231 protein-coding genes, 2 tRNA genes and 2 pseudogenes (2 of these 235 running past the window's edge) are annotated in these 225,924 nt (G+C 64.8%); 68 read left to right on the forward strand and 167 right to left on the reverse strand.

Translation table 11 applies throughout. The annotated features are described in order from the left end of the window. The 3 genes from MYCSP_RS14190 to thyX form a co-directional block, all read right to left on the reverse strand. Positions 1-1,300: the 5' portion of a ribonuclease J gene (locus MYCSP_RS14190; protein WP_083015702.1), read on the reverse strand. The gene continues 392 nt to the left of window position 1, outside the view; the window shows 1,300 of its 1,692 coding nt (coding positions 1-1,300); its start codon is at positions 1,298-1,300; its stop codon lies off the left edge, out of view. Then, a complete protein-coding gene (gene dapA, locus MYCSP_RS14195; protein WP_083015875.1) occupies positions 1,301-2,176 on the reverse strand; it encodes a 4-hydroxy-tetrahydrodipicolinate synthase in 876 nt (291 codons plus the stop codon). Positions 2,177-2,245: 69 nt separating this feature from the next. Beyond that, on the reverse strand, positions 2,246-2,998 hold the full coding sequence (thyX, locus tag MYCSP_RS14200) for an FAD-dependent thymidylate synthase (RefSeq protein ID WP_070910775.1): 753 nt from the start codon (positions 2,996-2,998) through the stop codon (positions 2,246-2,248). Positions 2,999-3,065: 67 nt separating this feature from the next. Here thyX and MYCSP_RS14205 point away from each other — a divergent pair, with 67 nt between their 5' ends. Further along, the gene (locus MYCSP_RS14205) at positions 3,066-3,617 is read left to right on the forward strand and encodes a YceI family protein (RefSeq protein ID WP_083015704.1); all 552 of its coding nucleotides are present in this window, start codon (positions 3,066-3,068) and stop codon (positions 3,615-3,617) included. Here the strand turns inward: MYCSP_RS14205 and MYCSP_RS14210 are convergent. From MYCSP_RS14210 to MYCSP_RS14240, 7 genes and pseudogenes are all read right to left on the reverse strand, one after another. Further along, positions 3,614-4,828 carry a winged helix-turn-helix domain-containing protein gene (locus MYCSP_RS14210; protein WP_083335868.1) on the reverse strand — a complete coding sequence of 405 codons (1,215 nt, stop codon included), beginning with the start codon at positions 4,826-4,828 and terminating at the stop codon, positions 3,614-3,616. The genes MYCSP_RS14205 and MYCSP_RS14210 overlap by 4 nt on opposite strands. After that, a complete protein-coding gene (locus tag MYCSP_RS14215; RefSeq protein ID WP_088414078.1) occupies positions 4,825-5,490 on the reverse strand; it encodes a DsbA family protein in 666 nt (221 codons plus the stop codon). Before MYCSP_RS14215 ends, MYCSP_RS14210 begins: the two co-directional genes overlap by 4 nt. After that, on the reverse strand, positions 5,487-5,978 hold the full coding sequence (locus MYCSP_RS14220; RefSeq protein WP_088414080.1) for a dihydrofolate reductase: 492 nt from the start codon (positions 5,976-5,978) through the stop codon (positions 5,487-5,489). The genes MYCSP_RS14215 and MYCSP_RS14220 overlap by 4 nt, the downstream gene beginning before the upstream one ends. Next, positions 5,975-6,775 (reverse strand): thymidylate synthase, encoded by an 801-nt coding sequence (locus MYCSP_RS14225; RefSeq protein WP_088414082.1) that lies wholly within the window; start codon positions 6,773-6,775, stop codon positions 5,975-5,977. The genes MYCSP_RS14220 and MYCSP_RS14225 overlap by 4 nt, the downstream gene beginning before the upstream one ends. A gap of 74 nt (positions 6,776-6,849) precedes the next feature. Continuing rightward, a complete protein-coding gene (locus tag MYCSP_RS14230; RefSeq protein WP_088415625.1) occupies positions 6,850-8,127 on the reverse strand; it encodes a phthiocerol/phthiodiolone dimycocerosyl transferase family protein in 1,278 nt (425 codons plus the stop codon). A 179-nt stretch (positions 8,128-8,306) separates the two neighbouring features. Beyond that, a complete protein-coding gene (locus MYCSP_RS14235; RefSeq protein ID WP_070910586.1) occupies positions 8,307-8,777 on the reverse strand; it encodes a hypothetical protein in 471 nt (156 codons plus the stop codon). 10 nt (positions 8,778-8,787) lie between these two features. Then, positions 8,788-9,030, reverse strand: a pseudogene (locus MYCSP_RS14240) (flavodoxin); the annotation flags it as partial. Positions 9,031-9,259: 229 nt separating this feature from the next. Here MYCSP_RS14240 and MYCSP_RS14245 point away from each other — a divergent pair. Beyond that, entirely contained in the window at positions 9,260-9,883 is a 624-nt protein-coding gene (locus tag MYCSP_RS14245; protein WP_088414084.1) for a hypothetical protein, read from the forward strand. Between the two features lie 10 nt (positions 9,884-9,893). On the opposite strand, the gene MYCSP_RS14250 is transcribed toward MYCSP_RS14245, so the two are convergent. The 6 genes and pseudogenes from MYCSP_RS14250 to dapB all read right to left on the reverse strand — a co-directional run bounded on the left by MYCSP_RS14250 (position 9,894) and on the right by dapB (position 13,475). Next, positions 9,894-10,877: a hypothetical protein gene (locus MYCSP_RS14250; RefSeq protein WP_088414086.1), complete on the reverse strand. Its 984-nt coding sequence runs from the start codon at positions 10,875-10,877 to the stop codon at positions 9,894-9,896. Continuing rightward, positions 10,877-11,386: a DUF6932 family protein gene (locus MYCSP_RS14255; RefSeq protein WP_088414088.1), complete on the reverse strand. Its 510-nt coding sequence runs from the start codon at positions 11,384-11,386 to the stop codon at positions 10,877-10,879. The genes MYCSP_RS14250 and MYCSP_RS14255 overlap by 1 nt, the downstream gene beginning before the upstream one ends. Positions 11,387-11,572: 186 nt before the next feature. Further along, on the reverse strand, positions 11,573-12,025 hold the full coding sequence (locus MYCSP_RS14260) for a flavodoxin family protein (RefSeq protein WP_088414090.1): 453 nt from the start codon (positions 12,023-12,025) through the stop codon (positions 11,573-11,575). A gap of 39 nt (positions 12,026-12,064) precedes the next feature. Beyond that, a pseudogene (locus MYCSP_RS14265) lies at positions 12,065-12,280 on the reverse strand (flavodoxin); the annotation flags it as partial. Continuing rightward, positions 12,277-12,738 carry a hypothetical protein gene (locus MYCSP_RS14270; protein ID WP_083015720.1) on the reverse strand — a complete coding sequence of 154 codons (462 nt, stop codon included), beginning with the start codon at positions 12,736-12,738 and terminating at the stop codon, positions 12,277-12,279. The pseudogene MYCSP_RS14265 and the gene MYCSP_RS14270, both read right to left, overlap by 4 nt. Then, positions 12,738-13,475: a 4-hydroxy-tetrahydrodipicolinate reductase gene (gene dapB / locus MYCSP_RS14275; RefSeq protein WP_088414092.1), complete on the reverse strand. Its 738-nt coding sequence runs from the start codon at positions 13,473-13,475 to the stop codon at positions 12,738-12,740. Before dapB ends, MYCSP_RS14270 begins: the two co-directional genes overlap by 1 nt. Positions 13,476-13,953: 478 nt before the next feature. Here dapB and MYCSP_RS23525 point away from each other — a divergent pair, with 478 nt between their 5' ends. After that, on the forward strand, positions 13,954-14,229 hold the full coding sequence (locus tag MYCSP_RS23525) for a hypothetical protein (protein ID WP_070910781.1): 276 nt from the start codon (positions 13,954-13,956) through the stop codon (positions 14,227-14,229). A gap of 125 nt (positions 14,230-14,354) precedes the next feature. Then, complete coding sequence (locus MYCSP_RS14285) at positions 14,355-16,604, forward strand: SulP family inorganic anion transporter (protein ID WP_070910591.1); 2,250 nt, start codon at positions 14,355-14,357, stop codon at positions 16,602-16,604. Between the two features lie 10 nt (positions 16,605-16,614). Here MYCSP_RS14285 and MYCSP_RS14290 read toward each other — a convergent pair whose 3' ends face one another. Then, entirely contained in the window at positions 16,615-17,130 is a 516-nt protein-coding gene (locus MYCSP_RS14290) for an HTH-type transcriptional regulator AldR (protein ID WP_070910592.1), read from the reverse strand. Between the two features lie 101 nt (positions 17,131-17,231). On the opposite strand from MYCSP_RS14290, the gene ald reads away from it, so the two are divergent. Continuing rightward, a complete protein-coding gene (gene ald, locus MYCSP_RS14295) occupies positions 17,232-18,347 on the forward strand; it encodes an alanine dehydrogenase (protein ID WP_088414094.1) in 1,116 nt (371 codons plus the stop codon). Positions 18,348-18,374: 27 nt separating this feature from the next. Here ald and MYCSP_RS14300 read toward each other — a convergent pair whose 3' ends face one another. The 9 genes from MYCSP_RS14300 to MYCSP_RS14340 all read right to left on the reverse strand — a co-directional run bounded on the left by MYCSP_RS14300 (position 18,375) and on the right by MYCSP_RS14340 (position 28,356). Next, entirely contained in the window at positions 18,375-19,400 is a 1,026-nt protein-coding gene (locus MYCSP_RS14300) for a hypothetical protein (protein WP_070910594.1), read from the reverse strand. Continuing rightward, complete coding sequence (locus MYCSP_RS14305) at positions 19,397-20,902, reverse strand: flavin-containing monooxygenase (protein ID WP_070910595.1); 1,506 nt, start codon at positions 20,900-20,902, stop codon at positions 19,397-19,399. The genes MYCSP_RS14300 and MYCSP_RS14305 overlap by 4 nt, the downstream gene beginning before the upstream one ends. A gap of 129 nt (positions 20,903-21,031) precedes the next feature. Further along, positions 21,032-21,844 (reverse strand): SDR family oxidoreductase, encoded by an 813-nt coding sequence (locus MYCSP_RS14310; RefSeq protein WP_070910596.1) that lies wholly within the window; start codon positions 21,842-21,844, stop codon positions 21,032-21,034. A 21-nt stretch (positions 21,845-21,865) separates the two neighbouring features. Further along, the gene (locus MYCSP_RS14315) at positions 21,866-22,624 is read right to left on the reverse strand and encodes a copper chaperone (protein WP_083015727.1); all 759 of its coding nucleotides are present in this window, start codon (positions 22,622-22,624) and stop codon (positions 21,866-21,868) included. Positions 22,625-22,653: 29 nt separating this feature from the next. Next, entirely contained in the window at positions 22,654-23,967 is a 1,314-nt protein-coding gene (locus MYCSP_RS14320; protein ID WP_165757469.1) for a M16 family metallopeptidase, read from the reverse strand. Beyond that, complete coding sequence (locus MYCSP_RS14325) at positions 23,951-26,221, reverse strand: polyribonucleotide nucleotidyltransferase (protein ID WP_088414096.1); 2,271 nt, start codon at positions 26,219-26,221, stop codon at positions 23,951-23,953. The genes MYCSP_RS14320 and MYCSP_RS14325 overlap by 17 nt, the downstream gene beginning before the upstream one ends. Before the next feature lie 285 nt (positions 26,222-26,506). Beyond that, positions 26,507-27,013 carry an LppU family putative lipoprotein gene (lppU, locus tag MYCSP_RS14330; RefSeq protein ID WP_088415626.1) on the reverse strand — a complete coding sequence of 169 codons (507 nt, stop codon included), beginning with the start codon at positions 27,011-27,013 and terminating at the stop codon, positions 26,507-26,509. A gap of 17 nt (positions 27,014-27,030) precedes the next feature. Continuing rightward, positions 27,031-27,300, reverse strand: a complete 270-nt coding sequence (gene rpsO, locus MYCSP_RS14335; protein WP_070910787.1) for a 30S ribosomal protein S15 — start codon at positions 27,298-27,300, stop codon at positions 27,031-27,033. Between the two features lie 93 nt (positions 27,301-27,393). Then, positions 27,394-28,356 (reverse strand): bifunctional riboflavin kinase/FAD synthetase, encoded by a 963-nt coding sequence (locus MYCSP_RS14340; RefSeq protein WP_083015732.1) that lies wholly within the window; start codon positions 28,354-28,356, stop codon positions 27,394-27,396. Positions 28,357-28,433: 77 nt separating this feature from the next. On the opposite strand from MYCSP_RS14340, the gene mntR reads away from it, so the two are divergent. The 6 genes from mntR to MYCSP_RS23425 all read left to right on the forward strand — a co-directional run bounded on the left by mntR (position 28,434) and on the right by MYCSP_RS23425 (position 32,511). Next, entirely contained in the window at positions 28,434-29,147 is a 714-nt protein-coding gene (gene mntR, locus MYCSP_RS14345; RefSeq protein ID WP_070910599.1) for a manganese-binding transcriptional regulator MntR, read from the forward strand. A gap of 1 nt (position 29,148) precedes the next feature. Next, positions 29,149-29,715: a DUF4262 domain-containing protein gene (locus MYCSP_RS14350; protein WP_070910600.1), complete on the forward strand. Its 567-nt coding sequence runs from the start codon at positions 29,149-29,151 to the stop codon at positions 29,713-29,715. A gap of 108 nt (positions 29,716-29,823) precedes the next feature. Continuing rightward, positions 29,824-30,141: a WXG100 family type VII secretion target gene (locus MYCSP_RS14355; RefSeq protein ID WP_088414098.1), complete on the forward strand. Its 318-nt coding sequence runs from the start codon at positions 29,824-29,826 to the stop codon at positions 30,139-30,141. Positions 30,142-30,144: 3 nt separating this feature from the next. Further along, on the forward strand, positions 30,145-30,456 hold the full coding sequence (locus tag MYCSP_RS14360) for a WXG100 family type VII secretion target (protein WP_088414100.1): 312 nt from the start codon (positions 30,145-30,147) through the stop codon (positions 30,454-30,456). A gap of 1 nt (position 30,457) precedes the next feature. Continuing rightward, positions 30,458-31,771, forward strand: coding sequence for a polymorphic toxin type 37 domain-containing protein (locus MYCSP_RS14365; protein WP_088414102.1), 1,314 nt, complete (start codon positions 30,458-30,460; stop codon positions 31,769-31,771). After that, on the forward strand, positions 31,768-32,511 hold the full coding sequence (locus MYCSP_RS23425) for a hypothetical protein (RefSeq protein ID WP_209435414.1): 744 nt from the start codon (positions 31,768-31,770) through the stop codon (positions 32,509-32,511). Before MYCSP_RS14365 ends, MYCSP_RS23425 begins: the two co-directional genes overlap by 4 nt. Before the next feature lie 3 nt (positions 32,512-32,514). Here the strand turns inward: MYCSP_RS23425 and truB are convergent, their stop codons facing one another. Genes truB through MYCSP_RS14390 form a run of 4 tightly spaced genes read right to left on the reverse strand, consistent with a single transcriptional unit; the run spans position 32,515 to position 35,497 of the window. After that, positions 32,515-33,411, reverse strand: a complete 897-nt coding sequence (gene truB / locus MYCSP_RS14375; RefSeq protein ID WP_088414104.1) for a tRNA pseudouridine(55) synthase TruB — start codon at positions 33,409-33,411, stop codon at positions 32,515-32,517. Next, a complete protein-coding gene (pptT, locus tag MYCSP_RS14380) occupies positions 33,408-34,049 on the reverse strand; it encodes a 4'-phosphopantetheinyl transferase PptT (RefSeq protein WP_207547384.1) in 642 nt (213 codons plus the stop codon). The genes truB and pptT overlap by 4 nt, the downstream gene beginning before the upstream one ends. 4 nt (positions 34,050-34,053) lie before the next feature. After that, complete coding sequence (locus MYCSP_RS14385; protein WP_070910602.1) at positions 34,054-35,007, reverse strand: metallophosphoesterase family protein; 954 nt, start codon at positions 35,005-35,007, stop codon at positions 34,054-34,056. Positions 35,008-35,020: 13 nt separating this feature from the next. Continuing rightward, positions 35,021-35,497, reverse strand: coding sequence for a carboxymuconolactone decarboxylase family protein (locus MYCSP_RS14390; RefSeq protein ID WP_083015742.1), 477 nt, complete (start codon positions 35,495-35,497; stop codon positions 35,021-35,023). 152 nt (positions 35,498-35,649) lie between these two features. Between MYCSP_RS14390 and MYCSP_RS14395 the strand changes: the two genes are divergently transcribed. Then, positions 35,650-36,210 carry a DUF3558 domain-containing protein gene (locus tag MYCSP_RS14395; RefSeq protein ID WP_407661704.1) on the forward strand — a complete coding sequence of 187 codons (561 nt, stop codon included), beginning with the start codon at positions 35,650-35,652 and terminating at the stop codon, positions 36,208-36,210. Here the strand turns inward: MYCSP_RS14395 and MYCSP_RS14400 are convergent. After that, a complete protein-coding gene (locus tag MYCSP_RS14400) occupies positions 36,207-36,476 on the reverse strand; it encodes a DUF2277 domain-containing protein (protein WP_083015748.1) in 270 nt (89 codons plus the stop codon). The genes MYCSP_RS14395 and MYCSP_RS14400 overlap by 4 nt on opposite strands. 81 nt (positions 36,477-36,557) lie before the next feature. Here MYCSP_RS14400 and MYCSP_RS14405 point away from each other — a divergent pair, with 81 nt between their 5' ends. The 3 genes from MYCSP_RS14405 to MYCSP_RS14415 are packed head-to-tail and all read left to right on the forward strand — an operon-like array spanning position 36,558 to position 39,690. Then, entirely contained in the window at positions 36,558-37,766 is a 1,209-nt protein-coding gene (locus tag MYCSP_RS14405; RefSeq protein ID WP_088414108.1) for an acyl-CoA dehydrogenase family protein, read from the forward strand. Continuing rightward, complete coding sequence (locus tag MYCSP_RS14410) at positions 37,763-38,935, forward strand: acyl-CoA dehydrogenase family protein (RefSeq protein ID WP_088414110.1); 1,173 nt, start codon at positions 37,763-37,765, stop codon at positions 38,933-38,935. Before MYCSP_RS14405 ends, MYCSP_RS14410 begins: the two co-directional genes overlap by 4 nt. Continuing rightward, positions 38,932-39,690, forward strand: a complete 759-nt coding sequence (locus MYCSP_RS14415) for an enoyl-CoA hydratase (RefSeq protein ID WP_088414112.1) — start codon at positions 38,932-38,934, stop codon at positions 39,688-39,690. The genes MYCSP_RS14410 and MYCSP_RS14415 overlap by 4 nt, the downstream gene beginning before the upstream one ends. Here MYCSP_RS14415 and MYCSP_RS14420 read toward each other — a convergent pair. Then, positions 39,687-40,292, reverse strand: a complete 606-nt coding sequence (locus MYCSP_RS14420; RefSeq protein WP_088414114.1) for a GNAT family N-acetyltransferase — start codon at positions 40,290-40,292, stop codon at positions 39,687-39,689. The two genes, MYCSP_RS14415 and MYCSP_RS14420, sit on opposite strands and share 4 nt — an antisense overlap. A gap of 84 nt (positions 40,293-40,376) precedes the next feature. Further along, a complete protein-coding gene (locus MYCSP_RS14425) occupies positions 40,377-40,598 on the reverse strand; it encodes a hypothetical protein (RefSeq protein ID WP_083015751.1) in 222 nt (73 codons plus the stop codon). Between the two features lie 119 nt (positions 40,599-40,717). On the opposite strand from MYCSP_RS14425, the gene MYCSP_RS14430 reads away from it, so the two are divergent. Beyond that, positions 40,718-41,050: a hypothetical protein gene (locus MYCSP_RS14430; RefSeq protein ID WP_088414116.1), complete on the forward strand. Its 333-nt coding sequence runs from the start codon at positions 40,718-40,720 to the stop codon at positions 41,048-41,050. Here the strand turns inward: MYCSP_RS14430 and MYCSP_RS14435 are convergent, their stop codons facing one another. The 5 genes from MYCSP_RS14435 to MYCSP_RS14455 form a co-directional block, all read right to left on the reverse strand. Then, positions 41,051-42,358 carry an MATE family efflux transporter gene (locus tag MYCSP_RS14435; RefSeq protein WP_162266370.1) on the reverse strand — a complete coding sequence of 436 codons (1,308 nt, stop codon included), beginning with the start codon at positions 42,356-42,358 and terminating at the stop codon, positions 41,051-41,053. 19 nt (positions 42,359-42,377) lie between these two features. Continuing rightward, positions 42,378-43,373, reverse strand: a complete 996-nt coding sequence (locus MYCSP_RS14440) for a DHH family phosphoesterase (RefSeq protein ID WP_088414118.1) — start codon at positions 43,371-43,373, stop codon at positions 42,378-42,380. After that, on the reverse strand, positions 43,354-43,830 hold the full coding sequence (rbfA, locus tag MYCSP_RS14445; protein WP_070910613.1) for a 30S ribosome-binding factor RbfA: 477 nt from the start codon (positions 43,828-43,830) through the stop codon (positions 43,354-43,356). Before rbfA ends, MYCSP_RS14440 begins: the two co-directional genes overlap by 20 nt. A 36-nt stretch (positions 43,831-43,866) precedes the next feature. Continuing rightward, positions 43,867-46,590 carry a translation initiation factor IF-2 gene (infB, locus tag MYCSP_RS14450; RefSeq protein ID WP_088414120.1) on the reverse strand — a complete coding sequence of 908 codons (2,724 nt, stop codon included), beginning with the start codon at positions 46,588-46,590 and terminating at the stop codon, positions 43,867-43,869. Between the two features lie 88 nt (positions 46,591-46,678). Then, a complete protein-coding gene (locus MYCSP_RS14455) occupies positions 46,679-46,996 on the reverse strand; it encodes a YlxR family protein (protein WP_088414122.1) in 318 nt (105 codons plus the stop codon). 130 nt (positions 46,997-47,126) lie between these two features. Between MYCSP_RS14455 and MYCSP_RS14460 the strand changes: the two genes are divergently transcribed. Beyond that, positions 47,127-47,621, forward strand: coding sequence for an META domain-containing protein (locus MYCSP_RS14460; RefSeq protein WP_157886189.1), 495 nt, complete (start codon positions 47,127-47,129; stop codon positions 47,619-47,621). A gap of 11 nt (positions 47,622-47,632) precedes the next feature. Here MYCSP_RS14460 and MYCSP_RS14465 read toward each other — a convergent pair whose 3' ends face one another. From MYCSP_RS14465 to rimP, 5 genes are all read right to left on the reverse strand, one after another. Continuing rightward, positions 47,633-48,064, reverse strand: a complete 432-nt coding sequence (locus tag MYCSP_RS14465) for a hypothetical protein (protein ID WP_088414126.1) — start codon at positions 48,062-48,064, stop codon at positions 47,633-47,635. Further along, positions 48,061-49,251, reverse strand: a complete 1,191-nt coding sequence (locus MYCSP_RS14470) for a globin domain-containing protein (RefSeq protein WP_088414128.1) — start codon at positions 49,249-49,251, stop codon at positions 48,061-48,063. The genes MYCSP_RS14465 and MYCSP_RS14470 overlap by 4 nt, the downstream gene beginning before the upstream one ends. Before the next feature lie 4 nt (positions 49,252-49,255). Continuing rightward, positions 49,256-49,669, reverse strand: coding sequence for an RrF2 family transcriptional regulator (locus tag MYCSP_RS14475; RefSeq protein ID WP_070910618.1), 414 nt, complete (start codon positions 49,667-49,669; stop codon positions 49,256-49,258). 70 nt (positions 49,670-49,739) lie between these two features. After that, on the reverse strand, positions 49,740-50,735 hold the full coding sequence (nusA, locus tag MYCSP_RS14480; RefSeq protein WP_070910619.1) for a transcription termination factor NusA: 996 nt from the start codon (positions 50,733-50,735) through the stop codon (positions 49,740-49,742). Further along, positions 50,732-51,301, reverse strand: a complete 570-nt coding sequence (rimP, locus tag MYCSP_RS14485) for a ribosome maturation factor RimP (protein ID WP_088414130.1) — start codon at positions 51,299-51,301, stop codon at positions 50,732-50,734. The genes nusA and rimP overlap by 4 nt, the downstream gene beginning before the upstream one ends. 139 nt (positions 51,302-51,440) lie before the next feature. On the opposite strand from rimP, the gene MYCSP_RS14490 reads away from it, so the two are divergent. Together MYCSP_RS14490 and MYCSP_RS14495 are read left to right on the forward strand one after the other, a co-directional pair. Next, positions 51,441-51,914 carry a hypothetical protein gene (locus MYCSP_RS14490; RefSeq protein WP_088414132.1) on the forward strand — a complete coding sequence of 158 codons (474 nt, stop codon included), beginning with the start codon at positions 51,441-51,443 and terminating at the stop codon, positions 51,912-51,914. Next, positions 51,911-52,384: a ferritin-like domain-containing protein gene (locus MYCSP_RS14495; RefSeq protein ID WP_083015776.1), complete on the forward strand. Its 474-nt coding sequence runs from the start codon at positions 51,911-51,913 to the stop codon at positions 52,382-52,384. Before MYCSP_RS14490 ends, MYCSP_RS14495 begins: the two co-directional genes overlap by 4 nt. Before the next feature lie 31 nt (positions 52,385-52,415). Here the strand turns inward: MYCSP_RS14495 and MYCSP_RS14500 are convergent, their stop codons facing one another. Continuing rightward, positions 52,416-52,904 (reverse strand): SRPBCC family protein, encoded by a 489-nt coding sequence (locus MYCSP_RS14500; protein WP_070910623.1) that lies wholly within the window; start codon positions 52,902-52,904, stop codon positions 52,416-52,418. Beyond that, positions 52,904-54,646: a proline--tRNA ligase gene (locus MYCSP_RS14505; protein WP_088414134.1), complete on the reverse strand. Its 1,743-nt coding sequence runs from the start codon at positions 54,644-54,646 to the stop codon at positions 52,904-52,906. The genes MYCSP_RS14500 and MYCSP_RS14505 overlap by 1 nt, the downstream gene beginning before the upstream one ends. Positions 54,647-54,762: 116 nt before the next feature. On the opposite strand from MYCSP_RS14505, the gene MYCSP_RS14510 reads away from it, so the two are divergent. Further along, positions 54,763-55,119 carry a hypothetical protein gene (locus tag MYCSP_RS14510; RefSeq protein WP_070910625.1) on the forward strand — a complete coding sequence of 119 codons (357 nt, stop codon included), beginning with the start codon at positions 54,763-54,765 and terminating at the stop codon, positions 55,117-55,119. Here the strand turns inward: MYCSP_RS14510 and MYCSP_RS14515 are convergent. Continuing rightward, on the reverse strand, positions 55,116-56,639 hold the full coding sequence (locus MYCSP_RS14515) for an MFS transporter (protein WP_070910626.1): 1,524 nt from the start codon (positions 56,637-56,639) through the stop codon (positions 55,116-55,118). The genes MYCSP_RS14510 and MYCSP_RS14515 overlap by 4 nt on opposite strands. A gap of 39 nt (positions 56,640-56,678) precedes the next feature. Beyond that, positions 56,679-57,875 (reverse strand): uroporphyrinogen-III C-methyltransferase, encoded by a 1,197-nt coding sequence (gene cobA, locus MYCSP_RS14520; RefSeq protein ID WP_070910627.1) that lies wholly within the window; start codon positions 57,873-57,875, stop codon positions 56,679-56,681. A 76-nt stretch (positions 57,876-57,951) separates the two neighbouring features. Between cobA and MYCSP_RS14525 the strand changes: the two genes are divergently transcribed. Both MYCSP_RS14525 and MYCSP_RS14530 read left to right on the forward strand, forming a co-directional pair. Continuing rightward, positions 57,952-59,910 carry a DUF2232 domain-containing protein gene (locus MYCSP_RS14525; protein ID WP_088414136.1) on the forward strand — a complete coding sequence of 653 codons (1,959 nt, stop codon included), beginning with the start codon at positions 57,952-57,954 and terminating at the stop codon, positions 59,908-59,910. Continuing rightward, the gene (locus tag MYCSP_RS14530) at positions 59,907-60,683 is read left to right on the forward strand and encodes an energy-coupling factor transporter transmembrane component T family protein (RefSeq protein ID WP_088414138.1); all 777 of its coding nucleotides are present in this window, start codon (positions 59,907-59,909) and stop codon (positions 60,681-60,683) included. The genes MYCSP_RS14525 and MYCSP_RS14530 overlap by 4 nt, the downstream gene beginning before the upstream one ends. A gap of 3 nt (positions 60,684-60,686) precedes the next feature. On the opposite strand, the gene MYCSP_RS14535 is transcribed toward MYCSP_RS14530, so the two are convergent. Genes MYCSP_RS14535 through pks2 form a run of 3 tightly spaced genes read right to left on the reverse strand, consistent with a single transcriptional unit; the run spans position 60,687 to position 69,076 of the window. Further along, positions 60,687-61,364: a GAP family protein gene (locus MYCSP_RS14535; RefSeq protein ID WP_083015785.1), complete on the reverse strand. Its 678-nt coding sequence runs from the start codon at positions 61,362-61,364 to the stop codon at positions 60,687-60,689. A gap of 2 nt (positions 61,365-61,366) precedes the next feature. Further along, the gene (locus MYCSP_RS14540; RefSeq protein ID WP_083015788.1) at positions 61,367-62,782 is read right to left on the reverse strand and encodes a condensation domain-containing protein; all 1,416 of its coding nucleotides are present in this window, start codon (positions 62,780-62,782) and stop codon (positions 61,367-61,369) included. Positions 62,783-62,791: 9 nt separating this feature from the next. Beyond that, positions 62,792-69,076 carry a sulfolipid-1 biosynthesis phthioceranic/hydroxyphthioceranic acid synthase gene (gene pks2 / locus MYCSP_RS14545; RefSeq protein WP_088414140.1) on the reverse strand — a complete coding sequence of 2,095 codons (6,285 nt, stop codon included), beginning with the start codon at positions 69,074-69,076 and terminating at the stop codon, positions 62,792-62,794. 837 nt (positions 69,077-69,913) lie between these two features. Here pks2 and MYCSP_RS14550 point away from each other — a divergent pair. From MYCSP_RS14550 to MYCSP_RS14560, 3 genes are read left to right on the forward strand one after another with little or no spacing between them, the layout of a single operon-like run. Further along, the gene (locus MYCSP_RS14550; protein WP_070910637.1) at positions 69,914-70,345 is read left to right on the forward strand and encodes an MmpS family protein; all 432 of its coding nucleotides are present in this window, start codon (positions 69,914-69,916) and stop codon (positions 70,343-70,345) included. Continuing rightward, positions 70,342-73,161 (forward strand): MMPL/RND family transporter, encoded by a 2,820-nt coding sequence (locus MYCSP_RS14555; protein ID WP_083015795.1) that lies wholly within the window; start codon positions 70,342-70,344, stop codon positions 73,159-73,161. The genes MYCSP_RS14550 and MYCSP_RS14555 overlap by 4 nt, the downstream gene beginning before the upstream one ends. Then, the gene (locus tag MYCSP_RS14560) at positions 73,158-73,793 is read left to right on the forward strand and encodes a TetR/AcrR family transcriptional regulator (protein ID WP_083015798.1); all 636 of its coding nucleotides are present in this window, start codon (positions 73,158-73,160) and stop codon (positions 73,791-73,793) included. Before MYCSP_RS14555 ends, MYCSP_RS14560 begins: the two co-directional genes overlap by 4 nt. Positions 73,794-73,817: 24 nt before the next feature. Here MYCSP_RS14560 and MYCSP_RS14565 read toward each other — a convergent pair whose 3' ends face one another. From MYCSP_RS14565 to mqo, 9 genes are all read right to left on the reverse strand, one after another. Continuing rightward, the gene (locus tag MYCSP_RS14565) at positions 73,818-74,078 is read right to left on the reverse strand and encodes a hypothetical protein (protein ID WP_083015801.1); all 261 of its coding nucleotides are present in this window, start codon (positions 74,076-74,078) and stop codon (positions 73,818-73,820) included. After that, the gene (locus MYCSP_RS14570; RefSeq protein WP_083015803.1) at positions 74,075-74,374 is read right to left on the reverse strand and encodes a hypothetical protein; all 300 of its coding nucleotides are present in this window, start codon (positions 74,372-74,374) and stop codon (positions 74,075-74,077) included. Before MYCSP_RS14570 ends, MYCSP_RS14565 begins: the two co-directional genes overlap by 4 nt. 3 nt (positions 74,375-74,377) lie before the next feature. Next, complete coding sequence (locus MYCSP_RS14575) at positions 74,378-75,016, reverse strand: MspA family porin (RefSeq protein WP_070910790.1); 639 nt, start codon at positions 75,014-75,016, stop codon at positions 74,378-74,380. Between the two features lie 178 nt (positions 75,017-75,194). Next, positions 75,195-75,479: a hypothetical protein gene (locus MYCSP_RS14580; protein WP_083015895.1), complete on the reverse strand. Its 285-nt coding sequence runs from the start codon at positions 75,477-75,479 to the stop codon at positions 75,195-75,197. Positions 75,480-75,605: 126 nt separating this feature from the next. Continuing rightward, positions 75,606-76,952, reverse strand: a complete 1,347-nt coding sequence (locus MYCSP_RS14585; protein WP_083015898.1) for a cobyrinate a,c-diamide synthase — start codon at positions 76,950-76,952, stop codon at positions 75,606-75,608. 27 nt (positions 76,953-76,979) lie between these two features. Then, positions 76,980-77,594 carry a cob(I)yrinic acid a,c-diamide adenosyltransferase gene (gene cobO / locus MYCSP_RS14590; RefSeq protein WP_083015901.1) on the reverse strand — a complete coding sequence of 205 codons (615 nt, stop codon included), beginning with the start codon at positions 77,592-77,594 and terminating at the stop codon, positions 76,980-76,982. Between the two features lie 19 nt (positions 77,595-77,613). Next, the gene (locus tag MYCSP_RS14595; protein WP_088414142.1) at positions 77,614-79,491 is read right to left on the reverse strand and encodes a VWA domain-containing protein; all 1,878 of its coding nucleotides are present in this window, start codon (positions 79,489-79,491) and stop codon (positions 77,614-77,616) included. Further along, the gene (locus tag MYCSP_RS14600; RefSeq protein WP_070910800.1) at positions 79,484-79,885 is read right to left on the reverse strand and encodes a GNAT family N-acetyltransferase; all 402 of its coding nucleotides are present in this window, start codon (positions 79,883-79,885) and stop codon (positions 79,484-79,486) included. Before MYCSP_RS14600 ends, MYCSP_RS14595 begins: the two co-directional genes overlap by 8 nt. Before the next feature lie 53 nt (positions 79,886-79,938). Beyond that, on the reverse strand, positions 79,939-81,423 hold the full coding sequence (gene mqo, locus MYCSP_RS14605) for a malate dehydrogenase (quinone) (RefSeq protein ID WP_083015904.1): 1,485 nt from the start codon (positions 81,421-81,423) through the stop codon (positions 79,939-79,941). A 107-nt stretch (positions 81,424-81,530) separates the two neighbouring features. Between mqo and MYCSP_RS14610 the strand changes: the two genes are divergently transcribed. Next, positions 81,531-82,508 carry an alpha/beta hydrolase gene (locus MYCSP_RS14610; protein WP_070910643.1) on the forward strand — a complete coding sequence of 326 codons (978 nt, stop codon included), beginning with the start codon at positions 81,531-81,533 and terminating at the stop codon, positions 82,506-82,508. Position 82,509: 1 nt separating this feature from the next. On the opposite strand, the gene MYCSP_RS14615 is transcribed toward MYCSP_RS14610, so the two are convergent. The 5 genes from MYCSP_RS14615 to MYCSP_RS14635 form a co-directional block, all read right to left on the reverse strand. Further along, positions 82,510-83,136, reverse strand: coding sequence for an alpha/beta fold hydrolase (locus MYCSP_RS14615; RefSeq protein ID WP_083015811.1), 627 nt, complete (start codon positions 83,134-83,136; stop codon positions 82,510-82,512). Between the two features lie 109 nt (positions 83,137-83,245). Beyond that, a complete protein-coding gene (locus MYCSP_RS14620) occupies positions 83,246-83,866 on the reverse strand; it encodes a hypothetical protein (protein ID WP_070910644.1) in 621 nt (206 codons plus the stop codon). 54 nt (positions 83,867-83,920) lie between these two features. Beyond that, positions 83,921-85,462, reverse strand: coding sequence for a cobyric acid synthase (locus MYCSP_RS14625; protein WP_235629483.1), 1,542 nt, complete (start codon positions 85,460-85,462; stop codon positions 83,921-83,923). Next, the gene (gene map, locus MYCSP_RS14630; RefSeq protein ID WP_070910646.1) at positions 85,459-86,319 is read right to left on the reverse strand and encodes a type I methionyl aminopeptidase; all 861 of its coding nucleotides are present in this window, start codon (positions 86,317-86,319) and stop codon (positions 85,459-85,461) included. Before map ends, MYCSP_RS14625 begins: the two co-directional genes overlap by 4 nt. 31 nt (positions 86,320-86,350) lie before the next feature. Continuing rightward, positions 86,351-87,091, reverse strand: a complete 741-nt coding sequence (locus tag MYCSP_RS14635; protein ID WP_162266371.1) for a L,D-transpeptidase — start codon at positions 87,089-87,091, stop codon at positions 86,351-86,353. Positions 87,092-87,206: 115 nt separating this feature from the next. Here MYCSP_RS14635 and MYCSP_RS14640 point away from each other — a divergent pair, with 115 nt between their 5' ends. Next, on the forward strand, positions 87,207-87,581 hold the full coding sequence (locus tag MYCSP_RS14640) for a VOC family protein (protein WP_083015814.1): 375 nt from the start codon (positions 87,207-87,209) through the stop codon (positions 87,579-87,581). On the opposite strand, the gene MYCSP_RS14645 is transcribed toward MYCSP_RS14640, so the two are convergent. From MYCSP_RS14645 to MYCSP_RS14675, 7 genes are all read right to left on the reverse strand, one after another. Beyond that, positions 87,569-89,386: a penicillin-binding transpeptidase domain-containing protein gene (locus MYCSP_RS14645; RefSeq protein ID WP_088414146.1), complete on the reverse strand. Its 1,818-nt coding sequence runs from the start codon at positions 89,384-89,386 to the stop codon at positions 87,569-87,571. The genes MYCSP_RS14640 and MYCSP_RS14645 overlap by 13 nt on opposite strands. A 74-nt stretch (positions 89,387-89,460) precedes the next feature. Then, entirely contained in the window at positions 89,461-90,273 is an 813-nt protein-coding gene (locus MYCSP_RS14650) for a GNAT family N-acetyltransferase (protein WP_083015821.1), read from the reverse strand. Between the two features lie 132 nt (positions 90,274-90,405). Continuing rightward, positions 90,406-91,581: a flavodoxin-dependent (E)-4-hydroxy-3-methylbut-2-enyl-diphosphate synthase gene (gene ispG, locus MYCSP_RS14655; protein WP_083335880.1), complete on the reverse strand. Its 1,176-nt coding sequence runs from the start codon at positions 91,579-91,581 to the stop codon at positions 90,406-90,408. A gap of 6 nt (positions 91,582-91,587) precedes the next feature. After that, positions 91,588-92,835: a M50 family metallopeptidase gene (locus MYCSP_RS14660; RefSeq protein ID WP_070910650.1), complete on the reverse strand. Its 1,248-nt coding sequence runs from the start codon at positions 92,833-92,835 to the stop codon at positions 91,588-91,590. Then, positions 92,835-93,995 carry a 1-deoxy-D-xylulose-5-phosphate reductoisomerase gene (gene dxr, locus MYCSP_RS14665; RefSeq protein WP_070910804.1) on the reverse strand — a complete coding sequence of 387 codons (1,161 nt, stop codon included), beginning with the start codon at positions 93,993-93,995 and terminating at the stop codon, positions 92,835-92,837. Before dxr ends, MYCSP_RS14660 begins: the two co-directional genes overlap by 1 nt. 38 nt (positions 93,996-94,033) lie before the next feature. Further along, a complete protein-coding gene (locus tag MYCSP_RS14670; protein WP_088414148.1) occupies positions 94,034-94,795 on the reverse strand; it encodes a DUF4097 family beta strand repeat-containing protein in 762 nt (253 codons plus the stop codon). Between the two features lie 15 nt (positions 94,796-94,810). Then, complete coding sequence (locus MYCSP_RS14675; protein WP_088414150.1) at positions 94,811-95,284, reverse strand: histidine kinase; 474 nt, start codon at positions 95,282-95,284, stop codon at positions 94,811-94,813. Positions 95,285-95,439: 155 nt separating this feature from the next. On the opposite strand from MYCSP_RS14675, the gene MYCSP_RS14680 reads away from it, so the two are divergent. Next, entirely contained in the window at positions 95,440-95,700 is a 261-nt protein-coding gene (locus tag MYCSP_RS14680; RefSeq protein ID WP_070910652.1) for a DUF2631 domain-containing protein, read from the forward strand. Here MYCSP_RS14680 and rlmN read toward each other — a convergent pair whose 3' ends face one another. Both rlmN and MYCSP_RS14690 read right to left on the reverse strand, forming a co-directional pair. Then, entirely contained in the window at positions 95,701-96,822 is a 1,122-nt protein-coding gene (gene rlmN / locus MYCSP_RS14685) for a 23S rRNA (adenine(2503)-C(2))-methyltransferase RlmN (RefSeq protein ID WP_070910653.1), read from the reverse strand. Between the two features lie 26 nt (positions 96,823-96,848). Continuing rightward, positions 96,849-97,424: a helix-turn-helix domain-containing protein gene (locus tag MYCSP_RS14690; RefSeq protein WP_162266373.1), complete on the reverse strand. Its 576-nt coding sequence runs from the start codon at positions 97,422-97,424 to the stop codon at positions 96,849-96,851. A 100-nt stretch (positions 97,425-97,524) separates the two neighbouring features. Between MYCSP_RS14690 and MYCSP_RS14695 the strand changes: the two genes are divergently transcribed. Together MYCSP_RS14695 and MYCSP_RS14700 are read left to right on the forward strand one after the other, a co-directional pair. After that, complete coding sequence (locus MYCSP_RS14695; RefSeq protein WP_070910655.1) at positions 97,525-98,463, forward strand: NAD(P)/FAD-dependent oxidoreductase; 939 nt, start codon at positions 97,525-97,527, stop codon at positions 98,461-98,463. Next, a complete protein-coding gene (locus tag MYCSP_RS14700; protein WP_083015831.1) occupies positions 98,456-99,109 on the forward strand; it encodes a class I SAM-dependent methyltransferase in 654 nt (217 codons plus the stop codon). Before MYCSP_RS14695 ends, MYCSP_RS14700 begins: the two co-directional genes overlap by 8 nt. On the opposite strand, the gene MYCSP_RS14705 is transcribed toward MYCSP_RS14700, so the two are convergent. Continuing rightward, positions 99,106-99,972 carry a LysR family transcriptional regulator gene (locus MYCSP_RS14705; protein WP_070910657.1) on the reverse strand — a complete coding sequence of 289 codons (867 nt, stop codon included), beginning with the start codon at positions 99,970-99,972 and terminating at the stop codon, positions 99,106-99,108. The genes MYCSP_RS14700 and MYCSP_RS14705 overlap by 4 nt on opposite strands. 166 nt (positions 99,973-100,138) lie before the next feature. Between MYCSP_RS14705 and MYCSP_RS14710 the strand changes: the two genes are divergently transcribed. Continuing rightward, the gene (locus MYCSP_RS14710; protein ID WP_083015921.1) at positions 100,139-101,086 is read left to right on the forward strand and encodes a DMT family transporter; all 948 of its coding nucleotides are present in this window, start codon (positions 100,139-100,141) and stop codon (positions 101,084-101,086) included. Between the two features lie 9 nt (positions 101,087-101,095). Continuing rightward, positions 101,096-101,803, forward strand: a complete 708-nt coding sequence (locus MYCSP_RS14715; RefSeq protein WP_088414155.1) for a hypothetical protein — start codon at positions 101,096-101,098, stop codon at positions 101,801-101,803. Here the strand turns inward: MYCSP_RS14715 and MYCSP_RS14720 are convergent. Continuing rightward, the gene (locus MYCSP_RS14720) at positions 101,800-102,414 is read right to left on the reverse strand and encodes a hypothetical protein (RefSeq protein ID WP_083015841.1); all 615 of its coding nucleotides are present in this window, start codon (positions 102,412-102,414) and stop codon (positions 101,800-101,802) included. The genes MYCSP_RS14715 and MYCSP_RS14720 overlap by 4 nt on opposite strands. Next, positions 102,414-103,151: a dienelactone hydrolase family protein gene (locus MYCSP_RS14725; protein ID WP_083015844.1), complete on the reverse strand. Its 738-nt coding sequence runs from the start codon at positions 103,149-103,151 to the stop codon at positions 102,414-102,416. Before MYCSP_RS14725 ends, MYCSP_RS14720 begins: the two co-directional genes overlap by 1 nt. A 69-nt stretch (positions 103,152-103,220) precedes the next feature. On the opposite strand from MYCSP_RS14725, the gene MYCSP_RS14730 reads away from it, so the two are divergent. Then, positions 103,221-104,057, forward strand: coding sequence for a DUF6159 family protein (locus MYCSP_RS14730; protein ID WP_162266242.1), 837 nt, complete (start codon positions 103,221-103,223; stop codon positions 104,055-104,057). A gap of 2 nt (positions 104,058-104,059) precedes the next feature. Then, a complete protein-coding gene (locus tag MYCSP_RS14735; protein ID WP_157886190.1) occupies positions 104,060-104,800 on the forward strand; it encodes a hypothetical protein in 741 nt (246 codons plus the stop codon). On the opposite strand, the gene MYCSP_RS14740 is transcribed toward MYCSP_RS14735, so the two are convergent. The 5 genes from MYCSP_RS14740 to pnuC all read right to left on the reverse strand — a co-directional run bounded on the left by MYCSP_RS14740 (position 104,797) and on the right by pnuC (position 110,110). Beyond that, positions 104,797-105,717 carry a phosphatidate cytidylyltransferase gene (locus MYCSP_RS14740; RefSeq protein WP_083015850.1) on the reverse strand — a complete coding sequence of 307 codons (921 nt, stop codon included), beginning with the start codon at positions 105,715-105,717 and terminating at the stop codon, positions 104,797-104,799. The two genes, MYCSP_RS14735 and MYCSP_RS14740, sit on opposite strands and share 4 nt — an antisense overlap. A gap of 11 nt (positions 105,718-105,728) precedes the next feature. Next, positions 105,729-106,286, reverse strand: coding sequence for a ribosome recycling factor (gene frr / locus MYCSP_RS14745; protein WP_005081622.1), 558 nt, complete (start codon positions 106,284-106,286; stop codon positions 105,729-105,731). Between the two features lie 13 nt (positions 106,287-106,299). After that, the gene (gene pyrH, locus MYCSP_RS14750) at positions 106,300-107,025 is read right to left on the reverse strand and encodes a UMP kinase (protein WP_070910662.1); all 726 of its coding nucleotides are present in this window, start codon (positions 107,023-107,025) and stop codon (positions 106,300-106,302) included. Between the two features lie 121 nt (positions 107,026-107,146). Then, complete coding sequence (gene helR / locus MYCSP_RS14755) at positions 107,147-109,423, reverse strand: RNA polymerase recycling motor ATPase HelR (RefSeq protein WP_083015852.1); 2,277 nt, start codon at positions 109,421-109,423, stop codon at positions 107,147-107,149. A gap of 108 nt (positions 109,424-109,531) precedes the next feature. Further along, positions 109,532-110,110 carry a nicotinamide riboside transporter PnuC gene (pnuC, locus tag MYCSP_RS14760; RefSeq protein ID WP_083015855.1) on the reverse strand — a complete coding sequence of 193 codons (579 nt, stop codon included), beginning with the start codon at positions 110,108-110,110 and terminating at the stop codon, positions 109,532-109,534. A 36-nt stretch (positions 110,111-110,146) separates the two neighbouring features. Here pnuC and MYCSP_RS14765 point away from each other — a divergent pair, with 36 nt between their 5' ends. Next, complete coding sequence (locus MYCSP_RS14765) at positions 110,147-110,770, forward strand: uridine kinase family protein (RefSeq protein WP_083015858.1); 624 nt, start codon at positions 110,147-110,149, stop codon at positions 110,768-110,770. Here MYCSP_RS14765 and MYCSP_RS14770 read toward each other — a convergent pair. From MYCSP_RS14770 to rpsB, 4 genes are all read right to left on the reverse strand, one after another. Further along, entirely contained in the window at positions 110,767-112,149 is a 1,383-nt protein-coding gene (locus MYCSP_RS14770) for a family 1 glycosylhydrolase (protein WP_083015861.1), read from the reverse strand. The genes MYCSP_RS14765 and MYCSP_RS14770 overlap by 4 nt on opposite strands. Positions 112,150-112,175: 26 nt before the next feature. Continuing rightward, on the reverse strand, positions 112,176-112,769 hold the full coding sequence (locus MYCSP_RS14775; RefSeq protein ID WP_083015864.1) for a TetR/AcrR family transcriptional regulator: 594 nt from the start codon (positions 112,767-112,769) through the stop codon (positions 112,176-112,178). 77 nt (positions 112,770-112,846) lie between these two features. Next, positions 112,847-113,680, reverse strand: coding sequence for a translation elongation factor Ts (gene tsf / locus MYCSP_RS14780; protein ID WP_083015867.1), 834 nt, complete (start codon positions 113,678-113,680; stop codon positions 112,847-112,849). After that, positions 113,681-114,514 (reverse strand): 30S ribosomal protein S2, encoded by an 834-nt coding sequence (gene rpsB / locus MYCSP_RS14785; RefSeq protein ID WP_043080386.1) that lies wholly within the window; start codon positions 114,512-114,514, stop codon positions 113,681-113,683. Between the two features lie 362 nt (positions 114,515-114,876). Between rpsB and MYCSP_RS14790 the strand changes: the two genes are divergently transcribed. Beyond that, positions 114,877-115,326, forward strand: a complete 450-nt coding sequence (locus MYCSP_RS14790) for a M23 family metallopeptidase (RefSeq protein ID WP_083015924.1) — start codon at positions 114,877-114,879, stop codon at positions 115,324-115,326. On the opposite strand, the gene MYCSP_RS14795 is transcribed toward MYCSP_RS14790, so the two are convergent. Together MYCSP_RS14795 and MYCSP_RS14800 are read right to left on the reverse strand one after the other, a co-directional pair. Beyond that, the gene (locus MYCSP_RS14795) at positions 115,323-115,556 is read right to left on the reverse strand and encodes a hypothetical protein (RefSeq protein WP_083015927.1); all 234 of its coding nucleotides are present in this window, start codon (positions 115,554-115,556) and stop codon (positions 115,323-115,325) included. The two genes, MYCSP_RS14790 and MYCSP_RS14795, sit on opposite strands and share 4 nt — an antisense overlap. Before the next feature lie 35 nt (positions 115,557-115,591). Next, positions 115,592-116,560 (reverse strand): TetR family transcriptional regulator, encoded by a 969-nt coding sequence (locus MYCSP_RS14800; protein WP_083015869.1) that lies wholly within the window; start codon positions 116,558-116,560, stop codon positions 115,592-115,594. A gap of 161 nt (positions 116,561-116,721) precedes the next feature. Here MYCSP_RS14800 and MYCSP_RS14805 point away from each other — a divergent pair, with 161 nt between their 5' ends. From MYCSP_RS14805 to MYCSP_RS14815, 3 genes are all read left to right on the forward strand, one after another. Then, positions 116,722-117,129, forward strand: coding sequence for an MmpS family transport accessory protein (locus MYCSP_RS14805; RefSeq protein WP_083015872.1), 408 nt, complete (start codon positions 116,722-116,724; stop codon positions 117,127-117,129). After that, positions 117,126-120,065, forward strand: coding sequence for an MMPL/RND family transporter (locus MYCSP_RS14810; RefSeq protein ID WP_235629484.1), 2,940 nt, complete (start codon positions 117,126-117,128; stop codon positions 120,063-120,065). The genes MYCSP_RS14805 and MYCSP_RS14810 overlap by 4 nt, the downstream gene beginning before the upstream one ends. Before the next feature lie 124 nt (positions 120,066-120,189). Beyond that, entirely contained in the window at positions 120,190-120,405 is a 216-nt protein-coding gene (locus MYCSP_RS14815; RefSeq protein WP_083020194.1) for a hypothetical protein, read from the forward strand. 5 nt (positions 120,406-120,410) lie between these two features. Here the strand turns inward: MYCSP_RS14815 and MYCSP_RS14820 are convergent, their stop codons facing one another. The 3 genes from MYCSP_RS14820 to MYCSP_RS14830 all read right to left on the reverse strand — a co-directional run bounded on the left by MYCSP_RS14820 (position 120,411) and on the right by MYCSP_RS14830 (position 122,815). Beyond that, positions 120,411-121,325 carry a tyrosine recombinase XerC gene (locus MYCSP_RS14820; protein WP_083020196.1) on the reverse strand — a complete coding sequence of 305 codons (915 nt, stop codon included), beginning with the start codon at positions 121,323-121,325 and terminating at the stop codon, positions 120,411-120,413. Further along, positions 121,322-122,152: a siderophore-interacting protein gene (locus tag MYCSP_RS14825; protein ID WP_083020198.1), complete on the reverse strand. Its 831-nt coding sequence runs from the start codon at positions 122,150-122,152 to the stop codon at positions 121,322-121,324. Before MYCSP_RS14825 ends, MYCSP_RS14820 begins: the two co-directional genes overlap by 4 nt. Before the next feature lie 75 nt (positions 122,153-122,227). Further along, positions 122,228-122,815: a TetR/AcrR family transcriptional regulator gene (locus tag MYCSP_RS14830; protein ID WP_070910674.1), complete on the reverse strand. Its 588-nt coding sequence runs from the start codon at positions 122,813-122,815 to the stop codon at positions 122,228-122,230. A 198-nt stretch (positions 122,816-123,013) separates the two neighbouring features. Between MYCSP_RS14830 and MYCSP_RS14835 the strand changes: the two genes are divergently transcribed. Continuing rightward, entirely contained in the window at positions 123,014-123,379 is a 366-nt protein-coding gene (locus MYCSP_RS14835; protein WP_083020200.1) for a DoxX family protein, read from the forward strand. A 32-nt stretch (positions 123,380-123,411) separates the two neighbouring features. Here MYCSP_RS14835 and MYCSP_RS14840 read toward each other — a convergent pair whose 3' ends face one another. From MYCSP_RS14840 to MYCSP_RS14880, 9 genes are all read right to left on the reverse strand, one after another. Then, positions 123,412-124,302, reverse strand: coding sequence for a LysR family transcriptional regulator (locus MYCSP_RS14840; protein WP_083020202.1), 891 nt, complete (start codon positions 124,300-124,302; stop codon positions 123,412-123,414). Between the two features lie 40 nt (positions 124,303-124,342). Beyond that, complete coding sequence (locus MYCSP_RS23335) at positions 124,343-124,498, reverse strand: hypothetical protein (RefSeq protein WP_070910677.1); 156 nt, start codon at positions 124,496-124,498, stop codon at positions 124,343-124,345. A gap of 47 nt (positions 124,499-124,545) precedes the next feature. After that, entirely contained in the window at positions 124,546-125,364 is an 819-nt protein-coding gene (locus MYCSP_RS14850) for a YoaK family protein (protein ID WP_083020204.1), read from the reverse strand. Positions 125,365-125,374: 10 nt separating this feature from the next. After that, positions 125,375-125,992, reverse strand: coding sequence for a carbonic anhydrase (locus MYCSP_RS14855; RefSeq protein ID WP_088414164.1), 618 nt, complete (start codon positions 125,990-125,992; stop codon positions 125,375-125,377). 531 nt (positions 125,993-126,523) lie between these two features. Beyond that, entirely contained in the window at positions 126,524-127,660 is a 1,137-nt protein-coding gene (gene dprA / locus MYCSP_RS14860) for a DNA-processing protein DprA (RefSeq protein WP_070913591.1), read from the reverse strand. Further along, on the reverse strand, positions 127,657-129,156 hold the full coding sequence (locus MYCSP_RS14865; protein WP_088414166.1) for a YifB family Mg chelatase-like AAA ATPase: 1,500 nt from the start codon (positions 129,154-129,156) through the stop codon (positions 127,657-127,659). Before MYCSP_RS14865 ends, dprA begins: the two co-directional genes overlap by 4 nt. Before the next feature lies 1 nt (position 129,157). Beyond that, positions 129,158-129,517 carry a YraN family protein gene (locus MYCSP_RS14870; protein ID WP_088414168.1) on the reverse strand — a complete coding sequence of 120 codons (360 nt, stop codon included), beginning with the start codon at positions 129,515-129,517 and terminating at the stop codon, positions 129,158-129,160. 104 nt (positions 129,518-129,621) lie between these two features. Then, positions 129,622-129,879, reverse strand: a complete 258-nt coding sequence (locus MYCSP_RS14875; RefSeq protein ID WP_407661551.1) for a hypothetical protein — start codon at positions 129,877-129,879, stop codon at positions 129,622-129,624. 108 nt (positions 129,880-129,987) lie between these two features. Beyond that, positions 129,988-130,743 carry a TetR/AcrR family transcriptional regulator gene (locus tag MYCSP_RS14880; RefSeq protein ID WP_083336329.1) on the reverse strand — a complete coding sequence of 252 codons (756 nt, stop codon included), beginning with the start codon at positions 130,741-130,743 and terminating at the stop codon, positions 129,988-129,990. 190 nt (positions 130,744-130,933) lie between these two features. On the opposite strand from MYCSP_RS14880, the gene mbp1 reads away from it, so the two are divergent. The 4 genes from mbp1 to MYCSP_RS14900 are packed head-to-tail and all read left to right on the forward strand — an operon-like array spanning position 130,934 to position 132,298. Next, positions 130,934-131,176, forward strand: a complete 243-nt coding sequence (mbp1, locus tag MYCSP_RS14885; RefSeq protein WP_070913599.1) for a microaggregate-binding protein 1 — start codon at positions 130,934-130,936, stop codon at positions 131,174-131,176. A 51-nt stretch (positions 131,177-131,227) separates the two neighbouring features. Continuing rightward, positions 131,228-131,533 (forward strand): GlsB/YeaQ/YmgE family stress response membrane protein, encoded by a 306-nt coding sequence (locus MYCSP_RS14890; protein ID WP_088414170.1) that lies wholly within the window; start codon positions 131,228-131,230, stop codon positions 131,531-131,533. 43 nt (positions 131,534-131,576) lie between these two features. Then, positions 131,577-131,864, forward strand: a complete 288-nt coding sequence (locus MYCSP_RS14895; protein ID WP_070913601.1) for a hypothetical protein — start codon at positions 131,577-131,579, stop codon at positions 131,862-131,864. Between the two features lie 14 nt (positions 131,865-131,878). Next, positions 131,879-132,298 (forward strand): hypothetical protein, encoded by a 420-nt coding sequence (locus MYCSP_RS14900; protein ID WP_162266243.1) that lies wholly within the window; start codon positions 131,879-131,881, stop codon positions 132,296-132,298. A 30-nt stretch (positions 132,299-132,328) separates the two neighbouring features. Here the strand turns inward: MYCSP_RS14900 and MYCSP_RS14905 are convergent, their stop codons facing one another. The 4 genes from MYCSP_RS14905 to rplS are packed head-to-tail and all read right to left on the reverse strand — an operon-like array spanning position 132,329 to position 134,595. Continuing rightward, positions 132,329-132,634, reverse strand: a complete 306-nt coding sequence (locus tag MYCSP_RS14905) for a DUF2469 domain-containing protein (RefSeq protein WP_005056986.1) — start codon at positions 132,632-132,634, stop codon at positions 132,329-132,331. A gap of 10 nt (positions 132,635-132,644) precedes the next feature. Next, positions 132,645-133,349, reverse strand: a complete 705-nt coding sequence (locus MYCSP_RS14910; protein ID WP_083020021.1) for a ribonuclease HII — start codon at positions 133,347-133,349, stop codon at positions 132,645-132,647. 21 nt (positions 133,350-133,370) lie between these two features. Beyond that, positions 133,371-134,237: a signal peptidase I gene (lepB, locus tag MYCSP_RS14915; protein ID WP_234795616.1), complete on the reverse strand. Its 867-nt coding sequence runs from the start codon at positions 134,235-134,237 to the stop codon at positions 133,371-133,373. A gap of 16 nt (positions 134,238-134,253) precedes the next feature. Beyond that, positions 134,254-134,595 carry a 50S ribosomal protein L19 gene (rplS, locus tag MYCSP_RS14920; RefSeq protein WP_083020019.1) on the reverse strand — a complete coding sequence of 114 codons (342 nt, stop codon included), beginning with the start codon at positions 134,593-134,595 and terminating at the stop codon, positions 134,254-134,256. A 268-nt stretch (positions 134,596-134,863) separates the two neighbouring features. On the opposite strand from rplS, the gene MYCSP_RS14925 reads away from it, so the two are divergent. Beyond that, positions 134,864-135,769 (forward strand): serine hydrolase, encoded by a 906-nt coding sequence (locus MYCSP_RS14925; RefSeq protein ID WP_083020017.1) that lies wholly within the window; start codon positions 134,864-134,866, stop codon positions 135,767-135,769. Here MYCSP_RS14925 and trmD read toward each other — a convergent pair. From trmD to MYCSP_RS14950, 5 genes are all read right to left on the reverse strand, one after another. Then, positions 135,716-136,435 (reverse strand): tRNA (guanosine(37)-N1)-methyltransferase TrmD, encoded by a 720-nt coding sequence (trmD, locus tag MYCSP_RS14930; RefSeq protein ID WP_088414174.1) that lies wholly within the window; start codon positions 136,433-136,435, stop codon positions 135,716-135,718. The genes MYCSP_RS14925 and trmD overlap by 54 nt on opposite strands. Before the next feature lie 10 nt (positions 136,436-136,445). Then, a complete protein-coding gene (rimM, locus tag MYCSP_RS14935; protein ID WP_070913607.1) occupies positions 136,446-136,967 on the reverse strand; it encodes a ribosome maturation factor RimM in 522 nt (173 codons plus the stop codon). A gap of 4 nt (positions 136,968-136,971) precedes the next feature. After that, positions 136,972-137,214, reverse strand: a complete 243-nt coding sequence (locus MYCSP_RS14940; RefSeq protein WP_005081564.1) for an RNA-binding protein — start codon at positions 137,212-137,214, stop codon at positions 136,972-136,974. Between the two features lie 8 nt (positions 137,215-137,222). After that, on the reverse strand, positions 137,223-137,699 hold the full coding sequence (rpsP, locus tag MYCSP_RS14945) for a 30S ribosomal protein S16 (RefSeq protein ID WP_088414176.1): 477 nt from the start codon (positions 137,697-137,699) through the stop codon (positions 137,223-137,225). 231 nt (positions 137,700-137,930) lie between these two features. Next, the gene (locus MYCSP_RS14950) at positions 137,931-138,368 is read right to left on the reverse strand and encodes a nuclear transport factor 2 family protein (RefSeq protein ID WP_083020012.1); all 438 of its coding nucleotides are present in this window, start codon (positions 138,366-138,368) and stop codon (positions 137,931-137,933) included. Positions 138,369-138,379: 11 nt separating this feature from the next. On the opposite strand from MYCSP_RS14950, the gene MYCSP_RS14955 reads away from it, so the two are divergent. After that, on the forward strand, positions 138,380-138,787 hold the full coding sequence (locus tag MYCSP_RS14955; protein ID WP_070909952.1) for a PaaI family thioesterase: 408 nt from the start codon (positions 138,380-138,382) through the stop codon (positions 138,785-138,787). On the opposite strand, the gene MYCSP_RS14960 is transcribed toward MYCSP_RS14955, so the two are convergent. Next, a complete protein-coding gene (locus tag MYCSP_RS14960; RefSeq protein ID WP_083020029.1) occupies positions 138,784-139,803 on the reverse strand; it encodes an LLM class flavin-dependent oxidoreductase in 1,020 nt (339 codons plus the stop codon). The genes MYCSP_RS14955 and MYCSP_RS14960 overlap by 4 nt on opposite strands. Before the next feature lie 64 nt (positions 139,804-139,867). Here MYCSP_RS14960 and MYCSP_RS14965 point away from each other — a divergent pair, with 64 nt between their 5' ends. Beyond that, positions 139,868-140,743: a D-alanyl-D-alanine carboxypeptidase family protein gene (locus MYCSP_RS14965; protein WP_088415630.1), complete on the forward strand. Its 876-nt coding sequence runs from the start codon at positions 139,868-139,870 to the stop codon at positions 140,741-140,743. On the opposite strand, the gene MYCSP_RS14970 is transcribed toward MYCSP_RS14965, so the two are convergent. The 8 genes from MYCSP_RS14970 to ftsY form a co-directional block, all read right to left on the reverse strand. Then, the gene (locus tag MYCSP_RS14970; protein WP_083020008.1) at positions 140,740-140,994 is read right to left on the reverse strand and encodes a hypothetical protein; all 255 of its coding nucleotides are present in this window, start codon (positions 140,992-140,994) and stop codon (positions 140,740-140,742) included. The two genes, MYCSP_RS14965 and MYCSP_RS14970, sit on opposite strands and share 4 nt — an antisense overlap. A gap of 10 nt (positions 140,995-141,004) precedes the next feature. Next, entirely contained in the window at positions 141,005-142,066 is a 1,062-nt protein-coding gene (locus tag MYCSP_RS14975) for an amidohydrolase family protein (RefSeq protein ID WP_088414178.1), read from the reverse strand. 75 nt (positions 142,067-142,141) lie between these two features. Beyond that, positions 142,142-142,408 (reverse strand): hypothetical protein, encoded by a 267-nt coding sequence (locus tag MYCSP_RS23155; RefSeq protein ID WP_157886191.1) that lies wholly within the window; start codon positions 142,406-142,408, stop codon positions 142,142-142,144. 71 nt (positions 142,409-142,479) lie between these two features. Next, the gene (ffh, locus tag MYCSP_RS14980; protein ID WP_070909949.1) at positions 142,480-144,042 is read right to left on the reverse strand and encodes a signal recognition particle protein; all 1,563 of its coding nucleotides are present in this window, start codon (positions 144,040-144,042) and stop codon (positions 142,480-142,482) included. A 143-nt stretch (positions 144,043-144,185) separates the two neighbouring features. Continuing rightward, complete coding sequence (locus tag MYCSP_RS14985; RefSeq protein WP_088414180.1) at positions 144,186-146,564, reverse strand: [protein-PII] uridylyltransferase; 2,379 nt, start codon at positions 146,562-146,564, stop codon at positions 144,186-144,188. 20 nt (positions 146,565-146,584) lie between these two features. After that, complete coding sequence (locus MYCSP_RS14990) at positions 146,585-146,923, reverse strand: P-II family nitrogen regulator (protein WP_005056967.1); 339 nt, start codon at positions 146,921-146,923, stop codon at positions 146,585-146,587. Between the two features lie 16 nt (positions 146,924-146,939). After that, positions 146,940-148,310, reverse strand: a complete 1,371-nt coding sequence (locus MYCSP_RS14995; protein ID WP_083020002.1) for an ammonium transporter — start codon at positions 148,308-148,310, stop codon at positions 146,940-146,942. Positions 148,311-148,469: 159 nt separating this feature from the next. After that, positions 148,470-149,846 (reverse strand): signal recognition particle-docking protein FtsY, encoded by a 1,377-nt coding sequence (gene ftsY, locus MYCSP_RS15000; RefSeq protein WP_162266244.1) that lies wholly within the window; start codon positions 149,844-149,846, stop codon positions 148,470-148,472. 22 nt (positions 149,847-149,868) lie between these two features. Here ftsY and fni point away from each other — a divergent pair, with 22 nt between their 5' ends. The 4 genes from fni to MYCSP_RS15020 all read left to right on the forward strand — a co-directional run bounded on the left by fni (position 149,869) and on the right by MYCSP_RS15020 (position 153,295). Continuing rightward, positions 149,869-150,837 (forward strand): type 2 isopentenyl-diphosphate Delta-isomerase, encoded by a 969-nt coding sequence (fni, locus tag MYCSP_RS15005; protein ID WP_235629485.1) that lies wholly within the window; start codon positions 149,869-149,871, stop codon positions 150,835-150,837. 74 nt (positions 150,838-150,911) lie between these two features. Continuing rightward, on the forward strand, positions 150,912-151,433 hold the full coding sequence (locus MYCSP_RS15010; RefSeq protein WP_070909945.1) for a protein disulfide oxidoreductase: 522 nt from the start codon (positions 150,912-150,914) through the stop codon (positions 151,431-151,433). Then, complete coding sequence (locus MYCSP_RS15015) at positions 151,430-152,278, forward strand: cytochrome c biogenesis CcdA family protein (RefSeq protein WP_207565806.1); 849 nt, start codon at positions 151,430-151,432, stop codon at positions 152,276-152,278. Before MYCSP_RS15010 ends, MYCSP_RS15015 begins: the two co-directional genes overlap by 4 nt. Before the next feature lie 180 nt (positions 152,279-152,458). After that, positions 152,459-153,295, forward strand: a complete 837-nt coding sequence (locus tag MYCSP_RS15020) for a TIGR03620 family F420-dependent LLM class oxidoreductase (protein ID WP_088414186.1) — start codon at positions 152,459-152,461, stop codon at positions 153,293-153,295. Here the strand turns inward: MYCSP_RS15020 and smc are convergent. Genes smc through MYCSP_RS23535 form a run of 3 tightly spaced genes read right to left on the reverse strand, consistent with a single transcriptional unit; the run spans position 153,263 to position 157,623 of the window. Further along, the gene (smc, locus tag MYCSP_RS15025) at positions 153,263-156,862 is read right to left on the reverse strand and encodes a chromosome segregation protein SMC (protein ID WP_088414188.1); all 3,600 of its coding nucleotides are present in this window, start codon (positions 156,860-156,862) and stop codon (positions 153,263-153,265) included. The genes MYCSP_RS15020 and smc overlap by 33 nt on opposite strands. 59 nt (positions 156,863-156,921) lie before the next feature. Further along, entirely contained in the window at positions 156,922-157,197 is a 276-nt protein-coding gene (locus tag MYCSP_RS23530) for an acylphosphatase (protein WP_070909941.1), read from the reverse strand. A 3-nt stretch (positions 157,198-157,200) separates the two neighbouring features. After that, complete coding sequence (locus MYCSP_RS23535; protein ID WP_070909940.1) at positions 157,201-157,623, reverse strand: OsmC family protein; 423 nt, start codon at positions 157,621-157,623, stop codon at positions 157,201-157,203. Here MYCSP_RS23535 and MYCSP_RS15040 point away from each other — a divergent pair. Continuing rightward, on the forward strand, positions 157,614-158,057 hold the full coding sequence (locus tag MYCSP_RS15040) for a hypothetical protein (protein ID WP_070909939.1): 444 nt from the start codon (positions 157,614-157,616) through the stop codon (positions 158,055-158,057). The two genes, MYCSP_RS23535 and MYCSP_RS15040, sit on opposite strands and share 10 nt — an antisense overlap. 4 nt (positions 158,058-158,061) lie before the next feature. On the opposite strand, the gene MYCSP_RS15045 is transcribed toward MYCSP_RS15040, so the two are convergent. The 22 genes from MYCSP_RS15045 to MYCSP_RS15150 form a co-directional block, all read right to left on the reverse strand. Further along, a complete protein-coding gene (locus MYCSP_RS15045; protein ID WP_070909938.1) occupies positions 158,062-158,736 on the reverse strand; it encodes a response regulator in 675 nt (224 codons plus the stop codon). Beyond that, the gene (locus MYCSP_RS15050; protein ID WP_070909937.1) at positions 158,733-161,228 is read right to left on the reverse strand and encodes a sensor histidine kinase; all 2,496 of its coding nucleotides are present in this window, start codon (positions 161,226-161,228) and stop codon (positions 158,733-158,735) included. The genes MYCSP_RS15045 and MYCSP_RS15050 overlap by 4 nt, the downstream gene beginning before the upstream one ends. Before the next feature lie 10 nt (positions 161,229-161,238). Beyond that, on the reverse strand, positions 161,239-161,835 hold the full coding sequence (locus MYCSP_RS15055) for a potassium-transporting ATPase subunit C (protein ID WP_070910111.1): 597 nt from the start codon (positions 161,833-161,835) through the stop codon (positions 161,239-161,241). A 7-nt stretch (positions 161,836-161,842) separates the two neighbouring features. Beyond that, positions 161,843-163,939 (reverse strand): potassium-transporting ATPase subunit KdpB, encoded by a 2,097-nt coding sequence (gene kdpB, locus MYCSP_RS15060; protein ID WP_088414190.1) that lies wholly within the window; start codon positions 163,937-163,939, stop codon positions 161,843-161,845. Continuing rightward, positions 163,936-165,621, reverse strand: a complete 1,686-nt coding sequence (gene kdpA, locus MYCSP_RS15065; protein WP_088414192.1) for a potassium-transporting ATPase subunit KdpA — start codon at positions 165,619-165,621, stop codon at positions 163,936-163,938. The genes kdpB and kdpA overlap by 4 nt, the downstream gene beginning before the upstream one ends. A gap of 2 nt (positions 165,622-165,623) precedes the next feature. Then, positions 165,624-165,722, reverse strand: coding sequence for a K(+)-transporting ATPase subunit F (gene kdpF, locus MYCSP_RS15070; RefSeq protein WP_078308960.1), 99 nt, complete (start codon positions 165,720-165,722; stop codon positions 165,624-165,626). A gap of 165 nt (positions 165,723-165,887) precedes the next feature. Further along, on the reverse strand, positions 165,888-166,739 hold the full coding sequence (gene mutM, locus MYCSP_RS15075) for a bifunctional DNA-formamidopyrimidine glycosylase/DNA-(apurinic or apyrimidinic site) lyase (protein WP_088414194.1): 852 nt from the start codon (positions 166,737-166,739) through the stop codon (positions 165,888-165,890). Then, entirely contained in the window at positions 166,732-167,475 is a 744-nt protein-coding gene (gene rnc, locus MYCSP_RS15080) for a ribonuclease III (RefSeq protein WP_088414196.1), read from the reverse strand. Before rnc ends, mutM begins: the two co-directional genes overlap by 8 nt. Further along, positions 167,472-168,008 carry a YceD family protein gene (locus MYCSP_RS15085; protein WP_083335750.1) on the reverse strand — a complete coding sequence of 179 codons (537 nt, stop codon included), beginning with the start codon at positions 168,006-168,008 and terminating at the stop codon, positions 167,472-167,474. Before MYCSP_RS15085 ends, rnc begins: the two co-directional genes overlap by 4 nt. 10 nt (positions 168,009-168,018) lie before the next feature. Beyond that, entirely contained in the window at positions 168,019-168,756 is a 738-nt protein-coding gene (sepIVA, locus tag MYCSP_RS15090; protein ID WP_070910110.1) for a cell division protein SepIVA, read from the reverse strand. Between the two features lie 106 nt (positions 168,757-168,862). Next, entirely contained in the window at positions 168,863-169,348 is a 486-nt protein-coding gene (gene coaD / locus MYCSP_RS15095; RefSeq protein ID WP_070909931.1) for a pantetheine-phosphate adenylyltransferase, read from the reverse strand. Continuing rightward, complete coding sequence (locus tag MYCSP_RS15100; protein ID WP_070909930.1) at positions 169,345-169,905, reverse strand: HdeD family acid-resistance protein; 561 nt, start codon at positions 169,903-169,905, stop codon at positions 169,345-169,347. Before MYCSP_RS15100 ends, coaD begins: the two co-directional genes overlap by 4 nt. Before the next feature lie 86 nt (positions 169,906-169,991). Continuing rightward, positions 169,992-170,462: a lipoprotein LpqH gene (locus MYCSP_RS15105; protein WP_070910109.1), complete on the reverse strand. Its 471-nt coding sequence runs from the start codon at positions 170,460-170,462 to the stop codon at positions 169,992-169,994. A 58-nt stretch (positions 170,463-170,520) separates the two neighbouring features. Beyond that, positions 170,521-171,420 carry a DUF4253 domain-containing protein gene (locus MYCSP_RS15110; RefSeq protein ID WP_088415631.1) on the reverse strand — a complete coding sequence of 300 codons (900 nt, stop codon included), beginning with the start codon at positions 171,418-171,420 and terminating at the stop codon, positions 170,521-170,523. 133 nt (positions 171,421-171,553) lie between these two features. Beyond that, positions 171,554-172,666: an oxygenase MpaB family protein gene (locus MYCSP_RS15115; RefSeq protein ID WP_083019759.1), complete on the reverse strand. Its 1,113-nt coding sequence runs from the start codon at positions 172,664-172,666 to the stop codon at positions 171,554-171,556. Positions 172,667-172,888: 222 nt separating this feature from the next. Beyond that, positions 172,889-173,425 carry a hypothetical protein gene (locus tag MYCSP_RS15120; RefSeq protein ID WP_083019785.1) on the reverse strand — a complete coding sequence of 179 codons (537 nt, stop codon included), beginning with the start codon at positions 173,423-173,425 and terminating at the stop codon, positions 172,889-172,891. Between the two features lie 40 nt (positions 173,426-173,465). After that, on the reverse strand, positions 173,466-174,368 hold the full coding sequence (locus MYCSP_RS15125) for a dienelactone hydrolase family protein (RefSeq protein ID WP_083019757.1): 903 nt from the start codon (positions 174,366-174,368) through the stop codon (positions 173,466-173,468). A gap of 53 nt (positions 174,369-174,421) precedes the next feature. Then, on the reverse strand, positions 174,422-174,967 hold the full coding sequence (rsmD, locus tag MYCSP_RS15130) for a 16S rRNA (guanine(966)-N(2))-methyltransferase RsmD (protein WP_070909927.1): 546 nt from the start codon (positions 174,965-174,967) through the stop codon (positions 174,422-174,424). Then, positions 174,964-178,347 (reverse strand): pyruvate carboxylase, encoded by a 3,384-nt coding sequence (locus MYCSP_RS15135; protein WP_088414198.1) that lies wholly within the window; start codon positions 178,345-178,347, stop codon positions 174,964-174,966. Before MYCSP_RS15135 ends, rsmD begins: the two co-directional genes overlap by 4 nt. Before the next feature lie 61 nt (positions 178,348-178,408). After that, positions 178,409-178,978, reverse strand: coding sequence for a vitamin K epoxide reductase family protein (locus tag MYCSP_RS15140; RefSeq protein WP_088414200.1), 570 nt, complete (start codon positions 178,976-178,978; stop codon positions 178,409-178,411). Beyond that, positions 178,975-179,748, reverse strand: a complete 774-nt coding sequence (locus MYCSP_RS15145; protein ID WP_088414202.1) for a DsbA family protein — start codon at positions 179,746-179,748, stop codon at positions 178,975-178,977. The genes MYCSP_RS15140 and MYCSP_RS15145 overlap by 4 nt, the downstream gene beginning before the upstream one ends. Before the next feature lie 22 nt (positions 179,749-179,770). Next, positions 179,771-180,817: an alpha/beta hydrolase gene (locus MYCSP_RS15150; protein ID WP_083019749.1), complete on the reverse strand. Its 1,047-nt coding sequence runs from the start codon at positions 180,815-180,817 to the stop codon at positions 179,771-179,773. Between the two features lie 35 nt (positions 180,818-180,852). Between MYCSP_RS15150 and MYCSP_RS15155 the strand changes: the two genes are divergently transcribed. Beyond that, entirely contained in the window at positions 180,853-181,737 is an 885-nt protein-coding gene (locus tag MYCSP_RS15155; protein ID WP_083019747.1) for an LLM class flavin-dependent oxidoreductase, read from the forward strand. On the opposite strand, the gene MYCSP_RS15160 is transcribed toward MYCSP_RS15155, so the two are convergent. Genes MYCSP_RS15160 through MYCSP_RS15175 form a run of 4 tightly spaced genes read right to left on the reverse strand, consistent with a single transcriptional unit; the run spans position 181,721 to position 187,109 of the window. Beyond that, complete coding sequence (locus tag MYCSP_RS15160; RefSeq protein ID WP_162266245.1) at positions 181,721-182,434, reverse strand: cutinase family protein; 714 nt, start codon at positions 182,432-182,434, stop codon at positions 181,721-181,723. The genes MYCSP_RS15155 and MYCSP_RS15160 overlap by 17 nt on opposite strands. Before the next feature lie 38 nt (positions 182,435-182,472). Continuing rightward, positions 182,473-183,195: an HNH endonuclease family protein gene (locus tag MYCSP_RS15165; RefSeq protein WP_088414204.1), complete on the reverse strand. Its 723-nt coding sequence runs from the start codon at positions 183,193-183,195 to the stop codon at positions 182,473-182,475. Next, complete coding sequence (gene recG / locus MYCSP_RS15170) at positions 183,192-185,441, reverse strand: ATP-dependent DNA helicase RecG (RefSeq protein WP_088414206.1); 2,250 nt, start codon at positions 185,439-185,441, stop codon at positions 183,192-183,194. Before recG ends, MYCSP_RS15165 begins: the two co-directional genes overlap by 4 nt. A 9-nt stretch (positions 185,442-185,450) precedes the next feature. Beyond that, the gene (locus MYCSP_RS15175) at positions 185,451-187,109 is read right to left on the reverse strand and encodes a DAK2 domain-containing protein (protein ID WP_070909918.1); all 1,659 of its coding nucleotides are present in this window, start codon (positions 187,107-187,109) and stop codon (positions 185,451-185,453) included. Positions 187,110-187,241: 132 nt separating this feature from the next. Between MYCSP_RS15175 and rpmB the strand changes: the two genes are divergently transcribed. Both rpmB and MYCSP_RS15185 read left to right on the forward strand, forming a co-directional pair. After that, positions 187,242-187,439 (forward strand): 50S ribosomal protein L28, encoded by a 198-nt coding sequence (gene rpmB / locus MYCSP_RS15180; protein WP_005056915.1) that lies wholly within the window; start codon positions 187,242-187,244, stop codon positions 187,437-187,439. A gap of 18 nt (positions 187,440-187,457) precedes the next feature. After that, positions 187,458-188,225, forward strand: coding sequence for an enoyl-CoA hydratase/isomerase family protein (locus MYCSP_RS15185; protein WP_070909917.1), 768 nt, complete (start codon positions 187,458-187,460; stop codon positions 188,223-188,225). A gap of 90 nt (positions 188,226-188,315) precedes the next feature. Here the strand turns inward: MYCSP_RS15185 and MYCSP_RS15190 are convergent, their stop codons facing one another. From MYCSP_RS15190 to MYCSP_RS15200, 3 genes are read right to left on the reverse strand one after another with little or no spacing between them, the layout of a single operon-like run. Continuing rightward, positions 188,316-189,566, reverse strand: coding sequence for a lipase family protein (locus tag MYCSP_RS15190; protein WP_083019390.1), 1,251 nt, complete (start codon positions 189,564-189,566; stop codon positions 188,316-188,318). After that, positions 189,566-190,246: a uracil-DNA glycosylase gene (locus tag MYCSP_RS15195; RefSeq protein WP_070909915.1), complete on the reverse strand. Its 681-nt coding sequence runs from the start codon at positions 190,244-190,246 to the stop codon at positions 189,566-189,568. The genes MYCSP_RS15190 and MYCSP_RS15195 overlap by 1 nt, the downstream gene beginning before the upstream one ends. A 6-nt stretch (positions 190,247-190,252) precedes the next feature. After that, the gene (locus tag MYCSP_RS15200) at positions 190,253-191,200 is read right to left on the reverse strand and encodes a thiamine-phosphate kinase (RefSeq protein ID WP_083019392.1); all 948 of its coding nucleotides are present in this window, start codon (positions 191,198-191,200) and stop codon (positions 190,253-190,255) included. A 17-nt stretch (positions 191,201-191,217) separates the two neighbouring features. On the opposite strand from MYCSP_RS15200, the gene MYCSP_RS15205 reads away from it, so the two are divergent. Beyond that, on the forward strand, positions 191,218-191,760 hold the full coding sequence (locus MYCSP_RS15205) for a DUF3515 domain-containing protein (protein ID WP_083019394.1): 543 nt from the start codon (positions 191,218-191,220) through the stop codon (positions 191,758-191,760). 33 nt (positions 191,761-191,793) lie between these two features. Here MYCSP_RS15205 and MYCSP_RS15210 read toward each other — a convergent pair whose 3' ends face one another. The 3 genes from MYCSP_RS15210 to MYCSP_RS15220 are packed head-to-tail and all read right to left on the reverse strand — an operon-like array spanning position 191,794 to position 195,014. Beyond that, entirely contained in the window at positions 191,794-192,912 is a 1,119-nt protein-coding gene (locus tag MYCSP_RS15210; RefSeq protein WP_088414208.1) for a D-alanine--D-alanine ligase family protein, read from the reverse strand. Positions 192,913-192,916: 4 nt separating this feature from the next. Further along, a complete protein-coding gene (locus MYCSP_RS15215) occupies positions 192,917-194,029 on the reverse strand; it encodes a cystathionine gamma-lyase (RefSeq protein WP_070909911.1) in 1,113 nt (370 codons plus the stop codon). Between the two features lie 4 nt (positions 194,030-194,033). Next, the gene (locus tag MYCSP_RS15220) at positions 194,034-195,014 is read right to left on the reverse strand and encodes an NAD(P)H-dependent glycerol-3-phosphate dehydrogenase (protein ID WP_234795446.1); all 981 of its coding nucleotides are present in this window, start codon (positions 195,012-195,014) and stop codon (positions 194,034-194,036) included. 46 nt (positions 195,015-195,060) lie between these two features. Here MYCSP_RS15220 and cofC point away from each other — a divergent pair, with 46 nt between their 5' ends. From cofC to mutT1, 3 genes are read left to right on the forward strand one after another with little or no spacing between them, the layout of a single operon-like run. Continuing rightward, positions 195,061-195,684 carry a 2-phospho-L-lactate guanylyltransferase gene (cofC, locus tag MYCSP_RS15225; RefSeq protein WP_083019398.1) on the forward strand — a complete coding sequence of 208 codons (624 nt, stop codon included), beginning with the start codon at positions 195,061-195,063 and terminating at the stop codon, positions 195,682-195,684. 17 nt (positions 195,685-195,701) lie between these two features. Further along, the gene (locus MYCSP_RS15230) at positions 195,702-197,828 is read left to right on the forward strand and encodes an RNA degradosome polyphosphate kinase (RefSeq protein WP_083019400.1); all 2,127 of its coding nucleotides are present in this window, start codon (positions 195,702-195,704) and stop codon (positions 197,826-197,828) included. 49 nt (positions 197,829-197,877) lie between these two features. Continuing rightward, positions 197,878-198,813: an 8-oxo-(d)GTP phosphatase MutT1 gene (mutT1, locus tag MYCSP_RS15235; protein WP_088414210.1), complete on the forward strand. Its 936-nt coding sequence runs from the start codon at positions 197,878-197,880 to the stop codon at positions 198,811-198,813. 67 nt (positions 198,814-198,880) lie between these two features. On the opposite strand, the gene MYCSP_RS15240 is transcribed toward mutT1, so the two are convergent. The 3 genes from MYCSP_RS15240 to leuC form a co-directional block, all read right to left on the reverse strand. Next, positions 198,881-199,510, reverse strand: a complete 630-nt coding sequence (locus tag MYCSP_RS15240) for an HU family DNA-binding protein (protein WP_070909907.1) — start codon at positions 199,508-199,510, stop codon at positions 198,881-198,883. 172 nt (positions 199,511-199,682) lie between these two features. After that, positions 199,683-200,282 carry a 3-isopropylmalate dehydratase small subunit gene (leuD, locus tag MYCSP_RS15245; RefSeq protein ID WP_070909906.1) on the reverse strand — a complete coding sequence of 200 codons (600 nt, stop codon included), beginning with the start codon at positions 200,280-200,282 and terminating at the stop codon, positions 199,683-199,685. 29 nt (positions 200,283-200,311) lie between these two features. Beyond that, a complete protein-coding gene (gene leuC / locus MYCSP_RS15250) occupies positions 200,312-201,757 on the reverse strand; it encodes a 3-isopropylmalate dehydratase large subunit (RefSeq protein ID WP_209435415.1) in 1,446 nt (481 codons plus the stop codon). Positions 201,758-201,806: 49 nt separating this feature from the next. Between leuC and MYCSP_RS15255 the strand changes: the two genes are divergently transcribed. Genes MYCSP_RS15255 through MYCSP_RS15265 form a run of 3 tightly spaced genes read left to right on the forward strand, consistent with a single transcriptional unit; the run spans position 201,807 to position 203,327 of the window. Further along, on the forward strand, positions 201,807-202,508 hold the full coding sequence (locus MYCSP_RS15255; RefSeq protein WP_070909905.1) for an IclR family transcriptional regulator: 702 nt from the start codon (positions 201,807-201,809) through the stop codon (positions 202,506-202,508). Positions 202,509-202,517: 9 nt separating this feature from the next. Further along, entirely contained in the window at positions 202,518-203,015 is a 498-nt protein-coding gene (locus MYCSP_RS15260) for a pyridoxamine 5'-phosphate oxidase family protein (RefSeq protein WP_083019404.1), read from the forward strand. A gap of 9 nt (positions 203,016-203,024) precedes the next feature. Continuing rightward, positions 203,025-203,327 carry a hypothetical protein gene (locus tag MYCSP_RS15265; RefSeq protein ID WP_088414212.1) on the forward strand — a complete coding sequence of 101 codons (303 nt, stop codon included), beginning with the start codon at positions 203,025-203,027 and terminating at the stop codon, positions 203,325-203,327. Positions 203,328-203,342: 15 nt separating this feature from the next. Here MYCSP_RS15265 and MYCSP_RS15270 read toward each other — a convergent pair. The 5 genes from MYCSP_RS15270 to MYCSP_RS15290 form a co-directional block, all read right to left on the reverse strand. Next, positions 203,343-203,418, reverse strand: a tRNA-Glu gene (locus tag MYCSP_RS15270). A gap of 95 nt (positions 203,419-203,513) precedes the next feature. Then, positions 203,514-203,585, reverse strand: a tRNA-Gln gene (locus tag MYCSP_RS15275). Positions 203,586-203,663: 78 nt separating this feature from the next. Next, positions 203,664-205,154 (reverse strand): glutamate--tRNA ligase, encoded by a 1,491-nt coding sequence (gene gltX, locus MYCSP_RS15280; RefSeq protein WP_083019407.1) that lies wholly within the window; start codon positions 205,152-205,154, stop codon positions 203,664-203,666. 2 nt (positions 205,155-205,156) lie between these two features. After that, on the reverse strand, positions 205,157-205,942 hold the full coding sequence (locus tag MYCSP_RS15285; protein ID WP_070909901.1) for a fumarylacetoacetate hydrolase family protein: 786 nt from the start codon (positions 205,940-205,942) through the stop codon (positions 205,157-205,159). A 10-nt stretch (positions 205,943-205,952) separates the two neighbouring features. Beyond that, positions 205,953-206,612 carry a TetR/AcrR family transcriptional regulator gene (locus tag MYCSP_RS15290; RefSeq protein ID WP_070909900.1) on the reverse strand — a complete coding sequence of 220 codons (660 nt, stop codon included), beginning with the start codon at positions 206,610-206,612 and terminating at the stop codon, positions 205,953-205,955. Positions 206,613-206,726: 114 nt separating this feature from the next. On the opposite strand from MYCSP_RS15290, the gene MYCSP_RS15295 reads away from it, so the two are divergent. After that, complete coding sequence (locus MYCSP_RS15295) at positions 206,727-207,956, forward strand: oxygenase MpaB family protein (RefSeq protein ID WP_070909899.1); 1,230 nt, start codon at positions 206,727-206,729, stop codon at positions 207,954-207,956. 52 nt (positions 207,957-208,008) lie between these two features. Then, positions 208,009-209,211, forward strand: a complete 1,203-nt coding sequence (locus MYCSP_RS15300) for an MFS transporter (RefSeq protein WP_088414214.1) — start codon at positions 208,009-208,011, stop codon at positions 209,209-209,211. Between the two features lie 53 nt (positions 209,212-209,264). Here MYCSP_RS15300 and MYCSP_RS15305 read toward each other — a convergent pair whose 3' ends face one another. The 4 genes from MYCSP_RS15305 to MYCSP_RS15320 form a co-directional block, all read right to left on the reverse strand. Beyond that, complete coding sequence (locus MYCSP_RS15305) at positions 209,265-210,278, reverse strand: 3-isopropylmalate dehydrogenase (protein ID WP_070909897.1); 1,014 nt, start codon at positions 210,276-210,278, stop codon at positions 209,265-209,267. Then, the gene (gene serA / locus MYCSP_RS15310) at positions 210,275-211,864 is read right to left on the reverse strand and encodes a phosphoglycerate dehydrogenase (RefSeq protein ID WP_070909896.1); all 1,590 of its coding nucleotides are present in this window, start codon (positions 211,862-211,864) and stop codon (positions 210,275-210,277) included. The genes MYCSP_RS15305 and serA overlap by 4 nt, the downstream gene beginning before the upstream one ends. 49 nt (positions 211,865-211,913) lie before the next feature. Next, positions 211,914-212,564, reverse strand: a complete 651-nt coding sequence (locus MYCSP_RS15315) for a hypothetical protein (protein WP_407661553.1) — start codon at positions 212,562-212,564, stop codon at positions 211,914-211,916. A gap of 125 nt (positions 212,565-212,689) precedes the next feature. Further along, complete coding sequence (locus MYCSP_RS15320) at positions 212,690-213,310, reverse strand: hypothetical protein (protein WP_157886192.1); 621 nt, start codon at positions 213,308-213,310, stop codon at positions 212,690-212,692. A 105-nt stretch (positions 213,311-213,415) separates the two neighbouring features. On the opposite strand from MYCSP_RS15320, the gene MYCSP_RS15325 reads away from it, so the two are divergent. Beyond that, positions 213,416-214,099: a LysM peptidoglycan-binding domain-containing protein gene (locus tag MYCSP_RS15325; RefSeq protein WP_088414218.1), complete on the forward strand. Its 684-nt coding sequence runs from the start codon at positions 213,416-213,418 to the stop codon at positions 214,097-214,099. Between the two features lies 1 nt (position 214,100). On the opposite strand, the gene MYCSP_RS15330 is transcribed toward MYCSP_RS15325, so the two are convergent. Together MYCSP_RS15330 and MYCSP_RS15335 are read right to left on the reverse strand one after the other, a co-directional pair. Continuing rightward, complete coding sequence (locus MYCSP_RS15330) at positions 214,101-215,390, reverse strand: MFS transporter (RefSeq protein WP_235629567.1); 1,290 nt, start codon at positions 215,388-215,390, stop codon at positions 214,101-214,103. A 69-nt stretch (positions 215,391-215,459) separates the two neighbouring features. Further along, positions 215,460-216,056 (reverse strand): TetR/AcrR family transcriptional regulator, encoded by a 597-nt coding sequence (locus tag MYCSP_RS15335; protein WP_070909892.1) that lies wholly within the window; start codon positions 216,054-216,056, stop codon positions 215,460-215,462. A 79-nt stretch (positions 216,057-216,135) separates the two neighbouring features. On the opposite strand from MYCSP_RS15335, the gene MYCSP_RS15340 reads away from it, so the two are divergent. From MYCSP_RS15340 to MYCSP_RS15350, 3 genes are read left to right on the forward strand one after another with little or no spacing between them, the layout of a single operon-like run. Continuing rightward, a complete protein-coding gene (locus MYCSP_RS15340; protein WP_088414222.1) occupies positions 216,136-217,560 on the forward strand; it encodes an ABC1 kinase family protein in 1,425 nt (474 codons plus the stop codon). After that, positions 217,557-218,960, forward strand: coding sequence for an ABC1 kinase family protein (locus tag MYCSP_RS15345; RefSeq protein WP_088414224.1), 1,404 nt, complete (start codon positions 217,557-217,559; stop codon positions 218,958-218,960). Before MYCSP_RS15340 ends, MYCSP_RS15345 begins: the two co-directional genes overlap by 4 nt. Continuing rightward, positions 218,947-220,131, forward strand: coding sequence for a cytochrome P450 (locus MYCSP_RS15350; protein ID WP_088415635.1), 1,185 nt, complete (start codon positions 218,947-218,949; stop codon positions 220,129-220,131). Before MYCSP_RS15345 ends, MYCSP_RS15350 begins: the two co-directional genes overlap by 14 nt. A gap of 4 nt (positions 220,132-220,135) precedes the next feature. On the opposite strand, the gene MYCSP_RS15355 is transcribed toward MYCSP_RS15350, so the two are convergent. After that, positions 220,136-225,924, reverse strand: the 3' portion of a protein-coding gene (locus tag MYCSP_RS15355) for a non-ribosomal peptide synthetase (protein WP_088415636.1). The gene runs 1,879 nt beyond the window's last position; 5,789 of the gene's 7,668 nt are visible here — the last part of the coding sequence; its start codon lies beyond the right edge, outside the window; it ends in the stop codon at positions 220,136-220,138.

A 225,924-nucleotide genomic window follows, 5' to 3' on the forward strand; every position in this document is an offset into this window, starting at 1 on the left:
CGACGCTCACACCGTTCTCCGCCAACACGATCCGGTCCTCGTCCACACCGGTCTTGACCGCAAGCCCCGCGTTGGCGCGCAGGTGGCGCCAGGTGCCGTGCACGGGCATGACGTTGCGCGGCCGCACCGCGTTGTACAGGTACAGCAGTTCGCCGGCGTAGGCATGCCCCGAAACATGGACCCGCGCATGGGTGTTGGTCACCACTCTGGTGCCTACCTTCGCGAGGGAATCGATGATGCCGTAGACGGCCTCCTCGTTCCCGGGCACCAGCGATGAGGACAGAATGACCAAATCGTCAGGGGTGAGAGTTATCTGGCGGTGATCACCGCGCGCCATGCGTGACAGTGCGGCCATCGGCTCACCCTGGGTTCCGGTGGTGATCAGCACGACACGCTGCGGCGCCAGCTCATTGGCCGCCTCGACGTTGATCAGATCGCGGTCGTCGACCTCGAGGAAGCCCAGCTCGCGCGCAATACCCATGTTGCGCACCATCGATCGGCCCACGAGTGCGACCCGGCGACCGTGTGTGACCGAGGCGTCGATGATCTGTTGCACCCGTGCCACGTTGCTGGCGAAGCACGCCACGATCACGCGGCCGCGCGCGGTTTCGATGAGCCGGTTCAGTGTTGGGGCAATCTCACTCTCCGACGGGCCAACGCCCGGGACCTCGGAGTTGGTGGAGTCGACCAGGAACAGGTCAACTCCCCTATCTCCCAATCCGGACAAGCCGGGTAAGTCGGTGGGACGCCGATCCGGAGGCAGCGGATCAAGCTTGATGTCGCCGGTGTGCAGAATGGTTCCCGCCTCGGTGTGCACCGCGATGGCCAGCGCGTCCGGGATGGAGTGGTTGACCGCGAAGTATTCGCATTCAAAGGGGCCGTGCGTGGAACGCTCTCCCTCGGTGACCTTGACGAATCTCGGGGTGATGCGATGTTCCCGGCACTTGGCCTCTACCAGTGCAAGCGTGAATGCGGAGCCCACCACCGGGATGTCCGGGCGCATCTTCAGCAAGAATGGGATGGCCCCGATGTGGTCTTCGTGCGCGTGGGTGAGCACCAGCGCCTCGACATCGTCGAGGCGATCCTCGATGTGGCGGATATCGGGCAGGATCAGGTCGACCCCGGGCTCGTTATGCCCGGGGAACAGCACGCCGCAGTCGATGATGAGGAGTCGTCCGCGTAGCTCGAAAACCGTCATGTTACGGCCGATTTCGCTGATGCCACCGAGCGCGGTGACACGCAGAGCACCATCGGCGAGCGGTCCCGGCGCGCGCAGATCCTCGGGTGGAGTTACCGCCACCTACAGCACCCCGGCGGCACGCATATCGGCGGCCAGTCCCTCGATCTGCTCCGGACTCGGCGGAACATTGGGCAGGCGCGGATCGCCGACCTCGATGCCCTGCAGCCGTAGACCCGCCTTGACGGCCCCCACCGCTCCCAGACGCCGGCATGCCTCGGTGATCGGCGCGACCTGGGCGTTGAGCTTGCGGGCCGTCTCGACATCACCGGCGTTATAGGCGGCCAGCAGCTCGCGCAGCGGCCCGGCAACGAAATGCGATATGACACTGACGAATCCGACCGCCCCAACCGAGAGCCAGGGCAAGTTCAGCGGATCGTCACCGGAGTAGTAGACGAGGTCGGTACCGGCGATGATCTGGGCACCGCCGTGCAGATCGCCCTTGGCATCCTTGACCGCCACGATGTTCGGGTGTGCGGCCAGCTCACGGATGATGTGGAAGTCGATCGGGATGACCGAGCGCGGCGGAATGTCGTACAGGATGACCGGAACGTTCACGGCATCTGCGACCGCGGTGAAATGTGCCAGCAGCCCCGACTGCGAGGGCCGCGAGTAGTACGGCGTGACGACCAGCAGACCGTCGGCGCCCGCGGCCTCGCACTCACGGGAGAGCTTGATGCTGTGGGCGGTGTCGTAGGTGCCGGAACCGGCGATGATGCGGGCGCGGTCTCCGACGGCGGCCACCACCTCGCGCAGCAGGGTCAGCTTCTCGGCGTCGGAGGTGACGGGAGACTCACCCGTGGTCCCGGAGAGCACAAGACCATCGCACCCGGCGTCCACCAGATGCGCGGCCAGCCGGACCGCGGTGTCGACGTCAAGGGCGCCGTCGGCATCGAAAGGGGTCACCATCGCGGTGAGCACGGTGCCGAGCCGCGCCACTGTTTCACCTGCTGTCACGGCACGAGAATACTCGCCCCGACCAACCGATTAATCCCCGGCGGCTGTGTTCTATCCCTCGTAGACCAGCGGAGAGATCGCGACCTCCGTGCCGTCGGCCAGCGTCGCGATGTCGAAGTCGCCGAAGATCGACGGAGCCAGGTCGGCGAGCTGACGCAGACAGGCGATCGCCAGGCGCCGAATCTCCACATCCGCGTGTTCGCTGGCACGCATCGCGATGAAATGACGCCAGGCGCGATAGTTCCCGGTGACGACAATCCTGGTCTCGGTGGCGTTGGGCAGCACCGACCGGGCGGCCTGACGCGCCTGCTTGCGCCGCAGCACGGCGTTGGGAACGTCGGCGAGCTTGGATTCCAGCTTCTCCAGCAGCTCGACGTACGCCGCACGACTGGCGTCGGTGGCCTTGCGCAGCAGCGCTACCAGCTCCGGGTCATCCTCGACGGCGGGCGGCAACACCACGTTGGAGTCGGCCTCGGGGACGAACCGCTGGGAAAGCTGTGAGTACGAGAAGTGACGATGGCGGATCAGTTCATGGGTGCAAGAGCGCGAAATGCCCGTGATGTAGAAGGTCGCCGACGCATGTTCGAGCACCGACAGATGCCCCACCTCGATGACGTGACGCAGGTAGCTCTCATTGGTTGCGGTGCGCGGGTTCGGCTTGGACCAGCTCTGGTAGCAGGCCCGGCCCGCGAACTCGACAAGCGCCGGTCCGCCGTCGGCATCGGTGCTCCAGTCAATATCCGGAGGTGCGATGAAGTCGGTCTTCGCAATCAGCTGCACGCGCAGCGGCACGATCTCAGCCACGCGCAACACCCTATCGAGGCCGTGCTCCTCTGCCGAAACTCCAGGCGCGCCGCCTACCATCGGCCCGGTGAGCTCCTGGACGCTTGGACCCGAGAACGGCACCCTCACCCTGCACACCGGCGTCACCGGGCGCGCGGCCCGCATGGGGCACCGGCTCACGATCGTCATGGCCTCCTGGACCGTCTCGGTCGAAGGACCCGACGACCGGCCGTCGTCGGTCAGCCTCGTCGTGGACGTCGACTCGCTGCGAGTGGACAGCGGTGAGGGCGGCCTGACGCCCTTGACCCCGCCCGAAAAATCCATCGTGCGGTCCAACGCGTTGAAGACGCTGAATGCCAAGCGATTTCCCACCATCGAGTTCCACAGTGAAGAAATCACCAGGAACGCCGCGGGCTACCTCATGTACGGCCCGCTGACCATTCACGGGGTGACGCAGCTCGCCGAGATCGACCTTGCCGTGGCCGCGGACGGCGATGACCTGCGACTGAGCCTCAACACCGAGGTCTCGCAGCGGGCCCACGACATCAAGCCCTTTTCCATGGCGATGGGATCGCTGAAGGTCGCCGACGTGGTCACCGTGTCTTTTCAAGCCCGCTGCCCTGCTGCCGAGCGGCGCTAGCCCACACTCCTGCGCAGCGCCTTCACCAGATCGCCCCGCGCGCCCACGGACACCGCGCCAAGGCCCAGCCAAGAGGCCATGCTGGTCAGCTGCTCAGCCAGCGGGCCGGCGATGCGCGAGGGATCCTGGCCCTGCTCGGCGAACGCCCCGACGGCATTGAGGGTTCCGGCCGTACGGTCGGCCTTGAGGTCGACCCTGCCGACGAGCTGACCATCGAGCAGAAAGGGCCACACGTAGTAGCCGTACTGCCGCTTGGGCGCCGGGGTGTAGATCTCGATGCGATAGTGAAAATCGAAGAGCCGCTCGACCCTTGGACGGAAGAAAATCAGCGGATCGAAGGGACACAACAGTGCGGTACCCCGATCGGCCCGCGGAATCGTCTGGCCGGCGGCCAGGTACGCGGGCGCACTCCACCCGTCAACGGTCACCGTCTCGATCTCCCCGGCACCGGCGAGTGTGGCCAGTGCCGGCTTGATCTGCCCGGCCGAAAGCCGGAAGTAGTCGCGAATATCGGCCTCGGTTCCCACTCCGAGTGCACGCACCGCGCGACGGGCCAGCTCCAGCACCGCCTCCTCGTCGGAGACCTCACGTTGATAGATCTCGACGGGAATCACCTTGTGCGCCAACTGGTAATGCCGTGAGAAACTCACGCGCTTGTCGGTGGTCAACTCACCCGAGGAAAACAGAGCCTCGGCAATCCACTTGGTCTCGCTGCGATCCCACCACGGGCCCTTACGCCCCGGAGCCTCTCGTTCCAGGTACGCCTCGATCTGGCCGGCGGTACACGGCCCGAGCTCGGCCACGGCAGCGAGAACCTGGTCAACCAGCTGCGGATTCTCCTCGACGAACTTTCGCGCCCACCGACCGTGCCGGTACTCACGCATACGCCAACGCATCAGGGGCCAGTCCTGGATGGACATCAGCGCCGCCTCGTGCGCCCAGTACTCGATCAGCAGCCGTGGTGTGCGCGCACTGTGACTCCAGGCGGCCTCGTCAAGAAGAGCGCGATCGTAGGGACCGAGCCTGCTGAATACCGGCGCATAATGGGCACGCACCGCCACAGAAACCGAATCTAGTTGCAGCACCTGAATTCTCGATATGAGCTTACGCAGGTGCGCCCGGGTGACCGAAGCCGCGGGCGCGTTGGCAAAGCCCTGCGCCGCGATCGCGATCCGGCGGGCCTGCGCGAGGCTCAGCGTCGAGCCACTCACCGGTTTCCCACGAGTCGGGCCAGCCAACCCGGATCGGACGGGTCGACCGCCTCCCCCGAGCTGTCGACGACGCCGGGCACGCCGCCCAGGCCGTAGTCGGTCAGCTGCCGCTCATTGCCCGCGGTGCGTTGATGATCGACATCGCTGACCTGCAGAGACGAAATATCGCGCAGCACATCACCCGTCACGCCGGCACCGGCGGCGATCTCGCTGATCTGAAGATTCGTAAGGTTCCCGACGCCCTCGACCGGCTGCCGACGGAACATCTCGCCGATGAAACCCAGAATCACCGCGTCGGCAGCACCCGCCTTGTCGATCAGGAACAGGGACGCGGCAGCCCGGGACGAGTAGTCGCCGCTGGCCGAAATCCGGTCCAGAAAGCTCACTGGTCGATAAGTCACCTGCAGGCGCCCCTCGGTGACGTATTTGGTGATGTCCTCGCCGTATTGTGCTTCGAACTGTTGACAGAACGGGCATTGGAAATCCACGAACACGGTGATGCCCGCTGCGACATCCCCGGCACCGCCCACCGTCACTCCCGCGCCCTGGCTATTGCCCCAGCCCGAGGCTTCTGCAGGCGCGGAAGCGGTACCGTCCACGACGCGAGTACAGCCGGTGAGCACCAGCAACACCACGGCCGCCAGCAGCAGCACCGGTCTCACCCGTCAGCCTTCCGGTAGCTCAGGAATTGATATCGCAATCCGGACTCGCTTGTCTGCCAATCGTTCTCCTCGACGACCCAGCTCTCGTCCAGCTCTGGAGCGACGGCGTCACCCGGCACGTCAGCCTCCACCACCGTCACCTCACATCGCTGGGCCAGGGGCAGGAAGAGCCGATAGATCTCCCCGCCGCCGATGACCCATGGCGCCTCATCAGACGCCGCCAGGGCCGCATCCGCACAGCCCACAGCCAACGCGCCGTCCGGTTCGAACAACGCGTCGCGCGTCAACACGATGTTGGGCCGGCCCGGCAACGGACGGACACCGGTGGGTAGCGATTCCCAGGTCTTACGCCCCATGATCACCGTGTGCCCCATGGTGATTCGCTTAAAGCGCGCCTGATCCTCCGGTAGTCGCCACGGAATTGCGCCGTCTGCGCCGATGATGCCGTCGCGCGACTGCGCCCAGATCAGCCCGATAGTTCCCGTCATACCGCGACAGGCGCCTTGATGGCCGGATGATGCTGATAGTTCTCGACCGTGATGTCTTCGTACTCGTAGTCGAATATTGAATCACGCTCCGCCAGAACGATTCTGGGATACGGATAGGGCTCTCTGCTGAGCTGTTCGGTGACCTGCTCGACGTGGTTGTCGTAGATGTGGCAGTCGCCGCCGGTCCACACGAAGTCTCCGACACCGAGTCCTGCCTGCGCCGCCATCATGTGGGTAAGCAGCGCATAGCTGGCGATGTTGAACGGAACGCCGAGGAATAGGTCGGCACTGCGCTGATACAGCTGGCAGCTCAACTTGCCATCGGCGACGTAGAACTGGAAGAAGGCATGACAGGGCGGCAGCGCCATCTGCGGGATTTCGCCGACGTTCCAGGCCGAGACGATGTTTCGGCGCGAATCCGGGTTGGTGCGCAGCATGTCCAGTGCGCCACTGATCTGATCGATGTGCTCTCCGGAAGGGGTGGGCCAGGACCGCCACTGCACTCCATAGACCGGCCCCAGTTCGCCGGCCTCCGAGGCCCACTCGTCCCAGATCGTGACCCCGCGCTCTTGCAGCCAACGCACGTTCGATTCACCACGCAGGAACCACAACAGCTCGTAGATCACCGACTTCAGGTGGACCTTCTTGGTGGTGATCAGCGGGAAGCCGTCGTCCAAGCGGTAGCGCAACTGGTGGCCGAAGACGCTGCGGGTTCCGGTACCGGTGCGGTCGGACTTCGGCGTGCCCTGGTCGAGCACGAGACGCAACAGATCCTCGTAAGGAGTGGGAACGGGCACGCAGCTAGCTTACGTCGGGGCTACGACGATTCCGGGCCCCGCCGCACGCAGCGCGCCCCGCGCAGACCACCGCTCTAGAGTTGGGCAAGCGCTTGCACCCTGGAGACGATGTCCGTGCGCAGCGCGCCGACCTGTTCCTCGGTCAACGAAGCGGCAGGGAACTTGCCGACGATGGTGAACTCGTCTCCGATCGAATAGACCTCGTAGCGTGAGGCCTGCGGCGGAGGCGGTGTTCCCGCGCTGGTGGTTCGCGGCGTGGTCAGCTGGGCGTCGAAATCTTCCAGGACCAGACCCGACGGCAGGCGCGGGATCGGCAGAACCCCGGGGTTGGTGATCCGGATGAAGGGTCCGAGATCGCCGGTGAGTACACCGTCGGCGATGTGGTGCACGCTCTGCACGAGAAATCCGCTGTCGATGTCCTCGTTGATCTGCCGCGCCACTTCGGCGCCCACGCGCACCGGGTCATCGTTCACGCGAACCAGCACTTGACCTCGGGCGATCATGATTCCGTTGGCTATCTCGCCGAGCACGGCAGGTGGCACCAGGTGCTTGCGATAGTCCACCAACGATTCGAAACCCAGGTTCACCGGCTCGTCGGCGTCACCGGGGATCAGGGCGCGCTCGGCGAGCGCGATCACACCCGTGACGAGCGTGTTGATGGTCGTGTGGCGGTTGCGCGCGGCCGTGCGCAACAACGCGGACATCTCCGGATCGAAACGCTGCTTCCAGCCCAGTACGGTGCGGGACGTGGACGAGGCTTCCGGCTGGCGGCCGCCCCACGATGTGGGCCCGAACCAGGGCTTCTCCGGGAGCGCCGTCCGGCCAAGTCCCCGGCGTGCCATCGCGGTCTCCGGAGCATCGGGGATGGGCTGGCGCGGAGGATCGGGAATCACACCCGTGGCCACGATGTCGGTGTAGAGCTCCCACAATTCGTGGAAGTAGCCATAGCTCAGGCGCGCATCCGCGATCGAATGGTCCACCCCCACCGCGACGGCACTACCGGACTCTCGCGGATGAACCAGAATCGCAAAAGTTCCATCGTCGAGCGAAAGTACTGGAAGTGACGTGATATCCGTGAGCGGCGTTGTCCGCGTCGACACGACAGTGCCCCGCACGGGCTCGGTGGTCACCCGAAAAAGGCGGCCGACGGGATCGACCCGCGCGGCGAGGTAGGGATGCTTGTGTTGCAAGACCGTTGCCGCTGCGCTTAACGCCGCAATGTCTAGATCACCGCGCAACCAGGCGATATACCAAATGGTCGTGTACTTGCGCAGATGGTTCAGTTCCGACTCTGCCGCCGAGAGCATCCGCTGCGTACCGGCGGTCTCGGCCGGGCGTAATGTGGCGTCCAAGGCAAATTCCGATTTCATGTGGCCGAATAAACGAGCGTTATCGTATGTCCATCATGTGGATAAGCCACGTATTCAGAGATTCCACGCGATTAACATCGCGTAATTTCCGAAGCCTGATTTAACAGACTATCTCGAATATGACAGATTCGAATTTGCCACTGAATGACCAGCCGGCGCGGCTACGAAGATTCCGGTGATTGGCGCCGCAACCTGCCCCCCAGCCCCTGCAGGCTCCGCAACACCGTCCGTGCCGCATAAAACCCGGCCACCAGCGTCAGGGCCAGCATGACCAGGAACATGATCAGCCAGTTGCTTCGGGTGTGCTCGATGTTCCACCAGATCACGGTGAACAGAACGGCACCGATGAAGACCAGAACGTCCCGCCAGCCGCCGCCGTAGGACAGCGCGGCCTCGCGTAGCGATCGGCCGCGATCGCTGGTGGCCACGAGATCATCGATCCGCTGGTCGATCATGCGTTGAAACGCCGCGCGGCGTTCTGTCTGTTCCTCGGGAATGCGGTCGAGCAGATCGAGATCCTTGGCGATCAATCCCCGGATGTCCGGGGGTTTGAGATTGCCCGCCACGGCACCGAGCAGCGCGCCACCGGCGATGGGTGCGGCCCCCAGGGCAAGTTCTGCAAGTCCGGGCATACCTGTCTCCTCATTGCATCAAGATCGCGGCCAGCGTGCCGCCAAGGTTATAGGCCTGCTCGCGCACCGATGCGTCGATCGGACCGACCACCTCCAGCACGTCTGCCGCCTTCTCCAGGGCCAACCCGGTAGCTATCTTGTCCACGGCAGCCGCCGCACCCACCGTGTCGTTGTTGCCGTGCACCCACAGGCCGTAGGGACGCGTGGCCACGTGATCCAGACTCGGGTAGTAGACGGTGTCGAAGAAGTGCTTTGAGCGTCTTAATCATGTCACTAACTGCCGCCCTTCCGGGACCGCGTAGATCGTGATCCTCGATACGGTGCGATGCATGAACGATGGCGAGCGAGATTCCGAAAGATACTTGCGACGGGTCGTCGAACTACTCCATGGAGTCACACTCGAACCGTTTGATCGCGACGGACGTCAACGCGCAGTCGACTACGTTTTTACTGCTGCGCGGGGCGTTCGAGGTGCCGTTGAGATGACCACATTCCGCGATCGCCGGGCCGCCGCATGGTTCAAGGAGCTAGACAGCAACGAAGTTATCGAGTGCGCGAGCACCCGCGGCTGGACCGTCATCGTCAAACTCGGAACCAAGCTCGATCAGTTGAGACAACGATTGCCGTCTGTGGTGGCGGAGTGCGACCTCCACCGGGTCGACAATCCTGCTCGTATGCCAGCGGCCCGGTGGAGCAAGGATGTCCGGTGGTTCGTCTCAGCCGGAATCGGCCTCTATCCCAGCTCGGCAACACGGCCCGGTACCGTGCGCATTCAGATGCCGCCGACTTCAGGATTTCCATCTGAAGAAGGGCTCAACCGCGACCTGAAACACCTTCTATCCGATCCGGGAATTGCGACAAAGCTAAGCAAGCTCAGCGACCATAGCGACGTCACTGAACGTCATTTGGCGGTAGGTGCCTGCGACGTCTACAGGCCTGGTCTCGACCTCGTCGCGCACCTGCTGTTTAGCCCTGACCACGTCCCCCTGCACGTTCTACCCGACGAGTTTGCTGCATCGCACGTCTGGATCACCGGCGGTAGCCATTCGGTACTGACCTGGACTCGCTCCAGCGGATGGTCGTGGCAGTCGCTACCTCGGCACTAAGCTCCCCCGGCTAGCGAATCGTGGGGTGCTCCTCGATTGAGATGGTGGTCTGGTCACCAAGTGGACGAACGTCTATCAGAACTCGACTAACGCGGGATTGAGCCTTGTCACCTGGCAGATAGGACTCGACCACATCGAACCTTGCCGACACACGCTGGTTCGGGTCGTTCATCAGCCTGGTGACCGCCTGTGCGACGCGCGTCTCAGTCACTCCGGCTGTGAACCTAGACCCAGTGTCATTTTGGAAATAGAGAGTGCCCAGGGACCACCGAAAACCGTCAATCGTCCCGATCTGGGCCTCAGTCCGCCGCTTTTCATGTGCGGACTCAAGTTCAATCCGCAGCCGGGTCGCTCCGTCGGGTGTCAGTTCAAGGTCTGCTGCGCCTACCTGTCGTTGCCGGATCGTGCCACGCACTCCCCAACCACCATGCTGAGATGCATTGACCACCCGCTTAAGCGCCGTTCGGGCTTGCGGTGGCAGTTCGGCAATCTCAGCGGCAAGCGGAGTATCCAGATCCGGATCGCTGGCAAGGGCAAGGATCGATGCCACCGTGCGAAGGGCATCCGAATCGACAGTAGAAGCCACCGTCGTTTCATCAACCGTCTGACCTTTGGGGATGATCGGATTCGCCACTCGTAGCACCACCCGGACAGATCCCGGTGTCGCACCCTCAATCAAGAGGTTCTCGCTATAGCTCTTGCGTCCAGCGCGCGCCTTTGCCGTCTCCTTGACCGCCTCGCTTAGCCCGCTCACAAACAGTGAGAACTGCCGCGCGTTCGCCGCGTTGTTCTCCACTCCAGGGCCATCGAGATGCAAGTCCACCTCAGCTTGTTCAGGACCAACTTCACGTTCGTAGATATTGATCAGCTCGGCGTCGTTACCGACAAGGCCTATCCGAATTGACTCCCGGACAGCTCGATCAGAGCTGGGATCGTCCGACCTGTAGCGGAGTGCGTCAACGAGCGACTGCTCAAACTCACGGTCAACAGCCACTATGAACTCACCTCCAAGTACCCTTTGCGGACTCCCGGAACAACAGTGTGCGTCTCATCGCGCACCGACGACCACTTTTCATCCCATGGCTTCAGAATGATGGCGACGTCAGGGAGAAAGAACCCGTCGATCAGACCTCCCATCGGATGCACTTTTTCGCTGTAGACACCAGGCTGGTCGGGAAACACGCCCAGCATCGTCCAGAGAGGCAGAAACTCCGGTGACGTCACCTTGCCATGCTCACTTGGGGGTACGACAACAACGATGTCCGCGTCCTCTGGCTCTTCCCATGCCTTGTGGGTGACGAACCCACCATCTACCCAGAACCGACATGTACTGAACTCGGCACTGACGAGATCGACGTAGAGGGTAAGTGCACGGAAGATCAACTCACGACGTGGACGAAAAGGCGCGTTCTCCACGAATATTTCGTAGACCTCATCCAGGCTCGCGGTATGCCGACCCGTCGGGAGAGTCCCGTATTGCCCGCTTGTAGCTGGAATCGGCACCGCGCGTTCCCCCTGTGTATGCCGCCTCGACCCATTGGCTGTGAATAATTACACGAAATAGCCAGCTGGCGTGCACTTGTTGCCAGCTTGTGACTCATCAGTTTTCACCGTGGCGCATCCTGGCTGCGTCGCGATTGCACAGCCCGCGGGAATCATCCAGAAGTTACCCGCGACGTGCAGAAACTGTCAGCCCATCAGCTGTGCAGCGACCGTCGCGCCAAGGTTCCAACACGCCTCGACATCAGCCTTGCTCGGCTTGCCTGACACCAAAACTGTCTCTGCGGCCTGAACCCAGCCCAAGCCGCTAGTGATCGAATTGATGGCCCGCTCAGCACCTTCCGCGCCTTCATTGCCATGCATCCACACTCCGAACGGTCGGCCAGCAGTGCTGTCGAGCAGTTGGTAATACGAGCAGTCAAATGCGTGCTTGAGAGCCCCGGAAATGTAACCAAGGTTGGCAGGCGTTCCCAGAAGGTAACCATCCGCCTCTAGCATCTCAACCGGCGACACAGTGAGTGCGGGCCGACGCACTACCTCCACACCCTCGATTTCTGGATCGGTCGCCCCAGCCACCACAGCCTCGAACATCTCCTGCATGTGGGGCGACGGCGTGTGGTGAATGATCAACAATCGCGACATCTTCGACCTCCCTCTACATGTGGGGTAATGGACAAATTAATGCTTCAGCGCACCGGACATGTACCCGAAATTCGCGGTGGTGCCGAAGAGATAGCCATCGGCGTCCAGCATGTCGGGGATCGTCGCGGCCAGCGCCGGCCGGGCCACTACCTCGACTCCGGAGATATCGGGGTCGTTGGCGCCCGCCAACACCGCGTCCAACAATTCCCGGGTGGCCGGCGACGGGGTGTGGTGCACCACGAGCAGGCGCGTCATCTGGCGGCGTCCTGCTGCATCTGCACGGCGGTACGCATGGTCTCTCGCGCCCGGCCCCGGTCCCCCGCATAGTCATACGCGCGCGCCAGCCGGTACCACCCCACCCAATCATCGGGGTCGGCCTCGACCTCGGCCTTCACGGTCGCGAAAAGAGTATCGGCGTCCTCACGGTCGACCCGCCCGGAAGGAGTTGTCCGCAGCGCGCTCACATCCAGATCACGGCCCTGCTCGGCGGCCAGCGCGGCGAGACGCTGATGCGCGAAACCCGCACGCAGAGTAGCGATCATGGCCCACAGGCCGATGAACGGAAGGATCAGTACGCCGATCCCCATACCGATCGCCGCGGGCTTCCCGGTCTGCACCAGGGCGATACCCATCCTTCCCAGGATCAGGAAGTACACCACCATCGCCGCGCACATGAACGCGATGAGGATTTTGACCCGGGCGGCGGCGGACACTACAACTCCAGCAGGGGCTCGATACCGATCGTGAGGCCGGGCCGCTGGGCGACGTTGCGAACTGCCAGCAGCACGCCCGGCGCAAAGGACGACCGGTCAATGCTGTCGTGCCGGATTGTCAATGTTTCACCGGTGGTACCGAACAGCACTTCCTGGTGCGCCACGAGTCCGGCCACACGCACCGCGTGCACCCGCACCCCGTCGACATCCGCCCCCCGGGCGCCCTCGATCCCGGTACTGGTGGCATCGGGGCTCGGCGGCAATCCCTTGCGCGCTTCGGCGATGAGGCGCGCGGTGCGTGTGGCCGTTCCCGACGGGGCGTCTGCCTTGTTGGGGTGGTGCAGCTCGATGACCTCGACCGATTCGAAGAATCGGGCAGCCTGCTGGGCGAATTTCATAGACAACACCGCGCCGATCGCGAAGTTGGGGGCGATCAGCACTCCCGTTCCCGGACTCTCGGCCAGCCAGGCCCGCACCTGATCCAACCGCTTGTCGGTGAAGCCGGTGGTCCCGACGACCGCGTGGATGCCGTTGGCTATCAGGTATTTCAGGTTGTCCATGACGACGTCGGGATGGGTGAAGTCGATGACAACGCTCGCGGCGGCGAGCACCTCCAGCGAGTCGTCCTTGTCGACGGCGGCCACCAGGTCAAGATCGTCCGCGGCATCGACGGCCTGACACATGGCCTGGCCGACCTTGCCCTGCGCTCCGAGCACTCCGGTCGCGATGTTAGTCACGCGGTCACCCTAATCCTCGGCGCGAAGATGGCGGACAGGACGCCCGTTCGATGCCGCGCCCGGAGCGATGCGAAGGCGCCGCCCCGGGGGGGGACGTCATTGCTCGCCGACGCAAGTTCACCAGGAGGCCACGCTGCGTTCGCGCGAGCTACGAAATAACTGTCGGGCGTTCGATTTGCCAGGCGATGGCGTCAACTCCTGGTTGAGCCGTTTTTTGGCTACGCAGGCGGGCGCGATTGCGCCACAGCGAGCAATCAGCTGTGACCGGCATCACGGATCTGGCAACCATTTGCCGATGTCACGCCAACCTCTCAGCTTCCTCTCAGAAATGCAGTTCTAGCTGCGATACCTCCCGTTTCGCACAGGCGCTGGTACTCTTATACCCATGTCGGGCCGCAAGCGATATGCGCGTGTGGGGGGCGTCGCGATCGCTCTCCTGGCGGCCCTTTGCCTCCTCGGCCCCGGCACGCACGGGCAGATGCTGGGATGGCGAACTGCAATCGTTGGAACTTCGCCAGCATCGAATCTGCTGCCCGAAGAGGTGCACGAGCACGTCAAAAGCTCGGTGAACGCGACGGCCACGCGGGTCCGTCAGCAGCCCAGTTCGATCCCGGTCCCCGCCGCGCTCGTCCTGACAACGCTCCTGGGTGCCGCCCTGTTGACTCTCCTGGTCTCGCGGGGCTTCGTATTCTCACGCGCCCCCGACAATTTAGGACGACAACGCCTTATCACCATCGGGATAGATCGACGCTGAGCCGTCGCCGTGACGGCAAAGACGCCGTCATACGCGTCTGACAATCCACTCATCTATCCACTGTGTCGCGCACGGGCTTCTGGCCGTCGCTGCCGCGACCTTTCATCCCGATAGGGCTTACTTTCATGACGACTCCTGTCACCGAGCAGGCCACGAAGCCGTCGCGACTGCAGAATCTGCGGCACGACCTCCCGGCCTCCCTCGTCGTATTCCTCGTCGCGCTACCGCTATCCCTCGGTATCGCGATCGCATCCGGGGCCCCGTTGATGGCGGGCCTCATCGCGGCCGTGGTCGGTGGCATCGTCGCCGGCGCGATTGGCGGATCCCCACTACAGGTCAGCGGCCCGGCCGCCGGCCTGACCGTGGTGGTCGCCGAGATCATCAACAAGTTCGGCTGGGAGATGACCTGCCTGATCACCATCGGCGCGGGCCTGCTCCAGATCCTGTTCGGCCTGAGCCGGATCGCGCGGGCCGCGCTGGCCATCGCACCCGTCGTGGTGCACGCCATGCTGGCCGGCATCGGCGTCACCATCGCGCTGCAACAGATCCATGTCCTGATGGGCGGCTCGTCGCAGAGCTCGGCCTGGCAGAACATCAAGGCACTGCCCCAGGGCATCCTCAACCACCACCTGCCCGATGTGATCATCGGCGTGATGGTGATCGCGATCCTGCTGCTGTGGCCCAAGCTGCCGCCCAAGATTCGCATGATCCCCGGCGCCCTGGTGGCCATCGTCATCGCCACCGCCTTCGCAGTGCTCACCAACTCCCCCGCGGAGCGAATCACCTTGGCGGGTGACTTCTTTGACGCGATCAGCTTTCCCACACTCATCGGTCCGGCCAACGGCGACTGGGCCGGGGTGCTGCTGGGTGTGCTGACCGTCGCACTCATCGCGAGCGTCGAGTCACTGCTGTCCGCGGTCGCCGTCGACAAGCTGCACACTGGTCCGCGGACCAACTTCGATCGCGAGATGATCGGTCAGGGCAGCGCCAACGTGGCATCGGGCTTCCTCGGCGGCCTGCCCATCACCGGCGTGATCGTGCGCAGCTCGACCAACGTCGCCGCGGGTGCCAAGACTCGCGCGTCGGCCATCCTGCACGGCGTCTGGGTGCTGTTGTTCGCCTCACTGTTCAGCAGCCTGGTGCAGCTCATCCCCAAGGCCGCGCTCGCCGGCCTGCTCATCATCATCGGTATCCAGCTGGTCAAGTTGGCTCACATGAAACTCGCTTGGCGCACAGGCGATCTGGCCGTCTACGCGGTGACCATCGTGTCGGTCGTGTTCCTCAACCTGCTGGAGGGCGTGGGCATCGGACTGGTGGTGGCCATCGGCATCCTGGTGGGCCGGGTCATGCGGGCGCACATGGACGCCCGTCCGTTCGGCACCGAAGGATCACGGCAGTGGCATGTCGAGCTCGACGGCACGCTGAGCTTCCTGTCGTTGCCCCGGCTGACCAAGACCCTCAGCACCGTCCCCCCGGGTGCGCACGTCACGCTGGCCGTGAACGCCGACTATGTCGATCACGCCATCTCGGAGGCCATCTCCGACTGGAAGCGCGCCCACGAGGCCGCGGGCGGCACCGTGATGATCGTCGAGTCCTCGCATGCCAAGCTGCACCACGCTCACACCACCCGGCCGAAGCGTCATTTCGTTTCGCGCGCCGTTGGTTTGGTGCCGTGGCGGTCCTGGCGTCGCGACGGCAACGGTGAAGCGGGCGCATCGATCATCGACGGGATCAACGAGTACAACAGCCGCGGGTCGGGTGCTCTGCGACCGCACGTGTCCGAACTGGCCGACTACCAGGATCCCGATGCGCTCTTCCTCACCTGCGGCGATTCACGCATCCTGCCCAATGTCATCACGGCCAGCGGACCGGGCGACTTGTTCACGATCCGCAACGTGGGCAACGTGGTACCCACCGATCCCGCAGACGGCTCGGTGGACGCCTCGCTCGACTTCGCGATCAACCAGCTGAACGTGAGTTCGGTTGTGGTGTGCGGGCACTCGTCGTGCGGCGCCATGAAGGCACTGCTGTCCGAATCGACCGACACACCCACCACTCCGGTAGGCCGCTGGCTCGACTACGCACGCGACAGCCTCATCGCCTTCCAGGAACACCATCCGGCCCGCGCCAGCGCGGAGGCACACGGGTTCAACGAGGTGGACCAGCTCGGGGTCGTCAACGTGGCGATCCAGGTGGAGCGCCTCATCCACCACCCGATCCTGGCCGGAGCCGTGGTATCCGGACGAGTGCGCGTGGTCGGCACGTTCTTCAACATCTCTGAGGCACATGTCTACGAGGTGGACGAGAACGGAATCGTCGGTCAGGACGGCAATTCCAGCGACGTCGCCGAGGACCCCGCGCCGGCAACCATCTGATCCCAGGCTTCTACAGGGGCGCTCCCCCGCGTAGATGCTCGAAGATCAACGACGTCTGCGTGCCCGCGACATCGGGTTGTGCGTTGAGTTTCTCAACCACGAAGGACCGTAGGTCCTCGGTGTCGCGGGCGGCGACGTGCAGGATGTAGTCGTCGGCACCCGCCAGGAAGTACACGTCGATAACCTGCGGTAGCTGCCGGATGTCCCGGATGAACGTTCGGATCTTGCCGCGCGCGTTGGCCTGCAGGCTGACCGAGATCATCGCTTGTAGCGGTCGACCGATGGCTGCCGGATCGACATCGGTGAAGAATCCACGGATTACCCCGGATTCCTGGAGACGCCGGACACGTCCATGACATGTCGACGCCGCGATCCCCACGGCTTCGGCCAGTGCACTGTTGGGTATACGTGCGTCGTCGTGCAGTTCCATCAGGATGCGGCGATCGACGTCATCGAGATCCACCCGCCGAACATCATTCGGTGAGGGCGGTATGTCGAACCGGGATTCCGGTGATTTTGCGGACATTTTTGTAATGTATCGAATCTTTCACATAAATATTGCGTGTTTATCGACGCTTCTTCACACTTGAACACGAGACTTAGTTCTGAACAGGAGAAGGAACAGAAATGCGCGTAGGCATCCCGACCGAGATCAAAAACAACGAGTACCGCGTGGCGACCACCCCTGCTGGCGTAGCCGAGCTGACCCGCCGCGGTCACGAGGTGATCATCCAATCGGGCGCGGGGGAAGGCTCCTCGATCTCCGATGTGGACTTCAAAGCCGCTGGCGCACAGGTCATCAACGGCGCCGCGCAGATTTGGGCCGAGGCCGACCTGCTGCTGAAGGTCAAGGAGCCGATCGAGCCCGAGTACGCCCTCATGCGCCGCGGCCAGACCCTCTTCACCTACCTGCACTTGGCCGCCTCGCTGCCGTGCACAGAGGCGCTGCTGAAATCGGAAACCACCTCGATCGCTTACGAGACCGTGCAGACCGCCGACGGTGCGCTGCCGCTGCTAGCCCCCATGAGCGAGGTGGCCGGGCGGCTGTCCGCACAGGTTGGCGCTTACCACCTGATGACCCCGGTGGGCGGCCGCGGTGTGGTGATGGGTGGGGTTCCCGGAGTCGGCCCGGCCGACGTCGTCGTCATCGGTGGCGGCGTCGCCGGATACAACGCCGCGCGGATCGCCGCCGGAATGGGCGCTCACGTCACGGTTTTCGACGTCAACTTGGGCAAGCTGCGCGAGCTGGACGCAGAATTCGGCGGCACCATACGGACCCGCTACTCGTCCACCATGGAACTGGAGGGGGCGGTCAAGCGAGCAGATCTGGTGATCGGAGCAATACTCATCCCGGGCGCCAAGGCTCCCAAGCTGGTATCGAATTCACTTGTTGCCCAAATGAAGCCAGGTTCGGTACTGGTGGATATCGCTATCGATCAAGGCGGCTGCTTCGCCGATTCACGTCCCACGACGCACGACGAACCGACCTACGCCGTGCACGAGAGCATCTTCTACTGTGTGGCAAACATGCCCGGCGCTGTGCCCCGAACCTCGACCTTCGCCCTGACCAATGCCACCATGCCGTACGTCCTGGCGCTGGCCGACAAGGGTTGGCGCCAGGCCTGCCGCGACGACGCCGCGCTGGCCAAGGGCCTGTCCACGCACCACGGTGCGCTGCTGAATGCCCATGTCGCCGAGGACCTTGAGCTGCCCTTCACCGACCCTGCTGAGGTTCTCGCGTAGCCCGCCCCATCGCGGGGCCGGCGCCGCCTATACCGCCGTCTCGGTGGTGAGGTCGTTGGTCCACGTCGGCATCTTGATGTTCTTGCGGTACGGCACCTTTTCGTTGAACTTGTTCACGGCGCGCCCCACCTTGTGCAGCGGATGATCGAAGTCTGTGAAATAGGTGCTGTTGACGATCGGATAGCTGAGCACCCGGAAGAGTGGCAGCCGGCGGGCGTTGCTGCTCTTTCTACCGCCGGAATCCGCGTAACGGTCGAACGCGCGCTGAATCAGGATGGTGTCGATACCCATGTTCCGCATCGCATCACCCACCCGCGTCAAGAATCCCGCGAACCGGATCACGTGCGGATTGGCCATCCCGAAAGCGCGGACTATGGTCACCGGTTTGAGCAGCGGGGCCACGTCCTCCACCAGCATCCTGGAGAACCTGCGGGTGCCCAGCATGTCCATGACCGCGAAACCCACTGCCAGGTGGCGTGATTCGTCCGAGTTGATCTTGGCGAACACCTCATGGAACAGCGGATCTTCGATCTCACCGGACAGGAACTTGAGCACCGCACCGTCGAGCCCCACCTCGAAGAACGGAATGGCGGTGGCCATGTAGACGAACGGGAGACGCCGGTCGCCGAGGCTGTCGAACCCGTGCAATGCCTGCAGCAAGGCCTTGATATCCCCGGACTGCGGCGGGATCTCACCCTCCTCCAGCATGCCCCACCGGCGCATCAGTGCGATCTCGGCATTGGCGTGCCGCTGCTCTTCGGCGTGGAAGTAACTGTAGATCTCGCGCAGGGCGTCACTGGGAGCGGTGATGCCCAGCGTGCCCATCATCCGGCCGCCGATGTGTTCGATCCACACCAAATCCGACATGAACTGTTTGAGGTCGTCGTACTGTTCGGGGGCGATTGTCTCGGCACCCGGCTTATCCCAATCGAAATCCGCCAGCGTCCATTGCCTGGCCTGCACCTTGCTGAGGACACTCTCGAAGAAGGCATCGTTCTTCGAGATATCCCTGGTGTTTTCACGGGTCAACTCGTCCGGGAGCACGGCGGTCATTGGGCTACCCCTAACTTTGTCGAATAGACGGAATCAAGTTCCTGCTGAGTGAGGATCTTGTAGTCGGCGGTGTCGATATCGGCCAAGGAACGGCGGAATTCACTTGTCGTGCCGGGGAACAACTCGTTGGCCACAGAATCGTCCGGCTGATACCAGCGAAATGCCCCGTCGCGCCATGTAGTTCGGCCGAGCCGACGCTCGGCGCGAGCCTGTTCGCGTTCGAGAGCCTCGCGACGAACCTCCATCGACACGAGGGCGAACGAATCCACCAGCGCCAAAGACTGTGTCACATAGTCGATTTGTGCCTCGATATGCGACAGTCCCGACAACGCGTGGGAACCCGACCCAGGCCCTGCTAGCAAGAACAGGTTGGGAAAACCGGGTACATTCACGCCGCGGAATGCCTTCGGTTGCGCACCCCATGCCTCATGCAAGGTGGCCTCGCCGAGGCCGCGGATGGTGAATGGCGCATCCAGGAGAACCTCGGGAGAGTCGAGCGCGAACACCAAGCAGTCGGCCTTATGCGTCATGGCATCCGCCGACCGCACGCCGATGGCGCTCACCCCGGTGACGGGCCATGGCACCAACTTGCAGTTGTCCTGCTGCAACGCCGCATAGAAGTCATCCGAGAACAGGATTCGACGGCTACCCACGCGGTACGCCGGCAGCAGATTGCGACGTAGCCAGGCATCCTTCACATTGCGATTGAGGTGGTTCTCGGCCACCGCTTCCACGATCCGGGTACCAACTCCCCGCCACACCAGACCGCGACGCAGCGCTTCATGTGAGCGGCCGGCCACCCGTCCCGCGATGGATCCCGAAGCCCGGGACAGCACGCGTCCCACCACACCCGAAGCCTCGCCACCCCAGCGCGGCAGCACCCAATCGGGGGTGCGCTGAAAGACCCGAACCCGCGCGGCCTTCTTGACCAACTCGGGCACCAGGTGCACGGTGCTGGCGCCCGCGGCGATCACCGCGACATTGCGTCCGGTGAAGTCGAAGCCGGAGTCCCAATTCGCGGTGCTCAGCACGGGACCTTCGAATTTCTCTATTCCGTCGAGATGCGGTGGCACCGGCAATGTTCCGGCGCCTACCGCGACAATCACTCGTCGCGCGAACACCGATTTCTTACCCGCCACGGTTATCCGCCACGACGCCTTGGCCGGCTCGAAGGCCAGCCCGGTGACCCGATGCCGCAGCCGCAGTACCGGCCCAAGGTCGTGGCGGGCCACGAGATCGCGGTGGTAGGACAGGACGCCCTCGCGCGTTGCCCAAACGGTGCGCGATGACGCACTGGGCGAGAACGAGTAGGACTGCTGAACGGCTAACTCGTCGCCGGCGGTGGGTGCGAATGTGCTGCGCCACCAATAGCCGCCGATTTCGGGGGCTTGCTCGAGGATCAACATGTTGTGCACCCGGGCCTGTCGCAGCCGCGCGGCCATACCCAACCCGGCCATGCCGGCTCCGATGATCACAACGTCCACGGGGTTGTTGACTGCCATGTGCGCGGTTACCGTCCTCATCGTCGTTGACGAAAGACTAACTTACGTCAACGATAGCAGGCTAGAGGCCTGATACGACAGGAGCGGTTGTAGTCACGAGACAGATTAGATGGTGATCTGAATCACAATCTAATGCTTGATCTGGTCCTCGAGTATGCCCTGGTAACGACGCATTCCGGCGATCCACCGGCCGTAGTCGGCACCCTTCTGCCGGTACATGTCGAGTACCTGCGGGTGCGGCAGGATCAAGAATTTCTCCTCCCGGATCGCCGCGAGTGCCAGCGCTGCCACCGCTGCGGGCTCGAGCACCTCGCCCGCGGCGGTGATCGATGTCCCCGCCACCCGCACGTCCGGGTCATCGGACTGGGTAAGGCCATCCAGCAGCGCCGTCTTGACTCCCATCGGGCACAGGCAACTCACGCCGATCCCCTTGTCCCCATAGGTGATCGACAGCCATTCGGCAAAGCCGACGGCGGCATGCTTGGTCACTGAATAGGCGGGCGAACCGATCTGGGTCAGTAGGCCGGCCGCCGACGCGACCGACAGGAAGTATCCGCGACCACGCTCCACCCATCCCGGCACCAGCATGGTCGCCGCGCGGACGTGCGACCGCAGATTGACGTCAATGGCCAGGTCCCAGGCTGTTTCGCCGATGTCCAGCCCGAGGCCGCAGCCGATTCCGGCATTGGCGGCGTACAGATCGACGGGGCCAAATTCATTCTCTGCCAGGGCGATCAAGCTGGCGATGTCCGCGACAGAGCTGGCGTCGGCGCGAAGACTCACGATCTTGCCCGGCCGTTGCGACGCCGTGTGAGCAGCCGCCTCGGCATCGATATCGGAGGCAACGACCTTAGCTCCGGCATCGGCCAATCCCCATGCCAACGCCTGACCAATACCCGAACCTGCCCCCGTGACAATGGCCACGCTGCCGTTGATATCCATGCCTGGCACCCTAGCCGGGCACTACTGCAATGCGGCGAAGACGCCCACACCCGCAGCGGCCAAGGCAAGAAACGCCCCGACAAGCCGGACTGCCACTGCTGGGCGTTGCGCGAATCGTTCATAGGTCACGGCGACCGTCAACGGCACCATCCACACCAGATGGGCCGCCGGCGCCAGTGCCATCGCCAACATCATCGCCCAGCAGGAGCCGACGCACGCTGCGCCGCTGAATGCACCGAATCGCAACGCCCCCTTGAGCACGGGCATCGGAAACTGTGTCGGGCAGTGACAGTCCCGCAATGCGAGGCGCTTCGCCGAGGAGAACTGCCACAACGCCGCGGCCAGCAGAAGGCCCGCGAAAAGCCACCACTTGTCGAGGTGACTGAGCCGCGGCTGTACGAACGATATGACCACACCGACCACGCTCCATATCGCGAGCCACACAACGGCGTAGACCGCCACCGCCCCGCCCCTACCCTGCCTACCGACGTACTCGATGGCAGGAAGGGTGGCCGGTCCCATCATCGCAACCGTCATGACGATCCACGAGACGATCGCGATCCACAGCACCGGCTGATGCACGACGGGCGTAGCCATCGGCGCCATGCCGGGGTGATGCATGCCCTGCATATGCTCGGCGGCCGGCGCCTCGGTATGGCTAGCCCCGTGCTGCGGAAGCAGCGCGAAACCCAACCACGACAACAGAATTATCGCGGCCGCGATCCTGGTGTATATGCCAGCCGTCAGTTCTCTGACGCGCTGGATCGCGTTGGCGACCATCACTGAGAGGATATCTCCCCGGGAGTCAGCTAGCTCGCGGATTCGATCATCGTTCGCAGTGCACGCGGCAACGTTCGCTTCGATCGGTACGGTCCGACTACCGCTGCCCCGGCCGGCCCGCTGAGCAGCTGGCGTGCGATGCCGTTGACCTCGTCGGCCGTGACGGCGTCAATCTTTTCCAGCGTGGCCGAAATCGTCCGGTGCTTCCCGTTGTTCAGCTCACTGCGACCCATGCGGTTCATCCGCGATGCCGAATCTTCAAGCCCCAGAACAAGTCCGCCGGAAAGGGCACCCTTGGCCCGATCGATCTCGGCCGCGGTGAACCCGTCCTCGACCACCGATCCCAGTACCCGCGATGTCACCTTGGCCACCTCGTCGAAACGCTCCGGCGAGCAGCCCGCGTACACCGACAACGCGCCGGTGTCGGAGAAGGTGTCCACCGTCGAGTACACCGCGTACACCAATCCACGCTGCTCGCGAATCTCTTGGAACAGACGAGAACTGAGCCCACCTCCGAGCGCGCTGTTGAGCACCGACAGCGCCCAGCGGTGCTGCCAGCCGCGTCCCGGGGTGCGCACACCCAGCGACAGGTGCACCTGCTCACCGTCGCGCGACACCAATTCCAGCCCCGGCCGGGCCGTCACCCGGCCGCTCCCCTTGCGCGGAGCCGTTGTCTGCACCGACGGGTCCAGATGTGACTTGAAGTACTTGCGCGCCAACCGCACTACGCGATCGTGTTCGACGTTGCCGGCCACCGCCAACACCATGCGTTCGGGGCGGTACCGACGCACATGGAACGAATGCAGCTGTGAGCGCGTCATCGCCGAGATCGATTCCGAGCTGCCCAGCACGCTGCGGCCGATCGGATGATCGCCGAACAGGGCCCCGAGGAACGCCTCCCCCAACAGATCCTCGGGATCGTCGTCGCGCATCGCGATCTCTTCGAGCACGACGTCGCGTTCGACCTCGACATCGTCACTGGCGCATCGCCCACGCAGCACCACGTCGGCCACCAGGTCGATGGCCAACTCCAGATCGGAATCCAGGACGTGCGCGTAGTAGCAGGTCTGCTCGCGGGCGGTGAAGGCGTTCAGCTCACCGCCGACGGCGTCAATCGACTGTGCGATATCGGCCGCCGACCGGGTGGGCGTGGACTTGAACAGCAGGTGTTCGAGGAAGTGCGCCGCACCGGCGACGCTGCGTCCCTCGTCGCGCGAACCGACGTCGACCCATACCCCGACGGACGCCGAGCGCACCGAGGGCATCGCCTCGGTGACCACTCGGAGTCCACCTGGAAGAACCGTGCGGCGTACCGCGCTCGGGACCTTACTGGGTGACGGCATCGGCCGGCTGGGCCTCCGCGGGGGCGGCGTCGCCGGCAGGAGCTTCCTCGTCGCCGACGGGGACCAGCGAGATCTTGCCGCGGTTGTCGATATCGGCGATCTCGACCTGAATCTTGTCGCCGACCTTGACCACGTCCTCGACCTTGGCGATCCGCTTGCCCTTGCCGAGCTTGCTGATGTGCACCAGGCCGTCGCGACCCGGAAGCAGCGACACGAACGCACCGAAATCGGTTGTCTTGACGACGGTTCCGAGGAACCGCTCACCGATCTTGGGCAACTGCGGGTTGGCGATGGCGTTGATCTTGTCGATCGCGGCCTGCGCCGAGGCGCCGTCGGCCGCACCGACGAACACGGTGCCGTCATCCTCGATGGAGATGTTGGCGCCGGTCTCCTCGGTGATCGAGTTGATCATCTTGCCCTTGGGCCCGATCACCTCACCGATCTTGTCGACCGGCACCTTGATGGTGGTGATGCGCGGTGCGTAGGGGCTCATCTCGTCCGGCGCGTCGATCGCCTCGGCCATCACCTCGAGGATGGTGGTGCGGGCGTCCTTGGCCTGCGACAGCGCGGCGGCCAGCACCTGCGAGGGGATGCCGTCGAGCTTGGTGTCCAGCTGCAGAGCGGTGACGAAGTCCTTGGTGCCGGCGACCTTGAAGTCCATGTCGCCGAAGGCGTCCTCGGCTCCGAGGATGTCGGTGAGCGCGACGAAGCGACGCTCGGTGGTGCCGTCGGCGAGCTCGATGTCGTCGGATACCAGACCCATGGCGATACCGGCGACCGGGGCCTTCAGCGGCACACCGGCGTTCAGCAGGGCCAGGGTGGAGGCACAGACCGAACCCATCGAGGTGGAGCCGTTGGAGCCCAGGGCCTCCGAGACCTGACGGATGGCGTAGGGGAACTCCTCGATGCTCGGCAGCACCGGGATGAGGGCGCGCTCGGCGAGGGCACCGTGGCCGATTTCGCGACGCTTCGGCGAGCCGACGCGGCCGGTTTCACCGGTGGAGAACGGCGGGAAGTTGTAGTGGTGCATGTACCGCTTGGTGGTCTCGGGTCCCAGCGAGTCGACCTGCTGGGCCATCTTGATCATGTCGAGGGTGGTCACGCCCATGATCTGGGTCTCGCCACGCTCGAACAGCGCGCTGCCGTGGGCCCGCGGAATCACGGCGACCTCGGCCGACAGGGCGCGAATATCGGTGACACCGCGGCCGTCGATGCGGAACTGATCCTTCAGGATGCGCTGGCGCACAAGCTTCTTGGTGAGCGAGCGGAACGCCGCACCGATTTCCTTCTCGCGGCCGTCGAAGCCCTCCTGCAGGCGCCCGAGCACGTCGACCTTGATCTCGTCGGTCTTCTCGTCACGCTCGGCCTTGCCCGCGATGGACAGGGCCTGCGACAGCGGCTCGGTGGCCACGGATGCGACGGCGGCGTAGACGTCGTCCTGGTAGTCGGGGAACAGCGGGAACTCACCGGTGGGCTTGGCGGCGCTGCCGGCCAGCTCCTCCTGTGCGGTGCACAGGGCCGCGATGAACGGCTTGGCGGCCTCAAGGCCTTCGGCGACAACGGCTTCGGTCGGCGCGCCCGCGCCGCCGTCCACGAGAGCGATGACATTGTCGGTGGCCTCGGCCTCGACCATCATGATGGCGACATCGGAATCACCGGCGGTGCCTACTTTGCGGCCCGCGACCACCATGTCGAAGACCGCCGTCTCCAGCTGCTCGACGGTGGGGAAAGCGACCCACTGGCCCTCGATCAGCGCGACGCGGACACCGCCGACCGGGCCCGAGAACGGCAGCCCGGAGATCTGGGTGGACGCCGACGCGGCGTTGATGGCCAGCACGTCGTAGAGATCCTGCGGGTTCAGGCTCAGCACCGTCACCACGACCTGGATCTCGTTGCGTAGTCCGCTCACGAACGACGGACGCAGCGGCCGGTCGATCAGGCGGCAGGTCAGGATCGCGTCGGTGGACGGACGTCCCTCGCGACGGAAGAACGAGCCGGGGATGCGGCCCGCGGCGTACATCCGCTCCTCGACATCGATGGTCAGGGGGAAGAAGTCGAAGTGATCCTTGGGGGTCTTGCTGGCGGTGGTCGCCGACAGCAGCATGGTCTCGTCATCCAGGTAGGCGACGACGGAGCCGGCGGCCTGCTGGGCCAAACGCCCGGTCTCGAACCGGATGGTGCGGGTGCCGAATTTCCCGTTGTCGAGAAGGGCGGTGGACTCGAAGATGCCTTCTTCAATTTCTGTAACAGACATAGGTTCTGGAATACCTCTCATACATTCTCAGTGAGCAGCACGTGGCTGCATTGGGCATGCGTGCCATCACGCGGTCAGCGCGCGGACGTACCAGCGCGAAGTGGACCCTGAAGGTGATCGGCCACGGCCGTTCGATCGAAGCGGCCGGAATCGATGAACCGCTTGCACCACGAGCGCAAGCGCCGAACCCGGCAGCCACTACCGAAGACCGCCCGTTACCCGGCGGGACCAGCATGACAACGCACACACCCTACCACCTGCGGCGTTTGCGACCACGCAGCGTGATCAGGGCAGTTCCTCCACACACACGGTGAAGTTGCGGTCCACGTAGGGGTAGCCAAGTCCGGTGAGACAGTCGTCAGCGGTCGACACGTCCTGCAGCACCTGGGTGACGCGCTTCTTGTTCTGGGCGCTGCGGTCGTTGCAGTCGACCCGTACCGGGTCGCCGTCCCACTTGTCCGGGACGTCCATGCAAGTACCGACGACCCAGTCGATGTCCAGACACAGTGCCTGGCTCTTGCGCCCGAATCCACGCTTGGCGTAGTACGACGAATCGGCATCGCGCGGACAGTCGGCGTCCGTCGCAGCCTTGGCGAAGATCTTGAAGTTGGATTTGGGGCTGCCGCACGGTTCCTTGACCATCTTGGCCTGCTGGTCCGTACCGCTGAGATTCACACAGTCTCCGACGACCAAGTCATCGGTGGCAGCGGCGGCCGAACATGCCGACAGCGCCGCCCCACCGACAAAAAGAAGGGCGATGGATATCGCGGCTGAGTGTGCAGGGCGACCCAATCGAGGGGCAGCCAAAGTCAGCGGCGCAGACCCAGGCGCTCGATCAGCGAGCGGTAGCGCTCGACGTCAACCTTGGCGACGTACTTGAGCAGCCGGCGACGACGGCCGACCAGCAGCAGCAGACCACGACGGCTGTGGTGGTCGTGCTTGTGAGTCTTGAGGTGCTCGGTCAGATCGACAATGCGCTTGGTCAGCATCGCGACCTGCGCCTCGGGGGAACCGGTGTCGGTCTCGTGCAGCCCGTACTGGGCGAGAATTTCTTTCTTCTGCTCGGTAGTCAATGCCACGGCAAGCTTCTCCATCACTGGGGTTCGCGTCGAATATCTCTGGCGGGCCACCGCGAACTGCAGCTCACGCCGAAGAGGCAGTCTAGCTGTGGGTCAGCCGCGAGCCAAAATCGTGCGGGCCTTCTCGGCGTCCTTACCCATCTCGACGACCAAATCGTCGATCGAGTTGAACTTCTCCATGCTGCGGACCCGCGCGACGAAATCGACGGCAACGTGCTGGCCATACAGATCCGCCGTGGTGTCCAGAATGAATGCCTCGACGGTACGGGCCTTACCCGAAAACGTCGGGTTGCTCCCCACTGAGACGGCCGCCTGATATCGCTCACCGGGAACGACGGTGCCCATCGTCGGGCCGTGTCCGAGCAGCGTGAACCAGGCCGCGTACACCCCGTCGGCGGGGATGGCCGAGAACATCGGGGGCGCCACGTTGGCGGTCGGAAAGCCCAGTTCCCGGCCGCGACCATCACCACGCACGACCACGCCTTCTACCCGGTGCGGACGCCCCAGGGCCTCGGTGGCCGCCACCATGTCGCCGGCATCGACGCAGGACCTGATGTATGTCGAGGAGAACGTGACGGCGTGCTCGGTGACGAGGGTGACGGCGTCCACCTTGAAGCCGAAGCGCTCGCCGGCCTTCTTGAGCATGTGGACGTTCCCGGCGGCCTTCTTGCCGAAGGTGAAGTTCTCCCCCACCACCACCTCGGCCACGTGCAGGCGCTCGACCAGCAGCTCGTGCACATAGCGCTCGGGTGAGAGCTTCATGAACTCGGGAGTGAAAGGCACCACGAGGAAGACGTCGACACCCAGCTCCTCGGCCAGCTCGGCACGCCGGGTCAGGGTCGTGAGCTGGGCCGGATGGGTTCCGGGGAACACCACTTCCATCGGATGAGGGTCGAACGTCATCAGGACGCTCTTGAGGTTGAGTTCGCGTGCGGCCTTCACGGCACGTCCGATGAGTTCGGCGTGACCTCGGTGGACACCGTCGAACACACCAATCGTCAGCACGCACCGACCCCAGTCGGACGGGATTTCGTCTTGCCCGCGCCAGCGTTGCACGGCCTAAAGCCTACTTCGGACGGCCACAGAAGGCCGACTTGGCTTTCACACTTCGCTCCCTGACTAGGCTTACCTTCGTGAGCCCCACTCGATCCGACCGGCCCGCCGGATCCGCCGACACCGATCTGACGACGGTCGCCCAGGACTACCTCAAGGTCATCTGGACCGCGCAGGAGTGGTCGCACGAAAAGGTAAGCACCAAAATGTTGGCCGAGCGCATGGGCGTGTCGGCGAGCACCGCTTCCGAGTCGATCCGCAAGCTGGCCGACCAAGGCCTGGTGGATCACGAGAAGTACGGCGCGGTGACGTTGACCGACCAGGGCCGCAAGGCGGCCGTACTGATGGTCCGCCGCCACCGGCTGCTGGAGACCTATCTGGTCAACGAGCTCGGCTACGGCTGGGACGAAGTGCATGACGAAGCCGAGGTACTTGAGCACGCGGTCTCGGATCTGCTGCTGGCCAAGATCGACGCCAAGCTCGGCCACCCTCAGCGCGACCCGCACGGCGATCCCATTCCGGGCCCCGACGGACAGGTCCCCACCCCCCCGGCACGCCAACTGTCGGACTGCGCCAACGGCGATACCGGCGTGGTCGCCCGAATCTCGGATTCCGATCCGGAGATGCTGCGCTACTTCGACACCGTGGGTGTGGCATTGGATGCGCGTGTGACGGTCGACGAACGGCGCGACTTCGCCGGAACCATCTCGGTGTCGATCGACGACACCGGCGGCGAGAAGAAGCTCGAACTGGGAAATCCAGCGGCGCAATCGATTTGGATCGTACTGGACTGAAATGGCCGACCACACGGCGTGTGAGTGCCTACTGTGCGTCGACTACGGCGATCGCACCGAGTACAACGACAGTGACCGCGACATCATCGGCAGCGTCACCGAATACGGTTGGAGCGCGCTGGGAATCGGGCCGACGTCATCGGAAGAGAGCCCGCCATTCGCCTACACCGTGGGGCTATGGCACACCATGCGCCTGCCCGAGCTGGCGATCTACGGCGTCAACGACATCACGATGATGCAGCGCGCTCTCAACGCCGTTGCCAAGCAGGCCCAGGAGGGCCGGGTTCTGCAAGTCGGCGAGACGTTCGGCGATGTGCTCGCCCTGCCCGCGGTGGACGACTACCAGGTCAAGCTCTCCCCCATCGATCCAAGTTGGTATCACCAAGAATTCGGGTTCGGACTGTGGTTCAACCGGACCAACAATGTGCGGTACCTGCAGATCCTGTGGCCAGACGGCGAGGGCCGCTTCCCCGGGAATCCCGAGCTCGATCCGCATTTCGACGATCGGCAACCGCTGATGTGGATGCCCAGGGAGTTGCACCCTCCGAGCCGGTGGATTCGCGACTGATCTGAGGCGTTTGGAGAAGTTCTGAACATCGCAGAAACGATGGAACCGAATCGCGACCAACAGCGTCGGATCTATAAAAGACCGCATCGACCCTAGGAGGGCGAGGTAATGACCTCAGCCGGAAATGCACCGTTGCAGGTGGTGATCGACGAAGTCGGAGCGCTCGGCAAGTTCGCTGCGAGCCTCGCGGACCAAATGCGGGCAGGGTCGGCTTCGTTGGATCGTGAGGTCCAGGCGCTGTTCGGCGTGTGGAAGGGCAGCGCCGCCGACGCATACCGGTCTGGCTGGGACGAAATGCAAGACGGTGCAACGAAAGTGTGGGACGCGCTGGCCAATATCGCCTCCACATTGGACGACAACGCCAGAGCATTCCAGGCCCAGGAGATCTCGACGGCATCGTCCATCCACTCGACCCAGAGAGACTGAGAAATGCCCGCTCATTCCGAGTCGGAATTCTCCTTTGACCTCGATCACATTGATCAGGTCACCGTGCGCGCACGCGGCTTCAAGGAGTTTGTCACCGAGAATCTGGATCAGCTGGACATTCGCGTGCAGAAGCTGGTGCAGAGCGGGCAGTGGACAGGCGCCGCCTCCACTGCCTACTCCGAAGCGCACCAACAATGGATAGACGCGGCACGTGAGCTGGTCGAAGGGCTGCATCAGATGGAAGAGGCCGCAAGAACAGCCCATGGCGCCTATTCCGAGGCGCAGGAAGCCAATCTCCGGATGACGAGGGGTTGACGTGCCTGTTGTCGTCGAATCAGCGGCGTACTACGCGGCCGCCAATACCTGCTACAAACTCTCAACCGATGTGCAGGCCGCATTCAAACCCCTCTCACGCGTCCTCACCCTGGAAACCAGCGGCATGGCCGGCGGCTATCAAGCGGTGAAGGCATGGTCCTCCGGTTATGACAGCCGTGCCGCAGCTCTTACGACGGTGACCACCGAATACGTAAGGGCGCTACAGCGCTTGGGAGACATCCTGATTGCGGCCGGATACAACTGGGCCATCGCGGACTGGAGGGCGAACCGCGATCCCAACAAGGGAACGGGCCCGGCTTGCCCTCGGACAATCCCATCTGAATTACCTTATGGGGCAGATGTTGTCGTGGGAGTGGCGTCGTCACACCACAACGGCCCTGGCCTCGAGACAGATGTGCCCGACCTATACCGGAAGGTTATTGCCCAGGTAGCGGGCGGTGAGATCCCGGACGGCGATACGGACAAGCTCGATCGTGCGGCCAAGGCGTGGAAGACGTTCGCCGACAACGACGCAATCTCCAGGGGCGAATCCGACCTCAGGCTCTCAGCGTCCGCGTTGAGCAATTTTCATGCTCCAGACATCCCGAACCTCAGCGAGCATCTCACGACACTCTCGACCAGCGCCGGCAGGATCAAGCTGGCCGCAAGCGATCTCGCAACCTCGACGACCGCTCACTACGCGGCCCTCAACCAGTTGCGCTCCGATATGCAATTCGCCATCGCCAGCACTCTCGGCGTTGGGCTGGCCGCCATCGCCGCAATCGCTGTTATCACTCGTGGGCGCGCCACCGCAGGAGGGGCAGAGATAGCGGCCACAGCGGTTGACGCCTGCGCATCCTCCCTCGCAGCGTGCATCCGCCCATTCCTTACGACGTTGGGTGGCATCACCTTTAGCGCAGAATCAGTTGCCGCCGCAGGGCTTGGCGCGATCATCGGGTTGTCGATAGCGACGATCACCGGCGAAACGGTTGTCTACTCCAATCGTAAACCGCCGGGTGATGCGTTTGATAAGAACGGGGCCAAAGCTCCGGGATATCCGGGTGATTATCCAGCGGGAGCGCTGCCGAAGGAGTTCGTACCGCCGAAGGAAGGGCCCAAATGGGTGCCTAATCCGAACCCTAGGGGTAAGGGTTTCGGCTGGGAGGATGCCGACGGAAACGTCTGGGTTCCGACTGGTCCGCGCCCAGGGCTCGCGCATGGTGGGCCACATTGGGATGTACAACATCCCGACGGCACGTACGAAAATGTTCGGCCACCAATGCCAGAGCCAGAAGCTAGCGGAGGAAAACCATGACCGACGAACAAACGGTGGCGCTGGAAGCAACCGGTATCAGTTACGGCTCGCAAAACGACGAAGCTGCATTCTTCGGCCGATTAGACAACATCGCTGCCGTGCAGTCGTACGACGGGGGCCACGGCAGGACGGAGGTGATAACCGTGAGCCTCGCCTCCATTAATGAAGATGTCTTGCGCGAGTTGGTCGCGCTCTATCGCCGGTACGACATTGAGCCGAGGGAACTGCGTGCATTGAACACCGGGCCCCTAGGAGCGTGGTTCAACGATCCAGATCGATGGTGGCACAAGGAAGTCTTTGGATTCAGGCCCAACGACGGCGAGACGCGTTCAGGCGCAGATGACGGGCCATGGAAAGACATGAGTCGTCGGTGGGATATCCAGGAGGCCCCGGATATCGATACAAACGTCTGGCCCAGCGCTGAAGATTACGGCAACAACAAGTCAGACCAAGTAGAGCTAGCCGTACGGAATATCAGTTTCTACTCACAGGGCGACCAAGACGCATTCTTCCAGTGGCTCAACAGGATACCTGGTGTTGAGGGCTATCGGGGGCAGGGATCCATACTGCTACTCACCGTGAATCCGAACATTGGCGAGGAATGGGATCCTGTCGAGTTCATCGCCCTCTATCGCAGATACAACATCGACATGAAAGAGCTAAGAATTCTTTTCACGAGTCGCCTCGATCCTTGGTACAGAGACCCCGAACGTTACTGGTATAACGAGATCTTCGGGTGACCGTTACAGATTCGCCGGGCGTAGCACCACAACCGACGTGGTGCGAGAACCCTTATCTGCCAGCAGTGCGATGACGCGACCTTCGGCATCCACTGCCGCATAAGTGCCGTCGATCCCCGCTGCCGCCAGCGGCCGCCCATTGCGTACCGAGTCGACCTCGGCCACATCCAGATCCCGTCGGGGAAAACCCTCCCGGCATGCGGTGTCCAGGTCCAGCGACAATGTCGCATCGTCGGCCAGCTCATCGAGCGTGCGTGCCCGGTCCAAACCGAAATCGCCAACCCTGGTGCGCCGCAGCGCCGTCAGATGTCCACCGACGCCGAGCGTGGCACCCACATCCCGGGCCAGCGCCCGGATGTACGTCCCCGACGAGCAGTCGACTTCCACGTCCACATCGACAAACCCATCGCCGGGGCGCCGCACTGCCAGCACCTCGAACCGCGAAATACTCACGGGGCGCGCTGCCAGCTCGACCGACTGCCCTTCCCGGGCCAACTTGTACGCGCGCTGTCCGTCCACCTTGATCGCGCTCACCGAGGACGGCACCTGCTCAATATCGCCACGCAGCCCGGCCACGGCGCTCTCTATCTCGGCATCGGTCACGTCTGCGGCAAAAACCGTCTGCAGCACCTGACCTTCGGCGTCATCGGTGCTGGTGCTCTGCCCGAAACGGATGGTCGCCGCGTACGACTTGGTGGTCAACGTCAGCAGTCCCATGATCTTGGTAGCCCGCTCGATTCCAATCACCAGCACACCCGTGGCCATCGGATCCAGCGTTCCCGCATGTCCCACCTTGCGGGTGGAAAATAGCCTGCGGCAACGCGATACCACGTCATGACTGGTCATCCCGGCAGGCTTGTCAACGATCACCAGGCCCGCACGGCTCAGCGGATCGGTCACGGCACCACGATCGCGGTCAAGATCAGACCCTTGTCGACGATCCATCGCCCGTCGAACGTCGAGAGCACGCTGCCGTCATTGGCCTTGCCGTCGACCAGGATTCGCGATGTGAACGTTCCATCCGGGTCCAAGGTGATGTGGGCGTCTTCGAAGCCAAGCCAGCGAGTGGTCAACGGAAACCACGCTTTGTACGTAGTCTCCTTGGCACAGAACAGTAGTCGGTCCCAGTGCGTTCCTTCGGGCAGCGCGGCCAGCTCGTCGCGCTCGACCGGCAAGGTGATCGACTTGAGCACACCGTTGGGCAGCACGTCGTGCGGTTCGGCGTCGATACCCACCGAGCGCACCTCCCCCACGCGCCCCACCACGGCGCCGCGGAAACCCTCGGTATGTGTCATGCTGCCCACCACCCCATTGGGCCACAGTGGCTGGCCCTTGTCCCCCTTGAGGATCGGGACTTCGGGAACGCCGATGACGGACAGTGCCTGGCGCGCGCAGTACCGCACGGTGATGAATTCGTTGCGCCGCTTGGCCACCGACTTGGCGATCAGCGGCTCTTCTTCGGGCAGCGGCACCAGACCCGGAGGATCCTCGTACAGTTCGGCCGACGACAGCACATCGGGAACCACCGAGGCGATCAACTGGTCAGTCACTGGCACGCTCCTTGGCAAGCCGTTCACGGAATCGTTTGGCCGCCACCCTCATCTGTTCGGTGATCTCGAAATGACCGCCGAACTCGTTGAGGTAGCCGGGCGGATAATGCGGGGCGGGAAGAATCTGCCGCAACCACGAATATGGTTTGCGCTGCGCCCACTCGCGCGGATAGCCGACAGACACCTCCTCGAACCGGACGTCGTCATACCAGGTGGTTCGCGGGATGTGCAGATGCCCATACACCGAGCACACCGCGTTGTACCGGGTATGCCAGTCCGCGGTCTCGGTGGTTCCGCACCACAACGAGAACTCGGGGTAGAACAACGCATCACAGGGCTCACGTACCAGCGGAAAATGATTCACCAGGACCGTCGGCGTCATCCAGTCCAGATCCTCAAGCCGCTTCCTGGTGTACCGCAACCGATCCCGGCACCAGGCATCGCGTGTCGCGAAAGGCTCACTCGAGAGCAAGAACTCATCGGTCGCCACCACGTTGCGATCGCGGGCGATCTTGAGCCCCTCGGCCTTGGTGTTGGCCCCCTCGGGCAGAAATGTGTAGTCGTACAACACGAACATCGGCACGATGGTCGCCGGACCACCCTGTTCCACCCACACCGGATAGGGATGCTCGGGCGTGATCACACCCATCTCGTCGCACATGTTGACCAGGTAGTCGTAACGCGACTGACCGAAGATCTGCATCGGATCGCGCGCCGTCGTCCAGAGCTCGTGATTGCCCGGCACCCAGATCACCTTGGTGAACCTGCGCCGCAACAGATCCAGCGCGGCCCGGATGTCATCACTGCGCTCGGCCACATCACCCGCGACGATCAACCAGTCCTCGGGCGAGGCCGGATGCAGTTCCTCAAGAACAGACTTGTTGGCCGACTGCCCGACATGCAGGTCGCTGATCGCCCAGAGCCTGGGCTCCCGTTCCTGCGTCATCCGGCCAATGTACCTACAGGTTTATCTTGCAGCTCTGCCCCACGTCGAGAACCCGCAGCGCACGCCCGCTTCCAACCCAGAACGCGCAGGACAGTGCCAGATCGGTCAGCAGCCCGTCGTCGAAGTGCTCGCGCGCCCGCTCCCAGAACTCGTCGTCCTCGCGCAACCCGACATGGTCGGTGGCGAAGCGATGCGCGAACTCGGCGGCCGTCCGCTCGGCCTCGCTGTACCGCGGCGACGTGCGCCACTGGTCGGCGTCCGCGTAAAAATCCCCGTCCAGCTCCCCGCTCTGGACAAAGCGGGTGTTCTGGCACACCGAACATTCATTCGCGAAGGCCACCGCCATGCGAGCGAGCTCTCGTACCCCGATCGGCAGCCGGCTGCGGTTGTACACAGCATCCGAAAATCCGGCGAAACCGGGCGCCATCTCCGGTGAGCCCATCAGCCAGCCGGCCACATCATCGTCCGCATAATTCCCAATTCGTGCCATGGCGTCACGATACTCCCGGACTAGAACGTGTTCTAGTGTTTTCGGTGTTCCGTATGAGCCAACGAGGCACGCAGCTAGACTTCGGCGCACCGCGCCCGATCAGAATGAGGTGAATTGGCATGGCCCGAAGGGCTGGACTTCTCATGGTCGTGATGGCGCTGGCGCTGAGCGGCCTCGTCGTCTGGCGCACCGCGCCCGCAGAGCGCGCCACCAGCGCACCGGTTCAGCTTCGGTTCTCCACTGCCCCCATGACCGCGGGCGCCACCACCACAATCAAATGGCCGGTCGTCCCGGTCACCGACCCTCGCCCCTTCGATCCCTGCTACGACATCCCGGGCTCGGTGATCGCCGCGGCGGGCCTCGACCAGACCCCACCGGCTCCCGAAGAGGGACTGCGCTGCCGGTACGACTCGCGCAACAACTACCAGCTGGCCGTCGAGGCAGTCGTGTGGCGCACCTACGAAGACTCCCTCCCGGCCGATGGCGTCGAGACCACCATCCAGGGACATCGCGCGGCCGAGTACAACATCATGAAGCCGACCGACTGGAACAACCAGTGGTGGGTGTCCTGCATGATCACGTTCAAGACCAGCTACGGTGTGGTCCAGCAGTCGCTGTATTACGCGTCGCAGAAATACTCCCCCGACGGCCCCGGCTGCCTCGTGGAAAACCGCCGGGTCGCAAACATTCTCGCTCCGAGTTACCGCTTCTAGCCGCGCGCCGCGATGCGCGCCTGCACCTCCGGGCGCCGCAACGGCGGCACCGTCTTGGGCGGCTGACGGCGCTGCGGCAGCGAGGCCAACAGCCGCATCGTCGTGTCCGTCACCTCCGTCACCGCATGTTCGAACGCTTCCCGGTTGGCGTCGGAGGTCTTCTGAATTCCGCTGACCTTACGGACGTACTGCCGCGCCGCCGCCTCGATCTCCTGGTCGGTCGCCGCAGGTTCCAAGCCGCGTAGTTCGGTGATGTTCCTGCACATACCTACGACAGTAGAAAGACAATCCGCGTGACGCCATGCCCCACCCACCGGTTAGTTCGTGTGCGCGTGTATACGTAAGTCATGCCAGTGACGTCATCGGAGCCGTCTAGCGCGCTACGCGAACGCATCGCCGCCGCCGCGCACGAGGTTCTCGCCAAACACCCCCCTGCCACGACGCCGGTCACCGAACTGCTGGGAGCCGTCTACGACGCAGGCTTGGCCTGGGTCCACTTCCCGGCCGGCCTGGGCGGCCTGGACGCCCCACCCGCGCTACAGGCCGTCTCGGACACCATTCTGCGTGCGGCGGGTATGCCAGACCCCTTGTTCGTCAACGTGATTGGCTACGGCATGGCGGCACCGACAGTGCTCGCACACGGACAACCCGAACTGACCGAGCGCATTCTGCGTCCACTGTTCACCGGAGAGGAACTCTGGTGCCAGCTGTTCAGTGAGCCGGGTGCCGGTTCCGATCTGGCCGGACTGGCCACCCGCGCGGTGCGCGATGGCGATGACTGGGTGATCAACGGCCAGAAGGTGTGGACCTCGGGCGCCCATCAAGCTCGCTGGGCACTGCTGGTGGCGCGGAGCAATCCGGACGTGGCCAAGCACCGTGGCCTGACGTACTTCGTCGTCGACATGACCGATCCCGGCGTCGAGGTTCGCCCGCTGCGCCAGATGACCGGTGACGCCGAGTTCAACGAGGTCTACCTCACCGACGTCCGCATCCCGGACGCACAACGTCTGGGCAACGAGGGCGATGGCTGGCGGGTGTCGATGACCACGCTGATGAACGAGCGCAGCGCATTGGGCGGCGCCTTCGATCACGGCCGCGGGGGCGGCTCGATCGGCAATGCCTTGAACCTCTGGAAACAGCGCCCCGATCTGCACACCCCCGAGCTGCGCGCCAAACTGACGAATCTGTTCGTGCGCTCGGAAGGCAACCGCTACGGCACCCAGATGCGAATCGCCGCCCAGGGTGATGCGCCCATGGGCCCGGAGGGATCGATCGGCAAGCTGATGGGCGCCGAGCTCAACCAACAGATCTACGACTTCTGCGTCGAACTGCTGGGCATCGAGGCCACCCTGTACGCCTCGTACGACATGCGGCGCGTCGTCGAGGACGATCGTCGTGCCGACACCATGTGGGCCTTCCTTCGCTCCAAGGCCAACACCATCGAAGGCGGAACCTCCGACGTGATGCGCAACATCATCGGAGAACGCGTTCTCGGATTGCCCGGCGATATCCGGGTCGATACCAACAAAGCCTGGAAGGACGTGCCCCGCGGATGAGCGCCAGCGAAGACAATCAGACCCGGATGAGCGCCAGCGAAGACAATCGGACCCGGACCAGTGAGTTCGAGTTCACCGAAGAACACGGCGACCTGCGGTCATTGGTGCGCAGTTGGTGCGAGCGCGTCTGGACCCCCGAGCATGTACGCGAGGTCCTCGACACCGGGACCATTGACGTGGACGCCTGGCGTGCGCTGGGCTCAGAACTGGGCGTGGTGGGCCTGAGCCTGCCCGAGGAGCACGGCGGCGGCGGCCTCGGCGTGATCGAATTGTCCATTGTGGCCGAAGAACTGGGACGCGCGTTGGCGTGTCTGCCGTGGGTCTCCAGTGCCGCCTTGGGCGCCACCGCCCTGGTGGCCAGCGGCGACAACGACGTCCTGTCGCAGTGGGTGCCCGCGCTGGCCTCCGGTGACAAGACCATCACCTTGGCCGGCGGCCGCACCCGGCTGTCCGACGCTATTACGGTGTCGGCCGAATCCGACGCCGACGGATGGAAACTCACCGGCGACACCGAGCACGTTCCGGACGGCGCCACCGCCGACCTGATCCTCGTTCTGGCCGACACTGATTCGGGTCCAAGCCTTTTCGCAGTGGATGGCGATGCGCCCGGTGTCGACAGGCACGCGTTGGCCACGCTGGACCTGACCCGCGGTCAGGCCAACATCCACTTCGATTCCGCCCCCGCGCGCTTGATCGGCCAGCCGGGCCGCGGTGCGGATGCCGTGGCCACCGCCCTGGATGTCGCGGCCACCGTGCTGGCCGCCGAGCAGGCCGGCATAGCCGCCCACATGCTGGATGTGACCACCGAATACGCGAAGTCCCGGATTCAATTCGGACGGATCATCGGGTCATTCCAGGCCGTCAAACACCGCCTGGCCGATATGGCCGCGGCGACGGGGAACGTGCGCGGCGCCGCCTATCACGCGGCATGGTCCCACGACGATCCGAGCCTCGACGATCCCGCGCTGGCCACCAGCATCGCACAGCAAGTGGCTTCCGCCGGTGCCGTCGAGGTAACCGCCAAAGCCATCCAGAGCCACGGCGGCATCGGTTTCACCTGGGAGCACCCGGCCCACCTGTATTACAAGCGCGCCGTAAGCAATTCGGCCCTCTTCGGGGGGCGCGCCGTACACGCCGAACGTATCGCCGAGGAGGTAATCGACGCATGACCGAACCAATTCTGTTGACGCAGACCGAAGACCGTATCTGCACCATCACCCTGAACCGGCCGCAGGCACGCAACGCGTTGAGCAGCGCGCTGGGCGAAGAGATCGTCAAGGCCGTCACCGCGGCCGACGCCGACGACAACATCGACGTGATGATCCTGACCGCTGCTGACCCGGTGTTCTGCGCGGGCGTCGACCTCAAGGAGCTCGGCAGCGGCGACCGCGCCGAATCACTCGACCCGTGGTGGCCCGAGCTATCCAAGCCAGTCATCGGCGCCATCAACGGCGCCGCCGTGACCGGCGGCCTGGAGCTGGCGCTGGCCTGCGACATCCTCATCGCCTCGGAAAAGGCGCGTTTTGCCGATACCCACGCGCGCGTTGGCATTCTGCCTACCTGGGGGCTGACCACCTTGCTGCCGCTCTCGGTGGGGCGTGGCCTGGCACGTCGCATGAGCCTGACGGGCGACTACCTGTCCGCTGAGGACGCGCTGCGCGCAGGCCTGGTGACCGAGGTAGTGGCCCACGAGGAGCTGCTGCCCGCCGCCAAGCGCCTCGCCGCCACGATCACCGGAAACAACCAGCCCGCGGTGCGCGAGCTGCTGGCCTCCTACCGCCGCATCGAGTCCGAGCTGATCGGCAACGGACTGCAGGTCGCCCTCGACGATGCTCACCGGTGGATCGACCAGAACTCCATCGCCGAGGGCGTGGAGGAGCGGCGCGCCGCCATCATGGAGCGGGGCCGCAGCCAGAACGCCTAGCGCTCGAAGCAGTACAGGGCGATTCGGCGATCCGGTCGGATATCGAACTCGCCCAGAGCGGTCCACTCGAGACGAGCAAGCACCTTGTTGATCGGACGGTTCTCGGCCGCCGGATCAGCCATCATCCGCCGGCATCCCGGATCAGCGGCGAACACTACGAACGGCAGCAACCGGATCCATCCCGAGATGACGCCTCGGCCCAGATGCTCGGTGTCGGCTGTCGCGATGTGAAATCCGGTGTCGTGCGGGTGAGCGTCGTATACGCCCGCTATCTCGTCACGTGCGGCACGGTAGAGCTCGACGTAACCCACCTCGGCACCATCCACCGAGAGGATGCAGGGCAGCGAATAGTGTCCGGCCAGCCGGTACGCGGAGTCCTCCCGCCAGCGTGCCGCCGGCCATGCTTGCTCCCAGGTCTCGACCAGGTGTGGGCGGGCGAACCATTCACTGAGCATGTCCGGGTCAGACCCGTCCGGATCGACTCGGCGCAGCCGATAGCGGGTCCCCTCCAGCAACGGCAGTGGCGGAGGTCCGGCCGCGGCAACCTCGTCGGCCACCTCGGTGATCTCGCGCTTGACGCGGTAGCCGGTGGAAGAGTTCATCGGCCGGCGGCTCCATTCGATCTGCAGACCTAGCTTTGATAGGCCCACATTCTATGAGTGTCGACCGAGGCGGCCCGTCAACCCCTACATCAGGTGCGGAGTCTCCTTATGGACCTTGTGATCGTGGTGCACTGTGCCCCCGACTATCGCGAACCCGAGCCCTGCAGTCACCAGTAACACGACGGCCGCGACCATCCCCCAGCCGTGATGTCCGGAAGCCAATGCCGCCAAACCCAACGCGGTGATCGTGACCGATACCAGACCAAGGAAGTAACCGGTCCACACCGCAAATCGATCTAGGTTCATGTCGAAACACCTCCTCATCCAGCGTCTCTCCAGAGTACTCCGCAAGTGACATGGATCACATAGCCGAGGTTTGGGCAAACCCCGATATCATCGGACGAGCAACACGAGCAGGGGGAAACATGTCGTATCCACAGCAGTATCCGGCCGTCGCGCCCCGATACTTTCAGGTCCGGCTGACCAAGCACACCGGGATGCTGATCATGTTCAGCACTCGCAGCTACACCATCACCGGAACGCTAGAACAGTGCGAAGCTGCCTACCGCGACGCGCAGACCCATAACCTGGCGGCCGGATGGTGGAGCTTCCTGTCCATCCTCGTCATGAACTGGGTCGCCATCTTCGGAAACATGGGACAGATCAAGCAGATTCGGCGATTGGCCGCGCTGCCCCCGGCCTATCAGAACCACCCACCCGTGGGATACCCGCAGGCCGGATACCCGCAGGCGTACTGATCACGATCCGGTGCCCGGCACGGCCCAGCGACCCGACAGGGCACGCCAACCGACCAGCACCAGCCGCAGGACCAGGAAAAGGCTCAGCCCAGACCAGATTCCGGCGAGCCCCCACCCGAAAGCCAGCGACAACCACACCAGCGGCAGGAATCCGCACAATGCACTGATCATGGTGGCGTTCCGCATGAACCGGGCGTCGGCGGCGCCCAGCAACACCCCGTCCAGGGCGAAGACAAGACCGGAAATCGGCAACTGACACACCAGGAACCACCACGGCACCCGCATCTGATGCAACACCGCGGCATCGGAGGTGAACAGCCCTGGCAGTACCGGAGCGCCGAGCGCCAGCAGTACCGCCAGCAGCACCGCGAACCCCAGCGAGAAGATCGTCACGCGCCGAGCCACCGACTTCGCCTCGGGCACCAAGTCCGCTCCCAACGCGGCGCCGACGAGAGTCTGCGCCGCAATCGCGAGGGAATCGAGAACCAGCGCAAGGAAGCTCCACATCTGCAGGACCACCTGATGCGCCGCCAACGCCGCGGCACCGAACCGAGCCGCCACCGCCGCGGCGCTGATGAAGCAGGCTTGAAAGGCCAGACTGCGCACCAGCAAGTCGCGCGCCAAGACCAGCTGCGCACGCAGCACCGGAGGATCCAGCCGAAGCCGCGCGTGTTCGGCGTACAGGGCTCGCAGAAAGAGGACCGCGGCCAACCACTGCCCCACCAGGTTCGCCACCGCCGACCCGGCCAACCCCATTCGGGGGGCACCGAGCAGTCCGTATATCAGCACCGGGCACAGCACCGCCGAGACCGCAAAGCCGACAATCACATAGCGCAGCGGCCGGATGGTGTTCTGCACGCCGCGCATCCATCCGTTGCCTGCCAGCGACACCAAAATGGCGGGGGCCGCAAAGATCGCGATGCGCACCCAGGTCAGACCCTGCGCTGCCACATCGGGCGCCGCCGCGATGGCCCGGACCGCTGGCCCCGCCACCGCATTCACCACGAGCACCACAGCGGCGCCGATAAGCAGTGCTAACCAGGTTGCCTGCACGCCCTCGTGGACGGCACCGGAGCGATCACCGGAGCCGAAACGTCGTGCCGCACGCGCAGTGGTGCCGTAAGACAGGAATGTCAGCTGTGTCCCGACGAGCGAAAGGACCAGCCCCCCAACGGCCAATCCGGCCAGGGGCACGGCGCCCAAGCGGCCCACCATCGCGATATCGAACAGCAGGTACAGCGGTTCGGCAGCCAATACACCCAATGCGGGTACCGCCAGGGCGATGATTCGGCGAGCCAGGCCGGACATCCCGGCCGTGCCGGTGGCGTCAGTCAAGGGCGCGAACCAGCGCCGCCACCACTTCGCCGACCGGACCCGTCGCGGAGAACCCGGCAGCCAGCCGATGGCCACCCCCACCGAAGGTGGCCGCTACCGCGGAAAGATCGACCGCAGAGCGGGCCCGCATCGATATCGACCAATGGTCCGGCTCGATCTCCTTGAACACCACCGCAACCTCGGCCTCGGTGGTGGTGCGGACGATGTCGACGATCGACTCGACTTCCTCGGTGCGCGCGCGAGACCAGACATCGTGGGTGACAACGGCATACACCAATCCCGCGCCCCCGACGGCATCGGGAATCAGCTCCGCGGTGCCCAGCACACGCGACAAGATCGGCAGCCACACGAAGGGGTGCGAATCCATGAACGTGCGGGTGATGTTCACACCGTCGGCGCCCAAGTCCAATAGCCGAGCGGCCAGCCGGTGTCCCCGTGGGGTGGCCCAGCGAAACGAACCGCTGTCGGTGACCAGACCCGCGTACAGGCAATGCGCCATCTCGGCAGTGATGTCCACTCCCCATGCATCGAGCAGCCGAGCCACCATCATGGTCGTCGAATCGGCCTCGATATCAATGTAGTTCGCGGTGCCGAAGAGCTCATTGGATACGTGGTGATCGATGACCAGCACCGGAACTGGGCCGTCGAGCAGCTCGGCGAGCTGACCAAGTCGCCGCACGCTGGGGCTGTCGACCGTGACCACCAGATCTGGATCCCGGCGTATCTCCTGCGGTCGAATCAGCAGCTCGACGCCCGGCAGGGTGCCCACCGATTCCGGCGGGGCGGCCGGGGCCCCAAAGCTGACCTGGACGTCAACGCCCTTGGCCACCAACGCCTGTCCGAGTGCCAACCCACTGCCCACGGTGTCGGCGTCGGGGTGCACATGGCAGATGATCACCACCTTGCTGGCCTTGTTCAGCAAGGCCAAGGCGCCCATTTCGTCTACGCGTGCCCCCACGGCACCCGTCTCAATCGGGACGGCGCTCATCGTCCTCGTCTGGGGCCGGGTCCTCGGCCGGAGATGCCTTGTACGGATCGGCGTCGCCGGCATGCACGGCCCCCTGCCGAACCTCGGCGAGCGCGGCATCGGCCGCGCGCGTCCGGTCCAGCAGTTCCTCCATGTGCCGGGCCGAATCGGCCATGGTGTCGAGCACGAAGGTCAGGGTGGGCGTGAACCGCACCCCTGTCCCAGCACCCACCTTGGTCCGAAGCACACCCTTTGCCTTTTCTAGCGCAGCCGCCGCGCCGGTGAAATCCGGCTCGTCGGAAAGAGTCTGCCCCATCACGGTGTAGTACACGGTCGCATCGTGAAGATCGTTGGTCACCCGAGTATCGGTGACCGTGACCATCGTCAGCCTCGGGTCCTTGATCTCGTACTCGATCGCCGAGGCGACGATGGCTCCGATCCTCTTGGCCAGCCTGCGTGCGCGGGCGGGATCAGCCACTACCTACACCTGCCCCGTTGTCTTCGCTGTGCTCATTTAGACGCGTTCCTTCTCACGAAGCTCGTACGCCTCGATGACGTCGCCTTCCTTGATGTCGTTGTAGGTCAGCGTCAGACCGCACTCGTAACCGTCGCGGACCTCGACCACATCGTCCTTCTCACGCCGCAGCGACGAGATGGTGACCGTCTCGGCGACAACGATGTTGTCGCGCAACAGTCGGGCCTTGGCGTTGCGCCGGATGATGCCCGAGGTGACCAGGCAGCCGGCGATGTTGCCGACCTTGGATGACCGGAACATCGCACGGATCTCGGCGCGACCCAGCTCGACCTCTTCGTAGACCGGCTTGAGCATGCCCTTGAGCGCGCTCTCGATCTCGTCGATGGCCTGGTAGATCACCGAGTAGTAGCGAATGTCGACACCCTCGCGGTTTGCCAGCTCGGTCGCCTTGCCCTCGGCTCGCACATTGAAGCCGATGATGATGGCGTCCGAGGCCGAGGCCAGGTTGACGTTGGTCTCGGTCACACCACCGACACCACGGTCGATGACGCGCAGCTGCACCTCGTCGTCGATCGCGATACCGAGCAACGCCTCTTCCAGCGCTTCGACGGTACCGGCGTTGTCGCCCTTGAGGATCAGGTTCAGCTGACTGGTTTCCTTCAGCGCGGCATCCAGATCGTCCAGGCTGATCCGCTTGCGGCTACGTGCGGCCAACGCGTTGCGCTTACGCGCGCTGCGCCGATCGGCGATCTGCCGGGCGATGCGGTCCTCGTCGACGACGAGCAGGTTGTCGCCAGCGCCGGGCACCGACGTGAAGCCGATGACCTGAACCGGACGCGACGGCAATGCCTCTTCGACATCCTCGCCGTGCTCGTCGACCATGCGCCGCACGCGACCGTATGCGTCACCGGCGACGATCGAGTCGCCGACCCGCAGCGTTCCACGCTGGATGAGCACCGTGGCCACCGGACCGCGACCGCGGTCCAGATGGGCCTCGATGGCAACACCCTGGGCTTCCATGTCCGGGTTGGCCCGCAGGTCCAGAGCGGCATCCGCGGTCAGCAGCACCGCTTCGAGCAGCTGCTCGATGTTGGTGCCCTGTCTGGCCGAGATGTCGACGAACATCGTGTCGCCACCGAAGTCCTCGGCCACCAGGTTGTACTCGGTGAGCTGAGCCCGGATCTTGGCCGGATCGGCGCCTTCCTTATCGATCTTGTTGACCGCCACCACAATCGGCACGTCGGCCGCCTGGGCGTGGTTGATGGCCTCCACGGTCTGCGGCATGACGCCGTCGTCCGCTGCCACCACCAGGATCGCGATATCGGTGGCCTTCGCACCGCGGGCACGCATGGCGGTGAACGCCTCGTGACCGGGGGTGTCGATGAACGTGATGGGGCGCTCGTTGCCGTCGTGTTCCACGGCGACCTGGTAGGCACCGATGTGCTGGGTGATGCCGCCGGCCTCGCCCTCGCGGACATTGGCCTTACGGATGGTGTCCAGCAGGCGGGTCTTACCGTGGTCGACGTGACCCATGACGGTCACCACCGGCGGACGCGTCCGCAGGTCCTCTTCGCCGCCCTCGTCCTCGCCATAGGTCAGGTCGAACGACTCCAGCAGCTCGCGGTCCTCGTCCTCGGGGCTGACCACCTGGACGACGTAGTTCATCTCGCCGCCCAGCAGCTCCAGGGTCTCGTCACCCACCGACTGCGTGGCGGTCACCATCTCGCCGAGGTTGAACAGCGCCTGCACCAGCGACGCCGGGTTGGCATCGATCTTCTCTGCGAAATCGGAGAGCGACGCACCGCGCGCGAGCCGGATGACCTCACCGTTGCCGTGCGGCAACCGGACGCCACCGACAACCGGCGCCTGCATGTTCTCGTACTCGGCGCGTTTCGCCCGCTTCGACTTGCGACCACGCTTCGGGGCACCGCCGGGACGGCCGAACGCACCGGCCGCGCCACCGCGCTGACCGGGACGGCCACCGCCGCCACCACCGCCGGGGCGACCACGGAAGCCGCCGCCACCAGCACCGGGAGGACCACCCGCGGGAGCGCCGGCACCGGCGCCGCCACGGTAGTTACCGCCGCCGCCACCGGGGCGACCGGCTCCGCCGGGACGGGGACCGCCACCGGGACGGGGGCCACCACCCGGACGCGGTGGGCGCGGGCCCATGGACCCGGGCGACGGACGCGGAGGCATATTGCTCGGGGAGGCACCACCGGGGCGCGGAGCTCCGGGACGCGGTGCCTGCGGCCGCGGCGCGGGGCGCTCAGCCGGCTGCGCCGAGGAGAAGGGGTTGTTGCCGACGCGTGGCACGCGCGGCGCACCGGGCTTGGGGCCAGGCGTCGCGCCCGGACGCGGGGCCGGTGCGGGTGCCGGAGCAGGTGCGGATGCTTCCTCAGCCGGGCGCGCCGCAGCGGCCGGCTTCGGAGCAGGAGCCGGGGATGCGGCGGGAGGCTCCGGCGCCGGAGGCGCCTCGACGACCGGCTCCGCAACCTTCTTCGGCGCGGGCTTGGGCGCACCGGGCTTGGGGCCGGCCTTCTTGGGAGGAGCCGCCGTCTCGGCGGCGGCACCGTTGGACGCGGCGGGTGCGGTCTTGTCGCCGCCACCGAATGATTCACGAAGTCGCCGCGCGACGGGAGCTTCCACCGTCGATGACGCGGACTTCACGAACTCGCCCTGATCGCTCAGTCGGGCGAGAACTTCCTTACTGGTCACACCGAGCTCTTTTGCTAACTCGTGTACCCGGGCCTTGCCTGCCACTGCTCTCCTGTCTGCGAGGCAGCGACTTCAGGCGCCGTGCCTCGTGTTAGCTGTGATGGACGATCATCATCGACGCTTCACGGTGTGCTCATTGTTCGTTGTTGCCAATCTCTTGGTATTGCTCAACATGTTCGAAGACCGCGGTGGTATCCGGGTTTCCGGTGATCCGAAGCGCTCGCGCGAAGGCCCGCCGCTTTACCGCCAGCTGGTAACACTGCGTCGACCGGTGCAACCACGCACCCCGGCCGGGCAGCCTATGACGGAGATCGACCACTACGTGTCCATCATCCGCAGCAACCACACGAAGCAGATCTGCAGCCAACTCTCGCCTCCGGCACCCCACACATGTTCGCACCGGTTTACCGGTCTGGGCATGTTCGAACGCCGAAGTCTCGCGCTGGATCACGGCTTAGTCTACCGTCCGCGACACCTTATTTATGAATCGCCCCACAGCCACCGGATGTAATGGCCCGATCCGGGATATCGATACGTCAATCATCGTCCCCGATATCTCGAGGCCACACCGAAGGCAGGGCATGAAATTCGCTGAAAGAACCTTCCTACGCACGTTCACGTTCCTGGCCGCATTGGTCGGTGCCACGTTCGTATTGGTCGTCGTGACCCAATCGCAGGCAACCGCCGATCCCCATCCCGGTCTGACCGACACGCGCTGGATCTTGACTGCGGAGACCGTCGACGGCGTGACCACGCCGTACACCGGCGCCGAGGCTTTCGTCGAACTTCACGGCGGCGCCGCCGACAGCCCAGAGGCCGAGAACGTACTCACGCTGAGCGGTAGGGACGGCTGCAACAACATGACGGCGACCGTCACACCACAGCCAGGCACGAACCGGCTCTCATTCGGAGGCGTCGCGTCCACCAGGATGTTCTGCCCACCGCCCACCGCCGAACAGCAGTTCGCTCGCGTGTTCAGCGGTGATCGGGACTATCGCGTGCTCGATGGCGTGCTGATGGTCACCGATCCCGACACAAGCGATAACTGGACATTCCATGCCCAGCCCGGGCGGTGACTAAGCCCGGCTCAGCTGATCGCCACCACGGCCGCCACCACACCGATCAACGCCACCGCCTTGAGGCATTCGGCCGCCACATATGCCAGATGCAGACGGCTGCGCCCGGCATATTCGGCTCCGTCGCAGATCGCATCAGTCCGCCTCATCATGGCCGGCCGCACCGCCAGCAGCTGGACTCCCAGGCAGAGGCCCGCGGCGGCGGCCGCGCCGATCGCGGCCGCGGGTAGGTCACCCACCACTGCCAGCAGCACCATGATCACCGTCAGCACGCACTCCACGGCGTTGAGAGCACGGAACACCAGGCGACCTATCCCGAGCCCCACCTGAATCGTCACTCCCGGCGCCCGGAACTTCAGAGGCGCTTCCAGGAACGAGATCGCCACCACCAGGCCCAACCAGAACGCGGCCAGCGCTACCGCCAGCACGTCCACGCGCGTCATGCCACGGCCGAAGCCAACGGACCGAACAGCTCGTGGTTGATCTGCTCCTGCGGGATACCGAGCGACACCAAGTCGTCGTTGATCGCCGACATGAACGGCCGGGGACCACAGACGAACACCGTCGAGGTGAGGTTGAGTGGCAACCGGTTCAGACTCATACGTCCAATTCCATCAGCCGGATGCTCGACATGTGCCCGTTCGTACCAGGTGTGCAAACGGCCCGCGGGCAGGCGGCCCACCAGATCGGCCAGCTCGCGCCGGTAGGCGTGCGCCGCCGCCGACTGGTCGGCGTGGAGGACCACGACCTCTCGCGGCGACTGCGTGGCGACGAGCTCTTGGAGCATGCCCATAATCGGGGTGCAGCCGATGCCTGCCGACACCAGAACCAATGGGTCTGCCGAATCGTCGAGCGTGAACTCGCCCATCGGCACGGAGACCCGCAACTGCTGACCCTCGAACACGTTGTCGTAGATGAAATTCGACACCTCGCCCGCCGGCGCGACGCCGCCGTTCAGCCTCTTGACCGCGATGCGCCAGTCGCCTTCCTGGGTGCCGCGCGACAGACTGTACTGACGGATCTGCCTCGCCCCATCCGGCAACGTGACCTGTACCGATATGTACTGGCCCGGAAGGAAACTCGGTAATTCGCCGGATGTCGCACGCAGATCGAAACCGGCGACGTCGGCCGACTCCAGCTGACGATGCACCACGGTGGCTTGCAGCCACACATCACCCGGAGCCACTCCCGCGGCGTCATAGAGCGCCTTCTCACGCGCGATCAATTCGTCGGCCATCAGCCAGTAGAACTCGGTCCATGCCTTCGCGACCTCGTCGGTCACCGCATCACCCAATACCTCCGCGATCGCGGCGAAAAGATGCTCGTAGACGATCGGGTACTGCTCGGCGACGATGCCCAACGAGGCGTGTTTGTGAGCGATCCTGTCGAGCACCGAATCGTATTGAGCACCATCACCTTCCAGTATCAGCCCGGCGAAGGCCGCGATCGATGCGGCGAGTGCCTTCGGCTGCTCCCCCGCCGCCTGGTTGCCTCGGTTGAACAGATCGCGAAGCAGCTCGGGGTGTGCCGCAAACATCTTGGAGTAGAACAGCGGCGTGATCTCGCCGATCGCACCTGCCACGGCGGGCAGGGATTGACGGATGACTGCCAGCGACTCTGCTGATAGCACTTGACTACTTCCTTTCCATTGTTGGACGGGCGATTTCAGCCACAGTCCACTGATCGAGGTCCGCGAAGAAGGCCTCCTGCGCCGACCGCAGCGCATCCCGCAGGCGACAGCTGCGCCGGAGCGGGCAGGGGTTGGCTCCCTCACAATCGATGACCTCGCCGCTGGGCTCCAATCGCCGGGCCAGCGAGCCCACGCGACGATCGAGCCCGTCGCGGGTGATGCACACTCCCCCGTGCCGCCCCCGGGTCGAGGCGATCACGCCCATTTCCGAAAGCCGGGCAACAACTTTCGTGGCATGCGTGTAGGAAACGCACAGTTGGTCGGCAAGGTCACCGGTGTGCAGCTGGGCATCCGGCCCTTCGACGGCCAGCCGCATGACGATGCGCAGGCCCAGGTCGGTGAATCGTGTCAGTTGCACATAACTTGTATATGAGATGCAAGTTATGTGCCGATAGGGACTTTGGTCAGTACCTGTGGGCGCCCCGGCGCTATTCGGCGGGGTCTGCGTCGCTTCTGATGTCGATGCGCCATCCGGTGAGCCGCGCGGCGAGGCGAGCGTTCTGCCCCTCCTTGCCGATCGCCAGCGACAGTTGGAAATCGGGAACGATGACGCGGGCAGCCTTGCCCGCCTCGTCGATGACCGATACCGACACCACCTTGGCGGGCGAAAGTGCGTTGGCGACGAATCGCGCGGGATCGGGGTCGTAATCGATGATGTCGATCTTCTCGCCGGACAGCTCGCTCATCACGTTGCGCACGCGCTGGCCCATGGGACCGATGCAGGCCCCCTTGGCGTTCAGGCCCGCGACCTTCGAGGCCACTGCGATCTTGGACCGGTGGCCCGCTTCACGAGCGACCGCGACGATCTCCACCGAACCGTCGCTGATTTCCGGAACCTCCAGCGAGAACAACTTGCGGACGAGATTCGGATGGGTGCGCGAGAGGGTGATCAACGGCTCGCGCGCCCCGCGCGATACGCCAACCACGTAGCACCGCAACCGGTCTCCATGGTGGTACTCCTCGCCCGGCACCTGCTCGGCCGACGGGATGACTCCTTCGGATCCCTTGGTCTCGCTGCCCATGCGAACCACGACCAACCCCCGCGCGTTGGCTCGGGCGTCGCGCTGAATCACTCCACCGACGATCTCGCCTTCGCGCGTGGAGAACTCGCCGAACTTGTGCTCGTTCTCCGCGTCGCGCACGCCCTGCTGGAACACCTGTCGCGCGGTGGTGGCCGCGATACGGCCGAATCCCTCGGGTGTGGCGTCCCATTCGGTGATGAGATTGCCGTCCTCGTCGGTCTCACGGGCCATCACCCGGACCACACCCGTCTTGCGATCGATCTCGATGCGCGCGTTGGGCTCATGCCCGTCGGTATGCCGGTAGGCGGTCAGCAGCGCCGACTTGATGATGTCAATCGCCTCATCGACCGTGATGCCCTTGTCGGCGGCCATCAGGTTTACCGCTGCGGGATCGATATTCATGCGCCACCTCCGGTTTCGGCTGCCCCAGCCAGATTGAGTTCCTGCGGGTTCGGCGTGGTGAACTCCACCTGCACGATCGCGCTCTCGATGTCCGAAAACGCCAGATCGCGCACCATCCAGCCCGTGCCCTTGACGGGTTTGCGCAGCACCACCTGCACCCCGTCGTCGTTCGTGATGCCGATGCGACCCAGCAGATCTTCGCCGTCGGTCAGGCGAATCTGCGCAAGCCGCTTGTGTGCCCGCCGGAAATGGGCGGGCGTGGTGAGCGGCCGGTCGACACCCGGTGTGGTGATCTCCAGCTCGTACGCATCCCAGCCGGTATCTGCCTCGTCCAACAGCACCGACGCGGCGCGGCTCAGCGCGGCGACCGCGTCCAGGTCCACCGGCGCATCCGAATCGATCACCACCGTGATGCGCGACGGCCTGCCTTCCCCGGCGCCCTCGACAACGACCACACTTTCGATCTCGACACCGGACCGGGAGAACTCCGGGCTGAGCAACTCGATCACCTGGTCGTCGCATGGCAGCCCTTCCGACGAGTCACTCGGGTGAAGAGGATCCGGCATGGCGTTTGTGGCTCCTCATCTTGAGTTGTCGGACGTTCGGCTTGCACACACTAGTCGGACTCTCGTCCTGACCAGCACTCCACCTTACGCCCGGCGAGGGCTGTCATGCGCCAACCGCACACACTGGCAGGATGGGCGAATGTCCAGAAGCCTGTCGCGCCGCGACCTGTTGATCGGAGGCGCCGCGCTCGGCGTCACCGTCGTGGCCGCCGCGTGCCAGCAGACACCCGACACCAAACCTGAGGTGGACGACCTGCAAGCGCAGATCGATTTGGCGGTCCGGGACGCGGCCTCCGCGACCGCGGCGGCGGGCACCAACGCCGAGCTGGCCCCCACGCTGAACTCGATCGCCGGTACCAGGAGCGCCCACGCAGCGGCGCTCACCAGGGAACTGAAGCGCATACCCGGCGCCGACGCGACTGTCCGCTCCAGCACCAGCGCCACAACCACCGCACCGCCAGCACCTCCACGGGTCGACCAGATCAAGTCTCAGCTCAAGGATTCGGCGCGCTCCGCGATGGACCTGGCAACCACACAGGACGGATACCGCGCCGGGCTGCTGGCCTCGATCAGTGCCGCATGCGCCTCCGCCGCGGAGGTGGATCTGCCATGACGACAACCGAGCCCACCCCGCAACCGGCCGCTGCAGGCGATGACACCGCGCTGGCCAACGCGCTGGCCAACGAGCACGCCGCGATCTACGCCTATGGCCTGGTATCAGCGCATTCGGTGCCCGACAACAACTGGCTGGTAACCGAATGCCTCATCGAGCACCGGCAGTGCCGGGAAGAGTGCATTGCCAAGCTGCGCGGCCGTCCTGTCTCCGCACCCGTGGCCGCCGCCGGCTACAAAATCCCGTTCCCGGTGAGCACGCCCGCCGATGCCAGCAAGCTGGCGCTGCAGGTTGAGACCGACACCGCGACGTGCTGGCGCGCCGTCGCCGAGCAGGCCGACAACGCCGACGATCGCAGGTTCGCGGTGCGCATGTTGACCGAGAGCGCGATCCGCGCGGCTCGCTGGCGGGTAGCCGCCGACATCACGCCCGCGAGCGTCGCATTCCCAGGCGGACCCGAGAAGGTCTGACCCTTCTGCCGCGACACGGCAGAGACGTCGGTCAGGCGAAGTGCTTCTGGGTGTCGCTGATCAACCCGGACAGCCCGCGGCGAATCACCGGCTTGAGGTGGCGGGTGAATCCGAGCGAGGGCTCGATGAAGAAGCTCCAGGTGAACAAGGAACCCGTCGCCGTGCCCACCACCTCGTAGAGCTCACCGAAGCGCTTGGTCCCCGGGAAGGTCGCCGTCTCGACGGTGAACGCATTGCGATACCGCTCCGGGCTCTCCTCCCACACGATGAACCGCTCGTTGACGGCTGCACCGGGCAGAGCAAGCTTGGCGGTACGCGTGGAGCCCACGCCGCGCGGCTCCGGAGACGTCCAGCTGATCTTGTTGATAGCCTTGCACCAGTGCAGCGGGCTTTCCCCATTGAGTTCGGCCCAGACCGTTGCCGCATCCTTGGGCAGCGGCGTGGAGAACGTGTACACGAAATCGCTTGTGCTGAAATCGCTTTCGACCAGCGGTTCGAGCTTAAAAGACGGCATACCCATTACCTTATCGCCTGTGTGACGGACGCCACGGCGTCGGCCACCGCAATGGGCTGCGTCTCCCCGGTGAACCGGTTGCGCAGCTCGACGGTCCCGTCGGCCCAGCCGCGGCCGATCACCACGATCCAGGGCACACCGAGCAACTCGGCGTCCTTGAACTTCACGCCCGGGGAGGCGGTCCGATCGTCGAGCAGCACCTCGTGGCCCAGGCGGTCCAGTTCGGCGGCCAGTTCCTCGGCCCCGGCCCGTGCCGCCTCGTCCTTGTTGGCGATCACCACGTGCACGTCGAACGGCGATACCGCCGAGGGCCAGCGCAGCCCCAGCTCGTCGTGCTGCTGCTCGGCGACGACGGCCACCAGCCGTGAGACGCCGATGCCGTAGGAGCCCTGGGTGAGCCGCACCGGCTTGCCGCTCTCGCCGAGAACATCGACAGTGAATGCGTCGGTGTACTTGCGACCCAGCTGGAAGATGTGGCCGATCTCGATACCGCGCGCCGACACCAGCTGCCCGGCACCGTCGGGCGAGGGGTCACCGTCACGCACTTCGGCGGCCTCGATGGTGCCGTCCGGGGTGAAGTCGCGGCCTACGACGAGATCCACCACATGCTTGCCGGGCTCATCGGCGCCGGTGATCCAACTGGTGCCCTCGACAACCCGCGGATCCACGAGATAGCGAACACCGTTGGCGATCAGCGCCTTCGGCCCGATGTATCCCCGTACCAGGAACGAATGCTTGGCGAAATCCGCATCGCCCAGCATCTCGTATTCGGCGGGCTCCAGCGCGGCGCCGAGACGTTTGTCGTCGACCTCGCGGTCGCCGGGCACGCCGACGGCCAACAGCTCCCAGTCCCCGCCGGGCTGGCGCACCTTCAGCAGAATGTTCTTGAGGGTGTCGCCCGCGGTGACCACTCGGTCCAGACCCGCGGAGTTGGCCCAGTCGACCAGGGTCGCGATGGTCGGGGTGTCGCCGGTCTCGTGCACGACGGCCTCGGGCAACCCCTCGATGGGCCGCGCCGGCGGTGCCGGAGTGATGACCGCCTCGACATTGGCCGCGTATCCCGATTCCACGCAGCGTACGAAAGTGTCTTCTCCGGTGGGGCTTTCCGCAAGGAACTCTTCAGAAGCGCTGCCACCCATGGCCCCCGAGGTGGCCGCGACGATCACGTAGTCCAGGCCCAGCCGGCCGAAGATCCGTTGGTATGCCTCGCGGTGGGCGTGGTAGGCCGCCTTGAGTCCGTCGTCGGAGGTGTCGAAGGAGTAGGAGTCCTTCATGACGAATTCCCGCCCGCGCAGGATGCCCGCCCGGGGGCGCGCCTCGTCCCGGTATTTGGTCTGGACCTGGTAGAGAATGACGGGGAAATCCTTGTAGGAGCTGTACTCCCCCTTTACGGTGAGCGCGAACAGCTCTTCATGGGTCGGGCCCAACATCATGTCGTTGTCGCGGCGGTCCTTGAGCCGGAACAGCGAATCGCCGTACTCGGTCCATCGGTTCGTGGTCTCGTACGGTGCGCGTGGCAGCAGGGCGGGCAACAGGATCTCTTGGCCGCCAATGGCGTTCATCTCTTCGCGGACGATGTTCTCGATCTTGCGCAGAACCCGCAGCCCGAGCGGTAGCCAGCTGTACACGCCCGGCGCGATGGGGCGCACGTACCCCGCGCGGATCAGCAGCTTGTGGCTGGGGACCTCGGCGTCCGCCGGGTCGTCGCGCAGCGTGCGTACGAAAAGCTCGGAGAGCCGGGTGATCATTGATGAGCCTCTCGGGCGAAGACCATGTTTTCGTTGAGCCTCTCGGGCGAAGACCGTCAGTTACGGTTGCACAGCATATCGGCGCGCCACCGAGGCCCCCGGCTAGCATCAATCGCATGCGTACGTGGGCGGTCATTCCGGCGGTGGCGGTACTCGGTATGGGATTCGCGGCGCCGGCCGATGCGGCCCCGGCCACTGTCAAATACTCGCTGTCGGCCATCGGAATCGGGAACGCCGACTTCACCGTCCAATACCAGGACGGCGGTCAGCTCCGTGAGGAGTCCGGACACACCTTCGCCGGGTACTACTGGGAGCGCACGGTCAAACTCGACGGGCCGCCCGTGCTGCGAGTCACCGCAGCGGGTGCGCCCAGCGTCTTCCGGATGTCCTGCCACATCACCGTGAACGACGGCATCCCCGTCACCAACGGACTGCTGTTCCGCGCCGGGGACTACACCCCGCAGGACTGCTAGGCCTGCTCGAGCTCGTCCTCGTCCAGACCCTGGTCATGCGCGGCCTGCGCCTTCTGTGCGTGCGCCACATCGGCGGCGCTGTAGGTGATGAACAGTGCCGCCACCCCCACGAGCACGGCGGTGCCGGCAATCCACAGCAGGCCGTATGTGTAGCCGTGGTCCAGGGCATGCAGCTGTGCTTTGTTCATGTTCTGCACCGGGCCCGTCGCGCCGCCGAGGTACAGCGTGCGCGAGGTGATGATCGCCTGGATGATCACCAGAACGATTGGCCCACCCAGGTTTTGCAGCATGAGGGAGATGGCGGACAGCGGTCCGATGCGGTCGGCATCCACTCCGGTGATGGCCGACAGGACCACCGGCACCACGATGGTCCCGATACCGAGCCCCCCGACGAAGATGAGCGTCGCGAAGTCCGGGAAGTACGCGATGGTCCGGTCGACCGTGGAGCCGTAGAGCATCGCACCGAACACGACCACACCACCACACAGGATCAGCACCCGCGGCGCCATGCGCGTGACAAGTTGAGAGGACAGTCCCAGGCCGATCCCCATGCCGACAACGAACGGAATCGCCGAGACGCCGGTCCGCAGCGGGCTGTACTTCATCAGATCCTGCATGTACAGACCGATGGTGATGGTCAGGGTGAAGAGCACGCCTCCGGCCAGGAAGATCGCCGCGAAGGTGGCGACCCGGTTGCGGTCCGCGAACAGGCTGAACGGCACCACCGGATTCTCCGCGGTGCGTTCGACCAGAAGGAAGGCGATCAGCAGCGCCGCGGCCGCGATCAACGACACGATCGTGTACGGCGAATCCCAACCGCGGTCGGGGCCCTGGGTGAAGCCGAACACCGCCGCGGTACAGCCCAGCGTGGCCAGCACGGAGCCCGCCACATCCAGCTTCATCGGTTCGCGTTCGGTCTCGGTCAGCGACCGCACGGCCAGGTAGATCATCAGCGCACCGGCCGGCACGTTGATCAGGAAGGCAAGTCGCCAGGACACCTCGGCCAGCGCGCCGCCGACGATCAGCCCCGCGATGGAACCCACTCCCGTCATGGCGCCGAACACCGCAACCGCGGCGGTACGCAGCGGCCCCTTGGGGAAGGTCGTCGCAATCAACGCCAACGCGGTGGGCGACGCGATGGCCGCACCCACACCCTGGATCAGACGGAAAACGGCCAGACCGATGTCCTCTTGCGCCAGGCCCACCCCGATCGAAGCCAGCGTGAACAACGCGATGCCGCCGATGAAGACCCGCTTGCGTCCGAAGGTGTCGCCGAGACGACCACCCAGCAGCATCAGTCCACCGAAGGACAGCATGTACGCGGTGATGACCCAGCTTCGGGTGGCGTCGTTGAGGTGCAACTCGGCCTGAATCTTGGGCAGCGTGACAACCGCGATGGTGCCGTCCATGGTGGCCAGGAACTGCATACCGGCGATCGCGATGACGGCATACAGGTAGTGCCGGGATGGCAGAAGTTCGCGCGCCTTTTGAGTGAGCTGCTCGACGCTGAGGCCAGACATGGAGGACACCTTACCGGCCTCTTAACGTCGCTTTAGAGATCAGAAGGCGCCGTAAGCGGCCACGGGACCGATCACGATGATCGCCGGCGGCCTGACGCCCTGCGAGCGAATGCGTTCCGGTGCGGTGGCCAGGTCTGCGCGCAGTACGCGTTGCTCGTCGGTGGTGCCATGTTGCACCACCAGCACCGGGGTATCCGCAGGTCGACCGCCGTCGATGAGTACCTTCGCGAATTGCTCGATGCGCTCGACCGCCATCAACAGCACGATGGTCCCCTTCAAGGCAGCAAGCGCGTCCCAATTGACTAACGATTCCGGATGCCCCGGTGCGACGTGTCCGCTGACCACCACGAACTCGTGGTTCACCGCACGATGGGTGACGGGCACGCCTGCCGCCGCAGGCACAGAGATCGCGCTGGTCACGCCCGGTACAACAGTCACCGGTACACCGGCCTCGGCGCAGGCCAGGACTTCCTCGTAGCCGCGCGCGAAGACGAACGGGTCGCCGCCCTTGAGACGGACGACGAACTTGCCCTGCTGGGCCCGTTCGATGAGCACCCGGTTGATCTCCTGCTGTGCCATCGCACGCCCGTACGGAATCTTCGCGGCGTCGATGACCTCGACGTGAGACCCCAGATCGGCGAGCAGCTCGGCGGGCGCCAGCCGGTCGGCGACAACCACATCGGCCTGCGCGAGGAGTCGGCGTCCGCGAACGGTAATGAGATCAGGATCACCCGGCCCCCCGCCCACGAGCGCGACGCCTTCCGGCTTTACCTCGGCGATTTCGGTGATGAGCCCGCGTTGCAGCGCCTCGTGGATGGCAGAACGCAGCGCCGCCGAGCGCTTGTGCTGCCCACCGGTCAAGACACCGACCGCAATGCCGTCGTGATTGAACGATGCGGGTGTGACGGCCGTGCCCTCCCGGGCGGAATCGGCCCGGACACAGAAGACGTGGCGCCGCTCGGCCTCGTCCACGACCGCGGCATTGACTGCCGGATCGTCGGTACAGGCGATGGCGTACCAGGCGCCCTCAAGGTCGCCGTCCTGGTACGGCCTGAGGTTCAGGGTGATCGAGGCCATGCCTTCGACGGCCGGAGTCGCGTCGGGGGCAATCACGTGCACATCGGCACCGCTGGCGATCAGCAGGCCGAGACGCCGCTGCGCGACGGACCCGGCGCCGACGACCACGACCTTGCGTCCGGTGAGGCGGAGGCCGACGAGGTAGGCGTCATGAGTCACCGCGCGAGTTTACGTGGACGCGGATCACGGGGCCGGGTTAGCCATGCTCTAATCGGTCCCAGTGCAATCCCATCGCATGCAACCAGCGGAGTTGGCCCAGGCCGCGATGACCGCCGCCCTCATGGGCGCGATCGCCGTGGTCTCTATCGTGCTGCCCGGCGCCGTGGTGTTCGCCTGGCTGGGCGCCGTACCCATGGGGGTGCTGTGTTACCGCCACCGCATCCGGGTGGCGTTGGCCGCGTGCGTCGCCGCAGGCCTCATCAGCTTCCTGATCGCCGGATTCGGCGGCCTGGTGTCGGCGTTGACATGTGCTTACATGGGCGCCATTTCCGGTCAAGTAAGACGCCGGAATCGGGGTGCCGCAACCATGTTGGCGGTCGCGGCAGTGTGGGGCGTCCTGGTCTCCACCTTCTGCGTGGGAGTGTTCGCGGCCCTGCGTAATCTGCGCGAGGTCGTCCTGGGTGCCGTGGCGGCCAATGTCGGTGGATTCGCGACGCTGTTGAGCGGGGTGCCGCTTCTGGGTGACGCCGCCGCTGGACTCGATCGTGCCGTTGCAGGCTGGATTGTGCACTGGCCGTGGTTCTTCGGGGTCTCGGTGTGGCTCATCGTCATCTTCGGCACATCTTTCGGATGGCGGGTGTTGACGCCCGTGTTGCGGCGCCTTGAAGAAGTGACCGACCTGGCCTCGGTCGGCATGCTGCCCGCGGTGCACGAAAGCAGCCCACCCGGCCCACTACCGACGGTCCTCACCGATGTCGGCTATCGATATGCCGGGTCCGACCGCGATGCCCTGGCGCCGGTGACCATGCAGGTCAATGTCGGCGAACACATCGCGGTGACCGGGGCCAACGGCTCCGGCAAGTCCACCCTCATGCGCATCCTGGCGGGCGTCACTCCCACCGCCGGAACCATCGAGCGGCCCGCGGCAGTGGGCCTGGGCCAAGTGGGCGGAACCGCGTTGGTCATGCAGCACCCCGAAAGTCAGGTCCTGGGATTGCGCGTGGGCGACGACATCGTGTGGGGGCTGCCGCCCGACCGCACCATCGACATCGAGAGTCTGCTCGGCGAGGTGGGCCTGAGCGGAATGAGCGATCGCGACACCGCCGGACTCTCCGGTGGCGAGCTGCAACGGCTCGCGGTCGCCTCGGCCCTCGCCCGGGAACCCGCGCTGCTGATCGCCGATGAGGTCACCACCATGGTCGATCACGACGGGCGACAGACGCTCATCAACGTGCTCGACGGGCTCACTGCCCATCACCGTCTGGGGCTGGTGCACATCACCCACTACCCGCAGGAGGCCAACGCCGCCGATCGTGTGGTGGCACTCGGCGGTATCGAGGCACGCCCGGACGCGGAACGCCCATCCCCCGTCGAATCTGCCGGCGGGGAAACGATTCTCGACGTGCAAGGAGTTTCGTTCGACTACGCGGCCGGAACGCCCTGGTCGCAACCCGTGCTGCGGGATGTCTCCTTTCAGGTCCACTCCGGCGACGGGATACTGCTGTGCGGCGGCAACGGCTCAGGCAAGTCGACCCTGGCATGGATCATGGCGGGTCTCCTGGAGCCTTCGGCCGGTCACTGTCTGCTCGATGGGCGCCCTGCCGCGGAACAGGTTGGCGCGGTGGCCTTGTGTTTCCAGGCCGCGCGGTTGCAGCTGCTGCGTGGACACGCTGGTGCCGCAGTTGCGGCACTGGCCGGATACTCGACCTCCGATACTGACAGTATCGATCGCGCCCTGGCCTCGGTCAGCCTGGATCCGAAAATTGGTGGGGTACTGATCGATCGACTCAGCGGCGGGCAGTTACGCCGAGTCGCCCTGGCCGGGCTGCTGGCCCGCTCGCCGCGCCTCCTGATTCTCGATGAGCCGCTGGCCGGCCTGGACGTCGACGCCCAGGCCGATCTCATCGATCTCTTGGTACGCATCCGCAATGACGGTCAGGCAGTCATCGTGATCTCCCATGACACCGACAGCCTGTCTCCGCTGTGCCCGCGCACCATCCGTCTCGAACGGGGCGAGTTGGTGAGCGCCCGATGAGCCGGCGACGCCCGTTGATGCTGATGCGGCCGGTTCCCGGGCCGTCACCCATCCACGACCTGTGGGCCGGCACCAAACTCCTGGCCGTGCTGGCGATATCAGTGCTGTTGACCATCATGCCGTCGTGGACCGCGATCGGACTTATCGCGCTGCTCATCCTCCTGACGGCCGCCCTCGCCGGGATCTCCCCCGGGTGCATCCCATCCGTTCCACAATGGGTCGGGATGCTTGTGGTGGCGGGCAGTCTGTTCACCATCGTCAACGGTGGAGCTCCCGAATTGAAGCTCGGACCGGCCACCATCGGCTTGGGCGGTTTCCTGGACTTCCTGCGTGTCACCTCGCTCGGCCTGGTTCTGATCGGTCTCGGCGCGGTGATCTCGTGGACCACCCAGGTTGCGGATATCGCTCCCGCAGTGGCACTTTTGTGTCGGCCGCTGCGCCTGCTGCGCGTGCCTGTCGACGACTGGGCGGCCACCATCTCCCTGGCGTTCCGGATGTTTCCGATGCTGTCCGAAGAGTTCCGGTTGTTGGCGGCGGCCCGTAGGCTCCAGCCACCGCAACCGGAGAAGCCCTCGCGGCGTGCGGAAGTCGTCGATCTGTGCACGGCCGCAATGGTCGTCTCGCTACGCCGTGCCACCGAGATGGGAGACGCCATCACCGCACGGGGTGGCGCGGGCCGCATCTCCGCGCATCCCGTCTATCCGGGATGGCGCGACGCTCTCGCCGCAGCGGCGCTCGTCGGCGTGTTCGTGCTCGCGCTTTTGCTGCACTGACCTCTACGCGCGCAGGATCCCGATCACTCCGAGCGTGAGGATGATGAGACCGAGCACCGCGACGATCCCGGCGACGTCGATGCGCCGCCGCGTCCTCACCCAGGTGTGCAGAGCCGACACCATCTCGTACGTCCGGCCCGGCATCGCGGCATAACTGAGCAGCGGCAAAGCCACCATCGAGAAGGCCACCACGTTGAAGAAGAGCAGCGCCATCGACTGCATGGGCTGCGTGGCTCCCGAGGCGTGGATGAGCGCGATCACCGCAAGAAAGTCCGCCGAGGGCAAGGCAATTCCCAATCCGCTCACCCCCGCTACCCACAGCGAGTTGTTCTGCAGGAAGCCGCGTACCCGCGTTGTCAGCTTGCCCGCGAAACCCGTACTCGGCGCGGCGGGGGGCCGACGCATCGACGCCGTGACGGCCAGCACTGCCGCTACCAACAGAGCCAGAACACCCAGCGCGACTTGAATGTACGGCCCAGAGACGTCCGCATTTCCCATCGGCGAGACCCGCAGCACGAACAGCAAGGTGAGTCCCAAGCTGAGTCCCATGGCGAATGCCCCGCAGAGAAACACAAACAGTTGCAGGAGCGGTCGCGGCCGGTTCAGCATCAGAACCGTCAGGCCTAATCGAGTGGGTTCAACACTCACTCCAAGGGCCATCAGCGCAACGATGGTCCACATGACTACCGCGCGGGCACAACGGCATTCTGCTCGCAGACCCGTGAGAACGTGGACTTCACGAGGTCTACGTAGCGGGTGATCGACTCCCGCGCAATCGGATTGTCCGGGTACGCGATCATCAGCGTGGTCTCCGTCGGGAACCGCGAGATGAAGATCGTCAGCTGATACACCGACTTGCTCTCCGCGTACAAGCCGATGGGATTGCTGACCAGCAGCGGGTTGGTGAACAACTGCGACAGCGGCGGGGCGCCACCGTCGAAGAAGTTGATCATCGGGTGATACGGCCGGGGCCAGGTCAGCTCGGGCACCAGTTCCAGCACCCGGTAGAAGGGCACATTCACCAGCTGCCTGCCGCGGTCAAACGATTCCTGTGCCGCGACCGCAGCGGCACCAAAGGTTCCGTCAACGGGCGCGGTGATCGGCACCAGGCCGGTAAACCATCCCGTCGTGAACATGTCCGCCTCATCACGGGCATCACTCGGAGTGATCCCGTAATAGGTGTCAGTGCCGGTCAATTCGCGCTCGGCGAACCCCAGCGCCGCCATCACACCGCCGATGAACCGTGCGCCCGCGTCCACGCAGAGCGACTCGAACTTCAGCGCCTGCTGCTCGTCCAACAGCTGCTCGGTGACGATCGCGGTACCGCATGGCACCGAGTGATCGCCCAGTGGCAGTGGGAAATCCGGAAGGCTGCCGCGGTTGCTTTCGGCGAACTGAGTCCATTCGCGGACGGGCTCGGAGTCGGGGGTCAGTCCCGAGAGGAACTCGTGCTGCCGGATGCAGTAGTCGCCATAGCTTCCCGCCGGTGGCAGCTCGATGGGAGCCCCACCCTGAACCAGCGCCTTGTACCCCATCAGGATTTCCATGATCAGCAGGCGTGCGAAGGTCGCATCCAGATGCAGATGGTCGACGCTGAAGTAGAAGGTGAAATGCCCTGAGCTCTGCACGATTCCGAAACGGAAGCAATCCCACCGGAATGGGTCCGGGGTTTCCGTGACCACCAGATCCCGCACCTCGTCGGACGTCATGTCGCCCAGTTTGACCTGGACGAATTCCACGTCTGCCGGATCGGCGATGGTGCGCCGGACGATGTTCTGCTCATCATCGAGCGAGAACCAGCTCCGGTAGGTGTCGTGCCGCCGCAAGTGCGCGTTGATCACGTGCCCCATGGCGCGCTTGTCGCACCGGCCGGGCATGTCCAAGGTGAAGACGAGCACCCGCGAGAAGTCGAGGCCCTTGGCCGCCTGCCGCAGATACGTGCGCAGATGCTGTACCTGCATGAAGCTCGGCGGGACGTCACTGACCGGTGCCTCAAGTGCTTTCGCGTACGACGCCGGCGAGGGCTGCCAGGAAATAACCGATCCCGGAGCAGGTTCCCACTTGTCGGTCAAAGACACTGTTACTGGTCCACCACGCATTGTTTCCCCTTAAGACGACGCGACTTCGGATTCCTGCTCGGCCAGCCTGTCGTACACATGCGATGCCAATGACCGCACTGTCGACACATCCGCCGGACCGATACGGACGCCGGTGTCCGCCTGAATACGGGTACGAATTTCGAGATTGCCCAACGAGTCCAGGCCGTAGTCCGGGAGGGACCGGTCGGGGTCGATCGAGCGGCGCAACACCAGACCAACCTGCTCGGCCACCAGCTTGCGGAGCCGAGTCTGCCATTCCTCCCGGGGCAAGGTCCTCAGCTCATCGAGGAACTTGTTTGTCTCCGTTTGGCTTTGGCCTGCATCCCGGAATGCCTGGGCGAACGGACTGCGCTCGACGAAGTCGGCCAGCCACGAGATTCCGGCCATCGGCGCATACGCGGTGTAGGCGCGGTCGTGCCGGAGCACCGTGTCGAAGGCGTAGGCACCCTCGTCCGGAAGGATGGCCGCATCCGCATTCTGCGCCAGGTGGGTGCCCTGCCCGATCTCCGACCAAGCGCCCCAGGCGATCACGGTCGCCGGCAGCCCCTGTGCCCGTCGCCAGTGCGTGAACCCGTCCAACCAGCTGTTGGCGGCGGCATACGCACCCTGCCCCGGCGAGCCCACCAGGGCCGCTATGGACGAGAAGGAGCAGAACCAGTCCAGCGGCTGGTCCGCGGTGGCCTCGTGCAGGTTCCAGGCACCATGCACCTTGGGCCGCCAGTCACCGCGATCGATCAGCTCGTCGGTGATATTGGCGAGCGTGGCATCGTGGACCAGCGCGGCGGCGTGCAGCACACCGCGTACCGGCTTGCCGGTCTCCGTGGCCGCCGCAACGAGTCGCTGGGCCGTCTCGGGCTCCGCGATATCGCCGAGCACCACATCGATCTCGATGCCACCCAGCCGAATCTGTTCGATGGTCTCCAGCGCCTCGGACTTGGGTGCACTGCGACCGTTGAGGATGATCCGCCCTACCCCGGCCGCCGCCAGCTTGCGAGCCAGGAACAGGCCAAGCCCGCCGAGGCCACCGGTGATGACGTACGCACCCTCGCGGCGGAAGGCCGGCGCATGCGACGGAGGTATCACCGCGTCGACTTCCCCGGCCTTGGGCAGGTCCAGCACCAGCTTGCCGGTATGCCCTGCGGCGCCCATGACGCGGATCGACTCGGCGGCCTCCTGCAACGGCGACGGGGAGATCTCCGGCAATGGGAGCACGCCGTCGGCCATCTGCCCATACAGGGCGGTGAGGGTCCGGTAGATCGCCTCCGGCCGCGTCTTGGCCACCAGCACCAGGTCGACGGCGTGGAACGACAGGTTACGCCGGAACGGGAACAGACCCAGTCGGGTGTCGCCATAGATGTCACGCTTGCCGATCTCGATGAAGCGGCCACCGAAGGTCAGCAGTTCCACACCGGCGCGCTGCGCGGCCCCGGTGAGCGAGTTGAGCACGATGTCCACCCCGTAGCCGTCGGTGTCGCGGCGGATCAGGTCGGCGAATTCCGTACTGCGGGAGTCATACACGTGCTTGATTCCCCAACTGCGCAACAGTTCTCGCCGCTCCTCGCTGCCTGCGGTCGCGTAAATCTCCGCCCCGGCGGCACGCGCGATGGCGATGGCCGCCTGCCCGACACCACCGGTGCCGGAATGGATCAGCACCTTGTCCCGTGCGGAGATCCTGGCCAGTTCATGCAGCCCGTACCACGCGGTAACATGGGCACCCGGGACGGCGGCGGCCTCCCTGTCGGGCACCTCCGCCGGGAGGGTCGCAGCCAGGTTCGCATCGACGACGACGAAGCTTCTCCAGGCACCGGTGGGTGTCATACCGCCTACCCGGTCACCGACCTGATGCTGGGTCACTCCCTCTCCGACGGCCGTCACCACTCCCGCGAAGTCGACGCCGAGTTCCTGCCGGCCTTCGAAACTCGAGTAGCGGCCGTACACGTTCAGTACGTCGGCGAAGTTGATGCTGGTGGCGGTGACCGAGACCTCGATCTGCCCCGGTCCGGGAGCCACCCGATCGAACGCGACGAAACCGAGTGACTGCAGATCGCCCGGTGTGCGGACCTCGAACCGCACGCCTTCGTTGTCCGGCGCCGCAACGGTGGTGCGCCACTCGTCGGGGCCCAGTGGACCCAGGTTCAGGCGCGCCCGGTACCAGTGGTCATCGCGCCACGCGGTCTCATCCTCTTCGGAGCCCGAAACCAGTTCGCCTGCCACATTCTGGGCGGTGGTGTGGCCGTCGACGTCGATGTGCGTGACGCGCAAGTGCGGGTACTCGGCTCCGATGACACGTACGAGCCCGCGCAGACCGGCCTGCTCCAGGTTGGTGACGTCGCCGTCCACCACTGTCTGAGCATTGCGCGTGACGACGTACAGCCGTGGCGGCTCGCCCGGCAGATCCACCAATTCTCGGGTGATGCGTACCAGATGCCGAACCTGGTCGGCGCCCTGCAGTGCCACCTGGTCCACACCGCCTTCGGTGCCCGGCGCCGTGACGACCAGCACACCGTCGAATCCTCCGGCTTCCAGCTGGTCGTACAGAAGCTTGAGTGCCGCAACACGATCGGTGTCCGGGCGCCACTGCACCAGCGCCACCTCACTGTCACGGAGCTTGAGCGAATCGATCAGCTCGGTCGCCCACGGATCCACACTCTCGCCGGTGCTGACCAGCAGCCACCGACGCGGACCACCGGAAGCCGCCTCGGGCAGCTTCTGCTGCTGCCATTCGATGGCCAGCAGTCGATTGTTGAGCAGCTGATCGCGCTGCTCGTCATCGGAGGCTCCGGTACCGAACCGGAAGCCCCGCACCGCAAGCAGAACGCCGCCGTTCTCGTCCAGCAGGTCGATGTCGGCTTCGACCTCGTTGCCGATCACCTTGGTCACCCTGGTGTAGCAGTACTGGGTAGACCGGGCCGACTCGTAGGCGTACAGACTGCGTACACCCTTGGGAAGCGGCAAGGCATTCTTGCTCGCCGCCTGAACATCCGGCAGAGCGATGACGGATTGGAAGCAGGCGTCCAGCAGCGCCGGGTGAACGATGTAGCTGCCCTGTTTTGCCCGAACCTCTCGGGGCAGTGACACTTCCGCCAGCACCGACCTCACGGAATCATCACCGTGATACGCCGCGGCCAGCCCCTGGAAGGCCGGACCGTACTGGACACCCCTCTCGTCGAACGACGCTCGTAGATCGTCGCCCTCCGCACGGTGCGGGTGCTCCGCGCGCAAGGCGGCCAGGTCGTATCCGGCGGGAGTGTCGACCTCGACGCCACCACCCAAGACCGCCGTCGCGCGTTTGGCCGTGTCGCCGTCGTCGTGCGTCTCCACCACGAACTCGAGTGCGTCCGGGGACTTCACCGTGGCGGTGGCCGATATCGGCGTGGCCTCGCCCAGCGTCAACAGCTGCTCGAACGAAATATCCTGCACCACAGAACCTTCACCGAACACCGCGGCCGATGCCGACAACGCCATCTCGCAATAGGCGGCACCCGGGTACACCGCCACATGGCGAACCTGGTGGTCGGCGATCCAGGGCTGTGCCACCGTGCCGACGTCCGCCTGCCAGATGTGACGCTCCGGCTCCTCTGTCAACCGCACATGTGCGCCGAGCAGAGGGTGCACCGCAACCGTATGACCGGCCTGCCCTTGCTGGGTCTGCGCGGAAAGATCCAACAGATACGACCGACGGGTCCAGGTGGGCAGCGGCACATCTACCAGTCCGCCGGACGGGTAGAGCACCGAGAAATCGACTGCGCCACCGGCCTTGTACAGCTCTCCGACGAAGTCGCGCAGGCCGTGGGGCAACTCCTGCTCACGACGCATGCCGGCCAGGGCGACCATCGGAATGTCGAGGCTCCGGGCGGTCTGCTCGGCCGGGTACACCAACAGCGGGTGCGGCGCCAGCTCACCGAACACTCGATAACCGTCGTCCAGCGCGGCTTGCACCGCTGCCGCGAAGCGCACGGTGTGGCGCAGGTTGTCCACCCAGTAGTCGGCGTCCATGACGGGCTTTTCCCGCGGGTCAAATGAGACCGAAGAGTACAGCGGGACAACAGGTGTCCGCGGCGTCAGATCTTCGAGAGCCTCGGCGAGGTCGTCGAGAATCGGGTCCACCTGTGGTGAATGCGAGGCGACGTCGACAGCCACCTCACGGGCCATCAATCCGCGATCCGACCATTCGGCGATCAGCTGACGAACCGTCTCCGTCGCACCTCCGACCACGGTCGACTGCGGTGAGGCCACCACGGCCAGCACCACGTCGTGGATCTCCCGGTCTGCCAGCTCCGAGACCACCTGCTGCGCCGGCAGATCCACCGAGGCCATAGCGCCGGCACCCGCGATACGCGACATCAGGCGGGAACGACGGCAGATGACCTTGACACCGTCTTCCAATGACAACGCCTCGGAAACAACCGCCGCCGCGACCTCCCCCATCGAATGCCCGATGACCGCCCCGGGCTTCACCCCATACGACGCCGCAGTGGCCGCCAGCGACACCTGCATCGCAAACAGCGTCGGCTGCACCCGATCGATGCCCGTGACCGTCTCCGGCGCCGAGATCGCCTCGGTCACCGAGAACCCCGACTCAGACTCGATGAGCGGCTCCAGGCGCGCGATGGTCGCGGCGAATACCGGTTCCTTGCTGAGTAATTCGGCGCCCATAGCCGCCCATTGCGAACCCTGGCCGGAGAACAGCCACACCGGCCCGCGATCGTCCTCGGCGACCGCCGCCTGATAGGGAGCAGCCTCGTCGGCGGCCACCTCACGCAGGCCTGCCACCAATTCGTCGACCCCGGTGGCCACAACGGAGGTGCGCACCGGCCGGTGCGCCCTTCGGCGCGCCAAGGTATACCCGACATCCGCGATGGAGACATTGGCGCGCTCTACCAGCCAATCGGCCAATCTGCCCGCAGTCCGGCGCAGCTCGTCGGCGGATGTCGAAGACACCGGGAAGATGAGCTGCGATCCGAGGGGCGATTCCACAACGGATGCCTCGGCTGGCGCCACCGGCGGGGCCTGTTCCACCACCGCATGGACGTTGGAACCCGACATTCCGTATGCCGATACCCCCGCCCGCCGTGGGCCCTCAATCCCCCCGGGCCATGGGATAACCGACTGCGGCACAAAAAGGTTTGTCTCGACGCCGGCGAGCTTCTCGGGAATTCCCGTGAAATGCAGGTTCGGCGGGACGACGCCATGTTCCACCGCAAGGATGATTTTCATCAGCCCCAGCGCACCGGCCGCCGACATGGTGTGCCCGAAGTTGGTCTTCACCGACCCCACCGCACAGGGCCCGTCGACTCCGTACACCTGTGCCAGGCCCGTGTATTCGATGGGATCACCCACAGGAGTGCCCGTACCGTGCGCCTCGATCAGTCCGACGGTGTTGGCGTCTATACCCGCGGCCGCCAGCGCCGTGCGGCATGCCGCTGCCTGTGCGTCTGAGGATGGAGTCGACTGATTCACCGTGCGCCCGTCTTGATTTGATGCCGTGCCTCGCACGACCGCCAAGATCCGGTCCCCGTCCCGTACCGCGTCGTCCAGCCGCTTCAGCAGGATCATGACGCAGCCCTCGGACATCACGAAGCCATCGGCCTCCCCCGTGAATGTGTGGCAGCGCCCGGTTGGCGAGAGCATGCGCTGCTGCGAGGCGCCGACATACCGGCGCGGTTCCAAGACCAGGTTGACGCCGCCGGCCAGCACCAGGTCACTTTCGCCTGCCGCCAGGCTCTGGCACCCCATATGCACCGTCGCCAACCCCGCGGCGCACCCCGCGTCGACCGTCAACGACGGGCCATGCACACCCAGGGCATATGAAATGCGCCCCGATGCCATGCAGAAGTTAGTACCCGCGAATCCGTAAGGTCCGCCGAGGTCCGCCGCGTCCGCAGCCACCAGTTGATAGTCGTTGTGGGTCACTCCGACGAATACCCCGGTCTGCGACCCGGCCAGCGCCCTCGGGTTCAGGCCCGCGTGTTCCACTGCCTGCCAGGATGTTTCGAGCAAAACTCGATGCTGGGGGTCGATCGAAACGGCTTCTCGCTCATTGATGCTGAAAAAGTCCGCGTCGAATCCACCGACATCTTCCAGGAATGCCCCCCACTTGGAGGGCGACTTCCCGGGCACGCCCGACTCGGGGTCGTAGTACTCCCCCAGATCCCAGCGCGCGGGGGGCACCTCGGTGATGAAGTCCTCGCCGTCCAGCAATGCCTGCCAGAACTGCTCGGGCGACTCGATGCCACCCGGGAGCCGACACCCCAGCCCGATAACTGCAACAGGGGTTACAGACGCGTTTTTCATCTTGCTACGTCCTCCTCGCACACCGACAATCCGCCTGGTAGTAGAACTGAAGATAACTAGCAGTAGAGCCCGACAGTCCTAAACATAGGGTGCGCAAAAGGAATTCGCGACTCGGGAGATCAGGATCACAGTGCCTCGCCGCAGGCCCTCAGACGACTTCGAAAAATGGCCGTTTCTATCCGCCGAATCCGCCCCGCATTAACAGCCCATTGATAGTCAGGAAACACGAAATTCACAAATTATTCGTGAGCGCATTTACTTAGCTACAAACCCTCGTTCCCAACCTTCGGAATGCTGCCAACCTTCTCGTTATGGCTGTTCAAATGGCGTTTTGCAGGGACTATCGGCCGCCCGACACGGCCGACACGGCCCATTCACAGCGATTTCCATGGTTTGCCGCATGCGCATATGTCCACAGAAATCGGCTCCGCCGAATCTATGAAATATTTATGCAATTAACTCACCGTGAGTAGAAAATACCCACCGCTCGACGGGTATCAAGATCCAATCAGCGGTGGAGTGTCACTCTCGTGGAGATCCGCCATTGATTCCGCGACGAGGACGCGTTCCCGGCGCCTCCCAGATCCGGCCGTAGACGGCCCCACGAGGGGGGTACGGCGCCGATCCTCTAGACCCGCCCGTCTCATGGTTTCCTTAGAGGTCCCATAGTTAGCTCGCTCGTGTCGCGCACCGCATCGATCTGGAGTACCGTCCCGACCATCACGCGGAACTCAAGTTCCGCGCGGGGCAACGTCGCCCATCTCGACCAGCCGCGGCAGTTCTCATCGATAAGCCCGCGTGTATGTGCCAATACGATTGAGCGCAAAGGGGTTTGGGATGTTTCGCACCATCCGAAGGATCTGGATGCCACTGCTTATCGCGGCAGTGGTGGCGGTAGGCGGGTTCGCGGTCTTCCGTGTTCGGGGGATATTCGGGTCAGAGTCATTCGGATCGTCGGCAGACAACAACGCCAAGGATGCCGTCCCGTACAACCCGAAGACCCTTCTCTACGAGATATTCGGCGAGCCGGGCGCCATGGCGGACGTGAACTACTTCAACGAGGATGCCCAACCAACCCGGGTAGACAGTGTCCAGCTGCCGTGGGCTTTCAAGATCGTCTCCACATTGCCCTCGTTGAGCGGAAACATTGTCGCGCAAGGCAATGGCGACCGAATCGGATGTCGGATAACCGTCAACGGTGAGGTCAAGATGGAACGAGTCTCCAATGAGCACAACGCCTACATTTACTGCCTGGTGAAGTCCGCATGAGGCACGGCAGCGCCGGGCACCCTCCGCGGATCGCCCGAATGATCCGGACCTTGTCGATTCCGATTATCCTGTTCTGGCTCGGTATCGCCATCGTCCTGAACGTCGTCACCCCCTCTCTGGACGAGGTGGGCAAGGCGCATTCGGTCTCGATGTCGCCCAAGGACGCGCCCTCCATGATCGCGATGATGCACACGGGAAAGGTCTTCGGAGAGTTCGATTCCGACAGCTCCGTGATGATCGTGTTGGAGGGACAGCAGGAGCTCGCCGACGAGGCACACCGCTTCTACGACGAGATCATCAAGAAGCTCAAGGCCGATCCGACTCACGTACAACACATCTCCGACTATTGGGGTGACCCGCTCACCGCCTCCGGCGCCCAGAGCGCTGACGGAAAGTCGGCATACGTCCAGGTGAATCTCGCCGGCGACCAGGGCACCACCCTGGCGAATGAGTCGGTCGATGCCGTCCGCAAGATCATCGCCGAAACCCCCGGCCCCCCAGGCGTACAGGCCTACGTCACCGGCGGCACTGCCGCCAGTGCGGACACGGGAACCGCGGGCAACAAGAGCATGCAGAAGACAACCCTGATCGCCGTCGGTGTCGTCCTGCTCATGCTGCTGCTGGTCTACCGGTCGATGATCACCACCGTGGTCGCGCTCGTGATCGTGGGGTTAGAACTCATGGCGGGTCAGGGAGTGGTCGCGACCTTGGGCAACCTCAACGTGATCGGGTTGTCCACCTACGCCGTCAGCATGGTCACCATGCTCGGCATAGCCGCCGGTACTGATTATGTGATCTTCCTGTTGGGCCGCTATCACGAGGCACGACATCGCGGGCAGAGCCGCGAGGAGGCCTTCTACACCGCATATTCCGGTGTGTCACACGTGATCCTGGGATCAGGACTCACGATTGTCGGTGCGACGCTGTGCCTGAGCCTGACCCGACTGCCGCTTTTCCGATCGATGGGTGTGCCCTGCGCGCTGGTCATCCTGGTGATCGTCGCGGCGGCCTTGACACTGGCGCCCGCGATACTGGCCCTGGGCAGCCGTTTCGGTTTGTTCGAGCCCAAGCGCAAGTACGACGAAGGCGGCTGGCGACGCATCGGCGCGGCCGTAGTGCGCTGGCCCGGACCGATTCTCGTCGTTACCTGTGGGATCGCCCTGGTCGGACTGCTCACCTTGCCGGGATATACCCCGGGCTATGACGACCGTCAGTACATGCCTGACAACGTGCCCTCGAAGGTCGGATATGCCGCGGCAGAAAGACATTTCTCGCCGGCGCGGATGAACCCCGAGATGCTCATGATCGAGGCCGATCACGACCTACGTAATCCGGCGGACATGCTGGTCATCGACAGGATCGCCAAGACGGCATTCCACGCCCGCGGCGTGGGCCGCGTGCAGGCGATCACCCGCCCATTGGGAACGCCCATCGAACACAGCTCGATACCGTTTCAGATCGGTCTGCAGGGTGCCGGGCAGATCCAGAACATGAAGTACATGAAGGACCGCATGGCCGACATGCTCACCATGGCAGATCAAATGGGAATCCTGATCGGCACCATGGAACGCGTGTACGACATGATGCGTGAGCTCACCGACATCATGCATGACATGACCGGCCAGATGAAGGCGATGCAGGGCAAGATGCACGACATGCGCGACCTGATGTACACGTTCGACGACTTCTTCAGGCCCATCCGCAACTACTTCTACTGGGAAAAGCACTGCGCCGACATTCCGATCTGCTGGGCGTCCCGCACCGTGTTCGACGCCCTCGACGGTGTCGATCAGATCACCGAGGACATGGACGGCATGCTCGTCAACGTCGACAAGATCGATGTCCTGATGCCGCGCGTACTCGCCGAGTTTCCACCCATGATCGCGATCATGAAGACCATGCACGGTTCCTTGCTGACCATGCACAGCACCATGTCCGGGATCATGAACCAGATGGACGAGAGCACCAAGAACTCGACCTTGATGGGCAAGTATTTCGACGAGGCCAAGAACGACGACTCGTTCTATCTGCCGCCGGAGGTGTTCGACAACCCCGACTTCAAGCGCGGCCTCAAGATGTTCCTCTCCCCCGACGGCAAGGCCGTCCGGATGACCGTCTCACATCAGGGCAACCCGGCCTCGGTGCAAGGTATCGAGACTGTCGGCAATATCAGAGAGGCAGTGGCTGATTCGATCAAGGGAACACCATTGGAGAACGCCAAGGTCTACATGGGAGGCACCGCCGCGACCAACAGGGATCTGCAGGAGGGCGCCAAGTACGACCTGATTCTCGCCGGTATCGCCTCACTCTGCCTGATCTTCATCATCATGCTTCTCGTCACCGGCAGCGTGGTCGCCGCCCTTGTCATCGTCGGGACGGTCGCGGTGTCACTCGGTGCGTCCGTGGGTGTTTCGGTGCTCATTTGGCAGGACCTTCTGGGCATGGACCTGCACTGGTTCGTGGTCCCGTTGTCGGTGATCATCCTGTTGGCCGTGGGTTCGGACTACAACCTGCTACTCATCGCCCGATTCAAGGAAGAACTCCATGGCGGGCTGAAGACAGGGTTCATCCGAGCCATGGGCGGCAGTGGCAAGGTGGTGACCAATGCGGGTCTGGTGTTCGCATTCACCATGTGCGCCATGGTCGTCAGCGATCTACGCATCGTCGGGCAACTCGGCACCACGATCGGGCTCGGCCTGTTGTTCGACACGCTGATCGTGCGGTCGTTCATGATGCCGTCCATCGCGGCCCTGCTCGGACGGTGGTTCTGGTGGCCCCTGCGGGTCCGTACACACGGCGACCCGGCAATTCGATGACGAAAGATACAGCAATTCAACGACAACGGACCCCTGGTCGCCTGAACAGGTCGCTGGATATCGCGATCCTGGAGGCGGCGTTCGTGACCCTCGCCGAGCAGGGATACGACGCGATGAGCATGGATGAAATCGCCGCGCGAGCCGGTGTCGGTAAGGCCGCCATCTACCGACGCTGGTCCTCCAAGGCCGCGCTTACCGCAGACGCGATCCTGCACGGGCGCCCGTCATTGGGCAAGCTCGACGAGGTGCCTGACACGGGAAGCTTGCGCGGCGACCTGCACTCCCTCTACGAGGCAAGGGATTTCGGAGATGACGAGATCCTGACCGGAAACCTGCTCGCAGGGATCATCGCCGAAGCCGTCAACGATCCGACCCTGGCGGCCGCCCTGGATGACCTGCTTCTCTCGCAGACCCAGAAACGGATGGAGCTCGTGTTCGCCCGCGCCATCGAACGCGGTGAGATAGCACGGGATCGAGACTTGTCACTCGCCTACGACATTCCGTTGGGCCTGAGCCTGACTGCGGCCCTCAAAAGGACCGTGATCGACGAGACGTACATGCGCCGCATGGTCGACGAGGTGATCCTCCCCCTGGTACAGGCGTCGGTGGCTCCGCCCCACACCGCGACCTGACCGCCACCGAGAATCTCGCCTTCCTTACCCGAAGCCACCGCTGACGGCGACCCCACCAGATACGGCAACCCCATCTACCCCGCCGGTTATCCGCGGCCCGCGCGCGCCGGACATCGAACCCGGCAGCCGAGTGCCGCGCGACACATTCAATGCCGGCAACTGGCCCGGTGCGACAACCGGTCCATGGGGAGCAGGATTGGGCGGCAGCGGCTCCGCCGATGCCCGTACCGCAGCACCGGCCAAAACACCTATGAAAACCATTGCCGCACCGAGCAACCGAATCATCGGGTCATTCCTCCACCCGTGCCCCACGGGTCCTCCAGGTTCCCGCCGGTCATCCCACCACTGATCCGGGCCGTGTGCCCTGCCTCGAGCCCGGCAGAAATCTGGGTACCCCGCTGTGGCGGTGGCAACAGCCCAAAGGCCGGTTGCGACGGGGTGGCCGCATGATTGTTGGGTGCTGCCCCGGGCACCGCCACCGGCACCGCGGGCATCGGGTTGATCGGTAGCGGTTCTGCCATTGCCATCGGCGCCTGCCACAGCACGGGGACTAAAAGTGCTGCTACACAATATAACCGCATTGTTCAGATCCTTATCGGGTCGCCGTAGATGGCGAATTCGGTATGGCCGGTCTCGGTGGACACCCGCAGGGACGCGAACGAGCGGATGGTGACGTCCCCTCCGCAGGCGTCGGCCTTCACATGGACATTGTCCAGGTCCAGTGCTGCGGTATTGCCCCGCGACAACACCATGTTGCCCAGTGGCAGGTTGACGATGACGCCCGGTTGCACCACGGTTTGCACGAATCCGCTGACTCCGGCACTGCCGCCGACTCCCATGGTTTGCAGAGGAAGCACACCGACGTTCACCGATGGTGCGATGCCTGCCGATCCTCCGATCTGCAATCCGGACGACACATCGGACTGACAGCCGAGTTGGTAACCGATGAGGAAGAGGCTGTCGGTGATGGGGTTGGCGCCACCAGTAGCGGTGGCGGTACCCGAGAGCGTGATGAACGCCTCGCGCGAGTTGGTGGCGGCCGCCAGGTTGGGTACGGAGTTCACACGCTCGTTGTCCAGTCGGATCTCCAGATGCCATCCATCCCGTGTGGTTCTCGAATACAGCTGCGGGGCCATGTCTTTAGGCTCCGCGATGGCTGTCACAGCGTCGGTGAGCCCCAAGGCGGCAACGAACAGACCGGTGCTTATCAGCCGGGCGATCACGACATCGACCGTTGCATACACAGGTTCGCGGACAACGGGTTTTCACATGCAGAGGCAGAAGCCACGAGAAGGGGTCCAATCAACGTATGCGGAACCGCCCGGGCACGCGAAAACACGCGCCGCGCGGTTGATGAGGGTTGAAAACGGAAGAAGGCGGAATAACCGCCTCGAGCGCACCTCAGCGCCGATTGATCCCCAAACACAAAAGCTGTTGCCACCCAACATTGTCGGGCGCGCGTGACAATACCGCGTCACGACGTGACATCAAGATCAGGAGCGCTGCGCCGCCGAGAAACAAGACCGAAGCGGTAAGCGGCAACCAGACCGGCTGCACAACCAGCGCGTGCCGAACACGCGTGACGGCCATGCCGTGCTGTACCGGTTCCCAATGATGAATCTCGGCAGTGTCATACAGCGACACCGGTGCCGTCGCGTCCGCCAGATGCGAACTCTCGCCGGGCAACAGAGACGCACCGCCGACCAATAAGCACAAAATCGCCAGCAGGACAGCGGAGTACAGCTGGTACCTGGGTACCCCGCGACATTGCATGTCAACGATGGTACCAGCCAAATTTCCGAGGCTCCGGGCTCAGACAGACGGTCCCGGCCGTACCGCCCGGGCCACGAATCGTGCCACGGCGTCGGGGTGCGCCGCCGGATGGGTATGCAGATACGAAGCGTGGATACGACCCTTTCCCCCCACCGCGCCTTCCCGCCGGACGCCGTCGGCGGCGCTCCAGGCCCACGCTCGCTGCCCTGTGTCGTCACGGTAATCGACCGTGGTGCGGTGGAATTCATGCCCGCTCAATCGGTGTCCCTCATCGAACAACACCGATCCGGCGATTGCCACCGCATCCCGATATCCGAGGGTCAGCGAATCGGTGAAGCGCGCACGCGCGTTGAGCACACCACACATCGGCACGCCGTCGAGGTCCTCGCACAGATAGGTCAGCCCGGCGCACTCGGCGTGGATCGGTCCGGTCAGCTCGCGAACCTGTTGGCGCAGTGTTTCGTTGGACGACAGGTCGGTGGTGAACTGCTCCGGAAATCCCCCGGGTAGCACCAGGGCCACTGTCTCGGCAGGCAGTTCGTCTCGCCGCGGGTCGAATTCGGCGACCACCGCCCCGGCCGCGGCCAGCAATTCGCGGTGCTCGGCGTATCCAAAGGTGAATGCCTGACCCGCCGCCAACGCCACCACGGGTTCACCGACCGCCGGAGTGCCGACGAGCATCTCCGGATCCCATGCGGAAGCCGTCACCTTGCTGCGGGCGGCTGCGACAATCGCCGGCACGTCGACGTGGTCAGCGACCAGCCTGGTCATCGCGTCAATCGCATCAAGTGCCGCCTGGCCGTGCTCGACTGCCGTTACAAGCCCCAAATGCCTTGACGGAACGGATAACTCCTCGGCGCGGGGCAATGCTCCGAAGACGCCGAGTCCGGCACGATCGGCTGCCGCGGTGAGGATCTCCCGGTGCCGCGGCGAACCGACCCGATTCAGAATGACCCCGGCGATCCTGATTCCCGCCTCCGCGGCGTGCACCACGAAACCATGCAAGAGCGCGGCCAAACTCTGGCTGTATCCCTTTGCGTCGATCACCAACACCACCGGCGCCCCGAGCAGTGCCGCGATCTCGGCGCTCGAACCTTTTGCGTCGCCTACCCGTCCGTCGAAGAGCCCCATCACGCCCTCGACCACGGCGATATCGGCGCCCCTGGTGCCGTGTCCGAACAACGGTCCGATCAGGTCGTCACCCACGAGCACACTGTCAAGATTGCGGCCCGGTCTTCCGGTTGCCAGCGTGTGATACCCGGGATCGATGTAGTCCGGCCCCACCTTGAACGATGCCACCCGATGCCCCGCGAGCCGCAGCGCACCCATCAAACCCGTTGCCACCGTGGTTTTACCGCTTCCCGAGGCAGGCGCGGCGATCACGATCGCGGGAACGCTAGCGGACACCACGCTCTACCATTCGATACCGCGTTGGCCCTTGCGGCCCTGGTCCATCGGATGCTTGACCTTGGTCATCTCGGTCACCAGGTCGGCGGCGTCCAGAAGCTGTTGCGGCGCGTCGCGGCCGGTGATGACCACATGCTGCATACCGGGCCGCGAACGAAGCACCTCGACGACCTCGTCCACGTCCACCCACCCCCATTTGAGTGGATAGGTGAACTCATCCAGCACATAGAAGCCGTGTTCCTCCGCCGCCAGTCGCCGCGCGATTTCGGTCCAGCCCGCCGCCGCGTCCGCGGCGTGGTCGGTCTCGGTTCCCGCCTTACGCGACCACGACCACCCCGATCCCATCTTGTGCCACTGCACCGAGCCGCCGATCCCGTGCTCGTCGTGCAGCTTGGCAAGCTCACCGAAGACCGACTCCTCGCCCACGCGCCACTTGGCACTCTTGACGAACTGAAACACCGCGACATCCGTGCCGTGATGCCAGGCCCGTAGGGCCATGCCAAAGGCGGCGGTGGACTTGCCCTTGCCCGCGCCGGTGTGCACCGCGAGAATCGGCGCATTTCGGCGCGCCTTGGTGGTGAGCCCATCCTCCGGCACCACCAGCGGTTGTCCCTGTGGCATTCGAACCTCCTGCGCTAGCTCACGCGGCGGTGGCGCCGCGCACCACACCGGCAAGCCGGTCGGCATTCAGATGATCTAGCTGTATCACCGGCGCATCGAGCTGCTGAGCCAGTGCAACCGCCAAATCCATTCTCACGAAGGATGTCTCACAGTCGATCACCACAGAGGCGACCTGCTCGGCACGCAGCATTCCCGCGGCTCGACGAGTCCGCCCCAGCGGATCGGGACCGCCGGTCGCGCGACCGTCGGTGAGCACGACCACCAGCGCGCGACGGTGCGGGTCGCGGCCGCGCTCGCGCGCCACGAGGTCGCGTGCCGCCAGGAGTCCCTGCGCCAGCGGCGTCTTTCCGCCGGTATCGAACTGTTGCAACTTGCGCCCCGCGATATGCGTGGAACTTGTCGGCGCCAATAGTGTCGCCGCGTCGTATCCTCGGAAGGTGATGACCGCAACCTTGTCGCGGCGTTGATACGCATCGCGCAGGAGCGACAGCGTGGCCCCGCTGACCGCCGCCATTTTCTGGCGGGCGGCCATCGACCCGGAAGCGTCGACCACGAAGATCACCAGATTGCCTTCGCGCCCTTCCCTGATAGCCCACTGCACATCCGAGAGCACCGGCCTGGGCAGCCTGCCGGGTTCGGTCACGCGACCCGCCGCGGACATCAACGTTCCGATCACATGCACCCCGAAACCCTCGTCCGAGCTTGGGGCGATCACCTTGCCCGTGCGATTGCGCGCGGTCGAACGCCGCCCCGGCGCTCCCATGCCCACGCCGGGCACCCGCAGCGTCTTGGCGCGAAAGGTCGCCGACGGTGCCGGACTGGGCCGGGACGGTGCAGACGTGGAAGTCGAATCCTGCTGCGATTCCTCCGCTTTGGCAGGGCTCGACGCCGATTCGGGTGCACCACCACCCGGTCCGTCGGGGTCGGGGTCCGGGTCGTCCCGGTCGGGACCATGATCCTGCGGCGGGGCGCTGTCACGCATCGCCTGATCCAACTGGTCCGGATCCAGACCCGGTTCGTCAAACGGGTCACGTCGGCGCCGGTGCGGCAGCGCGAGCTCGGCGGCCACCCGGATATCGGGCTCGCCGACCACCTCGACGCCGCGCCACGCGGCGTGGGCGACGGCCGCACGGGCCACCACCAGGTCCGCGCGCATTCCGTCCACGTCGAAGGCCGCGCACAGGGCGGCGATGCGCTGCAGTTCCGCATCGGGCAGGGCAACCCGCGGCAACAGCCCGCGGGCATCGGCGATCCGGGCCGCCAGGTCGGCTTCCTGCGACTCGTAGCGCGAGACGAAACCCTCTGGGTCTGCCTCGTAGGCAAGCCGCCGTCGAATGACCTCGGCCCGCACCGGGACATCGCGCGAGGCGTGCACATCCACCGCGAACCCGAAGCGGTCGAGCAACTGCGGGCGCAGCTCCCCCTCTTCGGGATTCATCGTGCCAATCAGCACGAATCGTGCACTGTAGGAATGGGATACACCGTCACGTTCCACATGAACGCGACCCATCGCCGCCGCATCGAGGATCACATCGACCAGATGGTCGTGCAGCAGATTGACCTCGTCCACATACAGCACGCCGCCATCGGCACGCGCCAGAAGCCCTGGGGAGAAAGCGTGTTCGCCATCCCGCAGCACCTTCTGAAGGTCGAGCGATCCCACCACCCGGTCCTCGGTCGCACCGATCGGAAGCTCCACCAGACGGGCGCCGTCCACCGAGCCCAGCACGGATGCCAAGGCGCGCACCGCGGTCGACTTGGCCGTGCCTTTCTCACCGCGGATGAGCACACCGCCGATGTCCGGCCGGACCGCCGAAAGCACAAGCGCCAGCCGCAGCTGGTCGTGCCCGACGATCGCGCTCAGCGGATATCCAGGAACCCCTGCGGTGCTAGTCATTTCCACCGACCCAGCTCATCGGGACGTGGGGTATCTCATCCTCGAGGAATTCGTCGCCGGAGACCACGAATCCCAGCTTGCCATACATGTCCTTCAGGTGGGCTTGCGCATTCAGCCGACAGCGCGCGTCACCGATCTCGGTCAGTACGGCGCGGACCAGGCGCGCGGCATGTCCCTTGCCGCGCTCCGATTCCGCGGTGCAGACCCGTCCTATCCAGAAGCCTTCGCCTGCCGGGTCTTCCAGCAGCCGTAAACTGCTCACCACGTTGCCGTCGCCATCGGCTATCCAAAAGTGCCGGGTGCCGGGCTCTAGATCGCGTCCGTCCAGGTCCTGGTAGGCACAGTTCTGTCCGACGATGAACGCCTCTGCCCGCAGCCTCAACAAGCCGTACATGGTTGTGGTGTCCAGGTCTGCCGACCAGGACGCGGCCACCGGGGCCGGCGCGGTCACTGTTCCAGGCCGAGAACCCGTGTCCCCCAGTCCCAAACCTCGCCGAACAATGACGGCTCATCCGAAAGACTGATCCCCAGCGAGGGAATCATCTCCTTGAGCTTGGGCATCCAGTTCGCGTAGCGGTCGGGGAAGCAACGCTGCATGACATCGAGCATCGCGGGCACCGCGGTGGACGCTCCCGGCGATGCACCGAGCAGACCGGCGATGCTGCCGTCAGCGGAATTGAGCACCATGGTGCCGAATTCGAGTGCACCCCCCTTGCCCTTGGCCGGCCGGATGACCTGCACACGCTGGCCCGCGGTGATCAGTTCCCAATCGGAACGCTGTGCCTTGGGCGCGAATTCGCGCAGCATGTCGATGCGGTCATCCGGGGTCAGGCGCAACTGGCTCAGCAGGAACGTGGCGAGCTTGAACTCGGTGAGTCCGACGCCCACCATCGACGCGAGGTTGTTGGGCTTCACCGAGGCGGGCAGGTCGGTGACCTTGCCCATCTTGAGGAACTTGGGCGACCATCCGGCGAACGGACCGAACAGCAGCCATTCCTTTCCGTTGATCACACGGGTATCCAGGTGCGGCGCCGACATCGGCGGTGCACCGAGCGGCGGGAAGCCATACACCTTGGCCTTGTGCCCCTCGGTCAGGTCGGTGTTGTTGGTGCGCAGGAACGCACCGCTCACCGGGAATCCGCCGAAGCCCTTGGCTTCCGGAATTCCGGCCTTCTGTAACAGACCCAGCGCACCACCACCGGCGCCGACGAATACGAACTTGGCCTTGAGCTTGCGCTTCTCGCCGGTACGTCCGTTGACGAGCTTGAGAATCCATCCGCCGTCGCTGTCACGGCTGATGTTGCGCACCTCGGTACCGAAGATCGCGCTGGTTCCGCTGCGAACTCCGAAGCCCACCAACTGCTTTGACAACTCACCGAAGTCGACGTCGGTGCCGTCCTGGCTCCAGTTCAGCCCCACCGGGTCCGAGAAATCGCGTCCGGCGGCCATCAGCGGCAGCCTGCGCGCGAACTCGTCGTCGTCGTCGATGAACTCCATCTTCGCGAACAACGGGTTACCGACCAAAGCGTCGTGACGCTTACGCAGGTACTCGACCTTGTCGGCACCGTGCACATAGCTCACATGCGGGATGGGGTTCAAGAACCCGCGTACGTCCGGCAGCACACCGTTCTCCACGGCGTACGCCCAGAACTGGCGGGACACCTGGAACTGTTCGTTGACCGTGACGGCTTTGGTGATGTCGATCGAGCCGTCCGCCTTCTGCGGGGTGTAGTTCAGCTCGCAGAGCGCAGAGTGGCCGGTACCGGCGTTGTTCCAGGGGTCGCTGCTTTCGCTGGCCGCCGCATCGAGGCGCTCGATCAAGGTGATCGACAGGTCCGGTTCGACCAACCGCAGCAGGGCGCTGAGCGTCGCGCTCATGATCCCTGACCCAATCAGGGCAACGTCTGTCTGCTCCACCTGCGCTTTTGACACCGGTTCACTGTCCTTTTCGAATCTGATGGAGTGGCCACGCTTCGCCACTACCCGCGAGTACACACAGGTTATCGCGCGCGTATATCCGTCATTCCTTCAACTAGGCTATGCCCGTGACATGGGAATCCGATGTCCTCGATGGCTACCTGCGACAAACCATTGACCTGGGCGTCGACCCTGACGGCGAAGGTGTAATTACCGCCACACTGGTGCGGCCGGAAATTCAGCCGGACACCGGGCGAGCCGTGCTCATGGTCCACGGATATACCGACTACTTCTTCCACACCGAACTTGCCGAACATTTCCTGGCTCGCGGTTATCGCTTCTTTGCACTCGACTTGCGCAAATGCGGGCGCTCTCGCCATGAACACCAGACCCCGCACTACATCAGTGATCTGTCGCTCTACGACGCCGAACTCGATGCCGCGGTAAGCATCATCAACAATGAATCCGGCAGCGCACCGCTGCTGGTGTACGGGCACTCCGCGGGTGGTCTCGTCGTCTCACTGTGGCTCAACCGGCTTCGGGTCACCGATCGCCTGGACGACATCGCGGGTCTGATCCTCAACAGCCCGTGGTTGGACCTACAGGGCCGACCTTTCCTTCGCAGCGGCGGCACCACGGCAGCGGTCAAGGCGATTTCGAGATTCCGTGCCAAACAAGCGATCCCGCTTCCCCACGAGGGCGCGTACGGCGCAAGCCTGCACAAGGACTTCCACGGCGAGTTCGACTACAACCTGGAATGGAAACCCGTCGGCGGGTTCCCGGTGCGGTTCGGCTGGATCAGCGCCATCCGGCGTGGGCATGCCGAACTACACCGCGGCTTGGACGTCGGGGTGCCCAATCTGATCTTGCGCTCGGATCGCAGCCTGCCCGGGGATGTGGACCCGGCGGCTGCGCTACACGGCGACGCGGTCCTGGACGTTCAGCAGATCGCGCGCTGGGCGGGCTGCATCGGCAACGATCAGCGGGTGGTGCCGATTCCCGACGCCAAACACGACGTGTTCCTGTCGGTGGCGGATTCGCGCACACGGGCCTACCGGGAGCTGAACTCCTGGCTGAACTGGTACGAGGCGCGCGACTAGCTCACCAGGAGCTGCTGCGCAGCACCACCTCGGCCGCCAGCTCCGGGGTGAGGTCGCGCGTGGCCGACCGCCGTCCCATCAGTTCGACGATCCGGTAGTCGCCGTAGACAAAGCGCTGGCTGGCGCGGGCGATGGCCCGGGTCGCGTCCGACGTAACCAGCACCGTGGTGTTGATCTCCACCGGAGGGCAATGCTTATCGCGGATCAGGCCGGCCCGGTCGGCGACCCGCGGATGTCCGCGATCGATAGCCACCAGTCCGATGAACCGGTCGAGCTTGCTGGCGGCCAGATCCCACGCCAGCTCCCCACCGGCACGATCTCCCACCAAGAGCGCCACCTTGACACCGATGTCGTCGAGCACTCCCGTGATCGCCTTGGCGTGAAGGTGCGGGTCATGACCGATCACCGCGGTACGCAACCCGGCGGTGTGCAGCCGCTCGCACACGGAGCGATAACTGAGTGCGAAATGTCCGGCCGCGGCCAGCATCACGACGGTGGTTCCCTTGTCCGGTCCCGACACATTGACCTGCACCGTTCGGCCGTCGATCGTGACGACCTGGTGTAGCTCACCGTCGCGCGCAGTCGGAGAAACCGGGCGCGGACGACGAAGCTCAGGCGGCGGACTCATGGATGAGCCGCTCACGCGAAGACCTTGGGCATGGGCGCACGCTACCTGAGTACGACCGATCCGGTTGGGCTTTTGACCAGCCCTATCAGGAAAATTTCACCTCGGTCTGTCAGGTCCGTTCGATCTTGTCGGCCTGTTTCGCCACGATATCCAGGAAAGTCTGGGGCATGGTCGCGGTGGCCGTGACCGACGGATCGCGCAGGTCGAAGGACGTAGCCACCATGGCTACCCCGTCGACATTCGCGAAAGCCATGTATCGAGAAGTCGTGCCCTTGGGCATGATCATTGTTTGCTTGTAGACCAAGACGCCGACGGGCCCATCCTGCACCGGTTCGGTGATCATCGGCGTACCCGGCGAATTCTTGTCGAAGAAGACCTCGTACTTGGCACACCGCGTCGCCACGGCCTTGACGTTGGTCAGGTCAATCGAGTCACGCAGCAGACTGACGATGACGTTGGCGCCGTTGAACCGTGCGATGTACCGCGCGGTGTTCTCCGGTCCGGCTCGTCCCGCATTGGCCAACCGGGGCGACAGGCCGTCCGCGCAGCCCTGCGGGTTCGACGGCATCGCACCGACAACCTGCTGGTTGTTGACGGTCACCGGGCCCAGATCCGCGACCACACGGTCGTACTTGGTACCCGCGGGCAGCTCGTCGGCGGTCAGCAGCGCCTGCGCGATACGCGCGCCCGGCCACGTGGCGGTTCCCGACACCGTTTGGGTGCAGCCCACAAGTACGAGTGCGGATGCTGCGACAGCTACTAGTCCCCGGTGCACCCGCACAGGCTATTCGACCCGCGCCGCAATTACCGGCTGTGCCGTGATTACCGGATACCGCGCCGCCCGCCCACCACGTCCGCGCGGTTCCCACACGGCATGCAGGGCGTCGACGTCGACATGGGTTTCGATGAGATCGGCCAACTTGTCCAGCTGAGCCACGCGGCGATCACCGACATTCGTGTCGGCGGCGACGATGAATCCCGAGCGGCCTGACGCGGCCGCCGCTTCGGTGAGCCACGCGCGGCGGAAATCGTCGTTGTCCAAGACTCCGTGCCAATGGGTGCCCCAGACCGCGCCAGCGACAGCTCCCTCGTCATGGTCGGTCAACCAGTGTGGCACCGCCGAACGGGTGACCGTGCCGTGGTGGATCTCGTAACCGTTCAGGCCCGGAGACACCCAGCGGCGCAAGGTCTTGACCGGCGCGAAGGCGATGTCGATATCGAGCAGACCCAGCCCCTGGACAATTCCGACACCGGACTCGACACGATCGTCGATCGTGGTGGCGAGCATCTGAAACCCACCGCAGATGCCCAGCACCGGACCACCCGAACGGGCGTGTGCGACAACCGCATCGGCGATCCCGCTATTGCGCAGCCAGTCCAGATCGGCGACGGTGGCCTTGGTACCCGGGAGCACGACGACATCGGCATCGGCGATATCCGCCGGATGCGCCGCCCACCGCACGATCACTCCCGGCTCGCACGCGATGGCCTCGATATCGGTGGAGTTGGAGATGCGCGGCAGCCGCACCGCCGCCACCCGCAGCCACTCTCGCCCTATCGGGGCAGCGGGGCGACCTACCTGCCCCGACGCCACCACAGACACCGAATCCTCTGCGTCAAGCCACAATTGGTCATCGTAGGGCAGCACACCATAGGTGGTTCGGCCGGTCAGTGCGGCTAGCTGTTCCAGGCCGGGCCGCAGCAGCGCGGGGTCACCGCGGAACTTGTTGACGATGAAACCGGCGACGAGCCGTTGATCCGCGGGCTCCAGCACCGCCACGGAGCCGAACAGGTGCGCCAGCACACCACCTCGGTCGATGTCTCCGACCAGTATCACGGGCAGATCCGCGGCCTGCGCCAATCCCATGTTGGCGATATCGGTTGACCGCAGGTTGATCTCGGCCACCGATCCGGCGCCCTCGCAGATCACCACGTCGTATTCCTCACGCAGCGAGCGCAACTCCTCGGCGACCACCTGCCGCAATTCCTCGCGATGCTCGACATAGGAACGGGCGCTCACGTTTCCCGTCGCGTGTCCGCGCACCACCAACTGCGAGGTGCGGTCGCTGCCCGGCTTGAGCAGCACCGGGTTGAACCGCACCGATGGCTCCAGACCGCAGGCGCGTGCCTGCAGCGCCTGCGCCCGGCCTATCTCTCCTCCGTCGATGGTCACCACGGAGTTGTTCGACATGTTCTGCGCCTTGAACGGCGCGACCCGAATTCCCCTACGGGACAGCAGCCGACACAGGCCGGTCACCACCAGGCTCTTACCGGCGTCGGAGCTGACGCCCCCAACCAGCAGCGCGCCGGATACGGCGCCCGTCATGGCACTGTCAGGATCTCGACCCCGTCCTCGGTGACCACCATGGTGTGCTCGAACTGCGCGGTCCATAGCTTGTCGACGGTCGCCACGGTCCAGGTGTCATCCCAGATCTCGTAGTCCAGTGATCCCAGGTTGATCATCGGTTCGATGGTGAAGGTCATTCCCGGCTCGATGACGATGTCCAGCTGGGGATCGTCGTAATGCGGCACGATGAGCCCGTTGTGAAACGTCGGGCCCACACCGTGCCCGGTGAAGGCGCGAACCACGTTGTACCCGAACCGCTTTGCGTAGGCCTCGATGACCCGGCCCACAACACTGAGCGCCCGGCCCGGCTTGACGGCGTTGATGGCCCGCATGGTGGCTTCCTGGGTCCGCTCGACCAGGAGACGATGCTCCTCGGAGACGTCCCCGGCCAGGAAGGTGGCGTTGGTGTCGCCGTGCACACCGTCGATGTAGGCGGTGACATCGATGTTGACGATGTCACCGTCCTCGATCACAGTCGAGTCCGGTATACCGTGGCAGATGATCTCGTTGAGCGACGTGCAGCACGACTTCGGAAATCCCTTGTACCCCAGCGTCGAGGGGTACGCGCCCTGAGACACCATGTAGTCGTGCGCGATTCGGTCCAACTCGTCGGTGGTGACGCCGGGGGCGACTGCCTCACCGGCCAGCGCCAGCGCCTGCGCCGCGATCCTGCCTGCGACGCGCATCTTCTCGATGACCTCGGGTGTCTGAACGTACGGCTCCCCGATGGCCTCGGCGACCTTGGACTTGCCCACGTACTCGGGGCGGTCGATCGACACGGGAACCTGGCGCTCAGGGGAGAGCTCCCCCGGGCGCAGTGCAGCACGAACAGTCATGACAGCAGCGTAGCGGGGCCTGCCGGGTTCGCTACGCGTTGATGACGATGGGGTCGCCGATGCTGACGGTGTTGTAGTACCAAGACGCGTTGTCGGGACTCAGATTGATGCAGCCGTGACTGACGTTCGAATTACCCTGCGCTCCCGTCGACCAGGGGGCACTGTGCACGTAGACGCCACCCCAGGTGACCCGAACCGCGTAGTAGACGGTCAGCTTGTAGCCCTCCGGATCATTCAGCGGAATGCCGATGGTCCGGGAATCCATGACCACGGGACTCTGCTTCTCCAGAGCGGTGAAGGAGCCGACCGGGGTGGGGTGCTTGGGCTTTCCCATCGACGCGGGCATCGTTCGCATGACCGTGCCGTCGATCTGCACCGTGAAGGTGTGACCGCTGATGCTGCCGATGCCGAGCACCTCAGAACCTGTCTGGAACTTGTACTTCATGCCGCTGACGCCATTGACCGACACGGATATCGAGGAGTGCGCGGGCCAGTACTCGGTGGGGGTGAATCGAACGGTTGCATCGTCGACCCAGCTGAAGGCTCCGGCAGGGACCTTTGACGTCGAGAACACGATGGATCGCTCGGCAGCACGCCTGTCGGCGACCGGGGCCGCGAACTGGATCGTCACGGGCATAGCCACGCCAACCGTCTGCCCGGGCGTGGGCGACACGGAAGCCACCCCGCTGGGGCTCGCCGCCAAGGCGTGGCCGAGGGTCGCCGGTGCGGTGATCGCCACGTTCATCAGGAGGCTGACGAGCCCGGTCACCACAAGCACACTCCGAAATGCTCTGCGCAAGCTCTCGATCCTCCCTGGATGCTGTTTTCTACATCGTAGTTCGTAAACGCCTAGCGGAACGTTAGCGACAGCGTGCACAATCGAATTCATGGGCCTGTCCGCCGGACTCACCTTAGAGGCGATTGTGGTCGATTGCCGTGATGCGTCCACGCTGGGCCGATGGTGGGCCGAGGTGCTGGAATGGCCCTACGCGATCGATGACGACGGGTTCGTGAGTGTCTTCCAGCCCGACAGGCATTCGCCCCTGCTGTTCTTCATGAATGTCCCCGAGCTGAAGACCGCCAAGAACCGTCTCCACCTCGATTTTCGGGGCGACGATCAGAGCGCCCTGGTGGACAGATTTCTGGCACACGGCGCCACCAGGATCGATATCGGCCAGGGTCATTCGCCCTGGGTGGTCCTGGCCGATCCCGAGGACAACGAGTTCTGTGTGCTGGCGTCGCGGCAGGATCAGGCCAGATAGTCCGGCGGTAGCGACTGGAACATGACCTTGGTGGCGCGTACCGCCGCCTCCGAACCGCCGCCCCCGACGATCAAGGTGGCGAAGGCCATGTCGCCGCGGTACCCGGCGAACCAGGCATGAGATCCGCCCGGGAATTCAGCCTCACCGGTCTTGCCGTGCACATCTCCCTCGCTCTTGATGTCCTTCGCACTTCCACTGAGCACCGTCTCGCGCATCATCCCACGCAGACCGTCGACCACCGTCGAGGTGACCGGCGGACGCTCACCGGTGATTCCGGTGATCTGGCCCGAAATAAGCTGCGGTACAGGTGTTTTGCCATGGGCGACCGTCGCGGCCGCCAGCGCCATGCCGAACGGTGTGACCAGCACCTTGCCCTGACCGAACCCGTCCTCGGTGCGTTCGGTCAGGTTCACGGTGGGCGGCACGTCGCCGGAAATGGTGGGGATGCCTGCGACGTCGTAATCGGGTCCGATGCCGAATTGCGAAGCCGCGACGGTCAAACCGTCCAACGGCATCTCGCTGGCGAGCTTGGCGAACGTGGTGTTGCACGAGTCGGCGAACGCACGCCACATCGGCACCGCGCCCAGGTCGAACTCGTTGTAGTTGGGCACGCTGCGGTCACCGATGGTGATTCGCTTCGGACAGCCCACCATGGTATCCGGGGTGGCCATACCGCGCTCGATCGCGGCGCCCGCGGTGATGATCTTGAACGTCGACCCCGGCGGAAACAGTCCTGTGGTGGCCAGCGGTCCGTCCGCGTTGGCCGCGGCGTTCTGCGCGACCGCCAGAATCTCGCCCGTGGACGGCTTGATGACCACCATCATGGCCTTCTGCCCGCGCGTATTGACGGCGTTCTGCGCGGCGTTCTGGACGGCACGGTCCAGACTGATCGTCTTCGACGGTGCGGGTGTGGGTTTCACCTCGTTGAGCACGGCGGTGTCGACACCGTTCTGGTTGACGCTCACCACGCGCCAGCCGGCTTCGCCGTCCAGTTCGTCCAGGACAGCCTTCTTGACCTGCGCGAGGATGTCGGGCGCGAAGGCATCATCGGTCGGCAGCAGATCGGCGATCGGCGTCATCACCACTCCGGGGCGCAACGCTCCCGGCCGGGTTTCCAGCGCGACGGACACCTTGTCCCAGTCATCCTTGCGCAGCGTGATGAGGTTCATCGGTGTGGTCTGCGCGCTCGCCTGCTCGGCGAGGGACGCGGCATTGATTTGATCGTCGTAGGGCCTGATCGCGTCGGCCAGCGCGGTGGCGGTGCTCATCAGCGACTTGCCGGCCTGCGAGGCGTCGAACGAGATCTTGTACAGATTTGCCGGTGCCAGCACGGTCGTACCGCCCGATTCGTTGACCGTTGCCCGCTTGGCTGGATCGGTCCGCAGTGAGAGCGATTGGCGTTCACCGAGTTTGGGATGCAGATCACTGGGTGCCCAGCGCACCTGCCAGCTACCGGCCGTACGCATCATTTCCAGGCGCCCGTTGTAGGTCCAGGTGCGTTTCTTGGGCAATTGCCAGACATAGGTCGCGTCCGCACTGCCCGTGTCCTGGGTATATTGCGACCCATTCACGGCGGCCTTGAACGAGGTCGCCTGCAGCCCCGAAAATGCTTGATCCAGACCCACTTTCGCGTCGTCGGGATCGTCGGTCAGCTTGGCGGCCGCGGCGGTGTCACCGCTGGCCAATGCCTCGAAAAACCTCTCCGCAACCGGGCCCGGCCCATCGGGGCGCGGGGTGCACGCAACCGCACCGGCCACCAGCAGCACGGTGCCGAACAACGGCAAGGACCAAAGACGTGTGGACATCGGGGTCGATGCTAAGACCGCGAACCTCCAAAACCCCGCAGGCGCACGGACGTAGCGCGCACTAGCTCGGGGAATCAGCTAACGAGGACCGTCGCGAACGTACCGATCCGCGTAAATCCCGCCCGGGCGTAGGAGGCTCTGGCCACCTCGTTGAAGCTGTTCACGTACAGGCTGGGAATCCGCCCGCTGCGATGAACCGCCACCGCGACCGCCGCCACCCCCGCGGTGCCGAGCCCGCGGCCCCGGAAATCAGGATCGACCCACACACCCTGAATCTGGCTGACACTGCGCGATTGCGATCCGATCTCGGCCTTGAAGATGACCCGTCCATCCTCGAAACGTGCCCATGCCCTACCGGCGTCGATGAGACCGGCCACCCGTCGCCGATACCCCCGTCCCCCGTCGCCATTGCGCGGGTCGACGCCCATCTCACCGATGAACATCTGCACCGACGCATTCAAGTACTCGTCCAGCTCCTCGGCGCGTACCTGACGTACCGCGGGATCAACGGCACATGTCGGTGCGTCGAGCATCGCCAGCAGAGGCTGGCAGGCGCGAACCTCGCGCGCCGGGCCCCAGACCGGATCCAGGTGGCACCACATGTCGAGAACCACATCGGCCGGACCGACCAGGGACGGGCAGATCCGGTGCTGTTCGATCGCACGTTCCGCGAACAGCCGGGTGGCCTCCGGCCCTCCCGCCAGCGGAATGATCGTTGTCCCGACAAAGCACAGCGACTCTGCCAGCGCACCGGTCGACCAGATTTCGCCGCCGATCGCCGTGGGATCGGCGCCGCGGGCCTCCACACGGGCCGCGAGCATGCAGGAGGCAACCGGGTCGATATCCAGGACGGCCCGGACCGCTTCGGTGTCCGATAGCCCGAGCACACGAACGGCATCAGAGGATGACGCCCCGGGCGCTCCAGGCGCCGGCAGTGTTGTCGTCATCGGCAATCGCTCCCGTGCTCAAGCCTCTTCGCGCGTGCGCTCATCTGTTCGTCCACTTGCGCCGAGCTTTGTTCAGCTTACGGTGACGACCGGCTGGCCTGTCGGAGTTCCGTCGGTTCCGATTTCGGTGCCCATCTCTTCGGCCAAGCGCATGGCCTCGTCGATCAGTGTCTCGACGATCAGCGCCTCCGGCACGGTCTTGATAACCTCACCCTTCACGAAGATCTGCCCCTTGCCGTTTCCGGACGCCACGCCCAGGTCGGCCTCGCGGGCCTCACCCGGCCCGTTGACCACGCAACCCATGACCGCGACACGCAGCGGCACCTCGAGCCCTTCCAGGCCGGCACTGACCGCGTTGGCGAGCGTGTAGACATCCACCTGTGCACGTCCGCACGACGGGCAGGACACGATCTCCAGCGACCGGGGGCGCAGATTGAGCGACTCCAGGATCTGGTTGCCGACCTTGACCTCCTCGGCGGGCGGTGCCGAGAGGGACACCCGGATGGTGTCGCCGATCCCCTTGGACAACAGCGCGCCGAAGGCAACAGCCGACTTGATGGTGCCCTGGAACGCCGGACCGGCCTCGGTGACACCCAAATGCAGCGGGTAATCGCATTGCGCCGCAAGCAGTTCGTAGGCGGCAACCATGATCACCGGGTCGTTGTGCTTGACGCTGATCTTGATGTCGCCGAAGCCGTGCTCCTCGAACAGACCGGCCTCCCACAGCGCCGACTCCACGAGCGCCTCCGGGGTGGCCTTGCCGTACTTGCCCAGGATGCGCGGATCGAGCGAGCCTGCGTTCACCCCGATGCGGATCGGAATCCCGGCGTCCCCGGCCGCCTTGGCGACCTCTTTGACGCGTCCGTCGAACTCCTTGATGTTGCCCGGGTTCACGCGCACCGCCGCACAGCCGGCATCGATCGCCGCGAAAATGTACTTGGGCTGGAAATGGATGTCGGCGATCACCGGGATCTTGCTCTTGCGCGCGATCTCGGGGAGCGCGTCGGCGTCCTCCTGCCGTGGGCACGCCACACGCACGATGTCGCAGCCGGAGGCGGTCAGCTCGGCGATCTGCTGCAGCGTGGAGTTCACATCGTGAGTCTTGGTGGTGCACATCGACTGCACCGATACCAACGAATCGCTGCCCACGCCGACGTTTCCGACCATGAGCTGTCGAGTCTTGCGCCGCGGCGCCAATGTCGGCGGCGGTGCGCCTGGAAGACTGGGCATGCCAAGACCGGTCATCATTATCTCCTACTGGAAAAGTCTAATCGGGTTGACGATGTCGGCGGTGATGGTCAGCAGCATGTACCCGACCACCACCACGAGCACCAGATAGGTCGCCGGCATCAGCTTCATGTAGTTGACCGGAGCGCCCACCGCCAGACCGCGGGCCGACCGGATCATGTTGCGAATCTTCTCGTAGGTGGCCACCGCGATGTGTCCGCCGTCGAAGGGCAGCAGGGGCAACAGGTTGATGGCACCGAGGGCGAAGTTGAGCTGCGCCAACAGGAGCCAGAACATGATCCACATGTCGTGCTCGACGGTCTCGCCACCCATGCGGCTTGCGCCGACGATACTCATCGGGGTGTCTACCGCCCGCTCGCTGCCCGTGATGGAATCCCAGAGTGCACCGACCTTGGTGGGAATCTTCCCGATCGCCTTGACGGTTTCCACGGCGACGGTCCCGATAAGGTTCCCGGTCGCGGGGATCGCGGTCACCGGGTTGTAGTGCTTCTGTGGCACATAGGTGCCCAGCGTGGCGCCCACGGCGCCCACCGAGACGAGCTTGCCCGCTTTGTCGTCCCACCGCTGCGTCTCGGCGACGTTCACGATGAGCGACTGCTGCTTGCCGTCACGGATGATCTCGAAGACCTGTGGTCCGCGCAGCTCTCGAATGGCGGCGACCATATCGACCGACGTGCTGAGCTGCTTGCCGCCGATGGAAACCACGTGATCGCCTTCGCGCAGGCCGCCGAGCGCCGCCGGGCCCTCCCCGGTGCACCCCCCCATGTCCTTGGGATCCGCGCTCTTTTGCGCCGCCACACAACCTGTCTGCTTGATCTCGGGATGAGTGGGCGCGTTGTTGTCCGGCAGGCCCCAGAACAGGACGATGCCGTAGAACACCACGATGCCGATAAGGAAGTTCATGGCCGGCCCGGCGAACAGCACCGCGACCCGCTTCCAGACCTTCTGCTTGTACATCGCACGGTCGGATTCCTCGGGAGTGAGATCCTCCACCGAGGTCATGCCCGCGATATCGCAGAAACCACCCAACGGGATGGCCTTCACGCCGTACTCGATGATGTCGTTGGCACCCTGCTTGTTGGGCCGATTGCTCTTGCGCTTGGTAGACCACAGCGTCGGCCCGAAGCCGACGAAGTAGCGGCGCACCTTCATACCGGTGGCCTGAGCCACCCACATGTGCCCACACTCGTGCAGCGCCACCGATACCAAGATCGCCAGCGCGAACAACGCAATTCCGATCGCGTACGCAGCCATCAGGTTCGATTTTCCTCCGCCAAGATCAATTGCGCAGCCTGCTGGTCAGCCCAGTGCTGCGCGTCGAGTACATCGTCAACGGTAGCGGGTTCTGCGACCCACTGGCCTGCGGCGTCGAGCACATCGGCAATTGTTCGCACGATGGACCTGAATCCGATACGTCCGTCCAGGAACGCGGCTGCCGCGGTTTCGTTGGCGGCGTTGTAGACGGCGGTCATGCATCCGCCCGCCTCTCCGGCGCTCCGGGCCAGGTCGACGGCGGGGAAAACCTCCGCGTTCAACGGCTCGAATTCCCAGGTAGAGACGGTGCTGAAGTCGCAGGCGGTCGCCGCGCCGGGTACTCGATCCGGCCATCCCAGCGCCAAGGCGATGGGCAATTTCATGTCGGGCGGGCTGGCCTGCGCCAGCGTCGAGCCGTCGGTGAACGTCACCATCGAGTGCACGATCGATTGCGGGTGCACGACCACACCGATCTGGCGATACGGCACACCGAACAGCAGATGCGTCTCGATGAGCTCGAGCCCCTTGTTGACCAGGGAGGCCGAGTTGAGCGTGTTCATCGGCCCCATCGACCAGGTGGGGTGTGCACCGGCCTGCTCTGGGGTGACGTCCGTGAGCTGCTCGGCGGTCCAACCCCGAAACGGGCCGCCCGAAGCGGTCAGGATCAGCTGGGCGACCTCGCCGCGGGTTCCACCACGCAGACATTGCGCCAGCGCGGAGTGCTCGGAGTCCACCGGGACGATCTGGCCCGGGGCGGCAGCCTTGGTGACCAGTGGCCCGCCTGCCACCAGGGACTCCTTGTTGGCCAGGGCCAGGCGTGCCCCCGTCTTCAGCGCGGCCAAGGTGGGACGCAAGCCCAGGGCTCCGACAAGCGCGTTGAGTACGACATCGGCCTCGGTGTTCTCCACCAGCTCGGTGACCGCACCGGACCCGCTCCGAACGGACACATCGAGTTGGGCGGCGGCCGTCTCGTTCGCCACCGCGACGTTGGTGACCCCGGTTTCGGCGATCTGTCGGCGCAGCAGGTCAACGTTGCCACCGCCGGCGGCCAGACCGACGACTTCGAAACGGTCAGGGTTGGCGGCGATGACCTCAAGTGCCTGGGTACCGATGGATCCGGTACTGCCGAGGAGAAGGACGCGGCAGACCTCTGAGCTCAGTGTCACCCGCTTATTCTGCCCCGGCGGCGCGGCTGCCCCTACCCCGCAAGCGCGACCGGGCGATGCAGGTCGATGTCCCCCTTGGCCGTGCGGATGTTCACGTCGAAAATCTCGTCCGAGGCTTCGGGGCCGTCCGCCGGTTCGAGCGCGTTGGTGAAGGCCCCCGAGTGCGTGTCGATAGCCAGCCGAGCCGCCGTGCCCCGGGCGATACCGATAGAGGTGTTGCCGCTAGCGGTCTCGAACACGAGTCCCCCGGAGACGGCCGTTCCGATGTCCACCGACCCGGATGCCGAGGCGACCCTGGCGTGTCCGCGCAGGATCTTGACGGAAAGGTCACCGCTGGCCGTGTTCCGCTTGATATCGCCGGTGAGCTCGCGGATCGATATGCCTCCCGAGGCGGTATCGACTTTGGCGGCGCCGCTGATGGCGTCGATGACGAGGTCGCCGCTGGAGGATTGGAAGCGCACGTCAGCGTAGTCGCCCTCGGCACGCACTTCCGCCGAGGCCACCGCAATGTCCAGCAGGGACCGGCTCGGCAATTCGACCACGATATCGACGGTCCCGGTACGAAATGTCAGGCCCTGCGAGGACAACACCGACAGCACGCCCTTGGAGTACCAAACCCGGGTGCGTTCGGCGGTCTTGAGGTCGAGGGTCTTCTCTTCGTCCCGGGGGCGCACCATCACGATGGTGTCGGCACGATCACTGGCGATGACCTGCAGCGTGCCGCGAGCCAACTCCACCTTGGCCGTGATGGGGTGCGGGGTATCGAAAGCAGATGGCGTAGATGACACGGTCATGATGTCCTTCCTCGGTTAACGAACCCAGCCGCTGATGGTGTTTCCATAGCGGGATGCCCTTGCCCCCGTGCGCTTTTCAGCAGCGGCGACTGCCGCGCGCACGAGCCAGGCGTTGAGTGAGATCCCCTCGTCTCCGGCGGCGGCCTCGACGGTGGTCCGCAGGTTTTCCGGCAGCCGCAGGGTGACCCGCCAGGTGCCTCCGCTGCCGTCATCCGCCGGAACCGCAGTCTCCGGCTGCGCGGGTGCCATCGGCTGGGTCATCACGAACTGCGGCTCGCGGCCGCGCAAACGCACGTCGACCGAAGCAGGGGCAAGCTCACGGGTGATCTCTTCGGCGGCCGCCGACAAAGCGTCGAGCAGGGCCAGCCGGATCGCGGAGTCCAGCGGGGCAGTCAGCCGGTCGGCCAGCTCCTCAGCGTCTGCGCCACCGGCTTTCGCGGCGATGACGAGGTCCTGGCGCACCGAGTCGACATACGGCTGCAGATCCATAGTGTCATGATGACACCATTTTGGTGTCATCACAAGTGTCACGCACACATCGCCGTCACGATTTCGGCTGGCGCGGGGTGCCTCCGTCATCCAGGGACGAGCCGGCGTGGCACACTATGGGCTGTAGTAGACGTCTGAGATTTGGAGGGTTGGCGGTGGCCACGACCGAGGTTGTCAAGTACGACGGAGTCGATGTCGAGGACGTGCCGTCCGCAGCGTTCGGACGTGGGCTTTCCGGCCAGAACCCCCGCATCTTCCACATCCTCGGCATTGCCATCGCAGCCTTCCTGCTGCTGATGCTCAAGGGCAATCACGTCGGGCTGGTCGAGGACATCTTCCTCGTCGGTTTCGCCGCGCTGGTGCTGGCGTTCACCGCGAACGACTACTTCGGCCGCCGCTCGGGCCGCATCCGCTAACTAGCGTTCGGAAGCGGCCAGCTGGCCGCACGCGGCCGCGATCTCCCGGCCTCGGGTATCACGCACCGTGCAGGAGACTCCCTGTTCACGGACGCGTCGTACGAATTCGCGCTCCACAGGTTTCGGACTGGCATCCCACTGGCTGCCCGGCGTCGGGTTGAGCGGAATCAGATTCACGTGGACCAGCTGCCCCAAGGCTTTTCGTAGCTTCTTGCCGAGCATGTCGGCGCGCCAGGGCTGATCGTTCACATCCCGAATAAGGGCGTATTCGATCGACACCCGCCGCCCGGTGACATCGGCGTAGTAGCGCGCGGCGTCCAGTACCTCGCTGATCGCCCACCGGGTGTTGACCGGAACCAGGGTGTCGCGCAATTCGTCGTCCGGGCAGTGCAACGAGACCGCGAGGGTGACACCCAACCCCTCGTCGGCGAGCCTACGGATGGCCGGCGCCAGTCCCACCGTGGAAACCGTGACACCGCGCTGCGATATGCCGAAACCGTCAGGGGGCGGCGCGGTGATCTTGCGCAACACCGTGAGCACCCGGTTGTAGTTGGCCAGCGGCTCCCCCATGCCCATGAAGACGATGTTCGACAACCGGCCCGGCCCGCCCGGCAGCTCGCCATCGCGCAATGACGCAGCGGCGTCGCGGACCTGCTCCAGAATCTCGGCGGCCGACAAGTTGCGCGTCAGTCCGCCCTGACCGGTGGCGCAGAACGGACAGGCCATGCCACACCCCGCCTGCGAGGAGATGCACAGCGTGTTGCGATCCGAATAGCGCATGAGCACGGATTCAACGGTGCTGCCATCGTGTAAGCGCCACAATGTCTTTCGGGTGTCTCCGGAGTCACAGGCCACCTGACGCACCGGGTCGAGCAGCCGGGGAAACAGTGCCTCACCCACGCCCTTACGGGCCCCTGCCGGCAAGTCCGTCATCGACGCCGGATCGCCCACCAGCCGTCCGTAGTACTGGTTGGCGATCTGCTTGGCGCGAAAGGCAGGAAGCCCCAATGCGGTCACGACCTCGCTGCTCTGCTCAGGGGTCATATCCGCCAGATGACGCGGCGGCATGGCCCGACGCGGCGCGTCGAAAACCAGCGGCAGGGATTTGTTGTCGGCAGACATAACCCGTTCAGTATCCCAGGCCTGCGCTATTTCCCGGAACTCGAACGTGCACGCACGTGCATCCGCTCCCCTTGCGGGCCGAAAATATGCAACACCTCTACCCGCTTATCCGTCGGATTACCGAACCAGTGCGGGATATGGGTGTCGAACTCGGCCGCCTCCCCCGCGGGCAGGATGAGATCGAGCTCACCGAGCAGCAGCCGCACCTTGCCCGAGAGCACATACATCCACTCGTAGCCCTCATGGACCTTCAGGTTCGGCTCACCCTTCGGCGCATGCGGCGGGATGATCTGCTTGTAGCACTGGACACCGCCCGGGCGGCGCGACAGCGGCAGGTAGATCGAGCCGTGCCGTTTGAACGGCTTGGGGTGAATGCGCGGGTCTCCGGTGGCGGGGGCGTTCACCAACTCGTCGAGCGGCACCTGGTGCGCCTCGGCAAGCAACAGCAGAAGCTCGAGGGTCGGGCGGCGCTGACCAGATTCCAGACGCGACAACGTGCTCTCGGAGATGCCCGTGGTCTCGGACAACTGCGCCAGGGTGACCTGACGATGCAGGCGCAGCGCCCGCAGTCTCGGCCCCAGGGCATCGAGCACAGCCTCCATGCGCTGACTTTGGTCGTCCATAGAGTCCATATTGGCGCGGAGGTTGCCACTTCGGCAAGAAGGCTTGCACATTTTTCAGATCCGCACCAATAGTGGTGCCATGAAGAAACTCTGGGACGTAGCCATCATCGGCGGAGGCGCCGCCGGGCTGTCGGCGGCCATCACCCTCGCCCGGTCGCGACGGTCGGTCCTCGTGATCGACGATCACCAGCCCCGCAACGCACCGGCCGATCGGGTCCACAACTACCTGGGACGCGAGTCGACGCCACCGGCCGATCTGTTCGGCATCGGGCGCGGCGAGGCGGCGCAGTACGGCGCGACCTTCCGCGATGGGCGCGTTGCCTCGGTATCCCACGCAGACAACCATTTCGATGTCTCGCTCGACGATGAGTCCACGGTGCATGCACGGCGAGTGTTGGTGGCCACGGGATCGGTCGATGAACTACCCGATATCGATCACCTGGCGCGGCGCTGGGGCCGCGATGTCCTGCACTGCGCCTACTGCCACGGCTGGGAAGTTCGGGACCGCGCCATCGTCGTGCTGGGCACCGGTCCACTCGCGGTCCACCACGCACTCGTCTTCCGCCAGCTCAGCGATAACGTCACTCTGCTGCGGCACAACGATTTTCCACTGTCGCGCGACGAAGCAGCGCAGTTGGCCTGCCGCGACATCGGTGTAGTCGACGGGCCGGTGACACGGTTGCACATCACCGATGACGTACTGACCGGGGTGCAACTGCAGACCGGCACCACAGTTCCGTGCGATGCGCTGGTGGTCGCGACGGTGGTCTCGGCGCGCATCGACATGCTGACCCCCGTAGGCCTGTCGGCTCAGGAGATGCGATTGGGAGACCACCTGCTGGGTACGTTCCTGCCGGTCACCAGGGGTGCCACCGCAGTTCCCGGCATCTATGCCGCCGGAAACGTCACCGATATCAAGGCACAGGTCATCACATCCGCAGCGGCGGGAACCGAGGTCGCCGCTGTCATCAACGCCGACCTTGCGGTCGCCGACGCCCAGGAGTTGCAGCATGCATGATCACAACAACCCGCCGTCCGACGAGAAATCGTGGGACGAGTTCTACCAAGCGCACGACGCACTGTGGAGCGGGAATGCGAACCCGCAACTGGTGAAAGAGGTTTCGGCGCTGCCGCCGCGCAACGCGCTGGACGCGGGCTGCGGTGAGGGCGGCGACGCGATCTGGCTCGCACAGCGGGGTTGGCAGGTCACCGGCATGGATTTCGCAGAAACCGCGCTGCGTCGCGCTGCCGACAACGCCACGAAGGCCGATCCCGAACTCGCCAAGCGGATCACCTGGGCACAGGCCGACCTGACCACATGGCAGCCGACTCGTCGATTTGATTTGGTGACATCGCATTTCATGCACCTGCCGACAAAGCTGCGTGAGCCGGTGTTCGCGGCTCTGGCCGCTGCGGTGGCGCCGGGAGGCACACTGCTGATCGTCGGGCACCATCCGTCGGACATGCAGGCCGCGATCGGCCGGCCAGATCTGCCCGACTGGTACTTCACCGCCGAGGACATCGCCGACACCCTCGATCCCGGCCGATGGAACGTCCTCGTCGCCGAATCACGGAACCGGACATTCACACGGGACGGCGAGGAGTTCGATATCGCCGATACCGTGCTGCGGGCCGAGCGCAAGCCCTCGGAGGGAACCTCCTAGGCGATGGCGGCGGCTTGCGCCGAGAGGGCCTCGCGCGCAGCATCTTCCACGGCGGTGAACACAGCGGGGTCCAGCCCGCGGCGGCCGACGACCGACAGGGTCGCCAGGTTCGCCGCGGGCATGGCCTCCACGGGCGCGATGCCGTCGGGCAACCACCCGATGATGGGCAGCAACGCCATGCCCAGACCCGACCGCAGGCCCGCATAGAGGCCCGACAAATCCTGTGATTCGCCGACGATCCGATACTGACGCCCCAAGGTGTGCAACGCGCTGAACATGGGTGCACGCAACGTGCACGGTTCGGTGAAGGTCATGACCTGCAGGGGCTCAGCGGAACTCACCTTGTAGCCGCGTGCCGCCACCCACTGCAGACGAACGGTGCCCACAGCATTCGCGCGGTCCAGGCCCGACCCGTCGAGTATGACCGCCAGGTCCATGCTGCCCCGGTCCACGGATTCGGCGAGGTAGACGTTGCGATCGAACCGCACCCGCGCCGACCAGTCCGGCAGGTGACTGCGCAGCGCCGTGGTGATGCTCGGCAGTATCAAGTCCGCCCCGTGTTCGGTGACACCGAGCACCAAGGTGCGCTCCTGCCCGGCAACCAGATCGTCGAGCGCCGCATCGTGGGCGCCCAAGATGCGGCGGGCATGCGTCAGCAGCTGCGTACCCTTGTCGGTGAACACCACGCCGCGCCCGGAACGCCGGACCACCGGCTCCCCGACCGCCGCCTCCAGCTTGCGCACATGCTGACTGACCGCGGATTGCGTCAGGTGCAGCACGGCGGCCGCCCGGTGGAATCCCCCGCAGTCGGCAACCGCCACCAGCGATCGCAGCGGGGCGATATCAAGGGTTGAACTCGGCATGGCGTCACCGTAGTCCGATTACAAAACTTGATCAATATTTCAGCCATCGAGCACGGGAGAGCAATACTGAGCTTGTTCCATCGACTGATCGATCACAATTCCTAATTGATTCTGATCAGTAATTATCGTTGGACATTGCCGGCCGGGAGCGGCCACCATGGCAACCATGCAGAAGACGCCCGCCCCCATGACCAAATCCTCCGCGGCGGCGCTCACATTTCTGTACGCCCTCGGCTACCCCATCGGGGCACTCTCGGTTTCTGCCATGACCCCGATGCTGGTGTTGGTCGCCCGCTTCACGCTCGCCGGAGCGATCCTGGCCGCTTGGGCACTCATCGCGAAGGCCTCCTGGCCAACCGGTCGCAAGCTCGGCCATGTCATCGTCACCGGATTACTGATGCAGGCCGTGCAGTTCTGCGCGCTGTACGAGGCCCTTGAGCACGGAGCACCCGCAGTATTGGGTGCGGTCGTCATCTCGATGAATCCCGTCGTCACCGCGGTGCTGGCCGCCCTTTTCCTCGGCGAGCGCCTCAACGGCTGGCGGCTTGTCGCCCTGGCGCTGGGGGTCGTCGCGGTATTGGCCGCCTGCGCCAATCGGCTGCTCGCCACGGGGGGCGTCGACACCGCCCTGGTGCTGCTCCTGGTCGCATTGTTGGGGTTGGCCGCGGGTGGGGTGTACCAACAACGCTTCTGCGCCGACGTCGACTTTCGCGTCAACAGCGCCATCCAGAACCTTGCCGGACTGCTACCTGCCGGCGCACTGGCCGTGCTGACCCCCAGCGTGGTCCACGACCCCTGGAAGGCGGCCGGCGCGGTCGCGGCGGTGGTGCTGTTCAACGCCACGCTGTGCACCTCGCTGTACGTCCGGTCGGTGAGCAGATTCGGCGCGGCCGCGGTGGCCATGCTCTTCTGCGTCATCCCGGCCGTCGCCGGCGTGTTGTCCTGGGTACTGCTGGGCCAGCGCCTCGATGTAGGCATGGGGATCGGCCTGCTGATCGGAGCGCTCGCATGCTGGCTCAACGCACGAGCGAGCCGGCCGGCCCGAGCCCAGCAGAAGCCCGCAATCGACGTGACGCCCGCCGCGCCTACCCGTCAGCCCGTGGTGGCCAGCTAGCCTGGCTGCATGCGTGCCCTGTTACTCGGTGGTCTGATCCTGCTGGGAGCACTGCTCCCGGTCGCCGGATGCTCGAGAGGGGCATCGGTCTCTCCGACAATTCCCCCGTCGAGTACGCCACCGTCCAGCAGCAGCACCCCTAGCAAGGCCCCCATAACGACCACGTCCAAGACTCCCGTCGAGTTACCAGAGCCTGTCGCAGGTACGCCATATGACGCTGTGGCCCAGTGGATTTCCAAGGGAGCCCCGGTGGATGCCGCCAACTTCCACTCGGCGACCAGCCAGGATGGACAGAAAACCGACCTCGGCGAGAACGTGGCATTCAAGACCCCGTCGGGCAAAACACGATGCATGACCAGCGACATCGAGCCGGACACACTGTCCTGCCTGGTCAACCTGACGAATCCGCCGAAACGGCCTGCCGATGCCGAGGGCAATTGGGTCGGTGGATGGACCGATTTCAACGGCCATCAGGTCACCGTGGGCGGCCTACACGGAGACCCGGGCCCGTTTCAGAGCGGTGACGGGAATCCACTGGACTACGGCGGCCGTCTGGCATTCGGAAACTTTGGCTGCCGCAGTGAGACTTCCGGGCTGTTCTGCGAGAACACCACGGCCAAGTCGGCCATCCGGATCAGCGACGCAGGAATCGAGCCCTTCGGGTGCCTCAAGGAGGTCACCCCAACCGGGGGCAGCGGCCGCGAATTCAGCTGCTAGCTCGAGGAGCGCGCCAGGTACTCCGTACCGCGAGGTGAAAGCCGGTAGCCCACCGGCAAGCTGAGTGTCAGACCCAAGTTCTTGAGCTTGCGTACGTGCACCTTGAAGGTCGCCAAATCTGGCCACCGGGAACATGATTCGAGGTCCTTGGCGCGCACCTCGGGGCGCTCGGAGATCTCGCGCAGCACCTCACGGGTCCAGGGCCCGGGTTTGGCACTGCGGTCCATCCGATCCAGCCGCGCATCGATGTCGGCGATGTCCGCGGCCGAAAGTTTCGCCGAAGAGGCCAGCTCGGCACGCGGATCGGCCATGTCGATCTTGCGGAATGCCAAGCGGTACAGCGGACCGGACCCTGTCGCACCGACATCGGCTCGTGCTGCCGCGGCCGAGGGGTACCCGGCCAACAGTGCGTCGGTGTCGTCGATATCGCGCGCGGCGATCTCGCCGACGGCGTCGACCTCGATGAAATCGAACTCGGTCATGGACCGGATACGGTCCGAGCCGACGCGGTAGCGACCACCCACCTTCACCTGCGGACGCTTCCAGCGCCGGTAGGCCACCGAGATGGTGCCGTCGTGGATTCCTGCCCGCAGCCTCGGCTCGAACAGCATTAGATCCCCAGATACGAGCCGTAGAGCTCTTCGAGGGCCTTCCAGTGACGTTCGGCGGCCGGTTCGTCGTAAGTGGCGTTGTCGGTGACGGCGAACCCATGCTTGGCCGGATACGTCTCGATGGTGTGCCGTACCCCGGCATCGGTCAGCACCTGGGCCAGCAGTTGCTCCTGTGCGGGCGGAAACGAGGCATCCTCTTCGGCGGCTGCCACCAGCACCACGCCGGTGATCTGATCGGCAAGACGGTGCGGGCTGTTCGGGTCGTCGGCATTGGCGAGGTTTCCGCCGTGAAAAGATGCCACGGCGCCGACTCGATTCGAATGAGTTGCCGCCACCCGCAACGAGATTCGACCACCCATGCAGTAGCCGGTCAGGCCCACCCTCTCACCTGTGACCTCGGGCTGCTGCGTGAGGAAGTCCAGAAAAGCCCCGGCGTCGGCGTCGATCCGGTCGGGAGTGAGCGTGCCCATCGTCGCGAACAGGCGGCCACGTTCTTGCGAGTCGCCAAACGCGGTCGCCAGGTCGAACGGCTTCCACTCGCCTTCGCGGTAGTAGACATCGGGCACCAGCGCCACGTATCCCAACGCCGCGAGCCGATCCCCCATCTCTCGCATGACCTCGCGCGCGCCGCCCGCGTCCGGGTAGAGGATCACACCCGATCCCGGCGCATCTGGCACGTGCAGCGTGGCCGGGCATTGCCCGTCGGCCGTGGTGATCTGGACATCGCGGCGAGACATGTTTCCATCAAACCAGCCATCCGGCCCGACAGCTACCACACTGGTATGTTGGGCGTCGCTGATCCGTCAATGACCAGGGGGAATCTGATGGCCTTTACCAACACGCTGTCGACGTCGTGGCAAATATTCAAAACATCCGCGAAGGTGCTGGGCTCGCGCAAGGAGCTCGCGGTTTTCCCCATCCTGTCCGGACTCAGCTCATTGCTCGTGCTGATCGGGATGGTGGCTCTCGGAGTCCTGCTACTGCCGGCCACCACCGGCGATTCCGTGCCGCCGCTCTTCTACCCCGTCTTCGCCGTCGGCTACTTCGTATTGACCTACGTCGTGACCTTCTGGCAGGCAGCACTCATCTCGCAGGCGAACATCGCGCTGGAAGGCGGTGATCCGAGCGTCGCCTCCGGCATCTCGGCGGCGGCACAGCGCGGTGGCCGGCTGCTGCCCTGGGTTCTCATCACCGGCGTGGTGTCCTGGATCATCAGCGCAATCGAGGACCGGGTGCCGTTCATCGGCCGGTTCCTCGAAGTCGCATGGCGCGTGGTCTCTTTCCAGGTCCTGCCCACCATCGTGCTGGAGAACCGCGGTGCAATCGATGCCGTCAAGAAGACCAAGGAAACACTCAAGAACGCCTGGGGCCAGAACGTCGTCGGCGTGGTGGGACTGAACTTTTTCACTGCGATGCTCTCGCTACCCGGAATCGGCCTGATCTACCTGGGAATGGCGGCGAACATGGCCGCGGTGAAGGCCGGCTTCGCCGCCCTCGGCGGGCTCTGGATCCTGGTGGCCTCCATCATCGGCGCCGCGCTCACCGGGATCTTCCAGACGGCGCTGTACCGGTTCACGGTCGACGGCCAGGTACCCGGGCCATTCGCCGGCGTGGACCTGCGCCAGGCCCTCAAAACGCGATAGGCGTGAGAGGTCTTACCGAGTCCTGGTACACACTGCGGGCTTCTGTCCGTGCGTTGCGCGCGTGGCCTGTGCTGCTTGGATTCGCATCCAGGTCAGTCCTGTGGAGCACTGGCATCGTCGTGCTGGCCTACGTCATTGCCAAGTTGGCGGTTCCAGACGGCCGATGGTGGGCGAGCGCGCCCACCCTGGGCATCGGCTTCCTATTCGCCGTCTACATCGCCACCGTGAATGACGCAGCACTGATCACTCAAGTGAACGGGGCGCTCGACGGCGTCGATCCGTCCATTCACAACGGGTTCTCGACAGTGGCCACCAGACGGCGGCAACTCGCACCCTGGGTGCTCGCCACCGCCATCGCGACGTACGCATTGAACGCGATCGACGGCTGGGTGGTCGGCACGCTGGCAGGGGGCCTATGGCTCTCCGTCACCCTATTGGTGCTGCCTACGATCACGCTGGAAAACGTTGGCGGAATCGTAGGAATCGCCAACGCACTAGACCACTTTCGACGTAACTGGGCACGCTGTCTACTCGGGTCAGCACTCCTGACGGTGACCTCGGTCGCACTCATGTCCGTGGGCCTCGGCCTACTCGTACTGAAGCCGGAATCCACCGGCCTGATGCTGCTCCTCAGCATTCTGGCGCTGATGTGTCTGCTGCCCGCGGTCGTTTACGCGTTGGCACTCATCCTCGTCTACCAAACGGTGCTGTACCGAGAACTCGTCGCCACACGCCCGGATTAGATAAAGAGCGTCAGCACAATCCAGGTGGCGACGGCCGACGGCAGCAGAGAGTCCAGACGGTCCATGATGCCGCCGTGGCCGGGCAGCAGCGTGCCCATGTCTTTGATACCCAGATCGCGCTTGACCTGCGACTCCACCAGGTCGCCCAGGGTTCCGGTGATGACGAGCATGACGCCCAGGGCGATACCCACGAACGGGTGATGCCCGAGCAGGAACGTCACCGCGAGGGTCGACGCCGTGGTTCCCACCACCAGTGAGCCTGCCAAGCCCTCCCAGGACTTCTTCGGGCTGATGGCGGGCGCCATCGGATGCTTGCCGAACAGCACGCCCGCGGCATATCCGCCGATGTCGGAGAACGTGACGCCGAGCATCAGGCAGAACACCTGCTCGGCACCGTTGTCCGGATAGACCAACAGGGCGCCGAAGGACGCGAACAGCGGAATCCAGGCGGCGACGAACACCGTGATGGCGACATCGCGCAGGTAGTTCACCGGTTGGCTGCCCAGCCCCTGACTCAGCAGTCGCCAGATCATGCACACCACGACCGTCGCGGCGAATGCTCCGACCGATCCGGCGGTCCCCCACGGCCAGGTCAGCCAGATCATGGCCTGCCCGCCGAAGAACAGTGGGATGAACGGGACAGAGATATCGGCCTGGCGCAGCCGCTTGGTCACCTCCCACATCGCGATCCCGAGGAAGACCGAGATGATGCCGACCCAGATCTCCTTCTGGTACAGCAACGAGAAAATGATCAGGGCCGCCAGTGCCGCCCCGACGCCGATGGCGGCCGGCAGGTTGCGTCCAGCTCGGGACTTCGCTCCCGAAGGGGGTGCAGGGTTGCTACCGGGGGCCGGAGCCGCGTCGGGGCTCAAGCCTCTTCGCGCAAGCGGCTCATCGGTGTCTCCCATGGTCGTCATTACCGGCGGCCCTAGACCTCCAGTAGCTCGCCTTCTTTGTGTTTCACCAGCTCATCGATCTGGCTCACGTACTGGGCGGTGGTCTTGTCCAGATCCTTTTCCGCACGGCCCACCTCGTCCTCGCCGGCCTCGCCGTCCTTCTTGATCCGGTTGAGCTCGTCATTGGCCTTGCGCCGAATGTTGCGCAGGGTCACCTTGGCGTCCTCGCCCTTGCCCTTGGCCTGCTTGACCAGCTCACGGCGGCGTTCCTCGGTGAGCTGCGGGATGGCGACACGGATGATGCTGCCGTCGTTGCTCGGGTTCAGACCGAGGTCCGAGTTGCGAATCGCATCCTCGATGGCCTTGAGCTGATTGGACTCGTAGGGCTTGATGACCACCATGCGCGCCTCGGGCACGTTGATACCGGCCACCTGCGTGATCGGGGTGGGGGTGCCGTAGTAGTCGATGACAACGCGCTGGAACATGCCCGGATTGGCACGCCCGGTGCGAATGGTCGCGAAGTCGTCACGGGCGACCGTCACGGCCTTTTCCATCTTCTCCTCGGCATCGAGAAGAACCTCGTCAATCACGATTGCACTCCCATCACGGTGTTACCAGCGTTCCGATCTTCTCACCTGCGACCGCTCTGGCGATATTTCCTTCGGTAAGCAGGTTGAACACCAGGATCGGCATCCGGTTGTCCATACAGAGGCTGAACGCGGTGGCGTCGGCGACCTGCAGGCCGCGATCGATGACCTCGCGGTGCGTGATCTCCGGCAGGAATTCGGCATCGGGGTTGGCGCGCGGGTCATCGGTGAAGATGCCGTCGACCGCCTTGGCCATGAGCACCACCTCGGCACCGATCTCCAGCGCGCGCTGAGCGGCAGTGGTGTCGGTGGAGAAGTACGGCAGCCCCATGCCGGCACCGAAGATGACGACCCGTCCCTTCTCCAAATGCCTTCTGGCCCGCAGCGGAATGTACGGCTCGGCGACCTGCCCCATGGTGATGGCGGTCTGCACCCGCGTCACGATGCCTTCCTTCTCCAGGAAGTCTTGCAGCGCAAGGCTGTTCATCACGGTGCCCAGCATGCCCATGTAATCCGAGCGGGTGCGCTCCATGCCCCGCTGCTGCAGCTGCGCGCCGCGGAAGAAGTTGCCGCCGCCGATCACCACCGCGACCTCGGCACCGGTACGGACCACCTCAGCAATCTGGCTGGCCACCCGGTGGACCACATCCGGGTCCAAGCCGACGGCTCCCCCACCGAACATTTCGCCGCCGAGCTTGAGCAGCACCCGCTTATATCCGGTGCGGCTCACATCGCGAGTCATCACGCCTCCTCGGTACGGGGTCGACAAAGCCGGTGCGCAAAACACAGCCATCGGGCCCGCTGCTTCCGCTCTTCACGCGAGCGGCTCATCGGAAGGCCGCGACGGCGGTGTCCATCCTGCCCTATTGGCCGACGCTGGTTGGCACGACCCGGCGAACCGCGTCCGGGTCACTTGTGCTTTCGGTGAGGCCGACGAGGGGCTCAGGCAACGGTGCGACGTGCAGAACGCCGAGGCGCTGAGTGGCACGCGTAAGCGCCACGTAGAGCTCGGCGGCACCACGCGGGCCCTCGGCCAGGATCCGTTCCGGCTCCACCACCAGCACGGCGTCGAACTCCAGTCCCTTGGTCTCGGACGCGGGCACCGTGCCCGGCAGACCCGCCGGCCCGATCACCACGCTCGTGCCTTCTCGGCCTTCCTCATCGCGCCTGAAATCTTCTATGGCCTTTGACAACTGGTTTTCGGCCAGGCGTCTGGACCACGGTAGGACTCCACAGGAGCGAACCGACTCGGGAGGCCGGGTGTCGGGCGCGAACTCGGCCAGTACCGCCGAGGCGACCGCCATGATCTCGGCCGGCGTGCGGTAATTCACCGACAACGGCCGATACAGCCAACGTCCGGGCACATATGGCTGCAACATCGCGTCCCAGGAGGTGGCGCCGGCTACCGACCGGCGCTGAGCCAGGTCGCCGACCACGGTGAACGACCGACTTGGGCAGCGGCGCATCAACACCCGCCAGTCCATTTCGGACAGCTCCTGGGCCTCGTCGATCACGATGTGTCCGTAGGTCCAGTCCCGGTCCGCCGACGCACGTTCGACCAGGTCGCGGGTGTCCCGTTCGGTGAAACGTTCGGCAAGATCCTCGGCACCCAGCAGATCGGTGGCAAAGAGGTGGTCCTCGTCGTCCATCATGTCCTCGCGACCGGTCATCAGGTCCAGAACCCCGGCGGCGTACTCGGCCTCGGCCCGACGTTCGCGCTCGGCGGCCTCTTCCGCAGCCTTGTCGCGACCCACCAAATCAACCAACTCGTCGAGCAACGGAACGTCTGAGACCGTCCAGGCGTCGCCGACCGCACGTGCCAGTGCCGAATCCGCGCCGGCGGCCCGTAATCGCTCCGGCGAGGTGTACAGCTCCGACAGCAGTACCTCCGGCGTCAGGGTCGGCCACAACTCATCGAGTGCGGCTGCGAATCCCTCGTGATCACCCAGTTCGTCGAGCAGTTCCGCACGCAGGTGCTCCCAGGCCTTCCGGTCCTCCCGGGTCAGCCACCCCTTGCCGATGCGCGGGATCGCCCGCTCGGTGAGCGCCCAGGTGAGCACGTCGGTGAAAACGGCTCGGGCCTCGTTGTGGGGCAGCTTGCTCGCACGCGCCTCCTCGATGGCCCACTGCGCGATGTCTGCGTCGATGCGCACCGCGACGTCGGCAAGCTGGATCGGCAGCGGGGTCTCGGGGACCCGCTGCCGATCCGCCACGGCCGCCGCCAGCACGTCGAGGATCTGTAGTGAGCCTTTGAGCCGTGCAGCATCCGCGTCGTCCTCTGCGGTGACCTTGAGCCCCGGCATCAGATCACCGGCCGTGGTGAACACCACGTTGGTCTCGCCCAGCGACGGCAAAACCCGCGAAATATGGCTGAGGAAAGCTGCATTCGGGCCGACAACCAGCACACCGTGGCGTTCCATCCGCTTGCGCTGGGTGTACAGCAGGTAGGCGACGCGGTGCAGCGCCACCACGGTCTTGCCGGTGCCAGGGCCACCCTCGATCACCAGTACGCCCGGATGATCGAGCCGGATGATCCGGTCCTGTTCGGCCTGGATGGTCGCCACGATGTCGCGCATCCCATTGCCGCGCGGTGCGTTGACGGCCGCCAGCAGTGCGGCATCGCTCATGCTGCCGCGCTCGCCGTCGTGCTCGTCGCCGTCCGAGAGGCCGTCCGAACCGACCACAAGGATTTCGTCGGCGAAGTCGTCGACGTGGCGACCCCGGGTCCGGAATTGACGCCGCCGGCGCGTGTTCTCCGGATGGGCGCCGGTCGCGATGTAGAACGCCTCCGCCGCGGGTGCCCGCCAATCGATCAGCAGCGGTTCGTAGTCGTTCTTCTCGTCGAGAAGGCCGATGCGTCCGATGTAGGAACGCTCCCCCGTGATGGCGTCCAGCCTGCCGAAGCACAGCCCGTCATCGGCGACATCCAACCGCTGCGCCTGGCTGGCCAGTGCGCGCACCTCGTCGTCGCGCTCGACCATGGCGGCACCGTTCTGCTGGTCGACGGGTCCGCGCAGGGCGGTGCGGTATCGGCCCTTCACGCGCGCGCGTTCGGCGTCCAGCCGCTCGTACAGTCCCGCGATGTACTCCCGTTCGGACTGCAGTTCCTCTTCATGTGTCGTCAACCGGATAGTCCCCATTTTCCTTCTAGTCCATGGCATCTGACGTTCAGCTCAGCGATTGTGCGGCATGACCGGGGCCTTGCCGCAAGCCCCCCTATGCGTTATATGTTGAAAGGGACGGGGATCTCATACCGATTGGGCGGCCACCAAGGTACGTAACTCTTTTCGCCAGCTCCACAGGCCGACGCCGGCCATCACGGTCAGAAACGTATAGAAACCCGCCGTGAGGTTGAGACCCTTGTAGAGGTAGACGCCGACGGAGAACGCATCGGTGACGATCCACAAAACCCAGTTCTCGATCCATTTTCTGTTCATCATGAACTGGGACACCAAGCTCAGCCCGGTGATGGACGAATCAAGCTGCGGGACATTGGAATCGGTGAAAAGAACCAGGAAAGCGTAGAGGCCGGCCACCAGAGCGGCCAGCGACAATGCCAGCGGCACCCACGCCCAGCGCGGGGTGCGCCGCACCACAACCCCGTGCCGGTCCGGACTCCCGCGCAACCACAGGTACCAACCCTGCACCGCCAGCGCGATGAACATGATTTGCAGGGCAGCGTCGGCATACAGGGTCTGCCTGCCGAAAACCACGATGTAGAACAACGAGCTGACGATCGCCACCGGGAAGGTCCAAATATTCTGGCGGACAGCAAGGATGACGAACAACACACCGGCCATGCTGCCGATTAGCTCTGTCGCGTCCACGGCATCAGGCTAGCCGAGCAGCAGTAAGCTCGCGCCATGGCAGCATCGGACCAGCAGCGCAGCTTCTCGTGGCTGGCCGAGCTGATCAACGCGAGCGCGCCGCGGTGCGGCGACGTGCGCGTGGTCGCCGTCGACGGCCGAGGTGCCGCCGGTAAGAGCACCTTTGCTGCACGATTGCACACCGCACTGTCGGCGACAACGCCGTCGACCGTCGTCCTGCACACCGACGACTTCGCGTCCTGGGAGACATTTTTCGGGTGGTGGCCCCGGCTGGAAGAGCAGGTGCTCGCCCCGTGGGCGCGTGGCGAGCAGGCCCGGTATCGGCGCTATGACTGGCAGACCCGCACGTTCGGTCAGTGGGAGCGGTGCGCGCCGCCGTCGGTGCTGATTCTGGAGGGTGTTGGCTCGGGCCGCTCGGCCGCGGCGGACCGCTTGAGCTCGCTGATCTGGGTACAGACCGATCAGCCAACCCGTCGACAACGCGCAGAATCGCGTGACGGCGAACAGTTGCGCGAGTTCTGGCGATTGTGGATCGATGCCGAGGAAGAACACTTCCGCCGGGATCCCACCGCGGAGCGCGCCGACCTCGTCGTCGACGGCGACTCCGACAACCGCACAGTGGTCCCGGATGACCCCGAACGCTACTTCTCGCTCGGCTAGCGTAGCGGAACCGTCGGCCCTGTGGGATCCAGTGGCGCGCAGCTGTCCTGCCCCACCGTCGCGGAGCATTTTGCCGCCGGAATCACCGGGCGGTAGCCGGCCGCGGTGCCACCGTCGCGGGTGATCTGGGTGTAGGCCGCCACGGCATCGGTGGGTACCCGCTTGAGCGCCGGATCCCCCAGCGCATCGACGGTGTACAGCCCGAAACGCGGCCGGTAGCTTCCCCATTCGTAGTTGTCGACCAGTGACCAGTAGTTGTATCCGATGATCGGGATGCCGTCCGCTTTGGCCCGCTGCAACCAGAAGACGGTGTCGCCCAAGTACTGCGAGCGGGTCACGCCGTCCGCCCTCGGCTTACCGTTGTCGGTGACCATCCCGTTCTCGACGATGTAGATCGGCAGCCCGGGATACCGCTGCGCGTAATACCGCGACACGTAGTAGATGTCTTCGGGCTGCAATTTGATATTCCAGCGTGCGGCCATGCTCTGCGCTGAGGCCGGATTGTCCGCGGCCGTGCCCGTGTAATAGTCGAACCCCAGGTAGTCCAGGCTGCCTTTGACCCGGTCGAAGAACGACCCCTCGATACCCTTCACACCAAAACCTGCGAACTGCGTCAACACATCCGGGGGGATATAGGCCTCGTTGGTCGTCACCTTCGCCTTCGAGTCGGCCTCGTGGGCCGCGCGGTACACCGCGCGGTGCGCCTCGGCCACCCGATCCAGGAAACCGTCGAACTGGTCGGGTTTGATCGCGCCGGTGCGCACCTCCATCGCCCCGAAGGCCAGCGGCTCGTTGACGCTGACCCACAACACCCCTTGCCCGGCATAGCGTTTGGTGATCGCCTTGGCGAATTCCTCGAATGCGGGGACGTTGTTCATGAAGCCCCCGCTGTCGGCCACCCAACCCGGGTACACCCAGTGCATCAGGGTGATCATCGGCGTCATCCCGTTCTCGCGCAATGTCGCGACAATGGAGTCGTAGTACGCCAACTCCTTCTCGTCCCACTTCCCCGGCTCCGGCATCACCCGTGACCACTCCAGGCCGAAACGAAACGTATTGACGCCCATGGCATGCGCATTGGCGATGTCTTCGGCGTATCGATGCCGGAAATCATCGGCCTGCTTGTACGGCTCGACCGGACCCGCCCCCAATGGATCAGATCCGGGCTCCACCGGCTTATCCGCGGTGCGGTCGACATAGCGTCGCCAATTGCTATCGGGAGCGCTGCCTTCCACCTGGTAGCCCGCGGTGGCGGTGCCCCAGTAGAACCCGCGATCCCACGCGGAGTCGTCCTTCGAACTCTCCTGCCGCGGGCTGCAGGCGGTCAGCCCCAATGCCAATACGACTGCCGACGCCATGGCGGCGCTGATCCACTTCATATAAAAACCATACACTGTATGGTTTTCTAGGTCAGGAGTCGCTCCCACACCCGACGCATATGGGCGCCCATGTCGATGGAGGGATCCGACATCCACTGAATCTGAATGCCGTCCGCCGCTGCGATCAGCGCGGCCGCCGCGAATTCGGCATCGACATGCTCAGGGACCGCGCCCACGGCCTGGCGCCCTCGCACGTACTCGGCGATCAGCGTGCGCATCCTCTCGTACCGCTCCCGCAGGTACGCACCGGCAGGGTGGTCCGGATCGACGGCGGCAGCGGCGGCCAATGAGAGATACACCGTCCCGGAGCCGGGCTTACTCGCCTTGTCGAGCATCGCTTGCGCGAGCACCTCACCGGGATCGATCTCGATATCCGAATTGCCGTACCACTCTTCAAATCTGGCGTCGGCATCGCGCTGGATCTCGGTGAGGATCACATCCCGTGTCGGGAAGTAATGCATGAGCCCGGCCAGGCTGATATTGGCTTCCTTGGCGATGACACGCATCGAGGCGCCGGCTTCCCCCTCGCGCTCCAACACCCTCAACGCCGCGGCCAGAATCTCCTGACGCTTGGCCACGCCTTTGGCGTAGCGGTTGGCATCGCGCCCGGCAGCTGGCATTGCCCGAGGCTAGCGCACAAACAGTTCGGCCCCGCACAGGAACGAATCCTGGCGGGGCCGAACTGGTTTTAGGCGAACTAGGCCTGGCCGACCTCGAACCGCGCAAAGCGGGTCACGGTGACACCGGCCTCGTCAAGCAGAGCCTTGACGGACTTCTTGTTGTCGGACACCGACGGCTGATCCAGCAGCACGACATCCTTGTAGTAACCGGTGACGCGGCCCTCGACGATCTTGGGCAGCGCGGCCTCGGGCTTGCCCTCGGCCTTCGCGGTCTCCTCGGCAATGCGACGCTCGTTCTCGACCACATCGGCCGGAACGTCTTCGCGCGTCAGGTACTTGGCCTTGAGCGCTGCGATCTGCAGGGCCACAGCGTGCGCGGCGCCTGTGCTAGTGGCATCGCCCGATGCCGATTCGTACTCGACCAGCACGCCCACGGCCGGCGGCAGGTCCGCGGCACGCTTGTGCAGGTAGGCCTCGACGGTTCCGTCGAAGTACGCCACCCGGCGCAGCTCCAACTTCTCGCCGATCTTGGCGGCCAGGTCGGCGATCGCCTGCTCGACGGTCCGGCCGTCCTCGACCTTGGCGGCCAGCAGAGCGTCGACCTCACCGATCTTCCCGGCCGCAGCCGCACCGACGATGGCGTCGGCCAGACCCTGGAACTCAGCGTTCTTGGCGACGAAGTCGGTCTCCGAGTTCAGCTCGACAAGCGCGCCGTCACGCGCGACGACGAGGCCTTCGGCGGTGGCGCGCTCGGCGCGCTTGCCAACGTCCTTGGCGCCCTTGATGCGCAGCACCTCGACGGCCTTGTCGAAATCACCATCGGACTCGGCCAGGGCGTTCTTGCAGTCGAGCATTCCGGCACCGGTCAGTTCCCGGAGCCGCTTCACATCGGCGGCAGTGAAATTCGCCATTTAGCCTTCCTCGGTTGTGGTTTCGGTGGCTGCAGCAGACGGAGCTGCACCCTCGTCGGTGGTCGCTACAGCGGAGGCGAGCAGTTCCTGCTCCCACTCGGCCAGCGGCTCGCCGGCCTCAGGCTTCTCGTCGCCGCCGGCCAGACCGGAGCGTGCCTGCAGGCCCTCGGCGATCGCGGAAGCGACGACCTTGGTGAGCAGCGCGGCGCTGCGGATCGCGTCGTCGTTGCCCGGGATCGGGTAGTCCACGACGTCGGGATCGCAGTTGGTGTCCAGGATCGCGATGATCGGGATGTTCAGCTTGCGGGCCTCGGCGACAGCCAGGTGCTCCTTGTTGGTGTCGACCACGAAGATCGCCGAAGGCACCTTCTGCATGTCGCGAATACCGCCGAGGCTGCGCTCGAGCTTGTTCTTCTCACGCGTGAGCATGAGGATTTCCTTCTTGGTGCGTCCCTCGAAGCCACCGGTCTGCTCCATCGACTCCAGCTCCTTGAGACGCTGCAGACGCTTGTGCACAGTGGAGAAGTTGGTGAGCATGCCGCCCAACCAGCGCTGGTTCACGTAGGGCATGCCGACGCGGGTCGCCTCTTCGGCGATGGGCTCCTGGGCCTGCTTCTTGGTGCCGACGAACATGACCGAACCACCGTGGGCGACGGTCTCCTTGACGAACTCGTACGCCTTGTCGATGTAGGTCAGCGTCTGCTGCAAGTCGATGATGTAGATGCCGTTGCGGTCGGTGAAAATGAACCGCTTCATCTTGGGGTTCCAACGTCGGGTCTGGTGCCCGAAGTGCGCGCCGCTGTCAAGCAGCTGCTTCATGGTCACAACAGCCATTTCGGCCATTCCTTACTTTGTCGGTTGTCGCCCCGGATCGGGTGATCCTGGGCCCTAGCGCCTGCTGCGTGCCGGAACCCAACCTCGAGATCCCTGAGGAAACCCTGGATGGGACCGCCCGACATGCTGTTCACGAGTTCGTGTGCAGACGCGCGAAGTCAACCCGCTAGGCGAGTTGCGGTCCTGAGTTTACATGCCGCGACGAGTGCTTTTCGCCACGCGTCCGCGTGGTCGGGGGTTATCCACAGGAGCCGGAATGACTCTTCCCCGCGGGGACATCTTCCGGCCACTATGACGTCGTGCGGTTCAGAGGGCTCGGCTGTCCCCTGCTGACCCTCACCCTGGCGGTGGCCGCCTCCCCCATGGCGGTCACCGCGCCTGGGGAGTCGGGAGACCGTTTCATCTGGCCGCTACATCCCCGACCTGCGGTTACTCGGAATTTCGAGAAACCGCAGGAACGCTGGAATCGGGGGCATCGCGGGGTTGACCTGGCCGGTGTCTCCGATCAGCGGGTGGTCGCCGCGGGGCCGGGAATCGTGGTGTTCGCGGGATCACTCGCGGGCCGGCCGCTGGTATCGATCGAGCACGACGGCGGCCTGCGCACCACCTACGAACCGGTCGTCCCGCTGGTGAAGCCGGGCCAGCGAGTGACGGGAGGATCGTCCATCGGCACACTGCTGCCGGGGCACCCCGGCTGCTCCGCAACGGCGTGCCTGCACTGGGGCGCCCTGCGAGGAGCCGCGTCGAGGGCGAACTATCTGGATCCGATCGGACTGTTGGCGTCCACGCCGCTGCGGCTCAAACCCCTCTAGGCGGGCTGGCAGACGTCGACGTGCGCCGGTTTACCCGTGGCCAGCGCGAGTCGGCCAACCGCGTCGTGGAAACGGTCGAGTGCGTCCTGCTCGGTCACCACCTGGTAGAACGCACGCATCTCACCGCCGTTGGCCATGCACACCCACCACGGCGGGTACACGTCGGCGACCGCCGTTCCCGGGGTCATGATTCCGAGGCTCAGGGCCCACGCGGTGGCGGCGACGGTCATGGCAGAAGTTCCGACGCGCATGCCTGGCACTCTAGTCATCGGACCGACGCCGACCAGGCTTTTGCCCACAGGTGCAGCGGCGCCAGCGCGACCAGCAGACCCTTGCCCACCGTCGTCAGCGAGTACAGACCGTCCTGGTTGCGCACGATATGGGCGAGGGTCAGCTCCTTGAGACGGGTGGTCAACACGCTGGCGGACGCATCACCGATATCGTCCTTCAGTTCCGCGAAAGTCTTTGCACCCGAACGCAGTTCCCAAACAACGAGGATCGCCCAGCGCCGACCGAAGAGATCGAACGCCGCGTTGAGCGGCTGCCCGGAATCAGAGCCCCGTACGGGTGTTCCGGGCCGTGGCGCCACAGATTGGGCAGAATCCCGGACCTCTTCCGGGGCCTCCGCCACGCCGGCGCTTGCCACCACCGCGAGAACACGGCCGGCGCGTTCGGTCATGTCCTCCGCACTCTGATCCGGGTGCCGGATCCACCACGTGATCATGGCGCCGACCATTCCCATCCAGCCCTGCGTGAACACTCCGATGTCCTTTTGGTCGCGCAGTTGCGCAACGGCTCCGCCGACGGTGGAGACCCCTTGCCCCGCCAGCGCCGCGAGCCGTGTCCTGGTCACCCGCGCGGCAGCCAGCGCCTCACTGCCCGGCGGGAGCGTCTGGTCCCAGATCACCAACCAGTCCGAGGGACGCGGAGCCAGCGCCTGGAAGACCGCCTGCAGCACCGCGCGCGGCAAAGCCAGCGTGGGCGGGGCTTCTTTCATCGCGGCCTCGATGTGATCGCCGACGATCTCACCGGCGCGCTGCACACACGCGATGTAGAGCTGCTCCTTGGTGCCGAAGTACGCCAACACCATGGGCTTGGACACCCCCACGGCCGAGGCCACGTCCGCCAGCGACATGCCCGCGTATCCACTGCGCCCAAACTCCTGGCATGCGGCATCGAGGATCTGCTGCTCCCGCTCCGCGCGGGGCATGCCCTTGGTGCCCGCCCTTGTCATGAGTCCCTTGTACCAGTTCGCGGTCCGTACTCATCGCGTATTGGTGTGGCGCGCACCACAGTAGACCGATCGGTGTGATATTGATTTGACCGACTGTTAAATTAACGATCGGCCAGTTAACGTCAACGCTCACCAAACCGGGATCAACGAGGAGCTCCGAAATGCGTGGTGCGTGGGTGTATTTGGTGTCGATAGCGACACTCTGTGTCGCCGGGGCCTATATCGCCCATCTGCGCCTGAGTGACATCCCCGACCCTGCGATCGGTCATTCGTCCAAGCCGCCGGTGATCGGCAAGCCGCGCGACAAGGTCGTCGAGTATCGGCTCGACGGACCGGCGGGTAGCACCGTCACGGCGTCCTATTTGGACGTCGACGGCGCGGTACGCGAAGTGTCGGGCACGCTGCCCTGGCAGACCACCCTGCACGCGAAGCAACTTGTCGTCCCAGTCGGCCTTGTCGCCCAGTCCACTTCGGAACAGATGTCGTGCAGCATCACGATCAACGGGCTCACACGCGATCAGAGCGCGGCCAATGCGTCGGCCGTCTCTTGCCAGGTGACGGTGGCGTGAACCTGATGAACAAATTTCGCACCCAGATACTGGACAAGTTGTGGGCACAGCCCGCAGACGTGGCACCCGCGCCGGGGCGCCCGCTGCTGGCCCGATTCCTCTACCGATTCTCGATACCCATTCTCGTACTGTGGCTCGGCGCGGCCGGACTCCTCAATCTCGCTGTGCCCCAGCTGGAAACAGTGATCAAGCAGCATGCCCGCTCGTTCCTGCCCGATGACGCCGCGTCCGTCCAGGCCATCTCGAAGATGGGCGACTACTTCGGTGGCGCCGGGACCAACAACTTCGTCTACCTGCTCCTCGAAGGTGAGTCTCCCCTCGGCGCCGAAGCGCACCAGTACTATTCATCGATCCTCGACCGGATCAACCAGGACAAGAAGCACGTCAACTCGTCCATGGACCTGTGGTCCGACCCGCAATTCGCACCGGCCAACGAGAGTGCCGACGGGAAGGCCGCCTACGTCCTGATCAACCTCAAGGGCAACATGGGCACCGCTCTGGCCATGGAGTCCACCGCGCAGATCCGCGAGCTCATCGCCCAGTACCCACCACCCAAGGGCATCACCGCGCACCTGACGGGCCCGTCCGCCGTGGTGAACGACGAGTTGGTCTCGATCAACGACTCGATCCTGATCTTGTTGGTCGCGTGCGCGGGGCTTGTCGGCGTCATCTTGCTGGTGGTGTATCGCTCACCGATCACCATCGCCTTGCCGCTGCTGGTCGCGGGGGCGGGCCTCGGTGTGGGGCGGCCGATCGTGGCATTCCTCGGCCAGCACCAGGTCATCGGTGTCTCGATTTTCGCCTCGGCGCTGCTGGCGGTGATCGTACTGGGAGCCGGAATTGATTACGGCATATTCCTTTTGGGCAGATATCAAGAGGCACGGCGGGCGGGTGAAGATCCGGTGACCGCGTACTACACGGCACTGGCCGGGGTGCAGCACATCATCATCGCTTCGGGGCTCACCGTCGCCGGGGCCACGGCATGCATGGTGTTCACACGCTTGGCCATCTTCAGCACGTCCGGGCTGCCCTGCACCGTCGCGGTCGTAGTCACCCTTGGCGCGGCGCTGACCCTGGCGCCCGCCGCGCTGGCTGCCGGCAGCCGATTCGGGTTCTTCGAACCACGCGAGGAAAAGTCCCAGCGTCGCTGGCGGCGCATCGCCACCTATGTAGTGCGCTGGCCAGGACCGGTGCTGGCGGGCAGCATGGCCGTGCTGGCGATCGCATTTCTGGCGGTACCCGGGTTCCAGCCCAGTTACAACGAGCGGCAGGCCCAGCCCAGCGACTCCCCAGCCAACGTGGGCTTTGCCGCCTCGGACCGGCACTTGCCCCCGAACATCATGTCCCCCAGCGTGTTCATCGTGGAGTCGGACCACGACATGCGCAACTCAGGAGACCTGATCGCCCTCGCGAAAATGAGTAGCGCCATATTGAACATCCCCGGAATCAGCAATGTGCAGGGCATCACCCGACCGCTGGCTGCTCCTCTGGAACTGGGGACACTACCCGCACAGGCGGGTTACGTCGGTGGACGACTGACTCAGATGACCAACCTGCTCAAACAGCGCATCGAGGACCTCACCGCCCTCAGTGGCCGCGTGGGCCAGCTGTCCCTGACGGTACGGGGCCTTGAGCAGGCCGTGCGGACCGGAACCACCGGGGCCACCCAGATACATTCGGGTGCAGCCGAATTGCGTACGAGTCTGGCGGCCGTGGTCCAAAAGGTCGACTCGTTGCGCGGTACTGCCAAACCCGCCGAGGACTTCATCGGCGGGATCCCGAACTGCCGCGACAACGACTACTGCCAAGCGGCGCTCACCGGCTTCTCACTCTTCGACGACCTGCACCGTTTCGACGGGCTCGTCGGCAATCTGGTGAACGGAACCGGAACGCTCGCACAGACCTTGCCTGCGCTCGGTGCGCAGTTGCCGGGCCTGAAAGATTTCATCAGCCAGGTCAACGCGGTCATCGCGCCGCTGCAGAGCACCCTGCAGGTGTTGTTACCTCAGGTCTCCGAGATCACGCAATTCACCGATGATCTGAGTAAGAGCTTCACCGACGGTGACCCGAACAATTCGTTCTTCATACCCACGCAGGCATTTGAGAACCCCCTCTTCAAAAGCGCTATGCCGTACTTCTTCTCAGGCGACGGCAAGGTCACGCGGATGGTCGTCACCCCAGAACGAGAGGGGTTCAGCCAGGAGGCCATGGAGCTGAGTTCCAAGATCATCCCGACGGCGCTACAGGCCATCAAGGGCACCTCGTTGGCGGGCAGCACGGTCAGTATCGGCGGACCAGGTGGCACGCTGCTGAACATCGAGGCGTTCACCCGCGAGGACTTCATCACCAGCGCCGTGGCCGCGTTCGCTTTCGTGTTCTGCGTGATACTGATCCTGTTACGCAGCCTGGTCGCCGCGATCGTGGTGATCGGAACCGTCGCACTGTCCTATGTCTCGGCACTGGGCGTGACGGTGTTCGTCTGGCAAGAACTCATCGGCATACCACTACATTGGTCTGTGGCACCACTGTCCTTCGTGTTCTTGGTCGCCGTCGGGGCCGACTACAACATGTTGCTGGTGGCCAGGTTCCGAGAGGAACTACAGGCCGGCATCAAGACGGGCATCATCCGTTCCATGGCCAATACCGGCGGGGTGGTGACGACCGCGGGCCTGGTGTTCGGGTTCACCATGTTCGCGATGATCGTCGCTCCCGCGCGCAACATCGCCCAGCTCGGTACCGCCGTCGGCCTCGGCCTGCTGATGGACACCCTGATCGTGCGGTCGTTCGTCGTGCCGTCCATCGCAACTCTGTTGGGTCGCTGGTTCTGGTGGCCGGTGGTGGTACACGACCGGGCCGCCGCGCGTGACGCCGTCCCGAGCAGCGTTGCGCCCGTGGGTGTGCCCGCGCACGGACAGCTCATTGGGGCACCGCGGTGAGGCGGGCTACGCTCGAGATGCGCTTTGGCACCGTAAATCTCGAAAGCCGTAGCTGTGAGCTGAACCTAGGCTCTCTGCGGATTCGCATCGTCACATCCCACGCTTCGAATCGCGGGTAAGCGCGGTGCCCACAGTAGTTGGAGTATCCGCGGTGCTCTTCCTGTTGGTGGTGGTAGCGCTGTGGGCGACCGGCGGCAATGACTCGATGAGCTACTACCAGCGCGAGGTGGACCGCATGATGCGCAAACAATCGCGGCAAGAGAAGGCGGAGCTGGCCGCCCACGTCCGACGTCATCGACTACGGGGCTGGGCACGTCGCGTGTGGAGGAAGAGACCCTGACACCGTCAGGCCCGTGGGTGGGCCTGATCGTGAACGGCCCGCAGGCGCGCCACGGTCACATGGGTGTACAGCTGGGTGGTGGCCAGCGTGGAGTGCCCAAGCAACTCCTGGACCACACGCAAGTCCGCACCCCCCTCCAACAGATGCGTTGCAGCGCTGTGCCGTAAGCCATGGGGCCCGATATCCGGAGCACCAGGAACCGCGGACATGGTTTGGTGTACCACCGTGCGGACCTGACGCGGATCGATGCGCCGGCCCCGGGCACCGAGAAGCAGCGCCGCGCCCGAAGCCGAGGCGGCTAGATGCGGCCGGCCCCGATCCAGCCAGGCGGTCAGCGCATCGCCGGCGGGCCCACCGAAAGGCACGGTGCGCTCCTTGTCGCCCTTACCCAAGACGCGCAACACTTTTCGCGATCGGTCGATGTCGTCGACATCCAGTCCGCACAGTTCGCTGACCCGAATCCCGGTGGCGTAGAGCATCTCGACGATCAACCGATCCCGCAATGCCATCGGATCGTCTTGTTCCGCACCCGAATGCGCTGCTTCCATCGCCGCGACGGCCTGATCTTGTCGCAGCACCGCAGGCAGCGTCCGACGAGATTTAGGCTGCTGCAAGCGTATCGCGGGATCCGTCTCCATCAAGCCGCGACGAGTGGCCCACGCCGTGAAAATCTTCACCGCCGAAGTACGCCGGGCGACAGTGGAACGCGCCGCGCCCTGCCTGGCCTGCGCCCCAAGCCATGACCGCAACACCGGCAGCGACAGGTCGGCCAGGGTGGCATCGGGACGGGAAGCTGTCAGATGATCGAACAACAGGGTGAGATCCCCGCGATAGGCACGCTGGGTGTGCACCGACCGCCCACGCTCGAGCGCCAAATGCTCGGCGAACTCGTCGAGAATCGCGGCCAGCTGCGGTGTCACTCCTTCACGGTAGCTTCGGCGGCCGCCAGCTCCTGTTTCCACACGCGGAAAGACTCCTCCGTGCGGCCACGGCGCCAGTATCCGGAAATAGAGGCGGCCCACTTGGGCGCCACCCCGCGCTCCTTGCGGATGTACGGCCGCAGATTGTGCATGACGGTCTGCGCTTCGCCGTGAATGAACACTTGCACCTGTCCGGGTAGCCATTCCGCCGAGCGCACAGCCCCGATCAGCGGCGCGTTGTCCCCCGCCAGTTCCTCGCCGACCTCGTCGGCACCGGCGCCGCGGTGAACCCAGACAACCTCGACATCGCCGCGCGTCTCGAAGTCGATCTCGTCTTGCGGACCGGCCACCTCGATGAAGACCTTGGCACGGGTCTGCTCCGGCAGTGCCTGCAACGCGACGCTGATCGCCGGGATGGCCGCCTCATCGCCGGCGAGCAGATGCCAGTCGGCGGCCGGGTCGGGTGAGTACGCGCCGTGCGAGTCGGTGACGTACAGCCGGTCTCCGGGCTTGGCCCGCGATGCCCATGGGCCGGCGACACCGGTGTCGCCGTGCACCACGAAGTCGATGACGATCTCGTGGCGGTCGGCGTCGACGGAGCGGATGGTGTACGTGCGCACCGTGGCCTGCATATCGCGCGCCTCGTCGATATCCCGCGGGCCCGGCCCCTGGTGATCTTCCGGCAGGAATATCAACTTGGCATAGCTGTCGGTAAACGAGCTGGCCTCGAAGCCGTCAAATCCGTTACCGCCGAGCACTACCCGGGTGATGTGTGGAGTCAGCGACTCGGTTCGAACTACTTGCAACTCGTGGAGCGGGCGTGCCATATCGCCTCCTGCGTTGGATCCTCTATGTCAATTGCCTTGACTATACGGAGAAATGGGCGCCGATGGGGGCCTCCGTCAAGGCAGCAATCCCCGCACAATCAGCTCGGCAGCAGCCTCGGCGTGGGCCTTGACCTGATCGGGGTCGAGCACATCCTCACCGAAGACCGTGCGTGCCATGGCCGCGCTACTGAACAGCGCGGCGGTACCGGAGGTGATCAGGAAGAAGCTCGTCTGCAGTGGCACTTCACGCAATTCACCGGCGGCGACGGCCTCTTCGTAGACCGGCCCCAGGCGTTCCTGCATGGGCAGGACGTATGCCTTACAGATGTGCTGCAGTCGCTCGCTGTCCTGGCCCGCTTCGATGTCCATAATCCTGATCAGATCTGGATGCTCGGCGGCGAACATCACAAAAATCTTGATGAACCGCTTGATGCGTGCGGAGGGGCCCAGACTCTCGTCGTCGTCAGCCAGAACCTTGTCGATGATCGCCTGAAATCCCCAGTCCACGGCGGCGTACCAGAGCTGTTCCTTGGACGAAAACCGTTGATGCAGCAGGTTGTGGCTGACCCCCAGTTCGCGATTGAGCGTGCGCATGGACATGCCCTGGTATCCGTGGGTGGCAAATGCCCGCAGCGCGGCGGTGAAGATCGCATCCACCGACACCCCTTCCCCACCTTTGCGCGGCCTGCCACGAGGGCGCCGCGCCAGCTCACCCGCTTCAGTCACGAGATCCGTCACATCCTTCCTCTCCCGCCATCATCCCCCCACTTGCTGGCAATCGCGTTAAGGACGTCCGCACAGTGGCCATGATCTTTATCGGGTTCGCCGAACGCCACCGTTACGGCCGGGCATACTGACGCGATGGATACCTGGCTATGGATCTGTGCCGGCATACTCGCCGTCGTACATCTCGGCGCAGGTTTGTTCAAGCTTCTCACCCCTTACGAGAAGATCGCGGCCAATCCCAACCTGGCGTGGGCCACCGATTTCACACCGAACGTCGTCAAGGCGATCGGGGCATTGGAGGTGCTCGGCGGGATCGGTGTGGTGGTGCCGTATGCCACGGGTATCGCCCCGGTCCTGAGCCCGCTGGCCGCCGCCGGACTGGCGATATTGCAGGCGGGTGCCTTCGGCGTCCACGTCCGGCGCAATGAATGGAAGCTTGCCCCTGTCAACGTGGTTCTGATCGTGCTCGCGGTATTCGTAGCATTCGAGTGGTACGGGTGACCGTCACCTCCGGCCACGGTGACCGAGGACTCTCACGACACGAAATCGGCATCCCTGCACAGCTCACTCACGTGTGCCGCGAAGGCGACGGCTTCGGCTGTGGCGTTGTCTGCTCGCCACACCAGGGACAGTCGCCCGCTCATCGCCGCGTCGGAGAAGTCCACCTGACGAAGCCCGTCCATCCGGTCGCTTGCCAGCTTGGGTGTCACCGCGACGCCCAAGTCCCGGACAACGAGATGCCGCATCATGTCGGCCGAACTCGTTTCGAACACGATGCGCGGCGCGAATCCTGTTGCCAGGCAGGCTTGGTCGAGAGTCGTTCGGATCCCGCTGCCCTGCGGGTGGCTGATGAGCGCACGATTTCGCAGTTCCGCCAGGGTAATCGACGTGCGCCCGGCCAGGGGGTCGTCGCGATGAACCACCGCCACAATGCTCTCCCTGGCCAGGATCTGCTCGCACAGTTGAGGCGGCGGACGCGTGACCCAACCCGTCACCGCCATATCAAGCTGACGTTCGAGGACAGCCTCGGTGAGCTGATCCGACCTCGCCTCGGTCAGCGTGACCGTCACCATCGGGTGCGCCCGATGGAATGCCGCCAACGCATCCGCGAGCAGGGGCACCGGGTACGGCACCGTTCCTATCGCCAGCTGCCCGCACAGCAGGCCGGTCATGGACTCGGCGGTCGACCGTATCTCGCCCACCGTGCGAAGCACTTTCCCTGCCAATGGCAGCAGGGTCTTGCCGAACTCGGTCAACCTGAGCACCCTGTTGGAACGATCGAACAGCTCGCTGCCGAGCTCTCGTTCCAGTCGCCGAACTTGCGCACTCACCCATGGCTGAGCAACGTGCAGCGCTTCAGCGGCCCGCGTGAAATTCGCGTGATCGGCCACCGCGAGAAAGTACTCAAGTTGCCTCAACTCCACAACGAATCACCCGGACACCCGACCCGTACCAAGGCGACAGTCAGTAATTGACGAGCCAGAGCGGACCGAACTTGGCTATCCCCAGGGTGATGAAGAGAGCTGCGATGATCAGCGCGGTGAACAGATCGTTCATGCGCTCGATCGGGCTTTCCGCCTGTGCCTTGTGGGGCTCGTAAATCTGAAATCCAGGCTCCATGACGTGTATCCCTTCGTTGATTGGTTGAAAACTGTTCGCCGTGCCACTCAGCCGAGAATGGTCTTGCGGTCTGAGTGGAAGAACGTGACCAGTGTCGTTGCACCGCATATCAATCCGACGGTGAGAATCACCTTTGACCCGCTGTACACCGAGGCGATCACCCCGCCTGTTGCGGCGCCCAGAATGAAGGAGAGGTACAGCATCGCGTACCCCAGCCATTCAAAGACCGAGCCCCGACCGAATAGATGCCGCTCGATGCCCTGCCCCAGCTTGACGACCGTCCCCGTCACGTAACTCAACGGGATGGCGGTCTCACCCTTCTTGACGAAGGAGGTGTTCAGAGCACCGATTGAGAAGGCCAACAACAGGATCGGCGTGAAATGCACGTCGATGTTCGCCGTGAAGCTCCGGTCCTGATAAAAGTCGACCGCGGCGGCAGCGAGCAGACCGAATGTGGTCAGCACCGTCGCGCCGTGTGGGTGGTTCTTCCAAAACTTGCGCCGGCAGTAGGACGCCACGATGACCCCGCACAGGAAGGCGCCGATCATCGAGATGGCGGCCATCGGGCCCGCGCCTGCCACCTGCTGTTTGTCGGTGACCTTGAACCAGGTCAGCACCGCACGCTCGGTGTTTCCGGTCATGAATGTCACGAAATAGCCTGCGCTGTGTAGGAATGCGACAGCCCCAACCATTCCTGCCAGCCCCGAAAGCAGCCAGGAAAGCCGGGCCTCGCTCCCGATAGCGGCCTCACGCGTGATGACAACATCGGCGGATTTCGATGCCGCGGCATTGCTCTCGCTATTCATGATTTCGGGGTCGTTCAGAGATCCGGCTTCCAAAGTGGCCGAACGGCTCTTACGGTTCATGGCTGCCACCTCAGGGGTTATCGATGTTGCCGACGTGGCCGTGCAGAACGACGCGTCCGTCGGCGAGTTTGTAGGTCAGATACACAATGGCCAGCTTCTTGGACTTGACCGCGTCGGCGACCACCTGGGAGCGCTGCAACAACTTGGTGCCGGTCTCCTCGACGTGGCGCGCCTCGAACTCGTCGATCCGCGACAAGCCATCCTTGCGGCCGCTCAGGATCGAAGGCATCACCCGCACCACCAGATCCCGGATGTACCCGCCGGGCACCTCACCGGTATCCAGCGCCGATACCGTGGCCCCGACCGCACCGCAGGAGTCGTGGCCCAGGATCGCGATCAGCGGCACGCCCAGGACCGCCACCGCGTACTCGATGGAACCGAGCACCGCGGAGTCGATCACCTGACCGGCAGTGCGCACGATGAACATGTCACCGAGCCCCTGGTCGAAGATGATCTCAGCAGCCACCCGAGAATCCGAACACCCGAACAGCAGCACATCCGGGTTCTGACCGTTCGCCAGCTCGGCTCGCCGGGTGACGCTCTGACTTGGATGCTGCGGAGAACCACCGACAAAACGCTGGTTACCCTCTTTGAGTGCCTTCCAGGCCGACTTCGGATCAGATGCCATATTTCCTTCATACCCTACCGGGGTATAGCATGCATGTGACCTTCAACACACAGTTGAGTTATATCAACTCAAAGTTGAATACCTGGGCACACCACTGGAACCCTCCCCACAGTCCACCCAGATATGCACTGTCAGAAGCGTATTCGTCTGTTTATGACACAGCAGCCGACAGTGTCGGCCATGGCAATCGCGCCGGTGGGCGTCGCAGCCATTGAAAGCACCCAAGGCCAATATGCCTGGCATCCGCAATTGGTGCAACAACTATCAGCAACATCTCAGGAATCATCAACGGCCACAAAGGAAATCTCGGCTCGATGAGGCGCAGGGGCAACTTTCCTGAAAGGTGCTCTCTACGTGTGGAATTCACGCGATCAGAAGATATTGTCCAGGGCGTTCAAAACGGCCGGGCGCCAGAAGGAACTCATCTAGTTGCCGCCCGAACTAGATGAAGACACGCGTGGCTGCCCACGCCAATCACACTCGCGACATGTGGTATCGCCTGCGCGAATGCATCAATTGGGAGCTTAACCCTCACCGAACAAGGCTGGTGCGCGTGATCTTCCAATCTCCCGCGACATCGACCACCATCCGCTCAAGTTCCAGAATCGCCAGTGCACCCCTCACCCGTCCCGGACTCAACCCCGACTCATGCACCAACTCCTGCACGGACGCGCTGCCCCGTCCAGGCAGGGCCTCATAGACCCGTTTCTCATCTTCGCCCAGTCCGTCGACGACACTGGCGGATCGCTCCGCAGCAGGCGCAAACTCGCCCAATCGACCAGCCAGCTCGACCACATCCTGGGCACAGACGACGAGTTGCGCTCCCCGTTCGGCGATCTCGACATGTGTACCCGCGGACGCCGCGGAGGTGATCGGTCCAGGCACAGCACCGACCGGTCGCCCAAGTGCCCGCGCCCAAGCCGCTGTGTTGGCCGCCCCACTGCGCACACCTGCCTCCACCACAACGGTGGCTCCGGAAAGTGCTGCCACCAAACGATTTCTGGTCAGAAATCGGTATCGAGCAGGGCGCACGCCGGGCGGGTACTCGCTGATGATCAATCCGTGCCGAGCGATTCGGTAGAGCAGACCGGAATGGCCCATTGGATAGGGCACGTCCACTCCTCCGGCCAGCACCGCGACTGTCATGCCGTCACCGGCCAGCGCGGCCCGATGCGCGACGCCGTCAATCCCGAACGCGGCACCCGAGACCACCGCCACGTCTCGAGTAACAAGTCCGGTGGCGAGTTCAGCGGCGACGTGCTCGCCGTATCCCGTGCATGCTCGGGTCCCGACGAGTGCTGCAGCACGCGAGGCAACCTCCGACAGCGAGTGCTCCCCAACCACCCAAAGTACGAGCGGTGATCGCCCCGTTGGCATCCTGTTCGTATCGACCGACGCGAAAGCCTGGAACTGCCACTGGGGCCACTCCGTGTCCTCCGGTGTCACCAGACGCCCGCCCAGCCGTGACAGGATCTCCAAATCCTCGCGGCCGCGATCGACATCATGCCGGGCACGCACAATGGTCCGCACCCGATCGGGCACGTCCAGTCGCCGAACTCGCTCGGCCGTCTCCTGCGGTCCGAACACCGACACCATGGCCGCGATTTCCGCACTGGGCGCCTCGGTGACGCGGGAAAGATAGGCCCAGTCGGCCAACTCGGCGCTCATCGCTTGTCGCGGAAGGTCAACGCGAGCTTGACATCTTCGCCGCTCGGCAGCTCACGCCCGTCGAGATCGGACAAAGTCCACGCGACACGAAGACACCGGTCTAGTGCCCGAACACTGATAAGCCCGCGCTCCATAGCATTGCGCAGCGGTTCCATGACCGCCCGAGACGGACGGAACTCCTTGCGCAGCAATGGGCCCGGTGCGTCGGCGTTGACACGGAACCCGTACTCCGACCATCTCCTCGCGGCACGTTCACGGGCCAACACCACCCTCTCACGAACACGCTCAGTGCCCTCTGCGGCATCGTTGAGAGCAGTTTGGCTTACCGGGTACATCCTCACCCGAAGGTCCACCCGGTCAAGCAGAGGACCCGAAAGCTTGCCGAGGTACCGCCGGCGCAGATGAGACGGGCACGTGCAATCCCGTGGATTCGCCGGCGCGCAAGGACATGGGTTCGCCGCAAGCACCAGCTGGAATCGAGCCGGGTAGGCGACCACACCGTCGCGTCGTGCCAGCCGAATCTCCCCATCCTCCAGCGGTGTCCGCAAGGCCTCTAGCGCGGGGGTGGACAACTCGGCGCATTCATCCAGGAACAACACTCCGCGATGAGCTCTGCTGACGGCACCAGGTTTGGCCATCCCGGAGCCCCCGCCTACAAGTGCGGCGACACTCGACGTGTGATGCGGTGCCACGAACGGTGGTCGGGTGATCAAAGGCCGCTGTGCCGTCAACAGACCCGCCACCGAGTGAATGGCCGTCACCTCAAGAGCCTCGTCGTCGGTCAACGGCGGCAGTAGGCCGGGTAGACGTTGCGCCAGCATCGTTTTCCCTATCCCGGGCGGCCCGGTCAACATGAGGTGATGTGCGCCGGCCGCCGCCACTTCGACCGCGAAACGTGCATCGGCGTGCCCCACCACATCCGCCATGTCTGGGATATCGATCTCCTGCCGAACCGTCAACCGGGGCACCTGATCCAGGTCGCCGTCGCCACACAGCCATGCCGTCAGCTGGCGCAAGGTCTGAGCACCCAGTACCTCGATGCCCTCGACCAGCCCTGCCTCCCCCAGGTTCGCCTCCGGCACCACCACGGTCGGCCACCCGTCCCTTTTGGCGGCCAACACCGCCGGTAGCACGCCACGGAGCGGGCGCACTCGCCCGTCAAGCGCCAGTTCTCCCAGCAGCAGGGTCTTTTCCAACCTCGTCGGCGGGATCGCCTTGTTGGCCGACAGCACGGCAGTCGCCAACGCGAGGTCGTACACCGATCCCATCTTCGGCAGCGTCGCGGGCGACAGGGCCAGGGTGAGTCGCGATGACGGCCACGTGAAGCCACAGTTGGTGATTGCCGCGCGCACACGGTCACGCGACTCTTGCAGCGCGGCGTCGGGCAGCCCGACCAGATGCACGCCGGGGAGCCCGGCGCTGATATCGGCCTCGATCTCCACCGTCTGCCCGGTCACTGCCTTGACCGCAACGGAATACGCCCTGCCCAGCGCCATCTCAGCTCACCCCGTGAATATGAGTGATCGCCGAGGCGGTGCCACCCAAACGGATCTCGATGACATCGATACGGACCGATGACCACGATCCGTTCTGAGCGGCCAGCCAAATACCCGCGAGCCTCCGTAATCTCCGCAGTTTGGCGTATGTCACGGCCTCCGCAGGACTTCCGAACGCCTGGCCCGTCCGAGTCTTCACCTCGACGAAAATCAGCATCTCACCATCGGTCGCGATGATGTCTATCTCGCCATATCGGCATCGCCAATTTCGATCCAGGATGGTGAACCCGTCTCCGCTGAGGTATCCGGCGGCGAGGTCCTCTCCGCGGGTACCGATCTGTGCACGCGTGGTGGTCGTCATGGCCCCACCATGCCGAGGGGCCCTGACGTCAGCGCGCCACGGCGCTATGCCAAACGACTCTTATCCACAAACCTGAATCCATCCACAGGTAGAACAAAACTGCACTAGTTCCACATCTTGACCGGATGGACCACCGGCGCGACCTTGCCCATCGCACCCGAAGCAGGCGCGGGCAGATCCTTGGAGTTGGGAGCCGACTTGATCTCCACGTCGTCCGGGGCCGAGCACACATCCTTGCTCGCCTTTGTCGGAGCACAGTGCACCGGAGTCGCAGAGACCACGGCACCTGGCGAATCCAGTGGCAGAGCTACCGCAATCACCGGCGCGATCATGATCAGCGCCCTTATCAGCAAAGTACCCATCGGCAGAGAATGGGCCACGCTCGCCAGATCTGCAACTCGAACGATGCCTCGCTGAGCAGTAATTCCCATCACAGACGCCCAGAATCTGCCCGATCTCATCGGGCTGCACTAGCGCGGTGCGTTGCCCTCCAGCCGATCGAGCAGTGACTCGAGCGCCTCTTCGAATTCGGTCGCGCTGTGATCCTCGCTGAGCTCTTGCTGCATCCGTTGCAGATTCGGATAGTTCGACAGGCTCCGCAGCGTCTTTCCCGGCAGCTCGTCTTCCACCGGGCTGAGCGAGGCTCCTCGCGCGGATACCTCCAGCAGCAACTGCCCGAGCAGGAACGTGGTGTACGCGCGGTACGCGGATACCGCGGTGCGGTCGTCGAAGCCATAGGAGATGAGCGTGTCCAGGAACGTCTCCATCCACTTCATGCTCCGCAGCGGTGGGCGGACCCACGGCGCCTCCGGCGGCCGAGTAGCCAATGTCGGAAACAGATGCGGATGATCGATAGCTATCGCCCGGACGCCGTGCGCCAGCCGGACGAGATAGTCCTGCCAGCCGTCCTCTTGCCTCCGGGCCGCGAGCTGGTCGTCGTAGAGCTTCTCCACCAAATGGTCGACAATTCCGCCGAGTAAGTCCTGACGACCGTGCACATGGCGGTATAGGGCCATCGCCTCCACACCGCAGGCCGAACCAAGCCTGCGCATCGTCAGCTGATCCAACCCCTCCTGGTCCACCAGCGCGATCGCGGTGTCGAGGATCTCGGTGCGAGTCAAAGATCGCGGCCGGCGCCCCTCCGGGCTACCGGCAGCCGCTCGGTTTTCCGTGTCATCCACTGTGCGTCCGTCACTCCCCACTGTGCGTGTCTGGGTTCGGGCCATGACGGCGTTCCGGTGGCGGCTTCGCCGTCCACAAGACGGTACCTCTGTCAGCTAAACGCCTGGCCAGCGGCTATTTGTTTACAAAGTAGTTTACGTAGTACACAACCCTTGCTACGGTTGTTTCAGTTGCCTCATGAGGGGGTAACACCTAGCGGTTGCACCGCGCACACGCACTGAAAAGGAGCGAAACATGAGCGATGACAACAGGGACAGCGGAGTCGAAGCCGGCCTCAAGGGCGTTGTCGAGGGCGTCGCGGGCAAGGCCAAGGAAGTATTCGGCAAGCTCACGGACAACGAGTCGCTGGAGCGTGAAGGTCAGGCTCAGCAGGACAAGGCCGAGGCCCAGCGCGAGGTAGCCACCAAGGAAGCCGAGGCCGAGAAGGCGCGCGCAGAGGCTTCCGTGCATGAAGCCCGCGAGGAAGCCGAGAAGTAAGCCAGACGCCACAGCAGCGCGCCCCTACCCACGAGAATCAGGAAACCACAAATGAATTCAACCCTCGCCGCCAATGTCGCGGCTGCACACCTCGGCTTTGGCATCGGCTGGATCGCATGGATCGTGATCGGCGGGCTCGCCGGTTGGGTGGCCAGCAAGGTCATGGGCACCGATGCCCAGCAAGGGTTGCTGCTCAACATTGTCGTGGGAATCGTGGGCGCGCTGCTAGGCGGATTCCTGCTCAGCCTGTTCGACGTCGGCACCTACGGTTTCGGCTGGGTTCTGACATTCCTCACCGCACTGGTGGGCGCATGCGTCCTCTTGTTCCTGGTGCGCCTTGTCACCAGCAGACGTTGACCAGCCGTACATCTCAGCAATCCATAAAGAAGAAGGGGCTGTAGTGATTCCGTCCACCTCGAAGAAGTTCGCAGTAGCCGCTTTCGCTGCTGCGGCCGTCTCGCTGGCAGGTTGTTCCAATGTCATCAATCAGGGTGGTGACACGACCTGCAAGGAATTCCTGACTCAAGACGAGAACGCACAGAACGACGCGGTCACCAAGATGCTGAAAGACGAGAACCAGCAAGAGCCCAGCGGGCTACAGACCACGGCGGCCAAGAATTCCGCCATGGCTTATTGCAAGACACTGGGCAACGAGAAAAGCAAGATCAAAGAAGCCCCACATATTTAGCTCGGGAGCAGCATATGAAGACGCGAACAATGAAGCCCGCCAAGGTTTTTGCCGGATGCGCCATCGCACTCGTTGCAGCCCTGGCCGGGTGTGGCACCAGTAACGACAACGGTCCCACGAGCACCAGCACGACCACCACAACCACGACGACAACGACCACCACAAACCCCGCACCCAGCGGCGCACCCGAGGGCACTCCGGCTCCCGGGCCCACCGGCAGCGGCGGCCCCAACGGAGGCTCGGGCGCGATTCCCGGCGGCCCGACCGGAGGCGGTGGCCCTGAGGGCGGCAGCGGAAGCATTCCGGGCGGCCCGACCGGGGGCGGTGGCCCCGAGGGCGGCGGAGGCCACATCCCGGGCGTCGGCGGCGGCCACGGCGGCCCAGGCGGTGGCGGCGGATGCGTCGACAACGTGGGTTGCATCAGCATCCCGTAAATCGCACCCAGAGCTGCGTCTGTCGGAGGTCTACTCCGGCAGGCGCAGTTCTGGCTTGTCGACCTCTTCGATGTTGACGTCCTTGAACGTGATCACACGCACGTGTTTGACGAACCGTGCCGGACGGAACAGATCCCAGACCCAGGCATCGGAGAGCCGGAGCTCGAAGTACACCTCGGAGTCCGTGTTCCGCGGAATCACCTCGACGCTATTGGCCAGGTAGAACCGTCGCTCGGTCTCCACCACATAGCTGAACTGCCCGACGATGTCCTTGTACTCGCGATACAGCGAGAGTTCCATCTCGGTTTCGTACTTTTCGAGGTCTTCAGCGCTCATAGGCCTTCCATTATCCCCCCTGTGTCCGATTCTCTTCGCGCAAGCGGCTCATCAATGAACTTCCCAGCGCTGCGTTGCGCACGTTCACGAAAGACTGTCGATGTTGAGCCGATGGTCCCAGACGCTGTAATGCCTGGGTGTGTACGGCCGTGCTGTATCCCTTGTGCACCGCAAATCCATACCCGGGGTGATCGGAATCCATGTCCACCATGACCCGGTCGCGACTTACCTTGGCCAGCACGCTGGCGGCCGCGATACACGCCGCGGAGGCGTCGCCGCCGATCACCGGCAGGGACGGCACCGGCAACCCCGGCACCCGGAACCCATCCGTCAGTACATATCCCGGCTTGACGCCGAGGCCGGCCACCGCCCGGCGCATGCCTTCGATATTGGCCACGTGTACACCGATGCGGTCCACTTCGTCGGCAGGCACCGACACCACGTGATAGGCCTCCGCGTACCGGCAGATCAGGGGGAACAACGTCTCCCGCATCTTCTCGGTCAGCTTCTTCGAGTCATTGAGTGCAGCAAGGCTTTTGCGTTGATTGGAACCGAGCACGCAGGCGGCGATCACCAACGGACCCGCGCAGGCGCCGCGTCCCGCCTCATCGACGCCGGCGACAGGGCCCAAGCCCACCCGGTCCAGCGTCAATTCCAGAGTTCGCAACCCCGATGCCTTGCGAATCACCGTGCGTGGCGGCCAGCTGGTAGTCATGCTCGTGCCTCAGGCCAGAACCTATGTCTGGGGGTTCACCGAGGTGACGCCGCCCCACCGTCCGGGCGGCCATGCGATGAATCGCGCCTTACCGATGACGTTGCCCACCGGCACCGTGCCGACATTCGGATCACCGGTGCAATAGATCTTGTTCTCGATATCGACGTCGAGGCCGGCATCACGATCCCGGCTCTGGCAGTGCGCGCGGGAGTCACCGCTGTGCGTGCGGTTGTCCCCCATCATCCAAAGCTTGCCCTCAGGCACCTTGACCGGACCGAAGGGGAAACCCCAGCAGCCATCGGTATTCGGTCCGATGGTCTCCGGATCCAGATACGGCTCGTTGAGCTTTTTGCCGTTGACGGTCAGCCCAGTATTCGCACGACACTCGACGGTCTGGCCGCCGGTGGCGATGACTCGTTTCACCAGGTCGTTCTCGTCCGGCGGCACCACGCCGATAAAGGAAAGGGCGTTCTGTACGTACCGGACGGCGGTATTCGACGAGCGAATCGAACGGTAGTTCCCGTTCCACTCGGGCGGGCCCTTGAACACCACCACGTCACCGGGCTCTGGGTCAGAAAAGCGGAACACCACCTTGTCGACCATGATCCGGTCACCGGTGCATCCACGGCACCCATGCAGGGTGGGTTCCATCGATTCCGACGGAATGAGATAGGGCCGGGCGATGAAGTTCTGCGTGATGCAGTAGAGCACCAGAGCGATCAGCAGCAGAACGCCGACCTCTTTGAGCATTCCCGATCCGCCGTCCTCGTCCTTGTGCGACGAAGCTTCGGAGGGCGCCTCAGCGGCTGGCTCGACCTCGGGAGTGTCGCCGGGGTCCTGCTCGGACGCTTCAGACGATCCTGACTCCCCTGACACCGGTGCTGTCACGAAAGCGCCGACTCGGTCAGCGCTTCTCCTTGATCTTGGCCTTCTTACCGCGCAGCTCGCGCAGGTAGTACAGCTTGGCGCGACGGACCGCACCGCGGGTGAGGATCTCGATGTGGTCGATGTTGGGCGAGTGCACCGGGAAGGTGCGCTCGACGCCGACGCCGTAGCTCTCCTTGCGAACGGTGAAGGTCGCGCTCACGCCACCACCGGAACGACGCAGCACGACGCCCTTGAAGACCTGGATGCGCTCCTTGGAGCCCTCGATCACCTTGACGTGCACATTGACGGTGTCGCCGGGACGGAAGTCAGGCACGTCCTCGCGCAGCGACGCCTGGTCGACAAAGTCCAGCGTGTTCATCGGTGATACATCCTCGCGGTCGCGCGGCCGGGTGGCATGCGGAAATGCACCTCAGCCGATCATTAGTTGCTTAGTTCTGTCTGGTTTCGCCGAAACAGCAGCAGACAGCTAGCCAATTGTGCCAGACAGAGGCCCTTCCAGTGAAATCGACCACCAGAGCACCCCCTTGGGCAGCGGCTATCCCGACAGTACTAGTAAGCTACCGTGACCGGAACACCTGCCACATGGGTAACAAAACCAGAGTCTGACCGCAGAGGGGGTCTACGTTATGCGCGGCCAGTACCTGTTCGTGGGCTTGACGCTCACCGCGGTGACCGCGCTGACCTCTGGATGTGTGGCGTCGGTACGCAGTGATCCGGCCACTCCCGTGCTGGCGGTCGTGAGTGCTCCCGCGGAGACGCCTCCCGTCTTCGAGGTGGAGAGCCCCACGTCCTTCGAGACCCTGCCCGAGCGCACCATTGCGGCGACCGCCCAGGCGAAGAGCGCCGGCGCCATCCTCACCGCGGTGATCAAGGACCGCTCCTCCGGGGCCGTGGTGTCCAACGGCAACAACAGCACCATCGCCATCGCCTCGGTGGCAAAGCTGTTCATCGCCGACGACCTGCTGATGCGGGAATCCACCGGTGAGGTCACGTTGACTCCCTCGGACCGCATCTCCTTCGACCGGATGCTGCAGTCCTCCGATGACAGCGCTGCCGAGATCTTCTGGCAGCGCGGAGGCGGCAACTCGATCATCACCCGCGTCGCGGCGCGGTACGGCCTTGCCTCCACCAACGTGCCCTCCGATGGGATGTGGTGGAACACCATCAGCACCGCGAACGACCTGGTGCAGTACTACGACATGCTGCTCTCCGGCGCGGGCGGGCTGCCTCCCGAGCGCGCGAACATCATCGTCGACGACCTGGCCCGCTCGACACCCAACGGCATTGACGGCTATCCGCAGCGATTCGGAATCCCGGACGGCATTCCCGGTGAACCCGTCGCGGTGAAACAGGGCTGGATGTGCTGCGTGGGGTCGGCGTGGATGCACCTGTCGACCGGTGTCGTGGGCCCCGACCGGCGGTTCATCGTGGTGGTGTCATCACTGCAGACCGCCAACGACGTGACGGCGCGCAACACGCTAACTCAGGCGGTCTCCGCCATGTTCCCCGGCGGACGAATCGAAACCGAGTAGATCGGGTCGCCGCTGCGCCGTGCGCTGCCGTGACTGTTCGGATCTCCATGCCGCGATCTTGGCGTGATCGCCCGAAAGCAGCACCGGCGGTACATCGATCCCCCGCCAACTCGGCGGCCGGGTGTACGACGGCCCCTCAAGCAGCCCGTCGGAGTGCGAATCTTCTTGTGCGGAAAGCGCATTGCCCAGCACTCCGGGAACAAGCCGCAGCACGGCTTCGATGATCACCAAGGCCGCGGCCTCACCGCCGTTGAGCACGTAGTCACCGATCGACACCTCGCGCACCCGTATTCGGGTCGCGGCGTCATCGGCGACGCGCTGATCGATTCCCTCGTATCGGCCGCAGGCGATCACCAGATGATCTTCGGTGGACCACTGACGTGCCGTCTCCTGGGTGAACGGGTACCCGGCGGGAGTTGGCACTATCAAAAGCGTTTCCGGCGTGCAGATCTCGTCCAGCGCATCGCCCCAGACCGTCGGCTTCATCACCATGCCGGGGCCGCCCCCATAGGGCGAATCGTCGACCGACTTGTGCACATCGTGCGTCCAGCGCCGCAGATCGTGCACGGCGACGTCGACCAGCCCGGCGTCGATTGCCTTGCCCGGCAGTGACTGTCGCACAGGCTGCAAGTACTCGGGGAAGATCGTGACGACGTCTATTTTCATGCCGGAACTCTCACGACAGATCCAAGAGTCCCTCGGGCGGATCGATCTCGACCACCTTGTCCACCAACGAGATCGATGTGACGATCGCGGAAACAAATGGCACCAGAATCTCCCTGCGTTCGGCACCACGCACCGAAAGGAGTTCTCCGCCCGGGGTGTGCAGTACCTCGGCAACAGTTCCGACGACCGTCCCGTGCACAGTCCGCACCGCCAGCCCCTCGAGCTGATGATCGTAGAACTCGTCGGGGTCGTCGATGGGCGGAAGATCGGCGGTATCAACCGTGAAGAGGGTGCCCCGCAACGCATCTGCCGCATCGCGATCAGATACACCGACGAACCTGACCAGCAGCCGCCCACTGTGCTCGCGCACCGATTCGATGGTGAACTCGCGACTGCCGCCACCACGAGGCAGCCGGCCCGTCAGCACCGAACCGATGGCAAAGCGCTCATCGGGATCGTCGGTGCGGATCTCCACCGACAGCTCGCCGGTGACGCCGTGCGCCTTGGCGATACGCCCGACCACTAGCTCCATCGAGCTACCGGTCGGTGTCCACCACGTCGACCCGGATGCCACGGCCGCCCACACCTGCGACGAGAGTGCGCAGGGCGGTGGCGGTGCGCCCGCCCCGACCGATCACCTTTCCGAGATCGTCGGGGTGGACGTGAACCTCCACGGTGCGGCCGCGACGGTTCGTCACCAGGTCAACGCGGACATCATCGGGGTTGTCGACGATTCCTCGCACCAAGTGCTCGACGGCGTCGACCACAACAGAACTCATCTGAGGTCCTATTCGCTTGCGGCGTCAGCAGACTCGGCGGCCGGCTCTTCGGCCGGAACCTCGGCATCGGCGGCCTCGGCCTTCTCGTCCTTCTTGGGGGCCTTCTTCTTTTTCTGCTGAATGGCCTCACCGGTGGGAGCGCCGTCGGCCTCGGCCAGGGCGGCGTTGAACAGGTCCAGCTTGCTCGGCTTGGGCTCCTTGACCTTCAGGGTGCCCTCAGCGCCGGGCAGACCCTTGAACTTCTGCCAGTCACCGGTGATCTTCAGCAGGGCCAGCACCGGATCGGTCGGCTGCGCGCCAACGGACAGCCAGTACTGCGCGCGCTCGGAATCGATCTCGATCAGGCTGGGCTCTTCCTTCGGGTGGTACCGGCCGATCACCTCGATGGCACGGCCTTCGCGGCGGGTGCGAGCATCGGCGACCTGGATGCGGTACTGCGGGTTGCGGATCTTCCCGAGGCGGGTGAGCTTGATCTTGACAGCCATGACTACAACTTCTCCTTGAGGTATCACGCGGCAATTCGGCGATACGTGCGGACGTGCACGATCCGGTTTTGCCTCGCGCGGGTCTGACCGCCGCTGGCCCTAGCCAGCACAACGGACGGTTGGTCATTGTGCCAGACCGGGGCCTACCAGCTCAAATCCCGCCGACACGCCGCATCGGGGCGGGTTCGTATCGCACATGTTCGCCATGACGCGGCATGTCGGCGGACGGGGCTACACCAGCCGGTTGAAGCATTTCGTCTCGACCCGACGGGTCAGGCGCCAGCCGTGCCGGGTCCGCACCACCGAGTCGTCGTACCAAAGCCCCAGGAAAAGGACCTGTTCGGTGTCACCACCGGGCACCATCGGGTTGAAGCACAGACTGCGCACGGTAGCCGCGCTGCGCTCGTCGTCATCGAAGTGGATCGAGACGTTTCCCAGCATGTGCGCGTACATCGGGAACGCCGGAAGCACCTGCGCCAGCCACGCCTTGACGTCCGGATACTCGCCGTCGACGCCGCCCATGGCGCGATAGTCGATGTACGCATCATTCGTGAACACCTCGTCCAGATCGTCGAACTGGCGGGTGTCGATGGCCGTTGCGTAGTCGACCAAGAGCTGTTGGATCTGCAGGCGGTCGGAAACTTCGTCGAGGGTCCAAGCGGATGTCATAGCTTGTGAGCATGCCCACTCGGACCGAAATCATCACGCAATTCGTCCCGAACTCTCCGTTGTGTCAACATCTGGGAATCGCCCTGACCGAGATCGGCAACGATCGGGCGGTGCTGAGCATGCCGTTCAAACCCGAACTGGCCACTATGGGTCACACAGTGCACGGCGGCGCGATCGCCACCCTCGCCGACACCGCCGCCATGGCAGCGGCTTGGGCCGACGATGTGGTGCCCGAAAAGTTCGGTGGCTCAACGGCTTCATTGACCGTGAACTACGTGTCCGCAGCCGACGCCGCCGACCTTACCGCGGTGGGCCAGGTGGTCCGCCGCGGTAAGCGGCTATCGAACATCGAGGTGACGGTCTCCGATTCCACCGGTCAGGTGGTGGCAAAGGCATTGGCCACCTACAACTTCGCCTAGGCGGCTCCCGCCTGGTCCTTGGCCAACAGCTCGCGCACGCGCGGGATGACTTCGGTGCCGTACAACTCCACGTTCTGCATGCCCAACCCGGGCTGGGCGGCCTGGTACACCAGGCTGAACCGGTCAGCGCCGAGGCCGCGAATGGTCTTGGCCATCTTGGCCGCCACCGTGTCGGGCGAGCCGACGTACAGCGAGCCCGACTTCACCTCGGCCAGGTACTCCTCATAGCGCGGGGCCGGCCAGCCGCGTTCGCGACCGATCGTGGTGCGCAGCTCCCGAAAGCCCGGCCAGTACTGCGCGATCGCCTCCTCGTCGGATTCGGCGATATGTCCGGGACTGTGAATGCCCAGCGGCATCGGCTCGGTGACACCGAGCTCACGTTGCGCGCGACGGTAGAGATCCACGTACGGCTCGAACCGCATGGGGTTGCCGCCGATGATCGCCAGGATCATCGGGATGCGGTATCGCACGCTGCGGACCACCGAATCCGGAGATCCACCCACGCCCACCCAGGCATGCAGCCCCTCTGCGGTCTTGGGATAGACCTCGACATTATCCAGCCCGGAGCGCAACGCGCCCGACCATGTCACCGGATCGCCGGGCAGCAGCTTCGCCATCAGATCGAACTTCTCCTCGAAAAGTTCGTCATAGTCCTTCAGGTCGTATCCGAACAGCGGGAAGGAGTCGGTGAACGACCCCCGACCGAGCACCACCTCGGCGCGGCCGCCAGAGATTCCGTCGAGGGTGGCGAACCGCTGATACACGCGCACCGGGTCGTCGGTGCTGAGCACCGTGACTGCGGTCGCAAGGGTGATCCGCTCGGTCCGGGCGGCGATCGCGGCCAGCATCATCTCCGGAGACTCCCCCACGAACTCGCTGCGGTGATGCTCCCCGATGGCGAAGATGTCGACGCCCACCTGGTCCGCACGCACACCCTCCTCGACCACGGCACGGATGGCTTCCGGATTGGTCATGCCCTGCGGGACATCGGCAAAGGTATCCAAACCAAACTGCACTTGATTCGTCATAAACCCATAAACGGACCATGGTCCGGTTATGTTCCCGATATCTGCCGCGCTAGTGTCGGACCCGATGTCCTCCCTGCCGCGGCCTCTCCGCTTCCGCGTATTCGCGGTGCTCAGCGCCCTGTTCCTCATCCTCGCGATGCCCACAGTGGCCCGTGCCGACACGGCGGCACCGCCGCCCGAGGGCCCGGCGCAGGCATGGTTGGTGGCGGACCTGGACTCCGGTCAGATCCTTGCCGCACGCGACCCCTACGCCGTACATCCCCCGGCGAGCACCATCAAGGTGCTGCTGGCCCTGGTGGCTTTGGACGAGGTGCCACTGGATGCCACCGTGGTGGCCGACGCGGCGGATGCCAAAGCCGAATGCAACTGTGTGGGCATCAAGGCGGGCCAGACCTACACCGCGCGCGAGCTGCTCGACGCGGCACTGCTGGAGTCCGGTAACGACGCGGCCAACACCCTGGCGCACCTGCTCGGCGGACGGCAGGCCACCGTCGACAAGATGAACGCCAAGGCAGCGGCCCTGGGCGCGACGTCAACCCACACCGACTCGCCGTCGGGTCTGGACGGACCCGGCATGGACATGCGATCCAGCCCTCACGATCTGGCCGTCATATTCCGTGCGGCACTGGCTAATCCAGCCTTCGCCGCGATCACCACCCAACCGGGAGCACCCTTCCCGGGACGTGGGCTGCGTAACCAGAACGAGCTGATGTACCGCTACCCGGGAGTGATCGGCGGCAAGACCGGCTTCACCGACATGGCACGCAAGACCTACGTGGTGGCCGCCGAGCGCGACGGCAAGCGCCTTGTGGTGTCGATGATGTACGGCCTTGTGCACGAGGGCGGCCCGACGTATTGGGATCAGGCCGCGAGCCTGTTCGACTGGGGCTTCGCCAACGATGGTCAGGTCACCGTCGGTTCGCTTTAGACCTTGGAATTGAGTACCTGAAGCACGGTTTCACTGACTCGGACCCGGCACATGGCATCGGCCAGCGAGACGGCGTCCTTGGGCGAGATCTGTGCCACCGCATTGCCGCCGGCGGCCGCCTCCTGAATCGCCGCCAGCTTTCCGGCGCCGTCCATGGTGTTGAAGTCCCGGCACAGCGTGTCGGCGTGGGCCGTCGCCGGCACCGCAACCGCCATGCCCAGGCTCATCATCACCGCTACGGCAAGACGCATGGCGGCGACTCTATCGAACCTGACCACGCAGCACGATGAGGTCGGGTCTCGACAGCACGTGCGGCCCGCTGCGGGGGTCCTCGCGGTATCCGATCAAGTCGGCTGGTGCACCGTGTTCCAATCCCGGCCGACCCAGCCACTCCCGAGCCCGCCACGAAGCGGCCCCCAGCGCATCGGTGGGGCTCATGCCGATGCGCGTGAGTGCGGCAACCTCATCGGAGATGCGACCGTGCGCGATCCCTCCGCCGGCATCGGTGCCCGCGTAGATCGGGATTCCGGCGTCATAGGCGTTCCCGAACGTCCTGTGCAGGCCCGCGTGCAGGTCACGCATGTGTTGGGCATAGACCGGGTATTTGCTTGCGGAGTCGGCGATTCCGGGAAAGTTCTCGATGTTGATGACGGTCGGGACGAGCGCGGTGCCGTGCTCGACCATCTGGTCGATGGTGTCATCGGTGAGGCCGGTGCCGTGCTCGATGCAGTCGATCCCGGCGCGTATCAGGCCCGGCAACGCGTCCTCACCGAAGACATGCGCGGTGACCCGTGCACCGTTGGCATGTGCGGCGTCGATGGCTTGTTGCAGGATTTCATCGGACCACAGTGGAGCCAGGTCGCCGATGGAACGATCGATCCAGTCCCCCACCAATTTCACCCAACCATCGCCCCAACGCGCTTGGAGAGCAACGGCTTCCGGAAGCTGCGATTCGTCCTCGATGTCGATGGGCAGTCCGGGAATGTACCGTTTGGGTTTGGCAAGATGTCTGCCCGCGCGGATGATCCGCGGCAGATCTTCCCGCTCGTCGAAACCGCGGGTGTCCACCGGCGATCCGGCGTCGCGCAACAGCAACGCACCCACGTCACGCTCGGCCTCGGCCTGCGCACGCGCCTCCGCGAGCGAGGTCGGCCCATGCGGCCCGACGCCGACATGGCAGTGGGCGTCGACGAGTCCGGGCAGCAACCACCCTCCGTCGAAGATCGTCTCGGCGCCCGCGATCGGTTCCAGGCTGATGAGGCCGTCATGCACCCATAGATCGATTGGCTCTTCGGAGGGAAGAGTTCGCCCCCGCAGGTGCAACGTTCTGCCCTTACTCAAAAACGTTCTGCCCTTACTCAAAACCGAACTAGTCACCCCTGGCCGGTTGGTCAACAACTAGTCGAGAAGCTCAACCTGATCATCTTGTTTGAACCTGAGGTGGTGATCGCGACCCGCATCATCTTTGAGATGAATCGATGGCTCGCCTGGGACAGGCACAGTGGTACCGTCCGCCCGCAAAGCGAGAGCTGTGGTCATTGCGATGCCTTGGAAGATGCCAGCAATACCGTTGATCCGAATCCTTCGGCCATGATGACGCGAGTACTCAAGATTTCGAGCTTGAATTCTGTTACCGGGATCGGAAATCGGAGGAATCAGGGCCATAGAGGCCACGCTACCTCGGGGTCTCTATGTTTTGAGGCAAATCTAGGCGTGCAACCGGGCGCACGAGGCCATCAGTTCTTGGGGAACTTCAGCTTCGAGATGTCGATATCGGCCAGACCCGGCGGCAATTCACCGAGGCCCTCGGGCATCCCGGACAGATCGGGGAACCCGGCCGGCATACCCGGAGGCATACCGGGGAATCCGCCCCGAATCTTCGGCTGAGTGGGACCGCGTGAGCCCTTCTTGCCCTTCTTGTTGTTCTTGCCGCCCTTGCGGTTGCTCTTCCGATTGATGGCACCCATGCCCATGCGGCCCGCCATCGAGGACATCATCTTGCGCGCCTCGAAGAAGCGGTCCACGAGCTGGTTGACCTCCGAGACCGCGACCCCGGAGCCGTTGGCTATGCGCAGCCGCCGGGAGGCGTTGATGATCTTCGGGTCGGCCCGCTCGGCGGGAGTCATGCCGCGGATGATGGCCTGTACGCGGTCAAGCTGCCTGTCGTCGACAGCGGCCAGCGCATCCTTCATCTGGCCGGCACCCGGCAGCATGCCCAACAGGTTGCCGATGGGCCCCATCTTGCGGATCGCGAGCATCTGCTCCAGGAAGTCCTCGAGGGTGAGCTCCCCCGAGGTGATCTTCTCGGCGGCGGCCAATGACTGCTCGGCATCGAAATGCTGTTCGGCCTGCTCGATCAGGGACAGCAGGTCGCCCATGCCCAGGATGCGGCTGGCCATCCGGTCGGGGTGGAAGACGTCGAAGTCCTCCAGCTTTTCGCCGGTCGACGCGAACAGGATCGGGGTGCCGGTGATCTCGCGCACCGAGAGGGCCGCACCACCGCGGGCGTCGCCGTCGAGCTTGGTCAGGACGACACCGGTGAATCCGACGCCCGCGCGGAACGCCTCGGCGGTGCTCACCGCGTCCTGGCCGATCATGGCGTCGAGGACGAACAGCACCTCATCGGGTTCGACGGCGTCTCGGATGCGCGCCGCCTGGTCCATCAGTTCGGCATCGATACCGAGGCGGCCGGCGGTGTCGACGAGCACCACGTCGAAGTGCTGGGCCTTGGCATGCGCCAGCCCATCGCGAGCCACCGCAACAGGGTCGCCGACCAGCGAGCCGACCTCCAGGCCGCCGTCCGCGGTACCCGGATGTGGCGCGAAGACGGATACCCCGGCACGCTCACCGACCACCTGCAGCTGGTTCACGGCACCGGGGCGCTGCAGATCGCAGGCCACCAGAAGCGGGGTATGCCCTTGTCCCTTAAGCCATTTGGCAAGCTTGCCGGCAAGTGTCGTCTTACCGGCACCCTGCAGACCAGCGAGCATGATGACGGTCGGTGGGGTCTTGGCGAAGGCGAGCTGGCGGGTTTCCCCACCGAGGATGCCGATGAGCTCCTCGTTGACGATCTTGACGACCTGCTGCGCCGGGTTCAGCGCACCGGACACCTCGGCGCCCTTGGCGCGCTCCTTGATGCGGGTGATGAAGGTGCGCACGACGGGCAGGGCCACATCGGCTTCGAGCAGCGCCAGCCGGATGGTCCGGCAGGTCGCGTCGATATCGGCGTCGGACAGACGTCCCTTGCCCCGTAGGCCGGCAAGGGCGTCGGTCAACCGGTCAGACAGCGATTCAAACACGCCAACCAGCCTAGCTGGCGCGGATTACGGCTCTGTGCAACCACCGACACGCCGCATCCCGGCGGGTTCGTATCGCACGTGTCCGCCATAAGACGGCGTGTCGACGCGGCCGACGAACCGGCGGCTGACTAAGGAGCGGCCGACTAACTGGCGACCTGTTTGGGCTCGGGTGCCGCGGCCGGCAGCACCGAGGCGATGGCCGCCTCCAGGACGGCTTGCTCCGGCCCGGTGCTGAGGCAGAAGGTGTCGACGACCGAAGAGCCGAGGGTGTTGACCCTGGCCCAGGCGATATCCACGCCGTGACGCTCCAACGTCGCAGTGATGCGAGCCAACAGCCCCGGCGCATCGGAGGTACGGATTTCCACGATCTGCTGGTCGACGCCCCCCGCGGGCTCGAACCAACGGATACGCGGCGGGGCGGGCGCATAGTTCGTGGGGACGGCAGGTGTCGCATCACCGACGAGGCCGGTTCCGAACTGCGCCGACTCGCGCTCACGCTCGTCGAGCGCCGCGATGATGTCCGTGTCCCCGTCGAGCGAGGAGATCAGCTGCTGGCGCAGCAGTCCGGCCGCCGGAGGTGAACCGAACCGAGGCGATACCTCGAAGGTGTTGATGGCCGAACCGGCGTGACTGGCCACCGAGGCCGAGAACACCCGCAATGAGTTCAGCGACAGCACCCCGGCGGCCTTGGAGAGCAGACCGCGTTGATCGGGCGCGATCATGCTCACCGTGTACATGTGCGGTGAGCCCGCGAGTACCAACCGCACCTGGACTCCCCCGTCGGCGGCCAGCGAAAGCAGTTCGGGGTCAATGGGATCGGGTTCGGGCAGCTGCTCGCCGCGCATCACCATCCGGCATTTACGCACCAGCTCCCCGATCAGCGATGCCTTCCAATCCCCCCACACCCCGGGGCCGGTGGCCAGCGAGTCCGCCTCGGCCAGCTGCTGCAACAGTTCCAGGAGCAGCAAGTCTCCGCCGAGCGTATTGACCACGGTGTCAATGGTTTCCGGATCGGCGAGATCGCGCCGCGTCGCGGTGTTTGGTAGCAACAGGTGATAGCGCACGATCTTGGAAAGCAGTTCCACATCGGACGGCCACAGCCCCAGCCGGGTGCCGATCTGGACGGCCAGTTCCGCACCGACGACGCTGTGGTCACCGCCACGACCCTTGCCGATGTCGTGTACCAACGCACCGAGAACAAGCAGGTCCGGTCGGGAAACCCTGGTGGTGAAGGCGCTGGCCTGGGCGACCGTCTCGACCAGATGCCGATCGACGGTCCAGATGTGCACGATGTCACGCGGCGGCAGGTCCCGTACGGGGCCCCATTCCGGAAACAGCCTGCCCCACAGTCCGGTTCGATCCAATGCCTCGATGGTGGCCACCGCAGGACGACCGGCTTCCAGCAGCACCAGCAGATCCTTGAGGGCCTCGCGCGGCCAGGGCGCACGCAGCTCGGGCGCCGATTCGGCCAGCCGGCCCAACGTGGACGCCGAGATCGGAAGTCCGGTGGTCGCCGACGCCGCCGCCACGCGCAGGACCAGCGAAGGGTCACGCTCGGGACGGGCATCGCGGGCCAGCACCACCTCGCCCGCATGCTCCACCACGCCCTCGTCGATCGGACGCCGCACCGTACGACGCAGGGCCGAAATACCGCGACGCGGAATCGAATTGGCGGCCGTGCGCAATCCCACGTCCACCGAATAGCTGATGGTGCGGGCAGCGTCGGACAGCATCCGGGCCAGATCGAACCGGTCGCCGATACGCAGTGCCGCGCCAATCTCGTCGGCGAACTGAGCAAGCAGCTGATCGCGTTCCCGCCCGGCGACGCGATGCAACTCGGTGCGGACATCCAAGATGACCGCGTGCGCGCCGTCGAAGGACTTCGCTAGCCCGCTGTCGGTCAGCTGGGCAATGGCCAACGCGCGCAACAACTGAACATCGCGCAGACCACCGCGGCCGGACTTCAGGTCGGGTTCGGCGCGGTGTGCGATCTCACCACTGCGCCGCCACCGGGCCTGGGTGTACTCGGTCAACTCGTCGAGTCGGGTCCGGATCTGCGACCGCCATTGCTGGCGTACCCCGCCGATCATCAGGCTGGAGAGCTGTGCGTCCCCGGCGATATGCCTGGCATCGAGCAGCGCCAGCGCCGCCGACATCTCCTGGCCGGCAACGTGCAAGGTGTCGGTGACCGTGCGGACGCTGTGATCGAGCCGAATATTCGCGTCCCACAACGGATACCACAGACCGTCCGCGACATCGCTGAGCGTCTCCGGTGCGATGTTCTCGTCGTGCAGCAGCACCAGGTCTAGGTCCGAGTGCGGCAGCATTTCACGTCTACCCAACCCACCCAGTGCCACGATGGCGAATCCACTCGAGTCGGTGATGCCGACCTCCGCGGCCTTTGCCGTCAGCCACAGCTCATTGAGGTCGGTCATCGCCTCGCGAATCGCACCGGCATTGAGCCGGCTGCTATCGCTGAGCAGCTGCGCCCTGGCGGCCACGAGGTCCGTTGCGGCGCCCATGTGATTACCGTCCTATGCAGTTAGAGGGCATCGGCGCCCCGCTCGCCGGTGCGCACGCGCACCACCGAGTCAACGGGGCTCACCCATACCTTGCCGTCGCCGATCTTGCCGGTGCGGGCTGCGGTCACGATGACCTCCACCACCTTGTCGACGGCGCTGTCGTCCACGACAACCTCGACGCGAACCTTCGGCACGAAGTCCACCGAGTACTCAGCGCCGCGGTACACCTCGGTGTGACCCTTCTGCCGGCCGTAGCCCTGCACCTCGCTGACCGTCATGCCGAGGATGCCGGCCTGCTCCAGACCAGTCTTGACATCTTCCAGTGTGAACGGTTTTACGATCGCGGTGACCAGCTTCATGTCTTCCTCTTTCTCCCTAGTCCGAGCTGCCAGAGCTGGAGTGGCGGCCGATAACCGAGCCACTTCCCAGTGCGACAAAGTCGTATGCACCTTCAGCGTGTTGGGATTCGTCGGCTCCAGCCGCCTCTCCCTCGTCGCTGATGCGCAGACCAATGGTGTACTTCACGATGACAGCAACGATAGCGGTGCCTATTGCCGAATAGAGCAGAACCGCCCCGGCTCCAACGGCCTGGCGCCACAGCTGTTCCACTCCACCGCCGTAGAACAGTCCCGCCACGGCCGCTCCCGTCTCGGGCGCGGCGAACAGACCGATGAGCAATGTGCCGACGATTCCGCCGACCAGGTGCACGCCGACCACGTCCAGGGAGTCGTCGAATCCCAGCTTGTACTTGAGCCCGACCGCGAGCGCACAAAGGATGCCCGCGATTGCGCCAATGGCAAGGGCACCAAGCACATTCACCGACGAGCAAGACGGCGTGATGGCAACCAGGCCGGCGACGATGCCCGAGGCGGCACCCAGCGAGGTGGCGTGCCCGTCACGGATTCGCTCGGTGAGCAGCCAGCCGAGCATGGCGGCGGCGGTGGCCACCGTGGTGGTCACGAAGGTCGAACCTGCCAAACCATTGGAGCTGGTGGCCGATCCGGCGTTGAACCCGTACCAACCGAACCACAGCAGACCCGCACCGAGCATGACGAACGGCAGATTGTGCGGTCGCATCGGCGTTCCGGGCCAGCCCTTGCGCTTGCCGAGTATCAGCGCCAACACCAGGCCCGCGGTACCGGCGTTGATATGCACCGCGGTACCACCTGCGAAGTCGATTGCCTTGAGCTGGTTGGCAATCCAGCCACCCTTCTCTGCAGCGGCCCCATCGAATGCGAACACCCAGTGCGCGACCGGGAAGTAGACGACGGTGACCCACAAGCCCGCGAACAGCAACCAGGATCCGAACTTCAGGCGGTCGGCCACCGCACCCGAGATGAGGGCGACGGTGATGATCGCGAACATCAACTGGAACGCCACGAAAACCGTCGCCGGGAGCGTCCCGACCAAGGGGATGTTGATCACCTCGGCGGCCTCGACGCCGTTGGCCGGGTCAGCCACCACAGCCTCGGCGCCGTTGCCACCGATGAGCCCCTTGAGTCCGAAGAACTGCGCCGGGTTGCCGAACAGGCCCGAGACGTCGTTTCCGAACGCCATCGAGTACCCGTAGAGCACCCACAGCACCGTCACCAGGCCCATGGCACTGATGCTCATCATGATCATGTTGAGCACGTTCTTCGCGCGGACCATGCCGCCATAGAAGAAGGCCAGGCCGGGCGTCATCAACAGCACTAACGCGGCGCTGGCCAGCATCCACGCAGTGTCCCCGGTATTCGGGACACCCATTGTCGGGAAACCATCCACTAGCGGCAGTCCTCTCAGGAATCTCAGCAGGTTGCGCTGAGAACAATGCGCAGCAGATGTTTCCGAGAGGGCGCGCGTGTGTTTCGCGTCTGTTACCGGTTTCAGCGGGCAGGAGCGGTGCGCGCCGGGATGAACGGCGATCTAGCCCAAAAGCGCGTCGACGAAGGCGGGCGGTTCGAACGGGGCCAGATCATCTGGCCCCTCCCCCAAGCCAACCAGCTTCACCGGCACGCCGAGTTCGCGCTGGACGTGAAAAACGATGCCGCCCTTGGCAGTTCCATCCAGCTTGGTGAGCGCCACCCCGGTGATGTCCACCACGTCAGCGAACACGCGCGCCTGCGCCAAACCGTTTTGTCCGATGGTGGAATCCAGTACCAGGAGCACCTCGTCGACATCGGCGCGCCGTTCCACGACACGTTTGATCTTGCCGAGTTCATCCATGAGACCCGTCTTCGTGTGCAGTCGTCCGGCGGTGTCGACAACCACCACATCGGCACCCTCACGGATGCCGGCGTCGACGGCATCGAAGGCCACCGACGCGGGATCGGCGCCCTCGGCACCCCGCACCACCTGTGCGCCCACCCGCTGCCCCCAGGCCTGCAACTGATCGGCCGCGGCGGCGCGGAAGGTGTCGGCCGCCCCGAGCACCACCCGGCGGCCATCGGCGACCAGCACACGAGCCAGCTTGCCCACGGTGGTGGTCTTGCCCGTGCCGTTCACCCCGACGATGAGCAGCACCGAGGGTTTGTCGTTGTGCGGCAGCGCCTTGATCGACCGGTCGAGCTCGGGCTGCAGCTCGTCGATGAGCACCTCGCGCAGCAACGCGCGTGCCTGCGCCTCGGTGCGCACACTGCGCGCCGCCATCTCGCTGCGCAGCCTGTCGACGATCGAGGTGGTGACGGCGGTGCCGAGATCGGCGATCAGCAGCGTGTCCTCGACCTCTTCCCACGATTCCTCGTCGAGGTCTCCTGCCCCCAGCAGCCCCAGCAGGCCGCGGCCCACGGCGTTCTGCGAGCTGGCAAGCCTTCCCCGCAATCGGTCGAGGCGTCCCGCCACCGGCGCGATCTCGTCCAGCACCGGCGACGGCGCGGGTTCCGGCCCGGATTCGGGTTCAGTCACAGGTTCGGGCACAGCCGCAGGTTCGGGCGCGGGCTCCGGCTCCGGTTCCGGGGTGGGTTCCGGTTCCGGGGTGGGCTCGGGCAACTGGACGTTGGAAATGGTTCGCCGGGGCGCGTCGCGCGGTACTTCGGCGTCATCACCGACGCTGGGCACAGGGATCGCTTGCGCACCACCCTCGCTAAAGGTGATGGTGGAGCCGGCGGTGTAGCCGCCAGAACGGTCAGTCGGTGTGGCGCCCTCGGTGATCTCAGGAGATCGTGTCAGGCTGATGCGACGGGAGCGGTAACGCACCAGTCCGAAGACCAATGCGGCAACAACCACGACGGCGACGATCGCAATGGCGATCCACACTTCAAGAGGCACCAGGGCATTGTTACAGGAACGCAAGAAGCGCCACATTGACGCCTGCCTGAGCGATCCAGTGCAGTACGTCACTCGGACCACTGGTCTGGAACGACTCGACCTGCCCTACATGGCGCTGCCCAACTCCAGCCTCGCCGGTGTCGACCTGTCTACCGAGTTCCTGGGCAAGCGGTTGGCAGCCCCCCTCCTGATCGGGGCGATGACCGGCGGGGCGAAACTTGCCGCCACCATCAACCGCAACCTGGCAGCCGCGGCCCAAGAGCTGGGCATCGGCATGATGCTCGGCTCGCAGCGGGTGATGCTGGTCGACCCGGACAGCGCCGAGACCTTCGCAGTACGCGAGGTGGCCCCCGACATCCTGCTGGTCGGCAACATCGGGCTCGCGCAGCTCGGCAACATCGCACCCGCAGCACAGCTCAACACGCTGGTCCAGCGAGTGGGCGCGGACGCGCTGGCGGTGCACACCAATCCACTGCAGGAGGCCGTGCAGCCCGGCGGCGACACCGACTTCACCGGAGGGGTGTATCGCCTCGCCGAGCTCACCCACGCGGTCGAATTCCCGGTGCTACTCAAGGAGGTCGGCCACGGCATCAGCGGCGCCGCGGCCCGCCGCCTCGGCGGGTGCCGACTGGCCGCCATCGATGTCGCGGGCGCGGGCGGCACCTCGTGGGCCCGCGTCGAGCAGTTCGTGCGCTTCGGCGCGATCACGTCACCAGAGCTTGCCGAATGGGGCATTCCCACGGCCGAGGCCCTCGTCGAGGTGCGCGCCGAGCTACCGCATATGCCCCTCATCGGTTCGGGAGGCATTCGCACCGGCATGGACGCCGCCAAGGCGATCGCGCTGGGTGCCAGCGTGGTGTCGGTGGCGCTGCCACTCCTGGCACCGGCGGTGCAATCGCCGCAGGCGGTAATCGCCTGGCTTGAACAATTCCTCGACGAGCTACGCATCGCCATGCACTGCGCCGACGTCAACACCATCGCGGGTCTGCGGCGAATTTCTCTGCGTCCCCGTTCAAGCCCCCGCTAAACAGGAGAAACCCGTCATACACTGCGGGAGTCACACCGTGTTGGCTGTGTTGTGGGTCCCAGGAGGTTCTTGGCATGAATATCCAATTCGGGGGACGTAGGAAGTTTCGGGTTGCGACGCGAACCCTTGCGGTCGCCGTCGCGGTGCTGTTGGTGTCGGCCGGTCTCGTCCGCGCGCCCAGCGCACGCGCCGACGATCTACTCAATTTCACCGGTACCACCGTCTCGGGTGCACCCTTCAACGGCGCCAGCCTCAAGGGCAAGCCGGTGGTGTTGTGGTTCTGGGCGGCCTACTGCCCGTTCTGCAATGGCGAAGGGCCACACGTGAGTGCGGTGTCGGCAGCCAATCCACGCGTCACCTTCGTGGGTATCTCGGGCCGCGGATCCGTCGGGGAAATGGAGGGATTCATCTCGCGCTATAACCTCCACTTCACCAACCTCAACGACGCCGACGGTTCGTTGTGGCGGCAGTTCGGTGTGCCCTGGCAGCCAGCGTATTTGTTCATCAACTCCAACGGCACCTCGGATTTTGTGAACAACCCGACGTCGTCGATGTCCGAGCAGGAGCTCAGTGACCGGGTGAAGGCACTGACCTGACGTCACTGGCCTTCGCAGCCGGGCTGATCGCAGCGCTCAACCCGTGCGGTTTCGCATTGCTACCGGTCTATCTCGCGCTCGTGGTGCGCGGCCCCGGGGCACAGATCGGGAAATCGCGGGCGCTGGCCCGGGCCGTCATAGCCACCGTGGTGATGGCGGCCGGATTCGTGGCGGTGTTCACTGTCTTCGGGCTGTTGACGGTTTCGGTGGCGTCAGTTGTGCAACGTTATTTGCCTTTTGTGACAGTGGTTTTCGGAATCGGGCTGGTGATCCTCGGCCTGTGGTTACTGTCCGGCCGCGACATCATCGCGCTCATGCCCAAGGTGTTGGACGCGAACGCACCCACGACACGACTCGGCTCGATGTTCGGCTATGGCGTGGGATACGCAGTGGCGTCGCTGTCCTGCACCATCGGCCCGTTTCTCGCCGTGACCAGTACCACCTTCGAGAGTGGCTCCCTGTTCGACGGCGTCATGGTCTATCTGGCCTATGCCGCCGGCATCACCCTGGTGGTGGGAACGCTGGCGGTATCCACCGCGCTGGCCAGCACGGTGCTGTTGAACGGCATGCGCCGCGCGCTGCCGTACCTGAACCGAATCAGCGGCGCCATCCTGCTCGTCGTCGGCGCCTACGTCGGCTACTACGGCAGCTATGAGGTCAGGCTGTTCCACGCCAACGGCAATCCCGACGATCCGATCATCAACGCGGCCGGGAAGATTCAGCGCACTATCTCGGGCTGGGTGTACTTGCACGGCGCGTGGCCGTGGTTGTTCGTCCTCGGTCTGGTGGCGGTCGGCGCGGCCATCTGGTGGCGCACCAACGTTTCGGAACCGCCGAGGAATTAGCCCCCTGGGCGTAGCATCATATGCATGACTAGCAATGAGACCATGGAATCCGAAAAGACTGGGTCCTGCAACAACCCCAACTGCGCCTGCGCCGACTGTCAGTGTGGATCCAGTTGTAGCTGCGGCAGCGACAAGTAACCCCAGGGAATACCGGGGGCGGGCCTATGCGTTCGCCGTGAGGTGACCGCACCCGAGTTTGCCCCATACGGATTCTTCACTCTCTACTCGGCGGTGGACGCCGAGCTGCTGCGTACCGTCGAGAACCTTGGATTTGATACCGCGTGGCTGGGCGGCTCGCCCCCTGCGGATCTGCCGTGGGTCGATCCGCTGCTTTCCGCCACCGAGCGGATCAGGATCGTGACCGCGATCGTCAACATCTGGTCGGCGCCCGCGCGAGAGGCCGGCCAATCATGGCAGCGCATCGAAGCGGCCCACCCCGGGCGCTTCATCCTCGGTATCGGCGCCGGCCACCCCGAGATCGACAGCGGCCTGCCCTATAAGCCGTACTCGGGACTCGTGGAATACCTCGATGTGCTGGACGAGGTGGGTATACCGAAGGAAGGTCGGGGGCTGGCCGCGTTGGCGGAGAAGTCACTCAAACTCGCCACCCACCGCTCGGCACTGGCACACCCGTACCTCACCCCGCCGTCGCATACCCGTTGGGCTCGTGAGCTTCTGGGACCCGATGCGATCATCGTCCCGGAGCAGAAGGTGGTCCTGACCACCGACCCCGAGGAAGCCCGCGCCATCGGGCGCCAGGCTCTGGACGTGTACCTGGGCCTGTCCAACTACCTGACGATGCTGGAGCGGTTTGCGGGCAGCAAGGATGACCTGGTCAAGCCCGGCAGCGACAAGCTGGTGGATTCCCTTGTCGCATATGGAACTCCGGAACAGATCGCAGCCCGGCTGCAGGAACATCGAGAGGCCGGTGCCACCCAAGTAGCCATCCAGGTGCTGGGCGATCCTGCCGAACGTGCGCAGACGCTAGGTGTTTTGGCTCGCGAGTTGGGTCTCTAGACCGCGCATCCGCTGCGAGACCACCTGCGTGATGCCGTCATCACGCATGCTGACGCCGTAGAGCGCGTCGGCGACCTCCATCGTCGGCTTCTGGTGGGTGATGACGATCAGCTGCGACTTCTCGCGAAGCTGCTCGAACAGCCCGATCAGCCGCTGCAGGTTGACATCGTCGAGAGCGGCTTCGACCTCGTCCATCACATAGAACGGTGACGGGCGAGCGCGGAAAATGGCCACCAGCATCGCGACGGCGGTCAGCGACTTCTCGCCGCCGGACAGCAGCGAGAGGCGCTTGACCTTCTTGCCCGGTGGACGCGCTTCCACCTCGATGCCGGTGGTGAGCATGTCGTTGGGATCGGTGAGCACCAGCCGTCCCTCGCCACCGGGGAACAGCGACGAGAACACGCCTTTGAACTCGCGCTCCACATCGGCATAGGCCTCGGTGAACACCTGCAGGATTCGCTCGTCCACGTCGGCCACCACATCGAGCAGGTCCTTGCGGGCGGCCTTGACGTCCTCGAGCTGCGTGGACAAGAAGTTGTAGCGTTCTTCCAGCGCTGCGAACTCTTCCAGGGCAAGGGGATTCACCTTGCCCAGCTCCCGCAGATCCTTCTCCGCGCGCTTGGCGCGGCGTTCCTGGGTGTCCCGGTCGAACGGCATGGGCTGGGGCGCGTTCACCTGCTCTCCGCGCTCGCGAGCCTGCTCGTACTCGTCGACCTCCTGCTGGGTCGGCGGCAGCTCGACATGCGGACCGTATTCGGCGATGAGGTCGTCGGCGGCCATACCGAACTGTTCGAGCACCTGCTCGGAGAGCTGCTCGATGCGAAGGGCCGCCTGGGCCTTGGCGACCTCGTCGCGATGCAGTGCATCGGTCAGGCGTCCCTGGGCTGCGGCGAGTTCACGAACCTGGTCGCGCACGGCACCGAGTGCCGACGTGTGCTGGGCACGGGTCGCACCGAGTTGATCGCGGCGCGCGGACGCGGCGGCCACCACACGCTCCAGGCGGGCGGCGACCAATCGCCCCGATTCGGCGACCGCGGCGGCCACGGCGGCGGCCCGCATCCGCGCGGCGGCGGCCCGCTCCGCCCTGGCTCGCGCCTCGCGCTCGGCCATCGCCGCCCGGCGCAACGAATCAGCCTTGCCGCGAACAGAATTCACCCGCTCCTCGGAGGTACGCACCGCCAGACGCGCCTCGATCTCGACGGAACGCGCCTCCTCCAGCTCGATAGCCATGTCGTCGCGGTCGATGGGCTCGTCGTCGAACAGATTGGGCGCTTCTTCGGCGTTGCGCAGCCGAGACTCGACCTCGGCCAGCTCCTCCATAGTCTTGGCGCGGTTGACTTCCAGCTGATCACGTTGCTGCGTCAGCTTTTTCACTTCGTTGTCGGCGCTGCGCGCATCCTGCCCGACGCGGCCCAGCTGTTCGTACACCGCCGAGATGGCGGCGTCGGATTCGTTGAGGGCGGCCAACGCCTGCTCGGCGGTATCTTGCCGCGCGGTCTGCTCCGCGAGCGCACCGGCCAGCGCGGCGGAGATCTCGCCCACCTGAGTCTCGGTGGCCCGCAGCTCTTCTCCCGCGGCCTCGATGGCGGCCTGCACCTCCAGCGTGCTCTGCTTCTTGTCCGAGCCACCGGCGACCCAGCCGGCGCCCACCCGGTCACCGTCGATCGTCACGGCCCGCAGCAGCGGATTGGCCAGCACCACCTCGATGGCGGCGCCGAGCTCGTCGACAACCACCACCGAGGCCAGCATCGCGGACACGGCAGCGGCCAGCCGCTCGGGTGCCTCCACCAGATCTGTCGCCCAATGCGCGCCGGCCGGCAGGCTGACAGCGGGGCGCGCGTGCGCGTGCGCAGGCCAACCGCCGAACACGATCGCGGCACGCCCTCCGTCGGAAGCCTTCAGTGCGGCGACAGCGGCCTGCGCGGCAGCCGGGTTCTCCGCGGCCACCGCGTCGGCAGCCGGGCCCATCGCGGTCGCGATCGCGCCCTGGTAGCCCGGACGCACCTTGACCAGCTGTGCGATCGAACCGAAAATTCCAGCACCGCTTCGGTTCTCAGCCAGCCACGCGGATCCGTCTTTGCGTTCCAGACCAATCGCCAAGGCGTCGATACGCGCCTTCAGCGAGGCGACCTGGCGCTCCGCCTGACGTTCGGCCGACTGCAGCTCCGCGACCCGCTCATTGGCAATCGACAACGCGGAGACCGACCGCTCGTGATGCTCGTCCAGCCCCACCTCGCCCTGGTCCAGCTCGGCTACGCGCGCCTTGACGGTGTCGAATTCGGACTGCGCGGCCTCGCCGCGCACCGTTGCCTCCCCGATCGCCTCGGTCAGCCGCTGCGCTTGGCCCTCAATGGATTCCAGCCGAGTGCGCATGGTGTCGACCTGGCCGGTCAGCCGGGCCAAACCTTCGCGACGATCCGCCTCGGCGGCAACCGCGGCCAGGTGTTGGCGCTGTGCCTGGGCGACCGCAGCCTCCCGGGCGGACAGCTCGGCCTTGGCCGTGGCCAGCTGCTCGGTCACCGTTTCCAGCTGTGCGATCAGCAGGCGTTCCTGCTCGGCGACGCGTTCGGCCTGTGCCTCGAGCTCTTCCGGATCGGGTCCGGTCGGCGCGGCCACCACCTCATCGAGGTGGCTGGCCCGCTCCCCGGCGATCCGGACGGTGGCGCTGACGCGCTCGGCCAGTGCCGAGAGCCGGAACCAAGTCTGTTGGGCCAACTCGGCCTGTGGCATCAGCTCGTTCAGTGCCGTCTCGTGCTCGGCCAGCAACGCGGTCGCCACATCGAGCCTCTCGGTGATCTCCGCGTGTTCCTTGCGCAGCGCCGTCTCGGCGTCGTTGGTTCCGTCGAAATCCGCGCGGCGGGACACCAGGTCATCGGCGGCAAGGCGTAGTCGTGCGTCTCGCAGGTCAGCCTGCACGGTGGCGGCACGGCGCGCGACTTCCGCTTGGCGGCCAAGTGGTTTGAGCTGACGGCGCAGCTCGGTGGTGAGGTCGGTGAGCCGGGCCAGGTTCGCGGCCATCGACTCGAGCTTGCGGACCGCCTTTTCTTTGCGCTTGCGGTGCTTGAGCACCCCGGCCGCTTCTTCGACGAACGCGCGGCGGTCCTCCGGACGAGACTCCAGGATCTGCGACAGGCGTCCCTGGCCGACGATGACGTGCATCTCCCGCCCGATGCCCGAATCGGACAGCAGTTCCTGGACATCCATCAGGCGGCAGGCCTGGCCATTGATCTCGTACTCGCCGGCGCCGTCCCGGAACATGCGCCGGGTGATCGAAACCTCGGAGTACTCGATCGGCAGCGCGTGATCGGAGTTGTCGATCGTCAGGGTGACCTCGGCACGCCCCAACGGGGCACGGCTGGAGGTACCCGCGAAGATGACGTCTTCCATCTTGCCGCCGCGTAGCGCCTTGGCGCCCTGCTCACCCATCACCCAGGACAGGGCGTCCACGACGTTGGACTTCCCCGAACCATTGGGGCCGACCACGCAGGTGATACCGGGTTCCAGACGCAGAGTCGTCGGCGAAGCAAAGGACTTGAAGCCCTTCAGCGTCAGACTCTTGAGGTGCACAGCGGGCCAGAGTACCTGCCGATGAGCCCCTCAGGCGACGAGAAACGGCCCGAGTGGGGCTATCGCTCGCTAAACCCGGAGATGGGCTCGCCGGGCTCCTGCCAGCTATCCACCACAAGGTCTACGCGACCTGGCGTTTCACCGCTGTTCAACTTGGCAAGCAGCTGTTCACACAAGGCCTTGTCACCCTGCGCGACCACGTGCACCCGGCCGTCGCGCGTGTTGGCGGCATATCCGGTCAAGCCGAGTTCAAGGGCACGGGATCGCACCCACCAACGGAACCCGACCCCCTGGACGTGCCCGTGCACCCACGCAGATAGGCGGACCTCCGACATCTGCTACCGGTCTTCGCGCAAGCGCTCATCCACCGTGAAGTTCACCTCGGCTCCGGCCTTCAGCGTGCGGCCCACGGTGCAGACCTGGTCGACGGCGCGTTCCACGACGGTCAACACCCGCTCACGCTCCTCGGGGGTGAGCCCGCTCAGATCGATGACCATCTTCTCGTCCAGCACCGGGTAGCGCTCCTGCTCCCGATCGGCGGGCCCGCTGACCTCGATGCGCACCTGGTAGTCCTCGCCGAGGCGGCGTGCCAGGGGCTGGTCGCTGGACATCCCGCTGCAGGCCGCGAGCGCGATCTTGAGCAGCTCTCCCGGGGTGAAGACCCCGTCGACGGTCTCCGATCCGATCAGCACCTCTGCGCCTCGGGAGCTGTGTCCCGTGTAGCGCCGATTGCCCGTACGCTCTACCCATAATGACGTCACGCCCGCAATGCTATGTAATCGCCGCGATCACAGCCGCGGCGACTTTCTGCACGTCATTTTTGTGGGCGCCACGTGCCGCGGCGGAGCCGATAGTGACGCTAGAGTCACTATTGCTGCGTCCGTACAGCGAGGTACGGGCGCAGTTGTTGTCTGGTTCGTGGGGTCCTCGCATCGAAGAGCTGGTCTACATCCCGCCGGGCGATCCCAAGATCGTGCCCACGTCGGCGATGCGACAGACCTACACGGTGGTGGATACCTGCTTCACCAAGCGGATCACCCCGATGGGGATCTACCTTCTTCTCGCGTCCCCGGAGACCGTCGAAAAGGTCGGCGCCGACAACTTCCGGGCCACCTACGGGCAGTTGGTGCCGAAGTATCGCCCGGGTTGTGACCCGGATGTGCAGCAGATCGACCTCGGCCGCCCGCCGTTCTGAGCGGTCACTCCTGGAAGCGGTATCCCATCCCCGCCTCGGTGAGCAGATGCTTGGGATGAGCCGGATCGATTTCCAGTTTGCGGCGCAGCTGCGCGAGATACACACGCAAGTAATGGGTTTCGGAGCTGTAGGCCGGGCCCCACACCTCGTGCAATAACTCTTTCTGCCCCACCAGTTTTCCGCGATTGCGCACCAGCACCGCCAACATCGACCACTCGGTGGGCGTCAGGTGCACCTCTCTGCCGTCGCGGATGACCTTGTGCGAGGAAAGATCCACGTCGAAGGTCTCGGTACGGACCACCGGTTCGGCGCTATCGGGTGTGCCTCGGCGCACCGCGGCCCGCAGCCGGGCCAGGAACTCGTCCATGCCGAAGGGCTTGGTCACATAGTCGTCAGCACCGGCGTCGAGCGCCTCCACCTTGTCCGCCGAATCGGTGCGCGCCGAGAGAACGATGACCGGCACGTCCGTCCAGCCGCGTAGCCCGGCCAATACCTCGGTGCCGTCCATGTCGGGCAGTCCGAGGTCCAGGATCACCACCTCGGGCTGCGTCTCTGCCGCCGCGCGCAGGGCACCCGCTCCCGAGGAGGCCGTCACCACCTCGTAGCCGCGTGCCGACAGGTTGATCCGCATGGCACGCAGGATCTGTGGCTCATCGTCGACCACCAGCACCCGTGTCACCTGATCAGCCCGGCACTGGGTAGTTCGACGATCATGGTCAGACCGCCGCCAGCGGTATCGGTCGCATTCACCGTGCCCTCCATTGCTTCCACAAAACCCTTAACCACCGAAAGACCAAGCCCCACACCGACAGTGTTGTCGCGATCGCCGAGTCTCTGGAAGGCGTCGAAGGCGGCTCCGCGTTTGGATGCCTCCAGCCCCTTCCCGTGATCGGCGACGATCACCAGCGTGCGGTCCTCCACCTCCTCGTAGCTGACACGCACATCTGCCTGTGAGTATCGCAGCGCATTGTCGACAAGGTTGGCCAATACGCGTTCCAGGAGGCCCGGGTCGGCCCGAACCACCGCGCCGCCCAGGTCCATGTGCACTCGCTTGCGATCGTTCTCGGTGGCACCCAGCAAGGCACGCTGCGCGATCTCTTCGACGTACACCGGTACCGCGCGGGGTTTGACGACTCCGGCCGCCAACCGCGACGAGTCCAGCAGATTGCCCACCAGCGCGGTGAGCTGATCGGTCGATTCCTCCACCGTGGCAAGGAGTTCGGCGGTGTCCTCGGGCGAGAACTCGATATCGGGACTGCGCAGGCTGGAGACCGCGGCCTTGACAGCGGCCAGCGGTGTACGCAGGTCATGACTGACAGCCGAGAGTAACGCCCGCCGCAGCCGGTCTGCCTCGGAAAGGGCCGAAGCCTGCGATGCCTCCTCTGCAAGGCGCGCCGAACGAACCAGGCCGACTGCCGTGCCGGCGACCACCTGAAGCACCCGTGCATCGGTGGACGGCACCGGTGGCCCGTTGAGCGCCAAAGCGTATGCGCCGTCATCGACGCGAAACACCGAGTCGGCCTCCGATTCGCGGGTGGGCGGGTTCTCCCCCACGCTGGCGATGGCCGGCCCTTCGGCGCACAGCAGACTCACCGCGGTCTGGTTGTAGGTGGTGCGCACCCGTTCGAGCAAGGCGGAAAGATCCGAATTCACCAGCACTCCGCCGGCGAAGAGCGCCAACAGTTCCGCCTCACGAGAGGCGCGCCGCGCTTGCCGCGCCCGGGTGGCGGCCGCGTCGACCAGGGCCGCGACCGCGACGGCGGTCACCATGATCATCAAGATGGTCAATGCGTTGTCGGTCTCGCCGATGGTGAAGCTGTATCGCGGGGAGACGAACAGGTAGTTGAGTAGCAGCCCGGAGATGATGGCCGAAACCAGCGCCGTCGACACGCCACCGAGCAGCGAAACTGCCAGCACCGCAATGAGAAACAGCGCACTCTTACTGCCCACCCCCAGCGCCGAGTCGAAGAAGTGGATGAACAAGGCGGTTGCCGGGGGCACCAAGATCGCCGCCAGCCAGTTGATGACCAGTCGCTTGCGTCCCCCTTGAGGGACCGTCCCGCCGCGCAGCCGGACGGGCCCCGAATGCCCGTGCGTGACCATGTGCACGTCAATGGCGCCCGAATCCCGGATGACCGCCGCCGCCACACCCTCGTCGAAGATCCTGGCCCACCGCGAGCGCCGGGACGTGCCCATCACCAATTGGGTGGCGTTGACGCCCCGGGCGAAGTCGAGCAGCGTCTGTGGGACATCGTCTCCGGTTACGGTCTGCACCGACGCGCCAATGTCGTTGGCCAGCCTCCGGACCCGTGCCATGACCGCCGTGGATGCCCCGACCAGACCGTCACCGCGCACGACATGCACTACCAGGAGTTCGGCGCTCGACTTGGCGGCGATCCGGCTCGCCCGACGCACCAAGGTCTCCGATTCGGCTCCACCGGTCACCGCGACCACCACGCGCTCGCGCGCTTCCCAGGTCTTGGTAATCCTGTTGTCGGACCGGTATTTGGCGAGCGCGGCATCCACCTGGTCCGCGAGCCACAACAGCGCCAGCTCGCGCAGCGCTGTCAGGTTGCCTGTCCGAAAGTAGTTACTGAGCGCCGAGCCCACCCTCTCGGGTGCATAGACATTGCCGTGAACCATCCTGCGCCGCAAAGCCTCCGGCGTGATGTCCACGAGCTCGACCTGCTCGGCGCGGCGCACCACGGCGTCGGGCACGGTCTCGCGCTGCACGATCCCGGTGATCTGCTCGACGACATCGTTCAGACTTTCCAGGTGCTGCACATTGATGGTGGTCAGCACATCGATCCCGGCGTCGAGGATCTCGTCGATATCCTGCCAGCGCTTCGGGTTGCGGCTGCCCGGCGCGTTGGTATGCGCCATCTCGTCGATCAGCACCAGCGCCGGCTTGCGCGCCAGCACCGCATCCACGTCCAGCTCGTGCATGAGGGTCCCGCGGTAGGTCGTCTCCTTAGGCGGAATGAGCTCCAGCCCGTCAAGGAGTTCGGCGGTCTTGGTGCGCCCATGGGTCTCCACGGTCGCGGCCACCACATCCGTGCCGCGACCCGCCCGCCGATGTGCCTCGTTGAGCATGGCGTAGGTCTTACCTACTCCGGGTGCAGCCCCCAGGTAGATCCGTAGAGTCCCGCGTGCGCGAAGACCATCAGGCACCGTCTCTCCTTCATCGGCAGGGTGGACCGGTCAGGCCCAGTGCCACGTTCAGTGTGGGGACGTTGACACGCGGCTCTCCCAGGATGCCCCATTGCCGGGAGGACGTGTGTGCATCCACGAGCTCTTTCACCCTGGCCTGACTCAGACCCGTCGCCGCCGCGACACGCGGTATCTGTAGCGCGGCATATTCGGGGGTGATGTCAGGATCCAGGCTCGAACCGGAACCGGTCACCGCGTCGGCGGGAATGCGTGCGGGATCGACGCTCTCACGCTGGGCGACAGCGGCACGGCGCGTTTCGATGTCAGCCTTCAACTTCTCACTGTTGGGCCCCTGGTTCGACGGCGCACCGGCAGCCGGATCACCGCTGGCCCGCGTATGGAAGTAAGGGTCAGCGCCGGAGGCCTGCGGATCCACCCCGATGAGCGCGGACCCGACGACACATCCATTGCGATCCTTCAGCGCAGAGCCCTCGGCCGAGCCGGAGTCGATGCGACCGAAGAGCCAGACCGCGGCCGGGTAGGCGATGCCGAGCACCACCGTCAGCGCCAGCAGCACCACCAGGCCCGCCACGCACTGACGCAGCCACGCGAGAGAGATCTTCGTCATTCCCAACTCACCCAATTCCCGGTATGAAACGCACAACCAGATCGATCAGCCAGATCCCCACGAAGGGAACGATCACGCCACCGAGCCCGTAGATCAACAAGTTTCGCCGCAACAGCTCCCCGGCACCCACAGGCCGGTAACGAACACCCTTGAGCGCCAGTGGAACCAGCGCAATGATCACGAGCGCGTTGAAGATGACCGCGGAGAGGATCGCCGACTGTGGAGTGGCCAGCCGCATGATGTTGAGCTCACCCAGCTGCGGATAGATGCCGCTGAACAGCGCGGGCAGGATCGCGAAGTACTTCGCCAGATCGTTGGCCAGCGAGAAGGTGGTCAACGCGCCGCGGGTGATCAGCAGTTGCTTGCCGATGGCCACCACGTCGATCAGCTTGGTGGGATCGGAATCCAGGTCCACCATGTTCCCGGCCTCCTTGGCGGCCGAGGTGCCGGTGTTCATCGCCACGCCCACGTCCGCCTGCGCCAGCGCCGGGGCGTCATTGGTTCCGTCACCGGTCATCGCGACGAGCCGACCGGCCTGCTGCTCCTTGCGAAGCAACTCCAGCTTGTCCTCCGGAGTGGCTTCCGCGACAAAGTCGTCGACACCTGCCTCCGAAGCGATCTGCTTGGCGGTCAGCGGGTTGTCACCTGTCACCATGACGGTGCGGATGCCCATGGCCCTCATCTGGGCAAAGCGTTCGGCCATACCGGGTTTCACCACGTCGGAGAGCCGAATCACGCCCAGCAGCCGGGTTGCGGCGCTGTCGTGATCGGCCACCACCAGCGGGGTGCCGCCCTCACTGGCCACCTGGTCGGCGATCTTTCGGACGGCGACCACTGCCGGGTCGTCCTCTTGTACGCCGGAAAGGCTTGCCACCCATGTGAACACCGCATCGGAGGCACCCTTGCGGATCTGCCTGCCGTCAGCGGTGTCCAAACCGCTCATACGGGTGGCCGCGGTGAAGGCCACGAACTCACCCTCGTGCGCGCCCGCGCCGTCGCCCTCGCCTGTCGCGTCGCTCGCCCCGGCGGCCAGCTGCACGATGCTGCGGCCCTCTGGGGTCTCATCGGCAAGGCTGGAGTCTCGCGCCGCCGCGGCGAGGATCTCATGCGAGATACCCGGTGCCACCAGAAATTCTGTGGCCTGACGGTTGCCGAACGTGATGGTGCCGGTCTTGTCCATTAGCAGGGTGTCGATGTCGCCGGCGGCCTCGACGGCGCGTCCGGACTTGGCCAGCACGTTGTGCTGCACGAGCCGGTCCATGCCCGCGATACCGATGGCCGACATCAGGGCACCGATCGTGGTGGGGATCAGACAGACCAGCAGCGCGATGAGCTTGACCGGATCCTGTTGCTCACCACCGTAGTTGCCCATGGGGCCCAGTGCGACAACCGCCAGCAGGAAGATGATGGTCAACGAGGCCAACAGGATGTTGAGCGCGATCTCGTTCGGGGTCTTCTGCCGCGCGGCGCCCTCGACGAGAGCGATCATCCTGTCGACGAAGGACTCGCCGGGCGCCGCCGTGATCTGCACGACGATCCGATCCGACAGCACGGTGGTGCCGCCGGTCACCGCACACCGGTCGCCACCGGATTCGCGGACCACGGGAGCTGACTCCCCGGTGATGGCCGACTCGTCAACGGTAGCAATTCCTTCCACCACGTCGCCGTCACCGGGGATGACCTGTCCCGCCTCGACGACGACACGATCTCCGGGACGCAACGCACTCCCCGGAACTTCTTCCTCGGTCACTGTGTCTTCGGCGCCATTGCCCGGCAGCCCCACCAGCTTGCGGGCAACGGTGTCGCGCTTGACCTCTCGCAAGCTCGCCGCCTGGGCCTTGCCGCGCCCCTCGGCGACCGCCTCGGCCAGGTTCGCGAAGACCACCGTGAACCAGAGCCACGCGGTGATGGCCCACGCGAAGATCGACGGATGCAACACCGCGAGCACAGTGGTAGCCACCGATCCCACCGTGACCACGAACATCACCGGGTTGCGGGACATGTGGCGGGGGTCCAGTTTGCGCACCGCGAGGGGAAGCGCCTTGACCAACTGCGTGGGGTCGAAGACTCCGGCGCTGACGGGTGTTTTGTTGGGCTTGCTCACAGGACTGCCTCGGCGATCGGTCCCAGCGCCAGCGCAGGGAAAAAGGTGAGTGCGGCCACCAATAGCACTGTGCCGGTGTGTAGTCCGGCGAACATGGGGCCGTGTGTATGCAGGGTTCCGGCCGATACCGGCGTCTTCTGCTGAGTGGCCAGGGATCCGGCCAATGCCAAGGTGAAGATGATGGGCAGGAACCGGCCCAACAACATCGCCACGCCGAGCGAGGCCTGGAACCAGTGGCTGGTCACCGTCAGACCACCGAAGGCGCTTCCGTTGTTGTTGGCAGCCGAGGCGTAGGCGTACAGCACCTCGGAGAAGCCGTGAATCGACTGAGGTGTGCCCGGATCACCGCTGTTGCCTTGATATCCCGTCGTCGTCGGCAGCGCCACCGAGATACCCGCGCCGATGAGCACAAGGGCTGGCATCACCAGCACGGACAGTGCGGCCATGGTGATCTGACGACGGCCGATCTTCTTGCCGAGGAATTCCGGCGTGCGGCCGACCAACAGACCGCCCACGAACACCGCGATGATGGCCAGCACCAGGATGCCGTACAAGCCGGTGCCGACACCGCCCGGTGCGATCTCACCCAGCAGCATGTTCAGAATCAGCGCTCCGCCGCCGGCCGCCGTGAAGCTGTCGTGGGCGGCATCGACTGCGCCCGTGGAGGTTCCCGTGGTAGACACCGCGAAGAGAGCCGTCGCGGGGACGCCGAACCTGACCTCCTTGCCTTCCATCATGGCGCCCGCCGCCTGTGCGGCGATACCGCGCGGGCTGGACTCAGCCCAGGTCACGAAGGCCAGCATGCCTCCGAACAGCGTGGCCATCACCGACAGCACGGTCAGACCCTGACGCTTGTCCCCGACCATCGTCGAATAGGTGCGGGTCAGACAGACCGGGATGATGAGGATGGCAAGGATCTCCACCACATTGCTCAACGGGGTCGGGTTCTCGAAGGGATGCGCGGAGTTGGCGCCCAGGATGCCGCCACCGTTGGTGCCGACTTCCTTGATGGCCTCTTGCGAGGCAACCGGGGCCAGGGCGATGTGCTGCGCCGTGCCGTCGAGCGCTGTCGCACTGAAGTGCGTGTACAGCGACTGAATGGTGCCCTGAGACAACAGAATGAGGGCGACCACAAATGATAGGGGTAGGAGAATCCTTAAACTCCCCCGCACCAGGTCGACCCAGAAGTTGCCGAGCTCACCGCCGGTTGTCGTCCGCACGATGCCACGGATCAGTGCGACCGCGACGGCCAGGCCCACCGCGGCGGAGACGAAGTTCTGCACGGCCAGGCCGACCATCTGCGTCAGATTGCTCATGGTGGTTTCCGGCGTGTACGACTGCCAGTTGGTGTTCGTGACAAAGGACACCGCGGTGTTGAACGCCACCGCGGGGCTCACTCCGCCGAGACCGCCCGAGAGCGGCAGCACGCCCTGGATCCGTTGCACGAGATAGAGAAAGAGCACACTGGCGAAGGAAAACCCCAGCAGCGACAGGGCGTAACCCACCCACGTCTGCTCGGTATCCGGGTCCACCCGGCCGGCGCGATAGATGAGGCGCTCGACGAACGAATGCTTGATGAACGTGAAGACGCGCGCCATGTAGTCCCCCAGGGGAACGTATGCGATGGCGAGCACCAATATGACGAAGCCGATCTGAAGACCGGCCGCCAGGGCGGAATTCACCGTTAGAACCTTTCCGGGTCGAGCAGCGCGACCACCAGATACACGACGAGAGCGGCCGACAGAACGATCAGCACGATGTTGGTGATGACGTCGACGGTCATCGCGCCTGCAATCCGCGTACGACGGCGACGCACAAGGCGAAGCCCACGACCGTCAGGACCAGGTACCAGAAATCAACCACGCAAGGGATCATGATCCCCGCCGAGGGCCCTACCTGCGTTCTTTACGACCCCTTGACGCGCCCATGTGGCGCCATTGACGCGCTATTAACGCGGTTCAACCAGCCGTTGACAGCTCGGGCAGAAGTAGGACGACCGGTTCATGAAGGCCTCCCGGCGCATGGCGCGTCCGCACCTGCGGCACGGTTCGCCCTCGCGCCCGTAGGCCTCCAACGAGCGGTCGAAATACCCGGATTCGCCGTTCACGTTCACATACAAATCGTCGAACGAGGTGCCGCCCTGGGCGAGCGCCAAGCGCATGACCCCGGCGGCACTGTCGAGAACCCCGGTGAGCTTGGCACGGCTCATGCCGTCGGTGAGGCGTCGGCCGTGCACCTTCGCCTGCCACAGCGCCTCGTCGGCGTAGATGTTCCCGACACCGGACACCACGGTCTGATCCAGCAGCGCGCGCTTGATCTCGGTGTGCTTGCCGCGCAACCGGGTAACCACCGTCGACACATCGAACCGCTCGTCGAGTGGATCCCGGGCGATATGCGCAACCGGTTCGGGGAGCTCGCTTCCGTCCACGCTGACCAGGTCGGTCACCATCCAGCCGCCGAAGGTGCGCTGGTCGACGAAGCTCAGCACCGATCCGTCGTCGAGCGTCGCGGCGATACGTAGATGTTGCGGCCTGGAGATCGGTCCGATGAGCATCTGGCCACTCATCCCGAGGTGCACCACCAATGCCTGACCGTCACCCAGGGTGAGCCACAGATACTTACCCCGGCGTCCGGTACCGCTGATCTGTTGTCCAGTAAGCAATCCCGTCAGCTCGACGGCGCCGCCGGCCTGCCTGCGCACGGCGCGCTCATGGTGCACGGCCGCCGCCGCGATGGTCTTGCCGACGAGGTGATGGTGCAGTCCGCGGCGGACCACCTCCACCTCGGGAAGCTCAGGCACCCGCCGAGCCTGAGGTTCTTTGCGCCGGGGGCTCGGCACTGTTGATGCCGTTCCATGCCTCCGAGGCGGCCCGTTGTTCGGCTTCCTTCTTCGACCGGCCGACACCGACCCCATGCGCGGTGTCATTGACCATCACCGTGGCGGTGAATTCCTTGTCATGATCGGGGCCGGTCGAGGTGACCGCGTAGGACGGTGCGCCCCAGCCTTTTTCCGCCGTCAGCTCTTGCAGGCTGGTCTTCCAGTCCAGGCCGGCGCCGAGCTTGGGCGCCGTCTCCAGGAGTTCACCGAACAACCTGAGCACCGCCACACGGGCGGTCTCCAGGCCGTGCTCCAGGTAAATGGCGCCGAGAATCGACTCCATGCCGTCGGCAAGAATACTGGATTTGTCCCGGCCGCCGGTGTTCTCCTCGCCCTTGCCGAGCAGCAGATGTGCGCCCAGACCGTCAGCGGTCAGCCCCCGGGCCACACCCGCCAGGGCCTGGGTGTTGACGATGCTGGCACGCAGCTTCGCCAAATCACCCTCGGAGCGGTCCGGATGGCTGTGGTACAGCGTCTCGGTAATCGTCAGTCCGAGAACGGCATCCCCGAGGAACTCCAACCTCTCGTTGGTGGGCAGGCCGCCGTTCTCGTAGGCATAGCTGCGATGTGTGAGCGCCAGGGTGAGCAGGTCGTCGCCGATGCCCACTCCCACCGCGGCACGCAGGTCGTCGTACCGATTCTCCGGGGCGGGGCTCACTGATCGTCACCGAAGTTGGCGAGTTTGGCCCAGCGTGGGTCGATCTTGTCGTGGTGATGATCGGGTTCGGCTGTGGCCAAGGCAATTCCGCAGTCGGGGCAGAGCCCAGGGCAATCGGGCCGGCACAGCGGAGCCAGCTCCAGATCCGGAACAATGGCGTCGACGATGGTCTGTTCGAGGTCGACGAGACCGTCAACGACCCGGTGCACCTCGTCTTCCTCGGTGGTGGCCTCGGTCTCACTGTCCGGATACGCGAAGAGCTCGGTGAGGTATGCATCCGCATGACCCGTGACAGGCGCCAGGCAGCGCGAGCATTCTCCGGCGAGATCACCGGCGATCGTCCCCGTGACGAGAACGCCCTCCGAAACCGATTCCACCCGCAGATCCATATCCACGTCCGCGCCCTCGGGGATCGCGATCAGGTCGTTGCCGATGCGCACCGGACTCGCGATGGTGCGTTCGATCTCCTGCATCGACCCGGGACGTCGCCCGAGCCCGAGGGCCAGGACATCAAGAACGAAAGGTCCCGGCATAGACCTAATGTTAACGCTGCACGTAGTCGTGGGTACCAGCACCGGTGCGCAGCTGGTGGCGCCCACGGCCCACCGAACGCAGCGTGCCGTTGAGGTAGTCCTCGAACTCGGCCAGCTTGTTGTCCACGTAGATGTCGCATTCACCGCGCAGTCGATCGGCCTCGGCATGTGCCGCGTCGATCAGCCGGGTTGACTCAGCATTGGCAGCCTGGACAACCTCGGTCTGGGCCACCAAACGCTGCTGCTCCTTGATGCCTTCCTGCACGGCCTTGTCGTAGGAGGCGTTGCCCGAGTCGACCAGGCGCTCCGCTTCGGCCTTGGCTCGAGCGACGGTGCTCTCTTGCTCACGCTTGGCATTGGCGATCGTGCGAGCAGCCTCTTCCCGCGCCTCGCCGACGGTCTGCTCGGCATGATTGCGGGCCTCGGCCACCATGCGATCTGCCTGTGCCTTGGCGTCGGCCAACAACCGATCGGCCTCGTTGCGGGCATGCGTCAGCGTCTGCTCGGCCTCGGCGTTCGACTGCCCGATCACCGTCTCGTGATGCTCCTTGGCCTCACGCAGCAGCGAATCGCGGGCGTCGAGGACGTCCTGGGCGTCATCGAGCTCTCCGGGGATGGCGTCCTTGATGTCGTCGATCAGCTCGAGGACATCGCCGCGAGGCACCACGCAACCGGCGGTCATCGGAACGCCGCGCGCTTCCTCCACAATGGCGCCCAGTTCGTCGAGCGCTTCAAATACTCGGTACACGGCTACACCCTTCACGCGAGTTTCCACTGTTACCAGTGTGCCTGGTGTGACTGCTGTGACCGTGCTAGCTGACCGGTGTGTCGGCTATTTCTGCGCGGCCTGTTTTCTATTGTGCCTGGCCACGCAGTTTCCCGAGAAGTCGTTCGTGAACAGAAGGAGGTAGCAACGCCGAGACGTCTCCCCCGTAGGTCGCCACCTCCTTGGCAAGCGACGACGAGACGAACGAGTAGGCGGGTGCCGTAGCGACGAAAAACGTGTCGACCCCGGCGATGTGTTTGTTCATCTGTGCCATCTGGAGTTCGTATTCGAAGTCGGTTCCGGTTCGCAGACCCTTGACGATCGCCCCCAGCCCGCGCTGCCGCACGAAGTCCACCAGCAGGCCCTGCCCCGATTCGACACGCAGGTTGGGCAGGTCGACGGTCGACTCACGGATCATCTCGATGCGCTCGTCGATGGTGAACATGCCCGCTTTGTTCGGGTTGATCAGAACGGCGACGACAACCTCGTCGAACTGCGCCGCGGCTCGTTCGAACACATCCAAGTGCCCGAGGGTCACCGGATCGAACGAGCCGGGGCACACGGCTCCGGTCATACGGCCGATTTGGTGGCCGAGCGAATGCCGATACCGCTACCGATCTGCATCACGCCGATCACGATAAGCCAGATGCCGACGACAACGGCCAACGTGAAGATCGAGCTGATCGGATACACGATGAGCACGATGCCCGCGATCGTGGAGACGATCCCACTGAAGATCTGCCAGCCCCGACCAGGCAACTCCTTGTCACCGACAGCTGTGATGGTGCCCGCGATGCCCTGCGCGATCCAGCCGATGCCGATCCAGATGGCCAGCAGCAGAATCGAATTCAACTCGTCCTTGAAGCACAGCACGCCGAGGATGAACGAAATCGCACCGGTGAGGAACAACAGCACACGCATTCCTGCCGATGACACCGGCAGCGTGAAGGCGAAAACGACCTGGGCCACACCGGAGATCAGGAGATACGCACCGAAAGCGTATGCGGCGACGAGCACGGTGATTTGAGGCCATATCAAAACCACGGCGCCAACGATTACCGCCAGCACTCCAGATACCAGAGCCGTCTTCCAGAGATGCTTGACGAGGTCCTGCCCGACACTTGTAGTCATGGCACCAAGGGTATTTCCTCGGGAACGCGGATGCTGACTTATGGGCCGCAATGGGCACAGTGCGTTACGCGCTCAACATGGTTCTGTTATCTCCTGGCCGGGCAGGTGAACTCAAGTTCGAAGGTGACCGGTGTGCTCAGGCCGGCCGTCGCGCCACCGGCGATCTTGTAGGACTGCCCGGATCTGCTGACCGACGGCTTGGTCACACCATTGGCCGAGTGATACATCACCGGCCGGCCGTCGATGATGCCCAGGGTCAGGCTCTCCAGCGTGGGGTTGTCTCCTGCGGAAAGCCGCGCGGCAATTCCCTCGTCATCGCTACCGATATTCACAAAGGTCATCTCGGCGGCGGTCACACACTCGACCCGATTCTCGACAGGGCGCACGATGCCGTTGACAACAACCCGCGGGCCCGCCGCCGGGACATCGCCCGCCGAACTCGACACCGGAGGACTCGTTTGCGCATCATGGCGCAGGCCCCCGCCCGAGGAGCACCCGACAAGACAAAGCGCAGCCAGCGCCGCCGCACCAACCACCGCTACACCGCTACACCGCATGTTCACTCTCCCCCTCCACGCCGTCCACCTATCAGGTTCAGACTATTCGGCCGCCGCGCTAGTCCCACCAGAAACTCCACGTTCGGGCATCGCTGATCTGACGGGCATATGCGCTCAGCGTGCCCGCGCCCTGCTCGATGTTGTCGGGACAGAACCCGTAGTGCTCGTAGCCGACAGCCACCGAAAGATCGGCCCCCGGCGGGCGCGTCACTTCCACGTCGATGGCATCGAAATCCGCCGACGTCAGCACCGCGCCAAAGCGGTCCTCCCAGGACCGAAGAACCGACGACAGCTCGGCCTCCGAAATGTCGTAGTTCACCCCGTGGGTCCAGCCCAGGGAGTTGAGGGCGTCGGCCGGACGCGTGGCGGGCACCAGAATCAGCAGCGAGCCCCGCTGCAGGTGATCGCCGGTCACGGGGAGCGACCGCTGCGGCTGCTGGGTGCGCTGCTGCAGTGTGATGGGCGCGACCGGCACATCGACGGGGCTCTCGTCATCCGATGAGAGCGCTTCGGTCAAAAAGGATTTCGCGTCCACGGCACCCACATCCGCCGGTTCGGTGAAGTGTTGCCGATCGCCTGGGTCCGACCACGGTCGACGCAGATCTCCGCTCAGCCCCCGGGAGGCCAACGGCCACAGCCCCGTTCGATCGAATCGGGCCGCCAGCCGCAGCCACAACGATTGGATGTCGACCACCGCGGCGTTGCTCACCCAGGCCAGTGGACGGCCCGCAGGACTGACGATCAGGTGCCCTTCGGGCAGTTTGATGCCGTCCACGTTCCACTTCGCGGCACTCTCGGGGCGCGGCAGCTCACCCGTGCGCTCGGCGTGCACGGGCACCAGCAGTTCGGCGTAGGCAGGCAGGTCATGAGCCGGTTCGGGATTGCCCGCGATGGGACGCTTGCTCCAGTAGGCCTGGCCGAACAGGAACGTCAGACCGAGCACCAAGACCGCAACGATTGCGCTCAGCGATATCCACCCTTTTAACCCCACCCGAGAAGATTAGCTGAGTATCTAACTTCCGGCCCATCGACTTACAGTGAAAGCCCCGCCCGGTCGGCAGGAAAGGCGTTAAACCCGCTGCCCAGCAACGCTATTGACTGGATACGACGGCCACATTCGTCTCATCTGTTGATGTGTTTTCTCGCGCGGCGCGGCGGGCCCGGCTCTCCCGAAGTGCTTGCTGCGCGGATTCCAGGGTGATGTTGCGTGGATCGATCCCTTCCCGCTCGAAGCCTCTCGCCGCAATGGGCAAGTAGAAGCATTTCCGCGGCAGGACGCGCTCGAGGACCGCGTAGACCCGCCGATACATGTCCGTAAATCGGCGCAGCATCTCCTCGTCCTCGGGCGTCCACTCCACGTTGAACAGCTCCTGCACATGGGGCGGATAACTACTGAGAACGACTTGCCGCCGCCCCACCAGCCAGGGCCACACGAATTTCTTCATGACCGGAGGCCACCACCGCGGCGCCAGGCGGCGCTCCATGAATTGCTCCAACATGAGCTGCGTCACCTGTGATCTCACCAAATGGTTACGCTCGATGTTTTCCAGATACCGCTCGAAATCGTCGTACGTGCCCGGCTGAGCACTATCGTCCACCCCCCAGATGCTGTACCACTCCTTGGATTCCTCGAATATCTGCTCCTTCACCGCCCGCGGCATGGCCCCATCGAAGTGCAGCCGCTCGGTTACCACCATCAAATGGTGGTAGAAGAAGGTGACATGCGCGAAATAGAAGGTGTCCGCATTCAAGGCATGAAACGTGCCGTCCTGCAGTGTGCCTTTGACGGACTTGTGCATATTCCGAGTCTTCAACCCGTATTTCTTGGCCTCTTCCGGAGGGTCGTACACCGAGCCATAAATGTATTCGCGGGACCTCTGACGCCTTTTTTTGTATATCTTGGCGCGCGCCCTGAAGGAGCTGTCACCATTGAAAAGAACAGAACCCGCGGTCCCTCTCCCCATCTGCGGCCATGCCCCGGCAATGGGACCCAATACCCCGCTGCCGAAATAGATCACGTCAAAGCGACCCCAATATTTCCAAATCAGGGAATCAGCCGGAATTGGATGCTGACAAAGATCTTTCCGTGACAAACTGTTGTCACCGGTGAATTCCGTGACTCTGACATCCTGGGGAATCACCAGCTCCGGATCAAACGTTGTCTGCATGATTTTCTTGAATGCCTTGATGCCCCGCACCACCACGTCAAACTCCTCGCGTTTGCCAACACCCGTCGTCTTGACTGTGACTCATTTCACATTAAAAGGTGATGATGCTCTCGGTGCCACCCAAAATCAAGGGAGGTACGGATGGTTTCGGAGCAGACCGAATCAAGGGAAGTGCGGATGGTTGTTTAGCGGCCCGATGGGGAATCAGAATGGCCCGTGATGGCGCGGGCCGCGCCGCCGCGGTATTACGGCGAGCGACTAATCCCCGGGTTGATCAACGGCCGGGGCGCGATCATCCGCCGGCGGAGACGCGGGGCACTTGTCGGTACCGACGGGATGCTGATTCTGCATCGAGGCCAGCGTGCTCTCAGGAATCACTCCGGCGAACCTGTCGGTCACGGACCGCAACAAGCCGCCGGACCCACAGATCTCGTTGACCGGTGATACCGGGCTGGTAGGTGAGAGCACAGGACCATCGGCCGACAGCGGGCCACCTGCTGCCGTCAGGGGCCCGTTGGCCGAGAGCGGGCCGGTGGGTGACAACAACGGTCCCTCTGCCGACAACGGACCACCCGGGGCTCCCAGACCCGCAACCGGGGCCGGCAGCCCAGCGGACAACGCGTCGCCGGCCACCGATGGAACGACCGCCGCCTGCGCACCCCCGGGCAGCAGATTGGCCACGGGCGATTGCGGCGCCGCGGGTGCCGGTGCGGGCGCTGCCGGTGGATCGCCTTCGTCGGCCATCGCGGGACCCGCGGCGGCTACCGATATCGCACCGCAGGCAGCGGCCACCAGGAGCGCTCTACACCACATGGCCAGCCAGCCTAGGCGCCATTCAGCCAATGTGCTGACCGAACCATGCCGTGAGGCGCTGCCACGCATCTGCCGCCGCGCCCGGGCTGTAGCGCGGCCCGCTGTCGTTGAAGAAGGCGTGGTCGGCGCCGGGTTCGACAACAACTTCATGTGCCAGCCCCGCCCGCTGCAACGCCGTGGCTGCCTGATCTTTCGACGAGGTGACTCGTTTATCGAGTTCGCCGTAGAAGGCAAGCACCGCCGCCTTCGATCGGGAGAAATCGGGGTTGTCCGGAAGGGGGCCGTAGAACGGGGAGGCCGCCGCGAGCCTCGGCTCCCCCGATGCCAGGAGCTGCCAGACCAGGCCGCCACCGAAGCAGAATCCCACGGCGCCGGTAGGCTTCTCGGGTACCCGGCGCGCAATCTCGTCGACGCCGGACTTCAGATCGGCGACAAAGCGTTCCGGCGTGATCTTGCCCAGTGCAGCGGTCGCCTCGGCCGGGTCCTTGAACGTCGCCGTGCCACCCTCCTCGGACAGCAGGTCGATGGCCAATGACGAATATCCAACGCCCGCAAGGCGTCCCGCGACAGAACGAACCCAATCGTTCAGACCCTTGTTCTCGTGGATCACCAGCACCGCGCCCCGCGGCTGTGCTGCCGGCGCCCACGCTCCCTGCAATGTTCCGCGGGGACCGCTCCACGTGATCGGCTCCGTCGCGATCCCCTTGTCCACACCGGGTGGCGGCAGCGTCGAGGTCGGCGTCGAAGCCGGGGCGGGTTTGTTGTCGACCTTGTCGCGGCGGCCGCAGGCTGCGAGGAGCGCGCCGGCCGCGGTGGTGCCGACGCCCAGCAGCGCCAGTCGGCGCATGGCCTCGCGCCGGGTCAGCAGTCCCTCGACATGGTCGGTGGCGATCTCTTCGGCGATGTACCGCTGCAGCGGGGTCATGCCGAGCAGTGTGCGCCCGATAGGTAAACGGTGGCTGTGGATTGCCTGGACGCTTACAGGGACCCCAGCTCCAGCCGGGTGCCACCGTACCTCCGGGAAGACACCTCCCAGCCATCCGGCCATACCGCCTCGGGGCCCGACGCATCGCGCTCCAGCACTACCAGCGCGTCGTCATTGACCCAATGGTCCGTCAGCCGCGACAGCAGAGCCGAAACCTCTTCGGCAGAAACCGAATACGGCGGATCGGCCAGCACAAGGTCGTAGGCGCGATTGGGTGATGTCGACAGGAACGTCGACACCGGAGACTGCCGCAGCTCGGTACCCGGCAGCCCCACCGCCGAGATATTGGCCGAGATCACCTTCGACGCCGCTGCGTTCGACTCGACGAACGTCACATGCTCGGCACCGCGCGAGAGCGCCTCCAGCCCCAGTGCACCGGAACCGGCGAAGAGATCGAGCACCACGATCCCCTCGAAGTCCAAGCGCGCCTCGAGCATGCTGAACAACGCCTCGCGTACCCGATCCGTCGTGGGACGGGTTCCCTTCGGCGGCACCGCGATCCGGCGCCCTCCCGCGGCACCGGCGATGATCCGGGTCAGCTGATCACCACCAACAGATCTCCACCCTCAACCTGAGAGGTCTCGGTCAGCGCCACCCGCGCGACGGTGCCCGCCTTGGGCGCGGTGATCGAGGCCTCCATCTTCATGGCCTCGATGGTTCCGATGGTCTCCCCTGCCGAAACCTCCTGGCCGGAAACCACGTTGAGGGTCACCACACCGGCGAAGGGTGCGGGCACGTGATCGGCGTTCGCCCGGTCGGCCTTCTCCGCACTGGCCACCGCGCTCTCGATGCTCCTGTCGCGTACCTGCACCGGACGCAGCTGTCCGTTGAGGATGCACATCACCGTGCGCATCCCGTGCTCGTCGGCATCGGAGATCGCTTCCAGCCCAATGAGCAGCTCGACACCCTTCTCCAGCTTGACGCGGTGCTCCTCGCCGTACCGCAGACCGTAGAAGAACTGGTTGGCCGAAAGGCGCGACGTGTCGCCATACTGCTCGCGGTGCGCCAGGAATTCCTTGGTGGGTCCGGGGAACAACAGCCGGTTCAGCGCCGCCCGCCGAGTCGCGCTGTCGCCGTCGAGCTGAGCCTGGTCCTCGGCGGTGAGCGCAACCTCCGCACGAGCCGGCCCACGTCCTTCGAGCGCACGGGTGCGGAACGGCTCGGGCCAGCCGCCCGGCGGGTCACCGAGCTCGCCGCGCAGGAATCCGATCACAGACTCCGGAATATCGAAACGTCCCGGGTCCGAGGCGAATTCGTCGGCGCCCACACCGGTACCCACCAGTGCCAGCGCGAGATCGCCCACCACCTTCGACGACGGCGTCACCTTGACCAAGCGGCCAAGCATGCGGTCCGCGGCGGCGTAACGCGCCTCGATCTCCTCGAACTGATCTCCCAGTCCCAGCGCGATGGCCTGCTGGCGCAGGTTCGACAGCTGGCCACCGGGGATCTCATGCGTGTACACGCGTCCGGTCGGCGACGGAAGCCCGGATTCGAAGGGGGCGTACACCTTTCGCAGTGCCTCCCAGTATGGCTCCAGGTCGCACACGGCAGTCAGCGACACACCCGTGTCGTATTCGCTATGTGCGGCCGCGGCCACAATCGCCGACAGCGAGGGCTGGCTGGTGGTGCCGGCCATCGGCGCCGCGGCACCGTCCACCGCGTCGGCGCCGGCCTGCCAGGCCGCCAGGTAGGTGGCCAACTGTCCACCCGCGGTGTCGTGCGTGTGCACGTGTACTGGCAGATCGAATCGCGAGCGCAGCGCCGTTACCAGAGTTGCCGCGGCGGGCGGGCGCAGCAGGCCCGCCATGTCCTTGATGGCCAGCACGTGCGCACCCGCGTCGACGATCTGCTCGGCGAGCTTCAGGTAGTAATCGAGCGTGTAGAGGTTCTCACCGGGGTTGGACAGATCGCCGGTGTAACACATCGCCACCTCGGCCACCGATGTGCCGACCTCACGCACCGCATCGATCGCCGGACGCATGGCCTCGATGTTGTTGAGTGCATCGAAGATTCGGTAGATGTCCACACCGGTGGCGGTGGCCTCGCGAATGAACGCCTTGGTCACCGTTTCCGGATACGGCGTGTACCCCACTGTGTTCCGTCCGCGCAGCAGCATCTGCAGGCAGATATTCGGGACGGCCTCACGCAGGTCGGCCAGTCGCTCCCACGGATCTTCCTTCAGGAAGCGAAGTGCCACATCGTATGTCGCACCGCCCCAGGCTTCGATCGAGAGTAGCTCCGGAGTCAACCGCGCCACGTACGGCGCGACCGCCAGGAGACCGGTGGTGCGCAGCCGGGTGGCCAGCAGCGACTGATGGGCATCACGGAACGTGGTGTCGGTCAGACCGACCGCCTTCTGTTCGCGCAGCGCCTTGGCGAAACCCTCCGGCCCGAGTTCCAACAACCGCTGACGCGACCCGTTCGGGGGCGGTACCGATAGATCGATGGCAGGCAGCTTGTCGTGCGGGTACACCGTGGAGGGCTTGGCACCGTGCGGCTTGTTGACGGTGACATCGGCCAGGTAGTTCAGGATCTTCGTGCCACGGTCCGCCGAGGATCGCGCCGTCAGTAGCTGCGGGCGTTCCTCGATGAACGAGGTGGTGACGTGCCCGGCACGGAAATCCGGGTCGTCCAGAACCGCCTGCAGGAACGGGATATTGGTGGCGACGCCACGGATGCGGAACTCGGCGACCGCGCGACGGGCGCGAGCCACCGCGGTCTGGAAGTCTCGCCCACGGCAGGTCAACTTCACCAGCATGGAGTCGAAGTGCGCGCCTACCTCGGCGCCGAGGGTGGTGCCACCGTCGAGGCGGATGCCCGCACCACCGGGGCTGCGGTACGCGGTGATGCGACCGGTGTCGGGCCGGAAGCCGTTGGCGGGGTCCTCGGTGGTGATCCGGCATTGCAAGGCCGCGCCGCGCGGCGTGATCGAATCCTGATGCAAGCCAAGATCGTCGAGGGTTTCACCGGAGGCGATGCGCAGCTGGCTCGCCACCAGGTCCACATCGGTGATCTCCTCGGTGACGGTGTGCTCCACCTGGATTCGCGGATTCATCTCGATGAAGACATGGTGACCGCGCTCGTCGAGCAGGAACTCGACGGTGCCCGCGCAGCTGTAGCCGATGTGGCGGGCGAAGGCGACAGCATCCGAACAGATCTTCTCGCGCAGCTCGGCGGGAAGGTTGGGCGCGGGGGCCAGTTCGATGACCTTCTGGTGGCGCCGCTGCACGCTACAGTCGCGCTCGTACAGGTGGATGACGTTTCCGGCGGTGTCCGCGAGGATCTGCACCTCGATATGCCGGGGGTTGATGACGGCCTGCTCCAGGAAGACCGTCGGGTCACCGAACGCCGACTCGGCCTCGCGGCTGGCTGCCTCGATCGACTCACGCAGCTGCTCGCGCTCGGCGACGCGGCGCATGCCGCGACCGCCGCCACCGGCCACTGCCTTGACGAATACCGGGAACTCCATGGACTCCGAGGCCGTCAGCAGGTCATCGACGGAAGCCGAGGGCTCCGACGACGCCAATACCGGTAGCCCCGCCTCCCTCGCGGCGGCGATGGCGCGGGCCTTGTTGCCGGTCAGCTCCAGGACATCGGCGGGCGGTCCGACGAAGGTGATACCGGCCTTGGCACATGCCGCGGCCAGGTCCGGGTTCTCGGACAGGAATCCGTAACCGGGGTAGATCGCATCGACACCGGCGTTCCTGGCCGCGTTGACGACCTCGGAAACCGACAGATAGGCGCGGACCGGATGGCCCTTCTCGCCGATCTGATAGGCCTCGTCGGCCTTCAGCCGATGACCCGAGTTGCGGTCTTCATAGGGGTAGACAGCGACGGTTTCGGCACCTAGTTCGTAGGCGGCACGAAATGCCCGGATCGCAATCTCACCGCGGTTGGCGACAAGAACCTTCGAGAACATAGTCACTGACCGTACCGTGAGGATTCAGCGAACGCGCATCCGCTGAACTTCACAAATCGGTTCAGACGAGTGTGATCCAGTAATCCCAGAATCGCTCGACGATCGCCAGGATCACCGCGGCGAACCAGAACGCCACCAGCGACCATCGCCACTGGTACAGAATTCGTGCCCAGCGCCGAGACCCCAATGGCCGCAAGGCAATCGAAGTGCTGACGACAAACAGCGGAATCGTTACCGACCAGACCACCATGCAGTACGGGCACAACGCACCGATGCGGTACAGGCTCTGGAAGATCAACCAGTGGACGAAGACCACACCCAATAGGCTGCCGATGGCCAGACCGCTCCAGTACCAGCGCGGCAGCTCCACCTTGGCCACCGACAGCACGCCCGTCACCAACACCACCGTGAAGGCCACGACGCCGATGAGCGAATTGGGGAATCCGAAAGCCGAGGCCTGCTCGGTCGTCATCACCGAACCGCAGGAGATGATCGGGTTCAGGCTGCACGACGGCACATACGTCGGATCGATCAGGATCTCGATCTTCTCGACGGTCAGGGCCAGCGCGGCGGCCAGCCCGGCCACCCCTGCGACGAGTGCGTACCAGGCGGTCGCGGGACGAAGTGTCACTGCAGGCCCGGAACCGGTCCGGTGATATCCGTGACGGCCTTGACCAAGTCGGCCGGGGTGGTGTTCTTCCCGAGCTCCCAGTCCTTGCCGTTGATCCGGATCGTGGGTGTGGCCTGGATGTTGAGCTTCGGACCGAGCTCCTTGACCATGTTGATGTACTTCTTGTCCTTGATGCACTTGGACACCGCATCGGAGGCGCCCACGCCCTTGGCCTGCTCGATCAGCCACTTGTCGTCATGCCAGGTCTTGGAGTTGACCTCATCGGGCTGCTTGTTCGGGTCGTAGAGCTCCGCATGGAACTTGAGGAACAGGTCGGTGGACTGGTCGGCCACGCAATAGGCCGCCGCCGATGCGCGGGACGAGTAGTCGCGTTTGAGCCTGGGCACGTCCAGAATGCCGACCATGTCGTAGTCGGCGCGCACCGCGCCGGTGTCGATGAGCTTCTTGACGGAGGGCCCGAATTCCTGCTCGAACATGGCGCAAGCCGGGCAGATCGGATCCTCGATCAGCGTCAGGACCACCTTGGGCTCGGTGGTTCCCTCTTTGGTGATCAGCTTGGCCGGGCCGGGGGTGACCACCTCGATCGCCTTGACCTCGCCCGCGGGCGGTGCCGGCGGGCCGGGGTCCTTCTTGTTCTTGACGACGATGAAACCGACCAGCCCCGCGGCGAACAGCACGACGATCGCCGTCAACGCGATTTGGATCAGTTGGCTTCGGCGCTGCTCCGCCTTCTTGAGGTCGTAGCTAGGAGGTTGCTTCGGTTTGGCCACGCGAACAGCCTACCGGGCAGAATTAGCGAGACAGGTGCGCGCGCAGCGCCGACGTGAGCTCGTCCACCGCGGCCGCCGGGGCACCACGCAGCCGAGCCATGTTGTAGAAGCCGTGAATCAGCGAGCCCTGTACGCGCAGGTCCACCGGCACTCCGGCGGCGCGCAACTTCTCCGCGTACTCGTTGCCCTCGTCACGTAACGGGTCGAATCCAGCCGTCGTGATCAGCGCCGGCGGCAATCCCGACAGGTCCGCCGCCAGAATCGGTGACACTTGGGGGTCGGCCTTGTCGACATTGGACCCGTCCAGATAGTGACTTTCGAACATGTCCATGGCCGACTTGGTGAGGAAGAAGCCCTCGGCGAAGAGATCGCGCGACGGCCTGCGCACGGTGAAGTCGACGGCCGGGTAGATCAGGAACTGCAGCAGCGGCAGCTGCGCCCCGGTGTCACGCGCCTGCTGCGAGACGACCGCGGCCAGGTTGCCACCCGCACTGTCACCACCGACCGCCACCCGATCGGGCGCGGCACCGAATTCGGCGGCATGCTCGACGACCCACAGGTAGGCGGCCAGGCAGTCCTCGGCGGCCGCGGGCGCCTTGTGCTCCGGGGCCAGCCGATAGTCCACCGACAGCACCGACACGCCGGCGTCGCGGCTGGTCTGCCGACACGCCTGATCGTGTGTTTCCAGGTCGCCGATCACCCAGCCTCCACCATGGAAGAACACCAGGACGGCACCCGTGTCCTCCACGACCGGCCGGTAATGCCGAACCGGGATGGGCCCGGCAGGCCCGGGAATGGAGAAGTTGCGCACCTGCGCGACGGGGGTGCTGAACGACAGGAGCGCCGACTGCTTGCTGATGTTGGCGCGGCTGGCCTCGACGTCCTCGCCCTTCGTGATCTCCCCTTCGCCCAGCAGCTCCATACCGCGCAATAGCAGCTGGGTCGACGGGTCGAGGATGTTGCCGTCGATGATCACCTGACGGCCGGCCAAGGCCCGTCGCACGGGGATCGGAATGTGCGGTGTCGCGGCGGTGCTGGCACGCAGAGCGAGGTCGCGGAAGGGGCTCACGACCTAACCGTAGCGAGAACTCCTAGGCTGCCGGTATGGATATCGGCATTGCCCTGCCATTCATGTGCCGGGAGTACACCCGCGAGTCGACGATCGCCTGGGCACGCCTCGCCGATGAGGGCCCGTTCTCCACGGTTTCTTCCGGCGAGCGCATCTCGTATCACAACCAGGACATGTGGGTGACGCTCGCGGCGGCGGCAGCAGTCACCGAACGTGTCGGCCTACTCGCGAATGTCTCTGTGCTGCCGGCACATCCGGTGCCTTTGGTCGCCAAGCAGGCGGCAACCCTGGACGTGTTGTCCGAAGGCCGCTTCACCCTGGGAGTGGGTGTCGGCGGCCGCGAACACGACTATCGCTCGTTGGACGCATCGTTCGATCGACGCCACCAGCGCCTCGATGACCAGGTGGCCGAACTGCGCCGGTTGTGGAGAGGCGAGCCGCCGTTCGAGGGCGCCGATCCGGTCGGTCCCTCCCCCGTTCAGGCAGGCGGTCCGCCCATCGTCGCCGCCGCGATCGGTCCGAAATCCCTGGCCCGCGCGGCACGATGGGCCGACGGCATCACCGGCTTCAGTGTTTCCGGTGCGCCCTCCGAGCTCGCCTACTCCGCGGGCGCCGCGCGCGCAGCGTGGCAGGAGGCCGGGCACTCCGAACCACCGGTGCTGTCGAGCGGCTGCTTCTACACCTTGGGTATCGCCGACGCCGAGTCCGAACTGAAGCAGTTCACCAGCGACTACCTGGCGATCTTCGGATCTCAGATCGCCGAGAACGTACCGAAGACGCTGACCAACTTCGAGGCCGACGCACTGAGTCGCACCCTGGACGGTGCCGAAGAGGCCGGGCTGGATGAATTCATCCTGGTGCCAGGGGCATCCGATGTCGCGGTGATCGAGGCAACAATCGAACTCATCGAGAAGCGCTAGCCAACTCCGCGGTCGAGGAGATCTGCCGCGCCGCGAAATCCGCAGCCTGGCTGGTCATCCCGTTGTCCCCGTACGAGCCGTGGGCGGCGTTGTCACTGCCGTCGGGAGAGCAGATCGGATCTTCCGGGACGCACATGTCGACCGTCTTGCCCGCGTACAGGTGCCCGATGTTGATCGGGGGCGCCGTGTTGTCAATCCGTTGGAGGAATCCGCTGGACGGCTTGCCGAACAACGCCACCGCAGCGACATGGTCCGCCACCTCCGGCGGCATCGGTCCGGTGATGCCCTCCGGCAACTCGAAGCCCGGGGGCACCGCATCGGCGGTGGTGTACGCGACGACAGCCGCACCCTGCGAGAAGCCGCCCATCACGATCTTGGTGTCGGGACACCGCGCAGCGATGTCCTTGACACGATTGCTGGCATCGATCACACCATCGGCCGCGGTCGCGAAGGCCAGGGACGCCGGATAGTCGACGGGATAGACCTCCACCGACTTGCCCTTGGTCCGGGCCCGCAACGCGCTGACAAACGCCTCTCCGGTACCACCCGCACCTGGTGGCTCAAAAGTGCCACGCGCGAACACGACTTCGACATCGGGGCATGCAGCAGCGGCTGCAGCAGGAATGCCGACGGGCGAGCTGAACAGCGCAGACGCCACCGCCACGGCAAGTAACCAGGCCCACCGAACTCTCTTCATTTACGACCACCACCTGTTTGGGCTTCCCACCCTGTCTATCACAGATTCAACGGTTGTGGACAGGTGTGCGCCGCCTCACGGATGGCCTGGGCTGACCGCTCGTCGAGCGAAAGGTGGTATCCGCGAATCACTTCCGCGAATTGCATGGAGTACTGACACCAAAAAGCCTTATTGGGAGGCATCCAGCTAGAAGGCCCCTGATCACCCTTGTCTTTGTTCGCCTGGCCTTGCACCGCGATCAGGTTGGCGGGATCATTGGCAAAGCGCCAGCGCATCGCGGGCTGCCATTCGCGCGCACCCATGTCCCATGCGTAGGCCAGGGGCACGATGTGATCGATCTGAACCGATTCCCCGCTTTTCGGTCCACGAGTAAACGCAATCTGCGCTCCGGTGTACGGATCATGAAGTAGGCCGGCACCCACCGCGCTCGGGCATCTGCGCGTGTACACGAAGGTCTTGTCGATCAAATCGCGATTCAGGATGTCGTTGCGCGTGTCGCAGCCGTTGTGACCGCTGGGCGCGTCCGTGTCGTCGGACCAGGCATCGCCGAATTCGCTGCGCTGATAGTCGCTGCCCCGCATCCGCTTGGGCACCACGGTCACTCCGGCCAGCGGATCTTGCCCAGGCGCAAGAGTGGGAATATTCGCTTGTCCGGCAACGGCATTGGCCCGTTGCAACCGGTATCGAGCCGTCACCTGGTAGGCCACCACCACTGCGATCGCCACCGCGATGGCGAGGACGAGAATGGTGCGATTCCTCACGACTTGTCCAGGTACTCGATCTGATCGGTAATCAGGAAACGGCGCGCCATCGCTGCCAGGGCCGGCCGCTTCGTCAACTCGGGGTCCTCGGCGCAAGCCCGCACCGCCATATCCCGCGCGGTCTCGATCATGTCGCGGTGATCCATGAGGGAAAGCAGCCGCAGGTTCACCGCACGACCGGACTGGTCACGCCCCAGCACGTCGCCCTCGCGCCGCTCCTCCAGATCCAGCTCGGCCAGGGTGAATCCATCAATGGTGTCCTGCACCGCACGCAGCCTTCTGCCCGCCGAACCCCCTGGGCTGCAGGGACTTACCAGTAGGCACAGGCCCTTGTTGCCGCCACGCCCGACCCGGCCGCGTAGCTGGTGCAGCTGGCTGATACCAAACCTGTCGGCATCCATGATCAGCATCACCGTCGCGTTGGGGACATCGACACCGACCTCGATCACGGTGGTACACACCAGAACGTCGATCTCACCCGCGTTGAACGCGGCCATGACCGCATCCTTCTGCTCCGACGGCAGCCGGCCGTGCAGCAGCCCGATGCGCAACCCCGGGAGCAGTGAACCGCGAATGGTCTCGTACAACTCGGTGACGGGCACCGGTGGCGGACGCTTCTCCTCCGGTTCAGCGGAGTCCAGAGCACCGTTGTCCACGTCGTCGGCATCGATTCGGGAGGCCACCACATAGGCCTGCCTGCCAGCGGCCACCTCCTCGGCGATCCGCTCCCAGCCGCGCGCGAGCCAGCCCGGTTTCTCGCGGGTGAACACCGCCGTGGTGGTGATGGGCTGGCGGCCTCGCGGCAGCTCGCGCAGTGTCGAGGTCTCCAGGTCACCGAACACCGTCAGTGCCACCGTGCGCGGGATCGGTGTGGCCGTCATGACCAGTAGGTGCGGAACGATACCCTCGGGGGCCTTGGCGCGCAGTCGGTCTCGCTGCTCGACACCGAACCGGTGCTGCTCGTCCACCACCACCAGACCCAGATTGTGGAAATCCACCGAGTCCTGCAACAGGGCGTGGGTTCCGATCACAATGCCCGCGAGCCCGGTTGCCACGTCGGCCTTGACCTGTTTCTTGACCGCCGGCGACATCGACCCGGTGAGCAGCGCGATGCTGGTCGCGTCGTCGGGAGCCCCCAATTCCCCTGCAGTGGCCAGAGATCCGAGCATCGCCCGCAGCGACCGGGCGTGTTGCACGGCCAGCACCTCGGTGGGGGCCAGCAGGGCACACTGATATCCGGCGTCGATCGCCTGCATCATCGCCAGCAGCGCGACGACCGTCTTGCCGGAGCCCACCTCGCCCTGCAGCAGCCGGTTCATCGGCTTGACACCGGCGAGATCAGCGCCGATCTCGGCAACCACCTGCTGCTGCCCCTCCGTGAGCTCGAAAGGCAACTGGCTCAGCAGATCCGTACGCAGCTTGCCCTCGGTGAGCGGCATCGGCGGACCCGCCGACCCGACATCGCTGCCGCGCCGCATGGCCAGTGCGAGCTGAAGACCCAGCGCCTCGTCGAACGCCAAACGCCTGCGTGCCTGTTTCTGTTCGGAGGCGTCCTCCGACATGTGAATCTTGCGCAACGCCTCGTCGAGGGACATCAAGTTGTACTCGTCCAGCACGGCATCCGGCAGCGCCTCGGGCACCGGGTCCAACTGGGTGAGCACCTGATCGACGCACCGATAGATGTCCCAGCTTTCCAGGTTCTTGGTGGCGGGGTAGATCGGAAACACATTGCGCTGGAATGCCGAAATGGCCGTGGACGCGTCACGTGCCGCCCCGGCGATACCGCGCAATGCGGTGCTCCCCCGGGTTGTCGTGCTCTCGCCGAGCGCCGTTTCCAGCACCAGGTAGTCCGGATGTGTCAGCTGGGGCTTACCGCGGAATTCTCCGACCGCTCCAGAAAGCATGACCCGATTGCCTACCTCCAGATCGCGTTTCACCTTGTGCGGGTGAAAGAAGGTGGCCTGCACGGCGTGTGGGGCGCTGCCCAAGGTGACAGAGAGAAACTGACCCTTGCGGTTGCGCATGCTCTTGAGTTCCGCGGAGGTGATGAACCCCACCAGGGTGGTGTGTTCGCCCGGCTTGGCGCGTTCCCCATCCTGCTCGTCGCGCAGGCTGAAGTCGGTGCTGTACCGGCGCGGGTAGTGGTGCAGAAGGTCTTCGACCGTCAGCAGACCGAATTCGGCATCCAGAACATCGGATGCCTTGTGACCTAATACGTGATCCAGGCGGTCGGATAGTTCAGCCACTGTGTTCCGTCACTCCACACCGATATGGACGACGTCGGTGTGCTGCCCGGTGCGATAGATCATCACCTCGACGCCGCCGTGGTGCGACCGCGTGTGCTCGACCAACGCCTCGGCAAGAGACTCGTCCACCTTGTCCGACAGCAGCACCGTCACCAGCTCGCCACCGGAGGACAACATGATGCTCACCAAAGCCTTTGTGGCATTCGCGACGTCATGGCTGAGCACCAACACCTCGTCACCGATGATGCCCATCGCGTCCCCCGGCTCACAGGTGCCCGACCAGGTGAGGGCACGCTCCGTGGCCACCCGCACCAACCCGAATCGGGTGGCACCCGCCGCCCGCGCCATGGTGTAGCTGTCGTCGACCGCCATGCGCTCCGGATCGTGCACCGCCAGCGCCGCCAGGCCCTGTGCCATGGACGCCGAGGGCAGCGGGATCACCGTGATCCCCCAACCGCGGGCCGCCGCGCAGACCGCCACCAGCTCCTCGGCCGCCATCAATCCGTTGGGCAACACCATGATCTGATGTGCGCCGCTGTCGACCACCGCATCCAGCAGACGCTTCGCACTCGCGGGTGGTTCATCGACGCGCAGCACCTGGGCACCCTCGCTGGAGAAGAGTGTGGCCGCGCCGTCACCCTCTGCCAGTGCCAGCACCCGGCGATGCCGGTGCCGTCCGTCGTGATGTCCCCCTCCCACATCACCGCGCAGTGAGGAGATCTGGATCGACTGCGGGACACCGAACTTCATCCCCGCCTCGATGGCGGCCCCGGCATCGTTGACGTGTGCGTGCACCGAGTACCCCATCGAGCCGTCGCCGGCGATCGCGATGGAATCCCCCATCGCATCGAGCTGGGTGCGCAGATCGCCGATCTGCAACTCGTCACACCCGCACAGCAGGTACATGACCTCGAACTCCGGCGGGAGCTCGCGGGGTGGATCCAGGTTCAGCCCGCCCGAAGCTCGCCCCGGCCCGGCCACCCATACCTGTGAGGGCGCGTGCTTCGGCGGTGACGGGCTGTACTCGCGGCGACTGGGCAGCTCTCCGGCCACCACCGATACCAGGGCGTCGAGTATGACGACAAGGCCGCGCGCTCCGGCATCGACCACACCGTTGTCGGCGAGCACGTCGAGCTGCTTGGGTGTCTTCTCCAGAGCGGCCACGGCGGCGTCGGCAGCGGTGATGACGAGTACCGGCAGATCGTCGGCTTGCCCACCGTCAGCGACTCGGTCGGCCGCCTCGGCGGCCGCGGCCAGCACCGAGACGATGGTGCCCTCGACCGGAGTGCTCATCGAGGCGATGACGAACTGCGATGCCTGTCGCAACGCGCGGCGCACCACCTCGGCACCGATGGCGTCCTGGTCATTGGCGGCATCGGCGATGCCGCGCACGATCTGAGACAGGATCACCCCCGAGTTCCCCCTGGCACCGTGCACCGCCCCACGCGCCAGCGCGGCGGCGACCTGGGCGACCGTGGCACCCTCACCCAGGGCCTCGGCGGCATTGACCGCCGAGCGCATGGTGAACAGCATGTTGGTGCCGGTATCGGCATCGGCGACCGGGAACACGTTCAGCCGGTTGATCTCGTCGCTGCGAGCGATCAGCCCCTCGACGGAGGCGCGCGCCCAATCGAGCAGCGCAGCGCTGTCCAATACCGAGAGCTGCATGTGAGAAAGCCTATCTACCGGAGCCGACACAGCCCATTTTGGTGTTCACAGGCCGGTCAAGCTATCCTTGCAGGGTTGTGGGCCACCCTGACCAGGTCGTTGGCCGGAATCGCGAGTTTGAGGAGTTTCACTATGGCTGCCGTCTGCGACGTGTGCGGCAAGGGACCCGGCTTCGGCAAGTCGGTTTCGCACTCGCACCGGCGTACCAACCGTCGCTGGAACCCGAACATCCAGACGGTTCACGCCGTCACCTCCCCCGGTGGCAACAAGCAGCGCGTCAACGCCTGCACCTCCTGCATCAAGGCCGGCAAGGTCGTTCGCGGCGCCTGATAGCGTCCGTGACCTGCTGTGACTTCTGATTACATCGCCGTTCACAACGGCGTTCTGCACATCACCATCGCCACCGCGGCGGCCGGTACCTCGCTGGACTTCGCCGGCGTAGACGCCGCCGTGCCGGTGCTGCGGGATCTTCCGGCCGAGGTCGGCGCGATCTTGCTGACCAGCAGCGGTGCCAACTTCTGCGCCGGTGGCAATGTGCGCGACTTCGCCGGTGCCGAGGACCGGGCGGCCAAGCTCAACGATCTCGCCGGTCGCCTGCATGATTTCGTGCGTGCGGTCAGCGCCGCCGATCGCCCGGTGGTGGCCTCCGTACACGGTTGGGCCGCCGGCGGCGGACTGAGCCTGGTGCTGCTGGCCGATATCGCGATCGGTGGCGAGTCGACCAAGTTGCGTGCCGCCTACCCGGGTATCGGTTATTCCTCGGACGGCGGCATGTCCTGGGCGCTGCCCCGGGTCGTCGGCAAGGCACGCGCCGCCGACATTCTGCTGACTGATCGCGTGGTCGAGGCCCCCGAGGCGCTGTCCATCGGACTGCTGAGCCGCGTGGTCGCCGACGACGAGGTGCAGGCCACCGCCGTGGCCACCGCCGAGAAGCTGGCCGCCGGTCCCCGCGAGGCCCAGAACCGCATTCGTCGCCTGCTGCGTCTGAGCGCCGACAACACCCTCGACGCACAGCTGGACCTGGAGCAGGTCAGCATCGCCGAGGCCTCGGTCAGCCCGACCGGTGTCGAGGGCGTCGACGCCTTCGTGGGCAAGCGCAAGCCCGTCTGGCCCTGATCTCACCGCGTCACCTCATCGAGCGCATACCAGGCGCACGAATTTCGCCCCGATCACCTGCACCAGGTATGCACTCGGCGTGGCGCGTTCCTAGCCTTGCAGCTTCTTTCTAATCCAGTTGACGACCCACGGGATCGCCACCATGTCCGCGGTGACATGCTCCCCGGGCAGAGCCCAGTAGTCGACCTCGGCACCGTTGGCGCGCCATGCGTCGCGCAGCGCAATCGCTCCCTCTTCGGGGATGAACAGATCGCCGACCGCCTTGCTGCGCGAACCGTGATACAGCAGCACCGGCATGGTCGGTGTGAGCGTGCCCGGCCGGTTGGCGGAGATAACGTGGCGTCCCAGCTCCGATTCGAAGGGCAGCTCGATCGCCGAGAGCAAGTCCAGGTCGAATCGAAGCAGCCCGGCCGCGGCCAGTGGGGGCTGCGGCATGTCCTTGGCCCGGATCGCGCAGTAGAGCGCGAAGTCGCCGAATATCTGCACCAGTTCCGGGAACTCGCGGGCCTGGCCAATGGTGGCGGCCGCGAACAGACCCGCGCCCAGACCGCGGTTCATGCTGCCGTACAGCAAGGCGTAGTCCGTGGGCGTTCCTCCTGCTGCCGCGGCCGCGATACGCAGCTCGGGTGCGTATGTCGGCTGCAACTGGGCCGCCCACACGGTGGCGATGGCTCCACCGCTGTAGCCGTGCATGACAATCGGTGAGTCGGCGAGATCGGGCCGCTCGGAGAGCATTCCGCGCACCGAGTCCAGCACTGCGTGCCCTGCCATCTTTCCGGCCGCATAGGACATCCGCGGGCCTTCGTGATCCGGAAACAACACGGCATAGTTCTGTGCGGACAGGAACGGAAACATCGGCGGATTGTCCCGGTACCACAGGTGGGACAAGCGATAGGACGGCGTGAACTTCAGTCCCAGAGAGTTGATGGCCTGGTTGCGCACCACCACCGGACGTGAGCCGGGCCCATGCCACGGACGCTCCGGCTCGATCAACGCCGCCGTCACCGGGACGGCATTGCCCGCGGTATCGGTGGAGCGCACCATGATCCGCTGCATGGTCGCCCTACGCAGCGGCAGCCGTGGCGACACCCGATCGGCCCGGACCACTTCCCCAGGCGCCAGCAAGCTCAGATCGCCTGGATCGCTGTAGAAGTGGTCACCGGTGATCGGAGTCGGCAAGATGGCCGAGTACGGGTCTGCGCGCTGCTCCACCGAGAGCCGACGGGCGGCCCAGTCGTTGAGCCGGTCCACCACGGCCGGTGTGCGCAGGGCGGTACCGCCCGTCGCCACAGCGGCCGTGACACCACCCAGGGCCGCCAACGCGCCCGTCGACCAACGCATTACGGCAGCCGCCAGTCGATCGGCTGGGCACCCAACTCGGTGAGCAACTCGTTGGCGCGGCTGAAGGGCTTGGAGCCGAAGAATCCGCGCGAGGCGGACAAGGGCGACGGATGCACCGATTCGATGGTCGGCACGCCGGGCCCCAGCATCGGCTTGAGGGTCGACGCGTCACGTCCCCACAGAATGGCGACCAGCGGGGTACCTCGCGCGACAAGCGCCTTGATCGCGCATTCGGTCACGATCTCCCAACCCTTGCCCCGATGCGAGGCCGGATTGCTCGGCCGCACGGTCAGCACTCTGTTCAGGAGCATCACCCCCTGCTGCGACCACGGCGTCAGATCACCGTTGGCGGGCTTGGGCAGGCCGAGATCGCTCTGATACTCCTCGAAGATGTTGGCCAGACTGCGTGGCAGCGGCCGCACATCCGCGGCCACCGAAAAGCTCAGTCCGATGGCGTGCCCAGGTGTCGGGTAGGGATCCTGTCCGACGATGAGCACCCGAACATCGGCCAGCGGATAGGTGAAGGCGCGCAGCACGTTTGCCCCGGCGGGCAGGTACCCACGGCCCGAGGAGTTCTCCTCGCGGAGGAACTCGCCCATCTTGGCCACCTGATCGGCAACGGGACCCAGCGCATCGGCCCAGCCGGGATCAACCAGCTCGGCGAGAGGTCGGGCAGTCACGAAGAGTCAACTTAGCCGAAAAGAATCCCACCCGGTTGCCCGAGTCCAGGGTGCGCCATCAACCGTCACACCCGTTTGCCCCGCCGTCACCTGCCCGATGCGGACCCAGCCCGCCGGGACCTCACCGGAAAAGGTCGCGACCAGCGCATGATCCTCTCCACCGGTCAGGACCCATTCCCAGGGATCGGCACCGAGCAGGCCCGCGGCGGAGGCCAGCGGCGCCAGGTACGGCTCCAGGCTCGGTGAGCTCAGGTCGATGTGCACCGCGCTCGACTCCGCGATATGCCCTAGGTCGGCCAAGAGCCCGTCGGAGACGTCGGTCATCGCCGTCGCTCCCGCCAATGCGGCGACCGGCCCCTGCCCGTAGGGCGGCTGTGGCACCAGGTGCACCTGGCGCAGCTCGGGAAATTCGTCAATCCCCTGCTGCCACAACCGGAATCCCGCCGACGACGTGCCCAGCGCACCGCACACGGCGACGGTGTCCCCCACCGCGGCGCCACCGCGGGTCACCGGTGCGCGACCCTGCAGGTCGCCGAGCACAGTCACCGAGATCACCAGTTCGGGCGCGGACACCAGATCTCCACCCGCGATCGACGCCCGCACCCGCGCCGCCTCCGCCCACACTCCCTCGTTGAGCTGGTCGAGGAACTCGACATCGGTGTCCGCGGGTGCACCCACCGCGACCACAAAGGCGGTGACCCGTCCACCCATTGCCTCGATATCCGCGGCGTTCTGCGCCACCGCTTTTCGGCCGATATCCGACGGCGACGACCAGTCCAGCCGAAAATGTCTGTCCTGCACCAACATATCCGTGGAGACCACCACGCGATTGTCGGCAGCGGCGACCACCGCGGCGTCATCCCCCGGACCGAGCAGCACATCGTCCCCGAGGTCACGCCCCGCTGTGAGCCGGCTGATCACGCCGAACTCGCCGGTATCGCCCAGATTTGGCACTCGGTTAGTGTAGGCCCGTGCAATCCGAAGACGGCCCTCCCCGCAAGCTCCTTATCGGTATCGCGGTTTTCGGTGCGGTGGCAGCACTCGCAGTACTCTTCGGCGTTCTGAAGTTCGCGCAATTCCAGGACGACAAGAAGCCCATGGCAGTCACTAATATCCCTGCACCAGAAGCTAATTCAAAGCTCTGCTTGGATATGGCCAAGGCCTACCCGGTCGGCATGGCGGGCGACTGGAAGCGAGTAGAGATCGTGGAGCCCAAACCACCGGCCGCAGCGGCGTGGCGCCGCGGCAAGGACTCGGTGGTCGCACGCTGCGGTGTCGACCGGCCTGCCGAGTTCGCGGTCGGCACCTCTGTCGAGCAGATCAACGGGGTGCAGTGGTTTCGCGTCACCGATGCCGCAATCGGGGTGACCACCTGGTACGTCGTGGACCGCGGTGTCTACATCGCACTGACGATGCCCGACGGGGCGGGTTCGGAACCGCTGACGGAGATGTCCGACGCAATCGCCAAGGCGCTACCCGCCGTCAAGCCCGATCCGGTACCGCTGCCTCGCTGAACTACCTCGTTAGACGCTCTTCGCGCATGCGGCTCATCGCAAGCCCGTTCCGCGCGCCAGCGCGGTGCGCACCATCGCGTCCAGCAGTGCCGGGTAGTCGACGCCCGTGGCCGCCCACATCCGGGGATACATGGAAATGGTGGTGAACCCGGGCATGGTGTTGATCTCGTTGATCAACGGACCGTCCTCGGTCAGGAAGAAGTCCACCCGCGCCAGCCCCTGGCAGTCGATCGCGCGGAAGGCCGACACCGCCAGCTCGCGGATCTGATCGCTCACGTCGTCGTCGACCTTGGCCGGCACGTCCAGTTCCGCGGTGTCGTCGAGGTATTTGGTCTCGAAGTCGTAGAAAGCGGCCGCACCCGTCTCAGCCTCATAGATGCCTTCGACTCGGATCTCACCGAGCACGCTGCCCCGGATGTCCCCGTCGGGGAACTCCAGCACTCCGCACTCCAGTTCCCGCCCGATGATGGCTGCCTCGATGATCACCTTCGGATCGAACTGGCGCGCATGCGCGATCGCGGCCGGCAGATCCTCCCATGCGGTCACCCGTGAGACTCCGAATGACGAGCCCGCCCGGGCGGGCTTCACGAAGACCGGAAGTCCAAGCTCTTCCCGCTGATCGAGCGTCAGCGTGGTCTCACTCGGCCTGATCACCGCGTACTTGCCGATCGGAAGTCCCTCGGCAGCCAGCAGCTTCTTGGTGAACTCCTTGTCCATACCGGCCGCACTCGCGAGCACGCCAGCGCCCACATAGGGCACCCCGGCCAGCTCCAGCAGCCCTTGAATGGTGCCGTCCTCGCCGTAGGGACCGTGCAGAACGGGGAACACCACATCCACCGCGGCCAATACCTGGCCGGCGGCACTCGAGTCGACATTCACCAGTTGACCCGCACGACGCGGATCCGTGGCGAGCACCAGCTCGGTACCAGATGCGTCGGTGACCTGCGGCAACGTGCGATCACTGATCGCCAGCTGTGCCGGATCGCCATCGGTCAGCACCCAGCCACCCTCGGGGGTCACCCCTACCGCGACCACCTCGTAGGCGTCCTGGTCGAGATTGCGCAGAATGCTGCCCGCGGACACGCAGGAAATCGCGTGCTCACTACTGCGCCCGCCGAAAACGAGCGCGACCTTGATCCGGGATGCATTCACAGTGTCAGACCGTACCGGCTGCAAGCGCGGCCTCGATGTCGACCAGCAGATCGTCGGTGTCCTCGATGCCCAGCGAGATCCGCGCGAATCCGTCCGGAACCGCGTCTCCCCAACGCGCCCGGCGGTCCACCGAGGTGTGCACACCGCCGAAACTCGTCGAGGCCGCCAACAGCTCGCTGCGCCGCACCAGCGCATGCACGGCATCGGCGCTGGCCAGCTCGATCGACACCAGTGATCCGAATCGGCTCATCTGGGTCGATGCCACGGGATGGGATGGATCACCGGCCAGGCCCGGGTAACGCACCGATGCCACCGCGGGATGCTCACGCAGCATCGTCGCCAGCGCCAGCGCGTTCTGGCATTGACGTTCGAATCGCAACCCGGCGGTCGCGAGGCTGCGCGCACCCAGCCATGCCTCGAACGGCCCCAGGATGGCACCGGCCCGAGACCGCTCCTGCACGACGGCCGCCAGCAGGTCCTCGCGCGATCCCGCGACATATCCCGCGATCAGATCACTGTGGCCCGAGAGTGCCTTCGTCGCGCTGGCCACCACCAGATCGGCACCCAGCTCCAGGGGCAGCTGCCCCATCGGGGTGGCCGTGGTGTTGTCGACCACCAGCACGCCGCCGTGCTCATGCGTCTCACGCGCCAGCAATGCCAGGTCAACGACGTCGAGCCGCGGGTTCGACGGCGTCTCCGCCACCACCACATCGGCCTGCGCGGCCGCGCCCACGATCTGATCCGCCGTGACCGCGATCACGTTGATTCCCAGCGCTGCAAGGTTTTCCGTGGCGTAACGCCGAGTCTGGTAGTACCCGTCCTCCGGGACCACCAGAGTCTGCCCGGGACGGATCAACGCACGCAATGTCGAGGTGATCGCGCCCATCCCGGAGCTGAACACCAATGCGCTGTCGGCTCGTTCGAGTGTCGCCAGACCCGATTCCCATTGTCGCCAGCTGGGATTGGAGGCGCGCCCATACGTGTCCAGGGAGTCATCCTCGGGCACCGGCAGATGATAGGCGGAGGCGAATACCGGCCCCGCGAGAAAGGGCTGCCCGGCAACGGGTTCGGCGGTGGCGGCCACTACGGCCCGGGTCGATATCCCTGGCTCTGGCATGTGCTTACTCCGGTTTGGTACTGCGCCCCAACAGTTGGGCGACGGCATCGGTGACGCTCAGTCCGCGATGACAGACGCCATGAACAGCCTCGGTGAGCGGCATCTCGACGTCATAGCTCGACGCCAGCGCCAGGATGGACTCACACGAGGTCACTCCCTCTGCGACCCTACCGCCGCCGGCATTGCGTGCTTCCTGCAGCGTCTCCCCGCTACCCAACCTCATGCCGAAGGTCCGGTTCCGCGAATGCGCCGAGGTGCAGGTGGCCACCAGGTCGCCGACGCCCGCCAGGCCCGCCAGCGTGGTGTGGCTGGCGCCCAGCGCCAGCCCCAGTCGCGTGATCTCGGCCAGGCCGCGCGTAATGATGGTGGCTATCGTGTTCTCTCCCAAGCCAACTCCCGCAGCCATTCCACAGCTGAGGGCGATCACGTTCTTGCACGCGCCCCCCACCTCGCAACCCACGACATCAGAGTTGGTGTACGGACGGAAGTAGCGCGTGGAAAACGCGCGCTGCAAAGCGACGGCCCTGGTCGAGTCGGTACACCCGATGACGGTGGCAGCGGGCTGGCCCGCGGCGATCTCGCTGGCCAGGTTCGGACCGGTCAGCACCGCGACCCGGCTCGGGTCGGTACCCAGTACCTGCGTGACCACCTGGCTCATCCGCATGAGCGTGCCCACCTCGATGCCCTTGGCCAGACTCACCACCGACGACCGGGGCTCGATGAGGTCGGCCCAGGGCGTCAGGTTGGCGCGCAGGGACTGCGACGGCACCGCCAGCAGCACCAGCTCGGCGCCCTGCAGTGCCTCTTCGGCCACCCCGGTGGCCACGATCGAGGCGGGCAGATCCACATCGCTGAGGTACACCGAGTTTCGGTGCGTCGCGTTGATCTCGTCGGCCAATTCGGATCGGCGTGCCCACAAACGGACATCGTGACCGGCGTCGGCAAGCACCTTGCCCAACGCGGTCCCCCAGGAACCAGCACCCATCACCGCAGCCGTGGCCATGGCAGACACCCTAGCGGGGGCTGGCACCATGGAGTACGTGGGCAGACAGGCTGACGCAGACTTCGGCGTGATCATCGCGGTCAAGAACCTGGCGACCGCGAAAAGTCGGCTGGCGCCGTCGCTACCCGCACCCGAGCGGGAGCGTCTGGTGCTGGGAATGCTCACGCACGCCATCTCCGTCGCATTCACCGCCGCCGGCACCGTGGCGGTGATCAGCCCCGATCCCGCCGCGAAAGCCGCAGCAGGAGAAGCCGGAGCCCGGTTCATCTTCGACGACACCCCGCAGGGCCATCCCGATCCACTGAACAACGCGCTGCGCGGTGCGGCAGCGCAGCTTCGCGTGTCATCACCGAATCTTGTTGTGTTGCAGGCCGACCTTCCGGCGGTGACGGCCGAGGAATTCGCCGAGGCCATGCAGGCCGCACGGGCTCATTCACGCAGTTTCGTCGCCGATCGGCACGGCACCGGCACCGCGGCGCTGTTCAGCACCGATGGTGACCTGAACCCGTTGTTCGGGGTCGATTCGGCACGGCGACACCGAGATTCGGGGGGCATCCCGCTAACCGGAGATTGGCCTGGCCTACGCTGCGACGTGGATACCCCGGACGATCTGTCCGTGGCCCGTGAGCTGGGGGCCGCACTACTGCTCTGAGCCGGTCCGATAACTCTATGATCACAAGGGTGACCACACCGAGCGTTCCCCCGGCCGCGACCACGATCACCTCGGGTGAGGAGCTGCCCGAAGATCGGTACCTCAACCGGGAGCTCTCGTGGCTGGACTTCAACGCGCGGGTGCTCGCCCTTGCTGCAGACGAATCGCTGCCCATCCTGGAGCGCGCCAAATTCCTGGCGATCTTCGCATCCAACCTGGACGAGTTCTATATGGTCCGCGTCGCTGGTTTGAAGCGCCGTGACGAGACCGGGTTGTCGGTGCGTTCGGCCGACGGCCTGTCACCGCGCGAGCAGCTCAAACTGATCGGCGAGCGCACACAGGAGATCTCGGTCCAGCACGCCCGGGTGTTCAGTGATTCGGTGCGCCCCGAGCTCGCCGAAAACGGCATCTTCGTCGTCACTTGGGCCGACCTGTCCGAGGACGAGCGGAGCTATCTGTCCTCATACTTCACAGACCAGGTCTTCCCGGTGCTGACCCCGCTGGCCGTCGACCCCGCGCACCCCTTCCCCTATATATCCGGACTGAGCCTCAATCTGGCGATCACGGTCCAGGTCCCCGAAACGGGCGGTCAGCATTTCGCCCGAATCAAGGTGCCTGACAACGTGGATCGCTTTGTCCGGCTGCGCAGCCCCGACGGAACCGGAACCACCCAGACCGCGCGTTTCCTTCCCATGGAAGAGCTCATCGCCGCGCACCTATCGGCCCTGTTCCCGGGCCTGGAGATCGTCGAGCACCACGCGTTCCGTATTACGCGCAATGCCGATTTCGAGGTCGAGGAGGACCGGGACGAGGATCTGCTGCAGGCACTTGAGCGGGAATTAGCCCGCCGGCGCTTCGGCTCTCCGGTGCGCCTCGAGGTTGCCGACGACATGACCGAGCACATGCTGGAACTGCTCCTACGCGAGCTGGACGTGGATCCCGGTGATGTGGTGCAGGTTCCCGGGCTGCTGGACCTCTCGTGCTTGTGGCAGGTCTATGGCGTGGATCGCCCCGCACTCAAGGATCCGACGTTTGTGCCGGCGACTCATCCCGCGTTCGGGCAGGGCGAGACCCCCAAGAGCATCTTTTCCACATTGCGCGACGGCGATGTGTTGGTTCATCACCCGTACGACTCGTTCTCCACCAGCGTGCAACGGTTTATCGAGCAGGCTGCTGCCGATCCGCAGGTGCTTGCCATCAAGCAGACGCTGTACCGCACCTCCGGCGACTCCCCCATCGTGAACTCGCTCATCGACGCCGCCGAGGCCGGTAAGCAGGTCGTCGCCCTGGTGGAGATCAAGGCACGCTTCGACGAGCAGGCCAACATCAAGTGGGCCCGCGCCCTGGAAGACGCAGGCGTGCATGTGGTCTACGGGTTGATCGGCCTGAAAACGCACTGCAAGACCGCCCTGGTGGTGCGCCGTGAGGGCTCTGCCATCCGTCGGTACTGCCACATCGGCACCGGGAACTACAACCCGAAGACCGCCCGCCTCTACGAAGATGTCGGCCTGCTGACCAGTGCGCCGGAAATCGGCGCCGACCTCACCGACCTGTTCAACTCCCTCACCGGGTACTCGCGAAAGGTCTCCTACCGCAACCTGTTAGTGGCGCCACACGGAATACGTGCCGGGATCGTCGATCGCATCGACCGTGAGATCGCCGCGCATCGTGCCGGGCAAGACGCCCGGATCCGGCTGAAGATGAACGCCCTGGTCGACGAGCAGGTGATCGACGCGCTGTACCGCGCCTCCCAGGCCGGGGTTCCCGTTGAGGTGGTGGTTCGCGGTATCTGCGCACTGCGGCCCGGTGTTCCCGAGTACTCCGGAACCATCACCGTACGATCCATTCTCGGCCGGTTCCTTGAACATTCGCGCATCATTCACTTCAACGCCATCGACGAATTCTGGATCGGCAGCGCCGACATGATGCATCGTAATCTGGACCGGCGGGTCGAAGTCCTTGCCCGCGTCACCGACCCGAAGCTCACCGCCCAGCTCGACGATATGTTCACCTCCGCGTTGGACTCCCACACCCGCTGCTGGGAGCTGCAGCCCGACGGCCAGTGGTTGGCCTCGCCTGCGGACGGCGAGGAGGTGCGCGACCACCAGGTCGAAATGATGAAACGGCACCGCTCGCACACATGAACCAGCCCAGGTTCCCCGGCTGAACAACTCTCCCCCCGAAGGAGCTTTCGTGCCCGATCCGACCACCCGGACCGGTGCAGCGGTCCTCGCCGCCGGAGCCGCACTCTGGCGGTACCAGGAAAAACCTGGCCAGGACGGCACTGCCGGCGCCATCGAAGTAGCGCTGGTGCACCGACCACGATACGACGATTGGTCACTGCCCAAAGGGAAACTCGACCCTGGTGAGACCGCTGCCATCGCCGCGGTCCGCGAGATCGCCGAGGAGACCGGATTCACCGCGCGGCTCGGCAGGCGGTTGCCGTCGGTGAGTTATCCGGTGGCCCAGGGAACCAAGCGCGTCAGATATTGGGCGGCACAAGTTTTGGACGGCAAGTTTGAAGCCAACCATGAAGTCGACGAGATTCAGTGGCTACCGGTAACGCGCGCGATCAAGACGGTCAGCTATGCCGTTGACCGGAAAGTGCTGCGAAATTTCGCAAAGCACGAAATTGATACTCGGACATTGATCATTGTGCGCCACGCAAAGGCGGGGCGAAAGGAAAGGTATTCGGGCGACGACACACTGCGGCCACTGGACAAGAAAGGCCGCGCCCAGGCCGAGGCGCTTACCGGGCAATTACTTGCATTCGGTGCCAGCGCGATTCACTCCGCAGATCGACTGCGCTGCCGCCAGACCGTGGAACCGCTTGCCGAGGAGCTGAACACGGTGATCTACAGCGAGCCCGCGCTCAGTGAGGAGGCCTATTGGGCCGACCGCAGGCGTGCCCATCACCGGATTCTGGAAATCGCCGGATTGGACGGTATCCGGGTGGTATGCACACAAGGCCGGGTCATCCCAGACCTGATTAAGTGGTGGGCGGATCGCGACGGTGTCCGCCCCGATAAATCGCGTAACCGCAAGGGCAGCATGTGGGTGCTGTCGATGCGCGGCCAGAAACTGCTGGCCGCAGACCATCTGGACAGCCCACTTCCGGCCGGCGGCTAGACGCCGGCACCACCCGAAAAGCAACATCGGGCCCCACCCGAAGGTGGGACCCGATGTTGACTTGAAACTACTTGCGGCCCTTCTTGGCGGGAGCCTTCTTGGCCGGGGCCTTCTTGGCGGGAGCCTTGGTCGCAGCCTTCTTGGCCGGAGCCTTGGTCACGGCCTTCTTGACCGGGGCCTTCTTGGCGGGAGCAGCCTTCTTGACGACTGCCTTCTTCACAGGCGCAGCCTTCTTGACCACTGCCTTCTTGACCGGGGCCTTCTTGGCGGGAGCAGCCTTCTTGACGACTGCCTTCTTCACAGGCGCAGCCTTCTTGGCCGGAGCCTTCTTGGCCGGGGCGGCCTTCTTGGCGGCGGCACGCTTGGCCGGGGCGGCGGTGGAACCACGCTTCACAGCGGGGCCGTCGGCCGGAAGCTTCTGCGAGCCAGAGACAACCGCCTTGAACTGTGCACCGGGACGGAACGTCGGAACCGACGTCGGCTTCACCTTGACGGTCTCACCGGTGCGCGGGTTGCGGGCGACACGCGCGGCGCGACGGCGCTGCTCGAAAACGCCAAATCCGGTGATTGTCACGCTCTCACCCTTGTGCACGGTGCGAACGATGGTGTCGACGACGTGCTCCACCGCAGCGGTGGCTTGCCGGCGATCCGAGCCCAACTTCTGTGTCAGAACGTCGATGAGCTCTGCTTTGTTCATGTAAAACCCTCCGAAGCCAGTGGTCCACTTTGAACCGACTTCGAACACGGTAAACCCAACTGCACGTGATTTCCAAGTGCCACGCGTAATTTCGGCAAAATTCTCTGAGCTTCTTTACGGGCCATATGCCGACCAAAAGGAATGCCCTTGCCCCCCAAGGGCGCCCAATCAGCTACTCAGAAGGCTCCAAAGTACGGGGTTTGAACTCCGGCCGAGCGGCCTCAAAAGCCGCAATTTCGTCGACTTTTCGCAGCGTAAGGCCTATATCGTCCAAGCCTTCGAGTAGCCGCCACCGCGTGTAGTCGTCAATCTCAAACGGCACCACCGCCGTTCCGGCAGTCACCGTTCGATCCTCAAGATTCACAGTGAGTTCCAAACCTGGATTCTGCTCGATGAGCTTCCACAGCAGCTCGATGTCGGACTGACCGACCAGTCCCGCCAGCAGACCGGCCTTACCGGCGTTGCCCCGGAAGATATCTCCGAAACGGGACGAAAGTACTACTCGAAATCCGTAGTCCATCAAGGCCCAGACCGCGTGCTCACGGGATGATCCGGTGCCGAATTCGGGCCCGGCGACCAGAACGCTGCCCCGGTTGAACGGTTCCAGATTGAGAATGAACGAGGGATCGGTCCGCCAGCCGGCGAAGAGCCCGTCCTCGAAACCCGTTCGGGTGACACGCTTGAGGTACACCGCCGGGATGATCTGGTCGGTATCCACGTTGGAACGACGCAGCGGCACACCAATTCCGGTGTGGGTGTCGAATGCCTCCACTATTTCCTCCTGTGCCTTTTGGCAGGCGCCTATTTTACGGATTTTGCCAAATCAGCTGGCGATGAGAGCTTTCCCCTCACCGCGGTCGCGGCGGCGACAGTCGGCGAGACCAGGTGTGTCCGGCCGCCCTTGCCCTGGCGCCCCTCGAAATTTCGGTTCGACGTCGACGCGCACCGCTGCCCCGGGGACAACTGATCGGGATTCATTCCCAGGCACATCGAACAGCCCGCCTGACGCCACTGAGCGCCCGCGGCGATGAAAATCTCGCCCAGCCCCTCGGATTCGGCCTGCGCACGCACCCGCATCGAACCCGGAACGATCAGCATGGTGACACCCTCGGCCACCTTCCGGTCCCGCAGCACGTCGGCCACCGCCCGTAGATCTTCGATCCGCCCGTTGGTGCACGATCCGACAAAGACGGTGTCCACCGGGATCTCACGCATGGGCGTACCCGGGGTGAGATCCATATAGGTCAGCGCCTTCTCGGCAGCCAGCCGCTCCTCTTCGTCGACCATCTGCTCCGGATCGGGCACGTCGGCCCCCAGGGGCACCCCCTGCCCCGGGTTGGTGCCCCAGGTGACAAAGGGTGTCAAGGTACTGGCATCGATGTGCACTTCCGCGTCGAATTGGGCACCTTCGTCGGTGCGCAGCGAGTCCCATTCGGCCACAGCGGCATCCCACAGCTCGCCCTTGGGCGCGTGCGGGCGGTCCTTGAGGTAGGCGTAGGTGGTCTCGTCGGGGGCCACCATGCCGGCTCGGGCACCGGCCTCAATAGACATATTGCACATAGTCATTCGGGCCTCCATCGACATCTCCTCGACGGCCCGTCCGCGGTACTCCAGGACATACCCTTGGCCGCCACCGGTACCGATCTTGGCGATGACCGCCAGAATGACGTCCTTGCTGGTAACGCCCTTCGGCAGGCTGCCGTCGATGTTGATGGCCATGGTCCGAAATGGTTTCAGCGGCAAGGTCTGCGTGGCCATGACGTGCTCGACCTCGGAGGTTCCGATGCCCATCGCCAGCGCTCCGAAGGCGCCGTGCGTGGAGGTGTGGCTGTCCCCGCAGACGACCGTGGTGCCCGGTTGAGTCAAACCCAGCTGCGGACCGACCACGTGCACGATGCCCTGTTCGGCGTCTCCCATCGGGTGCAGGCGGATGCCGAATTCTTTGCAATTGCGTCGCAGCGTCTCCACCTGGGTGCGCGACACCGGATCGGCGATCGGCTTGTCGACGTCGATCGTCGGCACGTTGTGGTCTTCGGTCGCGATCGTCAGATCCGGCCGACGCACGGGGCGCCCGGCCAACCGCAGGCCGTCGAACGCCTGCGGACTGGTCACCTCATGGACCAGATGCAGATCGATGTAGATGAGGTCGGGCTCACGAGCTGCACCCTCACCGGTTCCGCGTACCACTACGTGGGAGTCCCAGACCTTCTCTGCCAGGGTCCTGGGCTGTTGGACACTAGTCATCATTGGCTCCGTACTCATTGCGTCTCAATATTTGGAACGTTAGTATCGTCCTGTGAGACAGCATAGCGGCATCGGCGTCCTCGACAAAGCGGTGCAGGTCCTGACGGCCATAGGCGACTCGCCCTGCGGGCTCGCGGAATTGTGCGAGCGCACGGGGCTCCCCCGTGCCACTGCACATCGACTGGCGGCGGGGCTGGAGGTCCACCGACTGCTGTCACGTGACGGAGACGGGCAGTGGCAGCTCGGCGCCGGGCTGACCGAACTCGCCGCGCACGTCAACGATCCGCTGCTGAGCGCCAGCGCTCAGGTACTGCCGAAGCTGCGCGAGATCACCGGGGAGAGCGTGCAGCTCTACCGACAGGAAGGCACCGTACGCATCTGCGTGGCGGCGCTCGAACCTCCGGCAGGGCTTCGCGATACCGTGCCGGTCGGCTCGCGCCTGCCGATGTCGGCGGGATCGGGCGCCAAAGTACTACTTGCCCACAGTGATTCGGCCACCCAGGCGGCGGTGCTGCCCGGCGCCACGTTCACCGAACGCGCGCTGGCCGATGTGCGCAAGCGGGGCTGGGCGCAGAGCGCGGCCGAGCGCGAGGCGGGCGTGGCCAGCGTCTCTGCCCCCGTCCGCGATCGGCACGGCAATGTCATTGCCGCGATATCGGTTTCCGGCCCGATTGACCGGATGGGCCGACGGCCGGGGGCGCGCTGGGCGGCCGATCTCGTTGCCGCCTCCGAGGCGATAACAGCCCGGCTTTAAGCTCCGAATATGGGAAGCAATCAGCGCTCGCAGATCGTCATGTCCGACGACGAGATCACCGAGTTCATCAACAACTCACGCACCACGACCATGGCCACCATCGGCGCCAACGGGCAGCCGCACCTGATCGCCATGTGGTACGCGGTACTCGACGGCGAGCTATGGTTCGAGACCAAGGCCAAGTCGCAGAAGGTGGTCAACCTCAAGCGCAACCCCACCATCACTTGCCTCATCGAGGACGGGCTGACCTACGACACCCTGCGCGGGGTATCCATCGAAGGTCAGGCCGAGATCGTCGAGGATCCCGACGCACTGTTCCAGGTGGGTATCAGCGTCTTCGAGCGCTACACCGCGCCGTACACAGAAGAGATGAAACCGTTCGTCGAGGCGATGCTCAACAAGCGCATCGCGGTCCGAGTGCGCCCGACCCGCATCCGGTCCTGGGATCACCGCAAGCTCGGCCTGCCCGCGATGCCGCTCGGCGGCTCGACGACGCCGCAGCAGTAGGCGCCGGCGGTGGGCCAGCTCGCACGCGATGCGTTCGACTCTTTCCGCGAGGGTCTGCGGCATAAGAAGATCAAACGGCCATTGAGCAACGCGCTGGTCCATCACCTCGACACCGGCGAGCCGGCCGGACCACACGATGACCGGATCCGTGAATTATGTGCCGAGACCCTCGACATCGACGTGGACGTGGAGAAGGCAGGCGCGCATCAGGCCCGCAAGTTCGTGATCTGGACCCTGCGTGGCCGCCACCCGGAATTGACCGAGGAAGCGCTGCGCGTATTGGGTGATTACCGCGCCGAGAGCTGGCGATAGGTCTCGCAAGAGAACTGGTACCCCCGATGGGATTCGAACCCACGCTACCGCCGTGAGAGGGCGGCGTCCTAGGCCGCTAGACGACGGGGGCTAGAACATTTCGTGCACTGCGCGTGGCGCGCAGACTTGACAGTCTAGCTCACCGGCGCACATCCACCAAATCACTTGCCGTGCAAATGATTTGCGCTGGGGTACCAGGACTCGAACCTAGAATGGCGGTACCAGAAACCGCTGTGTTGCCAATTACACCATACCCCAATGGCTTCGCAGAACCGCAGGTCAGCGTGCCGACAGCGGACTTTGGAGCCGACGAGCAGACTACCAAACCAAGGGCGATTAACCCGAATCGGTTTGGCCCTCCACCTCATTTTCCCAGGTCCGGGCGTTTCGCAGCCGCTGCAGGGTGCGCGCGGAGCCCAGTAGTTCCATCGATTCGAACAGCGGAGGGCTAACCGTCGCACCGGTCACCGCGACGCGCAGCGGCCCGAATGCCTTCCGGGGTTTGAGTTCGAGCCCCTCGACGAGCGCGCTCTTGAGCGCCTCCTCGATGGCCTGAGTGGTCCACGCATCAAGCGACTCCAGCGCGCCGATCGCGGCGTCCAAGACAGGTACAGAGGCCTCCCCCAACTCCTTGCGTGCCGAGCCGGGGTCGATGGCGTACACATCGTCGTTGAGGAACTTCAGCAGACCCCAAGCATCTCCCAGCACCACGATGCGCGTCTGCACCAGGTCCGCCGCCACCGTGAAGGCGCTCTCATCGAGTCCCAGCTCGTACCCATGGCCGGTGAAGAAGGTCTGCAGCCGTGCCACGAACTCCTCCGGGGCCAACAACCGGATGTGCTCGGCATTGATGGCGTCGGCCTTCTTCTGGTCGAACCGCGCCGGATTCGAATTGACATCGGTGACGTCAAAGGCGGCGACCATCTCTTGCAGGCTGAAAATGTCGTGATCGTCGGCGATCGACCACCCCAGCAGTGCAAGGTAATTCAGCAGCCCCTCGGGGATGAAACCCCGATCGCGGTGCAGAAACAGGTTGGACTGCGGATCACGCTTGGATAGCTTCTTGGTGCCCTCACCCAGCACCGAGGGCAGGTGTGCGAACGTCGGAATCGACTCGGCCACCCCCACCCGGATCATGGCCTCATACAAGGCGATCTGCCTGGGGGTCGATGGCAGCAGGTCCTCACCGCGCAGCACGTGGGTGATCTTCATCAGGGCGTCGTCGACCGGGTTCACCAAGGTGTACAACGGATCTCCATTGCCGCGGGTCAGCGCGAAATCGGGCACCACGCCGGCCGCGAAGGTGGTCTCCCCGCGCACCAAGTCATTCCAGGTGATGTCGTGATCGGGCATGCGTAGCCGCACGACGGGGTTGCGGCCCTCTGCCCGGAAGGCCGCACGCTGCTCGTCGGTGAGATCGCGGTCGTAATTGTCGTACCCCAGTTTGGGATTGCGCCCCGCCGCGAGGTGGCGAGCCTCCACCTCTTCCGGCGTGGAGAATGCCTCATAGGCCTCCCCCGCCTCCAGCAGCTTGCGCACCACATCGAGGTGCAGTTCCTTACGCTGCGACTGCCGATACGGCGCGTAAGGGCCACCGACCTCGGGGCCCTCGTCCCAGTCCAGGCCCAACCACCGCAAGGCGTCCAGGATCGCCAGATAGCTCTCTTCACTGTCGCGCCCGGCGTCGGTGTCCTCGATGCGGAACACGAAGTCGCCTCCGCAGTGTCGGGCGTACGCCCAGTTGAACAGCGCGGTCCGGATCAGACCGACGTGCGGGGTACCCGTCGGCGACGGACAGAAACGTACCCGGACTTTAGTGTCGCTCACTCTTACTTCGCCTTCCGCACAACAGGATTGGACAGGGTTCCGATGCCTTCGATCGTGACGCTCACGGTGTCGCCGTCGACGATGGGCCCGACGCCCTCGGGCGTTCCGGTGAGGATCACGTCGCCGGGCAGCAGGGTCATGACCGCGGAGACCCATTCCACGATCGCTCCCACATCGTGCAACAGCAACGAGGTGCGGCTGAGCTGCCTGACCTCTCCGTTGACCTCGGTACGGATCTCCAGGTCCGACGGGTCCAGATCGGTGACGATCCACGGCCCCAGCGGGCAGAACGTGTCGTGACCCTTCGCTCGGGTCCACTGACCGTCGGCGCGCTGATGATCGCGCGCCGAGACGTCGTTGCCGATCGTGTAACCCAGGATGTTCTCGGCCGCCCGGGCGGCGGGAACGTCCTTGCAGGGCCGGCCGATCACGATGGCCAGCTCACCTTCGTGGTGCACCTCGGATGCGCTGGGCGGCAATTGGATCGGCAAGCCGGGTCCGATGATCGAGGTGTTGGGCTTGATGAAGATCACCGGCGACTCCGGTGGCGCGCCGCCCATTTCGGCAGCGTGGGCCGCGTAGTTCTTACCCATGGCCACCACCTTGCTGGCCAGGATCGGTGCCAGCAGCCTGACGTCGGCGAGCGGCCACTGGCGCCCGGTGAAGGTGGGGGTCCCGAAGGGATGCTCGGCGATCTCACGAGCGGTCGCTGATTCTTCCCTGCCGTCGCCTCCCTCGATACTGACGAAGGCGACACCGTCTGGGCTGGCAATACGTCCTAGGCGCATTTACATGAGCCTAGTTGCCGGGCTTTGCGGCTTCCTCGCTGTCCTCATGTTGGTCCTCGCGGATGTTGGCCCGAGTGACCAACGCCACGAGGAAATCCTCCAACCGGTCGTGGGTGATGTCGAGTTCGCCGCGAAACCAGGTGGTCACCAGGTCCAGTCCCCCGGAAACCAGCGTGAAGGTGGCCAGGTCCAAGTCGGGATCCAGCGCATCGTCGGCGGGAAGCAGCAGGCGTCCCTGATCCGCCATCACCTGCGCCAGGGTTTTGACCAGGTCTCGTCTACGTGCGGCCAAGCCCTCGGTGGCCTGCGATTCGACCAACAGCCTGCCCCGGCGAGGGTCGGCCGTGAGGAATCTCAGGCCACTGCCCACAGCCGCACGCGTGCGCACCACCGGGTCGGTGGATGCCGAACTCTTCGCGATGGCCTCGATGATGGCGGCCGATCCCGCGAGCATTTGTTCGTCGAGCATCGCCAGCACCAATTCGTCGGTGCTGCGGAAGCTCTCGTAGAAGTATCGATCGTTGAGCCGGGCCTCCGCGCACACACCGCGCACCGTGAGGCCCTTGACGCCGTTGCTTGCGACCAAGTCCAGCGCGGCATCCAGCAGCGCCGCGCGCCGTCGCGCGCGTCGTTCACCGGATGTGGCACCGCCATAGGTCCGGGATGGCATCTGCCGATTGTCGCACTTTGACCCTTGACCTCATGGCATTTTCTGGTGATGATTCTCACCAGATGGTGAGTCGTGTCACCAGATAGCCGCTTTCAACGACGAAAGGACGTCTTGATGGAGTCGAAGATGGCTTCGACCTGGCAGAAGCTGCCCAACCCGCCGCAACTTCGCGAGTTCCCGTTCAACGTGTTCACCCGCTTTCTCCCCGGGCGGGATATTCGGGCGACCGCCGAACAGCACGAGTCATTCCGGCGCTTCGCGCACGTGGGCGATCCGCTCGCCGACGCTGTCGTGGCGATGTTCGCCCGCTTCCCCGCCGGCCAGGGGCGGCGCATGTTCGAAATCGCCATCGAAGAGGGCATCGACGCGGTCGAGAACCCGCCCGAGGAACTGATCGCATTCTTCGAGCAGATCGACGACCGGCCCTACTGGCTCGACGACAAGAAGCTCGACGTGGCCGCCCGGGTCAGCATGCGCACCGGTCTGTTGGGCCTGGGGCTGGCACTGCCCGGCCTCGCGCTGACCGGCGGGTACCTCGCGTCCCGTGCCGACAAGCCCCTCGTCGGCACGGGCAATCTCAATCTCCAGGCGATGGCCCCACGCAGACTCCTGGAAACCGGGCAGTGGCTCGTCGACGTCACCTCCCCCGGCGGGCTGGACCGATACTCGGCCGGGTTCAAGGGAATTCTGCGAGTCCGCTTGATGCACGCACTGGTTCGCGGCGCCATGAATCGGCGCGACGACTGGGACTACGAGGCGTGGGACGCGCCCGTCAATCAGATCCAACTCGCGGGCACGCTCATGTTGTTCTCGCTGGCCAACCTCGCCGGATGCCAGGCCATGGGAATGAGCTTCTCGGATACCGAACGTGAGGCCGTGTTCCACTTCTGGAGATATGTGGGACTGCTCATGGGAATTCATCCCGAGCTGGTCCCCACCAACGAGGAAGACACCTGGCGCCTGTTCTGGCTGGAGGCCGCCACCGAATTCCTACCCGATGGCGATTCCTACGCCCTCACCCAAGCACTCCATGGCGCGATGCCCGATGACCCGCTGCCGGTACGGATCGCGCGTGTGTACTTGTCCTCGTACAGCCGGCTAATCCTCGGAAAGACACACGCCGACAGCCTGGGCCTGCCGAACAACAGACCGATGCAGGCCGCGGTGGTGGGCACCTCGGTGGCGAACTGGTTCTTCGAGCGTCGCAACATCCTGCCGGGGATGACGCGCATCAGTGAGGAGATTGGGCACTTCACCCGACGCAAATTCGTCGCACAGGGCATGTCGCAGACGGGTGGCGACCGCACGTACCGCCGTCACGACAAGCTCGCGACGGCGAGCTAGATATCCCATATTATGAGATACCCATTCAATAATTTGGGATAGGTGTGGAACCATGGTGACCATGGTTCGCGTCGATGAGGTTGGTACAGCGCGCCGTTGGGCGATGCTGGCCATTGCCCTGGGGTCCACAGCCGGAGCGAATGTCTTCATCAACGGTGTGGCATTCCTCATTCCGGCCCTGCACACCGAGCGCGGGCTCGACCTCGCCAACGCGGGACTACTGTCTGCCATGCCCAGCTTCGGCATGGTGCTGACGCTGATCGCGTGGGGTGCGCTCATCGACAAGTTCGGTGAACGCCTCGCCTTGGTGAGCGGTCTGGCGCTCACCGCCGTGGCCGCGTTCGCGGCTGCCGAATCACCGTCGCTGACCGTGACCGGCGGTTTCCTGCTGTTGGGCGGCGCTGCTGCGGCGGCGTGCAATTCGGCCAGCGGTCGTGTGGTGGTCGGCTGGTTCCCGCCGCATCAGCGCGGGACGGTGATGGGCATTCGACAGATGGCCCAGCCACTAGGCGTGGCCGTCGGCGCGCTCGTCATTCCACGCATCGCTCAAAGCCATGGTGTGGCAACAGCATTGTTGTTCCCCGCGATTGTGTGTGCAGTGTCTTCCGTGGTCTGTCTGATGGGGATCATCGACCCGCCCCGGCCGGCGCGGTCGGAAGCGCCCGAGCAGCATCTGGCCAACCCCTACCGCGGATCCCGAGTGCTCTGGCTCATCCATGGCGTGTCGGTGCTCTTGGTGGTTCCGCAGGTGGTGGTGTGGACCTTCACGCTGGTGTGGCTGGTCACCGACAGGGGCTGGAGCATCGGCGCGGCCAGCGTGATGGTCACCGTGGCGCAGCTGATCGGCGCGCTGGGCCGGGTGGCGGCCGGAATGTGGTCGGACCGCTGGGGATCACGCATGCGACCCATCCGTGTGATAGCGCTGGCGGCCTCGGCGACCATGGCACTGTTGGCCATCACCAATCAACTCGACTGGTCGATCAGCGTCGTCGTCATGCTGGTCGCGTCGGTGATCACCGTGTCCGACAACGGGTTGGCGTACACCTCCATCGCCGAGATCGCCGGCCCGTTCTGGAGCGGGCGCGCTCTCGGCGCGCAGAACACCGGCCAGCTGCTGGCGGCCGCCGTCGCACCGCCCGTCTTCGGGGCGATCGCCGGTGCCGCCGGCTTCACGGCCGCCTTCGCGGTGTGCGCGGTGTTCCCCTTGGTGGCAGTCGGTGTGGTACCGGTGAAACTGGAGCGCCCCGCCCTCTAATGCCGAATGCGAGCCTGACGCGGATTCCGGGTCAGGCTCGCACTCGGTCAGGACTACAGGAAGCTGGCGATCCGATCGCCGGTGGCCGAGGTGGACAGCTTCTCCTCACCCCGGCTGGCCAGGTGCTGCTCGACAGCCTTCTCCACGCGCGCCGCGGCCTCGGTCTCACCGAGGTGGTTCAGCAGCAGCGAGACCGACACGACCGCCGCGGTGGGATCGGCGATGCCCTGGCCCGCGATGTCCGGGGCACTGCCGTGCACGGGCTCGAACATCGACGGGTTCTTGCCCGAGCCGTCGATGTTTCCGCTTGCCGCCAAGCCGATTCCGCCGGTAACGGCCGCGGTCAGGTCGGTGATGATGTCGCCGAACAGGTTGTCGGTGACGATGACGTCGAAGCGGCCCGGATCGGTCACCATGTGGATGGTGGCGGCGTCGATGTGCTGATACGACACCGTGACATCCGGGTGCTCGGCAGCCACCTCGTTGACCGTGCGCGTCCACAACGTGCCCGCGTACTTGAGCACGTTGTTCTTGTGCACCAGCGTCAGATTCTTGCTACGGGCCTCGGCACGCTGGAAGGCGTTGCGCACCACGCGCTCCACGCCAAACCGGGTGTTGAGGCTGACCTCGGTGGCCACCTCGTGCGGGGTGTCGACGCGGATGGCGCCGCCGTTGCCGGTGTACGGCCCCTCGGTGCCCTCACGCACGACCACGAGGTCGATGGCGGGGTTCCCGACCAGTGGGCCGGTGACGCCGGGATACAGCTTGGCGGGGCGCAGGTTGATGTGGTGATCGAGCGCAAAGCGGGTGTTCAGCAGCAGACCGCGCTCCAGCACACCGCTGGGGACGGCCGGATCGCCAATGGCGCCAAGCAGAATGGCGTCATGCCCGCGAAGCTCGTCGAGCACCGAATCGGGCATCAGCTCGCCGGTGGCCAGGTAGCGGCGCGCACCCAGGTCATACTCGGTCTTCTCTACCCCTGGCAGCACGGCGTCGAGCACCTTGACGGCCTCACCGATGACCTCGGGTCCGATGCCATCGCCGGCAATGATCGCGAGCTTGGTCATGAAAGGTCCACCAGCTCAAGGGTTGTCGCACCAACAGCGGCGCGGATTTCGTCCAGTACGGCATCCGGCGCGGTGCGGTCCAGCCGCAGGATGATGGTGGCCGCCTCACCGGAGGCGTCCTGGCTCAGCTGCGCGGCTTGGATGTTGACCTCGGCGCTGCCCAGTACGGTGCCGATCTTGCCCAGGGCACCGGGCACGTCGGCGTAGTTGATGACGAGGTTCACACCCGCGGCGCGCAGATCGAAGTTGCGGCCGTTGATCTGAACGATCTTCTGCACCAGCTGCGGGCCGGACAGCGTCCCGGCCACGTTGATCACCGAGCCGTCGGCATACACGGCGCGCACGTCGACGACGCTGCGGTGGTTGGGGCTCTCGGTGGCCGTGCTGATCTCCGCACTCACGCCACGCTCTTCGGCGATCGACGGCGCGTTCACGAAGGTCACCTGGTCCTCGATCACCGAGGAGAAGAGTCCACGCAGCGCCGAGAGCTTGAGCACCGCAACATCTTCGGAAGCGAGCTCACCGCGCACGTCGACGGACAACGAGGTGGGCAGCTGCTCGGAGACGGCGCCGATGAGCACGCCGAGCTTGCGAACGACCTCAAGCCACGGCGCCACCTCTTCGCTGACGACTCCCCCGCCCACGTTGACGGCGTCGGGCACGAACTCGCCCGCCAGGGCCAGCTGCACGCTCGCAGCCACATCGGTACCGGCACGGTCCTGCGCCTCGCTGGTCGAGGCACCCAGGTGCGGGGTCACCACAACCTGGTCGAGTTCGAAGAGCGGGCTGTCGGTGCACGGCTCGGTGGCGAACACGTCGAGTCCGGCGCCGCGGACGTGACCGCTGCGGATGGCATCGGCCAGCGCAGCCTCGTCGATGAGCCCGCCGCGTGCGGCGTTGACGATGATGACGCCCGGCTTGGTCTTGGCCAGCGCTTCCTTGCCGATGAGGCCCGCGGTCTCGGGGGTCTTGGGCAGGTGCACCGAGATGAAATCTGCCCGACCCAAAAGTTCGTCGAGAGTCAGCAGTTCGATGCCGAGCTGAGCGGCACGGGCGGCCGAGACGTAGGGGTCGTAGGCGACGATATGCGTCCCGAACGCCGCAAGGCGCTGCGCGAAGAGCTGGCCGATGCGGCCCAGGCCCACCACGCCGACGGTCTTGCCGAAGATCTCGGTGCCGTTGAACGACGAGCGCTTCCAGGTGTGCGCCTTCAGCGAGGCGTCGGCGGCCGGGATCTGTCGCGCGGTGGACAGCAGCAGAGTCACGGCGTGCTCGGCGGCACTGTGGATGTTCGAGGTGGGCGCGTTGACCACCAGGACACCGCGGGCGGTCGCGGCTTTGACGTCGACATTGTCGAGTCCGACGCCTGCGCGCGCGACGATCTTGAGCTTGGTGCCGGCGGCCAATACCTCGGCGTCCACGGTGGTCGCCGAACGCACCAGCAGCGCGTCAGCGTCGGGCACCGCGGCCAGCAGCGCGGGGCGATCGGGGCCGTCGACCCAGCGCACCTCCACACCATCTCCGAGTGCTTCGACGGTCGACTGGGCAAGTTTGTCGGCAATCAACACGACTGGACGTTCGCTCACGTCGTCACAGCCTAGTGTGAGCCGCGACGAGGCTTACATCACACCTGGTCTAGTACCCGATCCGGGTCGCCTCGGCGCGCAGGGCCGTGATGTCCGGAGCTGGATGAAACGCACGGACGAGTTCATCGGTAAGCGACGCCTGATTCATGACCCGCTGGACCGCGACCTCGGCGATGACGTGTCCCGGCGCCGGGTACTGCCATTCCAACTCCTTGGATGCCGTCCATTCAACAAGCGGACCGAACAAACCCTCGCCGCCATCCCCCTGGTATCCCCATTGGGTTGGCTTGGGTTTCCCGTGGCGCCACGCGGTGTCTGCCGCTCCGCACCACACACAGACCGTCATCTGTGGAGCGCTGTCGTAGTGGTCGTACAGGTCGGGGTTTTTCAGATCCGACGTGAACGGCTCCGGCAGATCACCGATGAGACCTGGCCAGTAGTCGTCTTCGTTGTAGGTACTCAAATCTGAGTCGTGGGCGAAACCGCGGATGAAGACACCGGCCGTGTTCGAGAAGATGATCGACCACTCGTCACCGCCGCCGTTCGTGTACTTCACCAGATCATCACCGGGACGCCAATTCGGTTGATAGACAGTGCCGATATCGCCCCTGGTAAGCGGCTTCCCCTCCACCAACGCATCGAGCATCGACACCACCCGACAACGCCGCTGTAGCTCGGTTGGACTCGGGAGCTTCGTCACGAACTCCTCCACACTGCTCGCTGCGACCCGGGCGGCTGCTCGAGGAGGCGCCTTCGAGCACCCCGACAGAACCATGCCCGCTGCGACAGTGACCCCCACAGCAAGAAAATCTCGGCGTTGGATCATCAGAAGACCCAGCTGCCTTTCGGGTCCAACACGAAGCCATGATCACGCGAGCCGTCTGTGGTTCCGATGTGAAGAAGGCATGCCGTCATGCCCTGGCCATCCACAGCGCAGGCCGCGGTGTCGCCTTCGAAACCACTCTGTGTGAGCACCTGCATCGCCCCCAACGGCCTGAAATCACGGCCCTGCGCATATGTGTCGGTCGAGGCCAGGAATCGCGCCGACTTATCGCCCCAGATCGCGTAAACCTCCTGCTCACCGTGCGGCGTTGCAGGGAGCTGGCCCCAACAACCAGCCTCCGATGCACCGTCTCCCTTGCCTGAGTTCCCAACGCGCATCCGGCAGTTGAGCCCGTCGGGGGTCTGGAAGGCTAGGTAGCCAGTGCCGTCGCTGAACTTGGCGGCGTCGCCTGGGTCGAAAGCGCCTTTCGCGCTCCACTTCTCTCCGACCTCCGTATAACCACTCAGGCTGGGAAACCGGTGGTGCCATGCCGGCACGGCAACCGACCGCGTCGTTCCACTGGTCGGTCCAGACACGGCCTCAGGACCGGGCGCCGGGGTGCAGGCCGCCACTGCACAGATCGCGGCGATCCACGTGATGCACGGCACCGGAGATTCACCCACCAGCTAAGTCAACACCACAAGCTTGTCGCAAATCCAGCAAAGTCTCAAAAATGAGGTAATGCACTACTCACGCCGATGCAGCCGCGATGAACCACGCTCGGGTACATGACTGAAACACATGTACTCCCCGTCAGTGGCCAATACACCGTCCGCGGTGGTGACACCCTGTGGAAACTGTCCGAGATGTTCTATGGCGACGGGCGTCGCTACCGGGTGATCTCCGTGGTCAACGACCTCCCCGATCCGAATCTCATCGCGGTGGGGCAGGAACTGGAAATCCCGTACGTCACCTACCGCTACCAGGTGAAGGCAGGCGACACCAAGGGGAAGATCGCCGAACATTTCTACGGCAGCTTCTCGATGAGCGGGGTGTTCGAAAGTCCGAGCGGCGTATCGCAGCGCGACCTGATCGTCGGTGAATGGCTGCTGATGCCCGACCTCGCCAATGTTGGACACCACACCGTGGTGCCCGGCGAGACGCTGCAGGTGCTCGCCGATCGCTGGTACGGCGATTGGTCGCTGTGGGTGATCATCGCCATCGCCAATCAGCTCAGCGGTGACGACCCCGAACCCGGCACGGTGCTGATCCAGCCGCGGCTCAACCGGCGCCACACCGTCGTCTCCGACGACACGCTCTGGAAGCTGGCGCAGGAGAACTACGGCGACTACAACACCGCGCGGACGCAGATCGCGGTCCAGATGGTGGCGGCGGCCAACCTGATCGAGAACCCCGATCACCTCACCGTGGGGCAGGTCATCTACTTCCCCTCCATCGACCTGGGCAGCTGAATCACACCTGCGCGAGATCCACCCCACGGGTTTCACGTGCGGCCAAGAGCGCAGCGAAGGTCAACACACCGGCGACCGACAGGTACACCCCTACCCATCCGACGCCGAAGTCGTGCACCAGCCAGGTGGCGATGAACGGTGCGACGGCGGCTCCGATGATCGAGGCGAAGTTGTAGGCGATCCCGGACCCGGTGTACCGGACATTCGTGGGGAACAGCTCGGGCAGCAGCGCGCTCATCGGCCCAAAGGACAAGCCCATCAATGCCATTCCCAGACATAGGAACGCCAGCATCATCGGCTTGTCCGCCGTCGACGGATCGAGAAACCAGCCGAATGTCAGCCCGAACACGATGATGCCGGCGGTGAAGGTCAGCAGCACCGGCCGGCGGCCGTACGTGTCCGCCACCCGTCCGGAGATCGGCACGCACGCCGCCAGGAACAGCACCGAAATCAGCTGCATCTGTAGGAAATCGACGTAGCTGATCGCGAGTTTGACCCCGGACTTGTCGACCACCTTGCCCGTTCCGTACGAGGCCGCCCAGGTGGTCACCACGTAGAAGATCGTGTACGTGGCCAGCATGACGAACGTGCCGATCACCAGCTGACGCCACGAGGTCCTGACCACCTCGGCCAGCGGCGCGCGCACCTTCTTGCCCTCGGCCACCGCCTGGGTGAAAACGGGCGTCTCGGTGAGCTTGAGCCGTACGTAAAGGCCGACGACCACGATGACGGCGCTGGCCAGGAACGGGACTCGCCAACCCCAGGACAGGAACGCATGGTTGGTGGTGGCCGTCTTGGCGTCGAAGCCCATCACCAGCATGAGCAGCAGAAAGGTGCCGTTGGCGAAGAAGAAGCCGATCGGGGCGCCCAGCTGTGGCCACATGGCCGCCCAGCCCCTCTTTCCCTCCTCGGCGGTTTCGGTCGCCAGAAGTGCCGCCCCCGACCACTCCCCGCCCAATCCCAGACCCTGGCAAAAGCGCAGCAGCGCCAGCAGCGCGGGCGCCCAATAGCCGACGGCGTCAAAGGTCGGCAGCAGCCCGATCGCGAAGGTCGCCACCCCCATCGTCATCAAAGATCCGACGAGAGTGGCCTTGCGGCCGATCCGATCGCCGAAGTGCCCGAACAGCATGGATCCGACCGGACGAGCGACGAAGGCCAACCCGAACGTCGCGAATGAGGACAGCAGCGCCGCGGTGTCATTTCCCTTGGGAAAGAACAATGTTGGGAACACCAGCACGGCGGCGGTGGCGTAGATGTAGAAGTCGAAGAATTCGATGCTGGTGCCCACCATGGAGGCGATGACGATGCGGCGGCGCGGGACAGCCGGCGCGTCGAGCGGGGTCTGCGTCACCGGCGGAGACTAGCGCAGCGATTCGATCCTCGTGGCCAGTACGGCCGTCCATTCGGCAATGTAGTCCTCGTCGGCGATGGTGGCGGTCGGCGCACGAAAGACGGTAGTGGTCGCACGCTTCCCCAGCAGTGCGTTGACGCCCAGCGCCCCAATCGATTCCGCCTCCGCCTTACCGATCCCGGGCGCCCAGCCGTGCACCCAGTCGGTGAGCTCGGCGTAGAGGCCGTCGAAGAGCGCGGCATAGGCGTTGTCGAGCCGCGTCAGGTGACCGGCCGGAACACTCGACGCGATCTGCAGCAGCTGCGACTCCTCGTCGAGCACGGTCAGCAGGTAGCGACCCATCATGGTCAGTTCGTTGCGCAGGTCGCCCAGTCCGCCGAAGAGCGCACGGATGTCACGCATGGCGCGACGGCGATCGAGCTGGCGATCGATACCCGCCTCAAGGAGCGCTTCCTTGGACTTGAAGTGGTGGTAAAGCCCACCCGACCCGGGAGTCAGGCCGGCGGCCTTCTCGATCTGCGCGACGCTCGTCGCCTTGTACCCCTGCTCGCCAAAGAGCCGCATGGCCTCGGCGACCAGGCGTTCTTTGGTGGAAATCTCAACCATTGACGTCTCCCAAGTAATCACTTAGTGTCACTCAGTGAGCACTTTAGCAGCTGCTCTGGCTCACCGGTAGGAGGTAGTCATGACGGAAGACCTGGTGCCCCGAGGGCGCATTCGGCGCACGATGCCACTGGCGGGGTTCACCGCGCGCGCCGCCGGAGGTCGGCTCGTCGCCGGACTACGAGAGAAGGCAGGCGACACCGGCGCCGTGGACCGCTTCCACGAAAAGACCGCCGAACGCTACACCGAACTACTCGGACACTCCAAAGGCGTCCTGATGAAGGCCGGCCAGATCTTCTCCAGCATCGACACCAGCGCCATGGGCGACGGCCGCATCTCCCCCTACGAGCGAGCGATGGCCAGGCTGCAGACCCAATCTCCGCCCATGGACCCCACGTTGGCGCGCAGCATCGTGGAATCGGAGCTCGGACTCCCGGTGGACAAGGCCTACGCGCAGTTCACCGACGAGCCGATGTCGTCGGCATCAATCGGCCAGGTCCACCGCGCCATCCTCCACAACGGCCAGCAGGTCGCCGTCAAGATCCAATACCCCGGTGTGGCACAGGCAATCCGGGAAGACCTCGCCAACAGCGAACTCGTCACCACCTTTCTTCGAACCTTCCTGTCGCTGCTCGGCCGCAGTGTCGCCATAGACCTGCGCGCCACCGCCCGAGACATTTCGGAGCGGATCTCCGAGGAACTCGACTACCGCCGCGAAGCCGCCAACATCGCGTCATTCCACGAGCTGTTCCGTGGACATCCCTTCATCCGTGTGCCGGAGGCCGTGCCGGAACTGTCCACCGAGCGCGTGCTGACCATGACCTACGTCGACGGAATCGACTGGGCACGGGCACAGCAATCCGGCCAAGAACTCAAAGACGCGTGGGGCGAGGCACTGTGGAGGTTCAGCCTGTCGCCCCTGCAGCATGCATCGGCGTTCTACACTGATCTTCATCCGGGCAACTACCGGTTCGGCCTGGACGGCTCCGTCGGAATCGTCGACTTCGGCTCCGTGAAGATCATTCCCGAGCACCTGCGTCTCTCCTGGCTGCAAATGATCGTCGCCAACCTGCAGAAACGATTCGCAGACCTGCACACGATCATGACGGAAGCCGGGTTCATCCCGGCCGGATCCACCATGACGATCGAGGAAGCGCATCGGTGGATGAATCAAAACAACCCGGATGTTGTTGGTCCACAACCGGTTACCTACACACCTCAGCTGGTCAACCGAAACATGGCCACACTGGACACCAGCAGTCCAGATTCCTTGTCGGCACGTATCGCGCTGCCGCCCGACCTCATCTACTTCGTCCGGGTACCGCTGGGTGTGCGGTCGACCCTGTCCAAACTGGGCGCCACCGTGAACGCTCGCGCAGTCGTCGACGACATGACCGGTATCGCCGAGCCCACCACCGCGCTCGGCGTTCAGCACGTCGCCTGGGTGCGAGAACGAGGGCTACCGTTCGGGCTTGATCGTCGCGACCACGAACACGCGCGGCTATGAGCGACAAACACATTCCGCACGGACGTATCCGTCGCACGATGCCACTGGCCGGATTCACCGCCCGTGCCGCGGGCGGACGACTCGTCGCGGGCCTGCGTGAAAGAGTCGGAGACAAGGGCGCCATCAACCGATTCCACGAAAAGACCGCCGAGCGCTACACCGAACTTCTCGGACACTCCAAGGGCGTGCTGATGAAAGCCGGCCAGATCTTCTCGATCGCCGACATCGCGTCCCACGGATACAGCCAGTTCTCCCCCTACCAGAGTGCGTTGACGCGACTGCAGGCCGACGCGCCCCCGATGCACCCGCTGCTGGCCCGCCAGGCTCTTGAGGAGAGCCTCGGGCGATCGGTGGATGAGCTGTTCTGCGAATTCAGTGACGACCCGATGGCCGCGGCGTCGATCGGCCAGGTCCACCGCGCCATCCTCCACAACGGCCAGCAGGTCGCCGTCAAGATCCAATACCCCGGTGTGGCACAGGCGATTAAGCATGATCTGTCCAATGCCGAGCTGATGGCCACCTTCCTGCGCTTCGCGACGGGCATCGCCGGACCCAAGCCGCAGCTCGATCACCGCCAGATGGCCGAGGAGGTGGCCGCGCGCATCTCCGAGGAGTTGGACTATCGCCACGAGGCGACCAACATCAAGGCCTTCGCGGCGTTGTACGCGGATCACCCGTTCATCCGGATACCCGAGGTGGTCGACGAAGCGTCCGGCGATCGGGTGCTGACCATGACCTACCTGGACGGTCTGGATTGGGTAGCGGCGCAGCAGGCCGACCAGGATCTCAAAGACGTGTGGGTGGAGACCATCTGGCGTTTCAGCACCGGATCGTTTCGGCACGCCAATCTCTTTCACGCCGATCCTCATCCCGGCAACTACCGATTCGGGATGGATGGTTCGGTTGGCTTCGTCGATTTCGGCTGTATCAAAGTGGTGCCCGAGTCCTTGCGCTATCGGCTCGTCCAGATGATTCGCGCGGCCGCCGAGGAACGGCGCGAAGAGCTGCGCCGGCTGATGGTCGATACCGGATACTTCGCCAGTGATTCCCCGCTGACCGCCGATGACGTCTTTCAATGGCTCGGGGCGACAGTTCAGGACATCCGGGCCCCTCAGCCGGTCACATTCACGCGTGAAGTATCGAACAGCGCCACCCGTTCCCTGCTGAATTTCCAAACACTGCATCAGATGTCCATACCCAGCGATCTGGTGTTCCTCGCGCGGATCAATCTGAACATCAGCGCGCTGTCGGCAACGCTCAACGCGACCATGCACACGCATGCACTGCTCGACGATCTCGACGGCATCGCCGAACCCGTTTCCCCACTAGGTAAACAGCATGTCGGATGGGTCCGCGACCGCGGCCTACCCTTCGGATTGGATCACCATGACCACTGCTAACCCCACGGCGCCGCGGATCCCCTGGGATTCACGGGATCCTTACGACTACTACGAAAACCTGCGTGCCCGAGGCGACGTGGTCTGGGACGAGAATGCCGGCACCTGGCTGGTGCTGGGCTATCACCCCGCGCGCGAAATACTGGGCGGCACCGGATGGTCGAGCGATCCACTCGCCAGCCCCCAGATGCGGGCCTCGGCCCCCGAGTATCTCGACCTGTCGAACTTCGGCAGAAACATGCTCTTTGCCGACGGGCCAGATCACACCGAACTCAGGGGCGCGGTCCGTGATGTCTTCACCCCTGGATTCATCGCCGGTTTGCGCGAAGGTGTCCACTCCATCGCCTCGCAGGTCGTCGAATACCCATCGGCCGGCGAACCCTTCGACTTCATGGCCGATATCGCCCTGCCACTGCCGATCGCCATCATCGGCGAGTGGCTCGGCCTTGATGACGCATCGTCGGCGGTCCTTCGTGAGGAGTCCCCGATCATCATCCAGATGTTGGGTGCCTTCGCCGACGTCGAGACCGTCCTGGCCGGTACCGCCGCGGGTGCGACCCTTGCCACCGAACTGCTTCCCCTGGCCGCCGACCGACGGTCATACCCGGGTGACGACCTGCTCAGTTTGATCGCATCCGATGCCAATCTGTCGTTGGAGGATGTGGTCACCATGGCCTTCATGGTTGCCATCGCGGGCCATGAGACGACGGCCAATCTGCTGGGGGCCAGCATGCTTCGACTGCTCGCCCCACGCGCCGACGGGTCCCAGCTGGCCGACGGCATCGACCCGGACGATCCGGCGGTCATCTCCGAGCTGCTCCGGCTCGACGGCCCGGTGCTGGGCACCGCGCGCGTGGCGACCCAGGAACACCCCCTCGGCGGTCACACCATTCGCGAGGGCCAGACGGTGCTCATCGCAATCGCCGCGGCCAACCGCGACCCACAGGTATTCGTCGATCCCAGCGAGTTCCGGCCCGAGCGCAAGAGCAGCCCGCCGCTGGCCTTCGGGTACGGCGCGCACCACTGCCTGGGCTCGGCACTGGCGAAGTTGGAGACCTCGGTGGCAATTCGCGAGATCTTGGCCCGCAGACCGGAAGTCACCGGTCCCGTGACCTGGCGCGACACACCGGCCATCCGTGGACCTCGCAGCATCCCTATGCGGTTTCAGATCTAGCCGGCTACAGCAATCCGAGCAGATGAAGATCGGTGACATACTTGACGATGACCGGCGCTGAAATATGTGGAATATCTTGGTGCGGGCCAATTTTTGCTCGCCGGACCGCGGCCTGGAAGTGGTCGGCTGGAGCGTAGGACCCGTGCGTTGGCTCGGGTGCCTGCAGCTGCCCATGCTGTTTCAACGCCATTAACATCTGCAGCACTGAATTCTGGCGTTGTCGATCCGGCAACGCCAGCAGACCAGCTTCGAACCGCATCAGCCATTTTTCGAAATCACCAACGCGCTCGATTCGATAACCGGCCGCGATCAACCAGTCGACGTATTGGTCGATCCCGACCCCATCGTCGTGCGGATTCATCACGTGATAGGTCTCGAACCCCTCGACCACGTGAGCGCCCAATGTGGCGATCGCCTCTGCGACGAATTCCACTGGCAGCCCGTCGAAATGCGCGCGCTGCCGATTGCCGTGCACGTCAAGTTGGTAGAACGACTCGGGTGCGACACCGGTAGCCATGACGCTCAGCACCATCCGACTGACCGTGTCGGATACGTTCAGCTGGCCCGCGTAGCTTGTATCGGCCATGACCATGCTGGAACGGAACACCGCAACCGGCAGTCCGAACATGTCATGCGCCTCGCGAAGAAGCACCTCGCCCGCCCACTTACTGTTGGCATAACCGTTGGCGTAACTGCTGTCCACTACGCGGGTTGGGCTGATCTCTCGAATGTCGGCGCCCTCGGTGAACCTCGCTGGATCGATCTGGCGGCCGACATCTGAGGTTGAGACGAATGCGTACGGCTTGAGCTTTGTCGTAAGCGCGAATCGGATCAGCTCGGCAGTGCCGACAACGTTAGGCGCGAAAAGCTCGCTGTAGGGCAGCGTGCTGTTCACAAAGGCCGCCGAGTCGATGATCAGATCGACGGATTCGGCGAGTCGCTGCCAGGTCTGCCGGGCCATACCCAGCGTGGGCCGTCCCTTATCACCGGCGATGACTTCCAGCCGATCGGCCGCCAATTTCTCGAAGCGCGCCACCAGCCCGGCATCGCCACTGTCGAACGTGTTCTCAAGACGCCGCCGCGCGTCTTCGTCGGATGAGGCCCGCACCAAGCAGACCAGCGCACCGCCGACACGCTCCATTTCCTGCAGCCAATGCAGGACGAGATGGCGGCCGAGAAAGCCGGTAGCTCCGGTGAGCAGCACCGTCCGCCCTTCACCCCGTGACTGTGGCCGAATGGGATTGGCCGCCAATGCAGTGATATCGATGAATTTGTCCAACCTGAGATCGCTGGCACGCACCTCCGTGGCTCCTCTGCCGTGCACGGACGCAAAGCTGGGTCCCCTGGAGTCCCCCGTGGACATGGCACCACCCACGCGGGCACTCAGGCTTGCCACCGTCGGCGCATCGAACAACGTCCATACCGCGAGGTCGACGCCGAGAGCGGTGTTGATCGCGGCGACGGCCCGCATTGCCGAGATCGAGTCCCCACCAAGATCGAAGAAGGAGTCATCGACTCCCACTCGCTCAAGGCCCAGCGTGTGGGCGTAGATGTCGGCGATGGTCCGCTCGGCAGCGTTACTCGGCGCCCGGTACCGATGGGCATCGCGATACGCGGGTGCCGGCAGCGAACGCTTGTCGAGCTTGCCATTTACGGTCAGAGGCATGTTCTCGACCACGACCAGTGCAGCAGGGATCATGTACTGCGGCAGTCGCTTCCCCAGCGCTACTCTCAAGACCGCAGGATCCGCAGTCCCGGTGATGTAACCGACGAGACGCTTGTCACCAGGACGATCCTCTCGGACGATGACCGCCGCTTGTCTCACGCCGTCCAACTCGGCCAGTGCCGACTGGATCTCCCCGAGCTCGATGCGATATCCACGAATCTTGACCTGCTCGTCGGTACGGCCCAGGTGCTGGAGCTGACCGTCTTCGCCGTACCGCACCAGGTCCCCGGTGCGGTACATCCGTGTTCCCCGGCTCCCGAATGGACAAGCCACAAAACGCGATCCGGTCAATCCGGACCGATGGACGTAGCCGACCCCAAGCCCCGACCCTGCCAGATAGAGCTCACCGGCCGTGCCCGGTGGCACGGGGCGCAGCCAGTCGTCGAGTACGAACGCCGCGGCGTCCCGGACCGGTGAACCGATGGGCACCGATCCTGTTTGAGGCAGCAAGGGTGCGCTGATCGTGGCATAGATGGTTGCCTCTGTGGGGCCGTAGGCGTTCAGCATCAGACGATCCGCCGCCCACCGGTTCACCACCTCGGCTGGGCAGGGCTCCCCCGCTACCACAACTGCCAATTTGCCCAAGCCATCCCTCTCCAACATGCCTATCGCAGAGGGTGTTTCGTGCAGTACGCCGACCTCTTCGGAGACCAGAAGATTGTGCAGGTGCAGCGGCGAACCCGCCACCGACTCGGGTATGACCACCAGCCGTGCACCATGCAGCAGGGCACCCCAGATTTCCCACACCGAGACATCGAAGACCAGCGAGTGCCACTGCGACCACACCCGGCCAGTCCCTGCGGGCAGACCCGAGGGCAGCGCCTCGAGTAGTTGGGTGACACTGCGGTGCGTCACAGCCACGCCCTTGGGAGGACCCGTGGTGCCGGAGGTGTAGATCGTGTACGCGATGTCGTCTGGCTCGGGCGCATGCAACGCGTGCCATGCGGGGTAATCGGTAGCAGAATCATGGATCCCCACAGTGGGCACAGACGATCCGGCCAAGAGGACACGGAGCTCGTCTGTCGTGGCCACGGCCACGGGTGCGGAATCCTCAAGCATGAAATTCAGCCGCGCGGCAGGCACGGCGGGGTCAAGCGGCACGTACGCCGCGCCCGTCTTGAGTACCGCAAGGATCGCGACGATCGCGTCGTCGGAACGGGGAATCAACAGCGCAACGGATTCCCCCGGTCGGGCACCGAACGAGGCCAGCAGGTTGGCCAGCCGGTTGGCCCGGTGGTCGAGCTCGTGATAGGTCATCGAGTTCCCCTGGAACGTCAGCGCGACCGCCTGCGGTGCACGGTCGACCTGGCGGGCGAACATCTGCGGGATCGAGCACAACGACGACGGCGATCGTGCCAACACTGCGCGATTGCCCCAGCTGTCAATTCGGTCATGCTCGTCGGCATCAAGCACGTCAATCGACACAACCCGCCGCGCGGGGTTGGCAGTCATGGCAGCCAGGATCCGTCGGAGTCGTTCAACTAGCGCATCGATGCAGGCCGCGTCGAACTGGGCTGTGTCGTATTCGATGCGCACGCCGAGTTCATGACCCGGTAGTGCCATCACCGACAGCGGATAGTGGTTGTACTCGCGGCTGACGAATTCGGTGATCCCCAACTCCTGCGCTCCCATGAACGCGCCGGCATCCACCGGATAGTTTTCATACAGGAAGAGGGTGTCGAACAATCGCTCGTGGCCGGCGAGATGATGAATCTCGTTGAGCGCCAGATGTTCGTGCTCAAGCAAGTCGTTGTGGGCGCTCTGCATCTGCTCCAGCAGTTCGGCCACCGTGGTTGCAGCGGTGGCACTCGCTCGTACCGGCACCGTGTTGATGAGCAGACCCACGATCGAGTCGGCCCCTACCAACTCCGTGGGGCGGCCCGACACCACCGTGCCGAATGCAATGTCGTCCAGACCGGTCAGCACCATGAGCAGTTGCGCCCACGCGGCTCGCAAGACCGTGCTGACGGTAGTGCGCTGCGACCGCGCGAGATCGCCTAAGGCCTGCGTGATCTCGGCCGAGATCCGATAGGACTTGACACCACGCTCCCCGGGAACGGCAGGTGGAGCGACAAGAGTGGGGCCATCAAAACCCTCCATGACTTTGCCCCACGCCGCACAAGCGGCATCACGATCCTGGTCACCCAACCATCTGACGAAATCTCGATAGGACCGCGGCGCCGAAAGGGACTGCCCGAAGTACATCGCGAAGATCTCCCGCAGCAGAATCGGCAGTGACCACCCGTCGATCACGATGTGGTGAAAGGTCAGGATGAATCGGTAACTGCTTCCCTTGGTGCGGACCAATGCTGCCCGGAAAGTCGGCGCGCCGAGCAGATCGCACACCGCAACACGCTCGGCTTCGCACAGCCGATCGATCTCCTCCTCGGATTCGAATTCTGCTTGCCGCCAACAGATCACCGGATCTGCCGGAATGACCTGCACCGGTTCACCGAACTGCGTGTAGAACCTGGCCACCAGGTTCGGGTGCCTTTTCACAACGGCGCTCACAGCGTCCCGCAGCCGATGCGGGTCGATGGCACCGGTGACGGTGATATCCATCTGCACCGCATAGAGATCATGCGCGGTGTGGCCCGCCAACGGATCGTCCGCGGTCGTCGCGATGGAGTGAAACATCAAACCCTGCTGTACCGGCGTAAGTGGCAACACGTCCGCGATGCGGTGTCGCAATGCCAATTCATCGATCTGGTCTTGAGTCAGTCGGGCAGGAAGAATGTCAGACGGGCTCAGCCCTCCACCGCCGTTGCGAACGTGCGTGCAGATCCCGGTGAGAGCCTCAAACCACAATCGACTCAACCGTTTGACCTGGCTTGCTTTCATCGCCGAGGGTGCCCATGTCCAGCTGGCCTGTAGGCGTGGACCAGCTCCCGTGCTCGACTCAAGGATGCCGGCGTTGATTTCGACGGTGTGCATCATGGGCAGTGATACCGCCGCAGATGCGACGGTTGATGACAGATTCTCCTGGCTAATCCGCCACAGGTCATCCGAAACCTCTGTCGTTCCTGCGCCCAGACGCCCGAGATAGTTGAAGCCTATGTTCGGGTCCGAATCAGGGAGCTCGACGTCCGGATTCAAGTACCTCAGCATTCCGTAGGTCAACGGGTCGGGGAGGCCACGAAGCTGTTCTTTGACGGCCTTCACCACTGGCCCCAGAGCCGAGTCACCACCGCTCACCTGCGCCCAAGATAGCGGGCCCACCGACAGCGCCACTGGATACTTGGTGGTGAACCATCCCACCGTGCGGGACAGGTCAACATCGGCGATCAGTTCTTCGACGCGGCCATGGCCTTCAACGTCGATGCCGATCGGAGCCCCGCCCGCGCCCAGGAATTCGTTCCACGCCAGTCCGTAGGCGATCAGCAGAACATCTTGCACCCCAGTGTGAAACGCTGCCGGCACCTCACCGAGCAGCATTCGTGTGACGTCGCTGTCCAGCGAGATCGAGAACGATCCGGCGGTGGCGTAGGTGTCCACGTCGGGTTGCACCGCAGGCAGCATCGCCGGAACCGCGGAGACCGAACGCCAGAGATCGGCCGACTTAACCACATCCGCGCTACATGCCTCTTCTTGCAGCAGCGAGGCCCACCTCGTGAAGGATGTCCCTGGTGCTGAGAGCGCCACGGCCTGACCACTGCGGTGCTGCATCCAGGCAATATTCAAGTCTTCCAGCAGGATCCGCCACGAAACGCCATCTACGGCCAGGTGGTGGATCATCAACGCCAGCTTGCCCTCGGCGGGTGCCCACACGGCGCTGAGCATCATTCCCTTCCCCGGATTCAGCCGAGAACGCGCGGCCCCCAATGCTTCATCGGATAGCTCGGCGACAGTGCCAACGCACGCACGGGCATCGACAGAACCCCTGTCGGGTATGCGTAGTGACCAGCCGGCATCACTGTCCTCAGCACACAACCGCAGCGTGGCATGTCGGTCGATCAGCGCTTGAAGCAGGACAACGATGTCGGCTTCGTCGACACCGGCGGGGGCATGCAACACGACCGCCTGGTTGAACTGGTCAACCGGTCCCTGCACACCCTGCAGCCAGTGCA

The organism is Mycobacteroides saopaulense, from assembly GCF_001456355.1.
Classification (GTDB): domain Bacteria; phylum Actinomycetota; class Actinomycetes; order Mycobacteriales; family Mycobacteriaceae; genus Mycobacterium; species Mycobacterium saopaulense.

What these genes read in the sequence shown, in the direction of transcription:
- MYCSP_RS14220 (WP_088414080.1), bottom strand. Translation starts at nt 5,978, where the DNA reads ATGACGGGAACTATCGGGCTGATCTGGGCGCAGTCGCGCGACGGCATC.
- MYCSP_RS14235 (WP_070910586.1), bottom strand. Translation starts at nt 8,777, where the DNA reads ATGCCCGGACTTGCAGAACTTGCCCTGGGGGCCGCACCCATCGCCGGT.
- MYCSP_RS14245 (WP_088414084.1), top strand. Translation starts at nt 9,260, where the DNA reads ATGACCACATTCCGCGATCGCCGGGCCGCCGCATGGTTCAAGGAGCTA.
- MYCSP_RS14260 (WP_088414090.1), bottom strand. Translation starts at nt 12,025, where the DNA reads ATGTCGCGATTGTTGATCATTCACCACACGCCGTCGCCCCACATGCAG.
- MYCSP_RS23525 (WP_070910781.1), top strand. Translation starts at nt 13,954, where the DNA reads ATGCTGGGATGGCGAACTGCAATCGTTGGAACTTCGCCAGCATCGAAT.
- MYCSP_RS14285 (WP_070910591.1), top strand. Translation starts at nt 14,355, where the DNA reads ATGACGACTCCTGTCACCGAGCAGGCCACGAAGCCGTCGCGACTGCAG.
- MYCSP_RS14290 (WP_070910592.1), bottom strand. Translation starts at nt 17,130, where the DNA reads ATGTCCGCAAAATCACCGGAATCCCGGTTCGACATACCGCCCTCACCG.
- ald (WP_088414094.1), top strand. Translation starts at nt 17,232, where the DNA reads ATGCGCGTAGGCATCCCGACCGAGATCAAAAACAACGAGTACCGCGTG.
- MYCSP_RS14300 (WP_070910594.1), bottom strand. Translation starts at nt 19,400, where the DNA reads ATGACCGCCGTGCTCCCGGACGAGTTGACCCGTGAAAACACCAGGGAT.
- MYCSP_RS14305 (WP_070910595.1), bottom strand. Translation starts at nt 20,902, where the DNA reads ATGGCAGTCAACAACCCCGTGGACGTTGTGATCATCGGAGCCGGCATG.
- MYCSP_RS14310 (WP_070910596.1), bottom strand. Translation starts at nt 21,844, where the DNA reads ATGGATATCAACGGCAGCGTGGCCATTGTCACGGGGGCAGGTTCGGGT.
- MYCSP_RS14315 (WP_083015727.1), bottom strand. Translation starts at nt 22,624, where the DNA reads ATGGTCGCCAACGCGATCCAGCGCGTCAGAGAACTGACGGCTGGCATA.
- MYCSP_RS14320 (WP_165757469.1), bottom strand. Translation starts at nt 23,967, where the DNA reads ATGCCGTCACCCAGTAAGGTCCCGAGCGCGGTACGCCGCACGGTTCTT.
- MYCSP_RS14325 (WP_088414096.1), bottom strand. Translation starts at nt 26,221, where the DNA reads ATGTCTGTTACAGAAATTGAAGAAGGCATCTTCGAGTCCACCGCCCTT.
- MYCSP_RS14350 (WP_070910600.1), top strand. Translation starts at nt 29,149, where the DNA reads ATGGCCGACCACACGGCGTGTGAGTGCCTACTGTGCGTCGACTACGGC.
- MYCSP_RS14355 (WP_088414098.1), top strand. Translation starts at nt 29,824, where the DNA reads ATGACCTCAGCCGGAAATGCACCGTTGCAGGTGGTGATCGACGAAGTC.
- MYCSP_RS14360 (WP_088414100.1), top strand. Translation starts at nt 30,145, where the DNA reads ATGCCCGCTCATTCCGAGTCGGAATTCTCCTTTGACCTCGATCACATT.
- MYCSP_RS23425 (WP_209435414.1), top strand. Translation starts at nt 31,768, where the DNA reads ATGACCGACGAACAAACGGTGGCGCTGGAAGCAACCGGTATCAGTTAC.
- MYCSP_RS14385 (WP_070910602.1), bottom strand. Translation starts at nt 35,007, where the DNA reads ATGACGCAGGAACGGGAGCCCAGGCTCTGGGCGATCAGCGACCTGCAT.
- MYCSP_RS14390 (WP_083015742.1), bottom strand. Translation starts at nt 35,497, where the DNA reads ATGGCACGAATTGGGAATTATGCGGACGATGATGTGGCCGGCTGGCTG.
- MYCSP_RS14395 (WP_407661704.1), top strand. Translation starts at nt 35,650, where the DNA reads ATGGCGCTGGCGCTGAGCGGCCTCGTCGTCTGGCGCACCGCGCCCGCA.
- MYCSP_RS14400 (WP_083015748.1), bottom strand. Translation starts at nt 36,476, where the DNA reads ATGTGCAGGAACATCACCGAACTACGCGGCTTGGAACCTGCGGCGACC.
- MYCSP_RS14405 (WP_088414108.1), top strand. Translation starts at nt 36,558, where the DNA reads ATGCCAGTGACGTCATCGGAGCCGTCTAGCGCGCTACGCGAACGCATC.
- MYCSP_RS14410 (WP_088414110.1), top strand. Translation starts at nt 37,763, where the DNA reads ATGAGCGCCAGCGAAGACAATCAGACCCGGATGAGCGCCAGCGAAGAC.
- MYCSP_RS14415 (WP_088414112.1), top strand. Translation starts at nt 38,932, where the DNA reads ATGACCGAACCAATTCTGTTGACGCAGACCGAAGACCGTATCTGCACC.
- MYCSP_RS14420 (WP_088414114.1), bottom strand. Translation starts at nt 40,292, where the DNA reads ATGAACTCTTCCACCGGCTACCGCGTCAAGCGCGAGATCACCGAGGTG.
- MYCSP_RS14425 (WP_083015751.1), bottom strand. Translation starts at nt 40,598, where the DNA reads ATGAACCTAGATCGATTTGCGGTGTGGACCGGTTACTTCCTTGGTCTG.
- MYCSP_RS14430 (WP_088414116.1), top strand. Translation starts at nt 40,718, where the DNA reads ATGTCGTATCCACAGCAGTATCCGGCCGTCGCGCCCCGATACTTTCAG.
- MYCSP_RS14435 (WP_162266370.1), bottom strand. Translation starts at nt 42,358, where the DNA reads ATGTCCGGCCTGGCTCGCCGAATCATCGCCCTGGCGGTACCCGCATTG.
- MYCSP_RS14440 (WP_088414118.1), bottom strand. Translation starts at nt 43,373, where the DNA reads ATGAGCGCCGTCCCGATTGAGACGGGTGCCGTGGGGGCACGCGTAGAC.
- MYCSP_RS14460 (WP_157886189.1), top strand. Translation starts at nt 47,127, where the DNA reads ATGAAATTCGCTGAAAGAACCTTCCTACGCACGTTCACGTTCCTGGCC.
- MYCSP_RS14465 (WP_088414126.1), bottom strand. Translation starts at nt 48,064, where the DNA reads ATGACGCGCGTGGACGTGCTGGCGGTAGCGCTGGCCGCGTTCTGGTTG.
- nusA (WP_070910619.1), bottom strand. Translation starts at nt 50,735, where the DNA reads ATGAATATCGATCCCGCAGCGGTAAACCTGATGGCCGCCGACAAGGGC.
- rimP (WP_088414130.1), bottom strand. Translation starts at nt 51,301, where the DNA reads ATGCCGGATCCTCTTCACCCGAGTGACTCGTCGGAAGGGCTGCCATGC.
- MYCSP_RS14490 (WP_088414132.1), top strand. Translation starts at nt 51,441, where the DNA reads ATGTCCAGAAGCCTGTCGCGCCGCGACCTGTTGATCGGAGGCGCCGCG.
- MYCSP_RS14495 (WP_083015776.1), top strand. Translation starts at nt 51,911, where the DNA reads ATGACGACAACCGAGCCCACCCCGCAACCGGCCGCTGCAGGCGATGAC.
- MYCSP_RS14500 (WP_070910623.1), bottom strand. Translation starts at nt 52,904, where the DNA reads ATGGGTATGCCGTCTTTTAAGCTCGAACCGCTGGTCGAAAGCGATTTC.
- MYCSP_RS14505 (WP_088414134.1), bottom strand. Translation starts at nt 54,646, where the DNA reads ATGATCACCCGGCTCTCCGAGCTTTTCGTACGCACGCTGCGCGACGAC.
- MYCSP_RS14510 (WP_070910625.1), top strand. Translation starts at nt 54,763, where the DNA reads ATGCGTACGTGGGCGGTCATTCCGGCGGTGGCGGTACTCGGTATGGGA.
- MYCSP_RS14515 (WP_070910626.1), bottom strand. Translation starts at nt 56,639, where the DNA reads ATGTCTGGCCTCAGCGTCGAGCAGCTCACTCAAAAGGCGCGCGAACTT.
- MYCSP_RS14525 (WP_088414136.1), top strand. Translation starts at nt 57,952, where the DNA reads ATGCAACCAGCGGAGTTGGCCCAGGCCGCGATGACCGCCGCCCTCATG.
- MYCSP_RS14530 (WP_088414138.1), top strand. Translation starts at nt 59,907, where the DNA reads ATGAGCCGGCGACGCCCGTTGATGCTGATGCGGCCGGTTCCCGGGCCG.
- MYCSP_RS14535 (WP_083015785.1), bottom strand. Translation starts at nt 61,364, where the DNA reads ATGTGGACCATCGTTGCGCTGATGGCCCTTGGAGTGAGTGTTGAACCC.
- MYCSP_RS14540 (WP_083015788.1), bottom strand. Translation starts at nt 62,782, where the DNA reads ATGCGTGGTGGACCAGTAACAGTGTCTTTGACCGACAAGTGGGAACCT.
- pks2 (WP_088414140.1), bottom strand. Translation starts at nt 69,076, where the DNA reads ATGAAAAACGCGTCTGTAACCCCTGTTGCAGTTATCGGGCTGGGGTGT.
- MYCSP_RS14550 (WP_070910637.1), top strand. Translation starts at nt 69,914, where the DNA reads ATGTTTCGCACCATCCGAAGGATCTGGATGCCACTGCTTATCGCGGCA.
- MYCSP_RS14555 (WP_083015795.1), top strand. Translation starts at nt 70,342, where the DNA reads ATGAGGCACGGCAGCGCCGGGCACCCTCCGCGGATCGCCCGAATGATC.
- MYCSP_RS14560 (WP_083015798.1), top strand. Translation starts at nt 73,158, where the DNA reads ATGACGAAAGATACAGCAATTCAACGACAACGGACCCCTGGTCGCCTG.
- MYCSP_RS14565 (WP_083015801.1), bottom strand. Translation starts at nt 74,078, where the DNA reads ATGATTCGGTTGCTCGGTGCGGCAATGGTTTTCATAGGTGTTTTGGCC.
- MYCSP_RS14570 (WP_083015803.1), bottom strand. Translation starts at nt 74,374, where the DNA reads ATGCGGTTATATTGTGTAGCAGCACTTTTAGTCCCCGTGCTGTGGCAG.
- cobO (WP_083015901.1), bottom strand. Translation starts at nt 77,594, where the DNA reads ATGCCACAGGGACAACCGCTGGTGGTGCCGGAGGATGGGCTCACCACC.
- MYCSP_RS14595 (WP_088414142.1), bottom strand. Translation starts at nt 79,491, where the DNA reads ATGACTAGCACCGCAGGGGTTCCTGGATATCCGCTGAGCGCGATCGTC.
- MYCSP_RS14600 (WP_070910800.1), bottom strand. Translation starts at nt 79,885, where the DNA reads ATGTACGGCTTGTTGAGGCTGCGGGCAGAGGCGTTCATCGTCGGACAG.
- MYCSP_RS14610 (WP_070910643.1), top strand. Translation starts at nt 81,531, where the DNA reads ATGCCCGTGACATGGGAATCCGATGTCCTCGATGGCTACCTGCGACAA.
- MYCSP_RS14615 (WP_083015811.1), bottom strand. Translation starts at nt 83,136, where the DNA reads ATGAGTCCGCCGCCTGAGCTTCGTCGTCCGCGCCCGGTTTCTCCGACT.
- MYCSP_RS14625 (WP_235629483.1), bottom strand. Translation starts at nt 85,462, where the DNA reads ATGACGGGCGCCGTATCCGGCGCGCTGCTGGTTGGGGGCGTCAGCTCC.
- map (WP_070910646.1), bottom strand. Translation starts at nt 86,319, where the DNA reads ATGACTGTTCGTGCTGCACTGCGCCCGGGGGAGCTCTCCCCTGAGCGC.
- MYCSP_RS14640 (WP_083015814.1), top strand. Translation starts at nt 87,207, where the DNA reads ATGGGCCTGTCCGCCGGACTCACCTTAGAGGCGATTGTGGTCGATTGC.
- MYCSP_RS14645 (WP_088414146.1), bottom strand. Translation starts at nt 89,386, where the DNA reads ATGTCCACACGTCTTTGGTCCTTGCCGTTGTTCGGCACCGTGCTGCTG.
- ispG (WP_083335880.1), bottom strand. Translation starts at nt 91,581, where the DNA reads ATGATGACCGGTCTTGGCATGCCCAGTCTTCCAGGCGCACCGCCGCCG.
- MYCSP_RS14660 (WP_070910650.1), bottom strand. Translation starts at nt 92,835, where the DNA reads ATGGCTGCGTACGCGATCGGAATTGCGTTGTTCGCGCTGGCGATCTTG.
- MYCSP_RS14670 (WP_088414148.1), bottom strand. Translation starts at nt 94,795, where the DNA reads ATGACCGTGTCATCTACGCCATCTGCTTTCGATACCCCGCACCCCATC.
- MYCSP_RS14675 (WP_088414150.1), bottom strand. Translation starts at nt 95,284, where the DNA reads ATGGATCTGCAGCCGTATGTCGACTCGGTGCGCCAGGACCTCGTCATC.
- rlmN (WP_070910653.1), bottom strand. Translation starts at nt 96,822, where the DNA reads ATGTCTGCCGACAACAAATCCCTGCCGCTGGTTTTCGACGCGCCGCGT.
- MYCSP_RS14690 (WP_162266373.1), bottom strand. Translation starts at nt 97,424, where the DNA reads ATGGAGGCTGTGCTCGATGCCCTGGGGCCGAGACTGCGGGCGCTGCGC.
- MYCSP_RS14695 (WP_070910655.1), top strand. Translation starts at nt 97,525, where the DNA reads ATGAAGAAACTCTGGGACGTAGCCATCATCGGCGGAGGCGCCGCCGGG.
- MYCSP_RS14700 (WP_083015831.1), top strand. Translation starts at nt 98,456, where the DNA reads ATGCATGATCACAACAACCCGCCGTCCGACGAGAAATCGTGGGACGAG.
- MYCSP_RS14705 (WP_070910657.1), bottom strand. Translation starts at nt 99,972, where the DNA reads ATGCCGAGTTCAACCCTTGATATCGCCCCGCTGCGATCGCTGGTGGCG.
- MYCSP_RS14710 (WP_083015921.1), top strand. Translation starts at nt 100,139, where the DNA reads ATGCAGAAGACGCCCGCCCCCATGACCAAATCCTCCGCGGCGGCGCTC.
- MYCSP_RS14715 (WP_088414155.1), top strand. Translation starts at nt 101,096, where the DNA reads ATGCGTGCCCTGTTACTCGGTGGTCTGATCCTGCTGGGAGCACTGCTC.
- MYCSP_RS14720 (WP_083015841.1), bottom strand. Translation starts at nt 102,414, where the DNA reads ATGCTGTTCGAGCCGAGGCTGCGGGCAGGAATCCACGACGGCACCATC.
- MYCSP_RS14725 (WP_083015844.1), bottom strand. Translation starts at nt 103,151, where the DNA reads ATGTCTCGCCGCGATGTCCAGATCACCACGGCCGACGGGCAATGCCCG.
- MYCSP_RS14730 (WP_162266242.1), top strand. Translation starts at nt 103,221, where the DNA reads ATGACCAGGGGGAATCTGATGGCCTTTACCAACACGCTGTCGACGTCG.
- MYCSP_RS14740 (WP_083015850.1), bottom strand. Translation starts at nt 105,717, where the DNA reads ATGACGACCATGGGAGACACCGATGAGCCGCTTGCGCGAAGAGGCTTG.
- pyrH (WP_070910662.1), bottom strand. Translation starts at nt 107,025, where the DNA reads ATGACTCGCGATGTGAGCCGCACCGGATATAAGCGGGTGCTGCTCAAG.
- helR (WP_083015852.1), bottom strand. Translation starts at nt 109,423, where the DNA reads ATGGGGACTATCCGGTTGACGACACATGAAGAGGAACTGCAGTCCGAA.
- MYCSP_RS14765 (WP_083015858.1), top strand. Translation starts at nt 110,147, where the DNA reads ATGGCAGCATCGGACCAGCAGCGCAGCTTCTCGTGGCTGGCCGAGCTG.
- MYCSP_RS14770 (WP_083015861.1), bottom strand. Translation starts at nt 112,149, where the DNA reads ATGAAGTGGATCAGCGCCGCCATGGCGTCGGCAGTCGTATTGGCATTG.
- MYCSP_RS14775 (WP_083015864.1), bottom strand. Translation starts at nt 112,769, where the DNA reads ATGCCAGCTGCCGGGCGCGATGCCAACCGCTACGCCAAAGGCGTGGCC.
- tsf (WP_083015867.1), bottom strand. Translation starts at nt 113,680, where the DNA reads ATGGCGAATTTCACTGCCGCCGATGTGAAGCGGCTCCGGGAACTGACC.
- rpsB (WP_043080386.1), bottom strand. Translation starts at nt 114,514, where the DNA reads ATGGCTGTTGTGACCATGAAGCAGCTGCTTGACAGCGGCGCGCACTTC.
- MYCSP_RS14790 (WP_083015924.1), top strand. Translation starts at nt 114,877, where the DNA reads ATGGCGGTCACCGCGCCTGGGGAGTCGGGAGACCGTTTCATCTGGCCG.
- MYCSP_RS14795 (WP_083015927.1), bottom strand. Translation starts at nt 115,556, where the DNA reads ATGACCGTCGCCGCCACCGCGTGGGCCCTGAGCCTCGGAATCATGACC.
- MYCSP_RS14800 (WP_083015869.1), bottom strand. Translation starts at nt 116,560, where the DNA reads ATGACAAGGGCGGGCACCAAGGGCATGCCCCGCGCGGAGCGGGAGCAG.
- MYCSP_RS14805 (WP_083015872.1), top strand. Translation starts at nt 116,722, where the DNA reads ATGCGTGGTGCGTGGGTGTATTTGGTGTCGATAGCGACACTCTGTGTC.
- MYCSP_RS14825 (WP_083020198.1), bottom strand. Translation starts at nt 122,152, where the DNA reads ATGGCACGCCCGCTCCACGAGTTGCAAGTAGTTCGAACCGAGTCGCTG.
- MYCSP_RS14835 (WP_083020200.1), top strand. Translation starts at nt 123,014, where the DNA reads ATGGATACCTGGCTATGGATCTGTGCCGGCATACTCGCCGTCGTACAT.
- MYCSP_RS23335 (WP_070910677.1), bottom strand. Translation starts at nt 124,498, where the DNA reads ATGGAGCCTGGATTTCAGATTTACGAGCCCCACAAGGCACAGGCGGAA.
- MYCSP_RS14850 (WP_083020204.1), bottom strand. Translation starts at nt 125,364, where the DNA reads ATGAACCGTAAGAGCCGTTCGGCCACTTTGGAAGCCGGATCTCTGAAC.
- MYCSP_RS14855 (WP_088414164.1), bottom strand. Translation starts at nt 125,992, where the DNA reads ATGGCATCTGATCCGAAGTCGGCCTGGAAGGCACTCAAAGAGGGTAAC.
- dprA (WP_070913591.1), bottom strand. Translation starts at nt 127,660, where the DNA reads ATGAGCGCCGAGTTGGCCGACTGGGCCTATCTTTCCCGCGTCACCGAG.
- MYCSP_RS14865 (WP_088414166.1), bottom strand. Translation starts at nt 129,156, where the DNA reads ATGGCGCTGGGCAGGGCGTATTCCGTTGCGGTCAAGGCAGTGACCGGG.
- MYCSP_RS14870 (WP_088414168.1), bottom strand. Translation starts at nt 129,517, where the DNA reads ATGACGACCACCACGCGTGCACAGATCGGTACCCGCGGAGAGGACCTC.
- MYCSP_RS14875 (WP_407661551.1), bottom strand. Translation starts at nt 129,879, where the DNA reads ATGGGTACTTTGCTGATAAGGGCGCTGATCATGATCGCGCCGGTGATT.
- MYCSP_RS14880 (WP_083336329.1), bottom strand. Translation starts at nt 130,743, where the DNA reads ATGGCCCGAACCCAGACACGCACAGTGGGGAGTGACGGACGCACAGTG.
- mbp1 (WP_070913599.1), top strand. Translation starts at nt 130,934, where the DNA reads ATGAGCGATGACAACAGGGACAGCGGAGTCGAAGCCGGCCTCAAGGGC.
- MYCSP_RS14890 (WP_088414170.1), top strand. Translation starts at nt 131,228, where the DNA reads ATGAATTCAACCCTCGCCGCCAATGTCGCGGCTGCACACCTCGGCTTT.
- MYCSP_RS14900 (WP_162266243.1), top strand. Translation starts at nt 131,879, where the DNA reads ATGAAGACGCGAACAATGAAGCCCGCCAAGGTTTTTGCCGGATGCGCC.
- MYCSP_RS14905 (WP_005056986.1), bottom strand. Translation starts at nt 132,634, where the DNA reads ATGAGCGCTGAAGACCTCGAAAAGTACGAAACCGAGATGGAACTCTCG.
- MYCSP_RS14910 (WP_083020021.1), bottom strand. Translation starts at nt 133,349, where the DNA reads ATGACTACCAGCTGGCCGCCACGCACGGTGATTCGCAAGGCATCGGGG.
- rplS (WP_083020019.1), bottom strand. Translation starts at nt 134,595, where the DNA reads ATGAACACGCTGGACTTTGTCGACCAGGCGTCGCTGCGCGAGGACGTG.
- MYCSP_RS14925 (WP_083020017.1), top strand. Translation starts at nt 134,864, where the DNA reads ATGCGCGGCCAGTACCTGTTCGTGGGCTTGACGCTCACCGCGGTGACC.
- trmD (WP_088414174.1), bottom strand. Translation starts at nt 136,435, where the DNA reads ATGAAAATAGACGTCGTCACGATCTTCCCCGAGTACTTGCAGCCTGTG.
- rimM (WP_070913607.1), bottom strand. Translation starts at nt 136,967, where the DNA reads ATGGAGCTAGTGGTCGGGCGTATCGCCAAGGCGCACGGCGTCACCGGC.
- MYCSP_RS14940 (WP_005081564.1), bottom strand. Translation starts at nt 137,214, where the DNA reads ATGAGTTCTGTTGTGGTCGACGCCGTCGAGCACTTGGTGCGAGGAATC.
- rpsP (WP_088414176.1), bottom strand. Translation starts at nt 137,699, where the DNA reads ATGGCTGTCAAGATCAAGCTCACCCGCCTCGGGAAGATCCGCAACCCG.
- MYCSP_RS14950 (WP_083020012.1), bottom strand. Translation starts at nt 138,368, where the DNA reads ATGACATCCGCTTGGACCCTCGACGAAGTTTCCGACCGCCTGCAGATC.
- MYCSP_RS14955 (WP_070909952.1), top strand. Translation starts at nt 138,380, where the DNA reads ATGCCCACTCGGACCGAAATCATCACGCAATTCGTCCCGAACTCTCCG.
- MYCSP_RS14970 (WP_083020008.1), bottom strand. Translation starts at nt 140,994, where the DNA reads ATGCGTCTTGCCGTAGCGGTGATGATGAGCCTGGGCATGGCGGTTGCG.
- MYCSP_RS23155 (WP_157886191.1), bottom strand. Translation starts at nt 142,408, where the DNA reads ATGGCCCTGATTCCTCCGATTTCCGATCCCGGTAACAGAATTCAAGCT.
- MYCSP_RS14985 (WP_088414180.1), bottom strand. Translation starts at nt 146,564, where the DNA reads ATGGGCGCCGCAACGGACCTCGTGGCCGCCAGGGCGCAGCTGCTCAGC.
- MYCSP_RS14990 (WP_005056967.1), bottom strand. Translation starts at nt 146,923, where the DNA reads ATGAAGCTGGTCACCGCGATCGTAAAACCGTTCACACTGGAAGATGTC.
- MYCSP_RS14995 (WP_083020002.1), bottom strand. Translation starts at nt 148,310, where the DNA reads ATGGGTGTCCCGAATACCGGGGACACTGCGTGGATGCTGGCCAGCGCC.
- ftsY (WP_162266244.1), bottom strand. Translation starts at nt 149,846, where the DNA reads ATGTGGCGCTTCTTGCGTTCCTGTAACAATGCCCTGGTGCCTCTTGAA.
- MYCSP_RS15010 (WP_070909945.1), top strand. Translation starts at nt 150,912, where the DNA reads ATGAATATCCAATTCGGGGGACGTAGGAAGTTTCGGGTTGCGACGCGA.
- MYCSP_RS23530 (WP_070909941.1), bottom strand. Translation starts at nt 157,197, where the DNA reads ATGTCGGAGGTCCGCCTATCTGCGTGGGTGCACGGGCACGTCCAGGGG.
- MYCSP_RS15040 (WP_070909939.1), top strand. Translation starts at nt 157,614, where the DNA reads ATGACGTCACGCCCGCAATGCTATGTAATCGCCGCGATCACAGCCGCG.
- MYCSP_RS15055 (WP_070910111.1), bottom strand. Translation starts at nt 161,835, where the DNA reads ATGACGAAGATCTCTCTCGCGTGGCTGCGTCAGTGCGTGGCGGGCCTG.
- kdpF (WP_078308960.1), bottom strand. Translation starts at nt 165,722, where the DNA reads ATGACCGTCGACGTCATCACCAACATCGTGCTGATCGTTCTGTCGGCC.
- MYCSP_RS15085 (WP_083335750.1), bottom strand. Translation starts at nt 168,008, where the DNA reads ATGCCGGGACCTTTCGTTCTTGATGTCCTGGCCCTCGGGCTCGGGCGA.
- coaD (WP_070909931.1), bottom strand. Translation starts at nt 169,348, where the DNA reads ATGACCGGAGCCGTGTGCCCCGGCTCGTTCGATCCGGTGACCCTCGGG.
- MYCSP_RS15100 (WP_070909930.1), bottom strand. Translation starts at nt 169,905, where the DNA reads ATGACTACAAGTGTCGGGCAGGACCTCGTCAAGCATCTCTGGAAGACG.
- MYCSP_RS15105 (WP_070910109.1), bottom strand. Translation starts at nt 170,462, where the DNA reads ATGCGGTGTAGCGGTGTAGCGGTGGTTGGTGCGGCGGCGCTGGCTGCG.
- MYCSP_RS15125 (WP_083019757.1), bottom strand. Translation starts at nt 174,368, where the DNA reads ATGACCCCGCTGCAGCGGTACATCGCCGAAGAGATCGCCACCGACCAT.
- MYCSP_RS15135 (WP_088414198.1), bottom strand. Translation starts at nt 178,347, where the DNA reads ATGTTCTCGAAGGTTCTTGTCGCCAACCGCGGTGAGATTGCGATCCGG.
- MYCSP_RS15155 (WP_083019747.1), top strand. Translation starts at nt 180,853, where the DNA reads ATGGATATCGGCATTGCCCTGCCATTCATGTGCCGGGAGTACACCCGC.
- MYCSP_RS15160 (WP_162266245.1), bottom strand. Translation starts at nt 182,434, where the DNA reads ATGAAGAGAGTTCGGTGGGCCTGGTTACTTGCCGTGGCGGTGGCGTCT.
- MYCSP_RS15175 (WP_070909918.1), bottom strand. Translation starts at nt 187,109, where the DNA reads ATGCAGCTCTCGGTATTGGACAGCGCTGCGCTGCTCGATTGGGCGCGC.
- rpmB (WP_005056915.1), top strand. Translation starts at nt 187,242, where the DNA reads ATGGCTGCCGTCTGCGACGTGTGCGGCAAGGGACCCGGCTTCGGCAAG.
- MYCSP_RS15190 (WP_083019390.1), bottom strand. Translation starts at nt 189,566, where the DNA reads ATGCGTTGGTCGACGGGCGCGTTGGCGGCCCTGGGTGGTGTCACGGCC.
- MYCSP_RS15215 (WP_070909911.1), bottom strand. Translation starts at nt 194,029, where the DNA reads ATGCCAGAGCCAGGGATATCGACCCGGGCCGTAGTGGCCGCCACCGCC.
- MYCSP_RS15220 (WP_234795446.1), bottom strand. Translation starts at nt 195,014, where the DNA reads ATGGGTGCTGGTTCCTGGGGGACCGCGTTGGGCAAGGTGCTTGCCGAC.
- cofC (WP_083019398.1), top strand. Translation starts at nt 195,061, where the DNA reads ATGGAGTACGTGGGCAGACAGGCTGACGCAGACTTCGGCGTGATCATC.
- MYCSP_RS15230 (WP_083019400.1), top strand. Translation starts at nt 195,702, where the DNA reads ATGATCACAAGGGTGACCACACCGAGCGTTCCCCCGGCCGCGACCACG.
- MYCSP_RS15240 (WP_070909907.1), bottom strand. Translation starts at nt 199,510, where the DNA reads ATGAACAAAGCAGAGCTCATCGACGTTCTGACACAGAAGTTGGGCTCG.
- leuC (WP_209435415.1), bottom strand. Translation starts at nt 201,757, where the DNA reads ATGATGACTAGTGTCCAACAGCCCAGGACCCTGGCAGAGAAGGTCTGG.
- MYCSP_RS15260 (WP_083019404.1), top strand. Translation starts at nt 202,518, where the DNA reads ATGGGAAGCAATCAGCGCTCGCAGATCGTCATGTCCGACGACGAGATC.
- MYCSP_RS15285 (WP_070909901.1), bottom strand. Translation starts at nt 205,942, where the DNA reads ATGCGCCTAGGACGTATTGCCAGCCCAGACGGTGTCGCCTTCGTCAGT.
- MYCSP_RS15290 (WP_070909900.1), bottom strand. Translation starts at nt 206,612, where the DNA reads ATGCCATCCCGGACCTATGGCGGTGCCACATCCGGTGAACGACGCGCG.
- MYCSP_RS15295 (WP_070909899.1), top strand. Translation starts at nt 206,727, where the DNA reads ATGGAGTCGAAGATGGCTTCGACCTGGCAGAAGCTGCCCAACCCGCCG.
- MYCSP_RS15300 (WP_088414214.1), top strand. Translation starts at nt 208,009, where the DNA reads ATGGTGACCATGGTTCGCGTCGATGAGGTTGGTACAGCGCGCCGTTGG.
- MYCSP_RS15305 (WP_070909897.1), bottom strand. Translation starts at nt 210,278, where the DNA reads ATGACCAAGCTCGCGATCATTGCCGGCGATGGCATCGGACCCGAGGTC.
- MYCSP_RS15325 (WP_088414218.1), top strand. Translation starts at nt 213,416, where the DNA reads ATGACTGAAACACATGTACTCCCCGTCAGTGGCCAATACACCGTCCGC.
- MYCSP_RS15330 (WP_235629567.1), bottom strand. Translation starts at nt 215,390, where the DNA reads ATGGTGGGCACCAGCATCGAATTCTTCGACTTCTACATCTACGCCACC.
- MYCSP_RS15335 (WP_070909892.1), bottom strand. Translation starts at nt 216,056, where the DNA reads ATGGTTGAGATTTCCACCAAAGAACGCCTGGTCGCCGAGGCCATGCGG.
- MYCSP_RS15340 (WP_088414222.1), top strand. Translation starts at nt 216,136, where the DNA reads ATGACGGAAGACCTGGTGCCCCGAGGGCGCATTCGGCGCACGATGCCA.
- MYCSP_RS15345 (WP_088414224.1), top strand. Translation starts at nt 217,557, where the DNA reads ATGAGCGACAAACACATTCCGCACGGACGTATCCGTCGCACGATGCCA.
- MYCSP_RS15350 (WP_088415635.1), top strand. Translation starts at nt 218,947, where the DNA reads ATGACCACTGCTAACCCCACGGCGCCGCGGATCCCCTGGGATTCACGG.